This is a genomic window from Corynebacterium humireducens NBRC 106098 = DSM 45392 (genome assembly GCF_000819445.1).
Taxonomy (GTDB): Bacteria; Actinomycetota; Actinomycetes; order Mycobacteriales; family Mycobacteriaceae; genus Corynebacterium; species Corynebacterium humireducens.
On sequence record NZ_CP005286.1, the window covers coordinates 1,294,243 to 1,521,911 of the forward strand.

The following is a 227,669-nucleotide window of genomic DNA, read 5'->3' on the forward strand; positions in this document are numbered from 1 at the left end:
GCTGGGCCTCATCGGGGGCAGCCTCCCGGCGGAGCCGGACCTGGCCACCCGGGAGAACCTCGCCGAGCTGCCGCGTGTGACCGGGGTGCGGCTGCTCGGCTGCCTGCCCGAGTCGGCGGGCACCCTCGACCGCCGGAAGTTCGGTGAGAGTGCCCGCCGGGCGCTGGACCTCAGGGACGTGCCTTGAGGAACTCGAGGATCTCCTCCGGCAGCTCACGGTCCGCGTAGATGCGGACGTCCGGCTCGGAGGGGTCGTCGCCGGTGCCCACACGGCGCCCCTCCCACACCGGACGGAGCCCGACCTTCTCCAGGACGCGGGCCGAGGCCGGGTGGTTGGTGGTGATGCGCGCGGTGACCGGGGTGTCCGGGTCGAGGCGCCGCGCCGCCTTGAGGGCGGCCTCCGAGACCTCGGTGGCGAAGCCGTTGCCCCACTTCTCGGGGCGGAAACGGTACTTGAGGTCCCACACGCGGCCGTCGACAAGTTCGATGCCGCCGACGCCGATGAACTCGGTCGGCTGGTCGCGCATGTAGACGCCCCACGGGCCGAGGCCCTTCGCGGCCCAGGACGCCTGGGTGCGGCCGATGAGCTGGTGGGTCTCTTTGACCGTCTCGTGACGGGCCTGCGGGCGGTGCTCCCAGATGCGCTTGTCGCTGTAGACCTTGTAGGCCTCGGCGTCGTGACGCGCGCTCAGGGGCATGAGGATGAGTCGTTCGGTTCTCGTGACAGTAGCCATGCGGCGATGTTACACAGATCACATTTCTACGTACAGCTTTTCCGGTGACTTTTTCGGCGGCATTTTTCCTACACTGGCACTCATGAACCCGCTGATCTCCGTCGATGAACTGGTCACGCTGCGTGAATGGAGCGATCCGGTCGTCCTCTGCGCCTCCATGGGGCCGACCCCGCCCACCCACGGCATCCCCGGTTCCCACCTGGCCGACCTGGAGGGGGACTTCTCCGACCCCACCGACCCGCTGCCACACACCGTCCCCGCGGACCTGACAGCGCTCTTCGCCTCCTACGGCGTCTCCGACGGCACGCCCGTCGTGGTCTACGACGACCAGGGAGGGGCGACCGCGCCCCGCGTGTGGTGGCTCGCGCAGGTCGCGGGCGTCCGGGCGCGCGTCCTCGACGGGGGACTGCCCGCCTGGCGGGCCGCCGGCCACGACGTGGCGGAACTCCTCGCCCCGACCACGCGGGGCACCCTCACCGCCGCGACCCGCCCGGAACTGCTCCGCGACAGGTCCCAGGTGGAGTCGGACGGTCGACTCGTCGTCGACGCCCGCTCCGCCGGCCGTTTCGCCGGCACCGAGCCGGAGCCGCGTCCCGGCCTGCGCTCCGGGCACATCCCGGGCGCCGTCAACCTGCCCTTCACCGAGGTCTACGACGACACCGGCCGCATGCGTCCTGCCGCTGAGCTGCAGGAACTCTTCCGTGAGCGGGTGGGGGAGCGCACCGACCTCACCTTCTCCTGCGGCTCCGGGGTGACCGCCTGCGTCGACGCCCTCGCCGCCACCGTCGCCGGCTACGAGGACCTCGCGGTCTACGAGGGCTCCTGGTCGGAGTGGGGGCGCCTGTGACGCCGCTGCCGCTGATCAGCCAGCTGCGCTCGCGCCTGGAGTCGGTGCTGCTGGTCCTCGACTCACCGGCCACGGCGGCGACCCTCGCGCGGGCGCTCGACACCGAGGAGGCTGCCGTGCAGGACCTGCTGCGCACCGTCGCCGCGGAGTTCGACGAGCGTGGCTCCGGCTTCGACCTGCGCGAGTCGGAGGACGGCTGGCGCCTGTACACCCGGCCGGCGAATGCGCCCGCCGTGGAGCAGTTCCTCCTCGACGGCTCCCAGACCCGGCTCTCCCGCGCCGCCCTGGAGACCCTGGCGGTGGTGGCCTACCGGCAGCCGGCGACCCGTTCGCAGATCTCCGCCGTGCGCGGCGTCAACGTCGACGGCGTCATGCGCACCCTCCAGCTGCGCGGTCTCATCCGGGAGGTGGACGTCGAGCCGGGCACCGGCGCGCACCGCTACGAGACGACCGGACTCTTCCTCGAACTGCTGGGCATCGACTCGCTGGACAGGCTCCCGGACCTGGCCCCGCTGCTGCCCGACGTCGAGTCCATCGACGAGGAGTTTTAGGGGTTCGTCCGCTAAAGTGGAGCGGAACCAATTTCATACCCCAGATAGGACACGATTCACGTGACCCCACCCGCTCGCCGTGACGGCACACCGGACAAGGACCAGCAGCCCAGGAAGCTGCGGGCCTCCGAGATTCCGCTGTCCAACGCCCGTCCCGCCCGCCGTCAGAACGTCTCGCCCGGGCAGCGCCGGGCCTCCGCCCGCTCCGTCGCCGAGAGCCTCGGGGCCGACTGGCTCTACGAGGGGGACGCCCCCGCCACCGGAGACGGCGTCCGCCTGCAGAAGGTGCTCGCCCAGGCCGGCGTCGCCTCCCGACGTCACGCCGAGGTCCTCATCGACAAGGGCCGCGTCGAGGTCAACGGGAAGATCGTGACCAAGCAGGGCATGCGCGTCAACCCGAACGTCGACGTCATCCGCGTCGACGGCGTGCGCATCCACGTCAACGAGGACCTCGAGTACTTCATCCTCAACAAGCCGCGGGGCGTGCTGTCGACCATGTCCGACGACGAGGGCCGCCTGTGCGTCGGTGACATCGTCGCCGAGAAGATCGCCTCCGGCCAGCGCCTCTTCCACGTCGGCCGCCTCGACTCCGACACCGAGGGCCTGCTGCTGCTCACCAACGACGGTGAGCTGGCCAACCGCCTCATGCACCCGCGCTACGAGGTCTCCAAGACCTACCTGGCCACCGTGCAGGGCGAGGCCGACCGTCGCCTCATCACCACCCTGAAGAAGGGCGTCGAGCTGGAGGACGGCCCCGCGAAGGCCGACTACGTGCAGATCATCGACACCCACGAGGGCGAGTCGCTCATCAAGATCGAGCTGCACGAGGGCCGCAAGCACATCGTGCGCCGCATGCTCAAGGCCGCCGGTTTCCCGGTCCAGCGTCTGGTGCGCACCAAGATCCACACCGTGCAGCTGGGCGAGCAGAAGCCCGGCTCCCTGCGCGCCCTCAACAACTCCGAACTGACCTCCCTGTTCAAGGCGGTGGAACTGTGACCCTCAGCAACATGCCCGACGGCGGACTGATCCTGGCCGTCGACGGTCCCTCCGGCACCGGCAAGTCGACGACCTGCCGCGCGCTGGCCAAGCGTCTCGACGCCAAGTACGTCGACACCGGCGCCATGTACCGCGTCGCCACCCTCGCGGTGCTCCGCGCGGGCGTCGACCCGCAGGACACCGCCGCCGTCATCGAGGCGACCCGTGACCTGCCGCTGTCCGTCAACGACGACCCGGACTCCACCGAGGTGCTTCTCGACGGCGAGAACGTGGCCGCCGAGATCCGCGAACGTGAGGTCACGCAGAACGTCTCCGCCGTCTCCGCCGTGCCCGAGGTCCGGGAGAACCTCGTCGCCCTGCAGCGCCGCCTCGCCGCCGACGCGCACCGCGCCATCGTCGAGGGACGCGACATCGGCACCGTCGTGCTTGCCGACGCCCCCGCCAAGGCCTACCTCACCGCCTCCGCGGAGGTCCGGGCCCGGCGCCGCTACAACCAGGACCGCTCCGCCGGCCGGGAGGCGGACTTCGCCACCGTGCTCGCTGACGTCATCCGCCGTGACGAGCTCGACTCCTCCCGCGCCACCTCGCCCCTGCGCCCCGCCGAGGACGCCCACATCATCGACACCTCCGAGATGACCCTCGACCAGGTGCTCGAGACCCTCATCAACATCGTGAAGGAGTCAGACCGATGACCGAAGAGAACATGCCTGAGGAGCAGGAGACCGAGTTCGTCTTCCCCGGCGAGCACGACATCGACGAGTCCGAGCTCACCGACGCCGAGCAGTGGTCCGCGGAGGACTTCGACACCGAGGACTTCGACTTCGACGACATGACCGAGGAGGAGTGGGCCGCCCTCGAGGCCCGCCTGGGCATCGAGCACCGGGAGCACCTCGAGGAGGAGCTGTGCACCGTCGCCATCGTCGGCCGGCCCAACGTCGGTAAGTCGACGCTGGTCAACCGCTTCCTGGGGCGTCGTGAAGCAGTCGTCGAGGACTTCCCGGGCGTGACCCGCGACCGCATCTCCTACCTCGCGGAGTGGGGCGGACGCCGTTACTTCGTGCAGGACACCGGCGGCTGGGACCCCAACGTCAAGGGCATCCACGCCGCCATCGCGCGGCAGGCCGAGGTCGCGATGGAGACTGCCGACGTCGTCGTCATGGTCGTCGACACCAAGGTCGGAATCACCGAGACCGACGCCGTCATGGCCAAGCGCCTGCAGAAGTCGAAGGTCCCCGTGATCCTCGTGGCGAACAAGTTCGACTCGGACTCCATGTACGCCGACATGGCGGAGTTCTACGCCCTCGGCCTCGGCGACCCGTGGCCGGTGTCCGCACTCCACGGCCGCGGCGGCGCCGACGTCCTCGACGAGGTGCTGCGTCTGTTTCCGCAGAAGCCGCGCGCCACCTCGATCACGGAGGGGCCGCGCCGTGTGGCGCTCGTCGGCAAGCCGAACGTGGGCAAGTCCTCCCTGCTGAACAAGGTGTCCAAGGAGGAGCGCTCCGTCGTCGACAACGTGCCCGGCACCACCGTCGACCCGGTCGACTCCCTGGTCCAGCTGGACCAGAAGCTGTGGCGCTTCGTCGACACCGCCGGTCTGCGCAAGAAGGTGAAGACGGCGCAGGGCCACGAGTTCTACGCCTCCCTGCGCACCCGCGCCGCGATCGACGCCTCCGAGGTCTGCGTCATGCTCATCGACGCCTCCGAGCCGATCTCCGAGCAGGACCAGCGCGTCCTGTCGATGGTGCTCGAGTCCGGCAAGGCCCTGGTCATCGCGTTCAACAAGTGGGACCTCATGGACGAGGACCGCCGCGACGAACTCGACCGCGAGATCGACCAGCAGCTCACCCACCTCCCGTGGGTGACCCGCATCAACATCTCCGCGAAGACGGGCCGCGCCCTGCAGCGCCTCGAGCCCGCCATGATCGAGGCCCTCGAGAGCTGGGACAAGCGCATCTCCACCGGCCAGCTCAACAACTGGCTGCGTGAGGCCATCGCCGCGAACCCGCCGCCGATGAAGGCCGGCCGCCTGCCGCGCGTCCTGTTCGCCACCCAGGCGTCGACCCGCCCGCCGGTCATCGTGCTGTTCACCACCGGCTTCCTAGACGCCGGCTACCGCCGTTACCTGGAGCGCAAGTTCCGTGAGCGTTTCGGCTTCCACGGCTCCCCGGTGCGCATCGCCGTGCGCGTGCGGGAGCGCCGCACCCGAAAGTAGGGTTTCCGCGGAAAACAAGGACGCGGCGGAATAGACTCAGGTCATGAGCCTCTTCCGCCGCGTCCTCGCCGTTCCGGCGGTTGCCGTGCTGCTCGTCTCCTGCACCCCCGGGGACGGTGGGGAGGTGGTGGTCACCGAGGTGGTGACGGTGACGGACCAGGGACCCGCCCCGACCACCGGCGCAGATCCGACACCGGACCCGGTGACCGGGAAAGCCCGCGACTCCGTCCCGGGGGCGTTGTACCGGGAGGTGTCCGCAGAGCCCTTCCTCCGCGACCGGGGACACTCCCTGTCCTCCTCCGACGGGGTCACCGAGTGCGACGTGTGGCCCGCCCCCGGCGGGAGGGGCGGGAGCCTCGATCCGCGGAGCGGGGAGTGCTACTCCTGGAGCCTCGGCCGTGACTACGAGTCGCTCATCGTCTTCTCGCAGTCCGGGGACGGGCAGTTCTCCCACGACACGAGCCCCTCGAGGCCCCAGCGGTGGGGCAACAGCTACCACCGGCTGGAACCCGGCGAGCTGGTCCGCTTCGGCCCCCTCACCTGCGTGAGCCCCCGCCACAACTCACTGGCGTGCTTCGACGCCTACGGGTCCGAGGGGTTCGAGCTGGCCGACGAGAACTACCGCCGGTTCGACTGGGACCTGCCCGTGGACATCCTCACCCACCGCGACGGGACCCGCGAGATCATCGGCGAACTGATGCGGCTGGACTTCGACAACGGCGGCCACGTCTTCTGCGACCACAACGGGAACTACGTCAACTGCGGCGGGGCCCGAGGCCTGGACTTCCCTCCCCGGTCGAACTCCGTGACCTTCCTGCGTGGCCAGGTGGACAGCGACGGACCCGGTGACATGGGGGAGTTCCAGTCCCAGGCGCAGGGGGCGGGGAAGGGCCAGTTCCTGTTCGAGGGGCTGTGGGTGGAGAACACCGGCACCCGGGCGATCTTCACCACCCCGGAGGGCCGGAACTTCTGGGTCGGCATCGACGGCTTCGGCGACGGCCGGGGAGACTAGGCTCAGGAGAATGAGGTTGCGTACATCGGTGGTGGGAGTCCTGGCCGCGGGAGCCCTGTTCCTGGCGGGCTGTGCACAGGAGGGCGAGCGAGAGGTCGTGGTGGTCACCGAGGTGGTCACCGAGTAGGCTGAGAGCACCGTGCCCGAGTCCACGCCCGAGTCGACGCCGCGCGGGGCACCGCCGGCTGCACCGCGGTTCACGCTCGTGCGCGATCACCGGCCGTTCACCGACGGCTCGGACACGTATCTCTTCCGGACCGTCAGCGGTGACATCACCTGCCAGATGCTCGACGACGCTGCCGCTCCCGCCTACGGGTGGGTGGGCGGCTGCGTGAACGGGCGGGTGGACGCTCCGCGGGGTGCGACCGTCATGTTCTCGACGGACAGTGGGTCGTCGGTCTGGGAGCTGCCGGACGGGGGCTACCCCGGCTTCTTCTTCGGCAGCAACGGGGCACCTGTCCTGCAGCCCGGCGAGGTGCTCGACCGGGGAGCCGCCGCCTGTTTCGCCCCGGATGAGGACTCCCTCGGGTGCGTCAACCTGCGCGACCAGGAGGGCTTCCTCATCTCCGGTCCGGACGTGCGCCGCTTCGGGGCGGGCGACTACCCGGAGATCTTCGGCCGCGACGGCGTGATGGACGTCATCGCCCCGTACGTCCGCCTCCAGTTCACCAACGGAGGCTCGGTGATCTGCTACGAGTCGCGCAACGACGGTCTGTACACGTGCGGCGACGCCCTCGACCTCGACTTCCCCCTCATGGACGGGGTCGACATGCAGTCCAACGCCGTGTTCTTCGACGTCAGCGGCGCCACGCCCGTCATCCACGGCCACAACGCGTCGAACGTCGGCCAGGCGGGGGAGAACGCGCAGACCGTCACCCGCGGCACCTACGCCCACTACGGGCACCTCATCGACCACGACGGGAGTCGGGCGACGTTCACCACGCCGCAGGGCGGCACGTTCTGGGTGGGCGTCGACGGGTTCGGCGTGGGCTAACGCTCCAGCACGAACGCGTCCGTGCGGTAGGGGACCGGCAGCAGCTGCCCCTCCTGGAACTCCAGCCGGTCGAAGAGGTACCAGCGCAGGTTCTCCGTCATGCGTTCCCGCACGGCCGGGCCCGACTTCAGCCAGTAGGAGCGGGTGGCCATGAGGTCGAAGAGCTGGCCGGTGCGCAGGTGCTGCACCCAGCCGGTGCGCAGTTCCCGGGTGATCCGCCACGGTGCGTGCACCGCCGGGAGGAAGCCGGGGCGCTGGATGTCGCCTGAGTGCATGATGCGGGCCAGCCGCAGGATCCACGGGTGAGAGACGTCGAGGTTGTTCCACACCAGCACCACCCGCCCGCCGGGGCGCACCACCCGGTCGAGCTCCCGGCAGGCCTCGGCGGCGTCGACCCAGTGCCAGGTCTGGGCGCAGGTGACGGCGTCGACGCTGCCCTCCCGCAGCGCGGTCGCCTCGGCGGTGGCCCGCCACACGGGGACGTCGAGGCGGGAGCGCAGCACACGCACCATGTCGGCCGACGGGTCGGAGGCCAGCACGTCATGGCCCGCGGCGACGAGCGCGGCGGTGAGTTTGCCGGTGCCGGCGCCGAGGTCGGCGACGGTCCGGTGGGCGTCGAGAAGCTCGAGGACCGCGGGCGGGTAGCCGGGCCGGACGTCGTCGTAGGTGTCCGCGCCCGTGCGGAAGGCCCAGGCGGACTCCCGCCGGTGGGCGGCGTCGGCGAACTCCGGGGTGTCCTTTGTGGAGGCCTTGCGGAAGGCGGGGGAAACTGTCACGACAAGTAAGATAGCGGATCATGACACGACTTCCTGCGGCCGATGACCCGCGTTGGCTGCCCAAGACCGTGTTGTCCCGTTGGCGCTGGACTGTGCCCGCGGGCGTCCTCATGGCGGTCAGCTTCCTGTCCAACGGTCTGTCCCCCGTGATCATCGGCCGGGCCATCGACGAGGCGGTCGCGGACCTCGACCTCCGCCGTCTGCTCACCTGGATCGGCGTGCTGGCCGGGACCTTCGCGGCGGGCATGGTGGCCAGCTGGTTCGGCCGGCGTCTGCTCAACCGCTCGATCCTGGTCATCGGGCACGACCTGCGCATGGAGGTCACCGACCGCATCCAGCATCCCCGCGGCGTCGGCGGGCGGCGCCGCACGGCGGGGGAACTGCTGTCGGTCGCGTCCTCCGACACCCAGCGTGTCGCGGACGCCGTCATCATGGTCGTCTTCCCCGTCGCCGAGGTGGCGTCGGTGCTCTACGTGGGCGTCATGATGCTGACGATCAGCGTGCCGCTGGGGGTGGCGGTGCTCATCGGCGGTCCGCTGCTCGTGTGGATCGCGCTGCTGGCCGCCGGGCCGCTGCGCCGCCGCTCGGGCAGGCGGCAGGCGGCCCTCGCACGGGCGGCCGCGACGGCCACCGACGTGGTACAGGGGCTGCGGATCATCAAGGGGCTCGGCGCGGTGGACACCGTGCGCGGCCGCTACACCGACGTCTCCCACGACGCCTACCGACGCACCGTCGACGCCAACCTCGCCCAGGCCCGCCTCAACGCCGTCACCGAGATCTCCGGCGCGCTCTACGTCATCGCCGTGGCCGTCGCCGCGGCGTGGCTGGCGCTGCAGGGGCGGATGAGCATCGGTGAGCTCATCACCGCGATCGGCCTGACGCAGTTCGTCATCATGCCGATGACGATGCTGGGCCGGAACATCGCCTCCCGGTGGGCGGCCGCCCAGGCCTCCGCCGCCCGCATCCGCGAGGTGCTCTCCGCGCCCTTCGCCCTCGACGAGGAGCGCACCACCGTCCCGGACCTGCCGCCGGGCCTGACGGTGGTCACGGATTCCGCGCCCGGGGAGAGGATCATCCTCGCTCCGCGGGACCGGGTGATCGTCGCCCCGCGGTCGGCGGACCTGTTCGACGGTTCCGTGCTGGACAACGTCCACCCCGATCCCGCCCGGGCCCGGGCCGCCCTCCACTGCGCGGCGGTGGAGGACATCCCCGGGGGACCGGAGCGTGAGGTGGGGGAGAACGGACGCAATCTCTCCGGCGGGCAGCGGCAGCGCGTGGCCCTGGCACGCGCCCTCGCCGCCGACGCGGAGGTGCTCGTGCTGCACGACCCGACCACGGCCGTCGACTCGGTGACCGAGGCCCGGATCAGCGAGCGTGTCGCCACCAGCCGGCGGGGGCGGACCACCGTCATCTACACCGACGCCCCGGCCTGGAAGGCCGTCGCCGACCGTGTGCAGGAGGTGCTCTGATGCGTTTCCCCCTCGCGGATCTCCCGCAGGTCCGGCGTGAGGTCGGCCGGCAGATCGCCCGGGTGCCCGGCGCGCGTCGCCAGGCGGTGACCGCCCTGCTCCTGCTCAGCCTGGGGGCGGCGGCGACGGTCGCGGTGCCCTGGCAGCTGGGCCGGATCGTCGACACCGTCATCGGCGACGGTTCGCTCGTCTCCGCGGTGCTCGGTCTGGTGGCGGCCGCCGTCACGGGGGCCGGGTTCAGCGCCGCCGGTTTCTACCTGGTGTCGCAGCTGAGTGAGCGCGTCATCGCGCACCTGCGGGAGGAGATGGTCGGCGCCGCCCTGGGGCTTCCCGTCCACCGTGTCGAGGACGCCGGCACCGGCGACCTGGTCTCCCGCTCGACGGATGACGTGGCGGTGCTCTCCTCCGCGGTCACCGAGACCGTGCCCGTCCTCAGCAGCTCGATCTTCACGGTCCTGGCCACGTCGGTGGCGTTGGTGAGCCTGAACTGGCGTTTCCTGCTAGTTGTCGTGGTGGTCACCCCGGTCTACGTCCTCGCGTCCCGCCGCTACCTGGCCGTCGCGCCGCAACGGTACGCGGCGGAGCGGGCCTCTATGGCCGACCGCGCCCGCCGGCTCCTGGAGGCGATCCACGGCCGCGCCACCGTCCGGGCCTACCGCATGGAGGAGGAGATGCACGAGCGCATCCGCGTCACCTCTCAGGCGGTGGTGGACCACGGCTTCTCCGCGCGTGTGACCATGATCGTGCTGCAGGTGTGGCTGGCGGTGGGTGAATTCCTCATCCTCTCCGGCGGTCTGCTCGTCGGGTACCTGGCAGTGCAGGAGGGCTCCCTGTCGGTCGGTGCCGTCACCGCCGCGATGCTCATGCTCATCCGTCTGCGTGGCCCGCTGATGATGTTCATGCGCGTGCTCGACTCCGTGCAGTCCGGCTACGCCTCGCTCTCCCGCATCGTCGGCGTGGTCGGGGACCCGCCCGCCCCGGTGGCGGACTCCGGGGCGCCGGCGCCGCACGGTGAGGTGGTGATGCGCGACGTCCGCTTCTCCTACGGCGGCGACTGGGCGGTGCAGGACCTCAACCTGCAGATCCGCCCGGGTGAGACCGTCGCGTTGGTGGGGGCGTCCGGTGCGGGCAAGACCACCGTCGCGGCGCTCCTCGCCGGGCTGCGGGTCCCGGACGAGGGTTCGGTCACCGTCGACGGCGTGGAGGTGTCGGCGCTCTCCGACGCCGAGCGCGTCGCCCGCCTGGCCATGATCTCCCAGGACGTCCACGTCTTCTCCGGCACGCTGCGGGAGGACCTCACCCTGGCGAGGCCGGGGGCCACCGACGAGGAGCTTCTCGACGCCCTCGCCCGCGTCCACGCCGACTGGTTCCACGACCTGACCGACGGGCTCGACACCGAGGTCGGGGCCCGCGGGCACCAGCTCGGCCCCGTCGAGGCGCAGCAGCTGGCCCTGGCCCGCATCCTGCTGCTCGACCCGAAGGTCGTGGTGATGGACGAGGCCACGGCCGAGTCCGGTTCCGCCGGGGCAGGCGACCTCGAGGCCGCCGCGGAGGAGGTCACCCGGGGCCGCTCCGCCCTGGTGGTGGCGCACCGCCTCGACCAGGCCGCGCGCGCCGACCAGGTGCTGGTCATGGAGCAGGGGGAGGTCGTCGAGTGCGGCACCCACGAGGAGCTCGTCGCCGCCGGCGGGCGCTACACCGACCTGTGGTCCGCGTGGACGAGGGGGCGGGCATGAGGCTGCTGATCCTGCTGCTCTCCGCCCTCCTGCTGGTCGGCTGTACGGCGGAGGGGGAGGGGGCGGTCCCGCCGACGTCGAGAAGCGTCGGTGCCCCGCAGAAGACGGTGACGGGCACGCTCACCGTCGACGGACGGGAACGCACGTACCGCGTCTCGACGCCCGAGGGATTCCACCGCGGCCGCCAGTGGCCGGTGGTGTACGCCTTCCACGGGTGGGGCGAGACCGCGGAGTCCATGGAGCAGACGACGAAGCTGGACAGCGCGCGGGCGATCGTGGTCTACCCGCAGGGCGTGGCCAACGCCTGGGCGCCGGCCCCCTACGCGGAGACCTCCGGGGAGGAGGACATCGGCTTCGTGCGGACGCTGGTGCACACCATCGCGGAGGACTACCCGGTGGACCGGTCCCGGATCTTCGCCACGGGGTTCTCCAACGGGGGTGGCTTCGCCGCCTACCTGAGCTGCCAGCTGCCCACCACCTTCCACGCCGTCGCCCCGGTGGGGGCGGCGTACTACGAGGCGACCCACGCGGCCTGCGCCGAGGAACCCGTCGCCCGGCTGGACATCCACGGCACGCACGACACCGTCGTCGGGTACCACGGCGGCACCCGTCACGGGGAGCGTTACGAGTCGGTGCCGGACGTCCTCGAGGGGGTGGCGCGCCGCAACGGCTGTGAGCGTTCGACGATGACCCGCAACGGGCAGACCGTCATCGCCCAGCACTGGCAGGGCTGCGCACTGCCGCTCGTGCATCTGCGGGTCGGAGGCGGCGACCACACGTGGCCGACACTTGCGACGAAGGAGATACGTTCCTTCTTCGGCGTGTAGCGTGGGGCCCATGAACGGCCACGTGAATGGTAGAGACAAGAAGCGCGTGGCGGTGGTGTTCAACCCCGTCAAGGGCGCGCCCGAGGAGATGAGACAGCAGGTCACCGAGGCTGCCGAGCGGCACGGCTGGGAGACCCCGGTGTTCCTGGAGACCTCCGTCGAGGACCCCGGCTTCACCCCGGCCCAGCAGGCGGTCGAGGAGGGGCACGACATGGTCTTCGCTGCCGGCGGCGACGGCACGGTCCGCGCGGTGGCGGCCGCCCTCCGCGGCACGGACGCGGCGCTGGCGATCATCCCCGTCGGCACCGGCAACCTGCTGGCCCGCAACCTCAAGCTGCCGCTCGACGTCCCCGCGGCCATCGAGACGGCGTTCAGCGGGCAGGACACCCGCATCGACGTGTGCACCGCCCTCCTCACCCACCCCTCCGGGGAGTCCGAGGAGCTCGACTTCGTCGTCATGGCCGGCATCGGCCTGGATGCGCAGATGATCGTCAACACCGACGACGACCTGAAGAAACGGGTCGGTTTCCTCGCCTACGGCGTCGCCATCGCGAAGTCGCTGCGCGGCGGCCGCCGGCTGGCGCTGAGGTGGCGCCTCAACGACGGTCCCGAGCGGCGCACCCGCGTCCACTCCCTCATCGTGGGCAACTGCGGCGACCTGGTGGGCGGTGTCCCGCTGCTTCCCGACGCCGTCGCCAACGACGGTCACTTCGACGTCGTCGCCCTGCGCCCCCGCGGGCTGCCCGGCTGGGGCCTCATCGTCGCCCGTCTGGCCACCCAGATGGGCCAGAAGGTGCTCAACCGCCTGCGTCGCCGCGACGAGCAGATCACCGGCGGCTCCGGGGACATCGAGGAACTGCAGTACGCCACCGGCACCCGCCTGGAGGTCACCCTGCCCGCGCCGGAGATGTTCGAGGTTGACGGGGACGAGGTGGGGGAGGTCACGGCCTTCACCGTCACCATCGAGCCGGAGTGCCTCCTCGTGCGTGAGCCGGTGCCGCCGCCCACCACCGAACCGGGTGAACCGCGGCCGGGAACGGAGATCTTCGGGGGCTAGTCGGGGCTAGTCGGAGGGTAATGGCCCCTGTGACCGTATGTACAAGTAGATTCAGACTCGTAACACGTCACACCTGGCCCATGGAAGGAACCTCCCATGTTCTCACGCTCCAAGGTAGTGGCAGGCCTCACGGCCGCCGCACTTCTCCTCACCGCCTGCTCCTCGGACTCGGGCACCACCGATCCGACCACCACCGCAGCCGCCGGTGACGATTCCTACACCATCGGAATCAACCAGCTCGTGCAGCACCCGGCGCTCGACGCCGCCACCGAGGGCTTCAAGGAGGCCCTCGCGGAGGCGGGCGTCGAGGTCTCCTACGACGAGCAGAACGCCAACGGCGAGCAGGCCACCGCCCTGACCATCGCCCAGCAGTTCGCCGGCAAGAACCTCGATCTGGTTCTCGCCGTCGCCACCCCGGCCGCCCAGGCCACCGCCCAGAACATCACCGACATCCCGGTCCTGTTCACCGCCGTCACCGACCCGGTCTCCGCCGAGCTCGTCGACTCCGAGGAGGCCCCGGGCAGCAACGTCACCGGCACCTCCGACGTCGCCCCGATCGAGGACCAGCTGGACCTGCTCAAGGAGCTCGTCCCGGACGCCCGCACCGTCGGCATCGTCTACGCCTCCGGCGAGGTCAACTCCCAGGTCCAGGTCGACCTGGCCCGTGAGGCCGCCGTCTCGCGTGACCTGGAGATCAAGACCCAGACCGTCACCACCGCCAACGACATCCAGCAGGCCGTCGAGGCCCTGGGTGACGTCGACGCCATCTACGTCCCGACCGACAACATGGTCGTCGCCGGCATCGCGTCCCTGATCCAGGTCGCCGAGCAGAAGCAGATCCCGGTCATCGCCGCGGAGGGCGGCACCGTCGAGGGTGGCGCCGTCGCCACCCTGGGCATCAACTACAAGGAGCTGGGCCGTCAGACCGGCGAGATGGCGCTGCGCGTCCTCCGCGACGGTGCGGACACCGCCACCATGCCGGTGGAGAAGGCCACCGAGTTCACCTACGTCATCAACGAGGACGCCGCTGAGCGTCTCGGCGTGACCATCCCGCAGAGGATCCTGGACGAGGCCGAGACCGTATGATCGGCGCCGTCGAGGTCGGCCTCATATACGGGGTCATGGCACTGGGCGTCTTCCTGACGTTCCGTGTCCTGAACTTCCCCGATCTGACGGTCGACGGCAGCTTCACCACCGGTGCGGCCACCGCAGCCGTGGGCATCCTTAACGGATGGCCGCCGCTGCTGGCGACGCTGGCGGGCTTCGTCACCGGCTTCCTCGCCGGTGTCGTCACCGGGCTGCTCCACACCAAGGGCCGGATCGACGGACTCCTGGCGGGTATCCTCACCATGATCGCCCTGTGGTCGATCAACCTGCGCATCATGGACGGCGCGAACATCCCCATGCTGCGCCAGCAGACCCTGTTCACGCCGCTGCGTGAGAACGGCCTGCTGGGCACGTGGGCGGGTGTCGCCATCCTGCTCGGCGTCGTGCTGGTGCTGGGCCTGGTGGTCGTGTGGTTCCTCACCACGGACCTCGGCCTGTCCATCCGCGCGACGGGTGACAACGGCCCGATGATCACCTCCTTCGGCGTGTCCACCGACTACACGAAGACGCTCACCCTGGCCCTGTCCAACGGTTTCGTCGGCATGTGCGGTGCGCTGGTCGGCCAGTACCAGGGTTTCGCGGACATCTCGATGGGCATCGGTCTCATCCTCGTCGGCCTGGCCTCGGTGATCATGGGTCAGGCGATCCTCGGTCAGCGTTTCCTCTGGCTGGCCGTGTTCGCGGTCATCGTCGGTGCCGTCCTGTACCGCATCATCATCTTCCTGGCGCTGCAGGTCGGTCTCGACCCCAACGACATGAAGCTCATCACCGCACTGCTGGTCATCGTGGCTCTGCTGGTGCCGCGCTGGAAGGGTCTGACCTCCCGGTTCAACAGGAGGCCGGCCACCGCGGCCGGCGCGAAGGTGGCGTGATGCTGAAGATCGAGAACATCTCCAAGACCTTCTTCCCGGGGACGGTCAACGAGCGCGTCGCCCTCAACGACCTGAGCCTCACGCTCGACGAGGGTGACTTCATCACCGTCATCGGGTCGAACGGCGCGGGCAAGTCGACGCTTCTCAACGCCGTCGCGGGCCGCCTCTTCGTCGACGCGGGCACCGTGCTCATCGACGGCAAGAAGGTGAACAAGCTCCCGGAGTACAAGCGCGCCCGTTACGTGGGCCGCGTGTTCCAGGATCCGCTCGCCGGTACCGCCCCCAACCTCACGATCGAGGAGAACCTCGCGCTCGCGCTGCTGCGCGGCAAGGGGAGGGGCCTGGGCCCGGGCCTGACGAAGAAACGTCGGGAGGAGTTCGTCGAGAAGCTCCGTTCCCTGGAACTGGGCCTCGAGAACCGCCTCTCCGCGAAGGTGGGTCTGCTGTCCGGTGGCCAGCGCCAGGCGCTGTCGCTGCTCATGGCGGGCTTCACCAATCCGCGGATCATGCTTCTCGACGAGCACACCGCCGCCCTGGACCCCCAGCGCGCCGAACTCGTCACCGGGCTGACCGAGCGCATCGTCGCCGAGGGTGGGCTGACCACCCTCATGGTCACCCACAACATGGAGCAGGCGATCCGTCTGGGCAACCGCCTCATCATGATGCACGAGGGCCGGATCGTCTACGAGGCCGACTCCGCGACGAAGTCCAAGCTCACCGTGCGCGATCTCCTGCAGGAGTTCGCGAACATCAAGGGCGCGACCCTCTCCGACAAGGCATTCCTCGGATAGGTCCCCGCGTGCCGACGCCCCGCTGCCCCTGCAGCGGGGCTCTTTTATGTCCTATAATAAAGACATGATTATCAATGCTGTCCCTCAGTTCCAGGGAGCCATGACTCCCCGCGCAACCGAGATGGCGGACGGCTGCCGCGCCCTCGCGGCCCACGCCTCCCGGGTGCTCGACCTCCCCCACACCGTCGTGGACCTCGACCAGTCGACCTCCCCCCGCGAGGGAGGGGTGTCCAACCGTGCCGTCCTGACCGGCCCCAACCTGGAGGCGCAGACGGCGGCGGTGGCGGGCGTCGAGAAGAAGATCCTCACCATCGGCGGCGACTGCGGCGTCGAGTTCGCTCCCATCCGCGAACTGCGCGAACGTTTCGGCCCCGGGCTGGCCGTCGCCTGGTACGACGCCCACCCCGACCTGAAGACCCCCGAGACCGCCCACGACGGCGCCTACCACGCGATGGTGCTCGCCGGCCTGCTCGGTGAGAGCGACCCGGCGCTCACCGCCGCCGAACCCCTCGACCCGCAGAAGGTCGCCCTCATCTCCCCGCGCGGCGCCATCCCCGCCGAGCGCGAGATGATGGAGCGCGGCATGGGCATCGAGACCGACAACCCCGCCAAGGTCCTCGCGGGCGCGACCCACCTGTACGTCCACGTCGACGCCGACGTCCTCGACCCCTCCCAGTTCGACGGCCACCACATGCCGGAACCCGAGGGACTCACCATCGACGAGCTCGTGGCGTCCCTGGAGACGCTCAGCGGCTTCAACGTCGTCGGCGCGGGCATCACCGAGTGCGTCGGCACGCCCGAGTCCGTCACGGTGCTCACGCCCGTGATCGAGGCGCTGGCGACGCTGCTGCGGAACTAACGCAGACTCTCGACGAACGCCGCGAACCTCTCCTCGCTGTACATGAACTCGAGGAAGCGGGGCGCCCCCTCGACGGTGCTGTAGGTGGCGTTCTCGGGGCGCGGGGTGGGGTCCCGGTAGATGAGCTCGCCGTCGTGGAAGACCAGCAGCACCGGGATGGTGGAGATGTCCAGCTCCTCCACGAGACGGAACTGGATCTCCACCTCCGCCTCACCGAAGGGGATGTCGGGGAACTGCCCGTCCACGGCCTTGTAGATGCGGCGGAAACGCAGGCACGGGCCGCAGGACGTGGACCAGAAGAGGACGAACGCCAGGCCCTCCTGCGCTGTGAAGTCCCCGTAGGTGCTCGAAGTCAGTGTCGTGGTCATGACTTCATTCTGCCCCACCTGACCAGGCGCCAGACGCGCTCGCACGGACCCTGCCCCAGGTAGGTGAGCCACAGCAGGGAGAACAGCCACTGCCCGAGGAGCATGACGAGGACCGTGGTGAAGGCCAGCGGCCACGTGCCCGCAGCGGGCGTGAGCAGCAGCAGGATGACGGTCGCCCCGAGATAGTTGGTCAACGCCATGCGCCCCAGCGGCGCGAACGCGAGGGCGAGGGCACGGCGCAGCGGGGTCGCCATGAGCGCCAGGACGAGCATCACCCACGTGGCTGCCATGACGATGCCCGCCCACGGGGTGGAGGGGGCGAAGGCCCCGAGGTCGCGCTCACCCCACGCCCACACGCCCAGCGCCACCGACGCCGGGAGCAGTCCGAGGAGGGCGAGGGTGGGGAGGCGGAGGTTGTCGTCGAGAAGCGCCGGCACACGCCACAACCCGAGCGCGAAACCGAGGAGGAAGAGGCCCGGGATGAGGGCCAGCCCACCGCCGAGCACCAGGCCCACCAGGGTGAGCGCGCCGCCTCCGCTCTGCCGAATAAAAATACAGCCCCATACGAGGAGTTAGAAGCGTTGAATCGTCTCGGATGACCTCAGGCATACCCAAAGAGGCCCTTCCGGATCTGGGGTGCGTAGCCGGGATGAGGTACCAAGTATGAGGATCGGGACCCACCACAAGATATAGGGGTCCTTAGGTCGCGAAGATGAAAGTTCCTACACAACCATCTTTCGCCCCGAGGACCTATGCCCGATTCTACGTCTCTTATTGCTGACACCATCATCCGGACCGTTGAACTCGGCCTGACCATCACGGGCGCCGGGATCGATGAGCGCCATACGTGGATCACCTGCCGCCCGGTGGAACAGGATGCCTCCTGCCCGGCCTGCGGTGACGAAGGCCGGCTGCGTGATCACCGGATCCGTGAACTCGTGGACCTGCCCGTCGTCGGGCATCCCACCCGGCTACGGATCCGGCTACCCCGGTTCACCTGCACCAACACCGCCTGTGCGACAAAGATCTTTCAACAGCAACTCGTGTGCGCGAAACCCAAAGCCAAGCTCACCGACCGCTGCACCCGCTGGATCCTCCAGCGCCTGGCGATTGACCGCATGAGCGTTGCCGCGATCTCGAAGTCCCTGGACATCGGCTGGGACCTGGTCAACCAGGTAGCCCTCGAACAGGCCCGGGAGCTGATCTACGCTGATCCCACCCACCTGGCCGGAGTCCGCGTGCTGGGGGTCGATGAGCACAAATGGAAACACCGCCGTGGCGACGGTACTCCCGGTTTCGTCACCGTCATCGTCGACCTGACGCCGAACGTGGACGGCACTGGGCCCGCCCGGCTGTTGGACATGGTGCCGGGCAGATCCGCTGAGGTGCTGCGCCGCTGGCTCGCCGCCCGGGAGAAGTCCTTCCGCGACCGGGTGAAAGTCGTGTCGATGGACGGATTCGCCGGCTACCACACCGCCACCACCGAGCAGTTGCCGAAGGCGAGGAAGGTGATGGATCCGTTCCATGTGGTGCATCTGGCCGTAGACCAAGCTGACTATGACCCGGCAGCGGATCCAACAGGACACCTGCGGGCATCGCGGCAGGTCAGGCGACCCGTTGTACGGGGTGCGGCGGATCCTGCTAACCCGGATGGGACTGCTGACCGACAAGCAGAAGGCGAAGCTGGACGCGGTGTTCGCTGATGAGCGGCACACGGCTGTGGATGTCACGCACTGGACGTATCAGGACATCATCGCAGCCTATGAGCATCCTGACCGTCGGGTCGGGAAGAGGTGGATGTACAAAATCATGTGTCGGATCCGGAAAGATCTCCCCGCCGGGGTCCAGGAGCTGGGGCAGTTGGGCCGGACGATGTGGAAACGACGGGCAGAGATCCTCGCGTACTTCGACACCGGGGCGTCCAATGGCCCCGTCGAGGCCATCAACGGACGGTTGGAGCACCTGCATGGCATCGCACTCGGGTTCAGGAACCTCAACCACTTTCATCTTGCGGTCACTGATCCACTCCGGAGGACTCCAGGCCAAGATCAACGCACTCTAAAACCGGAAGGGCCTGTTTCCTTGCGGCCCATGGTGTCTAACTGACCTTTAGAAAAACCCTAGTTGACATGCCAAAACCCCGCCAACCTGAAAGGTTGACGGGGCTACTGGTCGGACTGACAGGATTTGAACCTGCGACCCCTACACCCCCAGTGTAGTGCGCTACCAAGCTGCGCCACAGTCCGCCGTCGCACCATAAGGTGCAACTGCTACAGGTTACAACACTGTGGTTTGTTTAGGCGAATCAGCAGGTCAGGACACGTCTCCCGCGACGTAGACCCACTCCCGGCCGACGCGGCGGAAGGTGGAGCGTTCGCGCTGGGAACCCGACGGATCGCCCTTGTAGAAGGCCTCGAACTCCACCACCCCCTCGCGGTCCAGGGGGCCGCCTCCGACGACGTCGAGGATGTCGAGGCGGTAGAACCGCACCGGCAGGTCGACGAGGGTGAGGTCGGAGGGCCGGGTGTCGGGGTCCCAGGTGCGCAGCAGGTAGTCGGCGTCGCGGACCACGAAGGCCGTGAAGCGGGAGCGCATGAGCGTCTCCGCGGTCGGGGCCACGCCGCCGGCGTGGTACTTCCCGCAGCACTCCTCGTAGGCCAGTCCAGTGTTGCAGGGGCAGCGCCTGCCGTTCCAGTCGCTCATGCCGGCACGTCCAGGATCTTGATGCCCGGGAGCATGGTCTGGAAGGGGGAGGTGGCGGCGTCGAGAAGCGTGCGTCGTTCAGCGTCGCTGAGGGTGCCCACGAGGTCGATCCGGCGCTCGAAGATGTTGCGGGAGACGTAGGTGAGGGTGACGTGGGCGTCGGTGAGTTCCATGCCGTCGGCGGCGTCGCGGATCGCCTGCGTGGAGGCGGCGGCGAGGCCGGCCATGAGGAGGTCGACGGGGGAGTGGCCCTGCCCGCGGCCGCCGCGTGACTTCGCGCGGTCGGTGAGCAGCGTGCCGGAGGAGGTCTCGACCATGGCCCCGTAGCGGGAGCCGACGGCCATGCGGGAGGTGACCTGGTCCTCGGCGACGCTCGGCGGCGTGTAGGAGGGCCGCAGGTAGGGCTGCACCCACTCGGCGATGAGCCGCCCGGCGCGCTGCGCGGAGCCGCCGCGGGTGAACAGGTGGTCCGCCTCGATGGTGACCAGGGACTTCGGGAAGCGGGCCAGGCGGAGGATCTTCTGCGCGTTCTCGACGCCGACGGTCTGGTCCGTGGGGGAGTGGATGAGCAGGAGCGGCTTGCGCAGCTCAGGGAGGTAGGTCTCGGGGTTGTTGTCGGCCAGATCCTCGAGGAACTCGCGGGTGATGTCGATGTCGCGGCCCGCCAGGGTGACGGTGACGCAGCCCTCCTCCTCGGCGTCGCGGATGTGCTCCGCGAGGTGGGTGACGGCGTGCGCCGGGTCGAAGGGCGTGCCGAGGGTGACGACCGCCCCGACCGAGTCCATCTCCGGGCGGGTCGCGGCCTTGAGGGCGGCGGCTCCGCCGAGGGAGTGCCCGAGGAGCAGCTGGGGCGCCTCGTACTCCCTGGTCAGCCACTCGGTGGCGGCGATGAGGTCCTCGACGTTGGAGGAGAAGGTGGTGTCGGAGAACTCGCCCTCGGACTGCCCGAGGCCCGGGAAATCGAAACGCAGGCAGGCGATGCCGTGCTCGGCGAGGGTCTTGCACACGCGGGAGGCGGCCGGGACGAAGCGCGAACAGGTGAAACAGTGCGCGAAAATGGCGAAGGCGACCGGTGGGGTGTCCGGGAGGTCAAGGGTGCCGACCATCGTCGTTCCCTGCGACGAGGGGATTTTCACGCTCACAGATTGCATGTCAACGAGAATAGTCACGGGCCTGAACTAGGGTGGTCTCGAGTATATGCAGGCCCCACAGGAGGAACATCCATGGCATTTAACTGGTTCTGGAAGGCGATGGGGGCGTCGCAGACGCGAAACCAGAAGCGCAGTCGGGCGATCGTGCAGGATGCCGGGGTGCATCAGGCCGAGCTGAACCGGCTTGACGACGCCACCCTCGCCCAGCGTGCCCGCGAGCTCGCCGCCGGCGGGTCGATCTCCGACCCCGCGGAGTTCCTCGCCGTCCTCGGCATCGCCGCCGAGCGCACGCTCGGGCTCACCCCCTTCGCGGTGCAGTCCCAGGCGGTGCTGCGCCTCGTGGAGGGCGACGTCATCCAGATGGCCACCGGTGAGGGCAAGACCCTGGTCGGCGCGATGGCGGCGACCGGTTTCGCGCTGAGCGGCAAGCGCGTGCACGTCATCACCGTCAACGACTACCTGGCGGAACGTGACGCCGAGTGGATGCGTCCGCTCGTCGAGTTCTTCGGCCTGCGCGTCGCCGCGGTGACCGAGAAGCTGGGACCGGAGGAGCGGCGGGAGGCCTATGCCGGAGACGTCATCTACGGCCCGGTCAACGAGATCGGCTTCGACGTCCTCCGCGACCAGCAGGTCACTCGCCGGGAGGACGCGGTCCAGCTGCCGGCGGACGTCGCCCTGGTGGACGAGGCGGACAGCGTGCTCGTCGACGAGGCCCTCGTCCCCCTCGTCCTCGCCGGCAACCGGCCGGGCCGCGAGTCGACGGGCCAGATCACCGACGTCGTGCGCCACCTGCGGGAACGCGAGCACTACACCATCGACGACGACCGCCGGAACGTCTTCCTCACCGACGAGGGGGCGGCCCGGGTCGAGGGCGCCCTAGGCATCGACTCGCTCTACGACGACGAGCACATCGGCACCACCCTGGTGAAGGTCAACCTGGCGCTGCACGCGAAGGCCCTGCTCATCCGCGACATCCACTACCTCGTCACCGACGGCAAGGTGGCGCTCATCGACGCCTCCCGCGGCCGTGTCGCCGACCTCCAGCGCTGGCCCGACGGCCTGCAGGCGGCCGTGGAGGCGAAGGAGGGGCTCGACGTCACGGAGGGCGGCCGGATCCTCGACACGATCACGCTGCAGGCGCTCATGCGCCGCTACCCGATGGTGTGCGGCATGACCGGCACCGCCGTCGAGGCGACCGACCAGCTGCGCCAGTTCTACGACCTGCACGTCTCCGTCATCGACCGCAACAAGGAGCTGCGCCGTTTCGACGAGGCCGACCGCATCTACGCCACCGCGGCGGAGAAGAACCGCGCCATCGTCCAGGAGATCGCCCACCTCAACTCGACGGGCCAGCCGGTGCTCGTCGGCACGCAGGACGTCGCCGAGTCGGAGGCCCTCGCCGAGGCGCTGGAGGAGCTCGGCATCGAGGTCAACGTGCTCAACGCCAAGAACGACGCCGAGGAGGCCCGCATCATCGCCGAGGCCGGTGACCTGGGGCGGGTGACCGTCTCCACGCAGATGGCCGGCCGCGGCACCGACATCCGGCTGGGCGGCGCCGACCAGTCCGACCACGAGGCGGTCGCCGCGCTCGGTGGCCTGGCCGTCATCGGCACGTCCCGGCACCGCACCGCCCGCCTGGACAACCAGCTGCGCGGCCGCGCGGGCCGCCAGGGGGACCCGGGGCTGTCGCTGTTCTTCGTCTCCCTGGAGGACGACGTGGTCACCTCCGGGGGTGCCGGGGAGAACGTCACCGCCCGCCCGGAGCCGGACGGGTCCATCCACTCCGACCGCATCCGCGACTGGGTGGGACACTGCCAGCGCGTCACCGAGGGACAGCTGCTGGAGATCCACGCGCAGACCTGGAAGTACAACCAGCTGCTCGCCGACCAGCGCGTCATCATCGACGAGCGCCGCGCGAAGCTGCTGGACACGCCGCAGGCCTGGGAGGAGCTCGCGGAGCGGGCCCCCGAACGGGCGGCGGAACTGGCCGACCACCCGGACCGCGAGCAGCTGGCCCGCGACATCATGCTCTTCCACCTCGACGACGAATGGGCCGAGCACCTCGCCGTCATGGATGACGTGCGCGAATCGATCCACCTGCGCGCCATCGCCCGCGAGACCCCCATCGACGAGTACCACCGCATCGCCGTGCGCGAGTTCAAGGACCTGGCGCAGAGGGCCGTCGACAAGGCGGTGGAGACCTTCCGCGAGGGCACCCTGGAGGAGAAGGGGTTGGCGCGGCCCTCGGCCACGTGGACGTACATGGTCTCCGACAACCCCCTCGCAGGGTCGGGTAATTCCGTCGTCTCAGGAATTGGTAACCTTTTCCGGTGATGGTGTCGTCAGACACTCACGCGGCACTCACAGTCGCTATGATGGCTAGCAGTCACAGTTCCGACGAAAGCGGAGGATTTAAACAATGAGCGAGAACACCGGTACTCCTGAGGCACAGGTCGAGACCACGTCTGTTTTCCGTGCCGATCTGTTGAAGGAGATGGAGTCTGGCGCTGGTACCGCTCCGGCTGCCACGGGCGCCGACAACCTCCCTGAGGGCGCGGGCCTGCTGGTCGTCAAGCGTGGTCCCAACGCCGGCGCACGTTTCCTTCTCGACCAGCCGATCACCACGGCCGGCCGCCACCCCGAGTCGGACATTTTCCTGGATGACGTGACCGTGTCGCGTCGTCACGCGGAGTTCCGCATCAACGAGGGCGAGTTCGAGGTCTTCGACGTGGGGTCCCTCAACGGCACCTACGTGAACCGCGAGCCGCGTAACTCCCAGGTGCTCACCACCGGCGACGAGATCCAGATCGGCAAGTTCCGCCTGGTCTTCCTCGCCGGCCCGAAGAACGATTAGGTGATACTGAAGTAGTCTCACCGTGAGTGCTGTTCGCAAGCAGACGAGCGTTCGTGCGACCAGCGCCCGGACCCTGTCCATCGGAAAGGTCCTCGAGGCGCTGCGTGGCGAGTTCCCGGACGTGACCGTCTCGAAGATCCGATTCCTGGAGTCCGAGGGACTCATCACGCCGCAGCGCACGGCGTCCGGCTACCGCCGTTTCACCGGCGAGGACGTCGAGCGTCTCCGCTACATCCTGGTGACCCAGCGGGACAACTACCTGCCGCTCAAGGTCATCCGGGAGCAGCTGGAGGCCATGGACTCCGGCGCCGTCTCCCTCATCGAGGCCGAGCCGATGGTGTCGCCGGAGAACTTTCGCGCGCCCGCGCCCACCCGCCTCAGCGACAAGGAGGTGGCGTCGCAGGCCGACGTCACCGCCGAGGCCATCGCCGAGCTTCTCGACGCCGGCCTCATCCGCCCCGACGCCGCCGGTTTCTTCACCGCCGACGACGTGCGGATCGTGCTGACGGCGGAGTCCCTCCGTGGATTCGGATTCGACATCCGCCACCTCAAGTCCCTGCGCAACACCGCCCAGCGGCAGGCCGACCTCATCGGCCAGGTCGCCGGACCGGTCGCCCGCTCGCAGCGCTCCTCGGCGAAGGAGAAGGCGGCGGACATGGGACAGCAGATGACGGCGCTGGTCGTCTCCCTGCACGCCAGTCTGGTCAAGAACGCACTCCGGGATGAGCTCTCATGACGCTGATCCCTGTCGAGTACCACGGCATCCACACCACCGGCCCCGAGCAGTTCACCTGTGTGCTGCTGCGCTGGGCCGAGCAGAACCGCATCCTGCCGGTGTGGATCTCGCCGCTGGCCGCCGCGGAGCTGGACTCCCGCGACAACGGCTTCACCCCGCGTCGCCCCGCGACCGTTGATCTGCTGCTGGACGTCATCAACCGGAGCGCCGGGGGAGTCACGGCGATCAACATCATCAGCCATTTCGAGGGCGTGTTCATCGCCTCGATCGTGCTCGCCGACGGACAGGAGATCGACGCCCGCCCCTCCGACGCGCTGCTGCTCGCGCGTGCACTGGAGCTGGACGTCAATGTCGAGGAGGACGTGCTCAACCAGGCCTCCTTCTTCGTCGCCGACGACATTATGGAGGAGTACTTCGGTATTCGTTTCGACGCCGCCGACTCCACCGAGGACCTCTCGGCCTCCGGAGATGCGCAGGCAGACGCGGATTTCGAGGAGATGATGCGTTCTCTCGGAATGTCGGAACTCGATTTCGAGACCGAGGAGAAGGACAGGGATAAAGACGGGGAAAAGGAAGAGGACGACCAGCTTTAAACCTTGACTTTAAACCCGGGGATACGGCGTGTCTCCGGTTCATGCCTTGACGTTGCTCTACTCTTGGTTTTTAATGGCCTTTAAGGCGCATTTCCAAACATCATTGGAGTAATTACGTGAGCAGCAACGAGTATCCCGTCCAGGAATCCCTTTTCGACCTCGGTCCCGGGGAGGAGGTCGGCTACCGCGTGCCCATCGCATGCCAGGTCGCCGGCATCACCTACCGCCAGCTCGACTACTGGGCACGCACCAAACTGGTCGTGCCCTCGATCCGGGGTGCCCGCGGATCGGGCTCGCAGCGCCTCTACTCTTTCCGCGACATCCTCGTGCTGAAGATCGTCAAGCGCCTGCTCGACACCGGCATCTCCCTGCAGAACATCCGCCTGGCCGTGGAGAAGCTCCGCGACCGTGGCGTCGACGACATCGCCGAGATCACCCTCGTCTCCGACGGTGCGACCGTGTACGAGTGCCGCTCCGCCGACGAGGTCATCGACCTCCTGGGTGGCGGCCAGGGCGTGTTCGGCATCGCCGTCCCGGGCATCATGAAGGAGCTCACCGGGACCATCTCCTCCTTCCCCTCCGAGCGTGTCGACGACCGCGACGACCTCGACGTCGACGTCATCAGCGTCGACGAGCTGGCGGCCCGCCGCCGTCGCAAGACCAGCTAGCCGCGCCGTCAACGAAGCCCCCGCCCAGCTCACGTGCGGGGGCTTTGTCGTGCCCGGCAACGCCGAGGGGTTAAGCACCAAAAAGTGTGTCTGGCCCGGGCGTGTCGTCTGGGCCAGACGAGGCGGGTCAGCGGCCTATCCATCCTTGCTGGATGCCCATGGAGTGCTGGTAGCTGGAATCAATCGCAGTGTCGTAGCCTGCAGGGGCACCGATTCCGTTTATGTCGGGGCGGGTGTTTTCGTGGTTGACCAAGTCCTGCGCCGTGGAAAGTGCGACTTGGCCCCAGGACTGACTCCTGGCGATCGCTACTGGATCGTCAGGAGTTTGTGTCTTCAGGTACAGCCACCAGTCAATGACGGTGCGTTGATGGGGACGCGACAGTCCGCGGTGGCGACGGGCGAGCTCTTTGACCGGTGCGTTGAACCCGCCCTCCAGGACGTTGGTGGTCGGGGCGAACCTGTCCGGGTCCACGGCCCCGGCAGGTGGTTGGAGGTAGTTGAACAGCAGTTTCCGCCGGTACAACGACAGCAGCGAATGATAGGCGGCACGGACCCGTGGATGGGTGAACACCTGCTTGTACTGACGGGTCACCGGGTCCTGGACGGTGGTCTTCTGGTTGAGCCAGTCCTGGTAGACGGCACCGAACTGCTGGAGGTGCGCGGTCCATTCGGCGGCCTGGTCCAGGGTGGTGATCCGGGTCAGCTGCAGGGCCAGACGGTAGATGGTTTTCCCTGCGTCGGTGCGTGGCCGGCTGGTGGTGTGGCGGCGGACAACTCGTTGGGCGTGGACCAGACACCGTTGGATGATTGTGGTCGGCCATGTGGAGGTGATCGCGGAGGCGGCGCCTTGGCCACCATCGATGACAGCCATCAATGGTGCGGGGATCGGGCTGATCAGTTCCCGGTAGGCGGCGGTGGTTTCTGTGCGTGCCCAGGTCCAGTTGATGATGTGGGTGCGGCTGGCGGCGATGAGCAGGCAGCCGCTGGCCAGGAAGGTGGCATCGAGGAAGATCTGGTCGTGGATGCGGTGCGGGTCGACTGCTGAGGGTGGGATGATCCACCAGCACCAGGACATCCGACGGCTGAGGGTGTTGCGGTGGCGGCCGTGGTGTTCGGCCAGGGCCGTCAGGGATTGTGTGCCGGTGACCCAGGTGATGAAGGTCCGCATGGTGGCGGCGTGGGGGTGGTCGTGCTGGGTGGTGCGGACAAAGGAGTGTCCGCAGTCGGTGCAGCGCCAGCGGGTGGTGCCTTTGCTGGTGGTGCCGTTTTTCTTGGTGGTGTGGCTGCATACGGGGCAGCGGGGTCGGTTTGTGGTCACCGCTTACAGCCAATCGAGCGGGCCTAGCAGAAGGCGGCACCGGGGTGGGTTAACGTGCGGGAAATAGCTGTTCGGGAGCTATTAAACCCCGGTTTAGTGGCACTGTGCTGGGGCTACGCAGAGTCACGGACACACTTTTTAGTGCTTAACCCACGCCGAGAGGACATGCTCGAGAGGACACTCCTCTCGACCTTGTCAGCGCTCTGGGGACTCCTCTCGAAGAAGTGACCCCGACTCTGCTACAGGGAGTCCGGCAGCGTCGCCGGATCAGCGACCTCGGTGAGCGTGCCGACGTCCGCCAGCACCGCGTCCACCTCACCCGCGCCGACGTGGACGACCTCGAGGACCACGTCCGCGTCACCCCTGGCCTGCTCGAACGCGGCCGCGAAGGCGGCGTCGTCCATGTCCTGGGCGGTACCCGAGGTGACCAGCAGCACGCGGGCCGGCTGTCCGGTCGCGCGGGAGTGCTCGGCAGCGTTGCCGATCGCGGCGACCACCGCCGAGCGGGTCTGCGGCACGCCACCGGTGCCGAAGAGGCGGACGGCGGCGGCGGCGTCGGTGCCGTCGGAGAAGCTGACGTTGGTGCGCCAGCCCTGGGTGACGCCCGGGTTGAGCGGGGAGGAGTAGTTCCACATCGCGACCTGCCGGCCCTGCGCCCCGAGATCCAGGGAGAGCCGGGCGAGCGCGTCGGTGGCGGCGTCGTGGAAGGGGACCGACTGCGCGGAGGTGTCGAAGAGGATGAGGGTGTCCACCGCCTCCGGGGCGGGCTCCGGTGCCGGGGTCTCCTCGGTCACCGTCTCCTCGGGGGCCTCCTCGCTCGTGGCCTCGGTCGTCCGGTCGGTGTCCTCGTGGAACCTCGCGAACTCGGTCGCGGCGCGGACCTGCTCCTCGTTGACTCCGTCGGTGGGGGTGAGCACGTGGGCGTCGGCGCCGGTGACGGGGGTGGTGGAGGAGAGGGAGCGGCCGTCGAGAAGTTCGGTGACGTCCGCGCCCGCGGGGGTGAGCAGGACGGCGGCCTGGACCACGGAGTCGGTGAGCTCGGCGGTGATGCAGAAGTCGCGGACGACCGGGTCGCTGGCGTTGTAGTCGTCGATGAGCGCGGTGGCGTCGACGCCGTCCGCGGCGACCGGCAGGTTGAGGTCACCCTGGATGCACTCCTGGGCCTGCGGGGTCTCGGGCTGGCGGAATCCGAACCACCAGATCGCCGCCGCGATCAGCGCGATGGCGAGGAGGAAGACGGCGACGACCCAACCGGCGACGGAGAAGTTGTTTGACTCACTACGATGACGGCCCATGTCCATGCAGTGTAGTGGCCTGCGCCGCGTCGATGAGGGAGACAAGCCGGTCACGCAGGGGCTTTCCCCGTTCCGCCAGGGCGCGCTGCCGCTCGACGTATTCGGCCTTGCCCTCGGGCGTCTCGATCGGCACGACCCCGAAGCCGAGACCCCGGCAGTCGTAGGGGGAGGCCTCCATGTCGAGGATGCGGGCGTCGACGGCCAGCTCGAAGGCATCGAGGAGGAGGTCCCCGGGGACGAGCGGCCCCATCTTCGCGGCCCACTTGTACAGGTCCATCGTCGCGTGGACGCAGCCGGCCTGGTCGTTGGCGGGCTGGTCCTCCCGCTGCAGGACACGCAGGTTGAGGGGGCGGGCGGCGGGGGTGAAGAAGCGGTAGGCGTCGAAGTGGGTGCAGCGGATACGGTGCTTCTCGACGACCGCGTCGCTCCCCGCCGCCCCCAGCCGCAGGGGGAGGTCGTGGCGCGGTGCGTCCGTGCGGTAGACCATCGCCCACTCGTGCAGGCCGAAGCAGTCGAAGTGCGCCGGGTTGTGGTTGGTGCGGTGCAGCAGGTCGCGGATGTAGAGGAGACTCTCGCCGCGGCGGGCCCAGAAGGCGTCGACGTCGACGGTGGTGACGGTGCCGTCGAAGACGTAGTCGCGCCACTCCGCGTGGGGCGTGCGCCCCGGCAGGGCGGTGCCGGTGCCGGGGTGCCAGCGCCGCAGGTGGGAGGGGCGGACCGGGTAGTACTCGAAGAGGAAGTCGAGGACGGGGTGCTTCTCGTGCCGACGGCGGCGGGCCAGGTGGTCGCGGGTGAGGGCGTCGGCGCGTTCCTCATGGGCGGACATGCGCTCCGCCCAGTCGTCAGCTCTCCTCATGGGTCCAGTCGTTGACGGTGCCGACGTACTCCTCGATGAGGTCCTCGAGGGTGATGACACCGATGAGTTCACCGCGGTCGCGGACCTGCGCCATGTGGGCGGAACGGCGGTGCAGCTTGCGCAGCGCCTCGTCCATGGTGCCGGTGCCGTCGACGATCGTCAGGGGACGCAGGTCGGTGCGCGGGATGAACTCCTCCGGTCCGGCCGTCGCCAGGCGGTCGAGCACGTCCTTGACGTGGATGTAGCCGAGGAAGGAACCGTCGGTGCCGGTGACCGGGAAACGGGAGAAGCCCGTCTCGACGACGGCCTGCTCCAGCTCGCCCAGCGTCGGGCCACGGCGGCCGAAGTCCAGCGTGCGGACCTTACCCAGCGGGATCATGACCTCCTTGAGGGAGCGCTTCTCGGAGCGCAGGGCCTGGGAGAGGCGGAGGGTCTCCTCGGCGTCGAGAAGCCCCTCGGCGCGGGACTCCTTGATCATGAACGCCAGCTGCGCCTCGTCGACGGTGGTGTCGAGCTCGTCCTTCTGCTCGATGCCGAAGGCCCGCAGGGTCATGCGGGCGATCCAGTTCATGAACTCGATGAGCGGGCGGGTGATCTTCACCCACCAGATCATCGCCGGGGACAGCCACATGGCCAGGGTCTCCGGGCCGGCGATGGCGATGTTCTTCGGCACCATCTCACCGAAGAGGATGTGCAGGAACGTGATGAACGCCAGCGCGATGACGAAGGACAGCGGATGCAGCAGGTTGTCGGGGATGCCCAGCGCGGTGAAGGGGCCCTCGATGAAGTGGGCGACCGCCGGCTCGGCGACCTTGCCCAGGATGAGGGAGGCGATGGTGATGCCGAACTGCGCGCCGGCCAGCATGATCGACAGGTGCTCGGTGGCGTAGAGGACCTTGCGGGCGGCGGGCTTGCCCTGGGCGATGAGGGACTCGATGCGGTCCTTGCGGGAGGAGATCAGCGCGAACTCCGCGGCCACGAAGAAGGCGTTGGCGGCGAGCAGCGCGATGATCATGAGGGCGGTGGTGAAGATGTTCACTTCTGGTACCCCTTCGCTTCCTCGTCGGTGATCGGCGTGAGGATCACCTTGTCGACGCGCCGGTCCTCCATGACCGTCACGCGCGCGATCCAGCGGCCGCCGATGCCCGTCTCGAACTCGGACATGCCCGGGTTGTCGGACTGCGGCAGCAGCAGCACGTCCTGGACCGTGGGGATACGTCCCAGCGTGGCCATGACGAGGCCACCGAGGGTCTCGTAGGGGCCGTCGGGGGCGGTGTACCCGACGCGCTCGTGGAGCTCGTCCACGCGCACCAGGCCGGAAACCTCCCAGGAGGAGCCGAACTTCTGGAAGTCCTGCTCCGCGGCCGCGTCATCGTGCTCGTCGTAGACCTCGCCGAGGATCTCCTCGACGACGTCCTCGATGGTCACCAGGCCGGCGGTGCCGCCGTACTCGTCGGCGACGAGCACCACCTGCGAACCCGCGGAACGCACGGTGCTCAGCACGGCGTCACCGTCGAGGGTGTCCGGCACGACCGGCACCTTCCGCGCCAGGGCGCCGAGCAGCGTGGTGGAACGCGCCTCCCGCGGCACGGAGAACGCGTCCTTGACGTGGACCACGCCGACCGTCTCGTCGAGGTCACCGCGCACCACCGGGAAACGGGAGTGTCCCGTCTCCAGGGACTTCGCGATGAGCGCGTCGACGGTGTCGTCGGCGTTGAGGTAGGCGATGGTGGAACGCGGCGTCATGAACTCGTTGGCGGTGGCCTCACCGAACTGCAGGGACCGGTCGATGACCTTCGCCGTGTTGATGTCCAGCCCGCCCTGCTCCGCGGAGCTGCGGACCAGGCTGCCGAGCTCCTGGTTGGAACGCGCGGTGGCCAGCTCGTCCGCCGGTTCGATGCCCAGCTTGCGGACGATGAAGTTCGCCGACCGGTTCATCGCGTGGATGAACCCCTTGAAGACGAGGTTGAAGGCGTGCACCGGGTGGACGACCACGCGGGCCGTCTCCAGCGGCATGGTGATGGCGACGTTCTTCGGCACCAGCTCACCGAACACCATCGACAGGAACGTCGCGACGATCAGCGCCAGCACCAGGGCCACCGCCGTCGACGCGGACTCGCTCAGCCCCACCAGCTCGAGCAGGGGGGTGAAGTAGGTCGAGAGCACCGGCTCCGCGAGGAAACCGGTCGCCAGGGTGGTCACCGTGATGCCCAGCTGCGCACCCGACAGGACGAAGGAGAGATTCTGGTAGTCCCGCTGCACCGCGTGGGCGCTGCGGTCCCCCCTGTCACGGACATGGTTGTCGACGGTCGAGCGCTCCAGTCCGGTCAACGCGAACTCGATGGCCACGAACAGGCCCGTCGACGCCGTCAGGGCGATGAACCCGAGGAGGGAGAGGATGCTGATGAATATGTCCATGAGGGGCGCTGGGCAGGAACCTTAGGAGGAACGACGCGAACGTCGGGGACGACGGGACTGCGACCTCCGTGCCTGGCCCTGACCCTGCGGGCGGTTGCGCCGCGGGCGCTGGGGCTGCTGCTGGCCGGGAGCCGCGAGCGGGGTGCCCGACGGCACCCGTGCACCTGTGATCTTAGTCAGCACATCGGAGTCGGCGGTCACCCGTGTCTCCGGTGCGTCCACCCCTGCCTTCCGCATGAGGCCCTCGACCTCCTTGCGCTGCTCGTCCATCACCAGCGTCACCACCGTGCCGGAGGTGCCGGCGCGGGCGGTGCGCCCGGCGCGGTGCAGGTAGGCCTTGTGCTCGGCGGGCGGATCGATGTGGACGACGAGGGAGACGTCGTCGATGTCGATGCCGCGGGCGGCGATGTCGGTGGCCACCAGCACCGGGATCGAGCCGTCGGCGAAACCGGCGAGCGCGTTGGTGCGGGTGGACTGCCCCTTGTCGCCGTGCAGGCCGACGGCGTTGATGCCGACCCGCCGCAGCTTCTTCACCTGCCGGTCGACGCCGTGCTTGGTGCGCATGAACATGATGGTCTTGCCCTCGCGGGCGGCGATGCGCAGGGCGATCTCGTTGCGCTCGTCCCGGCCGCCGACGAGCAGACGGTGGTGCTCCATCGTGTCGACGGACGCCTGCACCGGCGCCGTCGAGTGGGTGACCGGGTCGGTGAGGTAGCGGTCGATGAGCTTCTGCACGTCACCGTCGAGGGTGGCGGAGAAGAGCAGACGCTGGCCGCCCCGCGGGGTACGGTCCATGAGGCGGCGCACCTGGGGCAGGAAACCCATGTCGGCCATCTGGTCGGCCTCGTCGAGGGCCACGACGGCGACCTCGTCGAAGTGGAGCTTGCCCTGGTCGAGGAGGTCCTGGGCGCGGCCCGGGGTGGCGACCAGCAGGTCGACGGGGGCGGCCAGGGCGCGGATGTGGCGGTTGATGTTCACGCCACCGACGACGTCGAGCAGGCGCAGACCCAGGGCGTTGGCGGGGGCGTCGAGACGCTCCTTGACCTGGGCCGCGAGCTCGCGCGTCGGGGTGAGCACCAGGGCGCGCGGATGCCCGGGGCGGGTGACGCCGGACTCGGCCAGGCGCGCGAGCATGGGCAGGCCGAAGGTGAAGGTCTTGCCGGAACCCGTCGGGCCGCGGCCGAGGACGTCACGGCCGTCGAGGGCGTCGGGGATCGCGGCGGCCTGGATGGGGAAGGGCTCGGTGATGCCCTGCCTCTGCAGTTCGCGCACGATGGGCAGGGGGAGGCCGAGATCCTTGAAAGTGGTCATTGCGAGAAGTCTACGCCCACCGGCCGGGTACGCAGGTGCTCGGGGTCGGGGCCGGGTTCCGTCTCCGTGAGGGTGAGGATCCACAGGAACCCCAAGGTGAGCGCCCATCCGGCCAGTTCCGTGGGGGAGGGAGGCGCGGCGACCACCCGGGTGAGGCCGACGACGAGGAACAGGCCCAGCACCGTCCGGAATACCTCGACGAACAGGCGGGTCTCCCGCCGCGACAGCCGCCACACCGCCCACTGCCCGTGGGCAAGGACCTCCTGCACTGCCCTGGCGGTCACCACCACGATGGCCGCCGCCGGCAGGAAACGGGAGATCCTCGCCCACACGGGCATTACACCTCGATCTCGCTGCGGTCCCCGGACCACAGGGTGTGGAAGGCACCCGGCTTGTCGACGCGCCCGTAGGTGTGCGCACCGAAGTAGTCACGCTGGCCCTGGATCACGGCGGCCGGCAGACGCTCGGCGCGCAGCGAGTCGTAGTAGGACAGGGAGGACGCGAACACCGGCACCGGCAGGCCCAGCTGGGTGGCGGCGACGATGACGCGACGCCAGGAGTCGATGAGGTCGCGCAGCTCGTCGAGGAAGTAGGCGTCGAGAAGCAGGGACGGCAGCTGCGGGTCGGCGTCGTAGGCCTCGACGATGCGGTTGAGGAACTTGGCGCGGATGATGCAGCCGCCCCGCCAGATGGTGGCCAGGTCGCGGGGGTCGACGTCCCAGGCGTGCTCGGCGGAGCCGGCCCGGATCTCGTCGAAGCCCTGCGCGTAGGCGACCAGCTTGGAGGCGTAGAGGGCGCGGCGGACGTCCTCGATGAAGGCGTCGCGGTCCAGACCCAGGGACTCGAAGGTGGCGAGCTCACCGGCGGGCAGCACGCCCTGCGCGGCGGCACGCTGCTCGAGGGAGGAGGACAGGGCGCGGGCGAAGACGGCCTCGCCGATGCCGGTGACCGGGATGCCCAGGTCGAGGGCGGCCTTGACGGTCCAGCGGCCGGTGCCCTTCTGGCCGGCGGCGTCGACGATGACGTCGATGAGCGGCTTCCCCGTCTCGGCGTCGACCTGCGCGAGGACCTCGGCGGTGATCTCGATGAGGTAGGAGTCGAGGTCGCCGGAGTTCCACTCGCGGAAGACCTCGGAGATCTCGGCCGGGCTCATGCCCGCGCCGTAGCGCAGCAGCTGGTACGCCTCGCCGATGACCTGCATGTCGGCGTACTCGATGCCGTTGTGGACCATCTTGACGAAGTGGCCCGCACCGTCCGGGCCGATGTGCGTGACACACGGGGTGCCGTCGACGACGGCAGCGACGGACTCCAGCAGCGGGCCGAGGGTCTCCCAGGACTCCTTCGGGCCACCCGGCATGATCGACGGGCCGTTGAGGGCCCCCTCCTCGCCGCCGGAGATGCCGGCGCCGACGAAGTGACGGTTGCGCTCGGCCATCTCCCGCTCCCGGCGGATGGTGTCGCTGTAGAGGGCGTTGCCGCCGTCGATGATGATGTCGCCGTCCTCCATGGCGTCGGCCAGCTGGTTGATCACCGCGTCGGTGGCCGCGCCGGCCTGGACCATGATGATCGCCTTACGCGGGCGCTCGAGGGAGGCGACGAAGTCCTCGACGGTCTCGGAGGCGAGGAAGGTGCCCTCGTCACCGTGCTCGGCGATGAGGTCGCGGGTCTTCTCGGGGGAACGGTTGTACACGGCGACGGTGTGGCCGTTGCGGGCGAAGTTGCGGGCCAGGTTGGAACCCATGACGGCGAGTCCGACGACGCCGATCTGGGCGAGATTCTCAGGGGAGGTCATGGCACAGAGTTTAGACACACCATTTTCGAAGGGTCAGTAGAGTCGGCACTCATGACCGAGACCTACAGTTTCACCGACCTCTTCCGCCTCGCCGGGACAGGCAAGGCCCTCGACGCCGCGCAGCTCGCGCAGCTCAACGACCGCAACGTCGGCCTCGACGCCCACCTCGGGATCGTCTACACGCAGATCGCCGACGGCCGCGTCCGCGCCCGCCTCGAGGTGGGGGACCAGCACCGGCAGCCCGTCGGCCTGGTCAACGGGGGCGTGTTCTGCGCGCTGGCCGAGTCCGTGGGCAGCCTTGCCGGGGTGGTGTCCGCGGGCGGCCCGGTGGTCGGCGTCAACAACGACACCGACTTCATCGACTCCGTCCGCGACGGCGTCATCGAGGCGAAGGCCACGCCGATCCAGCTGGGTGGGCGCACCCAGCTGTGGGAGATCCTCATGACCAACGGGGGTCGCCTCGTGGCCCGCTCCACACTGCGCACCATGGTGCTGCGGCACTCTAGCGGCAGCTGAAGCGCATCCCGCCCGCCTGCAGGGCGTCCAGGTAGGGGGCACCCAGGGCCGTCGCCGGGGTGAGCACCCCGCCCGCGCCGTCGTGGTGCAGCAGCGTCACCGCCGCCTCCGAGAGCATCATGGCGGTGACGTCGTAGCCGGGGTCGCCGTCGGCGGCCACCGTGCAGGAGTAGCGCCGTCCGGACCTACCGACGCCGTGGTGCGTGAACGAGAAGTGTCCCTTCGCGCGCTGCTTCTCCGAGGGACCCTCACCGGCGGCGGGCAGGAGGCGGCGGAGGGCGGGTTTCTGGGAGGCGAGGAACAGCGCCGCCGTGACCCCGGCCAACGCCCAGGCCCGCACGCGGCTACCCGTGGCCCAGCGTTCGTGGTAGGTGAAGCGCTGTCCCCGCAGCGAGTTCGAACGGCGGACAACGCGGGTGTTGAACATGGACATGAAGAAGGGACCGGCCCAGCGGCCGTCGTCAAGCCGAGTGACCTCGAAGTCCTTCCCCTCCAGCCACGGTTCCTCGGCGGGGACGGGGGAGAGCGTGTAGGGGTTGTGCAGCAGGCGCGCGACGACCCGGTCGCGGTGGGCCTCGGCGGACACGGCGCGCATGGAGTCGATGGTGCCGCCGGAGAGCCCGCCACGGAGCTTCTCGACGACCATCGTCACCCTCTCCATCTCCTCCCCGGCGTGCCGCAGCAGCGCGAACACCCCCATGTCGGAGGGGACCGAGTCGAAGCCGCAGGAGTGGACGATCCGGGCGCCCGACTCCTGCGCCGTGCGGTGGTGGGCGTCGATGGTGCGGCGGATGAACGGCGCCTCGCCGCACAGGTCGACGTAGTCGGTGCCGGCTTCCGCGCACGCGTGGACCAGTTCGGCGCCGTGGAGGGAGTAGGGGCCGACGCAGTTGATCACCACCCGGGCCCGGCGTGCCAGGGCCCTCATGTCCGCGGCGGAGCGGGAGTCCCCGACGGCGACGTCCCAGGCGGGGTTGAGCTCGTCGCGCAGCTTCGTGAGCCGGTCTGCGTCCCGGCCCGCCAGCACCACCTCCAGGTCACCGTGGTGGGCCGCCAGATGGGCGGCGGTGAGGCGACCGGCGAAACCGGTCGCACCGAAGAGCAGGATGTCGGTCATGGGTCACAGCCAGTTGTTGCGTCGGAACCACCAGAACATGAGCGCCACGATGAAGGCGATGACCCCGAGCACGATGAAGTACCCGTACTCCGAGTCCAGTTCCGGCATGTTGGTGAAGTTCATGCCGTAGATACCGGCGATGAGGGTCGGGGCGGCCGCCATGCCGACCACCGCGGAGATGGTGCGCATGTCGGTGTTCTGCTGCATGGTGATCTTCGCCACTGACGCGTCGATGAGCGCCGAGAGCCTCTCGTCGTAGCCGGCGATCCGGTCGCGGACCTGCATCTCGTGGTCGAGGACGTCACGGAAGTAGCTGCGCAGCTGCTTGCCCAGGATGTCGCGGTTCTCGGTGATGAGGGACCGCAGCGCCGGGGCGAGCGGGTCGGTGGAGTGCCGCATCTCGAGGATCTCACGCTTGTACATGTAGATCTGCTCGATGTTGAAACGCGAGCCGGGGGTGAACACCTCCTCCTCCAGGTCGTCGACCTCCTGTTCCAGCAGCTCGGCGATGCGGTAGTACTCGTCGACGAGGTGGTCCGCCACCCGCCAGGCCAGGGCGCCCGGTCCGAGGGCCACGAGCTCCGGATTCTCCTCGAAGGCGCCGGACAGCTCCGGCAGCTCCGCGCCGTGCCGGACGGTGATGATGAACTGCGGACCGATGAGGACCTGCACCTCACCGGTGGAGATGATCTCGCGGGAGTCCCCCTCCGAGGCCTCCGCCCGGAACTTCACGGAACGGACGACCATGAACAGCTGGTCGTCGTAACGCTCGACCTTGGGGCGCTGATGGGCGGTGACGGCGTCCTCGACGATGAGGGGGTGGATGCCGAACTGCTCCGCGACGCGCTCCATCTGGTGGGCGTCCGGCTCCCGCAGCCCCAGCCAGACGAAGCCGCTGCCGTGCTCGGCGACCTCGTTGAGGGCGGAGGAGGGGATGTACTCGCCGGGGAGGCGTTCGCCGTCCATAAACACGCGGCAGTGGTCGATCGCGCGCTCCACCGGGACCTTCAGGCGGGGGCGCGGCTCCGGGACATCCACGGGTCGGCGGGAGCGTTCGAATGGGCTGAGCACGCAGCCGAGTCTAGCCGCTCGGCCTTCCTATACTGGGCCGCATGTCCACCTGGAGAGAGCTCACCGACCGCAATCCCTCCCACTCCCACGACTACGCCCGCCGCTGGCAGACGATGCTCGACCGGGGCGAGGACATCGACGGCGAGGCCCGGCTTATCGACGCCCTCGTCCCCCGCGGCGCCCGCATCCTCGACGCGGGCTGCGGGCAGGGCCGCCTGGGCGGCTACCTGGCAGAACGGGGGCACCGGGTGACCGGGATCGACATCGACCCCGTGCTCATCGACCATGCCCGTGCCCGCTACGAGGGGGAGTGGCGCGTCGGCGACCTCTGCCACGACCCGCTGCCGACGGACTGCGACCTGGTGGTCGCGGCGGGCAACGTGATGTGCTTCCTCGACCCCTTCGGGCGTCAGGCGGCGCTGGACAACATCGCGGCGGCGCTGCGTCCCGGGGGCCGTTTCGTCGCCGGTTTCGGGGCGGGCCGCGGGTGGGCCTTCGACGACTTCCTGGCCACCGCCACGGCGGCCGGCCTGGAACCGGAGCACCTGTTCGGGACGTGGGACCTGCAGCCCTTCACCGAGGGCTCCGATTTTCTCGTGGCCGTCCTCACCAGGCCCGGTCAGCCTGGGCGAAGAACTCCCGCTCGTACACGCACGCCCTGAGGTAGGCGGTCATCGCCTGCTCCCGCTCCTCCGGGGACGCCGCCGCCAGGGCGGCCTCGGTGCGCTCGATCGCGGCGCGGGCCCCGGCGTTGAACTCCTCGCCGCCGTAGGTCGACAGCCAGGCGTGGTAGGGGTGGTCCGGGGTGTTGGCCCGGGCCAGCTCCATGCCGATCTCCGCGTAGAGCCAGAAGCAGGGCAGCACCGCGGCGGCGCCGACCACGTAGGGCTCGACGGCGCAGGAGGCGACGAGGAAGTTGGTGTAGGCGAGGGTGATCGGGGAGGGGTCGGTCACCTCGAGGTCGTTGCCGCCGAGCCAGTCGCGGTGCAGCTGGGCCTCACCCGCGAGGACCTCGCGTGCGGACTCCGCCCAGAAGATCTGGTCGGCCTGGGCCGGTGCGCGGGAGGACAGCAGCGCCAGGGCGCGGGAGTAGCGGTTGAGGTACTGGGCGTCCTGGTCGAGGTAGAAGGCGAAGTCCGCGTGGCGCAGCGCGCCGGAGGACAGTTCGCGGAGGAAGGCGAGGTCCATGATCTCGTTCCACACCTCACCGGTGGCGTCCCACATGGCCTGCGTGTGCGGGCCGGCGGGCGCCAGGTGCGGGGTGGGGGCGGGCACGTCGGTGCGCGGGGCCCACGGGCGGGCGGAGGCGGCGGCCTCGAGGCGGCGCATGCGGTGGAAGTGGTCGACGGGGCCGTGGCCGGTGCCCACGTCGAGGGCGTCGGAGTGGGTGATGGCCTCGTGCAGCCAGCGGGTCGCCCACTCGAGGGCGGTGGCGACGCTGTCGCCGGCGGCGATGCGGGTGGCCAGAGCGGCGGACAGGGAGCAGCCGGTGCCGTGGGTGTTCTGCGTGTCGACGCGCGGCGTCGGCACGTGGTGCACTGCACCGTCGGGGGAGACGACCGCGTTGTCGGCCTCCGGGCCGGTCAGGTGCCCACCCTTGACGATCACCACCGTGCCCGTCTCCGCCGCCAGCCCCCGGGCCTGCTCGATGCCCTCGTCGAGGGTGGTGGCCATCTCCGCGTCGCAGAGCACGGCCAGCTCACGCAGGTTCGGGGTGATCACGTCGACGCGGCGCACCAGGTCACGCACGGCGGCCTCGGCGTCCTCGTTGAGCAGGCGGTCGCCGGAGCTGGCCACCATCACCGGGTCGAGGATGACGTGGGGGACCGGGTGGGCCTCCAGCGCGGCGGAGACGACCGCGACTGTCTCGGCGTCGCCCAGCATGCCGATCTTCACGGCGTCGACGGTGACGTCGTCGAAGACGGCGGCCAGCTGCTCCCGCAGGAAGTCGTGCGGCGGGGTGTGCACGGAACGCACGCCGTGGGTGTTCTGGGCGACGAGGGCGGTGACCGCGGCCATGCCGAAGCCCCCGGCCGCGGCGATGGACTTCAGGTCGGCCTGGACGCCGGCGCCGCCGGTCGGGTCGGTGCCGGCGATGGAGAGAATACGGGGGGTCATGGGTGATCCTTCCAGGAGACGAGGTCCGCGATCTCCGCGGAGGTGAGGTGGTGGACGGCGTCGAGCCAGGCGGCCGCGAAGCCGCCCGGCCCGGTGGCGGAACGCGCCGCGACCTGCGCGGCGGCCCCCAGGTGCGCGTGTGCGGCGAGCACGGCGTCATGCTTCCCGACGCCCAGTCCCAGGTACGCCGCGCACACCGCGCCCAGGGCGCAGTCGGTGCCGCTGACGCGCGTGAGCAGCGGGTCACCGGAGGTCAGCCAGGTCTCGCGGCCGGGGGAGACGATGAGGTCGACGGGGCCGGACACCGCGACGACCGCCCCGGTGCTCTCCGCGAGGGCCCGCGCGGCCGGCAGGGCGTCTGTGACACGGTGCGCCGTGTCGACGCCCCGGCCCCCGGCCCCGCCGCCACCGAGGGCGGCGATCTCGGAGGCGTTGCCCCGGATTGCGGCGGGGGCGGCGAGGGTGGCGTCGGCAAGCAGGGAGCGCACGAACCTCGTGCGGTGACCGAGGACGCCGGCGCCGACGGGATCGAGGACCCAGGGGGTGTCCATGTCGGTGGCGCCGCGGACGGCGGCGCGCATCGCCTCGTAGCGGGCGGCGGTCGGGGTGCCCATGTTGACCAGCACCCCGGCGGCCAGACGGGCGAAATCCCCCGCCTCCTCCGGGGTGTCGATCATCGCGGGGGAGGCCCCGGCGGCGAGGAGGACGTTGGCGCTCAGGGCGGCGGCGACCGTGTTGGTCAGGCACTGCACCAGAGGCGCATCTGTACGCAACATGTCGCGGGCGTGCAGAACAGTGATGACAATCCCTTCGCTAGTCCGAACTAGAGCAGGTTCCGTGGGTGTGATCTCAGCGCGGCGACCGCGCACCCCATGTCGATGTGACAGAGATTACCATAGGGCGCATGAGCAGAGTCAGAGACACCACCGTGATCGGCGCCGGCATGGTCGGCCTCGCCACCGCCTGGCACCTGCAGGAACGCGGCCACAAGGTCACCGTCCTCGACCGGGAGGGCGTCGCCGCCGGCGCCTCCTGGGGCAACGCCGGCTGGCTGGCCCCCGCGAAGACCATCCCGCTGTCCGACCCCAGCCTGTGGCGCTACGGCCCCACCGCGCTTCTCGACGCCGACGCCGCCCTCTCCATGCCCCTCCGCGTCGACCCCGGCCTGTGGGCCTTCCTCGCCCGCTTCATGGCGCAGGCCACCGCCCGGGCCTGGGACGCGACGATGGCCGCACTGACCCCCATCGACCTGGTCGCCCTCGCCGCCTTCGACGAACTGGAGCTCGGCGGCGTCGACGCCTGGACACGGGAGGGCCCCTTCGTCATCGCCTTCGAGAAGGAGTCCCAGGCCGCCGGTTTCCTCCGCGAGCTCGACGGCGTGGTGCGCCACGGCCAGGAGGCCCCGCTCACCCCGCTGGACGCCGCGACCTCCCTGGCGCCCATGCTCTCCGACGCGGTCACCTGCGCCTACCGCCTCGATGGCCAACGCTTCATCGAACCCGGACCCTACGTCGAGGCACTCGGCCGGGCCGTCGTGGACCGGGGCGGACACCTGCGTACCGACGCCCACGTGGTCAGCGTCGTCGGCGGCACCGACCCGGCCGTCGTCCTCGACACCGGCGAGCGCCTCAGCACCGGCACCGTGGTCATCGCCACCGGCGCATGGCTGCCCCGCCTGGCCCAGGCCCACGGCGTGCGCACCCTCGTGCAGGCCGGACGCGGCTACTCCTTCACCGTGGACACCGAGCAGCCCGCCGAGCACCCCGTCTACCTGCCGCACCACCGCATCGCCTGCACGCCCTACCGGGGACGCTTCCGCATCGCCGGGACGATGGAGTTCCGCCGCCCCGACGAACCGCTCCACCCGCGGCGCATCGAGGCGATCGTCAACCAGGCCCGGCGCGTCATGACGGGCGTCGACCTGGACAACCGGCACGACGAGTGGGTGGGCTCCCGCCCCGTCACCCCGGACGGGCGACCCCTCGTCGGACGCACGGCCTCCGAGAACGTCTACGTCGCTGGCGGCCACGGCATGTGGGGCATCGTCCTCGGCCCCGCGACCGGCCGGTACCTGGCGCAGCTCATCGACACCGGCGAGACCCACCCGACGATCCGCCCCTTCGACCCGCTGCGCTAGGGATTGTCAACCGGTCGTGTGACCGGAACACCGGAATCTGTGGACAGGCCGGGTCTGTCCACAGGCCTGGGAAGGTGCTTCTCGACGAGTGCCTGTCGCCCGTCTACCGTGCGGGGCATGAACACCCTCGAGATGCTGCGGGCCCTGCGGGCCATGACCGTGCTGGGCGACATCGCCTCCGGCGCGGTCACCGTCGCTGACCTCGAGGCACTCGGCATCCGCGACGCCGCCGCGTGGGCGCGGCACGCCGCCACCTACCACGGGCCCACCCGGCAACGCGCCCGGCAGGCCGCCGCCCGCGCCGCCGGTGCCGGACTGTCCCCGGACGCGCTCATGGTCGTCGAGAAGCATGTCCGGAAGCTCCTGGCCGGCGCCGCCGTCACCGAATGGGAGCTGCGCGTCGAGCTGTGCGCCCTGCGCGGCACGGTGGAGGAGATCGACCGGGCTGCCGCCACCCGCGTGCGCGAGTACAACCGCGGGGTGGAGGACGCCGAGAGGAAGGCCTACGGCCGACGGGCCCTCAAGGGCGGCAAGAACACCGACGCCCTGGGCAACCGCACCTTCACGGTCACCGGTCCCGAGCGCGTCATCGCCGACGTGCTCGGCGGCATTCGCACCGTGGCCGGCCAGCTCCGTCGCGACGACCCGCGGCTGACCTACGAGCAGGCGATGTTCGACGCCTTCCTGGACACCCGGGGTGGCGGGCCCGCCCGCGAGGTGGTGATCACCGTGCTGCCGCTGCCGGAGTCGACGAAGGTGCTCCGGCAGGAGGGCGACGAGACCGTCTTCGCCCGCACCGACGGCACCACCATCACCGGCGCCGAACTGGTCGCCGAGGCGATGGTGGAGGAGGGCTACGTCGGGATCTTCGACCCTGTCCGCGGTGGGGTCAACGTGTACCGGGACGAGCGCTTCGCCAACTTCAAGCAGCGCGTCCTCCTATCCGCGGAGACGATCCTGTGCCCGCACCCGGGGTGCACCACCCCGGCGAACCAGTGCCAGGTGCACCACCTGACAGCGTGGGAGCAGGGTGGGGAGACGAACATAGAGAACCTGTCGATGGCGTGTGCCGTGCACAACGCGCGCAATGACGACGACCCGAACGCCCCACCCCGCAACGGTCGACTGGAACGCCGGGCGGGTGGGGTGGTACACCTGCCTCCCGACGGCGGGCCACCCCGGGAGAACATCCACCCGATACGGACACTCTCCGCTATGGCGCTCAGCCGCACCTAGTCCTGGACGTGGAGGACGATCGACCCGGTCGTCCTGCGCCCCTGCAGGTCCCGGTGCGCCTGGGCGGCGTCGGCGAGCGCGTACTCGCCGGAGATGCGGAACTTCAGGGTGCCGTCGACAACCGCCTGGGTGACCGCCTGCGCACGCATGCGGAACTCACCTTCCCCGGACGTCCAGGCGCCGATCGAGGGACGCGTGAGGAAGATCGACCCATGCGTGTTGAGCAGCTGCGGGTCGAAGGGCTCCACCGGCCCGGAGGCAGCGCCGAAGAGGCACACGGTGCCGCGCGGGCGGACCGCCTCGAGGGACTCGTGGAAGGTGTCCCGGCCGACGCCGTCGTAGACCACGTCCACACCCACGCCACCGTTGCGACGACGCACGATCTCGGCCAGGTTCTCGGAGTACCGGAACACCTCCGTGGCACCGGCCTCCAACGCCAGCTCGGCCTTCTCGTCGGTGGACACCACCGAGTAGACGCGTGCCCCCTTGTTCGCGGCCATCTGGGTGGCCAGCAGGCCCACGCCACCGGCACCGGCGGTGATGAGGCAGGAATCCCCCTCCTGCAGGTCGTAGACGCCGTAGGTGAGGTAGTGGGCGGTGATGCCCTGCAGGAGCATGGAGGCCGCCACGGTCGGGTCGACACCCTCCGGGACGGCGACGAGGCGGTCGCGGGGCACGCACACCTGCTCGGCGTAGGAGCCGAAGGCGTCACACCAGGCGACGACGGTGCCGGGGGCGATCTCGCCCTGCGGGTCGTGGACGACCCGGCCGGTGCCCTCCAGACCCGGCACGAAGGGGAGTCCCGCGTGGTAGACACCCTCCCGGTAGTAGGTGTCGATGTAGTTGACGCCGGCCACGAGGACGTCGACAAGCACTTCGTCGTCGTCGGGGACCGGCGCCTCGATGTCGCGCAGGACGAGGACCTCAGGTCCTCCGGTAGCTGTGATCTGGATTGCCTTCATGGCATCCAGGCTAGCCATCACTCAGCGGTGACGGTGGCGTTTTTCTGTCCCGGGGTCAGGCGACGCAGGCCGTGGGCGTAGAGGAACGCCGAGAACGCGACGACGACGGAGCTCATCGCGATGTGCGCGGGGATCGTCCAGCGGGGGATGCCCATGTTGAACTGGATGACGCCGATCACCCACTGGACGCCGATCATGACAACGAGGATCCAGCCGGTGTTCTTCGCGTCCCGGTTGGCCATGCCCCGGTAGAGCAGCCACATGACGGCCAGGGTGGTGGCCAGGTAGACGTACATCGTCGCGGCGTGGATGTAGGCCATGAGGGCGATGTCGACCTCCAGGCGACCCTCCATGCCGACACCCGCGTCACCGGAGTGCACGCCGGCGCCGGTGGTCATCGTGCCGGTGATGAGGACGACGGACAGGGAGACGGCGGCGACCACGGTGAGCAGGCGGATGCTCGGAGCGAAGACACGCACCTGCGGCAGGTGATCCGGCTCGGCCAGACGCATGTAGAGGAGTGCGGCGATCCACACCAGGACCATCGACGGCAGGAAGTGGATGGCCACCGCCCACCACTTCAGGTCCAGGTGGACGGAGATGCCGCCGATGACGGCCTGGGTGATGATGCCGATGCCGGAGAGCAGGGCGTAGACGATGATCTCCCGGCGACGGCGCGCCCGCCACACGGCGATGAACACGGCCAGGGCGATGGCGGCCAGCACCCAGGCGAGCAGACGGTTGCCGAACTCAATGGCCTGGTGGAGTGCCGGGGCGGCGCCGGCGACGGGGACGAGGGAACCCTCGTGGCAGTTGGGCCAGGTGTCGCAGCCGAGGCCGGAGCCGGTCACGCGGACGATCGACCCGGTGACGGTGATGCCGCCCTGCGCGATGAGCAGGATCATGGCCAGGATGCGCTGGAGACGCACCGAGGGGCCCCGGGTAGCTGGTGAATGGTCAGTGGCGTTCGCAGGGGTGGCGGTGTCAGTCACGTCGCCCATCCTATCTTTGTCGCTTGGTGTCGGGTGTGGGGTGTGTCGGGTGCTTGATCAGGCCTCGAAGCGGAACCATTTGACCGCGAGCGCCGTCGCGAGGAGGGCCCAGGCGGAGAGGATGAGCATCTGCATCCAGGGGAACACGCCGTCGAAGGCGAGGGCCAGGGCGGAGGCGAGGGCCACGGAGGGGATCGCGTTGTACCAGCCGGCGGCGTCGAGGTTCTGGGTGAACATCACCCAGCCGACCGCGCCGACCAGCAGGAACCAGATGAGGTTGGCCAGGGCCAGGACCATCTCCGAGGTCATGGTGCCGCCCATGAGCATGCCCATGGCGGTGAACGTGGCGATGCCGAAGAAGAGGATCACCAGTCCCAGCAGGACGCCGCCGGGGGAGGGGCGCCAGCCGAGCAGCAGCGCCACCGAGCTGAGCAGGACGATCTGCAGGCCGGCCATGGCCGCGACGGCGATGATCTTGCCGAGGATGATCGTCGAGGTCGGCACCCCGGATGCTCCCGTGCGTTTCAACGCCCCGTACCGACGGTCGAAGGCCACCGCGATCGCCTGCCCGGTGAAGCCGGAGCTCGACGTGGCGATGGCCAGCACCATCGGCAGGATCTCGTTGAGGCTGGTCTCGTCGTTGAGCATCGGCAGGCGCGCGGTGAGGATGAGCGCGACCAGCGGGATGATGACGCTGAGCAGCTGCTGCTCGCCGTGGCGCAGGAAGAGGATCGTCTCCATGCGGCCCTGGGCGGCGATCATCTTAGCGGGGGAGGCACGGCGGGGTGCGGGGCGGAAGGTTCCGGGTTCGAAACGGGTCTGTGTCATGTCAGCTCCTCAGGCTCCGGCCGGTGATCTCGAGGAAGACGGCCTCCAGGTTGCGGTGGTCGACGTCCAGTCGGCGGACGAGCACGTCCTGTTCGGCGGCGGCGGTGGCCAGCGCGGAGATGAGCTCCGGGGTGGCCGTCGCGGGGACCGCGTAGTTGAGCGGGCGGATCGACTGGATGCCCGGGGTGTCGGGGCAGAGTTGGGTGAGGCGGGCGTCGGCACGCGGGAGGTCGAGGGCGCTGTCGGTCTCGAAGCTCACCCGTGACCCGGTGCCGCCGGCGGTGAGTTCGGCGGGCGTGCCCTGGGCGACGACCCTGCCCTTGTCGATGATGACGATCCTGTCGGCCAGCGCCTCCGCCTCATCCATGAGGTGGGTGGTGAGGATGACCGTCACACCGTCGGCACGCAGGGCCTCGATGAGTTCCCAGACGGCGAGGCGTGACTGGGCGTCGAGGCCAGCGGTCGGTTCGTCGAGGAAGACGAGCTCGGGGCGGCCGATGATGGCCAGCGCCAGGGAGAGGCGCTGCTGCTGGCCGCCGGAGAGGCGACGCCACGTGGTGCGGCGTACCCCGTCGAGGCCGAGGAGGTCGATGAGCCACTCCGGGTCGTGCGGGTTCTCGTTGTAGGCGGCCGCCAGGCGGAGCATCTCGCCGACGCGGATGCCGGTGTAGGAGCCGCCGCCCTGCAGCATGATGCCGATCCGGTTGCGCACCTCCTCCGGCTGGGTGACCGGGTCGAGTCCGAGGACGCGGATGCGGCCGGAGGTGGGACGTGTGAATCCCTCGCACATTTCGATGGTGGTGGTCTTGCCGGCGCCGTTGGGGCCGAGCAGGGCGAAGACCTCACCGCGTTCCGCCGTCAACGAGATCCCGTCGACAGCGGTGGTGGGTCCGAAGGACTTGACCACATTCTCTAGTTCCAGAGCTGGTCCGGCGCTGACACCGGGGGCTCCACCGAAAGTTGCAGACACGGTTACTCAGTGTAGGCCACGGATCGTGCCACGCCGCATCAGCCACCAGCCGAGCGTCACGACGGCGACGAAAACGACCGTCGCCCCCAGATAGATGGAGGCGACCGTTGACGCCGGGAGAGCGAGTCCGCGGGGGAGGACGGTGAAGGAGAAGAAGGCGGAGTAGGCGACGACGCTGACGCGGAAGAAGGTGCGGTTCGCCCATGCGGCGAGGGGCAGGATCGCCCACAGCATGTACCAGGGGTGCACGACGGGGAAGAGGATGACGAGCACGAAGGTGGCCACGCCCAGCCCGCCGACCGGGTGGATCGTGCCCCGGTAGGTGGCGAAGAGGAAGCGGACGAGGAACCCGACCGCGACGAGCACGCCCACCCCGCGGGTGATGAACAGCATCGTCGTCGTGTGGTCGCCGAGCCCCAGCAGCATGCCGACGAACCCGGCGGACACCCCGATGTTCGTGGTCATGGACAGCCAGCTGCGGATCGTCGCCGCCCCGCCCTGGCCTGTCACCCAGCCGAGGCCGATGCCGGTGACCACGGTGATGAGGGCGATCGTCGCGACGAGCAGCGTCACCTGCACGAGCACGGCCAGCACGAGGGAGACGACGGGACCCCGCCCGACCCGCAGGAAGTGCCTCGCCAGGTTCATGCCGACGAAGCCGAGCGCCAGGAAACCGGTCACCTTCACCAGGCCTGCCCCGCCGATGAGCAGCGCCGACAGGACGATGAGTCCGGCACCGCCGGCGGGATCCACCGGCTGCCCGTTCCGTCCACCGAGCTTGTCGACGCCCCGCAGCCCCACCTCCAGGCCGACGAGCATAAGTCCGAGGAGCACGGACTCGTTGTGGATGCCGCCGATGAGGTGGAGGATCGTCAGCGGGTTGAGCATGCCCAGCCACAGGGCCGTCACCGGGTTGACGCGGCAGCGCCGCGCGAGGCGGGAGATGGCCCAGCCGGCGGCGATGAGCCCCAGCAGGGAGACCAGGCGGTGGGCGATGACGCCGAGGGTGATCGAGTCGGCGGTCACCCGGCTGATCGCGGAGGCGATGCCGAGGGCGACGGGCCCGTAGGGGGAGGGGGAGTGGGACCAGATGAACGGCACCGAGCGGGCCAGGGGGTCCTCCGGGCCGAGCAGGTCGACGGGGCCTGCGGAGTAGGGGTCCATGCCACGCGCCACGATCGACCCCTGGGCGAGGTAGGAGTAGATGTCCTGCGTGAACAGTGGCGCGGTGAACAGGATCGGCAGCACCCAGGCGGCGAATGTCCGTTTGATGAGCGACCGGGTGACGGTGGGACCGGAGATCGAACCACCCCGGTAGGAGGCCCCGACGAACGGCGCCATGAGTACCCAGGCCAGCACGAGCAGTCCGACACCGACGAGCACCATCACGGAGGAGGTCTGCAGCATGCGGGCCACGAAGAACCCGCCGGGGAAGGAGGAGTAGGGGTTGCCCAGCACCGGGAGGGCCCCGGCACCCAGCGCCCCGAGGCCGATGAGCAGGGCCCCGATGGTGCCGATCCAGCGCAGCAGCTGGAAGCGGTTGAGTTCCCGGATCCCCAGGTGCCGGTCGCGTGCCGTCGTCTCCGGGTCCTCACCGGGATCCACGTGGAGGAGGGCGGACCGGGAGCCGGCATAGCCCAGCCGCGGCAGGCTGGAGATCAGGGCACGCAGGAGCGGCGGTCGTCGGGTGGTCACGTGGCTCATCCTATCCAGGCCGGGTGACGGTCCCGCGACACGCCGCCGGACCCCGAGGTGGACACGTGGAATGAATTAGGGAACACTAGTGTTGTCGAATGTAAGGGCCAACGGACCACCACCCGATGGCCACCACGACTTTTTCTTTACCCCGAGACAGCAGGAGGAGGTGGCGACAGTGTCAGCACAACCCCAGAACACGACCCCGGAGACCCGGACCGTCGAGGGCGACACGCGTCGCCAGATCATGCTCATGCTGCTCAAACTTGCACCGGTCACGGCCTCCGACCTCGCCGACCGCCTCGACATGTCCGCCGCCGGCGTCCGCCGGCACCTGGACATCCTCGTGGCGGAGGGGCTGGCGGAGACGCTCGACCGGCGCGTCCGGTCGACCGGCACGGCGGCGGCGCCGCGCGGGCGACCGGCGAAGGCGTTCCGGCTCACCGATCAGGGGAGGTCCCAGTTCGGGCACTCCTACGATCAGCTGGCAGCCGAAGCGCTGGAGCTCCTCCGGGAGACCGGAGGGGAGGAGGCCGTCCGCAGACTCGCGGCGCAGCGCATCGCGCGCATCGTCGAGGGGGTCACCCCCGCAGGGGAGGACGAGGACTCCATCCAGCAGACAGCGGGGGAGTTGGCCGACGCCTTCGACCGTGCCGGGTACGCTGCAACGGTCACCCGTGCCGGGAGCGGTATCCAGATCTGCCACCACCACTGCCCGGTGGCCCATGTGGCCGCCGAGCACCCCGAGCTGTGTGAGGTTGAACACCAACTGATCTCCGATCTGGTCGGCGTTCACGTCCAGCCCCTGGCCAGCATCAGTGGTGGCCACGGAATCTGCACAACCAACATCCCCCTGACACCCATCGAGAAACTTCCAGAAGAAAGGAGCGGATCATGACCCAGGCAACGCAGAACCCCGGTTCGACCACGCCGGAGAGCATGAGCGATGACCAGATCATCGAGTCCATCGGTCCGTACAACTACGGCTGGCACGACTCCGACGAGGCCGGCGCATCCGCACGCCGTGGCCTCAACGAGGAGGTCGTCCGCGACATCTCCGCCAAGAAGGACGAGCCGGAGTGGATGCTCGAGAAGCGTCTGAAGGCGCTGAGCATCTTCGAGCGTAAGCCGATGCCGACCTGGGGAGCTGATCTGTCGGGCATCGACTTCGACCAGATCAAGTACTTCGTCCGCTCCACCGAGGGCCAGGCGCAGTCCTGGGAGGACCTCCCCGAGGAGATCCGCAACACCTACGACCGTCTCGGCATCCCCGAGGCAGAGCGCCAGCGTCTGGTCGCCGGCGTCGCCGCGCAGTACGAGTCCGAGGTCGTCTACCACCAGATCCGCGAGGACCTGGAGGAGCAGGGAGTCATCTTCCTCGACACCGACACCGCCCTCAAGGAGCAGCCGGAGCTGTTCCGCGAGTACTTCGGCACGGTCATCCCGGACGGCGACAACAAGTTCTCCGCCCTGAACTCCGCCGTGTGGTCGGGTGGCTCCTTCATCTACGTCCCGCCGGGGGTCCACGTGGACATCCCGCTGCAGGCCTACTTCCGCATCAACACGGAGAACATGGGCCAGTTCGAGCGCACGCTCATCATCGTGGACGAGGACGCCTACGTCCACTACGTCGAGGGCTGCACCGCCCCGATCTACAAGTCCGACTCCCTGCACTCCGCGGTCGTCGAGATCATCGTGAAGAAGGGCGGCCGCTGCCGCTACACCACGATCCAGAACTGGTCGAACAACGTCTACAACCTGGTCACCAAGCGTGCCAAGGCTGAAGAGGGTGCCACCATGGAGTGGGTCGACGGCAACATCGGCTCCAAGGTCACCATGAAGTACCCGGCCGTCTGGATGACCGGCCCGCACGCCAAGGGCGAGGTTCTCTCCGTCGCCTTCGCCGGCGAGGGTCAGTTCCAGGACACGGGCGCCAAGATGACCCACATGGCCCCGTACACCTCCTCGAACATCGTCTCCAAGTCGGTGGCCCGCGGCGGCGGTCGCGCGGCCTACCGTGGTCTGGTGCAGGTCAACGCGAACGCGCACCACTCCTACTCGAACGTCGAGTGTGACGCACTGCTGGTGGACAACATCTCCCGTTCGGACACCTACCCGTACAACGACATCCGCAACGACCACGTCGTCCTCGGCCACGAGGCGACCGTGTCCCAGGTGTCGGAGGACCAGCTCTTCTACCTCATGTCCCGTGGACTGAAGGAGGAGGAGGCCATGGCGATGATCGTCCGTGGCTTCGTCGAGCCCATCGCCAAGGAGCTGCCGATGGAGTACGCGCTCGAGCTCAACCGCCTGATTGAACTGCAGATGGAAGGATCGGTGGGCTAACCGATGACCACAGCTACCGCTGTCGACGCCGCCACCCCGCACAACACCAAGGGTGACCTCTTCTCCTCCTTCAACGTGGAGGACTTCCCGGTCCCGCACGGCCGGGACGAGGAGTGGCGTTTCATTTCGCTGCGCCGCATCCGCGGCCTGCACAACGACAAGTTCGACGAGGCCGTGGCCCAGGACGTGCGTGTCGACGTCCCGTCGGCCGCCGCAGGCTCCGTCACCGTCGAGACCGTCGCCAAGGACGATGAGCGTCTCGGCCGTGCCGCCGCCCCGGTCGACCGTGTCGCCGCCCAGGCCTGGACCTCGATGACCGAGGCCTCCTACATCGGCGTGGCGAAGGACGCCGTCGTCTCCGAGCCGATCTCCGTGACGGTCACCGGCCGTGGCGAGGGCGTCACCTCCTTCGGTGCCGTCGTCGTCGACGTCGCCGACGGCGCCGACGCGATCGTCTCCATCCGCTACACCGGCACCGGCACGCACGCCGACAACCTCGAGTTCATCGTCGGCGACAACGCCCGCCTGACGGTCATCGTCGACGCCGACTGGGACAACGGTGCCGTGCACCTGTCCGGTCAGCACGTCGTCCTCGGCCGTGACGCGACCCTGCGCTACAACGCCGCCACCTTCGGCGGCGACGTGGTCCGCATGGTCCCGCGCGTGAAGTTCACCGCCCCGGGCGGCGACGCCGAGCTGCTCGGCGTCTACTTCGCGGACGACGGCCAGTACTTCGAGAACCGTCTTCTCGTCGACCACGCCGTGCCGAACTGCCGCTCCAACGTCATGTACAAGGGTGCGCTGCAGGCTGACCCGTCCTCGGATCTCCCGGACGCCCACACCACGTGGGTCGGTGACGTGCTCATCCGCGCCAACGCGCAGGGCACCGACACCTACGAGGTCAACCGCAACCTGGTCCTCACCGAGGGCGCCCGCGCCGACTCGATCCCGAACCTGGAGATCGAGACCGGTGAGATCGCCGGTGCCGGCCACGCCGCCACCGTCGGCCGCTTCGACGATGAGCAGGTCTTCTACCTGATGGCCCGCGGTATCCCCGAGGCCGAGGCCCGCCGCCTCATCATCCGTGGTTTCTTCTCCGAGGTCATCAACCGCATCCCGGTTGAGTCGATCCGGGAGGAACTGGAGAAGCGCGTCACCGACGAGCTCGAGTCCGTCCACGCCTAAGTACCGCACCCACACTTTTTGAACTGAAAGAGACGTACATGTCCACCCTGGAAATCAAGAACCTCCACGCACAGGTGATCCCGACGGACGGCAGCGGCGAGCCGAAGCCGATCCTCAAGGGCGTCAACCTGACCGTCAAGTCCGGTGAGACCCACGCCATCATGGGCCCGAACGGCTCCGGCAAGTCCACCCTGGCCTACGCCATCGCCGGCCACCCGCGCTACGAGATCACCGAGGGCGAGATCCTCCTCGACGGTGAGAACATCCTCGAGATGGACGTCGACGAGCGTGCCCGCGCCGGCATGTTCCTCGCTATGCAGTACCCGACCGAGATCCCGGGCGTCTCCTCCGCCAACTTCATGCGCTCCGCCGTCACCGCCGTCCGCGGCCAGGCGCCGAAGCTGCGTGAGTGGATCAAGGAGCTCAACGCCGCCCGCGAGGCACTGCAGATCGACAAGTCCTTCTCCGAGCGCTCCGTCAACGAGGGCTTCTCCGGCGGCGAGAAGAAGCGCCACGAGGTGCTGCAGCTCGACCTGCTCAAGCCGAAGTTCGCCATCATGGACGAGACCGACTCCGGCCTCGACGTCGACGCCCTGCGCGTCGTCTCCAGCGGCATCAACAGCTACCAGGATGAGACCAACGGTGGCATCGTGATGATCACCCACTACAAGCGCATCCTCAACTACGTCCAGCCGGATTACGTCCACGTGTTCGCCGACGGCCGCATCGTCACCACCGGTGGCGCTGAGCTCGCCGACAAGCTCGAGGCCGACGGCTACGACCAGTTCCTGTGATGTCGGGATACGTGCAGGCGGACGGTTCGCTCGACGTCGAGAAGATCCGGGCCGAGTTCCCGATCCTCTCGCGGACCGTACGCGATGACCAGCCGCTGGTCTACCTGGACTCCGGTGCCACCTCGCAGCGTCCGCTGCGGGTGTGGAAGGCGGAGGAGGAGTTCGTCCTCAACACCTTCGCCCCGGTGCACCGCGGTGCCTACCAGCTGGCGGAGGAGGCGACCGACGCCTACGAGCACGCCCGCGAGCGGATCGCGGAGTTCGTCGGGGCCGAGGGCCACGAGATCGCGTTCGTGAAGAACGCGACCGAGGGGCTCAACGCCGTCGCCTTCGCACTGGGTGATTCCCGTGCCGGTCGGTTCCGCATCACCGCGGACGACACCGTCGTGGTCACCGAGCTCGAGCACCACGCCAACCTGGTGCCGTGGCAGGAGCTCTGCCGCCGCACCGGCGCGAAGCTGAAGTGGTACGGCGTCACCGAGGACGGCCGCATCGACCTCGACTCCCTCGAGCTCGACGAAACCGTCAAGGTGGTGGCCTTCACCCACCAGTCGAATGTGACCGGTGTGGTGTCGGACGTGGCGGAGATCGTGCGCCGCGCCAAGGAGGTCAACGCCCTCACCGTGCTCGACGCCTGCCAGTCCGTCCCGCACATGCCGGTCAACTTCCGTGAGCTGGGAGTCGACTTCGCGGCCTTCTCCGGCCACAAGATGTGCGGTCCGACGGGTGTCGGCGTGCTCTACGCCAGGGCGCCGCTGCTCGACACCCTGCCGCCCTTCCTCACGGGTGGCTCGATGATCGAGGTGGTCCGCATGGCGGAGTCGACCTACGCTCCGGCTCCCCAGCGTTTCGAGGCCGGCACCCAGATGACCAGCCAGGTCGTCGGGCTCGGTGCCGCCGTGGAGTTCCTCACCGAGATCGGCATGGACCGCATCCACGCCCACGAGCAGGACCTGACCGCCTACGCTCTCGAGCGTCTGCAGACGGTTCCGGGGCTGAAGATCGTCGGTCCGACGACCGCGGAGAACCGTGGTGCGGCGGTGTCCTTCAACCTGGAGGGCGTGCATCCGCACGATCTCGGCCAGGTGCTGGACAGCCGGGGCGTGTGCATCCGTGTGGGTCACCACTGCGCGTGGCCGGCCCACCGCGCACTGCACGCCCAGTCCACGGCCCGGGCGAGCTTCTACCTGTACAACACGCGTGCGGAGGTCGACGCCCTGATCGACGCGATCAACCACGCCCGAGACTTCTTCGGGGTGAACTGATGAACCTGGAGTCCATGTACCAGGAAGTTATCCTGGACCACTACAAGAACCCCCAGCACGCGGGTCTGCGTGAGCCTTTCGAGGCGGAGGTGCACCACGTCAACCCGTCGTGCGGCGACGAGCTGACGCTGCGTGTGCAGCTGTCCGAGGACAGCACGGTGCTTGACGACGTCTCCTACCACGCCGAGGGATGCTCCATCTCCCAGGCCTCCACGTCCGTGATGGCGGAGGAGATCATCGGCCTGCCGCTGGAGGAGGCCAACGCCAAGCTCGCCGAGTTCGAACGCATGATCCTCTCGCGCGGCACGGTGGAGGGCGACGAGGACCTCATCGGTGACGGCATCGCCTTCACCGGCGTGTCCAAGTACCCGGCCCGCGTCAAGTGCGCCCTGCTGGGGTGGAAGGCCTTCCAGGCCGCCACCGCCGAGGCACTCAACGAAAGGGAGAAGAAATGACCGAGCAGAACGACCCGACCGACAACGTCCAGCGCCAGCGCCCCGAGAACCTCACTGAGGAGCAGGAGTCGCTCGCCTTCGACGTCACCGAGTACCTCTACGACGTGATCGACCCGGAGCTGGGCATCAACGTCGTCGACCTCGGCCTCGTCTACGACGTGTGGATCGAGGACCGCGAGGGTGAGGACGTCGCCATGATCAACATGACGCTGACCTCCCCGGCCTGCCCGTTGACCGACGTCATCGAGGACCAGGTCCAGGCGGCACTCGTCGGCAACGGCATCGTCGACCACATCGACCTCGAGTGGGTGTGGCTCCCGCCGTGGGGCCACCACATGATCACCGAGGACGGCCGCGAGCAGCTGCGCTCGCTCGGCTTCGCCGTGTAGAAACCAGAGAGAACCCCGGTGGCTCCGTCGTCAGACGGAACCACCGGGGTTTTCGCCTGCCCGTGGTCCCTCGTCTACGGGGCCGGACGTGCGGACTGTTCCCGGATCTGGTCGTAGCAGGCGAGGAAGTAGGCGACGTTGGCGGGGCTGAACTCCTTCGTCGGTTCGCGGGAGAAGAAGGTGCTGACCGGGCCCCTGTCGCGGTCCGGGTGGCGTGTCACCATGGCGAGCCGGTTCCAGCAGAAGTCCCCGGGGGAGTCCCCGTACCATTCCTGCGCCGCCTGCCGCCCCTGTTCGATGGCGGGGCCGGCGTTGATGAAGGTGTAGAGGGCCAGCGCGATGACGGCCGCCGGCACGAGGAGAAGTGGCCGCACCAGTCGGAAGGGGCGCGGGCCTGGGCGGGCGGCGGGTGTCGGGACCGTGGAGGCGTCGTAACGGTGCACACTGCCCCGCCCGTCGAGGGGTCGGGCGCTCATCTCTGTGAGGGCACTGCCGGGGACGCCGTGGCGGATGAGTGCCGCGCGGAGGGTGGCGGGGGAGGGGTCCTCGTCGAAACGCAGGACGAGGGAGCCCTGCTGGAACTGGGTGGTGCGGTATTCGACTATGTAGTCGCGTCCGGCGTTCATGGCCCCAGCTTAGGGGCCATTAGGTATATCGGGGCAGGTTGGTAGGATGGCCCCTTGTGATTGTCACCAATGACCTCGAAGTTCGCGTCGGCGCCCGCACTCTCCTGACTGCCCCCGGACAGCATCTGCGTGTCCAGCCCGGTGACCGTATCGGACTGGTGGGTCGCAACGGTGCCGGCAAGACCACCACGATGCGCATCCTGGCGGGGGAGACCCAGCCCTACGGCGGCACGGTGACCTCCTCCGGCGAGATCGGCTACCTGCCGCAGGACTCCCGCGAGGGCAACATCGACCAGACGGCGCGTGACCGCGTGCTCTCCGCCCGCGGACTCGACCGGCTGCGCAGTTCGATGGACCGCCAGCAGGAGATCATGGAGGGGGCGGAGACCGCCGCGAAGCGGGACGCCGCGATCCGCAAGTACTCCCGCCTGGAGGAGCAGTACTACGCCCTCGGCGGCTACGAGGCCGATTCCGAGGCCGCGCAGATCTGCGACAACCTCGGCCTGCCCGCGCGCATCCTCGATCAGCCGCTGCACACCCTCTCCGGTGGTCAGCGCCGCCGCGTGGAGCTGGCGCAGATCCTCTTCGCCGCGACGAACGGCTCCGGCAAGTCCGCGACCACCCTGCTTCTCGACGAGCCCACCAACCACCTCGACGCCGACTCCATCACCTGGCTGCGTGGTTTCCTGGCGAAGCACGAGGGTGGGCTCATCATGATCTCCCACGACGTGGAGCTTCTCGACGAGGTCTGCAACAAGATCTGGTTCCTCGACGCCGTGCGCGCCGAGGCCGACGTGTACAACATGGGCTTCACCAAGTACAAGGACGCCCGCGCCCTCGACGAGGCCCGCCGCCGCCGTGAGCGTGCCAACGCCGAGAAGAAGGCCGCGGCCCTGCAGAAGCAGGCCGCCAAGCTCGGCGCCAAGGCCACGAAGGCCGCCGCCTCCAAGCAGATGCTGGCCCGTGCGGAGCGCATGCTCGGCAACCTCGACGAGGTGCGTGTCGCCGACCGTGTCGCCGCCATCTCCTTCCCGGAGCCGGCCCCCTGCGGCAAGACCCCGCTGTTCGCGAAGGGGCTGACCAAGATGTACGGCTCGCTCGAGGTGTTCGCGGGCGTGGACCTGGCCATCGACAAGGGTTCGCGCGTCGTCGTCCTCGGTTTCAACGGCGCCGGCAAGACGACCCTGCTCAAGCTCCTCGCGGGTGTGGAACGCACCGACGGCGAGGGCGGCATCGTCACCGGCCACGGCCTGAAGATCGGCTACTTCGCCCAGGAGCACGACACCATCGACCCGGACAAGTCGGTCTGGCAGAACACCATCGAGGCCTGCCCCGAGGCCGGCGAGCAGGACCTCCGTGGCCTCCTCGGCGCGTTCATGTTCTCCGGCGAGCAGCTCGAGCAGCCCGCCGGCACCCTGTCCGGCGGTGAGAAGACCCGCCTCGCCCTGGCCGCGCTCGTCTCCTCCCGCGCCAACGTCCTGCTTCTCGACGAGCCCACCAACAACCTCGACCCCCAGTCCCGCGAGCAGGTCCTCGACGCTCTGCGTACCTACAAGGGGGCCGTCGTCCTGGTCACCCACGACCCGGGCGCCGTCAAGGCCCTGGAGCCGGAGCGCGTCATCGTGCTTCCCGACGGCGACGAGGACCTCTGGTCGGACGAGTACATGGAGATCGTCGAACTGGCGTAGCCTGGCGCCATGTTCGGTAAATCGACAAACAAGGAACGTATCGAAGAACTGACCCGGCGTGTCGCCTCCCTGGAGCAGACGGTGGCGACCCTGTGCAGGCAGGCGGGGATCCCGCAGCCGCCGCCCCTGGGCGTGGAGCCCTCCGACCACGTCCGTACCCTCGCCGCGGAAGGCAAAGCGACCCACGCGATCAAGGCCCTGCGTGAGGAGACCGGCCTGGGGCTACGGGCGGCCAAGGAGATCGTGGACCGACTGCCGCAGCGCTGACCTACCGTGCGTAGCGGGTGGCGAAGTTCCGCAGGATCCGGTCGTCGCGGGTGAGGTCGACGCCGCGGGTGCCGGCGAGGATCTCCGCCAGCTCGTGGGGCTCGTAGTAGCCGGCGTTGGCGTAGATGCGCAGGCGCTGCTCGAACTGGGCTGGCGCCAGCTCGGGGTGGAACTGGGTGGCGTAGACGTTGTCCTGCACGCGGAACATCTGGGTGGGGCAGTCCTGGCCGGTGGCCAGCAGGGTGGCGACGTCGGGAAGCACCGTGATGGCCTCCTTGTGGCCGACCATGGTGTTGAACGACTCCGGCACGCCCTCCAGCAGCGGGTCCTCGCGGACTACGCTCACCTCGATGACGCGGGGTTTCTCGCTGTAGGTGCCGTCGATACGCGCGCCGATGGCGGTGCCCACGGTGCCGACGCCGTAGCACGCGCCGAAGAGGGGGTAGTCGCGGTCGAGGACCTCGTCCATCATGAGGGCCAGGTCCGCCTCGACGCGCTGCTGCAGCGGGGACTTCACGGCGTCGGAGGAGTTGAAGGGGCTGCCGCCGAGGATGATGCCGGAGAAGTCACGCAGGTCGAGGCGTCCCAGGGGGCGTTCCTCGAGGCGGATCTGGACGATGCCGTCCCGGCCGAGTCCCATCTTCTCCCGGAAGCTGACCACTTCTGCGGCGGCCGCCTCGTTCTCCGGTCGGGTGCTCAGGAGCACGAAGGGTTTGCGGGGGTGGATGGTCGGTCCGGACATACCAAGTAGTCTAGTCAGCTTGCCGCCGCAGTCCCTAGCCGACCCTGCGGCGGATGAGCTTGTCCACCTCGACCGCTGTGAACACGACGACGCCGACGAGGACGGGGACCAGCCACGTGACCGCGTCGACCGGCGTCGTGCGGAACGCCGACTGCATGAAGGGCAGGTAGGTGAACGCCAGCTGCAGGGCGAGCATGAGCGCCACGCACAGCCAGGAGACCGGGTTGGTGGTGAACAGTTCCTTCCGCAGGGCGCTGACGCGGGCGAAGCGGGCGGAGAAGAGGTAGAAGATCTGGCCGACGACCAGCGTGTTCACGGCGATGGTGCGGGAGACCTCCAGCGAGGCGCCGTTCATCTGCAGGTACTGGAACACGGCGATGGTGGCGCCGCCGAGCAGAACCGAGAGGTAGATGATGCGCAGGATCGCCTCGGAGTCCAGGAGCGAGGCATCCGGGTCGCGGGGGAGGCGGCGCATGACGCCCGGTTCCGCGGGCTCGAAACTCAGCGACAGTGACAGGGTGATCGCGGTGATGAGGTTGACCCACAGGACCTGCAGGGGAGTGATCGGCAGGGTCATGCCGACGAGCATCGCCACGAAGATGACCAGGCCCTGCGCACCGTTGGTGGGCAGCATGAACACGATCGCCTTGCGCAGGTTGTCGTAGATCGTGCGCCCCATCTTCATGGCGGCGGCGATGGTGGCGAAGTTGTCGTCGGCGAGCACGATGTCGGCGGCGTCCTTCGTCGCCTCGGTGCCCTTGATGCCCATGGCCACGCCGACGTCGGCCTGCTTGAGGGAGGGTGCGTCGTTGACGCCGTCCCCGGTCATGGCGACGACCTCGCCGTTGGCCTGTAGCGCGCGGACGAGGCGGAGCTTGTGCTCGGGGGAGGTGCGGGCGTAGACGTCGTGGTGGCGGACGATGGTCTGCAGCTCGGCGTCGGTGGCCTTCTCCAGTTCGGCGCCGGTGATGGCCCGGCTGCCGTGCAGCCCGACTTCCCGCGCGATGGCCGTTGCGGTGGAGGCGTGGTCGCCGGTGATCATGCACACCCGGACGCCGGCCTCCTGCACGACGCGGACGGCGTCGAGGACCTCGTCACGCGGCGGGTCGATGATGCCGTAGAGGCCGAGGAAGACGAACCCGCCGGCGTCGACGTCCTCCTCCGTCAGGTCCTCCAGCTCCTCCCCGGGACGCCAGGCGGCGGCGAGGACACGCAGGCCACGGGCACCGAACTCCTCGATCCGTTCCTCCCAGTAGCCACGGTCGAGTGGTTCGGTGCCGCCGTCGGGGCAGGACTGCCGCCCGCAGCGGTCGAGCAGCCGGTCGGGTGCGCCCTTGAGGTGCACGACCGGGCCGTGCGGCATGTCGTCGAGGGTGGCCATGTACTTGAAGGCGGAGTCGAAGGGCACCTCCGCCCGTCGCGGCGCCTCGTCCCGCACGCCCGCCTTGAGGGCGAAGGTGCGCAGGCCGCCGTCGGTCGGCTCGCCGGTGAGCACCCACCGCCCGTCCCGCTTGTCGACGCCCGCGTCGTTCGCGTACGCCGCCACCTCCGCCATGCGGGCGAGGTCGGGGTGGTCGTGGACGGTGACCACGGCGTCGTCGAGAAGCAGCTGTCCCTCGGGGGCGTAGCCGGTGCCGGTCACCCGGTAGGTGTGCCCGCGGGTGTGGACGGCCCGGACGGTCATCTCGTTGCGGGTGAGCGTGCCGGTCTTGTCGGTGCACACGGTGGTGACGGAGCCGAGCGTCTCGACGGAGTTGAGGCGGCGGGTGATGGCGTTGCGGTCGGCCATCTTCTGCACGCCGAGCGCCAGGGTGATCGCCATGACGGCGGGCAGGCCCTCGGGGATCGCGGCGACGGCGAAACCGATCGCCGACATGAGGACGTCCGCCCAGCCGGTGTCGTAGATGATGACCGACACCGCGATCATGAGCACCGCCAGCAGCACGGCGCCGACGGCGAGCATCGACGAGAAGCGGCTCATCGACCGGGTGAGCGGGGTCTCCGCGGCCTCGACCCCTTCGAGCATGGTGGTGATGAGGCCGATCTCGGTGTCCTCACCCGTGGCGGTGACGACACCGCGTCCCGCGCCGGCCGCGACGGTCGTGCCGGAGAAGGCCATCGAGGTGCGGTCCCCGAGGTCCGCCCCGGTGGGCGCCGGTTCGACCTGCTTGTCGGCGGGCACCGACTCGCCGGTGAGCGCGGACTCCTCGACCCGCAGACTCGTGGTGCGGAACAGCCGCAGGTCCGCGGGCACCCGGTCCCCGGCCCGCAGCTTCACGACGTCGCCCGGCACCAGCTCCGCTGAGTCGACCGTCACCCACGCCCCGTCGCGGAGCACCTCGGAGGAGGGGGAGAGCATGTCGCGGATGGCGGCCAGCGCGTTGGCGGCCTTGCCCTCCTGGAGGAAGCCGACGGCGGCGTTGACGATGACGACCGCCGCGATGACCACCGTGTCGACCACCTCCCCGAGGACCGCCGTCATGACGGCCGCGGCGATGAGGACGTAGATCATCGGGTCCCGGAACTGACGCAACAGCCGCTGCCACCACGTCTCCTCGGCGGCCTGGGGGAGCGCGTTGCTGCCGTACCGCTCCCGGGCGGCGGCCACCTCGGCGCCTGTCAGACCATCAGGGCGACTGCCCAGTTCCTCGAATACGGCGGGGACGTCCTGGGCGTAGGCGGGGGTGCTCACATTCCGCCACTGTACCCGCGGGAACGTCGCTAAGCTGGTGACATGACAAGCAGGAACCCGTCCCTCGCCCAGATCCGCAATGAGTTCAACGACCTGTCCACCGCCGCCCGCGTGAGCATCATCGCCGCCGTGGTGCTCGAGCTCGCCGGGAAGATCGCCTCCTGGGTGGACCTGTCCCGGCGTCCGGCGGGGTCCGTCCGCGGCCCGAAGTGGGTGTGGGCGCTGGCCCAGCTCATCAACGGCGTCGGCCCCGCCGCCTACTGGGCCTTCGGCCGCAGGTGATCACCCGGGGTCGCCTGTCCTACCCGCCGTACCTGCAGCTGGCGACACTGAAGCTGGCGAAGGGGAGGTCACCCGCGGAGATCGGGCTGCGCCGCTGGACGGTCACCGACCATTCCGCGGTGCTCGGCCACGGCGAGGAGGTCTTCGCCGCGGCGAGCGAGCGACTGCTCACCTGGCGGGCGCACGCCCATGCGCGGGTCCGGGCGGAGAGGCTGGGCAACCTCGTCCGTCTGCACTTCGGCCCGACGACGTCCTCGTGCCTCATCCTGCGGGAGGAGAGGACCGCCACCCGCACCACCCTCGTGTACGGCACCCTGCCCGTCCACGTGGAGTCGGGGGAGGAGGCCTTCCTCATCGAGCTCGCCCCGGACGGGACGGTCACGGGCAGGGTCATCGCCTTCTCCCGGCACGCCTGGTGGCTGGCGAAACTGGGCGGTCCGGTGGCCCGGGCCGTGCAACGCTGGGCGAATCGCCGCTACGTGGCGGGCATGCGTCCCTGAGAGTTTCCGTAGGGTGGTGGCATGACTGACTCACACAGCACCACCCCGAAGAAGGTTCTCGTCATCGGCGGCCACGGCAAGGTCGGCCAGCTGACCACCAGCCGCCTCATCGCGGCGGGCATGGACGTGACGTCACTGATCAGGAACCCCGACCAGGCCCCCGACATTGAGGCGCTGGGCGCGACCCCCTTCATCCGTGACCTCACCGCACTGGGGGTGGAGGACTGGGCGGCGCAGCTCCGCGACTACGACGTGACGATCTGGACCGCCGGCAACGCCGGCAAGGACGGGGCGAGCGCCACCTACGCCATCGACCGCGACGGCGCGCTGGCCTGCATCGACGCCCTCGAGCAGCTGCGTGCCGAGGGGCTCACCCCGCCGCGGCTGCTCATGGTCTCCTACCTGGGTTCCCTCGATCACGGCGTCGACCCGGAGGACTCCTTCTACCCCTGCGCCGACTCCAAGGAGGCCGTCGACCGGCGTCTGCTGGGATCCGACCTCGAGTTCCTCATCCTCGCCCCCGCGCGTCTGACGCTGGAGCCGGCGGGTGGACTGGAGGTCGTCGACAACGTCCGTCCGCAGGACGGGCAGCTGACCACCTCGCGGGAGCTCGTCGCGAAGGTGCTCGTCGAGATGGCCACCCGCGAGACCCTCCCGGAGCGGCAGATCCTGCCCTTCGTGGACGCGGACGGCGGCGGCAACGCCGGGGAGGCCGCGATCAGCCGCCTCTAGGCGCGACGGCAGTGGTCGATGAAATTCTCCAGGAGCTTGTTCGACCACGTCGTGTCGATCGACGGCAGTGACGCGAGGATCGTCTCGTAGTCCTCGGGGGAGAAGTAGCCGTAGTCGTAGTAGAAGTCCATGCGGGCGTGCATGGCCACGGCGTCCATGTCGGCGTGGAACTGCGTCGCCCACACGCGGTCGCCGACGCGGATGAACTGGACGGGGCACGTCGGGCCGGTGGCCAGGACGGTGACGCCGTCACCGAGCTTCTCGACGTTCTCCGTGTGGCCCGTCAACGAGGTGAAGGAATCCGGCAGCCCCACGCACAGGGGGTCCTCCCAGCCGGCCTCGGTGAGTTCCACCACCGTCAGCCCCGAGGGCTCGGCGTGGGAGTGCCCGATCTCGCCGCCGTACTCGTGGACCAGCCAGCTGTTGCCGTAGCAGACGAGGAAGACCGGCAGCCCGGACCCGCAGATACGCTGCAGCTCCGCGTGGACCTGCAGCTGCCAGTCGTCCCAGTGCTCGTTGGTGATGTTGAGGGAGCAGCCGCCGACGAGAATTCCGTCGTAGCCGCTGAGGTCCCCCGCGGAATCCTCCGCGGTGCCGATGTTGACGTGCGTGAGGTTCTCGGGGTCGAGGCGGCTGGCCAGCAGGAAGTCCCGCTCCTCCGCAGAGGCGATCTGCGAGGCGAGTTCACCTGAGCGGAGAGAGACGAGAAGGATCTTCGGCATAGGAAACAAGCCTATACGGTCCGGCGGACGGACCCCTCGACCAGGTCGAGGACCTCCTCGAGACCCTCGGTGGACCCCCCGGAGGCGAGCCTGGTGATCAGTCCGTCGAGGACCGTCTCCAGGTAGGTGTGGAGGACCTCCGGGGTGACGTCGGTACGCATGCGGCCGTCGGCGCCGAGGCGGGCGAGCCTCTCACGCACCGCCTGGTCCAGCACCTCCTGGTGCAGGTGCCAGCGGCTGCGGAACACCGGGTCGGTGCGCAGCATCTTCGTGATCTCCAGGCGGGTGGCCAGCCAGTCGTGGCGCTCGGGGTGGTCGAGGATGTCACGCATCACCTCGACGAGCCCCTCCCGGGCGACGAGGCTCGCCTGCCGGGCCGCGTCCTCCCGGGCCAGTGCCAGGAAGAGGTTCTCCTTGTCACCGAAGTGGTGGAAGATCGCACCCCGCGACTTGCCCGTGGCCTCCTCGAGGCGGCGCACCGTGGCGCCCTCGTAGCCGTACTCGGCGAAGCAACGCCGCGCGCCTTCGAGGATCTCGGTCTGACGACGCGTCAACTCGGTGTCGCTGACCACGGGCATGAGGGGACTCCTGTCGGGGGAATAGGGAAAAAGGGGAGAGGGGGCTGCTCTCCCCGGTGGCGTGACGCCTTAGCCGGGGATGCAGCCCCCTCTCAGAGGCAGTTCACACTGCGGGAGGATGCTCGCTTACTTGGCAGCAGCGATCATCTGACGCAGGACGTACTGCAGGATGCCGCCGTTGCGGTAGTAGTCGGCCTCACCCGGGGTGTCGATGCGGACAATCGCGTCGAACTCCACGGTGGAGCCGTCCTCCTTGGTGGCGGTGACCTTGACGGTCTTCGGGGTCTCGCCCTCGTTCAGGGCGGTGATGCCCTCGATGTCGAAGACCTCGGTGCCGTCCAGGCCCAGGGACTCGTGGGACTCGCCCTCCGGGAACTGCAGCGGGATGACACCCATACCGATCAGGTTCGAGCGGTGGATACGCTCGAAGGACTCGGTGATGACGGCCTTCACGCCGAGCAGGATGGTGCCCTTCGCGGCCCAGTCACGGGAGGAACCGGTGCCGTACTCCTTGCCACCCAGGACGACCAGCGGGGTGCCGGCCTCCTTGTAGTTCATGGCGGCGTCGTAGATGTAGGCCTGCGGGCCACCCTCCTGGGTGAAGTCACGGGTGTAGCCACCGGTGACGTCGACCAGCTGGTTGGCCAGGCGGATGTTCGCGAAGGTACCGCGGACCATGACCTCGTGGTTACCACGACGGGAGCCCAGGGAGTTGTAGTCCTTGCGCTCGACACCCATGGAGTCCAGGTACTGGGCTGCCGGGGTGCCCGGCTTGATGGAGGAGGCCGGGGAGATGTGGTCGGTGGTCACGGAGTCGCCGAGCTTGGCGAGGACGCGGGCGCCCTTGATGTCCTCGACCGGCTGCGGCTCGAGCGGCATGCCGTCGAAGTACGGTGCCTTACGGATGTAGGAGGAGTTCTCGTCCCACTCGAAGGTCTTGCCGGTCGGGATGTCGAGCTCCTGCCACTGCTTGTCGCCCTTGAAGACGTCAGCGTAGTCGGCCTCGTACAGCTCGCGGGAGATGGAGGCCGCGATGGTCTCCTCGATCTCCTCGGTGGAGGGCCAGATGTCCTTCAGGAAGACGTCGTTGCCGTCCTTGTCCTGACCCAGGGCATCGGTCTCGAAGTCGAAGTCCATGGTGCCGGCGATGGCGTAGGCGATGACCAGCGGCGGGGAGGCCAGGTAGTTCATCTTGACGTCGGGGGAGATACGACCCTCGAAGTTACGGTTGCCGGACAGGACTGCGGTGGCGGCCAGGTCGTGCTCGTTGATGGCGGAGGAGACCTCAGCCGGGAGCGGACCGGAGTTGCCGATGCAGGAGGTGCAGCCGAAGCCGGAGAGGTAGAAGCCCAGGGCCTCCAGATCCTTCCAGAGGTCGGCGCGCTTGAAGTAACCGTCGACGACCTGGGAGCCCGGGGCGCAGATGGTCTTGACCCACGGCTTGGACTTCAGGCCCAGCTCGTTGGCCTTGCGGGCCAGCAGGCCGGCTGCGACCAGCACGGACGGGTTGGAGGTGTTGGTGCAGGAGGTGATGGAGGCGATGGCCACCATGCCGTGGTCGAGGGTGTACTCGCCGCCCTGCGGGGACTCGACGATGACCGGCTTGGAGGCGCGGCCCTCGGCGGAGTCGGCAGCGGACTCGCCGTTGCCCGGGAAGGACTGGTTGTAGTCGTCGCCGACGGCCTTGGTGGCGCGGACCGGCTCAGCGACCTCGTCGGAGGCGTAGGTCGGCAGGTCCTTGCGGAACTGTGCCTTGGCCTCGGAGAGGAGGATGCGGTCCTGCGGGCGCTTCGGGCCGGCGATGGACGGGACGACGGTGGAGAGGTCCAGCTCGAGGTACTCGGAGTACTCGGCCTCCGGGGCGTCCTCGTAGAGCCACATGCCCTGAGCCTTGGCGTATGCCTCGACGCGGGCGATGTCCTCCTCGGAGCGGCCGGTGAGCTCGAGGTACTTGATGGTCTCCTCGTCGATCGGGAACATGGCACAGGTGGAGCCGAACTCCGGGGACATGTTGCCGATGGTGGCGCGGTTCGCCAGCGGGACGGACTTGACGCCGTTGCCGTAGAACTCGACGAACTTCTGGACGACGCCGTGGTTACGCAGCATCTCGGTGATGGTGAGGACCACGTCGGTGGCGGTGACGCCGGCCGGGATCTCACCGGTCAGCTTGAAGCCGACGACGCGCGGGATGAGCATGGAGACCGGCTGGCCCAGCATGGCAGCCTCGGCCTCGATGCCGCCGACGCCCCAGCCCAGGATTCCCAGGCCGTTCTCCATGGTGGTGTGGGAGTCGGTGCCGATGCAGGTGTCCGGGTAGGCGAGGCCGTTGTTGTCGAAGACAACGCGGGACAGGTACTCGATGTTGACCTGGTGGACGATGCCGGTTCCCGGGGGAACGACGCGGAAGTTGGAGAAGTTCTCGGCACCCCAGCGGAGGAACTGGTAGCGCTCCTCGTTGCGCTGGTACTCGATCTCGACGTTCTTCTCCAGAGCGGCGGAGGTACCGAATGCCTCGACGATGACGGAGTGGTCGATGACCATCTCGGCCGGGTTCAGCGGGTTGACGTCGTCCGGGTCGCCGCCCAGGGTCTTCACGGCCTCGCGCATGGTGGCCAGGTCGACTGCACAGGCGACACCGGTGAAGTCCTGCATGAGGACACGTGCCGGGGTGAACTGGATCTCGATGGAGGGCTCAGCCTTCGGATCCCAGTTGGCGATTGCCTCGATGTGCTCGGTGGTGATGTTTGCGCCGTCCTCGGTACGCAGAAGGTTCTCGCCGAGAACCTTCAGGGAGTACGGCAGCTTCTCCATGCCCGGCACGGCGTCGAGGGCGAAGTAGTCGTAGGACTTCTCGCCGACCTCGAGGGTGCGCTTGGCGTTGAAGGAGTTCTTGCTTTCGGTCACAGGGAGCTCCATTTCCTCTTCATTGAACTGGAATGTTCGTTACCCGCACCCGTCTACCCCGGTCAAGGTAGGCGTGCACCGGCAGAACGCGGTGGTACGTCCCCAAGTGTAGGGATTCGGACCAACGACCGCTGCAATTCTAACAGTACGAGCGTCTTGTTTGTGGCTTTTCGCTGTGTGTCCGGCGCGTCGCCACCCCCGCCACACCCGCGGAGGATAGAAATAGCGGTGTCCGCACGCCGCCCCATGCGAAAGAAGCCGCACCACGATGATTCCCGCCGGCATCGACACCGATGACCTCGCCCGCCAGATCGGGGAGGACGCCGTCGCCTTCGGCGGGAAGGTCCCGGCTGAGCGGATCGCGGAGCTGGAGCCCGGGCTTATCGACGCCGTCGGCCACGCCGACGCGACCGGCTTCGGCTCGCTGGGCGTCGTCATCCTGGGGGAGACCCCGCCCCACACGCCGGATCTGCGCGACGTGGCGCAGGACGTCCTGCTGGCCACCGACGTGGACACGGTCATCGTCCGGGCGCCGGAGTCGGGGGCGATCGTCAGCGACGTGCACACCCGGGCCGACATCGAAACCGCGCAGTGGCCTTTCCTGGGCGATCCCGACGTGGTCGGGGGAGTGTTCGGGTTCATCGACGACGTGAACGGCTCCTCCGTGGACTGGGTCTCCGCCGTCGCCCTCATCGTCATCGCCCTGGCGGCGGTGGTGGTGTTCACGGTGCTGGGCGCGCGGCGACGTGCAGGCTGGTCAAGCCCCCAGGCCTGACCCCCCATTTCAGTGCCACGGAAACTGATGCAGAATCGTTATTCTTTTCCAGGGTAAGCGCCTCGGGAAACTCTAAAAATGTGATGAACATCACATGATTGTTACCATTCCGTCATTCTGCAGGTCACGCCCCACACGGTGGTCATGTGGCGAGCCTTTACTCGTGGTAACGATGATAAACATTGGGTCACGAAGCCCTGGAGTGTTCTATGGTGCCGTTATCGGCTCATGGGTCGATGGACACCTCCAACAGAATCAGCTGTCGCGACCGGGACGGTCGTCAACGTCATCGCACGGGCATGTGGGGAAGCACGCCAAGCGCGGAGAGGCACTGAATCGATGCTGCGGGGTCTGGATACCCGTGTGCCCTGACCGATGATCAATCGATTCGGCACCCTCACAGTCAAGGGTCACACCTTGATGGTGTGGGTACGTGAGGAGTACACGTGGCCCCGACCACTCTCGTTCACGCACGCCTGCGTTCGGTGTTCGCCACCGCGCTGTGCGCTGCGTCCCTGACGGCCTTCACCCCGGCCGTCTCCCACGCGACACCAGCCTCCCCGGCGACCGCGGAGTCCGCCGCCGAGCTGGTCAACGACGTCACCCGGACCCAGGCAGAGATGGACCGGCTGGCCCTCGAGATCGGCGGACTGCACGAGGAGGTCAACAAGGCGCTCGTCGACCTGCACGACGCCCAGGCCACCGCGGAACAGGCCCGCCAGGCCGTCGTCGTGGCGCGTGCCCAGCTGACGGAGACGCAGGAGCGGATCGAGGAGGCCCAGGCCCGTCTCGACGAGATCTCCCGTGCCGCCTACCGCCGCACGGCCACCCCCGCCGCCGTGGCCACCCTCGCCGGCGAGGAGGCCTCCGAGCGCTCCCTCGACCGCCAGACCTACCTGCGCACCACCGCGGAGAAGCAGCGCGCCGCCGTCGAGGAGCTCGACCAGCTGCGCACGGAGCAGGCCAACCGCGAGTCGGAGCTGCGCCAGCTGCGCAACCTCGCCGAGGAGCGGGAGGCCCGCGCCCTGGCCCGCGAGGCCGAGGCCCGCACCGCCATCGAGGTGAACAACTCCCGCATCGGCGAGCTCACCGTCGAGCGCGACCGCCTCGCCGCCGAGCGTGACGCTGCGCAGGAGCAGCTCGACGCCGCCCGCAACGAGATCGCCGCCGGCAACGCCGCCCAGCAGGACGCCCAGGAGTACCGCGAGGCCGACGCCGTCCGCCGGGCCGCCGAGGACGAGGCGGCCGTCGACACGCAGGCCGCGGACGAGGCCCGTCGCGTCGTCGAGGAGGAGACCGCCGCCGCCGAAGAGGCCCGCGTTGCGGCAGAGGAGGCGGCCCGGGCCGCCGCCGAGGCCGAGGAGCGCGAGCAGGAGGTCGTCCGCGCCGCCGAGCAGGCTGCCGCGGAGGCCCGTGAGGCCGCCGCCCAGGCTGAGGCGGAGGAGGCCGCACGGGAGGCGCAGGAGCGGATCGACCGCGAGCGTCGGGAAGCGGAGCAGGCTGCGGAGGCCGCCCGCGAGGCGGCACGTCAGGCTGAGGCTGAGGCGGCGGCACGTCGGGAAGCACAGGAGCGCGCCGAGCAGGAGGCGGCCGAGCGGGCCGCCCGCGAGGCGGAGGCACAGGCCTTCCGGGACGCCGCCACGGCCGCAGCTGTCGCGGCCGCCGCGGCGGTCATCGCGGCGGCGCAGGCCGACCACATCTCCCTCGAGAACCCGTACCCGTCCGTCGCGGACGAGGACGCGGCGCCGACCCCCATCGCGCCGATCCAGAACCCCACGGGCACCGTGACCGAGGAGCCGGCGGCCGAGACGCCGTCCAGCGTCGGCTCCGCCACGGACTCCACCGACGCCGAGGCCGACAGCTCCCTGTCGACCGGCCCGGTCCTGGACACCCTCCAGGAGATCAGCGAGCAGGCGGCGGCGGAGATCGCCCCGATCGGTGACCGTGCCGCGCAGATCGAGGCGGTCATCGCCCGCGCCGAGTCCCAGCTGGGCGTGCCCTACGCCTGGGGTGGCGGCAACGCCTCCGGCCCGACCCGCGGCATCCGCGACGGCGGCATCGCGGACTCCTTCGGTGACTTCAACAAGATCGGCTTCGACTGCTCCGGCCTGGTGCTCTACGCCTTCGCCGGCGTCGGCATCGCCCTGCCGCACTACACCGGCTACCAGTACAACCACGGCACCAAGATCGACCCGAGCCAGATGCAGCGCGGCGACCTCATCTTCTACGGTCCCTCCGGCAACCACCACGTGGCCATCTACCTCGGTGACGGCATGATGCTCGAGGCCCCGAACTCCGGGTCCACCGTGCAGAAGGCCCCGGTCCGCTGGTCCGGCATGTCCCCGTACGCGGTGCGGCTGATCTAGTTCGCGGCCAGTCGTCCGGCCGTCAACCGAAGGGTTGATAGGCTCAGGCACATGGCTGATGAACTGAACTTCGACGCCCTCCTCGTCCTCTCCTTCGGTGGTCCCGAAGGTGACGAGGAGGTCGTCCCCTTTCTGGAGAACGTCACCCGTGGCCGCGGCATCCCGCGTGAGCGTCTGGAGAAGGTCGGTGAGCACTACTTCCACTTCGGCGGCGTGAGCCCGCTCAACCGCCTCAACCGGGAGATCATCGGCAACCTGGAGAAGGAGCTGGCCTCCCGCGGGATGGAGCTGCCGGTCTACTTCGGCAACCGCAACTGGCACCCCTTCGGTGAGGACACCGCCGAGCAGATGTCCCGCGACGGCGTGCGTCGCGCCCTCGTGTTCGCCACCTCCGCGTGGGGCGGCTACTCCGCCTGCCTGCAGTACAACGAGGACATCCGCCGGATGATCGCCCACCTCGAGGAGAAGGGGGTGGAGCCGGTCGAGTTCACCAAGCTGCGCCAGTTCTACGACCACCCGGTGTTCGTCCGTCTCATGGCCGACGCCGTCCGCGAGTCCCTGGACAAGGTCCCGGCGGAGCGTCGCGACGCCACCCGCGTCCTGTTCACCGCCCACTCCGTGCCCACCGCCGCCGACGAGGCCGCCGGCGGCCCCGAGGACCCGCACCTCTACTCCCGCCAGGTCGCGGAGGCCTCCCGCCTCATCGCGGAGGCCGCGGGCGTCGACGAGTACGACGTCGTGTGGCAGTCCCGTTCCGGCGACCCGCGCACCCCGTGGCTCGAGCCCGACATCGTCGACCACACCACTGACCTCGCGGCCGCGGGCGTCACCGCCGTCGTCGTGTGCCCGGTGGGCTTCATCTCCGATCACATGGAGGTCATCTGGGACCTCGACACCGAGCTCGTCGAGGCCGCCCGCGACCTCGGCACCGACGGCGTCCACGTCGAGCGCACCCGCACCGCCGGCCCCGAGCAGGAGTTCGCCGGCATGGTCGTCGACATCATCGGCGAGCTCGTCGAGAACTCCGAGCCCGCCTCACTCGGCACCGTCACCGTCCAGGGCTGCACCGTCAACGGCGCGGCCTGCCGCCCGGGCTGCTGTCAGGTCAGCCGCCCGAACTCGCGCACCGCGTAGGCCACCCCGGCCATCCGCGCGGCGCGGATGTGCCGCCACAGGCCCAGCAGCTGCGGGTCGATGCGGTGGTCGTTCATCCGGCGGGTGACCGTCTCGATGATCGCCCCCACCCGGTCGGCCCGCGCGAAGAGCTTCGCCGCCCGCCCCGGCACCGCCGCGGGCAGGCCGGGCGTGTCGTAGAAGTCGGCGAGGGTGCCCACCGTCAGGCGTGGCGACGCCAGCGCGTCGGTCGTGTACCCCGAGGCCATGACCAGCCGCGCCGCCTCGTTCGTCGCCTGCGTCAGCAGCTCGTCCGCCTCACCCGGGCTCAGCCACGCCGGGGCCGGCAGCGGCCCCTCCTCGACGAACCACTCCCAGTTCCCCTCCGCGTCCGGGACGAGGATGTGGTGGGTGAGCGGGGCGGCGTCGGCAAGCACGAGGGCCCCGGCACTGCTTACCGACGCCGCCTCCGCCGCCGCGCTCCCCGCCGGCAGGGCGGGCGCCTCGCCCGGCCCGGAGAGCACCAGACGCAGGGCCGGCTCCTCCCCGTCGAGGCCGACGCTGCGGCGGATGTCCCCGAGGACGTCGACCAGGCCGTCCGCCCCGAGATCCGCCAGCGCGTCGATGACGTTGTCCGTCGCCTCGAGCCCGTGGAGCCACGCACCCAGCCAGACGGCGGTGTTCTGCAGCGGGGACCAGACTTCGGCGCGGATATCCATGGCGGGGGAGTCTAGCCGATACAGTGGTCGGCCATGAGCTTCCACGATCCCTACGCCGGCGACATCCTCTCCGGCCACGCACGTTCCCGCCCCCGCGAGTACCCCAAGGTCGAGGCCACCCCCGGCCTCGTCGTCGAGGTCCGCGGCGACGACTACGTCGGGGCGGTCGTCGGCTGGGAGCGCACCTACGACGGAGAGTTCGTCCGCCTCGAGGACCGCCGCGGGGTGCAGCGCCTCTTCCAGCTCGTGAACGGCGGCTTCCTCCTCGAGGGGCAGCCGGTGACACTCATCCGCCACGTCCCGCGCCAGGAGCCCCGGGTCCGGCGCTCGAACTCCGGGTCCCGCCGGGTGGAGAACCTCGAGGCGAAGGTCGCGGCCCCGTCGCGTATCTGGGTGGAGGGTGTCCACGACGCGGCGATCGTCGAGAAGGTGTGGGGCCATGACCTGCGCGTCGAGGGCGTCGTCGTGGAGTACCTCGAGGGCCTCGACAACCTGGAGTCCCGCCTCGCCGAGTTCGGCCCCGGACCCGGGCGGCGCGTCGGCGTGCTCGCCGACCACCTCGTCGAGGGCTCCAAGGAGACCCGCATGACGCAGACGGTCGGGGAGCACGTCCTGGTCACCGGCCACCCGTACATCGACATCTGGGCGGCGGTGAAGCCGGCGGCCGTCGGCATCCGGGCCTGGCCCGAGGTCCCCTACGGCGAGGACTGGAAGACCGGCGTGTGCCGACGACTCGGCTGGTCGGACCCCCGGGAGGGCTGGCACCGCGTCTACTCGGCGGTCTCCAGCTTCCGGGACCTCGACTCCACCCTCATCGGCGCGGTCGAGCGTCTCGTCGACTTCGTCACGACGCCCGAGCTCTCCAAGGCCGACCTCATGTAGGGGCAGTTGGTACGTTGGATCCCGTGGAGGCAATCGTCTGGTTCATCGCAGCACTCGTCCTCGCCGGCCTCGAGCTGGCGGTCGGGGAGTTCACCCTGCTCATGCTCGCTGGTGCCGCCCTCGCGGCCGCCGGCGTCTCACTGGCGGGGGCTCCGCTGTGGGGATCCGTGGTGGCCTTCGCCGTCGCGGCCTTCGCGCTGCTGGTGTTCCTCAAACCCTTCCTGCGCCGCCGCATGGCGGCACCGAAGGCACTGGACACCTCCCCGCAGGCCCTGGTCGGGTCCACCGCGGTCGTCATCGAGGCGATCGAGGCCCACGGGGGACAGGTACGTCTCGACGGATCCATCTGGTCCGCCCGCTCCCTCGACCCGACCCACACGTTCGCCGAGGGTGAGCGTGTCTCCGTGATCAGCATCGACGGCGCCACCGCAGTCGTCTGGAAGGAAAACTAGATGTCCGGTCTCATACTCCTGGTAGTCCTGCTCGTCTTCGTCGCCGTCGTCGTCATCAAGTCCATCGCCCTCATCCCGCAGGGTGAGGCGGCGGTCATCGAACGGCTCGGCAGCTACACCCGCACCGTCTCCGGCGGTCTGACCCTGCTCGTCCCGTTCATCGACCGCGTCCGCGCCCGGGTGGACACCCGTGAGCGGGTCGTCTCCTTCCCACCGCAGGCCGTCATCACGCAGGACAACCTGACCGTCGCGATCGACATCGTCGTCACCTTCCAGATCAACGACCCCGCCAAGGCGATCTACGGCGTCGACAACTACATCGTCGGCGTCGAGCAGATCTCCGTCGCGACGCTGCGTGACGTCGTCGGCGGCATGACGCTGGAGGAGACCCTGACCTCCCGCGAGACCATCAACCGCCGCCTCCGCGGCGAGCTGGACGCCGCCACCGCCAAGTGGGGCCTGCGCATCAGCCGCGTGGAGCTCAAGGCCATCGACCCGCCGCCGTCCATCCAGCAGTCGATGGAGATGCAGATGAAGGCGGACCGCGAGAAGCGCGCCATGATCCTCACCGCCGAGGGCCGCCGCGAGTCCGACATCAAGACCGCCGAGGGTGAGAAGCAGGCCCGCATCCTCTCTGCCGAGGGTGAGAAGCACGCCGCCATCCTCCAGGCCGAGGCCGAGCGGCAGGCGATGATCCTCAAGGCCGAGGGTGAGCGTGCCGCCCGCTACCTGCAGGCGCAGGGTGAGGCGCGCGCGATCCAGAAGGTCAACGCCGCCATCAAGTCCTCGCAGGTCACCCCCGAGGTGCTGGCCTACCAGTACCTGGAGAAGCTGCCGCAGCTGGCCGAGGGCCAGGCCTCCACCATGTGGATGATCCCCTCCCAGTTCGGCGACTCCCTCGAGCAGTTCGCCCGGGCCTTCGCCAAGCAGGACGACCAGGGTGTCTTCCGCTACGAGCCCTCCCACGTCGACGACGAGACCCGCCAGATGGCCGGTGACGAGGACACCGACGACTGGTTCAACACCGCCACCGACCCGGAGATCGCCGCGGCGGTCGCCGCCGCCACCGCGGTGGCCAACAAGCCCGTCGACCCGGAGCTGCACGAGCTCAAGGCCCAGAAGAAGCCTCCGGCACCAGCCGCGGAGATCGAGGCCCCGGCCACCCTGGACCCGGTGGAGGACTTCGGCGCCGGGGGCGTCGAGAAGCGTGAGCCCGAGACCGACTACTAGTCCGTGGCACCCGCGTTCGCGCGGGTCAGCAGGTTGACCGCCAGGCCCCAGCCGGCGGTCTCCGCCTGCCACCCGGCCGCCTGCAGGCGCTGGGACATCGCCTGCTTGGAGATGCCCAGCTCCTCGGCGGCCTCATTCTGATTCAGCCCCGAGCGCACCAGTGACGTGGCCTCCCGGCCCTCGATGGTGCGCTTGCTCAGCACATGCCCCATGAGGGCGAAGACGGCCGCGATGTCCGACTCCAGGGTCGAGGACCCCTTCGGGCTGATCGCCACCTTCACCGTGCCCGCCCGCACCGAACCGCGCAGCGCCCCGGTCGCGGACGCCCGGGTGTGGTCCTCGTCGGTCGAACCCGGGGCCACGCCGATACCGATGGCCCAGCTGCCGTCCGACAGCAGCGCCATCACCGTGTCGCACAGGGCGGCGGGGGAGTCCACGACCGCGCAGATGTCCTCGACGCCGAGGATCTCGAACTCACCGACCCCGTTCAGGGTCGACAGCGCTTCCGCGGAACGACGCACCAGCTGGGCGCGGCGGATCTCCCGTCCCCGGTAGCGTGCATGAATGGCCAACATGGCACATAGTCTACGTCACAGACTTGACCGGTAGTCGATGGTCGACGGCGAGTCCGATGAACCCCGCCACCGCCAACGCCACCGTGAGGCCGATGACCACCGGATCCAGGTCCCCGGCCAGCATGTCCCCCAGGAACACCGTCACCACCGTGCCCGGAGCCGAACCCGCGAGCGTCGCCACGGTGAACATCCCCAACGGCACGCTCGTCAGCGCCGCCGCATAGTTCATGACCGAGAACGGCACGCCGGCGATCATCCGCAGGCTCGTCACCGCGAGCCAGCCCCGCTGCTCCAGACGCGCATTGATGCCCGCTACAGCTGGATGCCGCAGCCGCGGTGCCATCCAGTCACCGAGCAGCCCCCGCACCACCGACAGGCTCAGCGCCGCCGCCACCGTCGTCGCCGACAGAGCCACCAGGACGCCCACCCAGGGGCCGAACAGGACGCCGCTGGACAGCGTCAGGATCGTCCGGGGCACGGGGAACTGCGTGATGAGTACGTACCCCACCCAGAACAGCCCCAGGAACCACGGACCCGCCGCCTCCGCCCACTGCCGCAACGTGGCGATCGACGGCACGTCCACCACCACCGACACCCCCACGAAGGCGATGAGCGCCAGGAGCACCACGAGGCGGCGCGGCCACGACCAGGCGGCCACCGCGGCGACAGCGTCGCGGACGACGCCGACGACGAACTGCCCGAACTTTCTCACAAGCGGTCAGTCTACGCCCCCGGGAGCGCAGGTCAGGCAGGGAGTGATGGCCGCGGCGGGGGAGCATCGATACGCTTGAGGGGGACCGTGCACCCGAAGACTCCCGAGGAGACACCATGGCAGACCTGCGCACCGACCACGGACCCAACCCCTACGTCCTGGACATCGAGGACGTGACCAAGGAGAACGAGGCCTTCCGCGACACCCTGTGGACCGGGCAGTACCTCCAGATGACCGTGATGGCCATCCCTGCCGGCGGTGAGATCGGCGCGGAGGTCCACGAGGACCACGACCAGTTCCTCCGCCTCGAGGCCGGAAAGGGCCGCATCATGATCGGTGACAGCGAGGACAAGCTCGACATCGACCAGGAGGTGGAGGACGACTTCGCGATCTTCGTGCCCGCCGGCAAGTGGCACAACTTCGTCAACGAGGGCACCGAGACCGTCAAGCTCTACTCCATCTACGCGGCCCCCGACCACAGGCCGGGCACCTACCACGAGACCAAGGAGGACGCGGACAACGATCCGCACGAGCACTAGGAGCAACCCCGCGCCCCGCCCCCTTCCTGAGGGGCGGGGCGCGTTCTCATGACCGCCAGAGCTCGAGCTGCTCCCAGTAGGCCGGCGCCCCGAGCGACTCGACCGTCAGGGCGAAGGAGGTGGGGAAGCGGCGTAGCAGCTCCGCGGCGGTCGCCGACCAGTTGACCGACGGGTCGATCGAACGCATCAGGTAGGCGACGACCGCCAGGGCGTTGTAGGTGCTGAACTTCCGGTCGTCGGAGTCCCGCAGGTGGTCGAGCACGGGGATCTGCCCCAACTTGGGGCGCGGAGGGGTGTAGAGCAGCCTCCGGTTGAACAGCCGGGCCTGATGGGCGGCCAGGTTGCGCACGTAACTGAGGCTGGCGAGCCAGCTGCCCATCATCGCCTTCGTGGGGATCCCGAAGGCGGCGGCGACCTCCTCGGCGTCCTCCCGCCGCATCGCGCGGTACAGCACGGAGAGCTGACCCAGCTCGAGGATCTCCGTCAGGGCCCACACCGGCATCCGGTCGTCGTACTTGCGACGGAAGTGCCGGACGAACCACTCGTCGGAATCCGCCTGCCGCTCCCGCACACCCCTCAGCCACTGGGCGTGCTTGCTCGGCTCCCCCGGGTCCGGTGAGGGCATGGAGAAGGACTCGATGAAGTTGTCCGGGTCCTCGTAGGCGAAGGCGGAGATCCGCCCCAGGACGTAGCCGAGGCGCATGCGCAGCGCCACCTCGATGCGCTCCAGACCGTCGAGGAACAGCAGGCGCAGTTCCCGGTCGAAATCGATGATCTCCTCGGCGTGGGCGAGTGTGGTGCCGGGGCGGAACACCCCCGACGCCCGACGGTGGATCTCACCGTCGGCGTCCACGTGCTCCTCGAACACCCGGTAGGGGTACAGGTAACCGATGAGCCGGTAGTAGCCGATGGCCTCCAGGACGAGGCGGGCGCGGGCACGGTCGTCCACCTGCAGGTTCTGCTCCAGCAGACGGTCGACCTGGGCGTCCACTGTGAGCCAGGGCTTGTCGTACTGCACTGCCACACCTTTCCGCTCTTCCCGTGAATGGAAAACAGCCCGTACCTGTACGGCATCGGGCTGACCATGTTGGTGCCCAACCTAGCACAGGAGAGGGGCTCCCCGGCCGTGACCGTTCCGTGTGACACCGGGGCCCCGAACGAGTCGTCTCGAACTTCGGTGTCACACCAAATGGTCAGGGCCTCCCACCGCAACCGGGGGTTAAGCACTAAAAAGTGTGTCCGTGACTCTGCGTAGCCCCAGCACAGTGCCACTAAACCGGGGTTTAATAGCTGGGCCCGAACCCCGGAAAGTGGACACGGGGATTTCATCAAGATGCGATAGTCAGTGTAGCTAATCAGGCGGCTTCAAAGGCATTCGGCGAGCGGTAGCCGCACCATGAGTGCAAACGTTTCGTGTTGTACCGGGTGCACCACCGAAACACATCCCGGCGGCACACCAGCTGACTTGGAAAAACAGGCTCATCCTGAAGGACTTCCCGCTTCAGTGACGCGTTGAACGACTCCGCCAACGAGTTATCCGCACTCGTCCCGATCGCTCCCATCGACTGGGTGACGCCGAACTGCTCACACAACCTCCGGTACTGCTCAGAGGTATAAACACTGCCGTGATCCGAGTGGAAAATCGCCCCGTCAAGACTACCTCGGGCCCCGTGGGCCATCGTGAGGGCTTCTTCGACCAACTCGGTGCGCATGTGGTCGGCGATCGCGAAACCGGTCAACTGCCGCGAATAGCAATCAATAACGGTGGCCAGGTACATATTCGACCCGTCCGCGATCGGCAGGTACGTGATATCGCCGACGTAGACCGTGTTCGGCTTGGCTGCGGTGAACCGACGTTTCAACAGGTCCGGGAACTTCGGAACCCGTTTCGCAGACACGGTGGTCTTCACGCGGCGTTTTTTCGTGTAGCCGAACAGACCCATCTGCCGCATCAGCCGGGCCGTGCGCTTGTGATTGACCCGCTGCACAACAACGCCGCCGGCGGAGTTGCCGTCGCTGGAGTTGATAGTCGCAGTCACACGTTTCGCCCCGTAGCAGCCGTTCTCGGCGTTGAAGGTGGTCTTGATCTGCGCTCCCAGCACCGCGTCGGCGACGAGGCGTTGCTGGCGGGCAGGGGCAGCCGATTTCCAGGCGTAGTACGAGGACCGGTTGATCTTCAGAACCTCACATAACCGCTTGACCTCGTAGAAGTCTCGGTGGTCGTCAACAAATCGGAAGCGGTTCACCAATTCGTCTCTTCCGCGAAATATTTAGCCGCCTTGCGCAGGATCTCTCGTTCCTCCCGGAGCTTGGCGTTTTCGCGTTCCAACACGCGGATGCGCTCGGTATCGGAGAGTCCTTCAGCCGGGGTGCGTGCGCTGTTGGCCGCGGCGACGGGGCTGGCGACTTTCTCGCCGTTGGCGTTGGTTTTGGTGCCGGTGCCGAAGGAGTCGAGCCAGGTGCGCAGGGAGTTGCGGTTGACTCCGAGATCGGAGGCGATCGCGTTGATCGTTGCTCCGGGAGTCGACTCGTACAACGCCACTGCGTCACGCTTGAACTGCTCGGTGTAGGTCTTGCGTGGCATGGTGGAAAGGTACCTCACTTCCCCAGCGAAATGCTGGTTTCAGCGTGTCCACCATCAAGGGGTCAGGTCCGCTCCCGAACAGCTATTTCCCGCACGTTAACCCACCCCGGTGCCGCCTTCTGCTAGGCCCGCTCGATTGGCTGTAAGCGGTGACCACAAACCGACCCCGCTGCCCCGTATGCAGCCACACCACCAAGAAAAACGGCACCACCAGCAAAGGCACCACCCGCTGGCGCTGCACCGACTGCGGACACTCCTTTGTCCGCACCACCCAGCACGACCACCCCCACGCCGCCACCATGCGGACCTTCATCACCTGGGTCACCGGCACACAATCCCTGACGGCCCTGGCCGAACACCACGGCCGCCACCGCAACACCCTCAGCCGTCGGATGTCCTGGTGCTGGTGGATCATCCCACCCTCAGCAGTCGACCCGCACCGCATCCACGACCAGATCTTCCTCGATGCCACCTTCCTGGCCAGCGGCTGCCTGCTCATCGCCGCCAGCCGCACCCACATCATCAACTGGACCTGGGCACGCACAGAAACCACCGCCGCCTACCGGGAACTGATCAGCCCGATCCCCGCACCATTGATGGCTGTCATCGATGGTGGCCAAGGCGCCGCCTCCGCGATCACCTCCACATGGCCGACCACAATCATCCAACGGTGTCTGGTCCACGCCCAACGAGTTGTCCGCCGCCACACCACCAGCCGGCCACGCACCGACGCAGGGAAAACCATCTACCGTCTGGCCCTGCAGCTGACCCGGATCACCACCCTGGACCAGGCCGCCGAATGGACCGCGCACCTCCAGCAGTTCGGTGCCGTCTACCAGGACTGGCTCAACCAGAAGACCACCGTCCAGGACCCGGTGACCCGTCAGTACAAGCAGGTGTTCACCCATCCACGGGTCCGTGCCGCCTATCATTCGCTGCTGTCGTTGTACCGGCGGAAACTGCTGTTCAACTACCTCCAACCACCTGCCGGGGCCGTGGACCCGGACAGGTTCGCCCCGACCACCAACGTCCTGGAGGGCGGGTTCAACGCACCGGTCAAAGAGCTCGCCCGTCGCCACCGCGGACTGTCGCGTCCCCATCAACGCACCGTCATTGACTGGTGGCTGTACCTGAAGACACAAACTCCTGACGATCCAGTAGCGATCGCCAGGAGTCAGTCCTGGGGCCAAGTCGCACTTTCCACGGCGCAGGACTTGGTCAACCACGAAAACACCCGCCCCGACATAAACGGAATCGGTGCCCCTGCAGGCTACGACACTGCGATTGATTCCAGCTACCAGCACTCCATGGGCATCCAGCAAGGATGGATAGGCCGCTGACCCGCCTCGTCTGGCCCAGACGACACGCCCGGGCCAGACACACTTTTTGGTGCTTAACCCGCAACCGGTGGGAGGCCCTGGAAAGGAGTGATGCCGCGGGACATATCCTGTCCCGCGGCATCACATCTGTGCCCGGAGGGGGACTTGAACCCCCACGTCCGTTAATAGGACACTAGCACCTCAAGCTAGCGCGTCTGCCATTCCGCCACCCGGGCTGGGTGTCATTCTCTTTTCTGTGCTCACCCTCTCGGCTGGGCACCTGCATTACTGTAGCCCTACTCATGTGAAAGACACAAATCGGCAGGTCAGAGGCTAGTTACAGGGGTGTAAGAGACACTGTTTAAAGCACTGTTGAGCACACACAGCGCACAAGCGGAGAAACGTCGCTACGGGGAGCCCCGGAGGGCAGCGGGGGAGTGGCGCCGCATTCCCCGGACACCGGGGTGTGATCTCAGGTACAACGGGGTTATGAGCAACTACGCAGACGATCCCCGTTTCCCCGGTCCCGACCCGTACGCCCCGCTGAAGGACCTGCCGTCCTTCACCCTGACCTCCCACGACCTGCAGAACGGTGACCAGCTGGCAGCCGACCAGTGCGCGCCGCTGAACATCTCCCCGCAGCTGTCCTGGTCCGGTCTGCCGGAGGGCACCAAGTCCCTCGCGGTGACCTGCTTCGACCCGGACGCCCCGACGGCCTCCGGTTACTGGCACTGGGCGGCGTTCAACATTCCGGTGGAGACCACCAGCCTGCCCAGCGGTGCAGGCAAGACGGAGGACCTCGGCGTCGGCGCCGTGACCCTGGCGAACGACGCCGGCATGAAGGCCTACTACGGCGCCAACCCTCCGGCGGGCCACGCGCCGCACCGCTACCTGTATGCGGTGCATGCGGTGGACGTCGAGAAGCTGGACATCGACCCGGACTCCACGGCGACGGTGCTGGGCTTCAACCTTTATTTCCACTCCCTCGGCCGTGCCATCCTGTGGGGCTGGTACGAGAACAAGTAGTCTCTAGAGGCTATGAGCCAAAAGAACTCCCGCCCCGAGCGGACCTTCCGGGTGCCCCTGGCGCTGCGTGTCGGCGGCGCCTTCATGGCGCTCGCTGTTGCACTGGCCATCTTCGCCGTCGTGGCGGTGTTCCTCGACGGCTGGATGGCCCCGTTCGCGGTGACGCCGCGTTTCCTCTCCATCCTGGTGGCCGCGGTCATCCTCGGCGCCTTCGCGACGATCCGCGCCGACCAGTCCTCCAGCCGCACGCAGGTCGTCGCGCTGGCGGTGGCGGTGGCGATCGTCATCTTCTCGCGGTTCATCCCCAATGAGCCGCTGGGCCTCATGGCGCAGTACTGGCTGGCGATGTACGCGGTGTTCGCGTTCATGTGTGCGCTGATCATCCGGCGCTCGCTCATCCCGAGGCGTTAGAAGGCACGAGAAAGCCCCCGCGAGTCTCAACTCGCGGGGGCTTCACTGTGTCAGTTGTGCGCCGGGTTGGCCAGCCAGGGCAGGTCCGACCCGATGGCCTCGGTGATGCTGTCCAGGCCGTGGCGGTGGATCTGGTCGGCGATGCCGCGGTGGATGTCGCGGATCCAGTCCGGGCCGCCGTAGATGAAGCCGGTGTAGCCCTGCAGGAGGGTGGCGCCGGAGGTGATGCGCTCCCACGCCTGCTGCGGGGTGGAGATGCCGCCGACGGAGATGAGCACCAGACGGTCACCCACCTTCGCGTGGAGGCGGCGCAGCACCTCGAGGGCGCGGTCGGCGACCGGCGGGCCGGAGATGCCGCCGGCCCCCATGGCGGCGACCTCGGCGGCCGGGGTGGACAGTCCCTCGCGGGAGATGGTCGTGTTCGTGGCGACGATGCCCGCCAGGCCCAGGTCCAGGGCGAGGTCGGCGACGGCGTCGACGTCCTCGTCGGAGAGGTCGGGGGCGATCTTCACCAGCACCGGCGTGGTGGTCGACTCCTGGACGGCCGCCAGGATCGGGCGCAGCGACTCGACGGCCTGCAGGTCACGCAGACCCGGGGTGTTGGGGGAGGAGACGTTGACCACCAGGTAGTCGGCGAGGTCGCCGAGGAGGGAGGCGGAGCGTCGGTAGTCGTCGACGGCCTCCTCAGCCGGGACGACCTTGGTCTTGCCGATGTTGATGCCGATGACGTCGTCGGAGCGGCGGCGGCGCAGGTTCTCGGCGGCGACGGCGGCGCCGTCGTTGTTGAAGCCCATCCGGTTGAGGATCGCCTTGTCCGCCGGCAGACGGAACAGTCGGGGGGTGGGGTTGCCCGGCTGCGGGGAGGCGGTGACGGTGCCCAGCTCGGAGTAGCCGAAGCCGAGGGCGGTCCACGTGTCGGCGGCGGAGGCGTTCTTGTCGAAGCCGGCCGCCAGGCCCAGCGGGCGCGGGAAGGTGACGCCGAAGACCTCCTGGGAGAGCACCGGGTCGGTGACGGGGACGACCTTGCCCAGCAGACGGTTGAGCGGTCCGGCGGCCTGGAGCACACCGAGTCCACCGGCGATGAGGCCGTGGATGCGCTCGGGCCGCAGGGTGAACATTCCCTTCAGGGCCAGCTGGTAGGCGGAGTGGCGCAGAGACACGTGCGGGGTCCTTCCTAGGAGGAGACGTCGGTGATGATCTGGAGGCCGTCGCCGGTGGCGGAGGCGAGGACGAGGGTGCCGTCGGCGAGCGCGATGACGTTGTGCACGTCGGCGACGGTGTCGAGGGTGACCTTCTCCTCCGGCACGCCGGTGGAGAGGTCGAAGCCGTGCAGGGTGTTGTCGGCGGTGGTGGAGATCCACGCGAGGTCCCGCTCGCCGTCCCAGGCCACGCCCCAGGGGCTGCCCGCGACGGGGTGGGTCTGGTGGAGGCGCACGACGTCGGTGGCCGTGTACACGGCGAGCTGGCCGCCGCGGTTGTCGGAGGCGAGGATGACACCGTTGTCGCCGACCGACATCTGCCCGATGCCGAGTCCGACGCGCAGGGTGCCGCCCTGGCGGCCGTCACGCCAGTGGACGTCCTGGATGGTGGTGCTGGTGAAGTTGGAGCGCACCACGGAGTCCCCGGCGCCCTCGACCGGGACGGCCACCAGCTGGCTGGTGTGTCCGGCGACGGTGATGGTCTCGACCGGCTCGTCGTTGCCCTGCTCGAAGACGAGCACCTTGCTCTCCTCGGCGGAGCCGACGATGAGCTCACCGGTGGAGGTGAGGACGGCGGAGTCCGCCGGTGCAGCGGCGGTGCCCGCGAGGGAACGCTTCTCGACGTCCCCCGTGGCGGCGTCGACAAGCAGCACCTCGTCACGGCACGCGAGGACGAAGGTGTCGGCGGAGGCGTTGAGGTCACCGCAGTGGGCGGAGACCTCCACCTCGGTGGCGTCCCCGGCGCGCAGCTGCTCGAGGGTGCCGAGCGCCAGGGTGGTCCCCGAGCGCAGGCCCAGGACGTCGCCGGCGGCCTCCATGTCGGAGACCTCGGCCCATGCGGCGGGCAGGTCGAGGACCTCTCCGGCGGGCGTGGTGGACGGGGGTGACACCTCCGCCACGGCGTTCCCGAGGTCGGGGACCTCCGGGTTGGGGCCCACGTTGCAGGCGACCAGGAGGAGGGAGGTGGCGGTCAGCGCCGCCAGGGCTGTCACACGTCCGGCATTCACGCTTAGTGAGCCTATCAGCGTGACACGTCGTCCAGTGCCTTGACGATCGCCCGGGGCAGGACCGTGCCCGTCGCGGTGAGCAGCTCGGCGAGCTGCTCGCGGCGGGAGGCGCCGACGATGGCCGAGGCGACGCCGGCCCGGTCGCGGGCCCACGCCAGGGCGACGACCGCCGGCGGGATGTCCAGGCCGTCGGCGGCGGTGGTGACGGCATCGACGACGGTGTGGGACTTCAGCCCCAGCCGCGCGTGCACCTCGGCGCGCATGCCGTGGGGCAGGGAGCTGCGGTAACGCCCGGTGAGCACGCCCTGCGCCAGCGGGGCCGCCGCCAGGACGCCCACCCCGAGGTGGCGGGCCGCGGGGACGAGCTCCTCCTCGATGTCGCGGTTGAGCAGGGAGTACTCGTGCTGGGTGGCCACGATCCGCGGGGAGGACGTCACCGCCAGCTGCCATCCGGCGTAGTCCCGCACGCCGGCGTAGCGTGTGCGACCGGTGCGCACCGCCCAGTCGAGGGTGTCCTGCACCTCGAGCGGCGGGGTCTTCTCGTCCCAGTAGCCCACCGACCACAGGTCGAGGTGGTCGGTGCCCAGCACGCGCAGCGTCTCGTCGAGCTGCTGCATGAGGGTGCGGCGGGAGCAGTCGACGCGGCGGCCGACGGGGGAGTCGGGGGCGACGCCCGCGGAGGAGGAGAGGACGTAGGCGGAACGGGGGAGGGCGGCGTCGGCAAGCACGGAGGCGAGGACCTCCTGGGACCGGCCGTGGCCGTAGGCGGGGGAGGAGTCGATGAGCGTGCCCCCGGCGTCGAGGAACATACGCAGCATGACCTGCGCCTCCTCCTGCCCGGCGCCGACTCCCCAGGTCCCGGTCCCCAGACCGAGCTCCGAGACGCGCAGACCGCTGGACCCCACCAATCGTTGTTTCACGCTCACCACAGTAGTAGTAGCGTTGGCCGGGTGAATGACCTGACCGTACTCGCCTCAGCCACCCCGGAGCAGATGTCCTGGCTCCAGGTCGTGGTGCTCTCTGTCGTCCAGGGACTCACGGAGTTCCTGCCCGTCAGCTCCTCCGGCCACCTGCGCATCGTCTCCGAGCTGTTCTTCGGCGTCGACGCCGGTGCCTCGTTCACCGCCGTCGTGCAGCTGGGCACGGAGGCCGCGGTGCTGGTGTACTTCGCGCGGGAGATCTGGTTCATCCTCACCGGCTGGTTCCGGGGCCTGTTCAACCCGGCGGCCCGGAACTTCGAGTACCGGATGGGGTGGATGGTCATCGTCGGCACCCTGCCGGTGGCGATCATCGGCTTCCTGGGCCGGGACATCATCCGCGAGGGCGCCCGCAACCTGTGGATCACCGCGACGGTGCTCGTGCTCTTCTCCTTCGTGTTCATCTTCGCGGAGAAGTTCGGCAGGAAGCAGCGCAGCTTCGACGAGCTGACGATGAAGGACGCGGTCATCATGGGCCTGGCGCAGTGCCTGGCGCTCATCCCGGGCGTCTCCCGCTCCGGCGGCACCGTCTCGGCCGGTCTGTTCATGAACCTCGACCGTGAGGTCGCGACCCGCTTCTCCTTCCTGCTGGCGATCCCCGCGGTGCTGGCCTCCGGCCTGTTCTCGCTTCCCGACGCCTTCGCGCCCCAGGCCGGCCAGGCCGCCTCCGCGCTGCAGCTGGGTGTGGGCACGCTCATCACCTTCGTGCTCGGCTACCTCTCGATCGCGTGGCTGCTCAAGTTCGTCGCCCACCACTCCTTCGCGTGGTTCGCGGCGTACCGCATCCCGGTCGGCCTGGGCGTCATGGCGCTGCTGGCCCTCGGGGTGCTGCAGCCCTTCTAGACCGGGTAGGTGCCACCATCGGGGAGGCGTTAAGGTTGTTGACATGCTTTCCTGGCCCCATCCTGAAGTCCCGCGTCTCGGCGGCACCCCCGTCCCGCTCGCCCTCCACGACACGGCGGACGGCGTCGTCCGCCCGGTGGAGGCCCCCGGCGCCGGGGACGCCGGGATGTACGTCTGCGGCATCACCCCCTACGACTCGACCCACCTGGGGCACGCGGCCACCTACCTGACGTTCGACCTGGTCCACCGCCTGCTGCTCGACCAGGGCCTGGGCGTCCACTACGTGCAGAACATCACCGACGTCGACGACCCGCTCTTCGAGCGTGCGCAGCGCGACGGCGTCGACTGGCGGGAGCTGGGCACCGACCAGATCAACCTTTTCCGCTCCGACATGGAGGCACTGCGCGTCATCCCGCCGCGCGACTACATCGGGGCGATCGAGTCGGTCGACGAGGTCATCGAGATGGTGCAGAAGCTTCTCGACGCCGGCGCCGCCTACGTCGTCGACGACGAGTACCCGGACGTCTACGCCTCCATCGAGGCGACGGGGAACTTCGGCTACGAGTCCAACTACGACCGCGCGACGATGGAGGAGCTCTTCGCGGAGCGGGGAGGGGATCCGGAGCGCGTCGGCAAGCGGGACCCCCTGGACGCCCTGCTGTGGCGTGCCCACCGGGAGGGGGAGCCCGCCTGGGACTCGCCCTTCGGCCCGGGGCGGCCGGGCTGGCACATCGAGTGCTCGGCGATCGCGACGAACCGTCTGGGGGCGTCGTTCGCCATCCAGGGCGGCGGCAGCGACCTGATTTTCCCGCACCACGAGTTCTCCGCGGCGCACGCCGAGGCGGGGCTGGGGGTCGAGCGCATGGCGGGGCACTACGTCCACGCCGGCATGATCGGCCTCGACGGGGTGAAGATGAGCAAGTCCCTGGGCAACCTCGTCTTCGTGCACCGTCTCACCGCCGCCGGGCACGAGCCGGACGCGATCCGCCTCGGCGTCTTCGCCTCCCACTACCGTTCCGACCGCGACTGGTCGGACCGGGTCCTCGCCGACGCGGAGGCCCGCCTCGCGGCGTGGCGGGAGGCCTGCGCGCAGCCCGGCACCCTGGCGGGCGCCGAGGCGCTGGTGGCGGAGCTGCGCACCCGCCTGGCGGACGACCTGGACACCCCCGGGGCGCTCGCCGCCGTCGACGCGTGGACCGTGTCCGACCGGGGCACAGACGAGGAGGGGGCCGCTGAACTGGTCCGCACCGCCGCCGACGCCCTGCTGGGCGTGCGGGTGTAGGCGTTTTCGGGAACAATGTGCACCATGACCATCCGCGCGGAATTCCAGCAGAACGTCGACGACTTCATCACCGAGCTCACCGAGTTCGCCACCGGCAGCTACCTCAAGGAGGACGAGAAGGAGTTCTGGGACGAACCCTTCAACCCGGCCGCCCTCCCGGAGCTGAGGAAGATCCTCGAGGATCTGCTCGACTCCCTCGACGGCCTGCCCGCCGATCCGCCCGGGGAGATGCTGGTGACGGTGGTGCAGAGGTACGTCGAGAAGCTGGAGACGTACAACCGGAAGCACGACGACGCCGTCCTCGAGCCGGAGGAGACCACCGTGCTCAACGAACTCATCCATGACGCCTCCGCCGCCACCGGCGCGGACGACGAGGCACTGTCCGAGCTGCCGGAGATCGATTAACCCCACACTCACCGCCCCCGCCGCCATCTTCTGGGACATGGACGGCACCCTCGTCGACACCGAGCCCCTCTGGGAGCAGTTCACCTACGAACTCTCCGAGCTCATGGGTCGCCGCCTCACCCCCGCGCTGCGGGAGACCACCATCGGCGGCAGCTTCCACCACACCGTCCAGGTGTGCGCGAACCATGCCGGGCTCACCGTCACCGAGGACGATCACCCGCGCTTCCGCGCGTTCATGAACGAGCGCATGGCGGAACTGATGCGTGCGTCGCTCGCCCCCAATCCGGGGGTCACCGAGCTTCTCGACGACCTGTCGACCCGCGACCTGCCCATGCTCGTGACCACCAACACCGAGCGTTCCCTGGCGGACCTGTCGATCGCGGCGGTGGGGGAGCACTACTTCTCCGGTTCCGTCACCGGCGACGAGGTGCCCCGCCCGAAGCCGGCGCCGGACATGTACCTGCGGGCGGCGGAGAAGGTCGGCGCGGACCCGGCGGACTGCCTCGTGTTCGAGGACTCCTTCACCGGCATGACCGCGGCCGTCACCGCGGGCTGCCGGGTGATCGGGCTGCCGTGGTACGAGGACACGGTGGTGCCGGAGGGAGTGGTCACACTCGCCTCCCTGCACGGCAGGAACGATTTTGTGGGGGTGGGGGCGGACACGGTGCTGGACTGGTTCCACCATCTGCAGCGCTGAGAGGTGGGGCATGGAATAATGTCCCCCCGTGAAGAACTTTGACTCCCTGTTTGCCGAACTCACCGATCGTGCCGCCTCCCGCCCCGAGGGCTCCGGCACCGTGGAAGCCCTGGACAAGGGCGTGCACCATATCGGCAAGAAGATCATCGAGGAGGCCGGGGAGGTCTGGATCGCCGCCGAGTACCAGTCCGATGAGGAACTGGCCGAGGAGATGAGCCAGCTCATCTACTGGACCCAGGTCATGATGGTCGCCCGTGGGCTGACCCCCGACGACATCTACAAGAACCTCTAAGGAGACCACCATGATCAAGATCGCCGTCCCCAACAAGGGTTCACTGTCGGAGGCCGCCGTGGAGATCCTCCGCGAGGCCGGCTACAAGGGCCGCGGCGACAGCCGTGCCCTGGCCGTGTTCGACCGTGCCAACGACGTGGAGTTCTTCTTCCTCCGCCCGAAGGACATCGCCATCTACGTGGCCAACGGCCGCCTCGACATGGGCATCACCGGCCGCGACCTGGCCCACGACTCCGGCGCCCAGGTCGACGAGCTGCTGCCCCTCGGCTTCGGAGCCTCCACCTTCCGGTACGCCGCCCCGGCGGACGAGACCTGGACCGTCGAGGACCTGGCCGGCAAGCGCATCGCCTCGGCCTACCCGAACCTGGTCAAGAACGATCTGGCCGCCCGCGGCATCGAGGCCGAGGTCATCCGTCTCGACGGCGCGGTGGAGATCTCCATCAAGCTGGGTGTCGCCGACGCCATCGCCGACATCGTCTCCACCGGCAACACCCTGCGCCAGCAGGGCCTGGCCCCCTTCGGTGAGCCGCTGGTGACCTCCGAGGCCGTGATCGTCGGCCGCCGTGACCTGGAGCTCACCGCCGAGCACAACCTCGTCCTGCGCCGCATCCAGGGTGTGCTCACCGCGCAGAACTACCTCATGATCGACTACAACATCGCCCGCAGCGAGCTCGAGGCCGCCTCCGCCGTCACCCCCGGTCTGTCCGGCCCGACGGTCTCCCCGCTGTCCCGCGACGACATGGTCGCCGTGCGCGCCCTCGTGCCGCGCAAGGGCGTCAACACGGTCATGGACCAGCTCGACGAGCTCGGCGCCGAGGCCATCCTGGCCTCTGAGCTGCGCATCGCCCGTATCTGACCGCCCGCTTTCCCGCCGGCCCCGGACCTGGACTGGTCCGGGGCCGGCGACGTATGGGGACAGTCGGAATGCGCGCTGACTAAGATGGGCGGGTGAGACTTTTCTTACATTTCCCCAGTTAGTCGAGTGAGAGGAACCCCACCATGGCGCAGTCCCCGGAGCCCACGGAATCCACGGAGTCCACGGAACAGCCTGCCGTCAACCCTGACGTTGAGGTGGAGGCTGCAGCCCCCGCCACCACCGTCGCCCGGAAGACCCGCACCGAGGAGGACCTCCTCGGCTACCTCGAGGTCCCGGCCAACGCCTACTACGGCATCCACACCATGCGCGCGATGAACAACTTCCAGATCTCGCGCACCACGATCAACCACGTGCCGGAGTTCATCCGCGGCATGGTGCAGGTGAAGAAGGCGGCGGCGATGGCCAACCGCCGTCTGCACACGCTGCCCGCCAAGAAGCACGAGGCGATCGTGTGGGCCTGCGACCAGATCCTCGAGGAGGGTCGCTGCATGGACCAGTTCCCGATCGACATCTTCCAGGGTGGCGCCGGTACCTCGGTGAACATGAACACCAACGAGGTCATCGCCAACCTCGCGCTCGAGTACCTGGGGGAGGAGAAGGGCCGCTACGACATCATCAACCCCAACGATGACGTCAACATGTCCCAGTCCACCAACGACGCCTACCCGACCGGCTTCCGCCTGGGCCTCTACGCGGCACTGTCGACCCTCATCCAGCAGATGGACGACCTGCAGAAGTCCTTCCGCGAGAAGGGCCGTGAGTTCCAGGACATCCTCAAGATGGGCCGCACCCAGCTGCAGGACGCCGTCCCGATGACCCTCGGCGACGAGTTCAACGCCTTCGCCCACAACCTGGCCGAGGAGCAGTCCGTCCTGCGCAACGCCGCCGACCGCCTCCTGGAGGTCAACCTCGGTGCGACCGCGATCGGCACCGGCGTGAACACCCCGGCCGGCTACCGCCACCAGGTGACCGCCACCCTCGCGGAGGTCACCGGCCTGGACGTCAAGTCCGCCCTCGACCTCATCGAGGCGAGCTCCGACACCGGCGCCTACGTCCACGCCCACTCGGGTGTGAAGCGAGCCGCCATGAAGCTGTCGAAGATCTGCAACGACCTGCGTCTGCTCTCCTCCGGTCCGCGTGCCGGCCTCAACGAGATCAACCTGCCGCCGCGCCAGGCCGGTTCCTCGATCATGCCGGGCAAGGTCAACCCGGTCATCCCCGAGGTGGTCAACCAGGTGTGCTTCAAGGTGTTCGGCAACGACCTCACCGTCGCCATGGCCGCCGAGGCCGGTCAGCTGCAACTCAACGTCATGGAGCCGGTCATGGCCGAGTCCATGTTCCAGTCGATCCGCATCCTGGGCAACGCCGCCGTGACCCTGCGCGAGAAGTGCGTGGAGGGCATCACCGCCAACGCCGACGTCTGCCGTACCTTCGTGGAGAACTCGATCGGCATCGTCACCTACCTCAACCCGTTCATCGGCCACCACAACGGCGACCTCGTCGCCCGTGAGGCCGCGGAGACGGGCCGTTCCGTCAAGGACATCGTCCTCGAGCGTGAGCTCATGGACGCCGAGACCCTGGAGCGGGTGCTGAGCAAGGAGAACCTCATGCACCCCGAGTTCCGGGGTCGTCTGTACCTCGATCAGTAGGCGATAACTGAGAGCCCGGTTGTGTGGAGTTCCACACAACCGGGCCTTTTTCTTCCTTCTGGACAGGGTAACGGAAGCATCCGGACAGTATTCTGTTAAGTAGTATCTTCCTTCCCGAGAAAGTTCCACGACATGCTCCTGGCACTCCAGATCCTCATCGTCCTGGGCGCCATCTTCCTCGGCGCCCGCCTCGGCTCCATCGCCATCGGATTCGCCGGTGGCCTCGGTGTCCTCCTGCTCAGCCTCACCGGCATCCCGGTCAGCGCGGAGGGCATCCCCTTCGACGTCATCGGCATCATCATGTGCGTCATCGCGGCCATCTCCGCGATGCAGCTCGCCGGCGGCATGGACTACCTCGTCCACGTCGCCGAGCGTTTCCTCCGCCGCAACCCCCGCCAGATCACCCTGTGGGCACCGGTGGTCACCTGGCTCATGACCGTCCTCGCCGGCACCGGTCACACCGCCTTCTCCACCCTCCCTGTCATCGTCGAGGTGGCGAAGGAGGGCGGCGTCCGTCCCTCCCGCCCGCTGTCCGTCGCCGTCATCGCCTCCCAGATGGCGATCGTCGCCTCGCCGCTGTCCGCGGCGGTGGTGTTCATGGCCTCCGCGCTCGAACCCCGCGGCGTCAGCTACCTCACCCTGCTGGGGATCATGATCCCCGCGACCTTCCTGGCCATCTTCCCGACGGCCCTGCTCACCAACCGGATGGGCCGCGAGCTGGCCGACGACCCCGTCTACCGCGAGCGCCTGGCCAAGGGGCTCATCCAGCCCCCGGCCGACCGCGGACAGTGGCAGCCGCGCCCCGGCGCGAAGGCCTCCGTCGGCCTGTTCCTCGCGGCCATCGTCCTGGTCATGCTCTACGCGACGGCGATCTCCGAGCAGGTCGGCCTCCTCAGCGACCCGACCCTGCCCCGCAACGAGGCCATCATGACCATCATGCTGGCCACCGCCGCGGCGATCGTGCTGCTCACCCGCGTCCCGGCGGACGAGATCCTCAAGACCCAGGTGTTCCGCTCCGGCATGTCCGCCTCCGTGTGCGTCCTCGGCGTCGCCTGGCTGGGCACGACGATGATCAGCCACTACATCGACGAGATCCAGGTTCTCGCCGGTGACGTCCTCACCGCCCGTCCCTGGCTGCTCGCCGTCGTCCTGTTCTTCGCCGCCGCCCTGCTCTACTCCCAGGCGGCCACGGCCAAGGCGCTCATCCCGGCCGCCCTCGCCATCGGGGTGTCCCCGCTCACCGCGGTCGCCGCCTTCCCGGCCGTGTCCGCGCTGTTCATCCTGCCCACCTACCCGACCCTGCTCGCCGCCGTCGAGATGGACGACACGGGCTCCACCCGCATCGGCCGCCTCGTCTTCGACCACCCCTTCCTCATCCCCGGCACCCTCAACATCACCCTCGCCGTGGTCTTCGCCTACGGGATCGGCGCACTCCTCATCTGAGGAATAGCCTGGGGGTCATGACCGCACCGCTCACGGACGTCGCCATCGCCCAGGCCCACACCCTGGAACCCATCACCGAGATCGCCCTCCGCGCGGGAATCCCGCCGGAGGCACTCATCACCTACGGACCGACGAAGGCGAAGGTGGACATCACGCGGCTGCGTCCCGGGCGGGACGTCGGCAAGCTCATTCTCGTGACGGGCATCTCCCCGACACCGGCGGGGGAGGGCAAGTCCACCGTCCTCATCGGGCTTGCCGACGCCCTCACCCGCCTCGGACACTCCGCGGCCGCCGCCCTACGCGAGCCCTCCCAGGGCCCCGTCATGGGCATCAAGGGCGGTGCCGCGGGCGGCGGCTACTCGCAGATCGTGCCGATGGAGGACATCAACCTCCACTTCACCGGCGACTTCCACGCCATCGCCGCGGCGACGAACACGCTGGCGGCGATGGTCGACAACCACGTCCAGCAGGGCAACGCGCTGGGCATCGACTCCCGCCGCATCGTGTGGCAGCGCTGCCTCGACGTCAACGACCGGTCCCTGCGCAGCGTCATCACCGGACTCGGCGGCACCGCGCACGGCACCCCGCGGGAGACCGGCTTCACCATCACCGCCGCCTCCGAGATCATGGCCGTCCTGTGTCTGGCCGCCGACCTGCCGGACCTCAAGGAACGCCTCGCCCGGCTCACCGTGGCCTTCACCTTCGACGGCACGCCCGTCGCCGCCGACGAGCTCGGGGCGACCGGCGCGCTGGCCGCCCTGATGAAGGAGGCGATCAACCCCAACCTCGTGCAGACCCTGGGCGGCACCCCCGCCTACGTCCACGGCGGACCCTTCGCCAACATCGCCCACGGCTGCAACTCGCTCATCGCGACGCAGGTCGCGCTCCGGCACTCCGACATCGTGCTCACAGAGGCCGGTTTCGGCTCCGACCTGGGGGCCGAGAAATTCTTCGACATCAAAGCCCGCCACGGCCGCCTCGACGTCAACGCGGTGGTCATCGTCGCCACCATCCGCTCGCTCAAGTACAACGGCGGCCTGCCCCGCACCGACCTCGGGACCGAATCCCTCGACCACCTGCGGGAGGGCGTGAAGAACCTGGCGCGCCACGTGGCCAACATCCAGCAGTTCGGCGCCACGCCCATCGTCGCGCTCAACCTCTTCACCGGCGACACCGCCGCCGAACGGGCCTTCCTCCGCGCCTGGGCGAAGGACTTCCACGTCGCGCTCGCCGAATGCGAGGTGTGGGCCCGCGGCGGGGAAGGGGCCGAGGACCTGGCCCGCGTCGTCCTCGAGAACCTCTCCCAGGGTTCCTCCCTGCTCTACGACCCGGAGCGTGGCGTCGAGCACTCCATCGAGGTCATCGCCCGTCGGATCTACCGGGCGGAGAAGATCGAGTACTCGCCGCAGGCCCTGCGCGACCTGGCGGTGCTCAGGGAGAACGGCTGGGACCGGCTGCCGGTGTGCATCTCCAAGACGCAGTACTCCTTCAGCGACGACCCCACCGCCCTCGGCGCGCCCACCGGACACACCCTCCACGTGCGTCAGCTCATCCCGCGCACCGGCGCCGGTTTCATTGTCGTGCTCACCGGCGCCGTGATGACCATGCCCGGCCTGCCCGCCCGCCCGGCAGCGGAGGGCATCGACATCGACGACGACGGGCGGATCACGGGGCTGTTCTAGCTCTGCAGGTCCGCCGTCGAGCCCGGCCAGCCCGGGTACTCCGGCGGGGTGCCCCCGAACTCCGGGCACAGGGACTGGAAGGAGCACCAGCCGCACAGCTTGGACTTCCGCGTGCGGAAACGCCCCGTGGCGCCGTCGGAGGCGATCTTCCCCCACAGGTCGCCGAGGTCACGCTCGAAGTACTCCAGCTCCTCCCGGGAGGGGGCGAGGAACATCGAGTCGAGGACCTTGAGGTACATCAGCCGCAGCTGGTGGGGGATCACCCCGTACAGGCGCCAGTACACGAGCGCGTAGAAGCGCATCTGGAACTGGGCGTCGTGGCTGTAGCGGGGGAGCGGCTTCTTGCCGGTCTTGTAGTCGACGACGCGGACCTCACCCGTGGGGGCGACGTCGACGCGGTCGATGAAACCGCGCACCGGCACGCCGTTGGGCAGGACGGTGTCAACGTACATCTCGACGGCGTGGGCGTCGAAACCCTGCGGGTTCTCCATCTCGAAGTAGCCGCGCAGCAGGGAGCGGCACTCGACGAGGAAGTCGAGCAGCGACTCCTCCGGCACCAGTTCCTGCAGCTCCGCGTCGGCGGCGACCATCTCCGCCCAGTGCGGCTTGAGCTGCTTCACGGCCGCCGGGTAGGTGCGCTCGTCCCGCGGTTGCGCGTGCATGTACTCGAGAACCGCGTGCACGAGATTGCCCTTGACCTGCGGCAGCGTCTTCGGCTCCGGCAGGCGGTCGATGGCGCGCAGACGGTAGAGCAGCGGGCACTGCTGGTAGTCGGAGGCACGGGACGGGGACAGGGCGAGCGGGCGGGGTGCAGACGTGGTCATGATGGGCACCACCTTATCCGTGGCAAGCTGGACACATGAACCAGACTCTCGACTTCCTCGACTTCCTCGCCGCCAGCCCGAGTTCCTACCACGCCGCGCGCGTGGTCGCCGACCGGCTCATCGACGCCGGCTTCGCCCTCCAGGACGAGACCGACCCGTGGGACGCCGGCCCGGGCGGTCACGTGCTCGTCCGCGGCGGCGCGGTCATGGCGTGGTGGGTGCCCGAGGACGCGTCCCCGGACTCCGGGTTCCGCATCATCGGCTCCCACACCGACTCCCCGGGCTTCACCCTCAAGCCGGGCCCCGCACTGTCCTCGGCGGGCTGGTCGCAGGCCAACGTCGAGGTCTACGGCGGTCCGATCCTCGCCTCCTGGCTGGACCGCGAACTGACCTTCGCCGGCCGGGTGGTGCTGGGTGACGGCTCGGTGCGGCTCGTCGACACCGGCCCCGTCGCCCGTATCCCGCACCTGGCGATCCACCTCGACCGCTCCAAGGAGCTCGAGCTCAACCGCCAGCAGCACATGCAGCCGGTGCTCGGCCTCGTCGGGGAGGGGCACACCCCGGTGCTGGACCTGGTGGCGGAGAAGGCGGGCGTCGAGAAGCAGGACATCGACGGCTTCGACCTCATCACCTGCGACACCCAGCCGGGACAGGTGTTCGGCGCCGACGCCGAGCTCATCGCCGCCGGACGCATGGACAACCTCACCTCCGTACACGCCTCGCTGGTGGCGCTGCTCCACGCCGTCGAGTCCGGGGACACGGGTGACGACGTCCTCGTGCTCGCCGCCTTCGACCACGAGGAGGTCGGCTCCGCGTCGACGACCGGCGCGGCCGGCCCCATCCTCGAGGACGTGCTCGCCCGGACCGCGGCCGCCCTGGGGGCGGACCTCGACGCCACCCGCCGGATGTACGCCCGTTCCACCTGCGTGTCGGCGGACGCGGCGCACTCGGTGCACCCCAACTACGTGGGCAAGCACGACCCGGGCCACCACCCGCTCATCGGCGCCGGTCCCGTGGTGAAGATCAACGCCAACCAGCGCTACGCCTCCGACGCGGAGACCGTCGCCCGTTGGCGCCGCGCCTGCCGGGCGGCGGGCGTGCCCAGCCAGGACTTCGTGAGCAACAACGCCATGCCCTGCGGCTCCACCATCGGCCCCATCACCGCCACCCGCCTGGGCATCCCCACCGTCGACGTCGGTGTGCCGCTGCTGGGCATGCACTCCGCCCGCGAGCTCGCCGGGGTGCAGGACCAGCTGTGGTTCGCGGAGGCTCTTGAGGCATACTTGATTGGTTCTTGACCCCTCCCGCTAGGAGCCCCCATTGGCCTACTCCGGTCCCTTCCAGCCCGGTGACCGCGTCCAGCTCACTGACGCCAAGCGCAGGCACTTCACCCTCATCCTCAACCCGGGGGAGAAGTTCCACACCCACAAGGGCGAGATCCTGCACGACCAGATCATCGGGATGGACGAGGGCTCCGTCATCCAGTCCTCCCTGGGCGCGGACTACCTGCTGTTCCGGCACCTCATGGTCGACCACGTCCTGTCGATGCCGCGCGGCGCCGCCGTCATCTACCCGAAGGACTCCGCGCAGATCCTCGTCGAGGGCGACATCTTCCCGGGGGCCCGCGTCCTCGAGGCCGGCGCCGGCTCCGGCGCGCTGTCCATGGCGCTGCTGCGCGCCATCGGCCCGGAGGGTGAGCTGATCTCCTACGAGATCCGCGAGGACCACCTCGAGTTCGCCGAGTCCAACGTCGACGAGTACTTCGGCGGCCGCCCGGCGACCTGGGACCCGCGCCTCGGTGACCTCACCCAGGTCACCGTCGAGGACCTTGGCGGCCCCGTCGACCGCGTCATCCTCGACATGCTCGAGCCGTGGGAGTGCCTCGACGTGGTCAAGGACGTGCTCATCCCGGGCGGCGTGTTCATGACGTACGTGGCCACCGTCCCGCAGCTCATGAAGGTGATGGAGGGCATCCGCGAGCGCCAGTGCTTCACCGAGCCGCGCGCGTGGGAGTCCCTGGTCCGCGAGTGGAAGGTCGAGGGTCTGGCGACCCGCCCGGAGCACCGCATGAACGCCCACACCGCCTTCCTCGTGCTCACCCGCCGCCTCGCCGACGGGGTCACCCCGCCGCGCCCGCAGCGCCGCGCGCGCAAGTAGGGGACGGCCCGGCGCGGGCACCGGGGTTAAACGCCGGGGTTGAACACCGTCAAGGTGGCGAGGGTTACAGTTGTCTCATGACTAACGCCCAGACCACCGATGCGACCGCCCTCCGGCGGGAGATCCAGACCCTGAGCAGCCGCAACGCCAAACTCGCGCAACTGCTCAAGTCCTCGCGGGACAAGCTCAAGGATCTGTCCGCCCAGATCGACGCCCTCGGCGAACCCGCCTCCACGTACGGCATCTTCCTGGAGGGGGGAGTGGGCCGTGACGCCGAGGTGTTCACCGCGGGCCGCCGGATGCGCCTCAAGGTCTCGCCGGACGTGGCCGACTCCGACCTGGTGCCGGGCTCGCTCGTGCGGCTGGGGGACGGGGCGATCGTCGTCGAGGTCTGCGGTTTCCCGGACACCGGTGAGCTGGGCATGCTCACGGAACGTATCGGGGCGGGGCGTGCGCTGGTGGCCAACGCCACGGGCGAGGAACGCCTGGTCCGCCTGGCGGCGCCGCTGGAGAAGACCGCCCGTGCCGGCGACACCCTGCTGGTGGACACGAAGGCGGGGGTGGCGCTGGAGCGCATCCCCAAGACGGAGGTCTCCCAGCTCTCCCTGGAGGAGGTGCCGGACGTCTCCTACGCCGACATCGGCGGCCTCGACGAGCAGATCGAGCAGATCCAGGACGCCGTGGAGCTGCCCTTCTCCCATCCGGAGCTCTACCGCCGCTACCAGCTCAACCCGCCGAAGGGCGTCCTGCTCTACGGCCCGCCAGGCTGCGGCAAGACGCTCATCGCGAAGGCGGTGGCCAACTCGCTGTCCCGCCGGGTCGGCGACGGCGCCACCAGCTACTTCCTCAACGTCAAGGGCCCGGAGCTGCTCAACAAGTACGTCGGTGAGACCGAGCGTCGCATCCGCCTCATCTTCGAGCGCGCCCGGGAGCTGGCGGGGGAGGGCCGGCCCGTCATCATCTTCTTCGACGAGATGGAGTCCATCTTCCGCACCCGTGGTTCCGGCGTGTCCTCCGACATGGAGACCACCGTCGTGCCGCAGCTGCTCACGGAGCTCGACGGCGTGGAGAACCTGGCCAACGTCATCATCATCGGCGCCACCAACCGCGAGGAGCTCATCGACCCGGCGCTGCTGCGCCCGGGTCGCCTGGACGTGAAGATCCGCGTCCAGCGCCCCACCCGGGACGGGGCGCGCGACATCTTCGAGCGCTACCTCACCGAGGCGGCGCCGCACGCGGTGCCGGTGGCGGAGTTGATCGAGGTGGGCGTCGAGAAGCTCTTCGAGCAGCGACCCTTCGTGGAGCTCACCCTCGTCGACGGTGAGGTGGAGGTCCTCGACTACTCGGACTTCGTGTCGGGCGCGATGATCGCCAACATCGTCGACCGCGCGAAGAAGCTGGCCATCAAGGACCACCTCGCCGGCGTCAGCGAGGACGGCGTCACGGTCGCGCACATCGAGGAGGCGGTCGCCGCCGAGCAGAACGAGTCCGAGGACCTGCCGAACACCGCGAACCCCGACGAGTGGTCGCGGATCGCGGGCAGGCACGGCAAGCGTGTCGTCCAGGCGCGAGTGATTGGTTAGGGTGTGACGACATGAGCAGATTCATGGGTACGGAAACCGAGTACGGCATCGCGACGCCGTCGGACCCGGGCATCAGCCCGATCCTCACCTCGACGCACGTGGTGGTGGCGTACGCCGCGATGAACACCGGCGCGCGCTCCCGCTGGGACTACGAGGAGGAGTCGCCCCTCCGGGACACCCGCGGCTTCGACCTGCGCCGCTACCACACGGTGCCGGTTGTCGACCCGGACGCGGTGGGCATCGCCAACGTGGTCACCACCAACGGCGCCCGCTTCTACGTCGACCACGCGCACCCCGAGTACTCCTCGCCGGAGGTGTCCAACGCCTACGACGCGATGGTCTACGACGCCGCCGGCGACGTCATCATGCGCAAGGCCGTCGCGAACGTGCAGGAGCTCTACGAGCAGGGCGTGAGCATCCTCAAGAACCACGAGCCGTGCCCGCCGCTGAAGATCTACAAGAACAACGTCGACGGCAAGGGCGCCTCCTACGGTGCGCACGAGAACTACCAGTACTCGCGCCGCACCGACTTCGACGTGCTCACGCAGGCGCTCATCCCGTTCTTCGTCACCCGCAACGTCATCATCGGCGCGGGCCGGCTGGGCATCGGCGAGGCCGGCGAGCAGGACGGCTTCCAGATCTCCCAGCGGGCGGACTACTTCCACCAGGAGATTTCGCTGGAGACGACGCTCAACCGCGGCATCGTCAACACCCGCGACGAGCCGCACGCCAACGCCGTCCACTTCCGCCGCCTGCACACCATCGTCGGGGACGCGAACATGTCGCAGACCTCGAACTTCCTCAAGCTGGGCATGACCAAGCTGGTCATCGACGCCATCGAGAACGACGTCGACTTCTCCGACCTGCGCCTGGTCGACCCGGTGGCGGAGATCAAGCGCGTCTCCCACGACCTCACGCTCACGCACCGCCTGGCGCTTCGCGACGGCCGCGAGCTCACCGCCCTGGAGATCCTCGCGGAGTACCGCTCGCGGGTGACCGCCGTCGACGACGTCGACGAGCGCGTCATCGCCCTGTGGGGCGAGGTCATGGAACTGCTTGCCGACGACCCCCTGAAGACCTCCCACCTGCTGGACTGGACGGCCAAGTGGTCGCTCATCAAGGGCTACCTGGACCGCGGCGTCGACATCTCCGACCCGAAGCTCAAGCTCATCGACCTGCAGTACTCCGACATCGACCCCGCGAAGTCGCTGTACCACGCACTCGTGCGCAAGGGTCGCATGGTCACCCTCGCCACCGAGGAGGAGATCGCGGAGGCCGCGCAGACCCCGCCGGCCGCTTCCCGCGCGTGGTTCCGCGGTGCCGTGTCCGCGCGTTTCCCCGACGACGTCATCGCCGCGAGCTGGCAGACGATGATCCTCAGGTACTCCGGCGGCACCGCCCGTTTCCAGACCAACGAGGTGGACAAGCTCACCCGCGACCACGTCGGTGAGATCATCAACTCGGCGGCCGACACCGACGAGCTGATCGAGAAGCTCACGGCCGTCGACTTCGCGCCGGACCACTACGTCACGCACCACAACAAGACGCACGTCAACAAGCCCCACCAGCACTAGACAACCCACAAGAAGGAGCCCGAGAACAATGACCGGACCCCAGTCCCAGATCTCCGCCGGCGGCGGCAGCGACAACAGCGGCGACGACGCCTTCGAGGCCGGCCAGGCCCAGCTCAACACCACCGGCACCGATGACCTGCTCGACGAGATCGACGGTCTCCTCGAGACCAACGCCGCCGAGTTCGTCCGTTCCTACGTGCAGAAGGGCGGACAGTAGTCCCTCATGACCTCCCCCGTGTTCGCCCGCCGCATCGTGGGCGTGGAAACCGAGTACGGCATCACAGCGGTCGCCGGTGAGGGCGGCAGCTCGCTGACCCCGGACGAGATCGCCCGCTACCTGTTCCGGCCGATCGTCGACAGGTACGCCAGCTCGAACATCTTCACCCGCAACGGTTCCCGCCTCTACCTGGACGTCGGCTCCCACCCGGAGATCGCCACCGCCGAGTGCGACAGCCTCACCCAGCTGCTCAACCACGAGCAGGCGGGCGACGTCGTCGTCGACGAGCTGGCCCGTCGCGCGGAGGAGGCCCTGGCCGCCGACCGCATCGACGGCCGCGTCTACCTGTTCAAGAACAACGTCGACTCGGTGGGCAACTCCTACGGCTGCCACGAGAACTACCTGGTCAGTCGGCACCTGCCGCTGCGGAACCTGGGCAAGCAGCTCCTGCCGTTCATGATCACCCGCCAGCTCATCTGCGGGGCGGGCATGGTCGGGCGGGCGACGGGCGGCTACCAGCCGGGCTTCGTCATCTCCCAGCGCGCGGACCAGGTGTGGGAGGGCATCTCCTCGGCGACGACCCGCGCGCGGCCGATCATCAACACCCGCGACGAGCCCCACGGCGACTCGCAGCGTTTCCGCCGCATGCACGTCATCGTCGGCGACTCGAACATGTCGGAGACGACGTTCGCGCTCAAGGTCGGGGCCACGCTGCTGGTCCTCGAGATGGTCGAGGCGGGCGTCGCGCTGCCGGACTTCGAGATGCACAACCCGATCGGCCACATCCGCGACATCGCCCGCGACATGACCGGCGGCACCCTGCTCGACCTCAAGGCGGGCGGCACCGTCACGGCGCTCGAGGTGCAGGAGGCCACCCTCGCCGCTGCGACGCAGTGGCTGGAGGAGCGCCCCGACGAGGGCACCCCGACGGCGGAGCTGCGCCGCGTCGTCGACCTGTGGACCCGCCAGCTGGAGGCGATCCGCACGCAGGACTTCTCCCGGGTCGACCGCGAGATCGACTGGGTGATCAAGCTCAACCTGCTCAACCGCTACCGCGAGCGCCTCGGCGAGGACTGGGGGCACCCGAAGCTCGCCCAGGTCGACCTCACCTACCACGACATCCGCCCCGGCCGCGGCCTGTTCCCGCTGCTGGAGAGCCGGGGCCTGGCCGAGCGCTGGACCACGGACGAGGCGATCCACGCGGCGCGGGACACCGCCCCGGAGACCACCCGCGCCCGTCTGCGCGGGCAGTTCATCGCGCGGGCGGAGGAGCTGGGCGTGCCCGTCACCACCGACTGGGTGAACCTCAAGGTCAACGAACCGGAGCCGCGCGTGGTGGAACTTCTCGATCCTTTCGTGCCGGTTGACGCGCGCGTCGACGAGCTCCTGGCCTATCTTGAGGAGAGCGCCGCGGCGCGCGGCTGAGCTAACGGCAGGAGGCCCCATGGGCAGGCAGGACAAGGCGGTGCACCGCCTGACCAACCTCGTGTTCGCACTGCAGGAGGCGGACCGGCAGGGCGGGCGCATGCTCACCCCGGAGTGGATCAGACGGAATGTCGACGGCTACGCCGACAGCACCCAGGAGGCGTTCCAGCGGCGCCTCATCCGCGACATCACCACCCTGGGCCGCGCCGGCGTGCCCCTCGAGCAGCGCAGTGCCGGCGCCGACGGCGGCACCGCCTACCGGCTGCTCACCGACCGCTACGAACTCCCCGAGGTCTCCTTCACCCCGGAGGAGGCCGCCGTCCTCGGCATGGCCGGGGACCTGGGGGAGTCGAGCGAGCTCGGCGTGTTCGCCCGCTCCGGATGGACGAAGCTGGCCGCCGCCGGCGTGCGCCGGGACCTCTCCGAGGCGCCCGTGTTCACCACCGTGAACGACAGCCACCGTCTGTCCGCGGAGGTCCTCAACAACATCCTCACCGTCATCCGCGCGGGCCTGCGGATGTCCTTCGACTACGTCGCCACGCCCACCTCCGAGCCGGTGCGCCGCACCATGGACCCCTGGGCGCTGGTGCCGCTGCAGGACCGCCTCTTCCTCGTCGGCCACGACATCGACCGTGACGCACCCCGGTCCTTCCGCGTCCTGCGCATCGCCAAGGTCTACGGCAAGCGCACCCCGGCGACGCACCCCCGCCCGGAGACGAACCTGCAGGAGGTCGTCGAGAAGTCCCTGCGTGCGCTGCACCAGCGTGTCGACGCCGTGCTCACCATCCCCGAGGGGATGGCCCACGAGCTCGCCGCCGCCGGTGAGCGCCGGGCGGACGGGCGCACCGAGCTTCTCGACGTCGACCGCACCTGGCTGGCGCGCACCGCCGCCGGCTTCGCCCCGGACGTCATCGTCCACGAACCCGCCGACGTGCGCGCGGACGTCATCGCGCTGCTGAAGGGAGTGTCCCGTTGACCCGCCACGTCGACTCCTCGACGAAACTCGACCGCCTCGTCCGGTCGCTCAACCTCATCCCGTACTTCCAGTCGCACCCCGACCGCAGCCTCATGGAGGCGGCGAAGGACCTGGGCCGCGACCCCGCGGAACTGCAGCTGGAGATCCAGCGCCTGCAGTGCTGCGGCGTGGGCACGTGGCCGGAGGAGCTCGTCGACCTGGAGGCGAGCTGGCAGCGGGTGTCCATCTCCAACTCCCAGGGCATGGACCGCCCGCTGCGGCTCACGCCGACGGAGGCCGGCGCGCTGCTGCTCACCCTCGAGTCGCTGGAGGCGATGCCGGGGCTCACCGACCGGGAGGCGGTGCTCTCGGCGGCGGCGAAGCTGCGCTCGATCATGGACTCCGAGGCCGTGGCGATCTTCGACTCGCTGGCGGCCGACGACCCCGCCGAGTCCACCCCGCAGGAGATCCTCCGGGAGGCCATCTCCGCCGGCCGCCGCGTGGCCTTCACGTACCGTTCCATCTCCTCGGACACCACCCGCCGCCGGGAGGTCGACCCCGCCAAGATCTTCGTCACCGAGGGGGAGACCTATCTCACAGCCTGGGACGGGGAGGCCAGCCAGCACAAGAACTTCCGCGCCGATCGCATGAGTCAGGTGGAGATCCTTGACCAGGAGGCGTCGCCGCACCTGGAGAAGCTCCCCTTCGACCCGGAGGACCCCTTCGGCTACCGCATGATCGCCCAGCAGGCGGACCTGCTCATCCACCCCGAGCACACCTGGCTGGCCGACTATTTCCCCATCACACTGGGCGAATCCGTCCCCGGCGAACCCGTGCCCGCCCGCATGCCCGTCGGTTCCGAGGGGTGGTTCATCCGCTTCGCCCTCGGACAGTCCGACCGGCTCACGGTGACGGGGCCGGAGGAGCTGGTGGCGAAGGTGCGACGCCGCGCATCCGCCGCCCTCGCCGCGTATGATGGCACGCCAGACAGTTAGCGCCGTAGAAGTGCTACCGTTGCCCTGATACACCTGCTCTCCACTGAAAGGCAGTCATGCCCAACATCGGTCCCACCGAGCTCATCATCATCGTCGTCGTGCTGATCCTGCTCTTCGGCGCCAAGAAGCTGCCGGATGCAGCCCGCTCCCTCGGACGCTCCATGCGTATCTTCAAGTCCGAGGTCAAGGAGATGAGCAACGACGACCAGCCGCAGCAGCCGCAGGGCCAGATCGCTCCGCCGCAGCAGCCGCAGCAGGGCTACTGGGAGCAGCCGCAGAACCAGCCGCAGGCACAGCCCCTGCAGCAGCCGCAGAACCCCCAGCAGCAGGGCCAGTACGGGCAGCCGGGACAGCAGTACCCGCCGCAGGACCCCGGGTACCCGCAGAACCCGCAGCAGCCGAACCAGCAGTAGGGCAGGTAAGCGTCGACAATGTCCCAGTCCGGTGACGTGACCCGGCGGCGCCCGCGGCGGAGCAGGAAGAAGAAGTCGCCCACCGGCGACATGTCACTGGTGGAGCACCTGCAGGAGCTGCGCCGTCGCGTCATCATCTCGTTGCTCGCCCTCCTGGGCGGCACCATCCTCGGCTTCCTCTGGTACCAGCACAGCCCTTTCGGGCTCATGCCACTGGGTGAGATCCTCCGGGGACCCTACTGTGCCCTGCCGCCGGAGAGCCGCGCGGATTTCACGGGTGACGGCGAGTGCCGCCTGCTCGCGACAGGCCCCTTCGAGATGTTCATGCTGCGCCTCAAGGTCGGTGCCCTCGCTGGCCTGGTGCTGTCGTCGCCGGTGTGGCTGTACCAGATCTGGGCGTTCATCGTCCCGGGCCTGCACAAGAAGGAGCGTCGCTCCACCTTCACCTTCGTGTCGCTGGCGGTGCTGCTTTTCGTCGCCGGCGCGATCATCGCCTACTTCGTCGTCCACTACGGCCTGGCGTTCCTGCTCACCATCGGTGACCAGACACAGGTCGCCGCGCTGACAGGTGAGCGCTACTACAACTTCCTGCTGGCTCTGCTGCTCATCTTCGGCGTGAGCTTCGAGGTGCCGCTCATCATCGCGATGCTCAACATCATCGGCGTTCTCGAGTACGAGACGATCAAGGAGAAGCGCCGGATCATCATCCTCGTGCTCTTCGTGTTCGCCGCGTTCATGACGCCGGGCCAGGACCCCTTCTCCATGGTCGTCCTCGCCCTGTCGCTCACCCTGCTCGTCGAGATGGCCATGCAGTTCGCGCGTTGGAACGACAGGCGCCGTGAGCGGAAGCGTCCCGAGTGGATGGACCTCGACGACGACACCGCCTCGCCGCTGAGCAGCGGCCCCGGTGGGCTGGCGGCCCCCGACCCGATCGCAGCCCCGCAGCCGGTGGAACCCGCCCGCCCGCGCAGCAGCTTCGAGCAGCAGGGGCCGGGAGGCAGCGGCCCCGGCTCCCCGGGCGCCTTCGACGACGTGCTGTAGCACCCCACCCCGTGGCCAGCCTGGTCACGGGGTGTTGTCGTCGGGGGTGACCGGCATGGGTCACGGGGGCCGGGCGCGCGCCCGCGTTTTCAGTAACGTGGATCCCATGAACGGTAACGTCGCCCCCGGCTCCCACCTCGCTGAGTTCGCCTCCCGCTTCTCCTTCCCCCTGGACGACTTCCAGATCCAGGGGTGCCAGGCGGTGGAGGAGGGCCACGGGGTTCTCGTCTGCGCACCCACCGGTGCCGGCAAGACCATCGTCGGCGAGTTCGCCGTCTCCCTGGCGCTGTCCCAGGGCACCAAGTGCTTCTACACCACGCCGATCAAGGCGTTGAGCAACCAGAAGTTCCATGACCTGCAGAAGGACTACGGCGAGGACGCCGTGGGCCTGCTCACCGGTGACGTCTCCATCAACGGCAACGCCGAGATCGTCGTCATGACGACCGAGGTGCTCCGCAACATGATCTACGCCGGCTCGGCCACACTCGACCGGCTCAGTCACGTCGTCATGGACGAGATCCACTACCTCGCCGACCGGGAACGTGGTGCGGTGTGGGAGGAGGTCATCCTCAACCTCGACGAGTCGGTCAACATCATCGGCCTGTCGGCCACCGTGTCCAACTCGGAGGAGTTCGGCGACTGGCTGTCCACGGTGCGCGGTGACACGAAGGTCATCGTCACCGACAAGCGCCCCGTCCCGCTGGAGCAGTGGATGATGGTGGGCCGCAAGATCTACCCGCTCTTCGAGCCGGGCACCGGCGGCCAGGTCAACCGCGAGCTCGAGCACGTCATCTCCCGCATCCAGGCGGACCAGGCGGAGGAGGGGCGCGCCGACTACGAGTCGGGCCGCGGCTTCCGGGCCCGCGCGGAGGGCCGCCGTTCCGGGATCAAACGTCCCGAGGACCGCCAGCGCCCGGTCGGTCGCCCCGACGTCATCCGGGTGCTGCAGGGCCGCGACATGCTGCCCGCCATCACGTTCATCTTCTCCCGCGCGGGCTGCGACGGCGCCCTCCACCAGTGCCTGCGCTCCAACCTGGTGCTCACCGACCACGCGGAGGCGCAGCGCATCGAGGAGATCATCGACGAGGGCGTCGAGGGCATCCCGGAGGAGGACCTCGAGGTCCTGCAGTTCCCCCAGTGGAAAGCCGCCCTCAAGCGGGGTTTCGCCGCCCACCACGCGGGCATGCTCCCGGCGTTCAAGCACATCGTCGAGAAGCTCTTCGTGCAGGGCCTGGTGCGCATGGTCTTCGCCACGGAGACCCTCGCCCTGGGCATCAACATGCCGGCGCGTTCCGTGGTGATGGAGAAGCTCGTGAAGTTCGACGGCGAGGGGCACGTGGACCTCACCCCGGGGCAGTACACGCAGCTCACGGGCCGGGCCGGACGCCGCGGCATCGACGTCATCGGGCACGCCGTCGTCCAGTGGTCCCCGGCGATGGACCCGCGGGCGGTGGCGGGGCTGGCGTCGACACGCATGTACCCGCTGATCTCCACGTTCGCCCCCGGCTACAACATGGCCGTCAACCTGCTCGGCATGATCGGCTTCGAGCCTTCGCTGCGGCTGCTGGAGAAGTCCTTCGCCCAGTACCAGGCCGACGGTTCCGTCGTCGACGACGTCCGGGAGATCGAACGCGCCGAACACCGCGTGCGCGAACTGCGGACACAGCTTCTCGACGCCATCGGCACCTTCGCCCCACCCACCCGCGACGGCGAGGACCCCGCGGAGATGCTCATGGAGTACATGCAGCTGCGCCGCGACCTCAGCGAGGAGGAGAAGGCCTCCCGCGTCCACTCCCTCGAGCAGCGCCAGCAGGAGACGGTCACCCTGCTGGGCAAGATGCAGCTGGGCGACGTCATCGTCATCCCGGGACGCAAGCACCCGGTGCTCGCGGTCGTGGTGACGCCCGCGAACCAGACCCGCGACCCCCGCCCCTGGGTGACCACCGAGCAGGGCTGGTCCGGGCGCATCGACGCCTCCTCCTTCCACAACCCGCCGCAGACCATCGGCCGGATGAAGCTGCCGCGCCGCGTCCTGGACAACCCCCGCCGCAACACCCGCCACATCGTCGACCAGTTCCAGCGCACCCGCTTCAAGCGCCCGAACAAGATGCGCGAGCGGGCGCGCGTCCGCGACTCCAAGAAGGTCGTCGCCCTGCGCGAGGCCATGCGCAACCACCCCGTCCACTCCTGGCCGGCCACCGACCGCGAACAGCTCGCCCGGGTGGGGGAGAAGCTGGCCCGCCGCGAGCGGGAGCTGGCGCGGCTCAACGCGCGCGTCGAGAAGGCCACCGACACCCTCGGCCGCCACTTCGAGCGCATCATCGGCCTGCTCTCCGAGATGAGCTACGTCGAGTTCGAGGGCACAGGCCCGGACCGTGTCCCGGTGATCACCCCCGAGGGTGAGCTGCTCTCCCAGATCCACAACGAGTCCGACCTGCTCGTCGCCCAGTGCCTGCGCCGCGGCATCTGGAACGACCTGGACCCGGCGGAACTGGCCGGCGTGGTCTCGCTGTGCACCTTCGAGAACCGCAAGGGCTTCGGCGGTGAGGCGAACGCCGCCACCGACCGGATGGCCGACGCCATGGACGCCACCGTCCGCATCTGGCAGGAACTGGCCACCGACGAGAAGCGCCACCGCCTGCCCATCACCCGCGAACCGGAGGCCGGTTTCGCCCTGGCCATGCACCAGTGGGCGGCGGGCGCCCCGCTCGGCTACTGCCTGGCCGCCGCCGCCGAGTCCGGCGCGGAGATGACCCCCGGTGACTTCGTCCGCTGGTGCCGCCAGGTCATGGACCTGCTCGGCCAGGTGGCCAAGACGGCGTACACCGACGACGTGCAGGCCAACGCCCGGCGCGCCATCGACGCGATCCGGCGTGGTGTGGTGGCGATCGGTAGCTGAGGCGATCCCGCCTCCCAAGTGCGAGAGGAGATGTTCGGGGTCAATGCCCTCTCGAACCTGCGCCGCCTCCGGGCACCCCGTCTCGACGATGTGGTCTCGACCGTGTGAAATGCGCCCCCGCTAGTACGCCGCGTCCAGCGCCTCCACCGCCGCCCGGATCGCCCGGCGGTGCGGAGCCACCTGCGCGACGGTCGCCAGGCCGGTGTTCCAGCCGAAGGGGTCGGTGATCATCGACTGCACCGCCACGATCTCCCGGTCGACCAGCACCGGCCCACCCGAGTCCCCCTTAACGGCCCGGGGGTTGTTGAACAGCACCGCCGCGGAGGTCACCAGCGTGCGCAGGTTCCGGCCCAGCGCGAACGGGGTGCGCCCGAGGACGCGGCCGGTCCGGTGCTGCAGCCTGTGCCAGCTCTTCCCGAAGCCCTCGGTGACGGTGGGGGCGAGCCAGGGGGCGGGGTGCGTCGACAAGCGGAGGAGCTGCTTCGGCGGGGAAGGGCGGTCGAGGCGGAGCACCGCAAGGTCGGTGCGCGGGATGCGCACGGCCCCGAGGACCCGGGCGTGGAAGTGCGCGCCGCCGACGCGGATCGGTCCGGAGCGTTCCCGCAGGAAGTGGGCGCAGGTGAGCACGTACTCGGTGCGGGAGGCGGGCGTGGCCTCCAGGTCGGGGCTGATGAGCACGCCGGAGCAGTAGGCACGGCCGGAGCTGAGGCGGACGGTGATGGCGGACACGGTGTCCCAGGGTACCTACCATGGGGGCATGGCTGATCTCTTTCCCGTCGACGTCTACGACCGGCGCCTCACCCGTGCCGCTGAACTGTGCCGCGAGGAGGGGTTGGCCGGTCTCATCATCGGCACGGGCCCGGAGCTGGCGTACCTGACCGGTTCGTGGGTGTCGTCCCATGAGCGGCTCACGGTGCTGGTGATCCCCGCGGAGGGGCGGCCGGTGCTGCTGGCTCCGGCGACGGACATCGGTGACCTGGAGCGTTCGGCGTTGCCGCACCTGGACGTGGTGGTGCGCGGCTGGGTCGACGGCGATGACGCCCACGCGTGGGCCGCCGCGGTGCTCGACCACGGTCCGGTGGCGCTGGGGTCCTCCCTGACGACGGTGCACGTGCTGCGCCTGCAGGAGCTTCTCGACGCCCCCACGCTCCCCGCCGCGACCACCCTCAAGGAGCTGTTCATGCGGAAGGACCCCGCGGAGATCGAGGAGCTGGCATTGGCCGCCGCCGCGATCGACCGGGTGCATGAGCGGGTGCCGGCGCTGCTGCGTCCGGGGCGGACGGAGGCGGCGGTGGCGGCGGATCTGTCGGCGCTGATCCTCAAGGAGCATGACGTGGTGGACTTCGTCATCGTCGGTTCCGGCCCCAACGGGGCGAATCCGCACCACAGCCACTCGGGTAGGGAGCTGGTGACCGGTGACGTCGTGGTCGTGGACGTGGGTGGCACCCGTGGTCCGGGCTACCACTCGGACTCGACGCGCACCTACGTCGTCGGGGGTCCCGGGGAGGCGTCCCGCGAGGTGCGCAACGCCTACCGGGTGCTGCAGGACGCGCACGGGGCGGCGCTGGCGCAGGCCCGCCCCGGGGTGACTGCGGCATCCGTGGACGCGGCGGCCCGCGAGGTGATCGAGGAGGCCGGCCTCGGGGAGTACTTCATCCACCGCACGGGGCACGGCATCGGCCTGTCGACGCACGAGGAGCCCTACATCATGGCCGGGAACGGCCTGGTCCTGGAGCCGGGGATGTGCTTCTCCATCGAGCCGGGCATCTACCTGCCCGGGAAGTGGGGGATGCGCCTGGAGGACATCGTCGTGGTCACGGACACCGGCGCGGAGTCCCTCACCCGGCAGGAGCGTGAGCTGCGGTGACCGGCGTCCTGCTGCTCGGCGGCACCTCCGAGATCGGCCTCGAGCTGACCCGCCGTCTCTGCAAGGGGCGCCCGGTGGTACTCGCCGCCCGCCGGGAGACCGACCCGGGCCCGCTTCTCGACGCCGGCGCCACCGCCGTCCACCACCTCGACTTCGAGGCGGGCGACCTGGGGAGCCACCGGGACGTCGTCACGCGGGCGGTGGAGCTGACCGGGGGAGTGGGCACGGCGGTCGTGGCCTTCGGCATCCTCGGGGACCAGGCGCGCGCGGAGCGGGACGAGGCGCATGCCGCGGAGATCGCCACGGTCGACTACACCGCCCAGGTGTCGGTGCTGACGGTGCTCGCCGACGTCATGGAGGCCGGTGAGATCGTCGCGTTCTCGTCCATCGCCGGGTGGCGGGCCCGGCGCGCCAACTACGTGTACGGCTCGACGAAGGCGGGCCTCGACGCCTTCTGCCAGGGCCTGTCCGACCGCCTGCACGGCAGCGGGCTGCGGCTCATCACGGCGCGGCCCGGTTTCGTCATCGGCTCGATGACGGAGGGCATGGACCCGGCACCCATGTCCGTCACCCCCGACCAGGTGGCGGAGGCCGTCGCCGCGGAGATCCGCGGGGGCCGCGACAGCACCACGCTGTGGATCCCCGGCCGGCTGCGCCTCCTGGCGTGGGTCATGCGCGTGGTGCCGCGGCCGGTGTGGCGGCGGATGCCCCGCTAGCTGCGGCCCGGGAGCAGGGGCGACTCGGCGTCGAAGATGAGCCCGAGCGGGGCCAACACGCGCACGACCTGCTCGGCGATGCCCTCGCTGAGCCCCTCGATCTGGATGATCCCGCCCCGGCACACGCGCACGGGGGCCTCGATGACGTCGAGCATCCGCGCGATGTGGGTGCTCATCGTGCCCTCCACGAGGCCCGCGCCGAGGGTGACCAGCCCCTCGGACTGCCCGAGCCAGCCGATCTCGCCCTCCGGGGCGGCCGTGGCGGCCGTGGTGGCGGGGGCGGGGTGGAAGCCGGGGACATCGACACACATGACGCCGTGGAGCCGCACGCGGCCCTCGAGGGTGACGTGGATGCGGCCGTCACCGTGGTCGTCGGCGAAGGTCGCGAGCGGTTCCCAGCCACCCGGCGGCACCGAGTGGTCGGCGGGGATGAGGTCGGAGAAGTCTGCGCTGGCGGTCATGGGGGGACATTCTAGTTAAGGTGGGGCCCATGGTCGGAAGCCGCTCACCCCGGATCCACCGGGCCGGTGTGCACGCGGCCACCGCGCGGGCCTGGGTGCCGCTGATGGGCGACGTCGGCAGGGGAGTGGTGCGACGCCTCCGCGGGGGCACGCGCTCGCCGACGCGGCCGAGGTTCGCGGACTGGGAGTCCGAGCCCAGCTTCTCCGACGCCACCTGGGTCATCGGCCGTCCGCCCGGCACGCTGCTCGCCTCCGCGCCGATGCGTCTCATGGGTGGTTCCGGCGGCATCAACCGGGCGACGGCGTGGCGCATCGAGTACGTCACCACCGACGCCCGCGGCCGCACCATCACCGCCACCGGCGCCTACCTGCACTCGCACAGCCCGTGGCGCGGCGGGGCCCGCCCGGTCATCGCGTTCGCTCCCTCCACGCAGGGCGTCGCGCCGCACTGCGACCCCTCGTGGTCGATGTCCGTCGGCATGAGCGTCTCCCTGCGCGGGCCGGTCGACGTGGTCGCCTCCTATGAGCTGCCCGCCGTCACCGCGCTGCTGGCCTCCGGTGCACACGTCGTGCTCACGGACTACCCGCGTGACCCGGACCTCGGCTGGCAGCTCTACTGCGACCACCCCTCGGGCGGGCACGCGCTCCTCGACGCCGTCCGTGCCGCCCGTCAGCTCCACCTCCCGGAGTCCGCCCCGGTGGGGTGCTGGGGCTTCTCGCAGGGCGGGGCCGCCGTCGGCTGGGCCCTGGAGTATCCCGGCTACGCCCCCGACGTCAGCCCGGTCGCCGCGGTCATCGGGGCGCCGCCCTCGCGTCTCGACGACGTCCTCGCCCACGTCGACGGCTCCCTCGTCACCGGGGTGCTCTCCTATGCGGTCGCCGGGCTGCTCGTCGTCTCCCCGGAGATCCGCGCCGAGATCCTCACCGCCCTCACCCCGGAGGGCCTGGACCACGTCACCGCCGACCTCGCCACCTGCGCCGTCAGTTCCGTGTTCACCTCCGGCTGGCGCGGCACCCACCGCTGGACCCACGCGGGCGTGCCCCTCGGGGAGCTTCTCGACGACCTGCCCCACGTCTCCGCCGAGTTCGACGCCCGCCGCCTCGGCTGGGGCACGCCGTCGGTGCCAGTGCTGCTGTGGGGGTCGCGTCACGACGACGTCGTGCCCGTCGCCCAGGTCCGCGAGCTGCGCGACACCTGGCGCGCCGCCGGGGCCGACGTCACCTGGTACGAGGACCGCAGCCTGCGGGTGCCCGGCCGGACCGGGGCCAACCACTTCGGTCCCTACTACCGGCACCTCACCCGCAACGTCGGGTGGTTGCTCGATCAACTACGCCGGTAGGGTGGCTCATGTGCCGTTGATCTTCGCTGTTTTCCCCGTCCTCATCATCGAGGCCCTCGTCTTCTGGGCCGCCGCCTCCTGGCTCGGCATCGGATGGGCGTTGTTCCTCATGTTCGCCCTCATGGCCGTGGGCGTGCTGGCCGCACCCCTGGAGATGCGCCGCGTCGGTGCCCTGGCCGCCCGCCAGAAGGTGACCGCCGGCCGCGTCGCCGGTGATTACGGGCTCCTCACCGCCGGGGCGATCCTCGCCGGTTCGCCCGGCATCGCCTCCTCGGTGGTGGGACTGCTGCTCATCCTCCCGCCGACCCGTGCCGTGGTGCGCGGGCTGCTGGCGCGCAAGCTCATGAAGTCGATCGAGGATCTCGGTGTCCGCAGCTTCGAGGCCACCCAGGCGGGCCGCCAGGGGACCAGCTACGGCAGCTTCACCGACCCTGCCGCGCCGCCCGCCGACCGGCCCGGCCCCACCGGTCCTGCCGAGGTCATCGATGAGGCCGAGATCGAGAAGTGGACCAAGGACATCCGCCCGGAGGACTTCAAGTGATCCTCCTGCTGCGGCTGCTGCTGGCCGCAGCCTCCGGTTTCCTCACCTACACCTCCAATGAGCCGCTCGGCTGGTGGCTGGCGGGCCTGGTCGGCATGGCCGGGCTCTACGCCGCGCTCATGCCGTGGCGGGGGCAGGGTCCCTCGCTGAGGTCCGGGGCGCTGCTCGGTTTCACCCACGCGCTGGTGCTCTACCTGTTCATGCTGCCGTGGATCGGCGTGTTCGTGGGCAACCTGCCCTACATCGCCCTCGCCGTGTTCTGCGCCCTCTACGCCCTGGTGATGGGCGTCGGGGGCGTCGCCGTCGCCCGCTGGCGCTACGGCGCGCTCGCCTTCCCCTTCGTCTACCTGCTGGTCGAGTGGGCGCGCAGCTCCTTCCCCTTCGGCGGTTTCGCCTGGGTGCGTCTGGCCTGGGGGCAGATCAACGGGCCGCTGGCCAACCTCGCCGTCTGGGGTGGCCCGGCCCTGGTGAGCCTGGCGACGGCCGCGGTCGGCGCCGGCCTGGCCGTCCAGTTCCTCCGCCACCGTGGCGTGCGCGTCGCCGGGGCGCTCACGGTCCTGGTGGCCCTCCTGGCGGGCCTCGTCACCGGCTGGACCGTGGTCGACCGGGACTCGGTGACCGTCGGTGAGGTCCGTGTCGCGGCCGTGCAGGGCAACGTGCCCCGCCTGGGCCTGGACTTCAACGCCCAGCGCCGCGCCGTCCTGGCCAACCACGTGAGGGTCACCGAGGAGCTGGCGGGGGAGGAGCTCGACATGGTCATCTGGCCGGAGAACTCCTCCGACGTCAACCCCTTCGCCGACCCGGAGGCCGGCGCGCTGGTCAGTCATGCGGTGCGGGCCGTCGATACGCCGATCGTCGTGGGCACCATCACCCGTGACGAGGTCGGCGACCGCAACACCATGGTCGTCATGGACCCGGAGACCGGCCGCGGTGCACAGCACGACAAGCACTTCCTCCAGCCCTTCGGCGAGTACATGCCGTGGCGTGACTTCTTCCGCCTGTTCAGCGAGTACGTCGACCAGGCCGGTGACTTCAAGCCCGGCCCGCCGGAGTTCACCGTGCCGGTGCGTGACGTCGTCCTCGGCGTCGCCACCTGCTACGAGGTCGCCTTCGACCCCGCGCTGCGCACGGCCGTCCGCGACGGCGCCCAGATCCTGTCCACGCCCACGAACAACGCCACCTTCGGCTTCACCGACATGACCTACCAGCAGCTGGCGATGAGCCGCATGCGGGCGATCGAGGTCGACCGGGCCGTCGTGGTGGCCGCCACCTCGGGGGTCTCCGCGATCGTCCACCCGGACGGCTCCGTCAGCCAGGAGACCGGGATCTTCGAGTCCGGCAAGCTCGTGGAGACCCTGCCGCTGCGGGATTCCCTCACCCCGGCGGCACGTTTCGGTGATCGCACCGAATATGCCCTTATAATCCTCGGAGGCATCCTCTTCGCTGCCGCTCTGGTGGGCACCCGCCGACAGACCACCCCCAAGAAGGAGACTCCGTGACCAACCCCAGTGACGCGACCCTGGTGATCATCCCGACCTACAACGAGCTGGAGAACCTCCCGCTGATCGTCGGCAGGGTCCGCGCCGCCACTCCGGAGGTCGACATTCTCGTCGTCGACGACAACAGCCCCGACGGCACCGGTGACAGGGCCGATGAGCTGGCCGCCGCGCACCCCAACGTCCACGTCCTCCACCGCGAGGGCAAGGGCGGCCTGTGCGGCGCCTACGTCGCGGGCTTCCAGTGGGGCCTCGAGCGCGGGTACACCGTCCTCTGCGAGATGGACGCCGACGGCTCCCACGCCCCGGAGCAGCTGCGCCTGCTTCTCGACGAGATCGACGACGGCGCCGACGTCGTCATCGGCTCCCGCTACGTACCGGGCGGCAAGGTCGTGAACTGGCCGAAGAAGCGCTGGATCCTGTCCAAGGGCGGCAACATCTACATCTCGCTCATGCTGGGCGCCGGGCTCACCGACATGACCGCCGGCTACCGCGCCTACCGCCGCGACGTCATCGAGTCCCTCGACCTCGACGAGCTCTCCAACGCCGGCTACATCTTCCAGGTCGACCTGGCGTGGCGTGCCGTCTCCGGCGGTTTCGACGTCCGCGAGGTCCCGATCACCTTCACCGAGCGGGAGATCGGCGAGTCCAAGCTGGACGGCAGCTTCGTCAAGTCCTCGCTGGCCGAGGTCACCCGCTGGGGTGTCCGCCACCGCCTCGAGCAGCTGTGTGACATCTTCAGCGTGACCCGCCGCATGTTCCAGCACGAGTACCGCCACTGGAAGCGCAGCCGCCTGCGCTAGAAAACAGAAACTCCCCTCCCGGGGGTGGGAGGGGAGTGACGGGGGGACGTCGACAAGCGGGGGACTAGCCCTGCTCAGCCGCCTCCTGCGCCTGCTGCTCCTTGAGCAGGCGGGAGGCCGCGCGACGGCGCTTGCGGAGGAGCTCGATGCGCTCCTCCAGCAGGACATCCAGCTCCTCGAGCGTACGACGCTCCAGGAGCATGTCCCAGTGGGTGCGCGGCGGCTTCACCGGCTTGGACTCAACGCCCTCACCCTCGACGAGGGTGCCCAGCTGGCCGTTCTTGCACATCCACTCCTCGGGGATCTCCGCATCGTCGGCGAACGGGACCTCGTAGATCTCACCGTTCGCGGTGCGGTACTTCACCATCTGGCGCGGAGCAAGGTCGTGGTCGCGGTCAGTTTCGTAGCTGACGGCACCCATTCGACTGCCGCGGAGTACGCGATCTGCCATTGCGGCATCATCCTTTTCGTTTGTTCACTGGTAGACGTACCACTATAACGGACGAGCCGCCCGTTTTGTTCCCGCCAAGACCTCCGGAGATCAGTTATGGTGGTCACGTGACGATATCCCCGACCAATCCCGCGGTGTCCTGCGCGTGGTGCGGCAAGGAGCTGGTCCTCACCGGCCGCGGCCGCCCCCGGAAGTACTGCAGCAGATCCTGTAAACAGCGGGCATATGAACAACGTCAGAGTGTCTCAGGTACCAGTATCCCGGCGGAAGCGGTTATCATTCATCCGGACCGCGCAGCCGCCCTGCGAGACTCACTCTTCGAGCTGCGTTGCGCGGCTGAAGACGTCGCCACCGCATCTGCGGAGGGCGCCGAACCGGAGGAGATCCGCGTCCTGTGCTCCGAACTCGTGGCACTCGCACGGACGATCGAGAAGTTGAGGTAACTACGGGTATGACCACCCAGAACAAGTCCGCCAGCAAGGTCGTCATCGCGATCTTCGTGATCCTCATCGTGGTGCTCGCCCTCGTGGCGGTCGTGCCGACCCTGCTCGCACTGGCGATGGGCCCCGGCATCAAGACCGAGGGGATGAATTCCCAGGGTGCGAAGCCCGCGACCACCGACGTCAACGGGGAGTGGCACGTCGCCCACTACCGTGGCCAGAACACCACGTCGGTCGGCTTCACCTTCTTCGAGATCCTGCCGTCGGACCGCCGTTCCACCTCCGGGTCCACCCAGGCCGTCGAGGGCTGGGCCACCATCGAGGAGGGCACCCTCAAGGCCGGTGAGGTCGTCGTCGACATGAACGAGATCTCCACCGACAACGAGCGCCGCGACATCAACGTGCGCAACAAGATCTTCCACACCAACCAGTTCCCGACGGCCACCTTCTCGATCACCGAGCCCGTCGACCTCTCCGAGGTTCCCGGCAACGGCACCCCCGGAAAGGTGACCCTCACCGGCGAGATGGAGATCCGCGGCGAGACCCGCCCGCTGGTCCACGAGTTCGACGTCCTCCGCGACGGCGACCGCATCATCGTCGCCGGTGACGTCCTGATCAACCGCAACGAGTACGGCGTGGAGTCCCCGGAGTTCGTCGCCGCCAAGATCGACGACACGGGTGAGCTGAACATCCGTCTCGCGCTCGAGAAGTAGGGGAGCCACATGAACCCGTCCCGCATGATCCCGGCGATCTGGATCCGCCTCATCGTGATGCTGGTGTTCGGCATCTTCGTCTCGTGGCAGGGGTACTGGTTCATCGGCATCCTGGCCGGCGTCCTGGTCCTGGTGTCCATCTGGCAGCTCTGGATGGCGTACAGGCAGCGCGGCGGCAGATAGGTTTTCCCACGTAAGTTACGTCACAGTGACGAAACGGGGACGGGTCCGGGGTCACGGAAGAAACGCGGCCACCGGGCCTTTTCGTCCCTGAGGCGGGATATGACCTCAGGGAGATTTCGCTTTTCGACGCCCGGGCGGACCGGGGACATCGCGCCGGCCCGGAGCGCGTGGGACGCGCGGAGCGTCGGCAAGCGGCCGGGCGCGTCACGGAGGGTCAGGGCGCAGGGACATTGAGCCGAGCCATGCAGGAGGTCCCGGAGACACCGATTCCGGGTGAATCCCCAGCCACCCCCAATGCGCCGATAATGTACATTATGTCATTTCACATCAAGACCCGCCGCCCCACCAGGACCCGGACAGATGCCCGACGAAGTGCAACAATGGGTGCATGCTCTCCCCGTTGTTCGACTCGCACCTGCACATCATCGACCCCCGGCACCCCCTGGTCCCGAACCGTGGGTTCATCCCGCCACCCTTCTCCGTCGATGACTACGTGCAGCGGGTCAAGGGGCTCAACGTCATCAGCGGCGCGGTCGTTGCCGGTTCCTTCCACGGTTTCGACACGGGCCACCTGGTCGCGGCGCTCCGGAAGCTCGGACCGAACTTCGTCGGTGTCGCGCAGGTGCCCGGGGACATCTCCGACTCGGAGATCCTGCGTCTCGACGCCCGCGGCATCCGCGCCGTCCGCTTCAACCTCGCCCGCTGCGGTTCCGTCACCCCGGAGGCCCTCGACAGCCTCGCCCGGCACGCCTACGACGTGGCCGAGTGGCACGCGGAGCTCTACGTCGACTCCCGTCATCTCCCCGAGCTCCACGACACGCTGGCGGCCCTGCCGTCGGTGAGCATCGATCACATGGGCATGACCCGGGAGGGTCTCCCCCATCTGCTGCGCCTCGTGGAGGCAGGCGTGAAGGTGAAGGCCACGGGCTTCGGGCGGCTGGACTTCCCGGCGGTCGACGCGATCCGGGCGATCATGGACGTCGACCCGACGGCCCTCATGGCCGGCACGGACCTGCCTTCGACGCGCGCCGAACGGCCCTTCGCCGACTCCGACCTGGAGATGCTCCGGGACACCATCGGCCCGGAGCACATGGAGGCCGTGTTCCACAGGAACGCGGAGGCCCTCTACCTGGACCCCGTGGCGGTCGAGGTCTAGTTCTCCTCGGGCATCTGACCGGGCTCCTCGGGGAGCTCGCGGCCGTAGTGGGCGCACAGGGCCGGGTGGTAGTCCTCCCACCGCAGCGAGTCCGGGTCGCCGCCCTCGAGGGCCACGATGAGGCGGTCGAGGTAGTACTCCCAGCCGGGGCCGAGGTCGGCGGCCTCGTGGTCGAGGTCGTCGAGACGCTGGCGGAACTCCAGGTCGGTCTCCTCCCCCGCGGCGTTCAGGGTGACGGCCAGCACCCAGTCCCCTGCCGGGCTCTCCAGGGTGACGGCGAGGGCGGTGGGCGCCTCGCAGTGCTGGATCCGCACGTCACCGGGCTGCTCCGGGGCCTCCCGGGTGGTGAGGACGACGGTGCCCGTGGCGGGATCGCCCTCGTAGGTGCCGTACCAGGTGCCGAGCAACGCGGGGTCGGTGATCTGGTTCCAGACCGCGTCGATGACGAAGGGGATACGGCGGGTGATGATCAGCTCGGGGCCGATGACGCCGGTGGACAGGTAACCGGTGGGCTCACGTGTGGTCATGTCCCCATGGTGCCAGCTCAGCGGCGTCCCTGCCGGTTGCGGTGCGTGAGGGTGAACTGGACGGTGTCCAGCATGCCCAGCCGGAACAGGGCCTCACGCAGGGCGAACTGGTAGATCCACAGGCGTCGGTACGCGATGTCGAAGCCGGCGGCCGCCGCCTCCCGGGTGTGACCCTCGAAGAGGGAGCGCTGCATCGCCAGGGACTGCTCGTGGTGGCTGCCGACGTGCGTCTGGGCGATGACCCGCAGCCCCGACTCCCGGTCGGCGAGGCGGTGGACGTCCTCGGCCGTCGGGTAGTCCAGGCCCGGCCACACGTAGGCGCGTAGCACCCCGAGCGCCTGGCGGGCCACCGGCGACAGCGCGTCCGTGGCCGTGACCGACTGCATGGTGGCGTAGCCGCCGATGGTGAGCAGCCGGTCAAGTGCCCGGATGTAGCGCACCCGATTGCCCTCGCTGAGCATCTCCAGCTTCTCCACCGACACGATCGCGTCGTAGCTGCCCCGCCACTCGCGGGGGCCCGGCACCGGCGTGTCGATCACCGAGACGTGCACCGAGGGCTCCACGCCCGCGAGCAGGAGCTGCTCCCCCACCGCCCGCGCCTGCGCGGGGTCCGCAGTGAGCGTGTCGACGGTCGCCCGCCGGTGCGCCGCCTGGATCGCCACGGCTCCGCCCGAGGTGGCGTACTCCAGCAGATGGGTGCCGGCGGTGACGCGGGCGGCGTCGAGAAGCATCGTGACGGCGCGGGTCTGCGCGTCGCCGAGATCCTCCCTGTCGACGGCCGCCGGGGCGGAGAACGTGGTCAGGTCAACGAAGTGTGTGGCGGGGCCGCGCCCGTGGTTGGGCACGGCGGTGCGCACGGTCGTCGGCACGCCCGACGCGAAGACCCCGCCGAAGGCGCTCAGCCCGTCACCGGAGCTGAGCCGCACCAGTTCCGTGGGCAGCTCACCACCCCCGTACGGGCGGGGCGGCAGCGGCCGTCCCCCGAGCTGCGGGCGGTACCCGGTGGAGATGAGCGCCTCCAGCACGTCCACGAGCCGCTCCGAACGCCACTCCCCGGCCATGAAACTCTCCGCCAGACCCAGCCAGCCCGATACAGCCAACCGGGGGAAGAGCGCCTCATGCTCGACGACGAGATCCGGGGTGCCCTCCGGGTCGAGATCCAGCCCGGCGGCCGCGCAGGCCCGCGCGAAACCGGCCTCCGCGACGCGTGCGCGCAGGTCAACGAGACGCCCGGCGGGGACGTCCGCCACGCCGGGCCACGCCTCCGCGTCGATCGCCGCCAGATGTGGATGTCTCACAGCGTCCGATCCTATCCCCCTCCCCCGCGGGAAACGGGAAGGCGCGACCGACTCCACGCCCGGAACCGGGGTGGCTTCGCAAGTGTGCACTGCCCGGGACTTTGTTCAAACGGGGAACCATATACGATGGAGCCCGTTGTTTCCCGCGAAGTAGATGAGGAACTCTAATTTCATGACGAACACCCCTTTCCGTCCTGAGGGCGGCCGCCATCACGTGGTCATCATCGGCTCTGGCTTCGGTGGCCTATTTGCGGCCCAGGAGCTGAAGAACGCAGACGTCGATGTCACCATCATCGACCGCACCAACCACCACCTCTTCCAGCCGCTCCTGTACCAGGTAGCCACCGGCATCCTGTCCTCCGGCGAGATCGCCCCGTCGACCCGCCAGGTACTCAAGGGCCAGGAGAACGCCAACGTGGTCAAGGGCGAGGTGACCGACATCGACCTCGAGCGTCAGGTCGTCACGACCTCCCTCGGCGCCTACACCCGTGAGTTCGAGTACGACTCCCTCATCGTCGCCGCCGGCGCCTCCCAGTCCTACTTCGGCAACGACCACTTCGCAGAGTTCGCACCGGGCATGAAGACCATCGACGACGCCCTCGAGATCCGCGCCCGCGTCATCGGCGCCTTCGAGCGCGCCGAACTCGCCAAGGACCCCGCGCAGCGTGAGCGCCTGCTCACCTTCGTCATCGTCGGTGCCGGCCCGACCGGCGTCGAGCTCGCCGGCCAGCTCGCCGAGCTCTCCCACCGCACCCTCGTCGGCGAGTACTCCAACTTCTCCACCTCCGCCGCCAAGATCCTGCTTCTCGACGGCGCCCCCCAGGTCCTCCCGCCCTTCGGCAAGCGCCTGGGCCGCACCGCCCAGCGCCAGCTGGAGAAGCTCGGCGTCACCGTCAAGCTCAACGCGATGGTCACCCACGTCGACGACAAGACCGTCACCTACAAGTCCATGGTCGACGGCTCCGAGACCACCATCGAGGCCTTCACCAAAATCTGGTCCGCCGGCGTCGCCGCCTCCCCGCTGGGCCGCCTCGTCGCCGACCAGGCCGGCGTCGAGATGGACCGCGCCGGCCGCGTCATGGTCAACGACGACCTCACCGTCGGCGAGCACCGCAACGTCTTCGTCATCGGCGACATGTCCAACTACAAGAACCTGCCGGGCGTCGCCCAGGTCGCCATCCAGGGTGGCCAGTACGCCGCCGAGCAGATCGCCGACCAGGTCGCCGGCCGCACCGCCGTCGACGAGCGCCCCACCTTCGAGTACTTCGACAAGGGCTCCATGGCGATCGTCTCCCGCTTCAACGCCGTGGTGAAGATGGGCAAGGTCGAGGTCACCGGCTTCATCGGCTGGCTGCTGTGGCTGGCCGTCCACGTCCTCTTCCTCGTGGGCTTCCGCAACCGCTTCGTCTCCATGATCAACTGGGGCGTCAACGCGCTGTCCCGCACCCGCTACAACCTGGCGACCACCCGCCAGCAGCTGCACTCCCGTACCGCGCTGATGAAGCTGCAGGCCATCACCTCCGAGATCGAGGGCGACACCCCGATCGAGCTGCGTGACACCACCAAGTTCACCGGCAAGAAGGAGCTGCGCTAAGCCGCTCCCGCCCGACAACCCCCGAAGAGGAACGAACACGCCCCACCGTGTTCGTTCCTCTTCTTTTCCGCCCTTCCCGCTCGGTGGTCGGCCCTGACCCGGGGGCTATAATCGAGGACAGTTGTGACATCGACACACACCCCACCACTCCCTGAGAGGTTGACACGTGACCACCGTTATCCCGCCTGTGACCCAGGCCTGGGAAGGCTTCGCTGAGGGGGCGTGGACCGACACCATCGACGTCCGCGACTTCATCCAGCGCAACTTCACCCCCTACACCGGCGACGCCGCCTTCCTGGCCGGCCCCACCGACAAGACCCTCCGCACCTGGCAGCACCTGGAGGACAACTACCTGTCCGTCGAACGTGAACGCCGCGTGTACGACGTCGACACCGAGACCCCCGCGGACATCGACGCCTTCGGTCCCGGCTACATCAGCGAGGACGACGACGTCATCGTCGGCCTGCAGACCGAGACCCCGCTCAAGCGCGCCATGATGCCCTACGGCGGCTGGCGCATGGTCGAGACCGCCCTCCGCGAGGCCGGACGCGAACCGGACCAGCGCGTCAAGGAGATCTTCACCCGCTACCGCAAAACCCACAACGACGCCGTCTTCGACATCTACACCCCCCGCATCCGCGCGGCCCGCTCCTCCCACATCATCACCGGCCTCCCCGACGCCTACGGCCGCGGCCGCATCATCGGCGACTACCGACGCGTGGCGCTCTACGGCGTCGACAGGCTCATCGCCGACAAGGAGGCCGCCAAGCACGCCGTCCACGACGCCGGCTTCTCCGAGCACTGGGCCCGCTACCGCGAGGAACACGCCGAACAGATCCGCGCGCTGAAGAAGCTGAAGGTCATGGCGGAGTCCTACGGCTTCGACATCTCCGGCCCCGCCACCACCGCCCAGGAGGCCGTCCAGTGGACCTACTTCGGCTACCTCGGGGCAGTGAAGTCCCAGGACGGCGCCGCCATGTCCATCGGCCGCCTGTCGAGCTTCCTCGACATCTACATCGAACGTGACCTCGCCGCCGGCACCCTCACCGAGGAGGGCGCCCAGGAGCTCATCGACGCACTGGTCATCAAGCTGCGCATCGTCCGTTTCCTGCGCACCATCGACTACGACCAGATCTTCTCCGGCGACCCCTACTGGGCGACCTGGTCCGACGCCGGCTTCATGGACGACGGCCGCCCGCAGGTCACCCGGACGTCCTTCCGCCTGCTGCAGACCCTCCGCAACCTGGGCCCCGCCCCCGAACCGAACATCACCATCTTCTGGGACGACCAGCTGCCGGAGGGATACAAGGAGTTCTGCGCGGCCATCTCCATCGAGACCTCCTCGCTGCAGTACGAGTCCGACAAGCAGATCCGCGACCGCTGGGGCGACGACGCCGCCATCGCCTGCTGCGTCTCCCCCATGAAGGTGGGCAAGCAGATGCAGTTCTTCGGCGCCCGCGTCAACGCCGCGAAGACCCTGCTCTACGCCATCAACGGCGGCCGCGACGAGATGAGCGGCAAGCAGATCGTCGAGGGGCACTCCCCCATCACCGGCGACGGCCCCCTCGACTTCGACGAGGTGTGGCAGAAGTACGAGGAGATGCTCGACTGGGTGATCAGCACCTACGTCGAGGCGCTCAACATCATCCACTGGTCGCACGACAAGTACGCCTACGAGGCCATCGAGATGGCCCTCCACGACTCGGACATCATCCGCACGATGGGCTGCGGCATCGCCGGCCTGTCGATCGTGGCGGACTCCCTCTCCGCGATCCGCTACGCCGACGTCTACCCGGTGCGTGACGAGACCGGCCTCATCGTCGACTACCGCACCGAGGGCGAGTTCCCCGTCTACGGCAACGACGACGACCGCGCCGACGACATCGCCGCGACCATCGTCCACACCGTCATGGCGAAGATCAAGGAGATCCCGCTCTACCGCGACGCGATCCCCACGCAGTCGGTGCTCACCATCACATCGAACGTCGTGTACGGCAAGGCGACCGGCAACTTCCCGTGCGGCCACCGGGCGGGCACCCCGTTCGCGCCGGGTGCGAACCCGACGAACGGCGCCGACAACCACGGCATGCTCGCGTCGATGCTGTCCGTCGGCAAGCTCGACTACAACGACGCCCTCGACGGCATCTCACTGACCAACACCATCACCCCCTCCGGGCTCGGCCGCACCAAGGACGAGCAGGTTGAGAACCTCGTCGGCATCCTCGACGCCGGTTTCATCATGGACGAGAACTAGGAGAACCCAGTGTCCACCAAGACCTTCGACGAGCGCATGGCAGACATGAAGGCCGCCCGCGCCGCCCACAACATGGAGTCCGGCCTCTACCACGCCAACATCAACGTCCTCGACCAGTCGACCCTCGAGGACGCGATGCACAACCCGGAGAAGTACCCCAACCTGACGGTGCGTGTCTCGGGTTACGCGGTGAACTTCGTCAAGCTGACGAAGGAACAGCAGCAGGACGTCATCTCCCGGACCTTCCATCACGGTGCCTGAGGACGGCGTCACCGGCGTCGTCCGCCTCTCACCCGAGGAGGGTGACCGGGTCCGGGGCGTCGCCGCGGGTCTCGGCGGCACCGCCGAGGATCTCACCCGTCCCGAGCTTCTCGACGCCCGCGTCACCGGCGACGTCGCCCTCGTCCACTCCTGGGAGATCGTGACCGCCGTCGACGGGCCGGGGACGAGGATGACGCTGTTCCTCACCGGCTGTCCGCTGCGGTGCCAGTACTGTCACAACCCCGACACGATGGAGATGCGCACCGGCACCCTGGAGCGCGTCGAGGACGTCGTCAGCCGCATCAAGCGCTACCGGCGCATCTTCCGGGTCACGCGCGGCGGGCTGACGATCTCGGGCGGGGAGCCGCTTTTCCAGCTGGCCTTCACCCGGCGGGTGCTGGCGGAGGTGCATGCGGCGGGGATCCACACGGCGATCGACACGTCGGGGTTCCTCGGGGCGCGTCTGAGCGACGAGGACCTGGAGAACATCGATCTCGTGCTTCTCGACGTCAAGGCCGGCGACGAGGCCACCTACCGCGAGGTCACCGGCCAGTCGCTGCAGCCGACGATCGACTTCGGTGACCGTCTCGCCGCGCTGGGCAAGCCCGTGTGGGTGCGGTTCGTGCTGGTGCCGGGGCTGACGGACGATCCGGCGAACATCGAGCGGGTGGCGGACATCGTCGCCCGCTGGCCGAACGTGGAGCGGGTGGAGGTGCTGCCCTTCCACAACATGGGGGCCGACAAGTGGCGGGCCCTCGGCCTGCGCTACAACCTGGGCAGCACGAAGCCGCCGACGTCCCGTTCCCTACGGGAGGCGCGGCAGGTGTTCCGGGACCGCGGGATCGTCACGTACTGATCAGAGCCATCGCGGAGCGGTCGCGGATCGGGTGGATGTTCCGGCGGGGTGGCCCGCCGTCCGGTGGGTGGTGGACCACCCCGCCGGGTGCCCTTTCCATCCGGCCGTGGCGGGGCGGGGCGTCCGGGTCGTCGTCGTTGCGGGCGTTGTGCAGCCGGCACAGCATCGTCAGGTTGCGGATGTTCGTCTCCCCGCCCTCCGCCCAGGCGGTGAGGTGGTGGACCTCGCACTCGGAGGCCGGGGTGGTGCACCCGGGGTACGGGCAGACGATCGTCTCCGCGGAGAGGAGGACGCGCTGCTTGAAGTTGGCGAAGCGCTCGTCCCGGTACATGTTCACCCCGCCGTGCACGGGGTCGAAGATCCCGACGTAGCCCTCGTCGGCCATCGCCTCGGCGACCAGTTCGGCGCCGGTGATGGTGGTGCCGTCGGTGCGGGCGAAGACGGTCTCGTCGCCCTCCTGCCGGAGCACCTTCGTCGACTCCGGCAGCGGCAGCACGGTGATCACCACCTCGCGGGCGGGCCCGCCACCCCGGGTGTCCAGGAAGGCGTCGAACATCGCCTGCTCGTAGGTCAGCCGCGGGTCGTCGCGACGGAGCTGGCCGGCCACGGTGCGGATGCCGCCGAGCACGTCGGCGATGACGCGTTCGGGGCCGGTGACCGTGAAGGTGCGGTTGCCCAGGCCGTCGGTGTTCTTGCCGCCCTTGAGGGCCCGCCGGCCGTAGGCCTTCTTCTCAGCGTCCTCCACCCCGCGGTTGTACTCGCGCACGCGAGTGGCGGCAGCCCGGTCGATCTCCTCCACCGTGCCGCGCAGGGAGCACAGCTCGACACGCAGCTCCCACGGGGTGACCGCTGCCCCGCGCAGCAGCTTGCGGGTGTGCTTCTCCACCACACCCAGCGCATCCAGCGACAACCCCACGGCAGCGTCCCGGGCCGCCTTCTGCAGCTTCCGGTGACGGGTCGGGCCGAAGTACACCCCGGCGAGCTTCTGCCACGCCCCGGCGTCCCGGAAACCCAGCGACGACAGCACGGCGGCGTCCACCGTGCCGGTGGACAGGGCCTCCAGCACGGGGACGGCACGCAGGGCCTCGAACGCCGCGATCAGGTTCATGCCCCGCACGGTAAACGTGCGACAGGCGCTCGTCGACAAGCACCTTCCCGGGCCTGTGGATAAACCCCCCTTATCCACAAAAAAGCCGCTCCCGGAGGAGCGGCGCTTGACAGTGCTAGAAGAACGTGGTCGTCCAGCCGAGCATGGAACCGATCGTCTCCCAGCCGAGGACGGCGTCCACGGAGAGGGCGACGAAGACGAGTGCCAGGTAGTTGTTCGACAGGATGAACAGCTTGAGCGGCTTGACGTCCTTGCCGGCCTTGACGCCGTTGTGCAGGACGATCGCCATGACGAGGAAGTACAGGCCACCGATGAGGGCACCGGCGAGGTAGATCCAGGAGGCGGCCGGCACGAGCAGCAGCGTGGTCACGACGGTCGCGACGGTGTACCACACGATCTGGCGGGTGACCTGGACGGGCTTGCGCACGACGGGGAGCATCGGCACGCCGGCCTTCTCGTAGTCGGCGCGGTACTTCATGGCCAGGGCCCAGGTGTGGGGCGGGGTCCAGAAGAAGATGATCATGAACAGGACGATGGCCTGCCACCACTGGGCGGGGATGCCCTCGGGCATGTTGTCGGTGATGACGGCCCAGCCGACGAGCACCGGCATACAGCCGGCGGCGCCACCCCAGATGATGTTCTGCCAGGTCCGGCGCTTGAGCCACTTGGTGTACACGTAGATGTAGAACCAGTTGGTCAGGATGATGAAGAAGGCGGCGAGCCAGGAGTTCGCCAGCAGCCCCAGCCACAGCACCGAGATGATGAGCAGGGACCACGCGAAGATGGTGGCCTTCCTGTTCGTCACGGTGTGACGGACCAGCGGGCGGGCGCGGGTGCGGCCCATCTTCTGGTCGATGTCGGAGTCGGCCACCATGTTGAAGGTGTTGGCCGCTGCGGCGCCCATCCAGCCACCGACGACGGTCAGCAGGATGAGGATGATGTTGTTCTCGCCACGCTCGGCCTGGAGCATCGCCGGAATCGTGGCTACGAGGAGCAGCTCAATGACCCTCGGCTTCGTCAGCGCAATATAGGCCTTGATTGTCTCCAAGAGAAGGTTCCTCCAACGGCAGGTCAGGAAATGTCACCGGATACGCGCACTTGTTGTCGCGTCTACCAGTACCGGTCGGACGGGGACGTCGAAAAGTTCCCGGCGTACCCCGGACGACGTCTCCGATGAAATAGAATCCAGCCCCGTCATACTAGCGTCCGGACTCGGGCGCGGGACAATCCCCCGCCCAAACCCATCTATTTCAGCACAGTTCCGAGGGCCGCGGACCATGATCGCCAAACAAGTCACTAAGGTGGTGAGGTGACGTGGACCCCCGGTGCCGGGAACGGGCGCACAGACCTCCGCCCCGGCACCGGTTCACGGCCCACCTGAACTCCTTGACGATCAACCTGAAGTGAGGATCCATCGTGACCCTGTCGCCCGACACGCAGGCGCTGACCGAGCGCCGCTACCCCGCCGACTGGACCGAGACCGACACCCGCGCCGTGGACACGGTCCGCATCCTGGCCGCCGACGCGGTGCAGAACTGTGGCTCCGGGCACCCGGGCACGGCCATGTCCCTGGCACCGCTCGCGTACACCCTGTACCAGCGCGTCCTGGACCATGACCCCAACGACACCGACTGGGTCGGTCGCGACCGCTTCGTGCTCTCCTGCGGCCACACCTCCCTCACCCAGTACATCCAGCTCTACCTCGGCGGCTTCGGCCTCGAGATGGAGGACCTCAAGGCACTGCGCACCTGGGACTCCCTGACCCCGGGCCACCCGGAGGTCGGCCACACCCGCGGCGTCGAGATCACCACCGGCCCGCTGGGCCAGGGCCTGGCCTCCGCCGTGGGCATGGCCATGGCCGCCCGCCGTGAGCGTGGCCTCTTCGACCCGGAGACCCCGGCCGGCGAGTCCCCCTTCGACCACTTCATCTACGTCATCGCCTCCGACGGTGACCTCCAGGAGGGCGTCACCGCCGAGGCCTGCTCCCTGGCCGGCACCCAGGAGCTGGGCAACCTGATCGTCTTCTGGGACGACAACCGCATCTCCATCGAGGACGACACCCAGATCGCCTTCACCGAGGACGTCGTCGCCCGCTACGAGTCCTACGGCTGGCAGACCATCGAGATCGAGGGCGGCGAGGACGTCTCCGCCATCGAGGCCGCCATCGTCGCCGCCAAGGCCGACACCACCCGCCCGACCTTCATCCGTCTGCGCACCATCATCGCCTGGCCGGCCCCCAACGCCCAGAACACCGGCGCCTCCCACGGCTCCGCGCTGGGCGCCGACGAGGTCGCCGCCACCAAGGAGATCCTCGGCTTCGACCCCGAGGTCCACTTCCACATCGACGACGAGGTCCTCGCCCACACCCGCCAGCTCTGCGAGCGTGGCGCCGAGAAGCGTGCCGCCTGGCAGGAGAAGTTCGACGCCTGGGCCGCGGCCAACCCGGAGAAGAAGGCGCTCTTCGACCGCGTCGTCGCCCGCGAGCTGCCGGAGGGTCTGGCCGAGTCCATGCCGACGTGGGAGGCCGGCGAGTCCGTCGCCACCCGTAAGGCCTCCGAGGCCGCCCTGCAGACCCTCGGTGCCGCCATGCCGGAGCTGTGGGGCGGTTCCGCCGACCTCGCCGGCTCCAACAACACCGTCATCAAGGGATCCCCCTCCTTCGGTCCGCGGGAGATCTCCACCGACACCTGGTCCGCCGAGCCCTACGGCCGCAACCTGCACTTCGGTATCCGTGAGCACGCCATGGGCGCGATCCTCAACGGCATCGCCCTCCACGGCCCGACCCGCCCCTACGGCGGCACCTTCCTCATCTTCTCCGACTACATGCGTCCGGCCGTGCGCCTCGGCTCCCTCATGGAGTCCGACGTGTACTACGTGTGGACCCACGACTCCATCGGCCTCGGCGAGGACGGCCCGACCCACCAGCCCGTCGAGACCCTGGCCGCGCTGCGCGCGATCCCGGGCCTGTCCATCCTGCGTCCGGCCGACGCCAACGAGACCACCCAGGCCTGGGCCGCGGCGCTCGAGTACAAGGAGTCCCCGAAGGGCCTGGCCCTGACCCGCCAGAACATCTCGGTGCTCGAGGGCACCAAGGAGAAGGCCGCCGAGGGTGTCCGCCGCGGCGCCTACGTCCTCGTCGAGGGCTCCAAGGAGACCCCGGACGTCATCCTCCTGGCCACCGGTTCCGAGGTCCAGCTGGCCGTCGAGGCCGCCCGCACCCTCGAGTCCGAGGGCGTGGCCGCCCGCGTCGTCTCCATGCCGTGCATGGAGTGGTTCCTCGAGCAGGACGCCGCCTACATCGAGTCGGTCCTCCCGGCCGCCGTCACCGCACGCGTCTCCGTCGAGGCCGGCATCGCCATGCCGTGGCACCGTTTCACCGGCGCCACCGGCCGCAACGTGTCCCTGGAGCACTTCGGTGCCTCCGCCCCGTTCGAGAAGCTCTTCGAGGAGTTCGGCATCACCGCCGACGCCGTCGTCGCAGCCGCCCACGACTCCATCTCCGCCAGCAAGTAAGCGACCAGCCGAAAGTAAAGGACCTACCCATGACCCACATCGACGAGCTCGCCGCGCTGGGTACCTCCACCTGGCTCGATGACCTGTCCCGTGACCGCATCACCTCCGGCAACCTGGCCGAACTGATCGAGTCCAAGTCCATCGTCGGCGTCACCACCAACCCGGCGATCTTCGCCGCCGCCATGAGCAAGGGCGACTCCTACGACGCCCAGATCGCCGAGCTCAAGGAGTCCGGCGCCGCCGTGGACGAGGCCGTCTACGCCATGTCCGTCGACGACGTCCGCGACGCCTGCGACATCCTCCTGCCTGTCTACGAGCGCACCGGTGGGCAGGACGGCCGCGTGTCCATCGAGGTGGACCCGCGCATCTCCGCGGACCGCGCCGCCACCATCGCGCAGGCCCGCGAGCTGTGGAACAAGGTCGACCGCCCCAACGTGATGATCAAGATCCCGGCCACCCCGGAGTCCATCCCGGCGATCACCGACGCCCTGGCGGAGGGCATCTCCGTCAACGTCACCCTCATCTTCTCGGTCGCGCGCTACCGCGAGGTCATCGCCGCGTACCGCGAGGGCATCCAGCAGGCCGCCGAGAAGGGGCTCGACGTGTCGCAGATCCACTCGGTCGCGTCCTTCTTCGTCTCGCGTCTCGACGTCGAGATCGACCGCCGTCTCGAGGAGATCGGCACCGAGGAGGCGCTGGCGCTGCGCGGCAAGGCGGGCATCGCCAACGCCCGGCGTGCCTACGCGGTGTTCCAGGAGATCGGCCGGAAGGATCTGCCGGAGGGCGCCAACGTGCAGCGTCCGCTGTGGGCCTCCACCGGCGTGAAGAACCCGGACTACCCGGCGACCCTCTACGTCACCGAGCTGGCCGGCCCGGAGACCGTCAACACCATGCCGGAGCCGACCATCGACGCCGTGCTCGAGCAGGGTGGCCTCCACGGCGACACCCTGAGCGGCACCGCGGACGACGCGCAGGCCGTCTTCGAGCAGCTGGTGCAGGTCGGCATCGACATGGAGGACGTCTTCGCGGTGCTGGAGCGCGAGGGCGTCGAGAAGTTCGTGTCCTCCTGGTCCGAGCTGCTCGACTCCATGGAGTCCCGACTGCGCTAGCAGTCCCCTCCCCGACAGGAAAGGACCTGAGCGCATGCCCCTCCCCGTGACCGGCACCGACGCCTGGATCAACCCGCTGCGGAACACCGTCGACAAGCGGCTGCCCCGCATCGCCGGCCCCTCCGGCATGGTGATCTTCGGCGTGACCGGTGACCTGGCCCGCAAGAAGCTGCTCCCGGCCATCTACGACCTGGCCAACCGTGGCCTCCTGCCGGCCGGTTTCACCCTCATCGGTTTCGGCCGTCGTCCCTGGAGCAAACCCGAGTTCGAGGAGTACGTGCGGGAGGCCGTCGAGAGCGGCGCCCGCACCGAGTTCCGCGAACACGTGTGGGAGCGGCTGGCCGAGGGCATGCACTTCGTCGAGGGCAACTTCGACGACGAGGGCTTCGACCGCCTCGCCGCCACCCTCGCCGAGATGGACACCTCCCGCGGCACGGCGGGCAACTGGGCCTTCTACCTGTCGGTCCCGCCGGACTTCTTCACCGCCGTCTGCCACCAGCTGGAGCGCTCCGGCCTGGCGGAGGCCGGTGAGGAGTCGTGGCGTCGCGTGATCATCGAGAAGCCCTTCGGCCACGACCAGGACACGGCCCGGGAGCTCAACCGGGTGGTCAACGCCGTCTTCCCGGAGGAGTCGGTGTTCCGCATCGACCACTACCTGGGCAAGGAGACGGTGCAGAACATCCTGGCGCTGCGCTTCGCCAACCAGCTCTTCGACCCGATCTGGAACGCGCACTACGTCGACCACGTGCAGATCACCATGGCCGAGGACATCGGTCTCGGTGGTCGGGCCGGCTACTACGACGGCATCGGCGCCGCCCGCGACGTCATGCAGAACCACCTCCTCCAGCTCCTGGCGCTGGTGGCCATGGAGGAGCCCATCGCCTTCGACCCGGCTGAGCTGCAGGCGGAGAAGGTCAAGGTCCTGCGCGCGACCAACCCCGTCTTCCCGCTGAACAAGACCACCGCCCGTGGCCAGTACGCGGCGGGCTGGCAGGGCTCGCACAAGGTGCGTGGCCTGCGTGAGGAGGAGGGTTTCGACCCGGACTCCACCACGGAGACCTACGCCGCCTGCACCCTGGAGATCAACTCCCGCCGCTGGGCGGGCGTGCCCTTCTACCTGCGGACCGGCAAGCGCCTGGGGCGCCGCGTCACGGAGATCGCCCTCGTGTTCAAGGAGGCGCCGCACCAGCCCTTCCTCGAGGGGCAGACGTCCTCGCTGGGGCAGAACGCGATCGTCATCCGCGTCCAGCCCGACGAGGGCGTGCTCATGCGCTTCGGCTCCAAGGTGCCCGGCTCCGCGATGGAGGTCCGTGACGTCAACATGGACTTCTCCTACGCGGAGGCCTTCACCGAGGCGTCCCCGGAGGCCTATGAGCGGCTCATCCTCGATGCGCTTCTCGACGAGTCCTCGCTCTTCCCCACCAACGAGGAGGTCGAGCTCTCCTGGGCGATCCTGGACCCGATCCTCGAGTTCTGGGCTGAGAAGGGCCAGCCCGAGGAGTACGAGTCCGGCACCTGGGGGCCCGCCTCCGCCGACCGCATGCTGGAACGGACCGGCCGCGCCTGGCGCCGCCCCTGACCTGGAAGGGACCCGACTTGAAGATCGAACTGCCGGACACCGACACCCGGAACATCGCCGCCAGCCTGCTCGAGGCCCGGGAGCACAACTCCCAGACCACCGGGCGGGTGCTCACCCTCATCGTCGTCGCCGCGCTCGACGACGACGTCGACCACATCATCTCCGTCACCCGCGACGCCTCCCACGAGCACCCCGCCCGTGTGCTGGTGCTGCTCACCGGCCGGGAGGACGCTGACTCGCGTCTCGACGCCGAGGTGCGCGTCGGCGGTCACGCCGGCGCCTCGGAGATGGTCATCATGCGCATCACGGGCGAGATGGTCAACCACCTCGCCGCGGTGGTCACCCCCCTGCTGCTGCCGGACACCCCGGTCGTCGCCTGGTGGCCGACCACCGCGCCGGAGAACCCCTCCGGGCATCCGCTGGGCCAGCTGGCGCAGCGCCGCATCACCAACGCGGACCACCCGGACAGTGAGTCGGTCCTCCGGCTCCGCCGTGCCACCTACGCCCCCGGTGACTCCGACATGGTGTGGTCGAAGATCACCGCCTGGCGCGGTATCGTCGCCTCCTCCCTGGACCGTCACCCGCACGAGGACGTGGAGGCCGCCGTCCTCACCGGCCCGGCGGATGAGCCGCAGATCGACATCGCCGCCGGCTGGCTCGCCGACCGCCTCGGTGTGCCGGTCCGCCGGGAGGTGTGTGAACCGGGTAACGACGCCCGGCTCTTCCCCATCCGTCGTCTCAAGTTCGAACGCGCCTCCGGCCCGGTCCGCGTCGAGGTGCTCGACCACCGGACCGTGCTCGTCGCCCTGCCAGGGCGCCCGGAGTCGCTCGTCGCCATGAACGAGCGTTCCGACGCCGACTGCCTCTCCGAGGAACTGCGTCACCTCGACCCCGATCTCGCCTACGCCAACGCTCTGCGCGGACTCACCCGTGTGAAAGGAATCAATGGTCACCCTGCGTCGTCCTGACACCCTGTCCACCCTGCTCGACCAGGCCGCCACGTCGCTCATCGACGTCGTCGCTGCCCTCCAGACCACCGGGGGCGGTGTCCACGCCGACGGTGTGGCCCGCCTGGTGCTCACCGGCGGCGGCGCCGGCATCGGCCTGCTGGAGCGCGTCCGTGAGCTCGAGGACGCCGACTCCCGCATCGACTGGTCCCGCGTCCACGTCTTCTTCGGCGACGAGCGCAACGTGCCCGTCTCCCACGAGGACTCCAACGAGGGGCAGGCGCGTACCGCCCTGCTCAGCCACGTCGACATCCCGGAGGCCAACATCCACGGCTACGGCGCCGACGGCGGCGACATGGAGGACAAGGCCCGCGACTACGAGCGGACCATCGCGGAGGTGGCCCCCGAGGGCTTCGACATCCACCTGCTCGGCATGGGCCACGAGGGTCACATCAACTCCCTGTTCCCCCACACCGACGCCGTCCGCGAGGCCGAGCGCCTGGTCATCGCCGTGACCGACTCCCCCAAGCCACCCGCCGAACGCCTCACCCTCACCCTGCCGGCCGTGCGCCGCGCGGAGCAGGTGTGGCTGCTGGTCTCCGGCGGGAACAAGGCCGAGGCCGCGGCGCAGATCATCGCGCGGGCCAACCCCGAGGACTGGCCCGCCGCCGGTGCCGCGGGCACGGAGGACACCATCCTCTATCTCACGGACGACGCCGCCACCGCTCTCTGATCACCCGCTGGTGCCGCCGGTCGGTCGAGCCCTGCCAGAACTCGATCCGCTCCGGCACCAGCCGCCACAGGCGCCAGTCCCCTTCCGCGACATCCGCCCGTGCCTCTGCGCTGCGGGCGGCGAGATCCGCCGCCGTCTCCTCCGGACTCGCCTCGGTCACGTGCCCGCTCACCCGCACCGAGCGCAGCAGCGGCTGCCACCAGAACGTCATCGCCGCCACGGGGTGGGCGGCCAGCTGGCGTCCCTTCCGGCTCGACGCTGTCGAGGCGAACGCGAATCCCCGGGTATCGACCCCCTTGAGGATGAGCACCCGGGCATCGGGCACGCCGTCCTCCCCCACCGTCGACAACGTCATCGCGTGCGGCTCGGGAACGCCCGCGTCGATGGCCGCCTCCAGCCAATCCGTGAAGAGATCGACGGGGTCGCGGGCGGGGTCGTCGACAAGCTCGCCGGGCGGGTGGCCGCTGAGCGTGGGCAGGGAACGCAGCATCTCCATATCCCCACCCTAAACGCGAAAGACGCCCCCGAGGGGGCGTCGATAAGCATTGAACCTAGCCGGCGAAAGCCTGGATGAGGTTCAGCGCCACGATGCAGGCGATCCAGATGACGGCCATGAGGATCGTGTAGCGGTCGAGGTTCTTCTCGACGACCGTCGAACCCGAGAGGTTCGACTGCATGCCGCCACCGAAGAGGCTGGACAGGCCGCCGCCCTTACCCTTGTGCAGCAGAACGAACACCGTCATGAGCACGGCGGTGAGCACGAGGATGATCTGGAGTGCGAGGGTCATGAAGGTCCTTTGCGGGAATCGGGCGGCACAAACTCCGGCTCAGTCTACACCAGGTCTACCCGGAGTTGCGCAGTGCGGTGGCGAGTCCGTTCATCGTCAGCTGGATGCCGCGGGACACGGCGCGTCGGGAGTCGCCGGCACGGTGGCGGCGCAGCAGCTCCAGCTGGATGATGTTGAGCGGCAGCAGGTACGGGAAGCGCCTGCGCACCGAACGGGCCAGCGCCGGGTTGTCGGCGAGCAGCTCGGCGCTGCCGGTGACGGTGCTGAACATCTCGCGGGTGAGCTCGAACTCCTCCGTGATGACACCGTGGACGCGCTCGGCGACCTCCCGGTCGTCGATGAGCCGGGCGTAGAGCTCCGCGAGATCCATGCCCGCCTTCGACATGACCTGCGCCATGTTGGACATGATCGAGGTGAAGAAGGGCCAGGACTCGTAGAGCTCCCGCAGCTCGGCGATGCGCTCGTCCCTGTCCTCCCCCTCCCCGATCCACTCGGCCAGGGCCGTGCCGACGCCGAACCAGCCCGGCAGCAGCACACGCGACTGGGACCAGGCGAGCACCCACGGGATGGCGCGGAGATCGTCGACGCCCTTGGTCTGCTTGCGGGCGGTCGGGCGGGAGCCGATGTTGAGGGAGCCGATCTCGTCGAGCGGGGTCGACTGGGTGAAGTACGGGATGAACCCCGGGTCCTCGTGGACGAGCTCGGAGTACTTGCGGCGGGAGATCTGCGCGAGTTCGCTCATTATCTGCGTCGCGCGGGCCCGGTCGGCGAGGTCGTCGACGGTGAGCAGGCTGGCCTCGAGCGTCGCGGAGACCAGTGCCTCCAGGTTGCGGCGGGCCGTACGCGGGGAGCCGTACTTGGCCGAGATGATCTCGCCCTGCTCGGTGATGCGCACGGAACCGTCGACCGCCCCCTGCGGCTGGGCGAGGAGCGCGTCGTAGGAGGGGCCGCCACCACGGCCGACGGTGCCGCCGCGGCCGTGGAAGAGTCGCAGGCGCACACCGTACTCGCGGCCGACCTTCACCAGGTCGGTCTCGGCGTCGTAGAGCGCCCAGTTGGCGGCGAAGTAGCCGCCGTCCTTGTTGGAGTCCGAGTAGCCGAGCATGACCTCCTGGATGTCGCCGCGCTGGGCGAGGTACGCCCGGTAGATCGGCAGGTCCCACAGCTCACGGAGGATGCCGGCGCCGGCCTGGAGGTCGTCGATCGTCTCGAACAGCGGGATGATGTCGACGCTGCCGGTCGGGCCCTGGCCGTTGGCCTGGATGAGGCCGACCTCCTTGAGCAGCACCATCGGCTCGAGGATGTCGCTGACCGACTGCGCCATGGAGATGATCTGGTGCGGGATCATCTGCTCGCCGAAGCGGGCGACGGAGTCCGCGGCCTGGGAGATGAGGTCGAGCTCCCGCTGGGTCGGCTCGGAGAAGCCCCGGTAGCCGCGCGGGACGAGGGGGCGCGGGGTCTGCAGTTCGCGGGTGAGCAGCTCGATCTTCACCTCCTCCCGCAGCGTGTCGTAGTTGGGGTGGACGTGCGCGGTGGCGAAGACCTCGGTGAGGACGTTCTCGAAGGACTCGGAGTTCTGTCGCAGGTCGATCGAGTACAGGTGGAACCCGAAGGAGGCGACGGCCGCCCGGATGGAGCTGAGACGGTCGTCGGCGATGATCTCGTCGTGGGAGGCACGCAGCGAGGTGTCGATGACCCTGAGGTCCGCCTCGAACTCCTGCGGGGAGCCGTAGGGCTCATGCTCGCGGTGCCAGACGCCCTCGACGGCGTCCTCCCCGATGAGCGCCGCGGTCGTGGCGAGGATGCGGCCCCGGACGCCGTGGACGGCGCGGCGGTAGGGCTCGTCGACACGCGAGGGGACGTCGTTCTTTCCCCGCCCGGCGAGGGCGACGAGCTCCACGGTGACGGAGGTCATGCGGTCGGAGAGGCTCAGCTCGTGCTCGAGGGCGTGGAGCTGCGTGACGTAGTACTTGAGGACGGTCTGGGCGGCGCGTCGGGAAGCGTAGTCCAGTGTGTCGGCGGTGACGAAGGGGTTGCCGTCGTGGTCGCCGCCGATCCAGGAGCCCGGGCGGACGATGGCCTGACCGGCGCTGTTGCGCAGGTCGGCGCCGAAACGCTCCGTGAGCGTGTCGACGACGTGCCGGTTGAGCGCCGGGATCTCCCGGAGCAGGGAGAGCGTGTAGTAGCGCAGGCCGACCTCGATCTCGTCCTCGATGCGGGGGCGGGCCTGCCGGATGAGCGCGGTCTGCCACAGGATGGTCATGCGGCGGCGGATGTTGCGCTCGATCTCCGCGAGACGGTCCTCGGTGCGGGCGTTCGGCTCCGCGTCCTGGACGGCGTGCCGCTGCAGCATGAGCTCGGTGATGTGCTTCTGGGCGTCGAAGACGGTGCGGCGGCGGGTCTCCGTCGGGTGGGCGGTGAGCACCGGGGCGACGAGCCCGGCAGACAGCGACCTCTCGATGTCCGCGGCACTGACGCCGGCCTCCCGGAACTTCTCCCACGTGGCGTTGAGGGTGGAGTCGGGGGCCCCGCCCTCATCGAGGATGCGCTCCCGGTGGAAGTCGTCGTGGATGTCCTCCGCGAGGTTCGCCATCAGGGCGAAGTGGCTGAACGCCCGGATCACCGGGGTCGCGCGCTCCGGCTCGATGTTCCGGAACAGGTCGACGAGCACCTCCAGGGAGGCGTTGCCCTTGGCCACCTCGAAGGCCTGCTGGCGGGCGTGCTCGACGAGGTTGAACACGTCCTCGCCCTCCTGTTCCGCGATGACCTGGCCGAGGATACGGCCGAGGTAGCGGATGTCTTCCTGCAGATGATCGCGGACGGTCATTGAGTGTCTCCCTGTTCGTACTCGAAGAAGGCGGGGATGCGGTTCGCCTCCCCATCATGACGCATATGACGGCCGTGCGTGGGGATTGCGCACCATATTCCCCGGAGAAAGGACACCGGCCCCGGGCACTGAATGTTCAGTGCCCGGGGCCGGTGGATGAGGTGATGCTAGACGACGGACGCCGCGGCGGCCGCCAGCTTGGCGAACTCCTCGCCGTCGAGCGAGGCGCCACCGACGAGACCACCGTCGACGTCGGGCTGACCGACGATCTCGGCGACCGAGTCGGTCTTGACGGAACCGCCGTAGAGGATGCGGATGCCGTCGGCGACCTCGTCACCGGCCAGCTCGCGGACGAGACCGCGGATCGCCGCACAGACCTCCTGGGCATCGGCCGCGGAGGCGACCTTGCCGGTGCCGATGGCCCACACGGGCTCGTAGGCGATGACGGTGTTGGACAGGTCCTCGGCGGACAGGCCGGCCAGGGAGGCACGGGTCTGCTCGACGACGTAGTCGACGTGGGTGCCGGCCTCGCGGATCTCCAGCGGCTCGCCGACGCACACGATCGGGCTCATGCCGTGGCGGAGGGCGGCAGCGGCCTTCGCGGCGACCAGCTCGTCGGACTCGTTGTGGTACTCGCGGCGCTCGGAGTGGCCGACGACGACCCAGGTGCAGCCGAGCTTGGCGAGCATCTGAGCGGAGACCTCACCGGTGTACGCGCCGGACTCGTGCCGGGAGACGTCCTGGGCACCGTAGGTGACCTTGAGCTTGTCCCCGTCGACGAGCGTCTGCACGGAACGGAGGTCGGTGAACGGGACGGTGACGGCGACGTCGACCTTCTCGTAGTACTCCTTCGGCAGGGCGAAGTCGAGCTTCTGCACGGTGGCGATGGCCTGGTGGTGGTCCAGGTTCATCTTCCAGTTGCCGGCGATGAGGGGGGTGCGTGCCATGGGTGGGGCACTCCTTTCAGAGTGGGTGGTAAGTGCTTAGCGGTCCAGGACGGAAACGCCCGGGAGCTCCTTGCCCTCGAGGAACTCGAGGGAGGCGCCGCCGCCGGTGGAGATGTGGGAGAAGCCGTCCTCGTCCAGGCCGAGCACGCGGACGGAGGCTGCGGAGTCGCCGCCACCGACGACGGAGAAGGAACCGTTGTTCGCGGTCGCGTCGATGATGGCCTTGGCGACGCCCTCGGTGCCCTTGGAGAACGGTGCCATCTCGAAGACACCCATCGGGCCGTTCCAGAAGACGGTCTTGGAGGTGGCGAGGACGTCGGCGAACTTCTTGACGGACTCCGGGCCGATGTCCGGGGACAGCCAGCCCTCCGGGATCTCGTCGAGGGCGACGACCTTGTGCTCGGAGTCGGCGGAGAACTCGGCGGCGGCCACGAGGTCCACCGGGAGGACGATCTTGTCGCCGAAACGCTCGAGGAGGTCCTTGCAGGTGTCGATCATCTCCTCCTGCAGCAGGGACTTCTGGGTGTTGTAGCCCTGGGCGTTGAGGAAGGTGTAGCACATGCCGCCACCGATGATGATCTTGTCGGCCTTGCCGGCCAGAGCCTCGATGACGCCCAGCTTGTCGGAGACCTTGGAGCCGCCGAGGACGACGACGTACGGGGACTCCGGGTTGGTGGCGGTCTTCTCCAGGACGGAGATCTCCTTCTCCACCAGGTTGCCGGCGTAGGCCGGGAGACGCTTGGCGACGTCGTAGACGGAGGCCTGCGCACGGTGGACGACACCGAAACCGTCGGAGACGAAGGCGCCGTTGTCGGCGGCCAGGGCGGCGAGCTCGTCGGCGAAGGCGCCGCGCTCGGCCTCGTCCTTGGAGGTCTCGCGGGCGTCGAAACGCACGTTCTCGAGGAGCAGGACGTCGCCCTCGGTCAGGCCGTTGGCGCGCTCGTGGGCGTCCTCACCGGTGACGTCGCCGGCGAGGGCGACGTACTGGCCGAGTGCCTCGGAGAGGGCCTCGGCGACCGGGGCCAGGGAGTACTTCGGGTTGACCTCGCCCTTCGGGCGGCCCAGGTGGGCCATGACGATGACCTTCGCGCCACCCTCGACGAGCGCCTTGAGGGTGGGCAGGGAGGCGGTGATGCGGCCCGCGTCGGTGATCTCACCGGCGTCGTTGAGCGGGACGTTGAAGTCGGAGCGGACGAGGATGTGGCGGCCGTCGACGCCCTCGTCGAGCAGGTCCTGCAGAGTCTTCACGGTCATGGCTGTCTCCTTGACTTTTGTCTTCAGATGAGAAAGGGGCGGCTGATCTGAGGGGGTGGATAGCCCTGAGGCCCGACGTGTGCCGAGGCACACCCCGGGCCACAGGGGCGCACTCCCCCGGTCTCAGCCGGAGGCCGGGGAAGTGCGGGGTCGCGGTCCTAGAGCTTGGAGGCGACGAGCTCGGTCAGGCGCAGGAGCTGGCAGGTGTAGCCCCACTCGTTGTCGTACCAGGAGACGACCTTGACCTGGTCGCCGATGACCTTGGTCAGGCCGGCGTCGAAGATGGAGCCGTGCGGATCGGTGACGATGTCGGTGGAGACGATCGGATCCTCGGTGTAGGCCAGGGTCTCACCGAACTCGCCCTGCGCGGCCTCCTTGATGAAGGCGTTGACCTCCTCGACAGAGGTCTCGCGGGAGGCGGTGAAGGTGAGGTCGGTGGCGGAACCGGTGATGGTCGGGACGCGCAGTGCGTAGCCGTCCAGCTTGCCCTTCAGCTCCGGCAGGACCAGGGAGACGGCCTTGGCGGCACCGGTGGAGGTGGGCACGATGTTGACGGCGGCGGCGCGGGCGCGGCGCAGGTCCTTGTGCGGGGCGTCGTGCAGACGCTGGTCACCGGTGTAGGCGTGGATGGTGGTCATCAGGCCGCGCTCGATGCCGAGCTTGTCGTTGAGGACCTTGGCCATCGGGGCCAGGCAGTTGGTGGTGCAGGATGCGGCGGAGATGACGTTGTGGTTCTCCGGGTCGTAGTCCTGGTGGTTGACGCCGTAGACGAAGGTCGCGTCCTCGTTGGAGGCCGGGGCGGAGATGATGACCTTCTTGGCGCCGGCCTCGATGTGGGCCTTGGCTGCCTCGGCGTCGGTGAAGAAGCCGGTGGACTCGATGACGATGTCCACGTTGTGGGCGGCCCAGTCCAGGTTCTTCGGGTCGCGCTCAGCGGAGACGGCGATGGTCTTGCCGTCGTAGGTGATGGAGTCGTCGTCGAACGAGACCTCGCCCGGCAGCTTGCCGAGGATGGAGTCGTACTTCAGGAGGGTCGACAGCGTCTTGTTGTCGGTGAGGTCGTTGACGGCGACGATCTCGATGGCCTCGCTGCGCTCCAGGACTGCGCGGTAGAAGTTACGGCCGATACGGCCGAAGCCGTTGATGCCAACGCGGATGGTCACAATTTTCTCCTCGGGTTTGAGTACACGTGTCCGGATGTGACCGCACTGTCCGTCGTAGTGACTGGCGTTCACGGCCCATCAAGCGACAGTTTAGCGGCACTTACCCCGCTGTGCAGCGAAGAATCAGACATTTTCAGACATCCGCGGATTTCCGATTATGTTTGCCCTCACATTCCGGTCCGCCCCACTTCCCGAAAGTCGTTGTCAACGGGGGGTCGCAGGCGGCCGGGCACCGGGCGGTCCTCCGGACACCGGCGAATAATATCGGTCACACATGCCCGATTCACCCCCGAATGGAGCACGCCAGGGGACGCCCGGGCGCTCAGGCGCCGTCGAGAAGATCGTCGGTGACCGCCTCATTGGTGTCCGGGATGCCCAGTTCCTCGGCCCGCTTGTCCGCCATGGACAGCAGGCGACGGATGCGGCCGGCGACCGCGTCCTTGGTCATCTGCGGGTCGGCGAGACGGCCCAGCTCCTCCAGTGAGGCCTGCCGGTGCTGGACACGCAGCTGCCCGGCCTCGGCGAGGTGCTCCGGGACGTCGTCGCCGAGGATCTGCATGGCCCGCTCCACGCGGGCGGCCGCCGCCACCGCGGCCCGGGCGGAACGGCGCAGGTTCGCGTCGTCGAAGTTGGCCAGGCGGTTGGCGGTGGAACGGACCTCGCGGCGCAGGCGCTTGTCCTCCCACTCCAGACGGATCTGCTGCGCGCCCATGCGGGTGAGCAGCGCCCCGATGGCGTCACCGTCGCGGATGATGACGCGGTCGGTCCCCCGGGTCTCCCGCGTCTTCGCGGTGATCCCCAGGCGGCGGGCCGCACCGACCAGCGCCAGGGCCGCCTCCTGGCAGGGACAGCTGACCTCCAGCGCGGAGGAACGCCCCGGCTCCGTGAGGGAGCCCTGCGCGAGGAAGGCCCCGCGCCACGCGGCCTCGTTGTCGGCGACGGTGCCGCTGATCACCTGCGGCGGCAGGCCGACCACAGCATGTCCGGAGCGGGTGATCAGCCCCAGACGGCGAACGAGGTCCTCGGTGCCCTCGGTGACGCGCAGCAGGTGACGGGCGTTCTTGGAGGCGCCGCCGGCGCTGATGCGGTGCTCGTGGACCTCCACGCCGTAGAGCTCGGTGAGCGAGTCCGCCAGGCGACGGGCGACATCGGCGGAGTCGAACTCGGCCTCCATCACGAGGCTGCCGGCGATGATCTGCATCTGGCCCGCGAAACGCAGGAGTGCCGCCGCCTCGGCGGCGCGCGCCGACTGGCGCGGCACCACAACCCGTGCGAGTTCGTCCTTGACCTTTGCTGTCAATGCCACAGCCGCGACCGCCCTTCTCTTGTCTGATCGTCCGGTCCAGTGTAGACAACGGCCGCGGCGGGCTCTGCGTCCCCTCAGCGGGGATCAGTCACGGGACCCGGTGTACAGGGAGGTGAAGGCCCGGGAGAGCTTGACCGGGTCGTGGATGTTCAGGCGTCGTCCGTCGGCGTCGACGGTCCCGAGATCCTCGAAGACCGCCTCCGCGCCCAGGGCGGCCGCCGCCCGGACGAGGTAGGCCCGTTCCGCGGAGGTGGGGATCGCCTCACTGTCGACGAGCACCCGGTCGACCCGCAGCAGCGGCGCGTGCTGGCTGAGCATGTGGATGTGGCGCTCGGAGGAGAACCCCTGGGTCTCCCCCGGCTCGGCCGAGAGGTTGAGGACGACGACCCGGAGGGCGTCTGTCTCGTTGAGGGCGTCGACGACGCCGGGCACCAGCAGGTGCGGGATGACCGAGGAGAACCAGGAGCCGGGGCCCAGGGTGACCAGGGTGGCGTTGCGGATCGCCTCGACGGCCAGCGGACTGGGCTCCGGGTGCTCCGGGATGAGACGCACGCGGCGCACGGTGCCGGGGGTCGTCGCGACGGCCACCTGTCCCCGCACCGGGCGGATGACCCGGGGGTCCTCGTCGAGCCCGGCGACCTCCGCCTCGATCTCGAGCGGCTGGTTGCACACGGGGAGGACACGGCCGTGGGAGCGGGTCAGCTCCCCGACCTTGTCCAGGGCGGCCTGCTCGCTGCCCAGCACCTCTGCGAGGCCGGCGATGAGGATGTTGCCCACCGCGTGGCCGGCCAGGGCCCCGGTGCCGCCGAAGCGGTGCTGGAGCGTCCGGGTCCACAGGTGTGCGTCCGCGTCGTCGCTGGCCAGGGCGGCCAGCGCCATGCGCAGGTCGCCGGGCGGGATGATGTCCATCTCGCGGCGGAGGCGTCCCGAGGAGCCGCCGTCATCGGCGACGGTGACCACGGCGGTGATCGAGTCGGGTTCGCTCAGTCGTGCGGCGACAAGTGTCTGGAACAGGCCGTGCCCGCCCCCCAGTGAGGTGATGTGCATGTGGTGCTTCCGGGTCGGGTCAGTCGCGGGCGATGTCGCGGTGGAAGACGTTGACGTCGAGGTCGGGGAGCTCGGACAGACGGCGCTTGAGCTCCTCCGAGACGGCGACGGAACGGTGGTGGCCACCGGTGCAGCCGACGGCGACGGTGATGAAGTTCTTCCCCTCGTGGCGGTAGCCGGCGAGCATGGAACGGAACATGTCGACGAAGCGGTCGAGGAACTCCCCCGCCCCCTCCTGGCTGAGCACGTACTCACTCACCGGGGCGTCGGTCCCCCGGAATCCGCGCAGCTCGGGGATCCAGAAGGGGTTGGGCAGGAAGCGGACGTCGACCATGAGGTCGGCGTCGCGCGGGGAGCCGTGCTTGAAGCCGAAGGACTGGATCGTCACGTGCTGCTGGTTGTGCGCCATCGTGCCGAAGGAGGCCTCGATGGCGCGGCGCAGGTCATGGACGGACAGGTCCGAGGCGTCGATGACGATGTCCGCGAGCTCCTTGATCGGCTGCGTGAGCGCACGCTCCCGGTCGATGCCCGCCTGCAGGGTGTCCTCCCCCTGCAGGGGATGGGTGCGGCGGACACTGTCGAAACGGCGGATGAGCACGTCGTCGCGGGCGTCCATGAACAGGATCGTGGGACGCATCCCCCGGGCGGTGAGGTCCTTGAGCACCTCGCGGAGGCTGCCGCCGAAGCCGCGGCTGCGGACGTCGGTGAGGAAGGCTACCTTCTCCACCGGCGGGTCCTGCGCCAGGGCCGCCTCAAGGAAGGGGGCGATCAGCTGGCGGGGCAGGTTCTGGACGACGAAGAAGCCCTTGTCCTCCAGCACCTTCGCCGCGGAACTCAGTCCCCCGCCGGACATGCCGGTGATGAGGACGGGGGGTGTCGAGAAGCGGGCGGGCGCATCAGGAGTGGACGTCATGCGGCCATCCTATCGCGGGCCGTCCCCCGCCGTGGGGTGCAGGTGAGTGAACACCGCCGCCGCGAGTTTCGGCCCGAAACCGCGCACCTCCGCGATCTCCTCGACGGTGGCCTCCCGCAGCTTCTTCACCGACCCGAAGTGCCGGACCAGCTCGGTCCGGCGGGTGGCACCGAGGCCGGGCACACCGTCGAGCTCGGAGACGCGCATCCGCTTCGAGCGCTGCTGCCGGTGGTAGGTGATGGCGAAGCGGTGGGCCTCGTCACGGATCTGCTGGAGCAGGAAGAGGCCCTGGGAGTTGCGCGGCAGGATCAGCGGGTCCGCCTCGCCGGGCACCCAGATCTCCTCCAGGCGCTTGGCCAGGCCGATGAGGGTGACGTCGACGATGCCGAGCTCGTCGAAGACCTTCTGCGCGGCGTTGACCTGCGGGAGGCCTCCGTCGACGATGAACAGGTTCGGCGGGTAGGCGAAACGCCGGACGTCGGTGCTCATCTCCTCGACCTGCTCGTCGGCGAAGGTCTGGGCCTCGGCCTCCTCGTCGGGGACGCTGAGCCTGTCCTGGTTGTGGCGCAGGAAACGGCGCCGGGTGATCTCCGCGATGGAGGCGACGTCGTCGGAGTGTCCCCCGCCGGCCGCCTCCTTCACCCGGTAGCGGCGGTAGTCGGACTTGCGGGGCAGGCCGTCCTCGAAGACGACGAGCGAGGCGACGACGTCGGTGCCCTGGATGTGGGAGATGTCGGTGCACTCGATACGCAGCGGGGCCTCCTCGAGGCCGAGCACGTCCTGGATGTCCTGCAACGCCGCGGAACGGGCCGTGAGGTCGCCGACGCGCTTGAGCTTGTGCTGGCGCAGGGCGTCCTGCGCGTTGCGCCCGACGGTCTCCAGGAGTGCCCGCTTGTCGCCGCGCTGCGGGACCCGCAGGTCGACGGCCGCGCCGCGCAGCTCCCCGAGCAGGGTCGCGACCTCGTCCGCCTCGTCCGGCAGGTGCTGCACGAGGATCTCCCGCGGCACGACGGCCCCGGGGCGCGGCGGCTGCGAGGAGTACCTGTCGACGCCGCGGCGTTCGACGCGGTCGGCCTCGTCGCGGGCGTCGAGAAGCGCACGTTCGACGGCGTCGGAGTAGAACTGGATGAGGAAGTCCTGCATGAGCGCCTCGACGGGCTCCTCGGTGCGCTCCACGACCCAGCCGCGCTGGCCGCGGATGCGGCCGCCGCGGACGTGGAAGATCTGGACGGCGGCCTCCAGCTCGTCCGAGTGGACGGCGACGAGATCGGCGTCGGTGCCGTCCCCGAGGACGACGGACTGCTGCTCCATGACCTTGTTGATCGCCTCGAGGTCGTCGCGCAGGCGGGCCGCGCGCTCGAACTCGAGTTCCGCGGCGGCCTCCTCCATCTCGCGGGTGAGCTGGCGGACGACCTGGTCGGTGTGGCCGTTCATGAAGGAGACGAAACCGTCGACGATGTCGCGGTGCTCCTCCGGGCTGACGCGCCCGACGCACGGGGCGGAGCACTTGTCGATGTAGCCGAGCAGGCAGGGCCGGCCGAGGCTCTGGTGCCGGTTGTAGACGCCCTTCGAGCAGGTCCGCACCGGGAAGACCCGGGTGAGCAGGTCGAGGGTCTCACGCACGGCCCAGGCGTGGGAGTAGGGGCCGAAGTAGCGCACCCCCCGGCGGCGCGGGCCGCGGTAGAAGAAGGCGCGCGGGATCGTCTCCCCGGTGGAGACGGCCAGCAGCGGGTAGGTCTTGTCGTCGCGGTACTTGACGTTGAAGCGCGGGTCGAAACGCTTGATCCACGTGTACTCGAGCTGCAGCGCCTCCACCTCGGAGGCCACCACGGTCCACTCCACCGACGCCGCGGTGAGCACCATCTGGCGGGTGCGCGGGTGGAGGGTGGTGACGTCCTGGAAGTAGTTCGCCAGGCGGGCCCGCAGGCTGTTCGCCTTGCCGACGTAGATGACGCGCCGGTGCTCGTCGCGGAACTTGTAGACGCCCGGCTCCGTGGGGATGGTCCCCGGGGCCGGGCGCCAGGTGCTCGGATCAGCCATCAGGTGCTAGTCCTGCGGCATGTACTTGGCCTCGAGCTCACGGAACTCGGACACGGCCTTGACCACGGCCGGGCCGTCGGAGGCCTGCATCGCCCACATGGGGACGTACTCGAACTCGGGCAGCTCCAGACGCGCCATGCGGGAACCCTGCGGGAAGAACAGGCCGTAGATGACGGCCCACGGGTAGAAGCGGGTGCCGATGATGTTGCGGATCTCCACGCCGTCCTCGTTCGCGCGGACCCGCGGACGGGTGAACGCGAGGTACGCCAGCACGGAGAGGATGACGCCGACCATCGGGAAGGCCAGCTTGTCGATGAAGGAGATGCCCGCGCCGGTGAACTCGATGTCCAGGAAGTAGCCCATGAAGATGTGCACCGCCATGAGGACAGCGATGCAGATCCACGCCAGTCGCCGCAGGGAGGGCGAGCGGACCTCGAACTCCCAGGGCTTGGTGGTGGTCTGGGCGTGCGGGTCGAGGGCGGCGTAGTAGGCGAGCTCCTCGTCGCTCAGCTGACGGCGGGTGTTGTCGGTGTTCATCTCACTCACGCCCGACAGTCTAACCCTGGTCCGCAGGAAGGCCAGCCTGCGTGCGGATGCGGCGCAGCGTCAGCGCGGCGTCGAGGGCCGCGATCATGGCCTCTGCGCCCTTGTCCTCCACGGAATCCGCGAAGCCGGCCCGGTCGATGGCCTGCTGCTCGTCGTTGGTGGTGAGCACGCCGTTGCCGATCGGGGTGGACTCGTCCAGCGCGATGCGGGTCAGGCCCTCGGTGACGGAGTCGCACACGTAGTCGAAGTGCGGCGTGCCGCCGCGGATGACGCAGCCCAGGGCCACGACCGCGTCGTGCGTGCGCGCGAACTCCTGGACGACGACGGGCAGCTCGAGGGCACCCATGACGTGTGCCTCGGAGAGCTTCTCGACGCCCGCCTCCCGCGCCGCCGCGACCGCGTTACGGCGCATCTGCTCGCAGATCTCGGTGTTCCAGCGGGCGGTGACGACGGCGACGCTCAGGCCGGCGGCGTCGAGGGTGCCGTCGAGGACGGGGAGACCTTCCTTGCTCACGTGTGTTGCTCCTTAGTTGTCGGGGTGTCCGGCGTCCCAGGCGTCGACGCCGGGCAGGTCGTGGCCCATGCGGTCACGCTTGGTGCGCAGGTAGCGGATGTTGTCGGCGTTCGGCTCCACCGGGATGGAGGTGCGGCCGCTGATGTCGACGCCGAAGCCCTCGAGCGCGGCGCACTTGGTGGGGTTGTTCGTCAGCAGGGAGACGGAGCCCACGCCGAGGTCACGGAGGATCTGGCCGGCGGCGGAGTACTCGCGGGCGTCGGCGGGCAGTCCCTGCTCCAGGTTGGCGTCGACGGTGTCGAGCCCCAGGTCCTGGAGGCGGTAGGCCTCCATCTTGGCCATGAGGCCGATGCCGCGGCCCTCGTGGCCGCGCAGGTAGATGATGACGCCCCGGCCGGCCTCCTGCACCATGCGCATCGACTCGTGCAGCTGCGGACCACAGTCGCAGCGGCGGGACGAGAAGACGTCGCCGGTCAGGCACTCGGAGTGGACACGGACGAGGACGTCGCCGTCGCCGGTGACGTCACCGACGGTCAGGGCGACGAACTCGGTGCCGTCGACGCGGTGGCGGTAGCCGTACATGCGGAACTCACCGAACTCGGTCGGCATGCGGGTCTCCACCAGGCGCTCGACCTGCGACTCGGTGCGGCGGCGGTACTCGATGAGCTGCTCGATGGAGATCATCGCCAGGCCGTGCTCGTCGGAGAAGCGGCGCAGCTCCGGGCCGCGGGCCATGTCGGTCGGGTCGTCCTCGGAGACGATCTCGCAGAGCACGCCGGCCGGGCGCAGCCCCGCCAGGACGGAGAGGTCCACGGCGGCCTCGGTGTGGCCGTCACGGGCCAGCACGCCGCCCTCGACGGCCCGCAGCGGCACGACGTGGCCGGGGCGGGTGAAGTCGAGGCGGGTGGTGGTCGGGTCGGCGAGACGGCGGATGGTCTCCGCCCGGGACGTCGCGGAGATGCCGGTGGTGCCGGTCGCGGCGTCGACGGTGACGGTGTACGCGGTGTGGCGGGCGTCCTGGTTCTGCGCCACCATCGGCGGCAGATCGAGACGGTCGCAGTCGGCGTTGGTCAGGGCGGTGCAGATGTAGCCGGAGCTGTAGCGGACCATGAAGGCCACGAGCTCGGGGGTCGCCAGCTCGGCGGCGAAGATGAGGTCGCCCTCGTTCTCACGGTCCTCATCATCCACGACCACGACCGCCTTGCCGGCCGCGATGTCGGCGATGGCGCGCTCCACCGTGTCGAGGCGCAGGCTGTCGGTCTTCTCCAGGGTTTCGTCACTCACGGGGATCAACCTTAGCCCTCCGCACGGCCGGTCCGACCGTCGGCCCTGTCGCCGAGCATCTTCTCGACGTACTTGGCCAGCACGTCGACCTCGATGTTGACGACGTCGCCTTCGGCGAGTTCACCGTGGGTGGTCTCCGCGAGGGTCGTCGGGATGAGGGAGACCTCGAACCAGTCCTCCCCCACCGCGGACACAGTCAAGCTGGTGCCGTTGACGGCGATGGAGCCCTTCTCGACGACGTACCGCGCCAGGTCCGCGTCCAGCGAGAATCGCAGCACGTCCCAGTTCTCCGAGCTCTCCCGGCTGAGCAGGCAGGAGGTACCGTCGACGTGGCCCTGCATGATGTGTCCGCCCAGGCGGGCACCGGCGGCCAGGGCACGCTCGAGGTTCACCCGCGAGCCGACCTGCAGCTGCCCGAGGCCGGTGCGGTCGAGGGACTCCTGCATCACGTCGGCGGTGAACTGCGTGTCACTGTGCTCCACGACCGTCAGGCACACGCCGTTGACGGAGATGGAGTCACCGAAGGAGGCGTCGGTGAGCACCTTGCTGGCACCGATCGTCAGACGCAGGGCGTCCTCCTGCGGCTCGAGCTTCTCGACGCGGCCGATCTCCTCAACCAGTCCTGTGAACAACTGCTCAGTCCTTTCGGGTCATCTCGATGAGCACGTCGTCGCCCAGCTGGACGACGCGGCGGGTACGGAATCGGAGGGCGTCGTCGATGCTCAGACCGACCGCCTCCGTGAGGACGCTCCGGCCCTGCCCGAGCAGCGCCGGAGCGACATACGCCTGGATGTGGTCGACCAGGCCGGCCTCCACGAATCCGGAGGCCAGGTGCGCGCCGCCCTCGACGAGGACGTCCCGTGCCCCTGTGTCCCACAACCGCCACAGGGCCTCCGGAATTCCCCGGTACTGCTCGAAGCCGAGGCGGTGCAGGTTGCCGGCGTGCCCCGTGAGGGAACGGCCGCCGATGACCACGCGCCGCGGCTGCACCGGCAGCTCCCGGTCCCCGTCCCGGGCGGTGAGCGAGGGGTTGTCGGCGATGGCGGTGCCGGTGCCGATGATGATCGCGTCACGCCGTGAACGGTCCCCGTGCACGTGCCGACGTGCCTCCGGTCCCGTGATCCACTGGCTCGACCCGTCCAGCGCCGCGGTGAAACCGTCGAGGGTCTGGGCGAACTTGAGGGTCACCGAGGGCCGGTTGCGGCGGACCGCGGTCAGCCACGGCACCAGGGCCTCCACCTCATGGTCGAGGCACTCGGCGTTGACACCGTTCTCGCGCAGGAAGGTGGCGCCCCCGGTGGCCACCGGGTTGGGGTCCGGCTGGCAGTAGTAGACGGTGTCCACGCCGACGTCGACAAGCGCCTGCGAACAGGGACCCGTGCGACCGGTGTGGTTGCAGGGCTCGAGGGTGACCACGGCGGTGCCGCCGCGTGCCCGCTCCCCCGCCTCGCGCAGCGCCATGACCTCGGCGTGCGGGCCGCCCGCGGGCTGGGTCGCGCCCCGGCCGACGAGCTCGCCGTTCCGGTCGAGGATCGCCGCTCCCACCGGCGGGTTGGGGCTGGTCCGGCCCCGCACCTCCGCGCCGGAGCTGAGGGCGGCGGCCAACGCCCTACCGATGTCGTCCATCTAGATGGTGGCGAGCTGACGCAGGTTGTCGACGGCCGCGGCCGGGTCCTCCTTGCCGTACACGGCGGAGCCCGCGACGAAGGCGTCGCAGCCGGCCTCGGCGGCCGCGCGGATCGTCTTCTCGGAGATGCCGCCGTCGATCTCGATGAGGGTGTCCAGCTGCGCGGCGTCGATGGCCTCCCGCAGCGCCCGGACCTTCTCCAGCTGATCCGGCATGAAGGACTGGCCGCCGAAGCCCGGCTCCACCGACATGACCAGGACGAGGTCGAAATGCGGCAGGTCAGCCAGGTACGGCTCGATCGGGGTGCCCGGCTTGAGGGAGAAGCCCGCCTTCACGCCCTTCGCGCGCAGGTGCTGGGCCAGGGCGACATGGTCCTCGGTCGCCTCGACGTGGAAGATGACGCAGTCGGCTCCGGCGTCGACGTAGTGGTCGACCCACCGCTCCGGGTTCTCGATCATGAGGTGCACGTCGAGGTGCTGGTCGGTGATCTTGTCGACGGTCCTCGTGATGTCCGGGCCGAAGGACAGGTTGGGGACGAAGTGACCGTCCATGATGTCCACGTGGATCCAGTCCGCGTTCGCGACGGCGCGGACCTCCTCGCCGAGCTTCGAGAAGTCGGCCGCGAGGATGCTGGGAGCGATGATCGGAGATGCCATGGCCACGAGTGTACGCGGGGCCAGGTGAGGCGCCGAAACGGCGCTTACTCCTCCGGCTGCCCTTCCTCACGGTCCGGGCGGGTACGGCGCCTCCGGCGACGACGCACCAGGGCCAGGACGGCGGCGGCGATCGCGGCGATGACCACCAGCCACGGCAGCAGCCCCATGAACACGATGATGACCGACTGCAGGGAGAACAGGAAGGTCTCCCACGCCTGCTCGAACACGTTGGGCGGGCGGTAGCCGTCGTCGTCGACGGTGAAGGTGACGGTGAGGGTCGACAGGGCGACCCGGTCGGAGAGCCAGTCGAGCTGCCCCGTCAGGGAGTCGAGCTCGGCCTGCCGCTGGGTGAGCATCTCCTCGGCCCTGAGCAGATCCTCGACGGAATCGGCCCCGGCCATGAGCTCACTGAGACGGTCGATGGACGCCTGCAGCGCCCTCTGCCGGGCCTCGAGGTCGGCCTTCTCCTGCCCCACGTCCGTCGACGTGGTCGACTGGGCGACGACCTCCCCGCGGTCGGCGAGGGAGTCGAGCACGGTCTGGAACTCCGCCGCCGGGACCCGGGCGGTGACGGTGGCCCGGGGCAGGTCGTTCCGGGTGCTGGTCTCCGAGTCGGCGATCCGGCCGCCGTGCTCACGGACGGTGGCGCTGAAGTCCGCGGCGGCCGCGGCGGGGTCGTCGGTGCTCACGGTGGCGGTCCCGGTGGTGATGACCTCCTCGCGGACCTCACTGTCCGGCGCTGCGGCCCGGTCCTCGATGTCGGTGTCCGCCAGGCCGGGGGCGTACTCGGCGACCATTCCCCCGGAGCCGGGGAGGTCCGGGATGTCGAAACTGTCGGCCCCGCAGGCTGTCAGCGTGAGCAGGCCGACCATCATCAGGCCGACCACTCGCGCGACCACCTGTGTTCGTTTCGCCTCCATGCTTTCCAGGGTAACCCTCAGGAGGCGTCACGGGGAGGGTGAATCAGATCTCCTCGCCGGCCCAGACGATCCACAGCTGGTCCTGGCCCTTGCCGTCCTGCTCGGTGGAGAACGCCACGCCGACGTTCCTCCCCTTGATCTTCCCGAGGTCCGGGTGGCCCTCCTGCCACTCCTCGATGTGGTGCTCCAGGCCGTCCGGCCCCATGTACCCGCGACTCGATGCCGCGGTGTAGCCGGCCGCCACCACCTCCGGGAGGAGCGAGTTCAGGGTGACCTTCCCGGTCCAGTCGTCCGCCAGCTTCTGGGCGATGGCGGTCAGCTTCGGGTCGACCTCATGGCCGGCCGCGACGAGAGCCTTCTCCACCTCAGAGACGACCTCGGCGCCCGGGCGGTCCTCATCGGGGTCGGTGGGATCTGCAGGGTCAGCGGGATCAGTCGGATCGCTCGGGTCAGCGGGATCAGTCGGATCAGTTGGATCAGTCGGCTCGGAGGGAGCCGGGACGACGGTCCGCGAGGAGGACAGGGAGGAGGCGTCGGCGACGGGGGTCAGCAGCAGAGCCGTGGCGGCGGCCACGGCGACAGCGGTGTGAAGGATGTTTCGCATGGGCCGATTGTTACATGAGTCATCACGGGAGGGGGCGGTTCGCCCCGTTTCTCCCCTGCCGCCCTCTACCACAGGGGCGTGACACGGGGCGTCGGAAAGCGGCGTGTTGTCCACAGGTTGCGCCGGAGGCCGGAGTTGTCCACAGGTTGCGGAGGACACTCTCGACGGCGGCGGCACGTCGTGGTGTGGTGAGGGGGACATCAACCACACAGGGGGAGAACATGCTGACGATGGTGGGCACACACCGGTACCTGACCGTGACCATGACGCTCAAGGGGGCGGAGCACAGGCTCGTGCGCACATTGACCGTCCGGGACACCATGACCGTGGAGGAACTGCTGGACCGGATGTGCATCGCGCTCGGCCGGTACCCGAGCCCGGACGCGATCCTGAGGATCGACGGGCGGTACCACGGCCGCGAGGCCCACCACTTCGAGCACCCGCAGCTCTCCGAGGAACTGCTCGGCAGGCCCCTCCCGGACCACGTGCAGGACGCCGAGTTCATACTCAGCCGTCTCGACGGCTGGGTGTTCCGCATCGACATCCGCAGCGACGAGTACCGGGACAAGGACGTCCCGGCGATCCTCAAGGACACCGTTCCCCTGCTCCCCGGACCGAAACTGCGGCTCGCGGAGTACAACGCGGTCCAGATGGCCCGGAACGGGGAACCGCTGCCTCCCGACCTGGAGCGCGCCATCATCATCGAGGCGCTGATCGGCCTCATGACCCCCGAGCTCCCCGACCCGGAGTCCGCCATGGAGCTGTACACGGTGCTGCGGGCGGAGGGTCGCCAGGACGAGCTGCGCAGCTACCACCACTTCATCTCCGGGGTCCCGGACGTGGAGATACTCTTCGAGCTCCTGCGGCTGGCCACCTCCGAGAAACCGCCGCGCGTGACCAACCACGGCTTCCTGCCAGTCGCGGTGGTGCGGACGCTCGCCGGGAAGTTCCCCGAGCTCGTCCCTCCGGTCGGTCACAGCTACGGCTACCGGGGCGGCATCAACTCGGCACGCGACGCCACCGCCCTCACCGGCGTCCTGCAGGTGGGGGTGGACGCCGGCGTGCTCACCGCAGAACCCGGCTCCAGCCTGGGTGCCACGGACTTCGGCCGCGACATCCTCGCCGGTGCCGACGGCAACCTGCCGCAGCTGCGGGCACGGATACTCCGGGCCTGGATCGCCCGGCCCCTCCCGTCGATCCCCGAGATCAGGCGGCACCGGCCCCGCCTCACCTTCCAGGAGTACCTGGAGAGCCAGGACACCGAGCCGCGCGACATCGACGACTTCCCCGGGCGTCGCCTTCGTCCGTACAGCCCTCCGCACCGTGGGGAGGAGCTCCCGTTCTGAGCCGTCCGCTCCCCGCGGGAGGGCTGCATGGGGCAAGATGATAGGTCTCAGAAACTCTCCACCCGGAAGGACTCTCCCACGTGACCACCTCGAACACCGACGCCGCGCAGCCGCTCGTCGTCACCGCCGACCACGCCGATGGGAAGATCCGGGAGATCAAGCTCAACAACCACCCGAAGCGCAACAGCCTCAACATCCCCATGTGCGACGCCATCGAGGAGGCCATGCTGGCGGCCGTGGAAGACGGCGCCCGGGTGGTCCTGCTCCACGGCGACGGCACGGTGTTCTCCGCGGGTGCGGACCTGTCCGGCGACGTCTACGCGGGTGGTTTCTACCCGCGCCTGCTGCGGATGCTCGGCACGATCCAGACCCTGCCCATCCCGGTGGTCGCCTGGATCAACGGCCCCGCCATCGGCGCCGGCACCCAGCTGTCCATGGCGTGCGACCTGCGCGTGGTCAATGACACCGCCCTGTTCCGCGTGCCCATCGTCGACGTGGCCATCGCCCTCGACGAGGTGACCATCCGCACCCTGGAGCACCTCGTCGGCGGGGCGATCGCCCGCACCATGCTCTTCACGGGCGCGGCACTGTCCGCCGAGGACGCCGTCCGCTCCGGCTACGCCGTGCAGGCCGGTGGCTTCGACGACGCCCTCCAGCTGGCGCAGCTGCTGGCCACCAAGGCCCCGCTCACCCTGCGCCACCTCAAGTACGAGTTCGCCCACACCTCGCACGCCCCCTACGACGAGACCGCCCGCGGCGAGGCGGCCGCCGCAGCCTGGCACTCCCGGGACGTGCACGAGTCCCGGGCCGCCCGCGCCGAGAAGCGCGCGCCCAACTTCACCGGAGAGTAGAGGAGGAGGCATGGAACGCGAGCCGGGGAGGCGCACCCGCCGGACCGTCCTGCTCGCGGCCGGTGCGGCGGGCGTGCTGCTCGTCGCGCAGCTCCTGCTCATCGCCTACGAACGCGGGAATCCGGGGCAGTTCCCCGAACCGGGACGCCACACCCACGTCCCGGCCCCCACCTCCCGCCCCGTGCCCTCCCCTGCCCCGCGCCCCTCGACCGGTCCGCTCCGGGGCAGCGCCTGGTACTGGGAGCTCATGGACCGGTCCCAGAGCATGTACGAGTACTACCGGGACTCCCCGGCGAGCGACGACGAGGTGTACAACCAGGCGTTCCTGCTGCTGCTCTCCGACCGGATCGCGGCGTTCCGTCTCCTGGCCGACACCGTCGGCACGGACGAGGAGCACCGTGCGCTCTCCCGCAAGCACGCCCTCGGTATCGAGCAACTCGAGGAGAAATACCTGCAGGAACGCCCCCTGGGGACGGACGTGCTGCTCAGACGCCCCGACGGCAGCGTCCTGGAGTATGACGGGTCCACCGCCCCGGGACGCAGCTGAAGGGGCTGAGAGATCAGCCCCGGCGCAGCACCGCGAAGAACATCGCGTCGGTGCCGTGGCGGTGGGGCCACATCTGCACGCTCCGGTGCGTGCCGACGTCCTGCATCGGGGCGACCAGCTCGTGCGCGTCGAGCTCCACCGCACCGAGTTCGGCCACGGCACGGTCGACGATCGCGCGGGTCTCCCGCAGGTCCGGGGAGCACGTCGAGTAGATGACGACGCCGCCCGGGCGGACCAGGTTGAGCGCCGAGGCGAGCAGTTCGTACTGGAGCGGTGCCAGACCGTCGATGTCGGACTCGGCCTTGCGCCAGCGGGCCTCCGGCCGGCGGCGCAGGGCGCCGAGGCCGGAGCAGGGGGCGTCGACAAGCACGCGGTCGTAGCCGGGCTCGAGTCCCGGGTCCCGGCCGTCGGCGACGTGCACCTTCACGGGCAGCCCCCGGGTGGTCTGCTCCACCAGCTTGGCGCGGTGCGGGGAGACCTCGACGGCGTCGACGTGGGCGGCGTCGATACGCGCGAGCGCGCCCATGAGCGCCGCCTTGCCGCCGGGACCGGCGCACAGGTCCAGCCACCGGCCGCGGTCCTCCCCCTCGAGAGGGGCCTCGACGACGGCGCGGGCGATGAGCTGCGAACCCTCGTCCTGGACGGCGGCCAGCCCCTCGCGGACCGGCTCGAGGTCCCCGGGGTCGCCGCTGCTGAGGTGGACGGCGTACGGGGAGTACTCGCCCTCCTCGCCGCCGGTCATGAGTGCCAGTTCCTCCGCGCTGATCTCGCCCGGACGGGCGACAAGGTGCACGGTCGGGCGCTGCGAGTCCGCGCCGAGCGCCGCGTCGAGGTCCCCGAGGCCGAGGACCCGGGAGAAGGACTGCGCGATCCACTCGGGGTGCGCGTTGCGGAAGGCGGCGGCCGCGATCTCGCCCGGCGGGGTGAGCCTCTCGATCCACTTCTCCGGTCGCGTCCGGGAGATGGTGCGCATGATGCCGTTGGCGAATCCCTTGGCCTTCTCGTGGCCCGCGGCCTCCACCAGCCGGACGGTCGTGTCGACGGCCGCATGCGGCTCCACCCGCGTGTACAGCAGCTGGTAGGTGCCCAGCCGCAGGGCGTCGAGCACCTCGGGCGCGATCTGGTCGAGCCCGCGCGAGGAGCACTCCGCGATGACGGCGTCGAGCACGCCCAGGGTCCGCAGCGTGCCGTAGGTGATCTCCGTGGTGAACGCGGCGTCACGGTCGACGATCCGGCGTTCGCGCAGCATGCGCGGCAGGATCAGGTTGGCGTAGGCGTCGTCCTCCCGGACGCGGGTGAGCACGTCGAAGGCCAGCAGACGCGGCTTGTCGACGCCCGCAGTGTTCCGCCTCTCCGGCCGCTTCCGGCTCTGCTGCGGCCGGGCCTGCCGCGGGGCCTGCTTCGGCGTCTGTTTCGGGGCCTGCCTCTTCGGCTCCTGGCCGGAGGACTTGGCGCGGGACCGGAATCCACCACTCACTGGAAGCTCACCTTCTCGCCGGACTGCAGGGCCGCGTTGCCGCGGGCCCAGTCGGCGGCGTTCATCATCTTCTTGCCGGGGGGCTGCGCCAGGCCGAGGGTCACGGCGCCGGTGCCGGTGCCGACGCTGACGGTGTTCTTGTCCACGTGGATCTCGCCGGGGGCCAGGCCCTCCACGGCGGAGCCGGGGGTGACGGGGCCGATCTTCACGCGGTCGTCGAGAAGCATGGTCCAGGCGCCGGGTCCGGGGGTGTGGGCGCGGATGTGCCGGTCGACGGCGAAGTCGGGCTGCGACCAGTCGATGCGGGCATCCTCGGTGGTGATCTTCGGGGCGTAGGTGGCCTCGCCGACCTGCGGCTCGGCGACCAGCGCGCCGGCCTCGAGGCCGTCCATCGTGGCGGCGAGGAGGTCGGCTCCCGAGTAGGCGAGGCGGGTGAGCAGGTCGTCGGCGGTGTCGGTGCCGCGGATCTCCTCGGTGACGGTCCCGAGAACCGGGCCGGTGTCCAGGCCCTCCTCGATACGGAAGGTGGCGGCACCGGTGATGTCGTCGCCCGCGCGGATCGCGGCCTGCACGGGGGCGGCCCCGCGCCACGCCGGGAGCAGGGAGAAGTGCAGGTTGACCCAGCCGTGGGTCGGCAGGTCGAGCAGGTCCTTCGGCACGAGGTTGCCGTAGGCGACGACCGGGATGGCGTCGGGGGCGAGCTCGGCGAGGCGGGTGCGGATGGCGTCGCCGTCCTCGGTGCCCGCCTTGAGGGTGGTCGGGGTGAGGACCTCGATGCCGTGCTCCTGGGCGAGGGCACTCACGGGGCTGGGGTGGAGGGTGCGGCCCCGGCCACGACGGGCGTCGGGGCGGGTGAGCACCGCGACGACCTCATGGTCGGTCTTGAGCAGCCGCTCCAGGGCGACGACCGCGGGCTCGGGGGTTCCGGCGAAGATCAGGCGCATGTGTTTCCTTTGACTACTTGTTGAACCACTCGGAGGTGCGGATCTTCGCCATCGCGTCCTTGCGGAGCTCCGGCGTGAGCCGCCTGAGGAAGAGCACCCCGTCGAGGTGGTCAGTCTCGTGCTGGATGCAGCGCGCCATGAGCCCGGAGGCGACCATGGCGACCGGGTTGCCGTCGACGTCCTGCCCGGAGACCCGGACCGTCTCATAGCGCTCGGTGTCGGCGGAGATGTCCGGGATCGACAGGCAGCCCTCCTGTCCGAGCTGGGTCTCCTCCCCGACCGCCTCCCACACGGGGTTGATGATGTGGCCGCGCAGACCGTCCTCGACGTGGCTGCAGTCGTAGACGAAGATCCGGCGGGTCAGGCCGATCTGGTTGGCGGCCAGGCCGACACCCCCGGCCTCGTCCATGGTCTCGAGCATGTCCTCGACGAGGGTGCGCAGGCTGTCATCGAACTCGGTGACCTCGTCGGACCGCGTGGTCAGGACGGGATCGCCGAACAGGCGGATCTCACGGATTGTCATGGGTGACAGTCTACGTCCCGGGTGGCGGCGGCTGAATTCGGTGCAGGCCGCACGCTAGCCGATGTGCAGCGGATCCACCTGGATGCGCAGCGGCAGGTCCTCCCTGCGGCCGGCCTTGGCCACCACCGCGGCCCGGAGGGCCCGGCCCAGGGCCGCGCGCGGGCCGAGGGGTGCCCGCAGCAGCAGACGCTGGGGCGGACCGAAACGGTTCTCGTCGTACTCCCCCGGCAGCGTGACGCCGGGCGGCAGGTCGACGGGCCCCAGGACCTCGACCTCGGGCGGCAGCGAGACCAGCTCGAGGAAGGTGTCGAGTGCGGCGTTCGCCCCGTCGACGGCGACCATGTGGACGGCCGGGGGGAAGCCGACGTCGCGACGCTGCGCCAGTTCCCGCGCCGCCGCCCCCACCATGTCCCAGCGGATGAGGGACTGCACCACCGGCAGGCCGGCGTCCGCGACGACCACCACCTCCCCACTGCGGTAGGCGGGGGCCACGAGGGTGGCCGCCCCGGCCCACCGGGACAGGGTGTCCTCGGTGGCGCGCAGGTCCTGCCGCCCGAGCAGCGCCCAGGTGTCGAGGAGGACGGCGGCGCCGTAGGCCCCGTCGTCCACGCGCGGTTCGGCGCCGGGCGTCGCGACGACGAGGGCCTTCTCCGCCGGCACCGTGTCCACGACACGGTTGCCGCCGGAGGTGACCACCCGCACCGAGGGGAAGGCCCGCCCCAGTTCCTCGGCGGTCCGGTCCGCCCCCAGGACGACGGCACGTAGACGCGGAGAACCGCAGTCGCCGCAGCGGTGGCGGGCGTCGGGGGCCCCGCACCAGCGGCAGGTGGGCACGCTGCCGTGTTCTCCCCCGCGGACGGGCAGGCCCAGGGGTCCGTTGCAGCGGCGGCAGCGGGCGGGCGCGCGGCAGGACGCGCAGGCGAGGGTCGGCACGTATCCCTTGCGGGGCACCTGGACCAGCGCGGGTTCCCCCCGGTCGAGCGCCCCCCGCAGGGCCTCGAAGGCCCGTTTCGGCAGGCGGGCGGAGGCGGCCAGCGGGTCCCGTTCCAGCTCGAAGTCCGAGTCGGCGGTGGCGCGGATGAGCGGGGCCCGGCGGCGCACCGTGTCGCGGGAGGCGACCAGGTCGTGCATCCAGCCCGACTCGACGAGCAGCTGCGTCTCCGCGGAGCGGGTGTGGCCGGCGAGGATGAGGGAGCAGCCCTCCTGTGCGCTGCGGGTGGTGAGCACCTCCCGCGCGTGCACGTAGGGGGCGCGGGGGTCGACGAGGTTGTCGTCGCCGTCGTGGAGGACGACCGCCAGCCGCAGGTCGTGGACCGGGGCGAAGGCGGCCGAGCGGGTGCCGATCACCAGCCGTCCCTGCCCCGCCAGCACCGAGAGGAAGCGCCGGTAGCGGGCCTGCGGTCCCTGCGCCGCGGTGAGGACGGTAATCTGCTTCGCGCCGACCAGCTCCCGCAGGGCGGCCTCCAGCGTGTCGACGTCCCGCTGGTCCGGCACCACGAGCAGCGCTCCACCACCGTCGAGGACCACCTTGACGGCCAGCGCCGCCAGGGCCTCCGCCCAGGAGTCGCCGGGGGCCACCTGCCAGGCAGCCCGGGCCGTCTGCCCCGCCAGCACCGCGTCGACGAAGGACATCCCGTACGCGTAACCCGCCCACGCGGAGAGGTCCGGTTCGGCGGTCTCCCCCAGCTCCTCCCAGGGGGTCGACACGTCCGCCTCCTCCGCACGGGCGTGGCGGGTGGGCAGCGCCGCCCGGATGAGGTCGGAACGGTTGCCGGCGTACCGGTCGGCCAGCGCCTCGATGAGCCGGGCGGTGCGCGGCGGGTACACGACGTGCGGGGAGATCACCCGCTCGATCCAGCTCAGCCCGCCCTCGTGCTCGGTGTCGGCGCGGCGTTCGAGGAGGACGGCGTCGACAAGCCGCCCGGCGAAGCGGATGCGGACGCGGACGCCGGGCTGGGCGTCGTCATCCAGCGTCGACGGCACCTGGTAGTCGAAGGGCCGGTCGAGGTGGGCCAGGCCCAGGAGAGGCAGAACCCGCGCCACCGGCAGGTGTTCTGCGGGGACGCGGGGGGAGGCCATGCCGAATACTCTAGCGGCCCAGAGCCGCCTTGAGCTCGTCCACCCGGTTGAGCCGCTCCCAGGGCAGATCCAGGTCGAGGCGGCCGAAGTGGCCGTAGGCGGAGGTCTGCGCGTAGATCGGGCGCAGCAGGTCGAGCTCGCGGATGATGGCGGCGGGCCGCAGGTCGAAGACCTTCTCGACGGCGCCCTGGATGTCCGCGTCACTGAGGCCCGCGGCGGCGGTGCCGAAGGACTCCACGTAGAGGCCGACCGGCTTCGCGCGGCCGATGGCGTAGGCCACCTGGACCTCGACGCGCTCGGCCAGGCCGGCGGCGACGATGTTCTTGGCCACCCAGCGCATGGCGTACGCGGCGGAACGGTCCACCTTGGACGGGTCCTTGCCGGAGAAGGCGCCGCCGCCGTGGCGGGCCATGCCGCCGTAGGTGTCGACGATGATCTTGCGGCCCGTCAGGCCAGCGTCGCCCATCGGGCCGCCGAGGATGAAGGAGCCGGACGGGTTGACCAGGAGGGTGAGCTCCTCGTCGACCATGCCGATCAGGCCGGCGTCGGCGATGACCCAGTCGAGGACGTGCTCGCGCAGCTGCTCGTGCAGCCAGTCCTGGGTGACCTCCGGGTCGTGCTGCGTGGAGATGACCACGGTGTCGAGGCGGACCGGGCGGTCCTGCTCGTCGTAGGCGAAGGTGACCTGGGTCTTGCCGTCGGGACGCAGGTGCGGGACGATGCCCTGGTTGCGCACCTCGGTGAGGCGGCGGGCCAGGCGGTGGGCCAGGGCGATGGGCAGCGGCATGTACTCGGGGGTCTCGTTGCTGGCGTAGCCGAACATGAGGCCCTGGTCGCCGGCGCCGGCGCGGTCGTCCTCGTCGATCTCGACGCCGGAACGCTCCTCGTGGGAGGAGTCGACGCCGTCGGCGATCTCCTGGGACTGCTCGCCGATGGCGATGTTGACGCCGCAGGTGGTGCCGTCGAAGCCGACCTCGGAGGAGATGAAGCCGATGTCCACGAGGGTCTTGCGCACGAGCTGCGGGATCTCGACGTAGCCGGTGGTGCGGACCTCACCGACGACGTGGACCTGGCCGGTGGTCACGAGCGTCTCGACGGCCACGCGCGCGGTCGGGTCCTGCTCGAGCATGGCGTCGAGGATGGTGTCCGAGATGGCGTCGCAGATCTTGTCCGGGTGGCCCTCGGTGACGGACTCGCTGGTGAACAGGCGGATCGTGGCGGGCTTGTCGAAGGCCACCGTGGTGGTGGCGGGGTTCTCTGACACGGGCGGGTCCTTTTCGGGGGTCAAATTAATGATATGACTGAGCGTCCCGCCCAATATAGACCAAGCGGTCTAAAAGCGTCAATTGCGCAGGTCGTCGACGGCGCTGAGGATCGCCGCCGCCACCACGTGCTTGGAACCGTCCGGAACCTCCGTGACAGCGCCGTCGGCGGTGAGCAGCCAGCCGCTGTTGCGGGTCTGGCCGAAGACCCGGCCCTCCCCCACCTCGTTGGCCATGAGCAGGTCGCAGCCCTTGCGGGTGAGCTTGGCCTGCGCGTACTCGAGCGCGCTGGTCTGTCCGTCACCGGTCTCTGCGGCGAAGCCCACGATGGTGGTCTCTGCGGGGACGAGACCCTCGCGGCGCTGCTGCACCGTCGTGGCGAGGATGTCCGGGTTCTCCACCAGCTCCAGGAGCTGAAGCGCCGCGTCGTCGTGACCCTTCTTCATCTTCGCGTCCGCCTGGCTGACGGGACGGAAATCGGCGACGGCCGCCGCCATGATGATGACGTCCATCTCCGGCGCCAGCCTGCCGACGACCTCCGCCATCTCCCGGGCGCTGGTCACCTTCTCGACGGTCGCCCCCGACGGCGTCGGCAGGTCATCGGTGGCGCCGGCCACGATGGTCACCTGGGCCCCGCGGTGGGCGGCGATCTCCGCCAGCGCGAAACCCTGCCGGCCGGAGGAACGGTTGCCCAGGAAGCGCACCGGGTCGAGGTTCTCCTGCGTGCCGCCGGCGGTGATGAGCACCCGGCGTCCCGCCCAGTCCGGCGTGAGGTCCGCCCCGTCGAGGACGGCGCGGGTGAGCTCGGCGATCTGGTCCGGCTCCGGCAGCCGCCCGGGGCCGGTGTCCCTGCCCGTCAGCCGGCCGTGGGCCGGCTCGAGGACGATGACGCCGCGTTCCCGCAGGGTCCGCACGTTGGCCTGCGTGGCGGGGTTCCACCACATCTCCGTGTGCATCGCCGGGACGACGATGACCGGGCACTGCGCCACGAGCACCGTCGCGGTGAGCAGATCGTCGGCACGGCCCGCCACCAGCCGGGCCATGACGTCCGCCGTCGCCGGGGCGATGACCACCGCGTCCGCCTCCTGGCCGACGCGCACGTGCTGCACCTCGTCGACGGCGTCGAAGACGGTCGTCGACACCGGATGGCCGCTGAGCGCCTCGAAGGTCGCCGCGCCGACGAAGTTGAGGGCGCTCGGGGTCGGCACCACGCGGACGTCGTCACCCGCCTCCTTGAGGTCCCGCACCAGGTGGCAGGCCTTGTAGGCGGCGATTCCCCCGGACACTCCGACAACGACACGACGTGGCTGCTTCTCAGTCATGGGTCCGACTCTAGTCAAGCGTCCGGGTTTCCACGGGTGCCCGGGCCGCAGGTCGGCACAGACGACGACACCCCCTCCACCACGGGGGCGGAGGGGGTGTCGGAGGGGAGGGGACGCCTAGGCGCCTTCCTCGTGGTCCAGCAGGCCCGCGTCGATCTCGCGCAGGGCGATGGACAGCGGCTTCTCGCCGGGCTCCGGGGTCACCAGAGGACCGACGAACTCGAAGACGCCCTCATCATGCTGCTGGTAGTAGCTGTTGATCTGGCGTGCACGCTTGGCAGCGAAGATCACCAGCGCGTACTTGGACGACACCTTGTCCAGCAGCTCATCGATCGGCGGGGCGGTGATGCCCTCCGGCGCGTCGTAGACGGCCGTGGAGACGGCGGAGTTGGACGTGTCGTTGTTCACGTTGGTCACGTACACCTTTTTCTGGGTTGAGAGTTAAAGCCTGCCGAGCAGAATATCACTGATGGCCTGGACAGCCTCATCCAGCTCTTCGTTGACCACGACGTGGTCGAACTCGTCCTGGCTGGCCAGTTCCTCGCGGGCGGTCTCCAAACGACGTGCGATGACGTCCTCCGGCTCCGTCCCACGGCCGGTGAGGCGCTCGACGAGCACCTCCCACGACGGCGGGGCGAGGAAGATGGACCGTGCCTCCGGCATCATCTTCTTGACGTTGCGGGCGCCCTCCAGGTCAACCTCCACGAGCACGGGGCGACCCTGTGCCAGTGCCTCCCGGACGGGGGCCGCGGGGGTGCCGGAGCGCTGGATGCCGCCGTGGATGTCAGCCCACTCGAGCATCATGCCGTTGTCGATGTTCTCCTGGAACTGGTCCGGGGAGACGAAGAAGTAGTCGACGCCGTCGACCTCGCCGGGACGCGGAGCGCGGGTGGTCATCGACACGCTGAAGTACAGCCGGTCGACGTCGCTGCGCAGGCGATGAACCACAGTGGACTTGCCCACCGCGGAGGGCCCGGCCAGGACGACCAGACGACCCGCGGGGTTCTCGCCGGGCATGACCCTAGTCCTCGGAGAAGCCGAAGCGCTCCAGCAGGGCGCGACGCTGACGGTCACCGAGGCCACGGAGGCGACGGGTCTGGGCGATCTCGAGCTGCTCCATGATCTCCTTGGCCTTGACCTTGCCCACCTTCGGGAGGGCCTCGAGCAGTGCGGAGACCTTGGTCTTGCCGATGATCTCGTTGTCCTGTGCCTTGTCCAGAACCTCCTTGAGGTTCGTCTCTCCGCGCTTGAGCTGCTCCTTGAGCTCGGCGCGTGCCTTGCGGGCCTCTGCGGCCTTGGCGAGGGCTGCCTTGCGCTGCTCGTCAGTCAACTGGGGAAGGGCCACGGGGTTTCCTCCGATTCAAATGGGCTGATAGTTCAAGTTGTCCGGGTACTCACGTACCAGATCTCAGTGGCCTGCAGCGTGTGGTCACACCACAGCGCACTGACTCCGGACCAGTTTAGCACCGGCCCTGACGCCACCCCTCTGACATGCCCATTCAGGCACATCAGCGGATCGCGATTTCTAAAGTACCAGGTCGCCACCCGGTCGTCCCAATATTCAGCGACCTGGGAATTCCGCGGCGGCGCTGACCACCGCGTCCCGCAGGTCCCCGACCCGGGGGCCGGCCCCCAGGACAGCACGGGAGATGTTGGGGAACGCGAGCTTCTCGACGCCGCGCGCGATCCGCGCCACGTCCTCCGCCGAGCCGCCCTGCGCGCCGACGCCCGGCATGAGCACCGGGCCGTTGAGACGGGACAGGTCCGGCGCCTGCTCCAGGGTGGCGCCGACGACGACGCCGACGTTGCCGGGACCCTCATGCGCCGCGTTGCGCGCGGCACACTCGTCCACCACCTGCTGGGCGATGGTACGACCGTCCTGACCTGCATGGTTCTGCAGGACCACGGCCTCCGGGTTGGAGGTCGCGGCCAGCACGAACACTCCCCCGCCGGTGGCCTCCGCCAGGTCGAGGACCGGGGCCAGCGCCCCGACCCCGAGGTACGGGGAGACCGTCACGGCGTCGGCACGCAGCGGGGAGTCCTCCCCCAGCCAGGCGTCGGCGTAGCCGGCCATGGTGGAGCCGATGTCGCCGCGCTTGGCGTCGGCCACCGTGAGGCAGCCGGCCTCCCGCAGCGCCGCCAGCGTGGCCTCGAGGACCTTGAAGCCGGCGGAGCCGTAGCGCTCGTAGAACGCCACCTGGGGCTTGACCAGGGCCGCGGTGTCGGCGAAGGCCTCCACGCAGCGGCGGCTGAACTCGGCCAGACCCACGACGGAGTCCTCCAGCCCCCACGCCTCCAGGAGGGAGGCGTGGGGGTCGATGCCGACGCACAGGCGGCCGCGGGTGGCGGCGGCGTCGAGAAGCCGGGAACCGAAGGTCATCAGTGCTCGAGCTCCTGCAGGGCGAGGACGCCGAGGTCGTCGGCACGCAGTGCCTCGATGCCCTGGACGGCGGCGGTGATGCCCTGGACGGTGGTCACCAGCGGGACGCCGGCGCTGACGGCGGCGGCACGGATGTCGTAGCCGTCGTGGCGGGCACCGGCGGAACCGGCCGGGGTGTTGAGGATGAGGTCGATCTCACCGGCGAGGATGAGGTCGACGATGGACTCGCCCTCCGCACCGCCCCGGATGTCGGAGGCCTTGAGCACGGTCTCACACTCGATGCCGTTGCGGCGCAGCATGGAGGCGGTGCCTGCGGTGGCCAGGAGGGTGAAGCCGAGGGAGGCGAGACGCTGGATCGGGAAGATCAGCGTGCGCTTGTCCCGGTTGGCCACGGACACGAAGATGCGGCCCGCGGTGGGCAGCTCGCCGAACGCGGCGGCCTCGGCCTTGGCGAAGGCGGCGCCGAAGTTGTCGGCCAGGCCCATGACCTCACCGGTGGACTTCATCTCCGGGCTGAGCAGGGTGTCGAGCATGGAGCCGTCCTCCGTGCGGAAGCGGTTGAACGGCAGCACGGCCTCCTTCACCGCGATCGGGTGCTCCAGCGGCAGGGAGCCACCGTCGTAGTCGGTGGGGATCATCCCCTCCGCGCGCAGCTCGGCCAGGGTGGCGCCCATCATGATGCGGGACGCGGCCTTGGCCAGGTGGACGCCGGTGGCCTTGGACACGAACGGGACCGTACGGGAGGCACGCGGGTTGGCCTCGATGACGTAGAGGATGTCGTCCTTCAGCGCGAACTGGACGTTCATCAGGCCCTTGACGCCGATGCCGTGTGCGAGAGCACGGGTCGACTCGCGGACCTTCTCGATGTCCTCCGGGCCGAGGGTCATCGGCGGGAGCGCACAGGCGGAGTCGCCGGAGTGGATGCCGGCCTCCTCGATGTGCTCCATGACGCCGGCCAGGTAGACCTCCTCGCCGTCGCACAGGGCGTCGACGTCGATCTCGATGGCGGAGTCGAGGAAGCGGTCGACCAGGACCGGGTGGTCCGGGGACAGCTCGGTGGCGCGCTCGATGTAGTCGGCCAGGGAGTCCTCGTCGTAGACGATCTCCATGCCGCGGCCACCCAGGACGTAGGACGGGCGGACCAGGACCGGGTAGCCGATGGAGTCGGCGACCTCGCGGGCCTCCTCGAAGGAGGTGGCGGTGCCGAAGGCCGGCGCCGGCAGGTCCGCCTTGCGCAGGACCTCACCGAACTCGCCGCGGTCCTCGGCCAGGTCGATGGCCTCCGGGGTGGTGCCCACGACGGGGACGCCGGCGTCGGCCAGGCGCTGCGCCAGGCCGAGCGGGGTCTGGCCGCCGAGCTGGACGACGACGCCCGCGACGGTGCCCGACTGGGACTCCGCGTGGTAGATCTCCAGGACGTCCTCGAAGGTCAGCGGCTCGAAGTAGAGACGGTCGGCGGTGTCGTAGTCGGTGGACACGGTCTCCGGGTTGCAGTTGACCATGACGGTCTCGTAGCCGATGCGGGACAGCTCCAGGGCCGCGTGGACACAGGAGTAGTCGAACTCGATGCCCTGGCCGATGCGGTTCGGGCCGGAGCCCAGGATGATGACCTTCTCCTTCTCGGTCTGCGGGGACACCTCCGACTCCGCGGACGGGTCCAGCTCGTAGGCCGAGTAGTGGTACGGGGTCTGCGCCTCGAACTCGGCGGCGCAGGTGTCGACGGTCTTGTACACCGGGCGGATGCCCAGCGACCAGCGCAGACGGCGGACACCGTCTTCACCGGCGAACTCCGGGCGCAGGGCGGCGATCTGGGCGTCGGACAGGCCCAGGTACTTCGCCTCGCGGAGGAGGTCGGCGTCGAGCACGGGGGCGTCGAGAAGCGTCTGACGGAAGTCCACCAGGGCCTTCATCTCGGCGAGGAACCACGGGTCGACGGCGGAGGCCTCGTGGACCTGCTCGACGGTGGCGCCCAGGCGCAGGGCCAGGTCGATGTCGTAGAGGCGGCCGTCGGTCGGACGCTTCAGGTCCTCGAGGACGGCGTCGAGGTCGGTGGCGCGGTCGCCGGCGAAGGACTCGTCGTCGGTGGTCCAGAAGCCGTGCTGCTTCTGCTCCAGGGAACGCATGACCTTGTTGAGGCCGGCGATGTAGTTGCGGCCGATGCCCATGGCCTCACCGACGGACTTCATGGTGGTGGTGAGGGTGTCCTCGGCGCCCGGGAACTTCTCGAACGCGAAGCGCGGGGCCTTGACGATCACGTAGTCCAGGGCCGGCTCGAAGGCGGCCGGGGTGACGCCGGTGATGTCGTTGGTGATCTCGTCGAGGGTGTAGCCGATGGCCAGCTTGGCGGCGATCTTGGCGATCGGGAAGCCGGTGGCCTTCGACGCCAGCGCGGAGGAACGCGACACGCGCGGGTTCATCTCGATGGTGATGCAGCGGCCGTCGGCCGGGTTGATGGCGAACTGGATGTTGCAGCCGCCGGTGTCGACGCCGACCTCACGGATGATGGCGATGCCCAGGTCACGCAGCTCCTGGAACTCGCGGTCGGTGAGGGTGAGCGCCGGGGCGACGGTCACGGAGTCACCGGTGTGCACGCCCATGGCGTCGACGTTCTCGATGGACGCGACGGCGATGACGTTGTCCTTGGAGTCACGGACGAGCTCGAGCTCGAACTCCTTCCAGCCGAGGATGGACTCCTCGATGAGGACGTTGGCTTCCGGGGATGCGGCCAGGCCGCCACCGGCGATGCGCTCGAGGTCCTCCTCGTTGTACGCCAGGCCGGAGCCCAGGCCACCCATGGTGAAGGACGGACGGACGACGACCGGGAGACCCAGCTCGGCGACGGTCTCGTGGACCTCCTCCATGTTGTGGCAGACGCGGGAGCGGGCGGACTCGCCGCCGACGGACGCGACGATGTCCTTGAACATCTGACGGTCCTCACCGCGCTGGATGGCGGGGATGTCGGCGCCGATGAGCTCGACGCCGTACTTCTCCAGGCTGCCGCGACGGTCCAGCTGGATGGCGGCGTTGAGGGCGGTCTGGCCGCCGAGGGTGGCCAGGACGGCGTCGATCGGGTGACCCTGCTCGATCTCCTTCTCGAAGATCCGCTCGATGTACTCGGGCTCGATCGGCTCGACGTAGGTGTGGTCCGCGAACTCCGGGTCGGTCATGATGGTGGCCGGGTTCGAGTTGATGAGGGTGACCCGCAGGCCCTCCTCCTTGAGGACGCGGCAGGCCTGGGTGCCGGAGTAGTCGAACTCGCAGGCCTGACCGATGACGATCGGGCCGGAGCCGATGACCAGGACGTGCTTGATGTCTGTGCGCTTGGGCATTGTTTTCCTTAAACTCCTGGTTTCTTTACTTCTCGACGCCTGCGTGGCCGGCGGAACCGTCCATCAGCTCGATGAACTGGTCGAACAGCGGGTTCGCGTCGCGGGGGCCGGCGGCGGACTCCGGGTGGAACTGGACGGAGAAGGCGCGGCCGTCGACGAGCGCGACGCCCTCGACGGTGTCGTCGTTGAGGCACACGTGGGTGACGCGGGCCGGACCGAAGTCGGTCTCGAAGGTCTCCCCCTCCGGCGCCTGCAGGGCGAAGCCGTGGTTCTGGGAGGTGATGTCGATCTTGCCGGTGAGGACGTTCTTGACCGGCACGTTGATGCCGCGGTGGCCGAACTTCAGCTTGTAGGTGTCCAGACCGAGGGCACGGCCCAGGATCTGGTTGCCGAAGCAGATGCCGAACAGCGGCAGACGCGCCTCGATGATCTCGCGGGTGGTGGCGACCATCGCGTCGGCGGTGGCCGGGTCACCCGGGCCGTTGGACAGGAAGACGCCGTCCGGGGAGTACTGCGCCAGGTCGGAGAACGGGGTGGAGGCCGGGACGACGACGGTTCGGATGCCACGCTTGGCGAACTGCGCCGGGGTCGTGGACTTCAGGCCCAGGTCGTAGGCGACGACGGTGTAGCGGGCCTCGCCCTCGGCGGGGACCTCGTAGACCTCGTTGGTGGTGACCTCGCCGGTGAGGTCGGCGCCCTGCATGGTCGGCTGTGCCTTGACCTCGGCGACGAGGACGTCGACCGGGCGGTCGGCGTTGTCGCCGGTGAAGATGCCGGCCGGCTGCGAGCCGTGGTCACGCAGGTGGCGGACCAGGGCGCGCGTGTCGACGCCGCGGATGCCCACCAGGCCCTGCTCCGCCATCTCCTCGGGCAGGCTGCGCTGGGCACGCCAGTTGGAGACGCGGTGCGCGAGGTCACGGATGACCAGGCCGGCGGCCCAGATCTTGCCGTCGCGGGACTCGTTGTCCTCGTCGTTCCAGCCGGTGTTGCCGATCTGCGGGGCGGTGTTGACCACGATCTGACGGTGGAAGGAGGGGTCCGTGAGGGTCTCCTGGTAGCCGGTCATGGCGGTGGTGAACACGGCCTCGCCGAGAGCCTTGCCGGCGGCGCCGAAGCTGTAGCCGCGGAAGGTGCGGCCGTCGGCGAGCACGAGCACGGCCGGGATGCGGGTGTGGGTGGAGGACGTCAAGGCGTCACCTTTCGCAGTGTGGACGGTGTTGTCGGTGTTGTTCATGTCTGGTCAGTTCTCCTCGCGCGGCTCGGCGGGGACGCCGTCGACGCAGGTCAGTCGGCCGCGGAGCACCGTGGTGGTGACCTTCGCGGAGAACTCCATGCCCTCGTAGGGGGTGTTCTCGGCCTTGGAGGCCATGTCCGCGCCACGGGCGGTCCAGGTGCTTCCCGGGTCGACGATCGTCAGGTTGGCGGGCTCGCCGACCGCGATGGGACGGCCGTGCCCCGGCAGGCGGACGATCTCGGCGGGGCGCTCACTCATGACCTTGGCCACCCAGCGCCAGTCGGCGCGGCCGGTGGCGACGAAGAGCTCGGCGACGATCGCCAGGGAGGTCTCCAGGCCGAGCATGCCCGGCTTGGCGTACTCGAACTCCACGCACTTCTCCTCCGAGCCGTGCGGGGCGTGGTCGGTGGCGACGCAGTCGATGGTGCCGTCGAGAAGCGCGTCCCGCAGGGCCAGGGTGTCGTGCTCCTCGCGCAGCGGCGGGTTGACGCGGTACTGGCCGTCGTAGGTGTGCAGTTTCTCGTCGGTGAGCAGCAGGTGGTGCGGGGTGACCTCGGCGGTCATGGGGATGCCCTGCGCCTTGGCCCACTTGACCAGTTCGACGGAGCCGGTCGTGGAGGCGTGGCACACGTGGACACGGTTGCCGTAGTCGCGGGCGAGCAGCGCGTCGCGGGCCACGATGGACTCCTCGGCGGCGCGCGGCCAGCCCCGCAGGCCCAGCTTCGCGGCGGTCTCACCCTCGTGGGCGACGGAGCCCTCGGTGAGGCGCGGCTCCTCGGCGTGCTGGGCAAGCAGGACGTCCTGGCCCTTGGCGTACTCGAGGGCGCGGCGCATGATCTGCGGGTCGTCGACGCACTTGCCGTCGTCGGAGAACATGCGCACCCGGGCCTGGGAGTTGGCCATCATGCCGAACTCGGTGAGCTCCTTGCCGCCCAGCCCCTTGGTGATGGAACCGATCGGGTGCACGTCGCAGATCGCGGCGTGCTGGCCCTTGAGCCACACGGACTCGGCGATGACCGGCTGGTCCATGACCGGCATCGTGTTGGCCATGGTGAACACGGCGGTGAAACCGCCCTTCGCGGCGGCCTGGGAACCGGTGACGATGGTCTCGGTGTCCTCGCGGCCCGGCTCACGCAGGTGGACGTGGATGTCCACCAGGCCCGGCAGCAGGACGTGACCCCGGCCGTCGACGGTGCGGTCGGCCTCCGCGTCACGGTCGGCGTCCAGGGAGACGATGACGCCGTCCTCGATGAGGACGGTGACGGGGTCACCCTCGCCGTAGAGACGGACGTCGACGAGCTTGAGCGTTCCGGCCTCGACGGGGGCCAGCGGACCGGTGGCGGGGAAATCAGCGTTGGTCATGTGAACTCCTAGATTCCGGACGGGCCGTCGGTGGCGAGGAGGGTGAACAGGACAGCCATGCGCAGGTGCACACCGTTGTTGACCTGCTGCAGCACCGCAGCGTTGTCGTAGTCGGCGACGGCGTGGTTGATCTCCATGCCGCGCAGCATCGGACCCGGGTGCATGATGATCGCCCCGTCCTTCATGGCGGCGGCGCGGGCCTTCGACAGGCCGTACAGGGTGGCGTACTCGCGGTGCGACGGGAAGAAGCCGCCGAGCATGCGCTCCTGCTGCACGCGCAGCATCATCACGACGTCGGCGTCCGGGATCTCCTCGTCGAAGTCGCGGGCGACGCGCACCGGCCAGTTCTCCACGCCGTAGGGCAGGAGGGTCGGCGGGGCGACGAGGACGACCTCCGCGCCGAGGGTCGACAGGAGGTCGACGTTCGAGCGGACGACGCGGGAGTGGAGGATGTCACCGACGATGAGGACCTTCCTGCCCTCGATGTCGCCGATGCGCTGGCGCATGGTCACGGCGTCGAGAAGCGCCTGCGTCGGGTGCTGGTGCGAGCCGTCGCCGGCGTTGATCACCGAGGTGCTGTAGCCGGCCCCGGTGACCCAGTCGGCCACGAGCTGCGCGGCACCCGAGGAGGGGTGGCGCATGACGATGGCGTCGGCGCCGATGGAGGCGAGGGTCAGGGCGGTGTCCTTGAGGGACTCGCCCTTCTTCACGGAGGAGGAGGACGCGGACAGGTTGATCACGTCGGCGCTCATCCACTTGCCCGCCGTCTCGAAGGAGGAACGGGTGCGGGTGGAGTTCTCGTAGAAGAGGGAGTAGATCGTGCGGCCCCGCAGGGTCGGCAGCTTCTTGATCTCCCGTCCCTCCAGCGCCTCACGGAAACGGTCGGCCTCGTCCATCAGGCCGAGGATCTCGTCGCGGTCCAGGTCGGAGATGGACAGCAGATGCTTCATCAGTTGTTCTCCCGGGTGTCGGGCTTGGTCAGGATGACGGCGTCCCGGCCGTCGATCGCCTCGAGGAGCACTGCGACGTCCTCGGCGCGCGAGGTCGGCAGATTCTTGCCGACGTAGTCCGCGCGGATCGGCAGCTGGCGGTGGCCCCGGTCGACGAGGACCGCGAGCTGGATGTTCTCCGGGCGGCCGATGTCACGCAGGGCGTCGAGGGCGGCGCGGATGGTGCGGCCGGAGTACAGCACGTCGTCGACGAGGATGACCGTGGCGCCGTCGATGCCGCCGGCCGGGATGGTGGTGGGCTTCAGGGCGCGATGCGGCTTGTTGCGCAGGTCATCGCGGTAGAGCGTGATGTCGAGGGCGCCGACGGGCACCGCCACGCCGGAGAACTCCTCGATCTTCGCTGCCAGCCTGTCGGCCAGGGGCACTCCCCCCGACGGGATGCCCAGCAGCATGACTCGACCGGCCTCCGGGGAGTCCAGGGCCGTTTTCTCAATGATCTGGTGCGCGATGCGTGCGACAGTGCGGGCGACGTCGTCGGAGCCGAGCAGCTCCACCGTGGTCGCGCCGTCAGTGCGTTCACTCATCGTGACCTCCTTCCCCGCCTCTCTGTGCGGAACTTAAAGGATGTCGGACAAACAACGTACAGAGAACGTACAGAGCCGATCCCGGGACGTTGACGGTCCATGGATGTCTATGCTTGAAGACTGCAGCCGATACTATCACCCGCCGCCCCCACCATGGGCGTGCCCCCGACGACGAGAAGGACATCCCGCCGTGAGCCTGACCACAAGTCACGTCGTTCCCGCACCCCGCGAACAGGTCTGGGAGTGGCACACCCGCCCGGGGGCCCTCGTCCGACTGACGCCGCCGTTCCTGCCCTTCATCCCCATGAAGCAGGCCGACAAACTCTCCGACGGCACCACCATCTTCGGTCTGCCGGCCGGCCTCAAGTGGGTCTCGCGGCACGACCTGTCGAACTACCGCCGCGGCCACCGCTTCACCGACGTGTGCATCAACGCCCCCGTGAAGACCCTGGCCAACTGGCGCCACGTCCACGACTTCGCCGACCACGAGGACGGCACCCTGGTCACCGACACCGTCACCACCCGTCTGCCGGCCAACGCGATCACCTCCTTCTTCGCCTACCGGCAGCAGCAGCTGATCAACGACTTCCTCTTCCTCGACCGCGTCGCCGCCCTCCAGCCGGAGAAGCCGCTGACCATCGCCCTCACCGGTTCCCGCGGCCTCGTCGGACGCGCCCTCATGGCGCAGCTGGGCACCGCCGGCCACCACGTCATCCAGCTGGTGCGCCGCAACCCGAAGCCCTACCAGCGTCTGTGGGAGCCCTTCTCCCCCGCCCCGGACCTCCTCGACGGCGTCGACGTGCTCGTCCACCTCGCCGGCGAGCCCATCTTCGGCCGTTTCAGCGCCGCCCACAAGCAGGCGATCCGCGATTCCCGCGTCACCCCCACCAACCGCCTCGCCCGCCTCGTGGCCGGGTCCCCCACCGTGCACACCATGATCGCGGCCTCCGCCGTCGGCTACTACGGCGCCGACCGTGGCGACGAGGTCCTCACCGAGACCTCCGAGCGCGGCGAGGGCTTCCTGGCGGACGTCGTCTCCGAGTGGGAGGCCGCCACCGTGGTCGCCGCGGAGGCCGGCAAGCGCGTGATGAACGTCCGTTTCGGCGCGATCATGTCCGCCCGCTCCGGCATGCTCCCGGTGCTCAAGGCCCTGTTCTCCACCGGCCTGGGCGGCAGCTTCGGCGACGGCCAGATCTGGTTCCCGTGGATCTCCATCGACGACGCCACCGACATCCTCACCCGCGGCGTCCTCGACCCCGCCTGGTCCGGCCCCGTCAACGCCGTCTCCCCCACCGAGACCCTCAACCGGGACCTCACCGCCGCGCTGTCCACCGAGCTGCGCCGCCCCGCGTTCATCCCGATCCCCTCCATCGGCCCCGCCATCATCCTCGGCCGCCAGGGCGCCCAGGAACTGGCGCTGGCCAACCAGCGCGTCCGGCCCCAGATGCTTCTCGACGCCGACCACACGTTCCGCTACCCCACCCTCGACCGGACGCTCGCCCACGAGTTGGGCGGCGAGTCGCTTTTCGACGCCGTCCGCGAGCTCGAGGCCCCCGAGGGGGAGAACCAGCTAGGGTTGGACGGGTGACTTCTGCACCCACATCACCCATTCCCGACACCCCGGTGTCCCCGGTCACCCCGGAGCGGATCTCCGAGCTTCTCGACGCCGAGGGGCTCCAGCACCGCCTCGAGTCCGCCCCCGTGGCCGCCGGCGAGACGCCGACGACCATCGTGCGCACCGGTTTCATCAACACGGCCATCGCCATCAGCATCGACGGCGACCAGCTCGTGTGCGACTCCATGTGGCGCGGTGAGGCGCCCAAGGACGAGGCACCGAAGGTCCTCGGTCTGGTCAACGAGTGGAACCAGACCCAGTACATGCCGACTCTGCGCTTCTTCGAGAACTCCGCCGGTGCCGGGCACCTGACCATCAGCGCCCTCCGCCAGATCAACATCGAGCACGGTCTGAGCCGCAACCAGATCGGTGCGTTCATCATGTCCACCCTCGACGGCGTCCTGCGCGCCTACGAGTGGGTCGAGGCCCAGCTCCCGGAGCTGGTCACCTGGGAGGAGAAGCACGACAATGACTAACCTCAGCCCCGTCACCATCGACCGCCTCATCGAGGCGATGCGCGGTTTCGACGTCGAACTGGAGAAGGTCGGCGACGAGGACTCCGGCGTCGCCGCCGCCAACCTCAACGACATCCCGGTCACCTTCGCGGTGCTGGGCTCGGTGTTCATCGTGCGCGCGGACGTCGTCACGGAGCAGACGCTCAACGACGCCGACCCGACCCTCTACCTCGCCGCGAACCAGGTGAATTCGATCTCCTTCGGCGCACGCGCCACCATCGTGGACCGCGCGGAGAACCTCATCGTCCGCACCGAGCGTGACGTGCCCATCGCCGCCGGCATGAACGACGAGCAGCTGGCTGCCTCCGTGCGCGGCGCCGTCGACGCCGTGCTCACCGCCCACGACGGCATCAAGGCCACCGCCGATGACCTCGCCGAACTGCGCAAGCAGGTCGAGGCGGAGCTCGACGCCGCCGACGAGCAGTAGACCGGCAACCAGAAGATGCCGCGAGGGGCGTCCCGTCATGGTGGCGGGAGCCCCTCGCGGCATCTTTGCGTTGGTGGCTGGGGTGGCTAGGCCTTCTGCGCCCGCTCCAGCTCCAGCTCCACGTTGAAGTCAGCCGGCGGCCAGGTCAGGTCCATCGAACGCAGGGCATCCAGCACGAGGTACTTCACCGCCATGCGCGCGTACTTCTTCCGGTCACCCGGGATGCAGTACCAGGGGGCGAAGTCAGTGCTGGTCCGCTTCATCGCGATCTCGTAGGCCTGCTGGTACTCGTCCCACAGCTCGCGCTCGTCGAGGTCACCCGGGTTGTACTTCCAGTGCTTCTCGGGATTCTCCAGACGCTCGAGGAGATTCTCCTTCTGGAAGTCCTTCGAGATGTGCAGCATCACCTTGATGATCTTCACGTTCCGGGTCGCCATGTCGCGCTCGAAGTCGACGATCGCGTCGTAGCGGCGCTCGATCTCCTCCGGCGGGGCCATCTGCCGCACGCGCTGGATGAGCACGTCCTCGTAGTGGGAGCGGTCGAACACCGCGATCTGCCCGACGGCCGGCTCATGCGGGCGGACGCGCCACAGGAAATCGTGCCGACGTTCCTCGGCGGTCGGGGGCCCGAAGGCCCGGATCTTCAGGGCCTGCGGGTCGAAGGCCCGGAACACGTGGCGGATGACACCACCCTTGCCGGCCGTGTCCATGCCCTGCAGGACGAGCAGGACGCCACCGGTGCCCGGTACCCCGGAGCGGCCGTTGGCGTAGAGCTTCTCCTGCAGCTCATCGAGCTCGTCGTCGTGCTCGTGGAACTCGCGTTCCCAGTCCTCCTTGTCCCACTCGAACCCGGGCGTCGAGGTGGGGTCGACGTCAGCCAGCCGGAATCCGGGGCCGACGCGGTGGGACAGGGCTTCTTCCATCGTGAACTGATCCATACCACGATGGTATAGATATTCAGCCCACGGCTACTCGGCGGACTCCTCAGAATCCCCGTCATCCGCGAAGGGGTTGAGCTCCGAGCCTGCCTGGACGACGTCGTCAAGCACGGCGTGGATGTACGGTGCGGCGACGTCGGAGCCGTACTGGCTGGCCAGCTCGACGCCCTCCACGACGGCGGTGGCGCCGTCGACCTCGGGGTTGAAGAGGATCTCCCACACGCCGACGCGCAGGATGGCGCGGTCGACGGCGGGCAGGCGGTTCAGCTCCCACGTCTCCGCGAGGTAGCGCTCGATCGTCTCGTCGATCGTGTCCAGCTGCTCGGCGGCACCGGTGACGATGTCGCGGGTGTAGGAGGCGATGGGGGCGACGCCGTGCACGTCGACGCGTGCCAGTTCGATGCGGTCCTCGACGACGGCGACGGGGTCGATGTCGCGGGCCTCCGCCTCGAAGAGGATGTCGACGGCGCGTCGGCGCGCGCGGTAACGGGCACCGTGGCGACGCCAGTTACGGTCGTCCCCCTCACGCTCCTCGCCGACGCGGTCGGCGGGCTGGTCCTTGGTGTCGCTCAAGTCCGTGACCTACGCGTTGACGCGGGACAGGTACTCACCCGTGCGGGTGTCGACCTTGACGACGTTGCCTGTCTCCAGGAACAGCGGGACCTGGATCTCGGCGCCGGACTCGAGGGTGGCCGGCTTGGTGCCGCCGGTGGAGCGGTCGCCCTGCAGGCCCGGCTCGGTGTGGGTGATCTCGAGGTCGACGGAGATCGGCAGCTCGGCGAAGAGTGCCTCACCCTCGTGGAAGGAGACCTGGACCGGCATGTTCTCCAGGAGGAACTGGGCGGCCTCGCCGAACTTGTCCTCGGACAGCTCGACCTGCTCGTAGTTCTTGTCGTCCATGACGACGTAGGAGGAGCCGTCGTTGTACAGGTAGGTCATGTCACGACGGTCGACGGTGGCGGTCTCGACCTTGACGCCGGCGTTCCAGGTCTTGTCGACGTTCTTGCCCGTCAGGACGTCCCTGAGCTTGGTGCGCACGAAGGCGGGGCCCTTGCCCGGCTTCACGTGCTGGAACTCGACGATCTGCTGGAGCTTGCCGTCGACCTTGAGCACAAGGCCGTTCTTGAAATCGGCGGTAGTTGCCACGAAGTGTCTCCCTCGTAAAAGATGTCCCGGTTAAATGACCTAATCAGACTACACCACCGGCGGCAACGGCCCTAGACGATGCGCAGTTCCTTGCTGGCCGGGGTGATGATGCGGGCCGGCCCCTGGGTGACGATGATCGTGTCCTCGATGCGCACGCCACCTCGGCCCGGGACGTAGATGCCCGGTTCGATGGTGAGCGTCATGTGCTCGGACAGCGACCCCTCACCGGTCTGCGCCGCCCACGGGCCCTCGTGCACCTCGAGGCCGATGCCGTGACCGGTCGAGTGGACGAAGTACTCGCCGTAGCCGGCGTCCTCGATGACGGAGCGGGCTGCCGCATCGACGTCGACGAGCCGGGTGCCCGGGGTGGCGGCATCGATGCCGGCCTGCTGGGCGCGGAGGACGACGTCGTAGACCTCGCGGGCGAAGTCGTCGGCCTCCCCCATGACGACGGTGCGGGTCATGTCGGAGTTGAAGCCGCGGGAGTGGGCGCCGAAGTCGAGGATGACCAGGTCGCCGCGGCGCAGGATGCGGTCCCCGGCGGTGTGGTGCGGCTTCGCGGAGTGCGGGCCGGAGGCGACGATCGTGTCGAAGCTGGGGCGCTCCGCCCCGAGGCGGCGCATGCGGTGCTCGAGGTCGGCGGCGATGTCCCGCTCGCTGCGGCCGACGGCCAGCTCACCGGCGGCGATGAGGTCGTCGAAGGCCTGGGAGGCGAGCTCCGCGACCTCGACGAGACGCAGGCGCTCGGTGTTGTCCTTGGTGAGACGGATCTCCTCGATGATGCCGGTGACCGGCACGAGCGTGACGTCCTCGTTGCAGGCCTCCTGCAGGCGCTCCAGCTCGGCGACGGTGACGTGGGAGGCCTCGAAGCCGACGCGGCGGGGCCCCTCGATGCGGCGCAGCAGGGCGAGGGCGGACTGCCGCTCGATGACGGCCTCGATGTCCGGGACCTCCTCCGCGATCTGCGTGGTGTAGCGGCCGTCGGTGCAGATCTCGGCGGTGAGGTCCTTCGCCAGGACGAGCGCGCCCTGGGAGCCGGAGAACCCGGAGAGGTAGCGGACGTGGTTGAGGTTGGTCACCAGCATCTCGTCGATGCGCATGCCCGCCAGCCGTGCCGAGAGCGTGCGACGTCGGGTGAGGAATCGGGTGTCCGCGTATGCCATGTGGCCCTCCTACAAGGTCGTGGTTTTCGTTCCCCACAACACTAGCGCTTCGCGACGGCCTCCAGCGCGAGCAGGTAACCGTGCGTGCCGAGTCCGGCGATGACACCCCGGGCGATCGCCGAGAGGTAGGAGTGCTGACGGAAGGGCTCCCGTGCGTGCACGTTGGAGATGTGCACCTCGATGAAGCCGGCGCCGTCGGCGACCTCGGCCAGGGCGTCGCGCAGTGCGACGGAGGTGTGGGTGAAGCCGCCGGGGTTGATGATCACGGGCCAGCCGGCGTCGGCAGCCTCGTGCACCCAGTCGATGAGGTCACCCTCGTGGTTGGACTGGCGGCAGTCGACGTCGACGCCGAGGACGGCGGCGCGGTCACGGATCTGCTTCTCAACGTCGGCCAGCGTCGTCGAACCGTAGACCTCCGGCTGCCGCTTCCCCAGCCGGTTGAGGTTGGGGCCGTTGAGGACCAGGACCTGCACGGCGCTACTCCCCGGAGACGGCGGCGTAGGCGGACTCGAGTTCCTCCGTCGTGGGACCCTCGAGGCGGGTGGTCTCCCCCACGCCGGTGAGCGCGACGAAGCGGATGTGGCCGTCGCGGTTCTTCTTGTCGCGGGTCATGGCGGCGTAGAGGTCCCCGAAGTGGCCGGCCGGGTAGGTCGTGGGCAGGCCGATGGCCTGCAGGATCCGCTCGTGGCGGGCGACCAGGTCGGCGTCGATGAGGCCCCGGGCATGGGAGAGCTGGGCGATGAACATCATACCGACGGCGACGGCGTGGCCGTGGCGCCAGCGGTAGTTCTCCCGCAGCTCGACGGCGTGGCCGAAGGTGTGGCCGTAGTTGAGGATCTCGCGCAGACCGGACTCCTTGAGGTCCTGGCCCACGACATTCGCCTTGACCTGCACGGAGCGGGCGATGAGTTCGGGGAGGTGGCCGTCGGCACGCAGGCAGGCGACGGGGTCGTGCTCGTAGCGCTCGAGGATGACCGGGTCGGCGATGAAGCCGGTCTTGATGATCTCCGCGGAACCGGCGATGAGCTCGTCCATCGGCAGGGTGGCCAGGCGGTCGAGGTCGATGAACACGGCGGTCGGCTCGTGGAACGCGCCGACGAGGTTCTTGCCGGCGGCGGTGTTGATGCCGGTCTTGCCGCCGACGGCGGCGTCGACCATGGCCAGCAGCGTGGTCGGCACCTGGATCACCCGGATGCCGCGCATCCAGGCCGCGGCGACGTAGCCGGCGAGGTCGGTGACGGCGCCGCCGCCGAGGCCGACGATGACGTCACCGCGGCCGAAGGTCTCCTCGCCCAGGCGGTCCCACAGGGCGCCGGCGACCTCGAGGGACTTGCCCTCCTCAGCGTCGGGTACCTCGACCAGGACGGTCTCCAGGCCCCGCCCCGTGAGCGCCGCGCCGAGCTTCTCTGCGGGGGCCACGAGGGTCGGCTGGTGGATGACCATGACCTTGGCGGCCCCGGTGGCGGCGGCGCAGTCGGCGACGGCGGCGTCGAGGTCGTGGTCGATGGTGACCTCGTAGGGGGCGGGTCCGTTGACCTTGATGATCGTCACGTGGGAAGTCCTTACTGCGGCGGGCGTCTACAGGGTGTCGAGGAAGCCGAGGATGTCGGCGACGGACTGCTGCGGGGTGCGTCCGTCGGTGCGGACCCGGAAGTCCGCCACCTCATGGTAGAGCGGTGCGCGCTGCTCCAGCAGGTTGCGGTAGTGCGCGGCGGGGTCCTCGGAGGCGAGGACGGGACGGGTGGCCTCGTGGGCGGTGCGGCGCACGCCCTCCTCGACGGAGACGTCGATCCACACGACGCAGTGGCCGGCGAGCAGCTCGCGGGTGGAGTCGGTGAGCACCGCTCCCCCGCCGAGGCTCACGACGCCGCCGGTGGTCAGCGCCTCCGCGACGTGGCGGGCCTCCAGCTCGCGGAAGGCGGGTTCGCCGAGGTCGCTGAAGACGTCGCCGCAGGAGTGGCCCGTCTCCTCCTCGATGAGCTGGTCGGAGTCGACCAGCGGGAGGGACAGGGCGCGTGCCAGGCGACGCCCGATAGTCGACTTGCCGGCCCCGGGCGGGCCGACGAGGACGACCTTGGGGCGGGCGTGGCAGACGGCGGCGCTGAGGTCCGGGGTGGTCACCTAGGCCTCCCCGTCGTCCTGGAAGCGCAGTCGCTCGGCGACGTACTCCTGGTACGCCTCGATGTTGCGGCGGGTCTCCGCGATGGAGTCACCGCCGAACTTCTGCAGGACGGCACGGGCGAGCACGAGGGTCACCATGGCCTCGGCGACGACGCCGGCGGCCGGGACGGCGCAGACGTCGGAACGCTGGTGGATGCCGGTCGCGGCGGAGCCGTCGGCCATGTCGACGGTCTTCAGCGCGCGCGGCACGGTGGAGATCGGCTTCATCGCGGCGCGGACGCGGAGGGTCTGGCCGTTGGTCATGCCGCCCTCGAGTCCGCCGGCGCGGTTGCTGAGGCGGTCGACGCCGTCCCCGGTGCGCACCATCTCGTCGTGTGCCTCGCTGCCGCGGCGGCGGGCCTCCTCGAAGCCGTCGCCGACCTCGACGCCCTTGATCGCCTGGATGCCCATGAGGGCGGCGGCCAGCTGCGCGTCGAGACGGTCCTCGCCCGAGATGTGCGAACCCAGGCCGATGGGCAGGCCCTCGACCACGACCTCGACGATGCCGCCGAGGGTGTCGCCGGCCTTCTTGGCGGCCTCGATCTCGGCGATCATGGAGGCCTCGGCCTCCTTGTCGAAGGCGCGCACCGGCGACTCGTCGATGGCCTCCAGGTCGGCGAAGGTCGGCTCGGGGCCGGTGTAGGCCTCGGAGCGGCCGATGGAGATGACGTGGCTGAGCACCTCGACGCCGAGGGTCTCACGCAGGAAGTTGCGGGCGACGGTGGCGGCGGCGACGCGGGCGGCGGTCTCCCGGGCGGAGGAACGCTCGAGGATCGGGCGGGCCTCGTCGTGGTCGTACTTGATCATGCCGGCGAAGTCGGCGTGCCCCGGGCGCGGGCGGGTGAGCTTGGCTCCCCGGCCGGAGGTCATCGCGGCGGCGACCTCCTCGTCCTCCATGTCGAGCGGGTCGGCGGACATGATGGTCGTCCACTTGGGCCACTCGGTGTTGCCGATCATGATCGCGATCGGGCTGCCGAGCGTCTTGCCGTGGCGGATGCCGGTGAGCAGGGTGAGTTCATCGGCCTCGAACTTCATGCGCGCGCCACGGCCGTAGCCGAGGCGACGGCGGGCGAGCTGCCAGGAGATCTCTTCCCGGGTCACGGGGACACCGGCGGGCATGTGTTCAAGCAGGGCAACCAGGGCCTGACCGTGGGATTCCCCTGCTGTAGTCCATCGAAGCATGCGGACAGTATCTCATGAGTGGCAAGTCACACCGGCCATGACTCCCGAAAGCACGGCGATCAGTGCCCCCACCAGCATGGACGGCCCGTGCGGCACGACCTCCGCCCGCGTGACGACGCCCCGTCCCACCGTCACCGCCGACGCCGTCAGCACCGCGAGGATCACCGCCCCCACGCCGCCTGCGGCGGCGGCCAGGGTGCCGAGGCTGAGGGCGAGTTTCACGTCCCCGCCGCCGATGCCCCGGCCGGGCAGGTGGAACGCGGCCCAGGCCACTCCCCCGAGGGCCACGGCCGGTTCCGTGAGCAGCGCACCCGCCAGCGCCCCGCCGGCCGCGGGCAGGGTGTACCGGTCGGGCAGGCGGTGGTGGCGTTCGTCGACAAGCACCAGGGCCACGGCCCACCCGACGATGACCGTGACCGCTCCCCCGAGGATCCACACGCCCCGCAGACTACTGCAGGGACGCCTCCAGCGCGCGGCGCATGGCGGCCCGCGGGGCGGGGCGTCCGGTGAACTGCTCGAACTGGCCGTAGGCCTGGTGGGCGAGCATGATGTGCCCGCCGACGGTGAGGTACCCGTTGGCGGCGGCCGCCACCGTCAGCGGGGTGGGCCAGGGCTCGTAGATGACGTCGAGGATCGGGGCGTGCGCGAGCGCCTGCTCATGGCCCTCGACGGCCGCGGAGGGCACCGTGGAGACGATGACCTCGGCATCCGCGGCGGCGGCCCGCAGGTCGGTGTCGAAACCCCGGAAACGGAACTCCACGCCGAAAGGCTCCAGGAGGGGGGCCAGCTCGGCGCTGCGGTCGGAACGGTTGATCACCGTGATGTCCTCGACCCCCGCGTTCGCCAGCGCCCAGAGGGCGGGACGGGCCGTGCCGCCGCCGCCGATGACGAGCGCGCGGCGGGTGGTCGCCAGGCGCTCCCCCAGCAGCTCGTCGAGGGCCCCGGAGATGCCGTCGCAGTCGGTGTTGTCGGCCCGCCACCCCGCCTCCGTGCGGACGAGGGTGTTGGCGGAGCCGATCTGACGCGCCCGGTCGGTGACCTCGTCGGCGAACTCGAGGGCCGCGAACTTGGCGGGCATGGTCACCGAGAAGCCCCGGTACGTCTCGTCGGCCTCCCCGACGATGCGGGGCAGGTCCTCGGCGGTGCACTCGATGCGGGTGTAGTCCCAGTCGGACATCCCCAGATCCTCGTAGCCGGCGTTGTGCAGGATCGGCGAACGCGAGTGCTCGATCGGCGAGCCGAGCACCGCCGCGCGGTACCGGATGTCGGGGGCGGTCAGCGGGTGGCTCATCGGTTCGTGTCCAGGACGCCGGACTCCAGGGCCTGCTGCACGTCGGCGAGGTGCTCCTCGAAGGTGTCGTTGAACACCGTCGTGCCGTCCTGGTCGACCGTGACGAAGAAGAGCCAGTTGCCCTCCGCCGGGTTCTCCATGGCGGTGATCGCCTCCATGGAGGCCGCCGCGATCGGGGTCTCCGGCAGACCGTCCTTCGCGTAGGTGTTCCACGGGGTGACCATGGCGCGGTCCTCGTCGGTGGTGGCGACCTCGACGTCGGGCAGACCGTAGTTGACGGTGGAGTCGAACTCGAGACGCATCGGCTCCTCGAGGCGGTTGAGGATCACGCGGGCGACCTTGTCGAAGTCACCCGCCGGGGCCTCACGCTCCACCAGCGACGCCGCCGTGAGCAGCTCGTACGGGGTCAGCTCGAGCGCGCGGGCACGCTCGACGATGCCGGTGTCGTTGAACTGGCGGGCCGAACGGGTGATGAGGTCGGTGATGATGCCCTCGGCGTCCAGCTCCGGGTTGACCACGTACTGGCCCGGGACGATGAGCCCCTCGAGGCGCTTCGGGTCGTTGCCGCGGGCGGCGACCGCCTCCCGGGCCCACTCCGGCACACCCAGGGAGACCAGGTCGGCGTTCGCGCCGACCTGCTCCAGCTCGGCGGCGGAGATGCAGTTGGTGGAGCCCTCGGTGCAGGTCACCCGGGAGATCTGGGAGTAGATGCCGGGGCGGGTGCTGCCGCCGACCACGGTGACGTCGAGAAGGGTGGAACCACCGTGGATGTCGAGGAGCTCCACGCGGTTGGCCGGGTCCAGCAGTGCCTGGACCGCGGCGGCCGCGGACATCTCCCCCTGCAGACGGTAGAAGCCCGGCTGGATGTTGCCGGCGTCGGGGTTGTTGGCGGCGGCGGTCTGGAAGGCGGAGTCGGTCTTGACGATGCCGCGCTCCTCCAGCTCCGGGCCCAGCTGCGACACCGAGGACCCCTCGGGGATCTCGACGAGCTGGTACACGCCGTTGCCGCTGCCCCGGTAGTCACGGTCGGCCACGGTCTCCCCGCCCCCGGAGATCTGCACCCCGATGTAGATGACGGCGCCGATGAGCAGCACCAGCGAGGCGATGAGCACGGCTAGACCACGCTGGCGGCGCTTCACGTACTTCGGGTCCATGCGACGGCCACCGCGGCCGCGCTGCTGGGTGCTAGTGGTCATGGATGCAGCTCCTGTGGGTTGTCGGCAGCTCGCGCGTCGAGCCAGGACTGGAGGATCTCGACTGCGGCCGCCTGATCGATGACCTTACGGCCGTCCTTCTCCGAGACACCGGAGGCCCGGAGCGCGGCGGTGGCGGCGACGGTGGTCAGCCGCTCGTCGGCCATCCGCACGGGAATGGACCGACCCGCGTTGCTCAGGCGGCGGTGGAGGCGGAAGGCGATCTCCTTCGCATGCTTCACGCTCACCGAACCGTGCCCCTTGAGGGTCCGGGGCAGACCCACGACGACCTCGACGGCGTCATACTCGTCGATGATCTCCAGGAGACGGTCGATGTCCCCCTTGTCGCGGTCCTTGAAGCCGGTCTCCCGGGCGACGGTCTCCACGGGCATCGCCAGCCGGGCGTCACGGTCGGACGCGGCCACGCCGATGCGCACGGTCCCCACGTCGAGACCGATGCGGCGTCCGGGGCCGGGATCGTCGGCGCCGGGGGTGTCCGGGGTGACCTTCATGTGGTGACGGTGACCTTTCGTGGAGTGGTTGCGTGGTGCGCCTTAAACGTATCCGCCCTCCCAACGATGACATGACATGAACCCCGGCGTGTCTCAGGACCTTCCCAGGGGTTACCCCCAGGAAGGTCACAGCCGCTACACCGGAATTCAGGATACTCAGGCCACCTAGAGGCCGGCGAGCTCCTCGCGCACGGCGCGGAAACCGGCGTCGAGACCCTCGGCGTTCGAGCCGGAGCCCTGCGCCATGTCCGGCTTGCCGCCGCCGCGGCCGTCGACGTAGCCCGACAGCAGCTTGACCAGCTCACCGGACTTCACGCCCAGCTCGATGGCCTCCTTGGTGGCGCCGACGATGAACGGCAGCTTGCCGCCGTCCGCCGAGGCGAGCACCACGACGCCCGGCTTGCCCGCCAGGCGGCCGCGCAGGTCGGTGGCGACGGTGCGCAGGTCACCGCCGGAGACGCCGTCCGGCAGGCGGTGGGTGAGCACGGTGAACTGCCCGGCCTCCACGGCCTGGTCGAGCAGCGCACCGGTCTGGGAGGCCAGCTGCTGACGGTGCAGGTTGGCGATCTCCTTCTCGGCGGCACGCAGCTTCTCGGTGAGGGAGGCGATGCGCTCCGGCAGCTCCTCGCTGGGGGCCTTGAGGGAGGCGGCCAGGCCGGAGGCCAGGGCGGCCTCCTTGGACAGGTAACGGAAGGAGTCCATGCCGGAGTAGGCCTCGATGCGGCGGGCGCCGGAACCGACGGAGGACTCGCCGAGGACGGCGACGGGGCCGATCTGGGAGGTGTGCTCCGTGTGGGTGCCACCGCACAGCTCGATGGAGAACGGGCCGCCGATCTCGACGACGCGGACGTCGTTGCCGTAGTTCTCGCCGAACAGGGCCATGGCACCCATCTTCTTGGCCTCGTCGAGGGTGGTCTCGATGGTGTTGACGGGGAAGTCCGCGTCAACGGCCTGGTTGGCGATGGTCGAGATCTCCTCCAGCTGCTCCGGGGTGAGCTGCTCGGTGTAGTTGAAGTCGAAGCGCAGGTAGCCCGGGCGGTTGAGGGAACCGGCCTGCACGGCGGTGGGGCCGAGCACCTCACGCAGTGCGGCGTGGATGAGGTGGGTGCCGGTGTGGGCCTGGCGGGCGCCGTGGCGCCATGCCTCGTCGACCTCGGCGCTGACGCGCTGGCCGAGCTCGATGCCGCCGGCGGTCACCTTCGCCTTGTGGACCCACAGCTTCTTGCCGACCTTCTGGACGTCGTTGACCTCCAGGATCGTGCCCTCGGAGACCAGGCGGCCGCGGTCGGCGGTCTGGCCGCCGGACTCGGCGTACAGCGGGGAGACGTCGAGGATGACCTCGACGTCGTCGCCCTCCACGGCCTGGGTGACGGACTGGCCGTTGATGACCAGGCCGAGGACGGTGGCGTCGGCGGTGAGGTCGGAGAAGCCCACGAACTCGGTCGGGTTGTTGTCGACCCACTCACGGTAGACGGAGACGTCGGCGTGGCCGTGCTTCTTGGCCAGGTTGTCGGCCTTGGCGCGGGCGCGCTGCTCGCTCATGGCGGCCTCGAAGCCGGCGACGTCGACCTCCAGACCGGCCTCGGCGGCCATCTCCAGGGTGAGGTCGAGGGGGAAGCCGTAGGTGTCGTGCAGGGTGAAGGCGTCCTCGCCGGAGAACTGGGTGATGCCCTGCTCCTTGATGGCGGAGGCGGCCTCGTCGAAACGGTGGGTGCCGGACTCCAGGGTCTTGAGGAAGGCGCGCTCCTCGGTGACCGCGGTGCGGATGATGCGCTCGCGGTTCTCGGCGATCTCCGGGTAGGACGGAGTCATGGTGTCCATGATGACGGTCATGAAACGCTCCATGGTCTCACCCGTGGCGCCGAGCAGACGGGCGGAGCGGATGATGCGGCGCAGCAGACGACGCAGGATGTAGCCGCGGCCCTCGTTGGAGGGGGTGACGCCGTCGAGGATGAGCATCATGCCGGTGCGGGAGTGGTCGGCGATGACGCGGAAACGGATGGCGTCCGGGCCGTCGCCCTCGTACTTCGCGCCGGTGATCTCCTCGGCGGCGTCGATGACGGGGCGCAGGAGGTCGGTCTCGTAGACGTTGTCGACGCCCTGCAGCAGGCAGGCGACACGCTCGACGCCCATGCCGGTGTCGATGTTCTTCTTCGGCAGGTCGCCGATGATCTCGAAGGTGTCCGGGCCGGTGCTCTTGCCGCGCTCCTTCTCCATGAAGACCAGGTTCCAGATCTCCAGGTAGCGGGTGTCGTCGACGGCCGGGCCGCCCTCGGCGCCGTGCTCGGGGCCACGGTCGAAGTAGATCTCGGAGCAGGGGCCGCACGGGCCGGGCACGCCCATGTGCCAGTAGTTGTCGGCCATGCCGAGGCGCTGGATGCGCTCCGCCGGGATGCCGACGACGTTCTCCCAGATGTCGGCGGCCTCGTCGTCGTCGAGGTAGACGGTGACCCACAGGCGCTCCGGGTCGAGGCCGTAGCCGCCCTCGGACACCGGGTTGGTCAGCAGCGCCCAGGCGTGCTTGATGGCACCCTCCTTGAAGTACTGGCCGAAGGAGAAGTTGCCGGCCATCTGGAAGAAGGTGTTGTGGCGGGTGGTGATTCCCACCTCGTCGATGTCGAGGGTGCGCACGCACTTCTGGATGGAGGTGGCGGTGCCGTTCTTGAAGGGCGGGTTCTGCTCACCCAGGAAGTAGGGCTTGAACGGAACCATGCCGGCGTTGACGAACAGCAGGTCCGGGTCCTCGAGAATCAGCGAGGCGCTGGGCACGGCCTCGTGGCCGGCCTTGACGAAGTGGTCGGTGAAACGCTCCCGGATCTCATGGGTCTGCACGGGCGTGGTCCTTCCAGGGGTTGGCAGTTCTTACAACGGCCCCACTTTACCCCCTGGGTACGCCAGACAGCGGAAGAGCCCTGGCTGAGGGCCTGCAGCTCCGCCACGCCCACCGGGCACAGGCGACCGGTGCCCTTAGGGGCGGCGCACCATGAATCCGAGCTGCCCGACGTAGAGGTGCTCCCCCTCCAGGTGGAAGCCCAGTTCAGTGCTGCCGTCGCAGTTGTTCCCGAGGCTCGGCTTGGAACGCATGCGGGCGAGGAAGACGTCGACGTCCTCGCAGGGGACGCGGATCCAGAAGCCCTGGTCACAGCTGCGGTACTTCTCCCGGATACCCGGTGGCAGCCACGGATTCTCGCGCCAGCCCTCCAGGGCCGGACCCTCCCGCGCGAACTGGCGCGCGGCCTCTGTCTGACGCACCGACCCGGAGGGGTAGATGCGCCGGAGTTCGGCGATGTAGTGGGTGGCGAGCGTGGTCAGGTCCGGGTAGCGGCTGCAGCTGCGGGCGACCGCCTGGGTCGGGGAATCTCTGTGTAATGTCCTCATATTCCTATGTTATATGGACTTGCCACGGAAAGTTATGGTTTTCACAGACAGAATTCAGCGGCCACGTACAATGCGCCGCAGCCGCCCGATGTAGTCGGCGATGCGCTTCTCCGCGCCGTGCGGTTTCGGCTCGTAGTAGACGGCGTCCGCGAGCTCCTCCGGCAGGTACTGCTGCGTGACCACCCCACGCGGATCATCGTGCGGGTACACGTAGCCCACGGCGTGACCGAGCTTCTTCGCCCCCTCGTAGTGCCCGTCCCGCAGATGCGGCGGCACATGCCCGATCCGCCCCTCCCGGACGTCCTGCTGCGCCCGGTTGATGGCCTCGTAGACGGCATTCGACTTCGGGGCGGTCGCCAGGTGGACCGTCGCCTGCGCCAGGGTGAGCCGCGCCTCGGGCAGACCGATGAGCGCCACGGCCTGCGCCGCCGCCACCGCCGTCTGCAGGGCGGTGGGATCGGCCATGGCGATCTCCTCGCTCGCCGCGATCACCAGCCGCCGGGCGATGAACCGCGGGTCCTCCCCCGCCTCGATCATGCGCGCCAGGTAGTGCAGCGCGGCGTCGACGTCCGAGCCGCGGATCGACTTGATGAAGGCACTGACCACGTCATAGTGCTGGTCCCCGTCACGGTCGTAGCGCACCACGGCTCGGTTGACGTTGTCACGGATCACCTCCGTGCTTATCGACGCCCCGTCGGCCACCGCCTCCGCGGCGGCCTCCAGGTACGTCAGGGCACGGCGGGCGTCCCCGCCCGCGAGGAGGACGAGCTGCTCGAAGGCGGCGTCGTCGATACGCACGCGACCGGCGAGCCCCCGCTCGTCGTGCAGCGCGCGGGTGAGGACGTCGCGCACGGCGGCGTCGTCGAGCGGCTGCAGCTGCAGCAGCAGCGAGCGCGACAACAACGGGGCGACCACGGAGAAGGAGGGATTCTCGGTGGTCGCGGCGACGAGCAGGACGGTGCGGTTCTCGACGGCCGCGAGCAGCGCATCCTGCTGCGTCTTGGAGAAACGGTGGACCTCGTCGATGAACAGGACCGTGCGCTGCCCGTGGATGAGGTCGCGGCGGGCGCGGTCGATGACCTCGCGGACCTGCTTCACGCCCGAGGTGAGCGCGGAGAGACCGACGAAGTTCTGGTCGGTGGCCGTCGAGATGAGCGACGCGATCGTCGTCTTGCCCGTGCCCGGCGGCCCGTAGAGGATGACAGAGGCCTCCCCCGCCCCCTCGATGAGGCGGCGCAGGGGGCGGCCGGGGCCGAGCAGGTGCTCCTGCCCGGCGACCTCGTCGAGGGTGCGCGGGCGCATCCGCGCCGCGAGCGGGGCATGGTCGCCCACGCGGAAGAAGTCGGAGCCGTGGCTCTCGGCCACCGGCTCGTCGCCGAAGAGCGCGTCCTGTCCCACCGGCCCCCCTAGCGGACCGGCAGCCCCGGCTCGGCGACCCGGTCGGCGATGCCCTGACTGAAGGCGGCGATGACGCCGTAGGACGGGTCCGTGCCGCGGGCGGCGTAGCGGGCCAGCGCCTCGAAGGTCTCGAAGATGTCGCGGCGCACGACGATCTCCTCGGCCGTGAACGGGCCGTGCGAGGCCGGGCGCAGCAGATCAGTGACACCCTCGACGGTGTTCGGGTCGATGTGCTGGTCCTGCTCCTCCGCCTCGTGCAGGACGGCGACGGCCGCCGACATCGAGCCGAAGTGCAGCAGCGCCACACTCGACAGGGCCCAGCCCAGGAGGGCGGCCATGATGCGCGAGTGCAGGTGCGCCTCGTTCTTCACGTTCGGCCACAGACGGTCGACCTCGTGGGACCAGGCGTCGACGAAGACGTCGGCCTCGTCGTCCGAGATCGGGTGGCTGAACAGGAACTGGGGGAACCCGGCGATGACGCACGCCAGGTCGAAGGACACGTCCCGGAAACCGGCCCACTCGTAGTCGAGGAAGTGGGTCGTCTCGGAGACGATGATGTTGTCCGGAGACAGGTCGAAGGGCGTGAACGCCCGGTGGTGCGCCGAGAGCAGACGGTTGCGGCCGTCCGCGGCGAACTGGCTCACCAGGTCCGGGATCTCGATGCCGGCGCTGCGCAGCAGCTCCTCACCGATCTGGATGGACTGGATGAGGGCGGCGTCACGGAGCTTCTGGATCTCCGAGGACTCCGGGTGATTCCGCAACATACGCGTGAACAGGATGTTGAAGTCCTGCTCCCGCTCCGCCGTGCCCGCGTGCATGCGCCCCAGAGCGGTACCCAGGTTGCGCAGGATCGAGACCCGACGCTCCGGGTCCTCGAGCTCCAGCAGATCGGCGAAGGTGTCGCCGTCGCCGGAGTCCGTGAGCACGATGATGCGCTGGGTCACGTCGTAGGCGAGCAGGACCGGACCGGGGCGCACCTCCTCGCTCAGCGAGGTGGTGAACTGGTAGGAGACGATCTCCCGGACGAGGGCCGCGTCATCCAGCCGGTCGCCCGTCTCGGGGACGAACTTGAGGATGACGGAGCGCTGCTGCAGAAACGGCGACGATGCGACACGTGCGCGGAGTACCACCGCGCTGCCGGATCCGCTCAGCTGCGTCACGTCGGTCAGCTGCTGCGTACCTCCGAAACGCCGCGAGAGCAGGTCCTCGGCGATGTCGACGATGTCGGCGGGCTTGAGCATTGCTTAGGCCTTCTCACCCTTCTCGGGGGCCGGCTTGCCACCCTGCTGGGCAGGCTTGGCCGGCTTGGCGTCGATGCCGGCCTCCTTGCGCTGCTGCGCGGTGATCGGGGCCGGGGCCTCGGTCAGCGGGTCCACGCCGCCACCGGACTTCGGGAAGGCGATGACGTCGCGGATGGAGTCGAAGCCGCCGAGCAGGGAGACGATGCGGTCCCAGCCGAAGGCGATACCGCCGTGCGGCGGGGCGCCGAAGGCGAAGGCGTCGAGAAGGAAGCCGAACTTCTCCTGCGCCTCCTCCGGGGCGATGCCCATGACGTTGAAGACACGCTCCTGGACGTCACGCTCGTGGATACGGATCGAACCGCCGCCGATCTCGTTGCCGTTGCACACGATGTCGTAGGCGTAGGCGGTGGCCTCGCCCGGGGTCTCGTCGAAAGTGTCCTTCCACTCCGGCTTCGGGGAGGTGAAGGCGTGGTGGACCGCGGTCCAGGCGGAGGAGCCCAGGGCGACGTCGCCGGAGGCGGTGGCGTCGGCGGCCGGCTCGAACAGCGGGGCGTCGACGACCCAGGTGAAGGCCCAGTCGCCCTCCTTGATCAGGCCGAGCTTGTCGGCGATCTCCCCGCGGGCGGCACCGAGCAGCGCGCGGGAGGACTTGGCGTCGCCGGCGGCGAAGAAGATGCAGTCGCCCGGCTTCGCGCCGACGTGCTCGGCGATGCCGGCACGCTCCTCGTCGGTGATGTTCTTGGCGACGGGGCCACCCAGCTCGCCGTCCTCGCCGACGAGGATGTAGGCGAGACCCTTGGCGCCGCGCTGCTTGGCCCACTCCTGCCAGCCGTCGAGCTGACGACGCGGCTGGGAGGCACCACCCTCCATGACGACGGCGCCGACGTAGTCGTTCTTGAACACGCGGAAGGTGGTGTCCTTGAAGAACTCGGTGCACTCGGTGATCTCGATGTCGAAGCGCAGGTCCGGCTTGTCGGAGCCGAAGCGACGCATGGACTCGGCGTAGGTGATGCGCGGGATCGGGGTGGTGATCTCGTAGCCGATGAGCTTCCACAGCTCGACGAGGATCTCCTCGGCCAGGGCGATGACGTCGTCCTGGTCGACGAAGCTCATCTCGACGTCCAGCTGGGTGAACTCCGGCTGGCGGTCGGCGCGGAAGTCCTCGTCGCGGTAGCAGCGGGCGATCTGGTAGTAGCGCTCCATGCCGGCGACCATGAGCAGCTGCTTGAACAGCTGCGGGGACTGCGGCAGGGCGTAGAAGGAGCCCGGCTTGAGGCGTGCCGGCACGAGGAAATCACGCGCGCCCTCCGGGGTGGAGCGGGTCAGCGTCGGGGTCTCGATCTCGGTGAAGTCGTGGTTGTCCAGGACGCGACGGGCGGCACGGTTGGCCTCGGAGCGCAGGCGCAGGGCCTGTGCCTGGCGGTCGCGGCGCAGATCCAGGTAGCGGTACTTGAGGCGGGTCTCCTCGCCGACCTCGCCGCCCTGGGAGGAGTCGTCGATCTGGAACGGCAGGGCCGCGGCCTCGTTGAGGACGGTGAGCTCGGTGACGTTGAGCTCGATGTCGCCGGAGGCCAGGTTCGGGTTCTCGGAGCCCTCCGGGCGCGGCTCGACGACGCCGGTCACCTGGATGCAGTACTCGGAACGCAGGTCGTGGGCGCGCTCGGCGACCTCGGACTCACGGAAGACGACCTGGGCGAGGCCGGAGCGGTCACGCAGATCGATGAAGATGACTCCTCCGTGGTCGCGGCGGCGGGCCACCCAGCCCGTCAGGGTCACGGTCTGGCCAGCGGATTCTTTGCGGAGGTCGCCCGCGAGGTGAGTGCGCAGCACGTTCGTTCTACGTCCTTCCAGGATGTGTCACAGAAATGGTCGGCAACTGCCCCCGCTCGGCGGGCAGTCGTGTTCTCCGGGGAAGTGTACCCCGCCCCGAAACCGACCGGTCCACTCCCCCACGGGCACGTGTGATCTATGGCATTATCAACACATGACCTTCCGTAAAGACGCCAACGTCACTGGTGGTCGCCGAGCCACCACGGGCGGCAGTGGCGGACGCATCGCCGCCGGCGGCGGTATCGGCTCCCTTCTGCTCATCGGGCTGTTCCTCCTGATGGGTGGAAACCCCTCCGACATCGGCGGCATGCTCGGTGGCGGACAGTCGGGCGGTGGCCCCGAGAGCACCCTCGAGCACTGCAACACCCCCGAGGACGGAAACAAGCACGCGGACTGCCGCGTCGACTTCACCGCCCAGTCGGTGGACCAGATGTGGGCGACGATGCTGCCCCAACAGGCCGGCATCGAGTACCGCGAGCCGGGCCGTGTCGTGTTCGAGAACGTGGTCGCCTCCGGGTGCGGCCAGGCCACCTCGGCCACCGGCCCCTTCTACTGCCCGGCCGACCAGTCGGCCTACTTCGACGTGTCCTTCTTCGACCAGCTCAACCGCATCGGCGGCACCAACTCCCCGCTGGCGCAGATGTACATCGTGGCCCACGAGTTCGGCCACCACATCCAGCAGCTGGAGGGCACCCTGTCCCTGTCCAACTACAACGACCCCGGCGAGGACTCCAACGCCGTGAAGATCGAGCTGCAGGCCGACTGCTACGCCGGCATCTGGGTCGCCCACGCCGACAAGGGCGAGAACGCCATGCTGGAGCCGATCACCCGCGAGCAGGTGGCCGGCGCCATCGACACCGCGCGTGCCGTGGGTGACGACAACATCCAGAAGCGCTCCGGCGGCGAGGTGCGCCCGGACCTGTGGACCCACGGTTCCTCCGAGCAGCGCCAGAACGCCTTCCTCACCGGCTACAACGAGGGCACCATGGCCGCCTGCGACACCCTGGAGCGCGGCGTGTACCGCTAGGTGCCCCCGCTTCTCGACGCCCCCTGCACCCCGAACTCACACCGTGAGTTCGGGGTGCAGGTCCTTGGCCATGATGGTGCGGGCGCCGCGGGCGGCCAGGGAGGAGACGACCCACGCCCCCAGGCCGACGCCGAGGAGGACGACCACGGCCTGCCCGGCGCGGTGGTCGGCGCTCCCCCACCCACCGATGATGGTGTGGCGGAAGAGGTTGACGCTGAAGGTCATGGGGTCCCAGGTGTGCACCCACCGGAGGAGGGCGGGCTGGGTCTCCGCGGGATAGAGCCCGCCGGAGGACACCAGCTGCAGGCCCATGAGGATGAGGTTGACCACACGCCCGGCGGTGGCTCCCACGACGGCGTTGACGGCCTGGGTCACGGCCACGAACACCGCGGACACGCCCCACAGGGCGAACAGGAGCATCACCGGGTGGGCGACGTCGATGCGGATGAGCTGCGTGAGCACGACCCACACGAGCAGGGCCTGACCGGTGCCGACCACGAGGCCGGGCAGGTAGCTGGCCAGCACGGCACGGAAGGGGGCTGTGCCGGAGTCGACGGCGCGGCGCTGCAGCGGGTGGAGCACCATCCACATGACGGTCGCCCCCATGAACATGGCCAGGCTGAGGAAGAAGGGGGCGAGTCCGGTGCCGAAGGTGGTCATGTCGTGGGCCGTCAGTTCGCGGGTGACCGGTGTCGCGGCGGAGCGGGAACCCGCGTCCAGGGAGTCCCCCTCCCAGCGCGGGACGTCCTCGGCGGCCCCGCGCAGGCGGAGGCTGAGCTCCCCGGCGCCGGCGTCGAGTTCGCCCAGGCCGCTGTTCAGCGTCCGGGAGCCGGCGTCCAGTTCCACCAGTCCGTCGCGCAGGGCGGAAGCCCCGATGGTGAGCTGGGTGCTGCCCTCGGCGAGTCGGCTGGTGCCGTCGGCCAGCGAACGGGTACCGATGACCAGCTGGGTCGACCCGTCCTGGAGCTGGCGCAGCCCCTCGGCCAGCTCCTGTGAGGCGGTGGCGGCGTTGTCCACGCCGCTGCGGTACCCCGAGTCCGGGTCGGAGAGCTGGGTGGCGATCTGCCGGGCGCCCTCCTGGAGCGCGGTGAGCTGCCCCGCGGTCTCTGCACCGATGCCCTGTTCCCGGACCTGGGCCGCAGCCTGATCGACCTGGTCGGCCAGGCCGACGGCGGCGGGGAGGCCCGACTGGCGCAACTGGGTGGACACGGTGATCAGCGGGGCGAGCACGTTGTCCTGCAGTGCGGTCGCCGAGGCTGCGACGCCGCCCACGGCGTCGACACCCGCGGAGACCTGACGGGCCCCGGCGGCCAGTTGGTCGGTGGCGGCCTGCAGCTGGCCGAGGCCGTCGGCGAGGCGGGCGGAGCCGTCGGTGGCGGTCGCCAGGCCGGCGTCGAGACGCTCGGCGCCGTCGGCGAGAAGGGCGGCGCCGTCCGCGGCCTCACCGGCACCCTGCCCGAGGCGGGTGGAGCCGTCGGCCAGGTCGTCGGCACCGGCGCGGGCCCGGTCACTGCCTGCGGCGAGTCGGGCGGAACCGCTGGCGGCACTGCCTGTCCCCTCCGCCAGCTGCCCGGCTCCGTCGGCGGCCTGGTCCAGTCCGGTGCCGATCGTGCCGTAGCCGACGAGGAGACGGTTGGTGATCGCCTCTCCCAGCTGCGCGTTGATCTCCTCGAGCATGATCGTGGTGATCTGGTTGCCCAGCACCGTCGGGATGAGGCCGTTGGTGTTGTTGAACGCCACGTTGAGGGTCGCCTGCTCCGGAGCCCCGGAGTCGAGGCTGGTCACGGCGTGGCTGAAGTTCCGCGGGATCTCCACGGCGAAGTAGTAGCTGCCGTCGGAGACGCCGTCCCGGGCCTCCTCCGCGGGGACGAGGTGGAGATCGACCGCCTCAGCGTCGACGAGCGCGTCGGCGATCTCCCCGCCGATCTCGCCGTCGTCGGAGTTGACCAGGGCGACCGGCAGCCGGTCGAGGTGACCGACCGGATCCTGGTAGGCCCACACGAACAGTCCGCCGAAGATGAGCGGCAGGCACATGATCACCACCAGCGCCAGCGGCGGGAGGGTGCCGCGGCGGAAGCGGCGGAGTTCGGTGCCGATGTGCAGGAGCGACATGTCAGGCCACCTCGGTCAGCTCGGGGAGAAGGGGGACGTACCGGTCGTCCGTGTCCGGCTCGACGGGGTTGACCGTGCTGACCACCACCGGCAGGTCCCCGCTCAGGGGCCGGAGGCGGGCGATCATGCGGTCGCGCAGTTCCAGGGAGCGCAGCTGGTCGATGTCGTCGACGACCAGGGCGGAGGCGTTCTCCCGGGCCAGCAGGGCCAGCATGATCCGCAGGGCGAACCGTTCGGAGACGGGCAGGTCCTGAACCGGGGTCCGGGGGTCGGGGTCGAGGTCGAGCCGGTCACAGAGGGTGGCCACCCGGTCGTCGGAGAACACGTCGCGCGGGATCGGCCGCCAGAAGGGGCGCGACCAGGCGAGCTGCTCGCGGACGACGTCGCGCACGGGCACGAGGCGTTCCAGGCTGTCGACGGGGGTGGCGCCGGCGAGCGCCACCCGGGGGAACAGGTCGCGGGGTGCGGTCGCCTCCCCGAGGTGGACGCTGCCGCCCCGTGCTTTCCGACGCCCCGCCAGCGTCAGGCTCAGCGCGGTGGCGTAGTTCTCCCGCGCGGTGTGGAGGAGGGTGAGTCCGGGGCCGGTGGTGAAGGTCCACGGCCCGCCGGTCTGGTCCTCCCCCACGGTGAGGTCGACTGTGCGGAGGTAATCCACGGTGGTCACGTCCTTTTTGCTAAGCGGAGGATTAACTATCACTTCTGGAGCGCTATAGTTCTCCCCTGAACCCCGATTGTCAAGGAGGCACCCATGCGAGCCGATGCCCTAGTCCGCCGCCGCCTGCTCATCGACGCCGCCACCGAGCTCTTCTGCACCACCCACCCCGCGGAGGTCACCCTCGAGGCGGTCGCGAAGAAGGCGGGGGTCGGGATCGCGACGCTCTACCGCAACTTCGCCGACCGTGAGGAGCTCATGGTCGAGTGCGCCGCCTCCGCCCTGCGCCGGGCCGTCGCCATCGCCCAGCAGGCGCTCGCCGACTTCGCGGACGACCCGGCCGCCGCCTGGGAGGGATTCGTGCGCGGCCTCGTCGACCTCGGCGTCGGTCCCCTCGTCCCCGCGCTGGCCCCCGAGCACCTCACCGAGCTGCCCCCGGCCGTCAACGCCGTCCGCGACGAGCTGGCGGGCAGCATCTCCGACCTGCTCAGCCGCGCCCAGGAGGCGGGGCTGGCCGACCCCTCCCTCAGCGGGCCGCAGTTCATGGCCCAGCTCATCGTGATCACCCGCCCCCCGATCAGCGGGGTCCTCGATCTCGACCCGGACGTCACCGACCGTCTGGTGACGGCCCTGCTGCTGCCTCCGGCCCGCTGAAGCCCAGCCGCTCCCGCTCCGCCCTGATGATGGCCTCCGCGAGCTGTCCCTCCGTGACGTCCACGGCGTCGTCCACCTGCGCGGACTCTGAGGGGCGGGCGTAGGCGTCGAAAAGCTGCGTCTTGCCGGCGAGCATCTCCACCATGCGCTCGTCGACGGTGTCGTCGCCGATGAGGCGGTGCACCAGCACCGTGGAGGTCTGCCCCATGCGGTGGGCGCGGGCGATGGCCTGCGCCTCGATCGAGGGCTTGACCTGGGGCTCGACGAGGATGACCACGGACGCGGCCTGGATGTTGAGTCCGGTGCCGCCCGCGGTGATCTGGGCGATGAGGGCCGAGCCGGCGGGGGCGGCCGCGAGGTCGTCGATGAGCTCCTGACGGGCGGCCGGGGAGACCTGCCCGGAGAGCCGCCCGACGACGCGGTCCCCCAGCTCCTCCTCGAGGCGGTCGAGCACGTCGAGGAAGTAGGTGAAGATGAGCACGCGCCGGTCGGCCTCGGCGGCCTCCTCGACGATCTCGCGGATGCGCTCCAGCTTCGCGGGCACCGCCTTCGGGGTGGTCATGGCGGCGCGGCGCATGGCCATGAAGTTCCCGGCGCGCACGGCCTCGGCGTAGTGGCGGTGGTCGGCCGGGGTGAGGTCGATCCAGTCGGTCTGTTCGAGGCGCTCGGGGAGTTCGTCAAGGACGTCGGCTTGATTGCGGCGCAGGTAGGCCGGGGCGATGTGCCGGCGGAAGTCCGCGGCCTGCATCGTCGACATGCCCGTGGTCAGCAGGTCGGGGGCCACGAAGCCGACGAGCGTGGCGAACTCCTGGACGCGGTTCTCCAGCGGCGTGCCGGAGAGCAGCAGGGCGTGCGAGGCGGCGTCGATGAAGCGGCGCACCGCCTTCGTGCGGCCGGTGGAGGGGTTCTTGATCATGTGGGCCTCGTCGACGACGACGAAGTCCGGGTGGCGCAGCTGCGTGGTGCGCGCGCCGTCGTAGGTGAGCAGGCAGATGCCGCCGGTCTCCTCCCACGCCCGGACGGCGTCGACGCGGTCGGTACCGTGGGCACGGTAGACGGGCAGGTCGGTGAAGCGGCGGGACTCGCGCTCCCAGTTCGTCATCACCGACGCCGGGCACACCACGAGGGTGTGCCGCCGCCCCTCGGCGTAGAGGTGCGCGGCAGCGGCCAGCGCCTGGACGGTCTTGCCCAGGCCCATGTCGTCGCCGAGGATGACCTTCTCCTGCACGAGGGTGAAGCGGGCGCCGAAGGACTGGTAGCCGCGCAGGTGCAGGTCGGTCAGGTGGGTCCGGTCGAGGCGGAGGGCGCGGATCCGCTCGAGGACGTCGGCCGCCAGGTCGTCGCCGCCCTCGACCTCCAGGTCGAGCAGGGTGGCCAGCAGCGCCTGGTAGTGGGCGGGTCGGCTGAGGTAGTCGGCCCACGTGTCCCCGGAGAGGCTCACCGGGCGGGCCGGGGCGAGGATGTCGGGGTTGACTTGGGCCCAGTCGATGTCGTCGCTGAACTCACGCCACTCGGGTGAGCCGGGGTCGGCGAGCACGTCCCACAGTCCACCGGTGGCGGGAACCTTCTCCGCGTACGCGAGGATGCGGCGGCGGCGGGCGCGCTGGATCTCGTCGAGGACGTTGATCTGGTCGAACTGCGCCAGCAGCCGGACCAGTCCGGTGGCCGCCCGGGTGGGTGTGTCGCCGATGCCGGTGGTGTGCGTGCCGACGGCCTCCTGCCGCAGCGTCTCCGCCGCCGCGCGCAGGCGGCGGGCGGTGGTCGCACCGATGCCCTGGATCTGGGTGAGGCGGCCGGTGGGCATGGCCAGGACGTCGGCGACGGTGAACACGCCGATGTCCTCGAGCCCGGCGAAGCGCAGGCGTTCGTTGGTGGCGGTGCGCAGCGCGTCGACGGGCAGCTGCCGCAGGAGGATCTCCGCCCTCTCCGCGGTGAGGGCCGTGAGCAGCCGTTCGGCCTGCTGCCGCAGCGCCGGCTCGGAGTGCGGGTCGGCGGCCAGGGCACGCGCCCGGGACAGCACGTCCGCTTGCCGTGTGGCGTCGTGCTGGTGCAGTGTCCGGCCCGACGCGCCGAGGGCCTTGCCCACCCGCTCCCGCGCCGCCGCCAGCAGGTGCTCGGGCGTGCCGTGGCTGCCCGGGTGGAGGTGCACGCCGCGGGACTGCAACTGGTCGGCCTGTCCGGCGATGTCCAGGTAGGTGCGGATGTCCAGGTCCAGCGCGCGGAAGGAGTGGTCGTACAGGCGCGCCTGCAGGTCGGTGGCCGCGGTCCGCGCCTGGGCCAGCCGGGCGCCGCCGAAGAGTCTGCCGAGCAGACCCGGCGCGGCCCCCTCAGCCTGGCTCCGGAGGGAGGTGAGGACGGCGGCGGCCGCCAGGTACTGGCGGATGCGCCCCCAGGAGTTGGGCAGGCGGTCGAGTTCCACGGAGGAGTAGAAGCCGGCGGGCCAGGTGACCGCCCCCGGCGGGAGGAGGTGGCAGGTCTCCCCCAGGGCGACGGCGCCGCGGGTGTCCGGGGTGAGGCGGGGGGCGTCGATACGCCGGGACGCCTCGGTGGCACGGTGCAGGACGTCGTCGGCCTCCCGTAGGAGGGCGTCGAGGTCGGCGCGGGTGAAATCAGCCATGGTTCTCATCTTCTCACTACCCTGAGAAGTGTGAGTGAGCAGACATCTACCAACCGCGCCATCCCTTTCCTGGCGGCCTTCAACGACATCGAGGCCTATCTGCGGGAGTTGCTGAACGCGAAGAAGTCCGACAACTTCCGGTGGATGGTGGACCAGGCGGTGCGTCGGCACCTGATCTCGGAGGATCACGCGGGTGACCTCAAGGAGTTCGCGGAGCTGCGCAACGCGATCAGCCACGGGCGCTACACCGAGGACATGCGGCCCATCGCGGAGCCGCTGGAGGAGACGGTGCGTGACATCGAGCGGATCCGGGACATCCTGCGCGATCCGCCGACGGCCCTGGGGGTGCTCGGTCATCATGAGGTGCGTACCGTCGCCCCGGACGACGACATCCGGGAGGCCCTGCGCATCATCCGTTCGACGACGATCTCGCAGCTGCCGATCTACGACGACGGCCGCTGCATCGGCATCCTGACCACCAACACCATCGCGCGGTGGGTGGCCGCGGACCTGGACGACAACGACCACCTCGACGCCCGCACGATCGCCGAGGTGCTCGACTGGGCGGAGGACAACGACCGGGCGCTGTTCCTCCCCCGTGACGTGCTGGCCCAGGAGGCCATCGACGCCCTGACGACGCCGAAGAAGGACGGGTCGATGCCACGGGCGGCGATCATCACCGAGCACGGCCGCAAGGACCAGCGGCCGATCCGTGTCATCGGCGGGTCGGACATCGCGGTGCTCATGGAGGCCGTGGCGACGTAGTCCGGAGGTGACACCTTGACACGATGTTGACATGTCACATACAGTGGGGGCCATTAGCGAAACAACTGAGGAGAAACCCACCATGCAGTTCGGCATCTTCACCATCGGCGACGTCACCACGGACCCCACCAACGGCCAGACCCCCACCGAGCACGAGCGGATCAAGGCGACCCTCGCCATCGCCCGGAAGGCCGAGGAGGTGGGCCTCGACGTCTTCGCCACCGGCGAGCACCACAACCCGCCCTTCGTCGCCCCCGCCAATCCCCCGGTCCTGCTCGCCCACATCGCCGCCCAGACCGAGAAGCTCATCCTCTCCACCGCGACGACCCTCATCACCACCAACGACCCGGTCCGCCTGGCCGAGGACTACGCCTACCTGCAGCACCTCGCCGACGGCCGCGTCGACCTCATGATGGGCCGCGGCAACACCGGCCCCGTCTACCCGTGGTTCGGCCAGGACATCCGCCAGGGCATCCCGCTGGCGATCGAGAACTACCACCTCCTGCGCCGCCTGTGGCGTGAGCCGGTGGTCAACTGGCAGGGCCAGTTCCGCACCCCACTGCAGGGCTTCACCGCGACCCCGGCACCGCTGGACGACGTCCCGCCCTTCGTGTGGCACGGCTCGATCCGCTCCGTGCAGATCGCCGAGCAGGCCGCCTACTACGGCGACGGCTTCTTCCACAACAACATCTTCTGGAACAAGGAGCACACCGCGAAGATGGTGGACATCTACCGTCGCCGCTACGAGCAGTACGGCCACGGCCAGGCTGACCAGGCGATCGTCGGCCTCGGCGGCCAGGTGTTCATCGGCGAGACGGAGCAGGCCGCGAAGGACTTCTTCCGCCCCTACTTCGACAACGCCCCGGTGTACGGCCACGGCCCCTCCCTCGAGGAGTTCACCGACATGACCCCGCTGACGGTGGGCACCGTCGAGCAGGTCATCGACCGCACGATGGAGTTCGCCGACTGGGTGGGCGACTACCAGCGCCAGCTCTTCCTCGTCGACCACGCCGGCCTGCCGCTGGAGGTCGTCCTGGACCAGATCGAGATCCTGGGCACCCAGGTCGTCCCCGAGCTGCGCCGCCGCATGGAGGCCCGCCGCCCGGAGCACGTCCCCTCCAACCCGCCGACGCACGCGTCGCTCAAGGAGAACCGCAACTCCCCGCACTTCCGGGTCTCCCCGGGTGAGTCCGCAGAGGAGGCCAAGTAGTGCGTACCCTGACCGTCATCTCCGCCGGCCTGGGCGTCCCGTCGACGACCCGCCAGGTCGCCGACCAGATCGCCGCGGCCACCTCGGCCGCGGTCTCCGCGCGGGGTGAGAACCTGCAGATCCAGGTCATCGAGCTGCGCGAACTGGTCAACGACCTGGGCCGCGCCCTGACCACCGGCATGTCCTCCCCCGCCCTCGACGAGGCGAAGGAACTCGTCTCCGCCTCCGACGGCCTCATCGTGGCCACGCCGGTGTTCAAGGCCAGCTACTCGGGACTGTTCAAGACGTTCTTCGACGTCCTCGACCGGGACGCCCTCAACGGCATGCCCGTCATCATCGCCGCCACCGCCGGCACCGCACGTCACTCCCTGGTGCTCGACTACGCGATCCGTCCGCTGCTCACCTACATGCGTGCCTTCGTGGTGCCCACCGGCGTCTTCGCCGCGACAGACGACTTCGGCTCCGAGGAGGGATCGCTTCTCGACGCCCGCGTGAACCGCGCCGCCGCCGAGCTCGCGGACCAGATGGTCGCCTCCGCCAGCGTCGGCGGCCTGGGCGGGGTCACCTCCGCCGGGCAGGCCACCCGCCGCCTCACGGGCGTGGACCCCGCCGAGAACCTCGTGCCGTTCTCCCAGCTGCTGCGCGGCCACGACGGCATGTGACCCGACCCCGGAGAGGGTTTGGCTATCATGCGGCCATGCATCTTGACGCCGAACTCCTCTCCCCCACCACGGTCATCGACTCCGACCACCCCGACATCGTCGCCCTCGCGCGGACGCTGACGGGCGCCACCCCGCCGCAGACGGTGCGTAACGTCTTCGAGTACGTGCGCGACCGCATCACCCACCCGGCGGACACCGGCGGCACCGGGGTCGCCGTCAGCGCCTCCGAGACGCTGCAGGCCGGCGAGGGCATCTGCCACGCCCAGGCCGCCCTGCTCGCCGCCCTCTACCGGGCGGCCGGCATCCCCGCGGGCCTGCGTCACCAGCAGGTGGACACCGAGACGGGGCAGACGGTGCTGCACGGCATCGCCACGGTGTGGGCCCCCGACATCTCCGAGACCGGCGGCTTCCTCCTCGTCGACCCCCGCTACCCGGAGAGCGACCCGCGCCACTCCGGCCACGACTGGCAGACCCGGGCCCTGCAGCCGCCCTTCGAGCGGAACCTGCCGACGGTCCACACCGACATGCCGCCGGCGGTGGTCACCGCCCTGCGGGAGGCCACTGACGCGCAGTCACTGCTGCGCGGGGGCCTGCCGGCCACCCTCGACTGACTCCCCCTCAGGACAGGGCGGCGCGCAGCTGCCCGACGACCGCGTCGAGCGCCACGTCCTCCTGCGTGTGGGCCGCCAGGTCCTTGACGGCGACGGTGCCCTCCTCGAGCTCCCGGTCGCCGAGGACCAGAGCCACGCGGGCACCGGCGCGGTCGGCACCCTTCATCGCGCCCTTGAGACCCCGGTCGCCGTAGGCCATGTCGGCGGAGAGGCCGGCGGCCCGCAGCTCGTTGATGAGCAGCGCCATCGCCTTCTTGGCGGCGGCTCCGAGGGCCACGCCGTACACGTCGACGCGACGCTCCACCCCGTCGAGAGTCACGCCCTCCGCCTCGAGGGCCAGGACGGTGCGGTCGACGCCGAGGCCGTAGCCGATGCCGGAGAGGTCCTGGCCGCCGAGCTGGGCCATGAGGCCGTCGTAACGCCCGCCGCCACCGATGCCCGACTGGGCGCCGAGTCCGTCGTGGACGAACTCGAAGCAGGTCTTGGTGTAGTAGTCGAGACCACGGACCATGCGCGGGTTGATGACGTAGGGGACGGACATGTCGTCGAGAAGCCCGGTGACGGTCTCGAAGTGCTCCTGCGCCTCGACGGAGAGGTGGTCGAGCATGAGCGGCGCGTCGGCGGTCATCTCCTGGACCTCGGGGCGCTTGTCGTCGAGGACGCGCAGCGGGTTGATCTCCGCGCGGGCGCGGGTCTCCTCGTCGAGCGGCAGGCCGAGGAGGAACTGCTGCAGCTTCTCCCGGTACTCCGGGCGGCAGGTGCTGTCGCCGAGGCTGGTGAGCTCCAGACGGAAGTCCCGCAGCCCCAGGGAACGGTAGCAACGGTCGGCCAGGGCGACGACCTCGGCGTCGAGGGCCGGGTCGTCGACACCGATGGCCTCGACGCCGACCTGCTGCAGCTGGCGGTAACGGCCGGCCTGCGGACGCTCGTAGCGGAAGAAGGGGCCGGCGTAGTTGAGCTTGACGGGCAGCTGGCCGCGGTCGAGGTTGTGCTCGATGACGGCGCGCACGACTCCGGCGGTACCCTCCGGGCGGAGGGTGACGGAACGGCCGCCCCGGTCCGCGAAGGTGTACATCTCCTTGCTCACCACGTCGGTGGACTCACCGACGCCGCGGGCGAACAGGGTGGTGTCCTCGAAGACGGGGAGCTCGATGTGCTGGAACCCGGCGAGATGCGCCTGGTGGATGAAGGTGTCGCGCACCTTCAGGAACACCGGGGACACCGGCGGGACGTAGTCCGGCACACCCTTGGGTGCGGACAGGGCGGCAAACTTCTGCTTCTTCTCGGTCACGGCCACATACCTTACCTAGCGACCCAGCATGCGCAGGAACGGGTTGGTCTGCCGCTCGGCGCGCATGGTGGTGATGTCGCCGTGGCCGGGGAACAGCTGGAGGCTGTCCGGCAGGTCCCACACCGGTCCGCGGAGGGTGGCGTCCATGTCCGCGGGCGAGGACGAGTCGAAGTCGGTACGGCCGATGGAACCCTTGAACAGGACGTCGCCGGTGAAGCAGAAGTCCTCGTGGACGAGCAGGACGGAACCCGGCGAATGGCCCGGGGCGTGGACCACCCGCAGCTCCACGCCCGCCAGGGTGACGGTGTCCCCGTCGTGCAGGTCGCGCAGGTCCTCGATGGGCACCATCTTCTTCACCTCGAAGAGGACGCGCGACTGCGGGAGGATGCCCTCCTCGTGGAGCATGAACTGGTCCGCGGGGTGGAGGTGGACGGGCACGCCGTAACGCTTCGCCAGGTCACCGGCCTCGCGGACGTGGTCGATGTGGCCGTGGGTGCACACGATCTCACTGAGTTCGGCGCCGGTCTCCTCGAGCAGGGCGATGACCTGCCGGGCGGCGTGCATGCCGGGGTCGATGACACCCGCCTTCCCGTCGTTGACGACGACGAAGGTGTTGGTCTGGTACGGGCCGGCGGTGAATCCGTGGAGCTGCATGCCAGGCAGTCTAGCCCGCGGGCTGGTACTCGTGAACCTCGTAGGTCACCTCGACCTGCGGAACCTCCCCACCCGCCTCGAGGGTGAGGTAGGGCAGGTGGCAGTCGTCGAGAAGCATCCACCCGGCGGCGGCCTCCGCCTCATGGGTGGTCACCCCGGTGGCGTCCACGAGGGAGGCCTGCAGGGGCGACTGCTTGTCGACGCCCGCGAACTCCACCAGGTACACCCCGTCACCGCAGCCCGGCTGCCCGGCCGGGAACCAGTTGCCGGCGGGGCCGAGGATGATCTGCGGCAGTCCCCCGCGCCACACGGTGAACTCCCCCTCCCAGCTGCGGACATGCTCGACCCCACCCCAGGAGTCCGTGGCCGCCGGTGCCGGGCCGGCGGTGACGCGGTTGAGCCGTGCGTCGGCCAGCGGATCCGGGGTCTCCTCGACCGTCGTGTCCGCCGTCCCAGCCGCCTCGGCGGTGGCCGTCGGAGTCTCGGCGGCCCGGGCCACGAGGTCCTGCCCGTCGTCCGGACCACGCACCCCCAGCACCACGGCGGCGACGATACCGCCGATGATGAGGACGATCGCGGTGAGGATCGCAACGAGACTGTTTCTCTCCGAACGGGTCATGCAGATCATCATGACAGACAGCAGGAAGCCCCGGCCAACCGCTACGGGTGACCGGGGCTCGGACGGGGGTCTAGGAGAGGGCGTTGACCGCGGCGTCGTAGTCCGGCTCGTCGGTGATCTCGTCGACGAGCTGGGTGTAGACGACCTTGCCGTTCTCGTCCGCGACGATGACGGCGCGGGCCAGCAGGCCCTGCAGCGGGGAGCCCTGCAGGGTCAGGCCGTAATCCTCACCGAAGGAGGAACGGAAGGCGGAGCCGGTGGTGACGTTCTCGATGCCCTCGGCGGAGCAGAAACGGCCGTGGGCGAAGGGCAGGTCCTGGGAGACGCCGAGGACGACGGTGTTGTCCAGGGAGGTGGCGCGCTCGTTGAACTCGCGGACGGACTTGGCGCAGACGCCGGTGTCCAGGGACGGGAAGATGTTGAGGACGACGCGCTTGCCCGCGAAGTCGGCCGGGGTCAGCTCACCGAGGTCGGTGCCGACGAGGGTGAAGTCCGGCAGCTGGTCGCCGACGGCCGGCAGCTCGCCTGCGGTGGTGGTGGATTCGTTCTTGAAGGTTACGTTTGCCATGCCCCCACAATAGAGATGTCCACCACACCGTGCCACGGTCACACCGCGCCGGTTAGACTGACTGACCGTACATGTCCGACAACGTCAGGAAGAGTCACCGGTGACCGACAACAGGAAACGCGGCGAGGACGCCCTCGCCCAGCTTGACCGCGAACTGAAATCCCGCGACCGCGCCGAGAAGTCCCGCCCCCTCAAGATCGGTCTGGCGGCCGCCGTGGTGATCCTCGCGATCGTCGGTGGCATCTGGTTCCTCGCCACCCGGGACACCGGCGAGGAGGTCACCGCCTCCGAGGAGACCACCACCACGGAGACCCCGACCATGGAGCCGCTGGCCATGACCCGCGCCACCGCCCTCCCGGAGACCGTCACCTGCGAGTACCCCGAGGCCGGCGAGCCCGCCCGCGAGATCTCCGCCCCGGGCACCGAGAACATCCCCACCACCGGCACCGTCAACGTCACCCTCACCACCGGCCAGGGCCCGATCGGCATGGAGCTCGACCGCTCCGTCGCCCCGTGCACCGTCAACGCCATCGAGCACTTCGCGGCCGAGGGCTACTACGACGACACCGTCTGCCACCGCCTGACCACCTCCGGCATCCACGTCCTGCAGTGCGGCGACCCGTCCGGCACCGGTGCCGGCGGCCCCGGCTTCCAGTTCGCCAACGAGTACCCGACCGATGAGCTCGAGGGCCCGGCCACCTCCCCGGTGATCTACCCGCGCGGCTCCATCGCCATGGCCAACGCCGGCGCGGACACCAACGGCTCCCAGTTCTTCCTGAACTACCAGGACTCCCCGCTGGCCCCGGACTACACCTACTTCGGTCAGATCTCCGAGGAGGGCCTGGCCACCCTCGACCAGATCGCCGAGGCCGGTGTCGAGGGCGGCGCCGCCGACGGTGCCCCCGCCGAGGAGGTCCGCATCGAGACCGCCACCCTCGGATAGACACCCGTCACACCGCTTATCGACGCGCCCTCCCTCCCGGATTCACAACCTCCGGGAGGGAGGGTTTGCTGTTTCCCACAAGTTGTTGCGACTCTTCACAGCGCCAGATAAGGTGAGCATTGTTCATCTGTAGTCACCTGCACTAGGAACTGGTATCCCCATGAAGCTCTTCTCCCGCAAGGCTCTTGCCGCCGTTGCCACCACCGTCGCCCTGACCACCGCCGGCCTGTCCGCCCCGGCTTTCGCTGAGGAGAATGGTGCCGGCACGACCACCACCGCCACCACCACCGCGACTGCCACCGTCACCCAGGCTCCGGAGGGCTCCGCCGACTTCCTCGGCTCCTCCTCCACCGGCGATGACGAGGACTCCCTCTCCTCCGACCCGAAGGAGATCCGCGAGTGGGTCGCCGTCTTCACCGCGATCATCGGCGCTCTGTCCACCGCCTTCGTCTTCATCGACCGTCTGGGCCGCTAAGCTTCACGCTCTGACACCAGTTCACCGGGCCGTCCTCCCCACGCGGGAGGGCGGCCCGTGACGATTCAGTACCCGTCGACCCCGCGGAGCACCACCGGGTCGAAAGGCTGGCCGGTGCGGATCACCGACATCGTGCCCGTCGGCTCCAGCACCATCGCCTGCACCTGCTCCAGCGAGGCGAGGCCGGCGCGCCGCACCGCGGTGTAGACGTCGGTGCGGCTGAGATGGGCGGAACGCATGGCGTCGACAAGCATCTGCCCCTCCGAGACGACGAGGACCGGGCGTCTGCTCAGCACCCTCCCCCACCCGGTGAAACGCCGGAGCATGCCGAACGCCGCCTCCAGCACCATGAGCGTCGCCAGGCCGATGAGCCCGGCGACCAGCGTAGGCGGATGGCCGATGATGACACGCCCGGCTACAGCGCCGAACATGATGACCACCACCGCGTCCGAGGCGGTCATCGCCATGAGCACCCGCGAGCCGAAGAGCTTGGCCAGCAGCATGAACCCCAGGTAGATGCCGGTCGCGGTGGCGATGATGACGGGGATGCGCCACGGCTCGATGAGCAGTTCCTCCAAGAAGCGTTCCACACGCTCCACCGTAGTGCCGGGGAGACGGCGAAGGCCGGGCCCCGCGTGATGCGGGGCCCGGCCGGTGCGTGTCGGCGGCTGCTGGAACTAGCGGGAGCTGCCGACGGAGGAGAGGGAGGACTTGGCGGAGCCCAGGGAGGACTTGGCGGAACCGAAGGACGACTCGGCGGAACCGCCATTCTTGTCAGCCGGCGGGGTCGGGGCGGCAACCTGCTTAGCGTCCGTGGTGATGACCAGGTCGGCGAGGGTCCACTCACCCTCGGGAACAACCAGTTCCACGGTGGCGGTGCCGTGCTCGCCCAGACCGGTGGTGATCTGGGAGAAGTCGTTGTCGATCGCCGCGGTGACCTCGGTGGTGCCCAGCGCCACGGTGACGTTCTCGGCGATCGGCTCGCCGGCGGTGGAGTAGTTCAGGGAGGCCAGGTTCAGGGTGACGGTCTCGCCGGTAACGAGCTCGCCCTCCTCGACGGTGACAGCGATGTCGGACTGCTTGAGGCGCGGCTCGACGGACTCGTTGGCCTTCAGGTAGTCGATGAGAGCCTGGACGTCCATGTAGCCGACCAGGTTGATGTTGCGGACATCGTCCGGGTTGATCAGGCCGTCACCACCCTCGAAGAGGAAGGTGGAGGCGGCGACGGTGTAGTCGGCGTTCGGATCGATCGGCTCGCCGTTCAGGCGGGCGTCGATGATCCGCTCGCCCTGCTCGGCAGCCGGGTCGTAGGTGTAGGTGAAGCCCTCGGAGACACCCAGCGCCAGGCGCGGACGCTCGCCGCCGGGCTTCCACTGGTTCTCCAGGGTGTCCAGGACGGCCTGTCCGGTCATCGTGGCGACCGAGACCTCGTTGCCGAACGGCTGGATGGTGACCACGTCGGCGTAGGTGACCTCGCCGGCCGGCAGATCCGCGCGGACGCCGCCGGCGTTCATGAAGCCGATCTGGATCTCCTGGCCCAGGAGGGCACCGAGGGAGGCACGCTGTGCCTCGGCGATCAGGTGGTTGAGGGTTGACTCGACACCGCGGTTCGATCCCGCGTCCGCATCGGCGTTGGAGCCGCGGTAGAAGGAGTTGTCGATGGTGGCGATGACTTCCTCGCCGATGACGTCGGCCTGGGCCTTGGCCTCGGCGACGATCTGAGCCACTTCCGGATCCTCTTCGATTCCGAGTTCCTCGACCGCAGCGTAGTCGTACTGCTTGATGGCGATGCTGTCGATGGTCTTGGTGTCGGTGTTGAAGGTGAAGTCGACGTCGGTGAGGACCTTGCCGTACTCCAGGGACTGAGCGTACGGGAGCGGCGCGTCGGCGACGGCGTACTGCTGGTGGGAGTCACCACCGAAGAGGAAGTCGACGTAGGTCTCGTCGAAGCCGTCGACGTAGCGGGCGGCGTCCTCGTGGAACAGGGCGATGACGACGTCGGCCTCGCCGGAGTCCTTCAGGCGCTGCGCCTCGGCGTTGGTCTCGGCGATCGGGTCACGGAACTCCAGGCCCGCGATGCCGGCCGGAGAGACCTTGTCGGCGGTGGTGGTGGCGACGGTGCCGACGAAGCCGATCTTCACGCCGTTCTTCTCGATGACGGTGGACGCGTTCAGGAGACGGGTGTCGTCCTCCTTGTAGACGTTGGCGCCGAGGATCGGGAAGTCGGAGTTCGGGATGATGCGGTTCAGGAGGTCGTCCTGGCCCTGGTCGAACTCGTGGTTGCCCACTGCGGAGGCCTCGACTCCGGCGGCGTTGAGGAAGTCGATGGTGTACTCGTCGTCGGTGATCGCGGAGATGAACGCGGAACCACCGACGTTGTCACCGGAGGTGGTGAAGACGTTCTCGTCACCGTTGATCGTGTTGTTGAGGCCGGCGATGAGTGCGGCGCCCATCTCCTTGTTGTAGTCATCCTCCGCGAGACGGCCGTGGAAGTCGGTGATGTTGGACACCGAGAACTCGACGGTGTTGTCCTGGGCCAGGGCGGCCGGAGCGAGGGAGAGGGCGAGGGCGGCGGTGGTCGTGGCTGCGAGGAAGCGGCCGAAACGACGGAGAGACACGGGAGAACTCCTGTAAATCGTCAAATAGCGGATCAGGAATAGTTCTAACCTGACAATGAGCTACGCACACGATGAGAATTGGCGACTACCTGCGGGTTCATGTCCCCTGGCCCCAGAATTAACCCTCCGGTCACCCGATGTGGTCACACTATTAACCGGCGTCACTATCCCTTAACGTCGTACCACCCCCACAAGTGTGAGCACTCGTGAGGGTGGTGTGACGGAGGTGAAACAACCGTCTCGCGGCCTGTCAGGCGGTGACGCGGTAGACGTCGAACACGCCCTCCGTGTTACGCAGCGTCGTGAGCAACTGCCCCAGCTGCTTGGTGTCCGAGACCGAGAACGTCATCCGGATCGTCGCGACATGGTCGTCCGAGGCGTGCGAGTTCATCGACATCACCGACAGCTTCTGGTCACTGAACACGCGGGTGATCTCGAAGAGCAGGCCCTGCCGGTCAAGCGCCTCCATCTGGAGGGTCGCGGCGAAGGCCCCGCCCGCGGCCCCGGAGGTCGCCCACGCGACGTCGATGAGGCGTTCCGGCTCGGTGCGCAGCTTCTCGGCGTTGGTGCAGTCGGCGCGGTGCACCGACACTCCCCCGCCGCGGGTGACGAAACCGAAAATCTCGTCGCCGGGCACCGGCTGGCAGCACTTGGCCATCTTCGCCATGACGTCCGGGCTGCCCTCGACGAGCACGCCGGTGCCGGACTCGGAATCCGTCGCCCGGGCCCGGGAGCTGATGATCTCCGAGATCGGGGTGCGGGCGGCCAGCGCGTCGACGGCGTCATCCTGGTCGCCGAACGCGGCCATGAGCTGGTTCGCCACGTGGTGGGCTGACACGCTGCCCGCGCCGATGGCCGTGTACAGGGCGTCGACGTCCGGGTAGTGCAGCTGCGTGGCCACCGTCTTCATCGACTGCGCGGTGAACAGGCGGTGCATCGGCAGGCCGCCGCGCTGGACCTCCGCGGCGAGGGCGTCGCGGCCGGCCTCGAGGTGCTCCTCGCGGCGCTCCTTGGCGAACCACTGCCGGATCTTCGCCTTCGCCCGCGGCGAGACCACGAAGTCCTGCCAGTCACGGGAGGGCCCGGCGTTCTGGTCCTTGGAGGTGAACACCTCGACGCGGTCGCCGGACTTCAGCGTGGACTCCAGGGCCACGAGCTTGCCGTTGACCTTGGCGCCGATGCAGCGGTGGCCGACCTCGGTGTGCACCGCGTAGGCGAAGTCCACCGGCGTGGACTCGGCCGGCAGGTTGACCACGTCACCCTTGGGGGTGAACACGAAGATCTGCTTGGCCGTGAGGTCGTAGCGCAGGGAGTCGAGGAACTCGTTGGGGTCCGCGGCCTCCTTCTGCCAGTCGAGCAGCTGACGCATCCACGCCATCTGGTCGACCTCGTCGCGGTCGCCCTTGTGGGAGCCCTTCGACTCCTTGTAGCGCCAGTGCGCGGCGACGCCGAACTCCGCGTTGTAGTGCATCTCGTGGGTGCGCACCTGCACCTCCAGCGGGCGACCCTGCAGAGCCATGACCGTGGTGTGCAGCGACTGGTAGACGCCGAAGCGCGGCGAGGAGATGTAGTCCTTGAAACGTCCCGGCAGCGCCGAGTACAGGGAGTGGACGACACCGATGGCGGCGTAGCAGTTGTTGACGTTGTCCACCAGGATGCGGATGCCCACGAGGTCGAAGATCTCGTCGAAGTCGCGGCCCCGGACGATCATCTTCTGGTAGATCGACCAGTAGTGCTTCGGGCGTCCCATGACCTCGGCGTCGATGTTGTTCTCGCGCAGGGCCGTGGTCACCTGGGTGACGATCTCCTTGAGCGCACGGTCCCGGGAGGGGGCGCGGTCGGCCACGAGCCGGACGATCTCGTCGTACTTCTTCGGGTAGAGGATGGCGAAGGACAGGTCCTCCAGCTCCCACTTGACACTCGCCATGCCCAGGCGGTGCGCCAGCGGGGCGATGACCTCGAGGGTCTGCCGTGCCTTCTTCGCCTGCTTCTCCGGCGGGAGGAAACGCATGGTCCGCATGTTGTGCAGACGGTCGGCGACCTTGATCACCAGGACGCGCGGGTCCTGCGCCATCGCGACGATCATCTTGCGGATGGTCTCCGCCTCCGCCGCCGCCCCGAGGGCGACCTTGTCGAGCTTGGTCACGCCGTCGACGAGACGGGCCACCTCCGAGCCGAAGTCGTCGGTGAGCTGCTCCAGGGAGTAGTCGGTGTCCTCGACGGTGTCGTGCAGCAGGGCCGCCACCAGCGTGGTGGTGTCCATGCCGATCTCCGCGGCGATGGTCGCCACCGCCAGCGGATGCGTGATGTAGGGGTCCCCGGACTTGCGGAACACCCCCTCGTGGAGCGTCTCCGCGAGCTCGTAGGCGCGGGAGAGCAGCTCGGCGTCGGCACGCGGGTGGAACTGCCGGTGGATGGACAGCAGCGGGTCGAGCACCGGGTTCGTCTTCACCCGGCTGCCGGTCAGCGACCGGGCCAGCCGGGCGGACATGCTGCGCACGCCGACGTTGGAACGCTGGCGGGAACGGTCGGTCATTCGTTGATCACCACCAACGGCAGATCCGCCAGGCGCTCGCGCCCACCGAGTTCCGCCACCTCCAGGACCACGACATTGCCGACGACCTCGCCACCGCACTGCTCGATGAGGCTGCGGGCGGCGACGAGGGTGCCGCCGGTGGCCAGGACGTCGTCGACAAGCACGATCCTGAGGCCCTCCAGTTCCTGCCCGTCGGCGGGGACCTCCAGCGCGGCGCTGCCGTACTCGAGGGCGTACTCCTCGCTGACGACCGGCGGCGGCAGCTTGCCCTTCTTCCGGATCGCCAGGATGCCGAGGCCCAGCTTGTAGGCGACGGCCGAGCCCAGGAGGAAGCCGCGGGCGTCGAGCCCGCCGATCATCTGGGCGCCGAGGCGCTCGCAGGCGTCGGCGAGCTCATCGACGACGAGCTGGAACGCGTCGGCGTCGGCGAGCACCGGGGTGAGGTCCTCGAAGAGAACCCCTTCCGCCGGCCAGTCCTGCACGTAACGGATGCGGGCGGCGAGCGCCTCGCGGGCGCTGCCGTATCTACTCGTCTGCGTCTGCTGAGCCACCGTCGTCCTCGCTTAGCCATCGGTCCATGTTCCAGCCGATACCGGCCATACCTGTGTACACCACTACGTTACCCACTGTGCGGTCGATCACGAATCGGCGGGGCTGGGCGGACAGGGGGATGCCCGGCACCTCTTCCCAGAGCTTCTCCTCCTCCGCCCGGAGGTCCGCCAACGCATTCGCGCGGGCCGACGCCGAACCGACCTCCGCCAGCGGATCCACCGCGAGAAGCACCGCGTCGAGGGTCCCCTCGCGCAGGACCTGCCCGCCCCACTGTCCCGTGACCAGACGGGAGAGGTCCGCCAGGGTACCGGCCTCCGCGGAGGCGTCGACGACCGTGACGCCCGCCGGTTCGCAGGAGGCGCGGATGGCCTCGACCATCGCCGCCTTCCGCTCGTTGGGGCCGGCGTAGCCGATGCGCACGGTGGTGCCCCACAGTCCCTGGGCGCGGGTGAGGTCCGTGCCCAGGTGGCCCTCCGCCACGTCGGCGAGCAGCGGGGCCAGAGGGTCGTTGTGCTGCAGGGAGTGCAGGCCGACGGGCGGCACCTCGATGCCACTCACCCGCGAGGACTCCGCAGCGACGGCCCGCTGATCGACGCACGCGGCGAAGGCCTGCCGGGCCCACGGACTGCCCAGGACCCCGGCGTTGGCGAGGACCAGGGTGTCGGTGAGGTCGCCGACGCGTTCCTCGATGGTCAGCGTGTTGGTCGGGTCATCCCGGTCGACGAAGTCCTGCTGACCACGGCGGATGTCGGCGATGCGGAGCGCACCGGCCTCGTCGAGCTGCCGCGGGTCGGTGCCGCCGGGCCACACCACGATGGTCCGCAGGTTCGGGGCGTCACCGTAGTAGTGCTCGTTGGGGACGAGGACCACCTCGCCCTGCTCCCCCACCCTGTCGATGACGAAGGGGCCGGACGTCACCTGCAGCTGCGGGTCGAAGGCGTCCAGGTCGAAGCCGTCCCGCCACACCGGCGCGACCTCAGAGAGGGTGACCCAGTCATCCGTGGCCAGGGCGGTGTGCAGCTCGTGCTCGCTGAGCCCCGCCTTCGCCGCCACCGCATGGGAGGGCAGCACCGTGCCGGGGCCGAAGAGGTGCCGCCAACGGCCACCCGAGTTCTCGTTGAACACCACGGTGAAACGCTTCTGCCCCGGCTCACAGTCCAGTCGCAGCACCTCACGGGTCTGCGGGAGGTGGGAGCCGAAGAGCCCGGCGTGGACCCCGGCCTTGTAGTGGAGGAGGAAGTCCGTGCAGGTGACGGGCACGCCGTCCGAGTAACGGGCGTTCTCCGTCAGGGTGTACACGACCTGCCGGTTGGCGCCCGGCAGCACCTGCGTGGTGACCAGGTCGGTGTTGGGGATCATCTGCCCGGAGGGGCCGGGCACGAAGACCGCCGGGTACAGACGCCCCGACAACGCCTCCGTGTTCGAGGAAGACCCCACCTCGCTGCCGGCGTTCGTCGTGAGCAGCGGCGTGTCCACCAGGTAACCGAAGAAGTCGGTGCTCTGCACCGCCGCCGGTTCCTCCCCCGTCCCGTCCGCGGGCCCACCGGAGCAGGCCACCAGGCTGAGCGTGGTGAGCACGGCGACCGTCACCCCCACCAACTGCCGAATCGCCACGTCTCGCCTACTTTCCGTCCCCCGGCCCAACACCGGATGCTGAACTGCACATTATAGGCGGTGGACCGGGGTTTCCCACCCCGAACCCGGGGGTCAGCGCCGGTCGGGGCGCCAGGTGCTGCCCACGCCGGGGGCGTCCGGGCCGGACACCGTGCGGTGCGGGGTCGCGGGGGCGGCGTCGACAAGCGCTCCGTCCTCCCCGGCCTCCCCGGAGCGGCCGGCACGGTAGTCCGCGACCTCCTGGTTGTGCCGCTTCGTGTCCTTGCGGCGGTTCATCAGGCCCACCAGGATCGGGGTGGCCAGGAAGATCGAGGAGAAGATGCCCTCGACGACGCCGATGAGCTGGATGAGCGCCAGGTCCTTGAGCGTGCCGACGCCCATCAGCCACACCGCGACGATCATCAGGGCGACGATCGGCAGGGCGGAGATGACGGAGGTCGAGATGGAACGCATGACGGTCTGGTTGACCGCCAGGTTCGCCTCCTCCCCGTACGTGGAGCGTCGGGAACTGAGGTAGCCGGCCGTGTTCTCACGGACCTTGTCGAACACGATGACCGTGTCGTAGATCGAGAAGGACAGCACCGTGAGCAGACCGATGACGGACGCCGGGGACACCTCGAAGCCGAAGAGGGCGTAGATGCCGGCGATGAGGATGCCGTCGACAAGCAGCGCGAGCATGGCGGCCGCCGCCATCTCCTTCTCCAGGCGGAAGGCGATGTAGAGGAACGCCAGGCCGAGGAACACGGCCATCGCGATGAGCATGCGCTTGGTGATCGTCGAGCCCCACGACTCGGAGACGGTGGAGTCACCGATCGCGTCCGGCGAGGGGCGGCCCTGCGCGTCGAGCGGCTGGTGCTCCTCGAAGATCGCGGCGCGGGCGGCGTCGACCTGCTCGGTGGTCAGGCGCTCGGAGTTGATCTCCAGGATGCGGGAGTCACCGGCACCGACGATCTGGGTGAGGGTCGGGGTGACGCCGGTGGCGTCGACGAAGGTCTCCTCGACCTCGTCGACCGTGAGTTCCGCGGCCGGCATGTTCATCTTGGTGCCGCCCTCGAAGTCGATGCTGAGGTCGAAACCGCGGATGCCGATCGCCGCGATCGAGACGACCAGCAGCGCTGCGGTGATCCAGTACCAGAGACGGGAACGGCCGATGAAGTCGACGCCGCCCTCACCGGTGTACAGACGGCTGAACGTGCCCTTGCTCATCTACTTCTCCTCCGTGGATGCGGTGGCCACGAGGGCCGGGGCGGTGGTGTCGCGTGCTTCCCGACGATTCTGCGCCGCCAGCTCGAAGACCTTGCCCATGCCGTTGACGGAGGGCTTGGCGAAGAACGGCTTGCGCGCCGCCAGCAGCATGAGCGGGGCGGTCACCAGGAAGGTCACCACCAGGTCGAAGACCGTGGTCAGGCCCAGCGTGAACGCGAAGCCCTTGACCTCGCCGACGGCGAGGAAGTAGATGACCACGGCACCGATGAGGGTGACCATGTTGCCCGTGACGATGGTGCGCTTCGCACGGTCCCAACCGTGCTGGGCGGCGGAACGGAAGGTACGGCCCTCACGGACCTCATCCTTGACGCGCTCGTAGAACACGACGAAGGAGTCGGCCGTGGTGCCGATACCGATGATCAGGCCGGCGACACCGGACAGGTCCAGCGAGTAGCCGATCCAGCGGCCCAGCAGGATGAGGGAACCGTAGACCAGCAGACCCGCGGTGAACAGCGTCACCAGGGAGATGAAGCCGAAGAGGCGGTAGTAGGCGAACACGAAGATCGCCACCAGGATGAGACCGACCACGCCGGCGATGAGGCCGGCCTGCAGGGAGGCGACACCCAGGGACGCGGGGACGGACTGGGCGGTGCCGCCCGGCTCCCCGTCCTCACCGGCGAAGGACAGCGGCAGCGCACCGTAGCGCAGGTTGTTGGCCAGCTCCGCGGCCTCCTCCTGCGTGAAGCTGCCCGTGATGGACGTACCCGAGCCGAAGGGCGTCGCCGACTGGATGACCGGCGCCGAGATGATGCGCGAGTCCAGGGTGATGGCGACCTGCTGCTGCAGGTACTGCTGGGTCAGCTCGGCCCAGGTCTGGGAACCGGAGTTCGGGCCGTCGGTCTTGAAGGCGAAGTTGATCTCCATCTGACCGGACTGCGGGTTGAAACCACCGGTGATGGCACGCGAGGTGTCGATCTCGTTGCCGGTCAGTCGCGGGCCGTCCTCGTCGGTCACGCCCGACAGCAGCGGGGCCGGACCCAGGAGGTAGACCTGGCCGGAACCTGCGTCACAGGTCACCAGCGGCAGGTGCGGCTCATCGGAGCCGGCCAGCGGGTCGGTCTCCGAGTCACAGCGCAGCAGGGTGGTGGCCGCCGCCTGGACGGTCGGGTCCGTCGACTGACGGTCGGCGCGCAGCTGGTCGGTGATCTGCTGACGACGCTCCGTCGCCTCGATCGAGTTCGCCGGCTCCGGCAGCGGCGTGGCCGTGACCTCCGGTGCCTCCACCGGGTCGGTGCCCTCCGGCAGCTGCTGGTTGAAGGCATCGAGGATGAGTCGCATGGAGGACTCCGCCTCCTCCTTCGTCACCACGCCGAGCTCGACCCAGCGGTTGGCCATCTCCCCCAGGGTGCCGGTCAGCGCCTCATTGTCCGGGTTCGCGGGGAACTCGACCGGGCGGAACAGCAGCTGGGAGGTCTGACCCACGGAACGCGCCTGCGAGGTGTCCTCGCCCGGCACCGTGATCACCAGGGTGTTGCCGTCGGTGACGACGCTGGCACCCGAGACACCCATGCCGTTGACACGGTTCTCCAGGATCGTGCGGGCCTGCGCGAGCTGGTCCGCGGTCGGCTCCTGCCCCTGCGGGACGAGCGTCACGCGGGTGCCGCCCTGCAGGTCGATGCCCAGCTTCGGGCTCGCCTGCCGGTCACCCGTGAACAGGACCAGCGCCCAGACCACAGCGAGAATGAGGGCGAACAGCGCGAGCGCGCGCTTCGGCCAGGCCCGTTGGGCCCCCGGCTTTTCGCGTCGGGTTGTGACGGACAATGCGGTTCTCCATCTGTGTTGCTACCAAAACTCCCACCTGCCGACCGACAGGCGGCGGCAGGTGCACAACCGATCATGCTACGTCATCCCCCCGGAACTGTCCGTGTGCGGCCCCGGCAAGTTCCCTGCGGAAACACCTCACCCGCCGGCCCCGGGAGGGACGGCGGGTGAGGGGGTGCGCGCGGAACGGGCCGGGCCGATCCGGTCAGTGCGGCTAGCGGTTCTCCGGGTGGTCCGGGAAATCCGGGTAGTCGGTCCTGTTCTCCGGGTGCTGCTGCTCCGGGTGCTGGTAGCCGATCTGCCCGCCCGGGGCCGGGGTGGTGCCGGTGACGGCACCGAGGTCCTCCGGGGTGGCCTGCCGCATGATGGCGATGCGGTCCATGGTGACCACGACGCCGGGGGCGATCTCGACCTCGACCTGGGTCTCACGGGCGGTGACGATCGTGCCGTGGATGCCCGCGACAGTGACGACACGGTCGCCGGCACCCAGCGCGGACTGCATGGTCTGCAGTTCGGCCTGACGTCGACGCTGGCTGCGCATCATGAGGAAGGACGGCAGGATGAAGACGGCGATCACCAGGAGGAGAAGAAGTAGGTCCATGGTGAGCAAGTGTGCCAGATTCCCCGGGCCCCGTTCCACCTGGGAACCGCGCCGGTGCCCGTCAGAACTGGCCGAGTGCGCCCTCTGGTGGCTCCAGCCCGAGGTGACGCCAGGCGGCGGCGGTGGCGACACGTCCCCGTCCGGTCCGCGCGATGAGTCCGGCGCGCACCAGATAGGGCTCGCAGACCTCCTCGACGGTGCCGGGTTCCTCACCGACGGCGATGGCGAGGGTGTTCACACCGACCGGCCCGCCGCCGTGCCCGCGGATGAGGGCGTTGAGCACGGAACGGTCGAGGCGGTCGAGGCCGAGCTCGTCGACGTCGAAGACCTCCAGCGCCCCCTGGGCGGCGGGCAGGTTGATGTGGCCGTCGGCGTTGACCTCCGCGAAGTCACGGACACGCCGCAGCAGACGGTTGGCGATGCGCGGTGTGCCGCGTGACCGGGAGGCGATCTCCACGGCGGCGTCGGCGTCCATGGTGACGTCGAGGATGCGGGCGGCGCGGGTGACCACGCGGGTGAGGTCGTCGACGTCGTAGAACTCCATCTGCGCGGTGAAACCGAAGCGGTCACGCAGCGGGCCGGTGAGCATGCCGGAGCGGGTCGTCGCCGCGACCAGCGTGAACGGCGGGAGTTCCAGCGGGATGGACGTCGCGCCGGGCCCCTTGCCCACGATGACGTCGATGCGGAAGTCCTCCATCGCCATGTAGAGCATCTCCTCGGCGGGGCGGGCGATGCGGTGGATCTCGTCGATGAACAGGACGTCGCCCTCCATGAGGTTGGAGAGCATCGCCGCCAGGTCCCCGGCCCGCTCGAGCGCCGGGCCGGAGGTCATCCGCAGGTTCGTGTTGAGTTCCTGCGCGATGATCATCGCCATCGTCGTCTTGCCCAGTCCCGGAGGACCGGACAGGAGGACGTGGTCCGGGGTGACCCCGCGGTTCCGCGCGCCGGTGAGCACGAGGGAGAGCTGGTCACGCACCTTGCGCTGGCCGATGAACTCGTCAAGGTTGCGGGGACGAAGGGTCGTCTCCGACTCCTGCTCCCCCGGCTGCATCCGCATGTCGACCTCCCGGTCGAGCTGCAGGTCCTCCGGGAGGGCGAACTCCGTGCGTTCCATGTCGCTCACGCCGTCCGCCTACTTCCGGCCGAGCTGGGTCAGGGCTGCGCGCAGGGCCGCGGCGGTGTCGAGGTCCGGGGCGTCCGCGAGCACACCCTCCACGACGGGCCCGGCCACGCGGTCCGTGAAGCCGAGGCCGATGAGGGCCTCCGTGACCTGGAGTGCGACGGTCTCCGCAGCCGGGGTCAGCACCGGGGAGTCCTCTCCCGCCTCCTCCGGCGCCGGCACGTAGGCCGCCACCTTGTCCTTGAGTTCGAGGATGAGCCTCTCGGCCATCCGCTTGCCGACGCCCGGGATCCGCTGCAGCCCCTTCGCGTCCTCCCCCGCGATCGCCCGGGAGATCTCCCCGGCGTCGAAAACGGAGAGGCACGCCACAGCCAGGCGGGGGCCCAGCCCGGTGACGGTCTGCAGCAGGTGGAACATGCCGCGGTCCTCGTCGGTGGCGAAACCGTGGAGGGTCTGGGCGTCCTCGCGCACGACGAGGCTGGTGAGCAGGAACGCCTCCTCCCCGCGGCGCAGGGTGGCCAGCGTGTTCGGGGTGGCCTCCACCCGGTAGCCGACGCCGGCGCACTCGATGACGGCGTGGTCCAGGCCGATGCCGATGACGGTGCCACGGACAGATGCGATCATGACGGGTCTCCTCCGGAGTTGAGCAGGGCGGCGGTGCGGGCCAGCAGCGGGGCCCGCCAGCAGTGGCACACCGCCAGCGCGAGGGCGTCGGCGGCGTCCGCCGGTTTCGGAGGCTCCGAGAGCCCGAGGATGCGGGTGATCATGCTGGTCATCTGCCGCTTGTCGGCGCGGCCGTTGCCGGACACGGCCTTCTTGACCTCCGACGGGGTGTACATGTGCACCGGGATCCCGCGCTGGGCGGCGGCGAGCACGAGGACCCCCGAGGCGTGCGCCGTGTGGATGACGGTGGAGACGTTGCCGCGTTCAAACACCCGCTCGACCGCGACGACGTCCGGACGGTAGTCGTCCATCCACTCGTTCACCGCGTTGGACAGCCGCAGGAGACGGTCCGGCAGCTCCTCCCCCGTCGGGGTCCGCACCACGCCGACCGCCACCGGGAGCACCTCCCGGCCCCGGCCGGCCTGGACGACGGACAGGCCGCACCGGGTCAGACCCGGGTCGATGCCCATCACGCGCAGTCCCGTCAGATTCACTCGAACGCCTCTCTGGGCCCGCGCGGGACCCGTGTGCCAGTGTCCCCCAAGTTATAGCACACGTGTCCGAACGTCTAGTCCTCGAGAGCGGCGATGACCTCGTCGGAGAGGTCCATGTTGGTGTAGACCTCCTGGACGTCGTCGGCGTCCTCGAGGGCCTCGATGAGCTTGATCATCTTCTTCGCTCCCTCGACGTCGAGGGAGACCTCGACGGAGGCGCGGAAGTCCTGTCCGGCCTCGTCGACGGTGATGTCGGCCTCCTCCAGGGCCTTCTTCACGGCCTGCAGGTCGGTCGGAGCGCAGACGACCTCGAACTTCTCGTCGAGGTCGTTGACCTCCTCGGCGCCGGCGTCGAGAACGGCCATGAGGACGTCGTCCTCGGTGAGCTCACCCTTGTCGACGAGCACGACGCCCGTGCGGGAGAACATGTACGAGACGGAACCGGACTCGCCCAGGTTGCCGCCGTTCTTGGTCATCGCGGTGCGCACCTCGGTGGCGGCGCGGTTGCGGTTGTCGGTGAGGCACTCGATGAGGATCGCCACACCGTTGGGGCCGTAGCCCTCGTAGGTGATGTTCTCCCAGTCGGAGCCGCCCGCCTCCTCGCCGGCGCCGCGCTTGCGGGCGCGCTCGATGTTGTCGTTGGGGACGGAGGCCTTCTTGGCCTTGCGGATCATGTCGTCCAGCGTGGGGTTACCCGCCGGGTCACCGCCGCCGATACGGGCCGCGACCTCGATCGCCTTGATCGCCTTCGCCCACTCCTTGGAGCGCTTGGCGTCGTTGGCCGCCTTCTTGTGCTTGGTGGTCGCCCACTTTGAATGGCCTGCCATCAGATCCCTTTCTCTCGGCCCCGCCCGACAACCCCCGCGCGCTCAACCGTGGTCCGGACGGCCAGGGAGCGGCAACGCGGGGGTGGGCAGGGGCATCACGCTGATATGACCCGTCCGAGTATACGCTGGTCGCCGCCCCGGACCACCAGCCCCCGTCAGTCGCGCTCCGAAATGGTCGCCGGGACGGACAGGGCACCCTCGCGCAGCGAACGGGTGAGCCCCTCCTGCGTGACCATGGCGACGAGGTTGCCGGCACGGTCGAAGATGCGCCCGTGGGTGAGGGCCCGACCGGCGTGGGCGGAGGGCGAGACCTGGTCGTAGAGCAGCCAGTCGTCGGCACGGAAGGGGCGCATGAACCACATCGCGTGGTCGAGGCTGGCCATCTGCACCTTGTGCCCCTCGTGCGGCACCAGCGCGGAGTACAGCAGCGTCATGTCCGACATGTAGGCCAGGGTGCAGACGTGGAAGGTCGGGTCGTCGGGCAGCGGGCGCTTGGAACGGAACCACACCACCTGCTGGCTGGGGGTGTACTTGTTGTGCTCGTAGGAGTCGGCCGGGACGACGCGGATGTCCCAGTCACCCCACTCCTCCAGCAGGGCACGCGAGGAGACGGGCAGCGCGGAGCTGTCGGTGGGCACGTCCTCCGGCATGGGCACGGTGCGCATGAGGTCGGAGTGCTCCGGGCCGACGTCGCCACGCGAGTGGAAGCTGACCTGCATGGAGAAGATCGTCTCGCCGTCCTGGACCGCCCGCACCTGGCGGGAGGAGAAGGAACGGCCGTCCCGGATACGGTCGACGAGGAAGACGGTGGGCTCGGCCGCCTTGCCTGCCGCCACGAAGTAGCCGTGCAGCGAATGGACATCCCTGCCCGGGTCGACGGTCTCGGTGGCCGCGACCAGCGCCTGCGCGGCGACCTGCCCGCCGAAGGTGCGCAGCAGTTTCGATTCCGCCGCCGGTCCCCGGTAGATGTCCGTGTCGATGCGTTCCAGTCCGAGGATGTACTCGATGTCACTCATGTCGCTCAACCTTACCTCCCGGAAATCAACCGGACGGTTGAGCCTGCGACCATTGTGTTTCCCTGGCCGGGCGGTAGGCTGGACGATTATGACGACGACGACCCGGCCCGCCACTGAGCAGGGCCTCACTCCCGCCAAGTTCCACCGTTTCGCAGCTGCCCTGGAGATGTTCACCTGGGGTTTCCTCATTCTCGGCATGATCCTGAAGTACTCCGGCACCACCGCGGCTGTCGTGCCGGTCGCCGGCGGCATCCACGGCTTCGGCTTCCTCACCTTCATCGCCATCACGGTCCTGCTGTGGGTGAACAACCGCTGGACCCTCGCGCAGGGCCTGGTGGGCATGGGTGTGTCGGTCATCCCGTTCGCCGCCTGGCCGTTCACGATGTGGGCCGACCGCAAGCAGCTGCTCGAGGGCGGCTGGCGTTTCCGTGCGGGTTCCGGGGAGGAGCCGCGCACCCTCCCGGAGAAGGTCCTGGCCCAGTTCGTCCGTCACCCGGGTCGTTCGATCGCGGTTCTGCTGGCGCTCATTGCCGTGGTCTTCACGGTCCTCGTCATGATGGGCCCGCCCTACGACCCGGACGCCATCGCCGACTCCCTCGGCTGATCTGCCTGCACAGACGGGAAGAACCCGCCGTGTCACCTGACACGGCGGGTTCTTCCTTTTGCTGTGCTTGTCGACGCCCGCGGCGTCGGGAAGCGTCCTACCAGCCGCGCTCGGAGAGGCGGTGCGGGACCGGGATGTCGTCGACGTTGATGCCGACCATGGCCTCGCCGAGGCCGCGGGAGACTTCCGCGATGACCTTCGGGTCGTCGTAGTTCTGGGTGGCCTTGACGATGGCGCGGGCGCGCTGCTCCGGGTTGCCGGACTTGAAGATGCCGGAGCCGACGAAGACGCCGTCGGCGCCGAGCTGCATCATCATGGCGGCGTCGGCCGGGGTGGCGATGCCGCCGGCGGTGAGCATCGGCACGGGCAGGCGGCCCTCGCGGGCGACCTCGACGACGAGCTCGTAGGGGGCCTGCAGCTCCTTGGCGGCGACGTAGAGCTCGTCCTCGGCCATGGAGGTGAGGCGGTTGATCTCGGCGCGGATGGTGCGCATGTGGGTGACGGCGTTGGAGACGTCACCGGTGCCGGCCTCGCCCTTGGAGCGGATCATGGCGGCACCCTCGTTGATGCGGCGCAGTGCCTCGCCGAGGTTGGTGGCGCCGCAGACGAAGGGGGTCTCGAAGGCGAACTTGTCGATGTGGTTGGCGTAGTCGGCCGGGGTGAGGACCTCGGACTCGTCGATGAAGTCGACGCCGAGGGACTCCAGGACCTGTGCCTCCACGAAGTGGCCGATGCGGGCCTTGGCCATCACCGGGATGTCGACGGCGGCGATGATGCCGTCGATCATGTCCGGGTCGGACATGCGGGAGACGCCGCCCTGGGCGCGGATGTCGGCGGGGACACGCTCGAGGGCCATGACGGCGATCGCGCCGGCCTCCTGGGCGATCCGTGCCTGTTCCGGGTTGACGACGTCCATGATGACGCCGCCCTTGAACTGTTCCGCGACGCCGCGCTTCGCACGTCCGGTGGTGTTGGTGGTCACAGTTGATCTGCTCCTGTTCGACAAATAACCTGTTTCAACCCGAAACCTTATGCGTCCGCGCCACCCGCGTACCAATCACCCCGCTCTTTCGATTCTGGGAATAGGATCGTCGCGTGCACAGAACGCGCTCTGTTCCGGCGGTGTGGCTCGGGTGGATCGTCTCCCGGCTGGTGCTGCTGCGTCTCATTCTCGCCGAGCCGATGCCCTTCGGCGACGTCCGCTACTACCACAGCGGAATCAGCGGGGCGGACCCGACCGCCCTCCTGGAGTACCCGGACGCCGGCGTGTGGCCGGTGCGCCTGCTGGGGTGGGTGACGGGCCTGGAGGGCGTGCCGTTCGTGGTCGGGTTCGTCCTCATGAACGTGCTTGTCGACGCCGCCGTGCTCGCCCTCCTGCTCCTGCGCGGCGGGCAGCGCCGCGTCCTCGCCGCCTGGTTCTGGGTCCTCTTCGGCCTGGCGACGGGCCACGTGCTGTGGCTGCGCCTCGACCTGTTCCCCGGGGTCCTCGTGGCGGGGGCGGCGGCGCTGCTGTTCACCCGCCCGGCGGTGGGTGCCGCGGTGCTGGCGGCGGCGACCGCGGTGAAGCTGTGGCCGGGGGTGCTGGCCGCCGGCCTGGTGGGCGGGCTCCGACGGTCCGGCACGTGGGTGCGGGTGGGTTCCTTCGCCCTCGCGCTGGTGGCGTTGGCGGCAGTGACGTGGATGACCTCGGGACCGGGCAGGCTGCTCAGCCCGCTGACCTACCAGGAGGACCGGGGACTCCAGATCGAGTCGGTGGCGGCCACGCCCTTCCTCCTCCGGGCCCACGGGGACCCGGGGGCGTACGTGGTGGACTACGCGGCGTCGAGAAGCTATGAGATCCACGGGCCGGGCACGGACCTGGCCGTGCGCGTGGCGGATGTCGCGCTGTACGCGGTGCTCGCCCTCGCCCTCGGGTGGGCGGTGTGGCAGCTGCGCGCCGACCGGTGGCGGCCGCGGGTGGCGGTGGCGTTCCTGCTGCTGCTCGTCCTGCTGCTCATGGTGACCAACAAGGTGTTCTCACCGCAGTACCTCGTGTGGGTGGGTCCGCTGCTGGCGGTGTGCCTGGCGGTGGCGCGCTCCCGCCTGGTGCTGCTGCTGGCCGCGCTGTCCGTCCTGACGGCCGCGCTCGGGCTCTACGTGTACCCGTACCACTACGACGAGCTGCTGGCCTCCCCCGGCAGCGTGGAGATCGCGGTGCTGGCGGCACGCAACCTCCTCGTCGTGCTGATGACGGCCCTGACGGCCCTGTGGCTGTCCCGGGAGGTGCGGCTCAGCGGGACACCAGCGCCGGGCGTTCCGGCGCGGGGGCGCAGCCGTCGAGCTTCGTCCGCCACTTCCACACCACGGCGGCGGTGAGCGCCACCAGGGAGATCACCGCCAGGTAGGGCTGCGCCGGGGCCCAGACGCCCATCGCGCCGGAGGTGCCCAGGATGAGCAGCACGATCTTGTTGCACACCGGACAGGCGACCGCGAACCACGCGGCGAACACGCTCACCGACATGAGGGTGCCCCGTTCGGCGGGACGTTCCTCCGGCACCGCGCAGGCGGCGTCCTCCGTGCGGCCGATGCTGAACCAGGCGCCGGTGAGCAGCGCCGTGGCGCCGAGCACCGGGTACTCCCACCAGCGGACCGGCACCTCCCGCCCGAAGAGCGGGGTGGGGATGATGTCGGAGGGGATGCCGATGAGCAGCAGCGTGCCCAGGGCGGCGAGCACCCCGTAGAGGGGCAGGATCCTTCGTCCACGCCAGGTTGTCATGGCCCCCATCGTGCCAATACCCCTCAGGGTATGCAACTAGGTGCGGTACTCGAAGAACTCGGGCAACGGGGCCGTCCCCCCGAGGCGCAGCGCCCTGACCAGCGGACGCAGGCGCAGGGCGCGGGTGTCCGCGACCGCGTCATTGTAGAACCGGTGGGCCAGCTGGACCCGCACCTCGGCGTCGACCAGCTGCGCCGGCGGCTCCCCCTCCCGGCGGGCCAGGGCCGCCGAGAGATCCCGCTCCCGGGCGATGCGTTCCTCGATGGCACCGTGGGCCAGCGGGCGTTCCTCCGCCGCGCAGGCCAGCTCGCGGACCTCCGGCAGCAGCGCCGCCGCCACCGCCACCCGCCGGTCCAGGGCGGCCTGCAGGGCGGCCAGGGCGGCGTCGGTACGGATGTGCAGCCGGTTGAGCCGCTGCGCCGTGAAGTAGGCCCACAGCACGACCGAGGTGACGAGCACCGCCAGCAGGATCCACCAGATCACCGCGCCACCCCCACGACCGAGCCGTCGGCGACCGTCTCGTAGACGGTCAGCACGTCCGAGGCGACCGTGTCCCAGTCGTAGCGACGCGCCCGTTCCTCCCCCGCGGCGATGAGGCGGGCCCGCAGCGCGGGGTCGTCGAGGAGCCGGCGCAGGCTCTCCGCCAGCGCGTCGACGGAACCCACCGGGAAGAGCACCCCGGCCTCCCCCGCCACCGCGGCGAAGGCCTCGAGATCACTGGCCACGACCGCGCACCCCGCCGCCATCGCCTCCACGAGCACGATGCCGAAGCTCTCGCCGCCGGTGTTCGGCGCGACGTAGATGTCGGCCCGGCCCAGGATCGCCGCCTTCTCCTCCTCGGAGACCCGTCCCACGAAGTCGACGCCCGGCACCTCCCGCGCGCGCCCGCCGCCGATGACGGTGACCTTCACCTCACGGTCCAGCCGTTCCAGGGCCGCCAGGAGGATGTCGAGCCCCTTGCGGGGTTCGTCGAGACGCCCGAGGAAGACGATCTCCGGGACCGCGCCGGGCGCGGTGCGGGCCGCCGCGAATCGGGCGGTGTCGACCCCGTTGGGGATGAGCACCGGGTCGCCGCCGAGCTGCTCGACCTGCCAGCGCCGCGCCATCTCGGACACGGCGATGCCGCCGCGGATCTTCTCCAGCGCCGGCCGCAGCAGCGGACGGGCCAGCTGCAGCATCAGCGAGCCCGAGCTGGAGGCGTGGTACGTGGCCACGACCGGCCCCTGCGCCATCCACAGCGCCGCCATGGAGTAGCTGGGCGAGTTCGGCTCGTGGACGTGCAGGACGTCGAAACGCCCCTGTGTGATGAACTCCCGCACCCGCGCCCGCACCGCCGGACCGAAGGACAGGCGCGCCACGGAACCGTTGTAGCGGATGGGCACGCTCCGCCCGCCGCGGGTGACGAAGTCGGGGACCTCCGTACTCTCCGACGCCGGTCCCAGCACCTCCACGTGGTGTCCGCGGGCGATGAGCACCTGCGCCAGGTCAAGGATATGGGCTTGAACTCCGCCGGGTTCATCGAAGGAGTAGGGGCAGACGATGCCGATGCGCATCCCCACCGTCACCCCCTCCGGTCCACGGGCCACTGCGGCTGCAGCATGTGCCAGTCCTCCGGGTGCCGCCGGATGTTGGCGGCGAAGGCGTCCGCGACACGCTGGACGGTGTCCCCGAGCGTGTCGACGACCACCTCCTCCGACACCGACATCCCCCAGCCGTCGGCACCCTCGAACCAGCAGTGGACCACGTGCAGGGCCGCCCCCGTCTCCAGGGCGAGCTGGGCGCTGCCCCGCGGCATCGAGGTCCGCTCGCCGAAGAACTCGACGGGCACCCCCGTGCCGCGCAGGTCCCGCTCCCCCAGCAGCGCCACGACGCCACCGGCCCGCAGCACCTCCCGGAGCCGCTCGAAGGGCGGCTGCTCTCCCCCGGTGTGCGGCAGCACCTCGAAACCGAGGGACTCGCGGTACTCCACG

220 protein-coding genes, 2 tRNA genes, 4 pseudogenes and 1 riboswitch (2 of these 227 only partly in view) are annotated in these 227,669 nt (G+C 69.4%); of the genes and pseudogenes, 104 read left to right on the plus strand and 122 right to left on the minus strand.

Annotated features, from left to right (window positions below; translation table 11 throughout):
* A protein-coding gene (bioD, locus tag B842_RS06445) for a dethiobiotin synthase (protein WP_052437792.1) crosses the window boundary here: on the plus strand, positions 1–187 show its end. Its footprint begins 479 nt before the window's first position; only the last 187 of its 666 coding nucleotides appear in the window; its start codon lies off the left edge, out of view; it ends in the stop codon at positions 185–187.
* Here bioD and B842_RS06450 read toward each other — a convergent pair.
* Positions 171–734, minus strand: a complete 564-nt coding sequence (locus tag B842_RS06450; RefSeq protein WP_040085789.1) for a GNAT family N-acetyltransferase — start codon at positions 732–734, stop codon at positions 171–173. The two genes, bioD and B842_RS06450, sit on opposite strands and share 17 nt — an antisense overlap.
* A gap of 82 nt (positions 735–816) precedes the next feature.
* On the opposite strand from B842_RS06450, the gene B842_RS06455 reads away from it, so the two are divergent.
* From B842_RS06455 to B842_RS06490, 7 genes are all read left to right on the plus strand, one after another.
* Positions 817–1,581, plus strand: a complete 765-nt coding sequence (locus tag B842_RS06455) for a sulfurtransferase (RefSeq protein WP_052437793.1) — start codon at positions 817–819, stop codon at positions 1,579–1,581.
* Positions 1,578–2,132, plus strand: coding sequence for an SMC-Scp complex subunit ScpB (gene scpB, locus B842_RS06460; RefSeq protein WP_156119462.1), 555 nt, complete (start codon positions 1,578–1,580; stop codon positions 2,130–2,132). The genes B842_RS06455 and scpB overlap by 4 nt, the downstream gene beginning before the upstream one ends.
* 60 nt (positions 2,133–2,192) lie before the next feature.
* Positions 2,193–3,128, plus strand: a complete 936-nt coding sequence (locus B842_RS06465) for a pseudouridine synthase (RefSeq protein WP_040085791.1) — start codon at positions 2,193–2,195, stop codon at positions 3,126–3,128.
* An 11-nt stretch (positions 3,129–3,139) separates the two neighbouring features.
* Complete coding sequence (gene cmk / locus B842_RS06470; RefSeq protein ID WP_174520291.1) at positions 3,140–3,820, plus strand: (d)CMP kinase; 681 nt, start codon at positions 3,140–3,142, stop codon at positions 3,818–3,820.
* Positions 3,817–5,340: a ribosome biogenesis GTPase Der gene (der, locus tag B842_RS06475; protein ID WP_040085793.1), complete on the plus strand. Its 1,524-nt coding sequence runs from the start codon at positions 3,817–3,819 to the stop codon at positions 5,338–5,340. Before cmk ends, der begins: the two co-directional genes overlap by 4 nt.
* 43 nt (positions 5,341–5,383) lie before the next feature.
* Entirely contained in the window at positions 5,384–6,352 is a 969-nt protein-coding gene (locus B842_RS06480) for a hypothetical protein (RefSeq protein WP_040085794.1), read from the plus strand.
* A gap of 139 nt (positions 6,353–6,491) precedes the next feature.
* Complete coding sequence (locus B842_RS06490; protein ID WP_156119463.1) at positions 6,492–7,346, plus strand: hypothetical protein; 855 nt, start codon at positions 6,492–6,494, stop codon at positions 7,344–7,346.
* Here B842_RS06490 and B842_RS06495 read toward each other — a convergent pair.
* Entirely contained in the window at positions 7,343–8,122 is a 780-nt protein-coding gene (locus B842_RS06495) for a class I SAM-dependent methyltransferase (protein ID WP_040085797.1), read from the minus strand. The genes B842_RS06490 and B842_RS06495 overlap by 4 nt on opposite strands.
* A gap of 20 nt (positions 8,123–8,142) precedes the next feature.
* On the opposite strand from B842_RS06495, the gene B842_RS06500 reads away from it, so the two are divergent.
* The 8 genes from B842_RS06500 to B842_RS06535 all read left to right on the plus strand — a co-directional run bounded on the left by B842_RS06500 (position 8,143) and on the right by B842_RS06535 (position 16,840).
* Positions 8,143–9,591 (plus strand): ABC transporter transmembrane domain-containing protein, encoded by a 1,449-nt coding sequence (locus B842_RS06500; protein WP_040085798.1) that lies wholly within the window; start codon positions 8,143–8,145, stop codon positions 9,589–9,591.
* A complete protein-coding gene (locus tag B842_RS06505) occupies positions 9,591–11,327 on the plus strand; it encodes an ABC transporter ATP-binding protein (protein ID WP_040085799.1) in 1,737 nt (578 codons plus the stop codon). Before B842_RS06500 ends, B842_RS06505 begins: the two co-directional genes overlap by 1 nt.
* Positions 11,324–12,154, plus strand: a complete 831-nt coding sequence (locus B842_RS06510; protein ID WP_082028492.1) for a CE1 family esterase — start codon at positions 11,324–11,326, stop codon at positions 12,152–12,154. Before B842_RS06505 ends, B842_RS06510 begins: the two co-directional genes overlap by 4 nt.
* Before the next feature lie 22 nt (positions 12,155–12,176).
* Positions 12,177–13,211, plus strand: coding sequence for a diacylglycerol/lipid kinase family protein (locus B842_RS06515; RefSeq protein ID WP_248700186.1), 1,035 nt, complete (start codon positions 12,177–12,179; stop codon positions 13,209–13,211).
* A gap of 96 nt (positions 13,212–13,307) precedes the next feature.
* Positions 13,308–14,297, plus strand: coding sequence for an ABC transporter substrate-binding protein (locus B842_RS06520; RefSeq protein ID WP_040085801.1), 990 nt, complete (start codon positions 13,308–13,310; stop codon positions 14,295–14,297).
* Positions 14,294–15,190, plus strand: coding sequence for an ABC transporter permease (locus B842_RS06525; protein ID WP_040085802.1), 897 nt, complete (start codon positions 14,294–14,296; stop codon positions 15,188–15,190). Before B842_RS06520 ends, B842_RS06525 begins: the two co-directional genes overlap by 4 nt.
* The gene (locus B842_RS06530) at positions 15,190–15,981 is read left to right on the plus strand and encodes an ABC transporter ATP-binding protein (protein ID WP_040085803.1); all 792 of its coding nucleotides are present in this window, start codon (positions 15,190–15,192) and stop codon (positions 15,979–15,981) included. The genes B842_RS06525 and B842_RS06530 overlap by 1 nt, the downstream gene beginning before the upstream one ends.
* Positions 15,982–16,081: 100 nt before the next feature.
* The gene (locus B842_RS06535; RefSeq protein WP_211257060.1) at positions 16,082–16,840 is read left to right on the plus strand and encodes an arginase family protein; all 759 of its coding nucleotides are present in this window, start codon (positions 16,082–16,084) and stop codon (positions 16,838–16,840) included.
* On the opposite strand, the gene B842_RS06540 is transcribed toward B842_RS06535, so the two are convergent.
* Both B842_RS06540 and B842_RS06545 read right to left on the minus strand, forming a co-directional pair.
* The gene (locus B842_RS06540; RefSeq protein WP_040085805.1) at positions 16,837–17,208 is read right to left on the minus strand and encodes a thioredoxin family protein; all 372 of its coding nucleotides are present in this window, start codon (positions 17,206–17,208) and stop codon (positions 16,837–16,839) included. The two genes, B842_RS06535 and B842_RS06540, sit on opposite strands and share 4 nt — an antisense overlap.
* Positions 17,205–17,723 carry a DUF418 domain-containing protein gene (locus tag B842_RS06545; protein WP_052437796.1) on the minus strand — a complete coding sequence of 173 codons (519 nt, stop codon included), beginning with the start codon at positions 17,721–17,723 and terminating at the stop codon, positions 17,205–17,207. Before B842_RS06545 ends, B842_RS06540 begins: the two co-directional genes overlap by 4 nt.
* A 237-nt stretch (positions 17,724–17,960) precedes the next feature.
* On the opposite strand from B842_RS06545, the pseudogene B842_RS14065 reads away from it, so the two are divergent.
* Positions 17,961–18,764, plus strand: a pseudogene (locus B842_RS14065) (ISL3 family transposase); the annotation flags it as partial.
* 1 nt (position 18,765) lies between these two features.
* Positions 18,766–19,314: a transposase gene (locus B842_RS14070; protein WP_245631399.1), complete on the plus strand. Its 549-nt coding sequence runs from the start codon at positions 18,766–18,768 to the stop codon at positions 19,312–19,314.
* A gap of 63 nt (positions 19,315–19,377) precedes the next feature.
* Here B842_RS14070 and B842_RS06555 read toward each other — a convergent pair.
* The 3 genes from B842_RS06555 to B842_RS06565 form a co-directional block, all read right to left on the minus strand.
* Positions 19,378–19,454: transfer RNA gene (locus tag B842_RS06555), tRNA-Pro, on the minus strand.
* Positions 19,455–19,521: 67 nt separating this feature from the next.
* Complete coding sequence (locus tag B842_RS06560; protein ID WP_040085806.1) at positions 19,522–19,911, minus strand: YchJ family protein; 390 nt, start codon at positions 19,909–19,911, stop codon at positions 19,522–19,524.
* Positions 19,908–21,047, minus strand: coding sequence for a bifunctional alpha/beta hydrolase/OsmC family protein (locus tag B842_RS06565; protein WP_306306308.1), 1,140 nt, complete (start codon positions 21,045–21,047; stop codon positions 19,908–19,910). Before B842_RS06565 ends, B842_RS06560 begins: the two co-directional genes overlap by 4 nt.
* Positions 21,048–21,134: 87 nt before the next feature.
* Here B842_RS06565 and secA2 point away from each other — a divergent pair, with 87 nt between their 5' ends.
* The 5 genes from secA2 to B842_RS06590 all read left to right on the plus strand — a co-directional run bounded on the left by secA2 (position 21,135) and on the right by B842_RS06590 (position 25,913).
* Positions 21,135–23,396, plus strand: coding sequence for an accessory Sec system translocase SecA2 (gene secA2 / locus B842_RS06570; RefSeq protein ID WP_040085808.1), 2,262 nt, complete (start codon positions 21,135–21,137; stop codon positions 23,394–23,396).
* Positions 23,397–23,481: 85 nt separating this feature from the next.
* Positions 23,482–23,916 (plus strand): oxoglutarate dehydrogenase inhibitor Odhl, encoded by a 435-nt coding sequence (gene odhI / locus B842_RS06575; protein ID WP_040085809.1) that lies wholly within the window; start codon positions 23,482–23,484, stop codon positions 23,914–23,916.
* A 22-nt stretch (positions 23,917–23,938) separates the two neighbouring features.
* Positions 23,939–24,652, plus strand: coding sequence for a transcriptional regulator FtsR (gene ftsR, locus B842_RS06580; protein ID WP_082028399.1), 714 nt, complete (start codon positions 23,939–23,941; stop codon positions 24,650–24,652).
* Positions 24,649–25,245, plus strand: coding sequence for a bifunctional nuclease family protein (locus tag B842_RS06585; RefSeq protein WP_040085810.1), 597 nt, complete (start codon positions 24,649–24,651; stop codon positions 25,243–25,245). Before ftsR ends, B842_RS06585 begins: the two co-directional genes overlap by 4 nt.
* A 116-nt stretch (positions 25,246–25,361) precedes the next feature.
* Positions 25,362–25,913, plus strand: a complete 552-nt coding sequence (locus tag B842_RS06590) for a MerR family transcriptional regulator (protein ID WP_040085811.1) — start codon at positions 25,362–25,364, stop codon at positions 25,911–25,913.
* Between the two features lie 127 nt (positions 25,914–26,040).
* Here the strand turns inward: B842_RS06590 and B842_RS06595 are convergent, their stop codons facing one another.
* From B842_RS06595 to gndA, 8 genes are all read right to left on the minus strand, one after another.
* Positions 26,041–27,231 carry an IS1249 family transposase gene (locus B842_RS06595; RefSeq protein WP_040084484.1) on the minus strand — a complete coding sequence of 397 codons (1,191 nt, stop codon included), beginning with the start codon at positions 27,229–27,231 and terminating at the stop codon, positions 26,041–26,043.
* 239 nt (positions 27,232–27,470) lie between these two features.
* Positions 27,471–28,526 (minus strand): hypothetical protein, encoded by a 1,056-nt coding sequence (locus tag B842_RS13175; protein WP_052437797.1) that lies wholly within the window; start codon positions 28,524–28,526, stop codon positions 27,471–27,473.
* Positions 28,510–29,382 carry a 3-methyladenine DNA glycosylase gene (locus B842_RS06605; RefSeq protein ID WP_040085812.1) on the minus strand — a complete coding sequence of 291 codons (873 nt, stop codon included), beginning with the start codon at positions 29,380–29,382 and terminating at the stop codon, positions 28,510–28,512. The genes B842_RS13175 and B842_RS06605 overlap by 17 nt, the downstream gene beginning before the upstream one ends.
* Positions 29,369–30,397: a hemolysin family protein gene (locus tag B842_RS06610; RefSeq protein ID WP_373277307.1), complete on the minus strand. Its 1,029-nt coding sequence runs from the start codon at positions 30,395–30,397 to the stop codon at positions 29,369–29,371. Before B842_RS06610 ends, B842_RS06605 begins: the two co-directional genes overlap by 14 nt.
* A 20-nt stretch (positions 30,398–30,417) precedes the next feature.
* Positions 30,418–31,800 carry a hemolysin family protein gene (locus tag B842_RS06615; protein WP_040085814.1) on the minus strand — a complete coding sequence of 461 codons (1,383 nt, stop codon included), beginning with the start codon at positions 31,798–31,800 and terminating at the stop codon, positions 30,418–30,420.
* A 21-nt stretch (positions 31,801–31,821) separates the two neighbouring features.
* On the minus strand, positions 31,822–33,111 hold the full coding sequence (locus B842_RS06620) for a DEAD/DEAH box helicase (RefSeq protein WP_040085815.1): 1,290 nt from the start codon (positions 33,109–33,111) through the stop codon (positions 31,822–31,824).
* Positions 33,108–33,449 (minus strand): hypothetical protein, encoded by a 342-nt coding sequence (locus tag B842_RS06625; protein WP_040085816.1) that lies wholly within the window; start codon positions 33,447–33,449, stop codon positions 33,108–33,110. Before B842_RS06625 ends, B842_RS06620 begins: the two co-directional genes overlap by 4 nt.
* Positions 33,449–34,903, minus strand: a complete 1,455-nt coding sequence (gene gndA / locus B842_RS06630) for an NADP-dependent phosphogluconate dehydrogenase (RefSeq protein WP_040085817.1) — start codon at positions 34,901–34,903, stop codon at positions 33,449–33,451. The genes B842_RS06625 and gndA overlap by 1 nt, the downstream gene beginning before the upstream one ends.
* Before the next feature lie 51 nt (positions 34,904–34,954).
* Between gndA and B842_RS06635 the strand changes: the two genes are divergently transcribed.
* Positions 34,955–35,419 carry a PaaI family thioesterase gene (locus tag B842_RS06635; protein WP_040085818.1) on the plus strand — a complete coding sequence of 155 codons (465 nt, stop codon included), beginning with the start codon at positions 34,955–34,957 and terminating at the stop codon, positions 35,417–35,419.
* Here the strand turns inward: B842_RS06635 and B842_RS06640 are convergent.
* The gene (locus B842_RS06640) at positions 35,406–36,536 is read right to left on the minus strand and encodes a saccharopine dehydrogenase family protein (RefSeq protein WP_040085819.1); all 1,131 of its coding nucleotides are present in this window, start codon (positions 36,534–36,536) and stop codon (positions 35,406–35,408) included. The two genes, B842_RS06635 and B842_RS06640, sit on opposite strands and share 14 nt — an antisense overlap.
* 3 nt (positions 36,537–36,539) lie before the next feature.
* Entirely contained in the window at positions 36,540–37,607 is a 1,068-nt protein-coding gene (locus B842_RS06645) for a magnesium and cobalt transport protein CorA (protein WP_040085820.1), read from the minus strand.
* 41 nt (positions 37,608–37,648) lie between these two features.
* Here B842_RS06645 and B842_RS06650 point away from each other — a divergent pair, with 41 nt between their 5' ends.
* A complete protein-coding gene (locus tag B842_RS06650) occupies positions 37,649–38,269 on the plus strand; it encodes a class I SAM-dependent methyltransferase (protein WP_052437798.1) in 621 nt (206 codons plus the stop codon).
* Here the strand turns inward: B842_RS06650 and B842_RS06655 are convergent.
* Both B842_RS06655 and thiM read right to left on the minus strand, forming a co-directional pair.
* A pseudogene (locus tag B842_RS06655) lies at positions 38,214–39,719 on the minus strand (bifunctional hydroxymethylpyrimidine kinase/phosphomethylpyrimidine kinase); the annotation flags it as partial. The gene B842_RS06650 and the pseudogene B842_RS06655 sit on opposite strands and share 56 nt — an antisense overlap.
* Before the next feature lie 2 nt (positions 39,720–39,721).
* A complete protein-coding gene (thiM, locus tag B842_RS06660) occupies positions 39,722–40,531 on the minus strand; it encodes a hydroxyethylthiazole kinase (protein WP_281178872.1) in 810 nt (269 codons plus the stop codon).
* Positions 40,513–40,608, minus strand: a riboswitch (TPP riboswitch). (Overlaps the previous gene by 19 nt.)
* 21 nt (positions 40,609–40,629) lie before the next feature.
* Between thiM and B842_RS06665 the strand changes: the two genes are divergently transcribed.
* Both B842_RS06665 and B842_RS06670 read left to right on the plus strand, forming a co-directional pair.
* On the plus strand, positions 40,630–41,862 hold the full coding sequence (locus B842_RS06665) for an NAD(P)/FAD-dependent oxidoreductase (RefSeq protein WP_040085823.1): 1,233 nt from the start codon (positions 40,630–40,632) through the stop codon (positions 41,860–41,862).
* 117 nt (positions 41,863–41,979) lie between these two features.
* Positions 41,980–43,098, plus strand: coding sequence for an HNH endonuclease signature motif containing protein (locus B842_RS06670; RefSeq protein WP_156119464.1), 1,119 nt, complete (start codon positions 41,980–41,982; stop codon positions 43,096–43,098).
* On the opposite strand, the gene B842_RS06675 is transcribed toward B842_RS06670, so the two are convergent.
* The 5 genes from B842_RS06675 to mptB are packed head-to-tail and all read right to left on the minus strand — an operon-like array spanning position 43,095 to position 48,554.
* Complete coding sequence (locus tag B842_RS06675) at positions 43,095–44,060, minus strand: quinone oxidoreductase family protein (RefSeq protein WP_040085825.1); 966 nt, start codon at positions 44,058–44,060, stop codon at positions 43,095–43,097. The two genes, B842_RS06670 and B842_RS06675, sit on opposite strands and share 4 nt — an antisense overlap.
* A 17-nt stretch (positions 44,061–44,077) precedes the next feature.
* Complete coding sequence (locus B842_RS06680) at positions 44,078–45,052, minus strand: COX15/CtaA family protein (protein ID WP_052437990.1); 975 nt, start codon at positions 45,050–45,052, stop codon at positions 44,078–44,080.
* A 57-nt stretch (positions 45,053–45,109) separates the two neighbouring features.
* Positions 45,110–45,880 (minus strand): ABC transporter permease, encoded by a 771-nt coding sequence (locus tag B842_RS06685; protein ID WP_040085827.1) that lies wholly within the window; start codon positions 45,878–45,880, stop codon positions 45,110–45,112.
* Position 45,881: 1 nt separating this feature from the next.
* Positions 45,882–46,850 (minus strand): ABC transporter ATP-binding protein, encoded by a 969-nt coding sequence (locus tag B842_RS06690; protein ID WP_052437799.1) that lies wholly within the window; start codon positions 46,848–46,850, stop codon positions 45,882–45,884.
* A 6-nt stretch (positions 46,851–46,856) separates the two neighbouring features.
* Complete coding sequence (mptB, locus tag B842_RS06695; RefSeq protein ID WP_156119466.1) at positions 46,857–48,554, minus strand: polyprenol phosphomannose-dependent alpha 1,6 mannosyltransferase MptB; 1,698 nt, start codon at positions 48,552–48,554, stop codon at positions 46,857–46,859.
* Positions 48,555–48,723: 169 nt separating this feature from the next.
* Between mptB and B842_RS06700 the strand changes: the two genes are divergently transcribed.
* From B842_RS06700 to B842_RS06730, 7 genes are read left to right on the plus strand one after another with little or no spacing between them, the layout of a single operon-like run.
* Positions 48,724–49,443 (plus strand): helix-turn-helix transcriptional regulator, encoded by a 720-nt coding sequence (locus B842_RS06700; RefSeq protein ID WP_040087411.1) that lies wholly within the window; start codon positions 48,724–48,726, stop codon positions 49,441–49,443.
* A gap of 41 nt (positions 49,444–49,484) precedes the next feature.
* Positions 49,485–50,891, plus strand: coding sequence for a Fe-S cluster assembly protein SufB (gene sufB, locus B842_RS06705; protein ID WP_174520286.1), 1,407 nt, complete (start codon positions 49,485–49,487; stop codon positions 50,889–50,891).
* 3 nt (positions 50,892–50,894) lie between these two features.
* On the plus strand, positions 50,895–52,076 hold the full coding sequence (gene sufD, locus B842_RS06710) for a Fe-S cluster assembly protein SufD (protein WP_040085829.1): 1,182 nt from the start codon (positions 50,895–50,897) through the stop codon (positions 52,074–52,076).
* A gap of 38 nt (positions 52,077–52,114) precedes the next feature.
* Positions 52,115–52,870, plus strand: a complete 756-nt coding sequence (sufC, locus tag B842_RS06715) for a Fe-S cluster assembly ATPase SufC (RefSeq protein ID WP_040085830.1) — start codon at positions 52,115–52,117, stop codon at positions 52,868–52,870.
* Complete coding sequence (locus tag B842_RS06720; RefSeq protein WP_040085831.1) at positions 52,870–54,135, plus strand: cysteine desulfurase; 1,266 nt, start codon at positions 52,870–52,872, stop codon at positions 54,133–54,135. The genes sufC and B842_RS06720 overlap by 1 nt, the downstream gene beginning before the upstream one ends.
* The gene (gene sufU / locus B842_RS06725) at positions 54,135–54,590 is read left to right on the plus strand and encodes a Fe-S cluster assembly sulfur transfer protein SufU (protein WP_040085832.1); all 456 of its coding nucleotides are present in this window, start codon (positions 54,135–54,137) and stop codon (positions 54,588–54,590) included. The genes B842_RS06720 and sufU overlap by 1 nt, the downstream gene beginning before the upstream one ends.
* The gene (locus B842_RS06730; protein WP_040085833.1) at positions 54,587–54,979 is read left to right on the plus strand and encodes a metal-sulfur cluster assembly factor; all 393 of its coding nucleotides are present in this window, start codon (positions 54,587–54,589) and stop codon (positions 54,977–54,979) included. The genes sufU and B842_RS06730 overlap by 4 nt, the downstream gene beginning before the upstream one ends.
* Before the next feature lie 74 nt (positions 54,980–55,053).
* Here B842_RS06730 and B842_RS06735 read toward each other — a convergent pair whose 3' ends face one another.
* Entirely contained in the window at positions 55,054–55,605 is a 552-nt protein-coding gene (locus B842_RS06735) for a hypothetical protein (protein ID WP_040085834.1), read from the minus strand.
* 56 nt (positions 55,606–55,661) lie between these two features.
* Between B842_RS06735 and B842_RS06740 the strand changes: the two genes are divergently transcribed.
* Together B842_RS06740 and B842_RS06745 are read left to right on the plus strand one after the other, a co-directional pair.
* The gene (locus tag B842_RS06740) at positions 55,662–57,293 is read left to right on the plus strand and encodes an ABC-F family ATP-binding cassette domain-containing protein (protein ID WP_040085835.1); all 1,632 of its coding nucleotides are present in this window, start codon (positions 55,662–55,664) and stop codon (positions 57,291–57,293) included.
* Positions 57,294–57,302: 9 nt separating this feature from the next.
* Entirely contained in the window at positions 57,303–57,560 is a 258-nt protein-coding gene (locus tag B842_RS06745; RefSeq protein ID WP_040085836.1) for a hypothetical protein, read from the plus strand.
* A gap of 1 nt (position 57,561) precedes the next feature.
* On the opposite strand, the gene B842_RS06750 is transcribed toward B842_RS06745, so the two are convergent.
* Together B842_RS06750 and B842_RS06755 are read right to left on the minus strand one after the other, a co-directional pair.
* Positions 57,562–58,302 carry a glutamine amidotransferase gene (locus B842_RS06750; RefSeq protein ID WP_040085837.1) on the minus strand — a complete coding sequence of 247 codons (741 nt, stop codon included), beginning with the start codon at positions 58,300–58,302 and terminating at the stop codon, positions 57,562–57,564.
* A gap of 34 nt (positions 58,303–58,336) precedes the next feature.
* On the minus strand, positions 58,337–60,994 hold the full coding sequence (locus B842_RS06755) for an HAD-IC family P-type ATPase (RefSeq protein WP_040085838.1): 2,658 nt from the start codon (positions 60,992–60,994) through the stop codon (positions 58,337–58,339).
* 42 nt (positions 60,995–61,036) lie between these two features.
* Here B842_RS06755 and B842_RS06760 point away from each other — a divergent pair, with 42 nt between their 5' ends.
* Genes B842_RS06760 through B842_RS06770 form a run of 3 tightly spaced genes read left to right on the plus strand, consistent with a single transcriptional unit; the run spans position 61,037 to position 62,508 of the window.
* The gene (locus tag B842_RS06760; RefSeq protein WP_052437800.1) at positions 61,037–61,276 is read left to right on the plus strand and encodes a PLDc N-terminal domain-containing protein; all 240 of its coding nucleotides are present in this window, start codon (positions 61,037–61,039) and stop codon (positions 61,274–61,276) included.
* Positions 61,273–61,776: a DUF1990 domain-containing protein gene (locus B842_RS06765; RefSeq protein ID WP_245631396.1), complete on the plus strand. Its 504-nt coding sequence runs from the start codon at positions 61,273–61,275 to the stop codon at positions 61,774–61,776. Before B842_RS06760 ends, B842_RS06765 begins: the two co-directional genes overlap by 4 nt.
* Before the next feature lie 21 nt (positions 61,777–61,797).
* The gene (locus B842_RS06770) at positions 61,798–62,508 is read left to right on the plus strand and encodes an NAD(P)H-binding protein (RefSeq protein WP_040085839.1); all 711 of its coding nucleotides are present in this window, start codon (positions 61,798–61,800) and stop codon (positions 62,506–62,508) included.
* Here the strand turns inward: B842_RS06770 and B842_RS06775 are convergent.
* The 3 genes from B842_RS06775 to acnA all read right to left on the minus strand — a co-directional run bounded on the left by B842_RS06775 (position 62,505) and on the right by acnA (position 66,712).
* On the minus strand, positions 62,505–63,230 hold the full coding sequence (locus tag B842_RS06775) for a glutamine amidotransferase-related protein (protein WP_040085840.1): 726 nt from the start codon (positions 63,228–63,230) through the stop codon (positions 62,505–62,507). The genes B842_RS06770 and B842_RS06775 overlap by 4 nt on opposite strands.
* Before the next feature lie 11 nt (positions 63,231–63,241).
* Positions 63,242–63,808 carry a TetR/AcrR family transcriptional regulator gene (locus B842_RS06780; RefSeq protein ID WP_040085841.1) on the minus strand — a complete coding sequence of 189 codons (567 nt, stop codon included), beginning with the start codon at positions 63,806–63,808 and terminating at the stop codon, positions 63,242–63,244.
* A 126-nt stretch (positions 63,809–63,934) separates the two neighbouring features.
* Positions 63,935–66,712 (minus strand): aconitate hydratase AcnA, encoded by a 2,778-nt coding sequence (acnA, locus tag B842_RS06785; protein ID WP_211257050.1) that lies wholly within the window; start codon positions 66,710–66,712, stop codon positions 63,935–63,937.
* 268 nt (positions 66,713–66,980) lie between these two features.
* Here acnA and B842_RS06790 point away from each other — a divergent pair, with 268 nt between their 5' ends.
* The 3 genes from B842_RS06790 (at position 66,981) to B842_RS06800 (ending at position 70,987) form a co-directional block, all read left to right on the plus strand.
* A complete protein-coding gene (locus tag B842_RS06790) occupies positions 66,981–67,487 on the plus strand; it encodes an Rv1476 family membrane protein (protein WP_040085843.1) in 507 nt (168 codons plus the stop codon).
* A 446-nt stretch (positions 67,488–67,933) separates the two neighbouring features.
* The gene (locus B842_RS14075) at positions 67,934–69,853 is read left to right on the plus strand and encodes a DIP1281 family NlpC/P60 protein (protein ID WP_040085844.1); all 1,920 of its coding nucleotides are present in this window, start codon (positions 67,934–67,936) and stop codon (positions 69,851–69,853) included.
* Positions 69,854–69,904: 51 nt separating this feature from the next.
* A complete protein-coding gene (locus B842_RS06800; RefSeq protein ID WP_040085845.1) occupies positions 69,905–70,987 on the plus strand; it encodes a ferrochelatase in 1,083 nt (360 codons plus the stop codon).
* Here B842_RS06800 and B842_RS06805 read toward each other — a convergent pair.
* Positions 70,954–71,685 (minus strand): hypothetical protein, encoded by a 732-nt coding sequence (locus B842_RS06805; protein ID WP_040085846.1) that lies wholly within the window; start codon positions 71,683–71,685, stop codon positions 70,954–70,956. The genes B842_RS06800 and B842_RS06805 overlap by 34 nt on opposite strands.
* 33 nt (positions 71,686–71,718) lie before the next feature.
* Between B842_RS06805 and B842_RS06810 the strand changes: the two genes are divergently transcribed.
* The 3 genes from B842_RS06810 to B842_RS06820 are packed head-to-tail and all read left to right on the plus strand — an operon-like array spanning position 71,719 to position 74,249.
* Positions 71,719–72,567 (plus strand): DUF3097 domain-containing protein, encoded by an 849-nt coding sequence (locus B842_RS06810; protein ID WP_040085847.1) that lies wholly within the window; start codon positions 71,719–71,721, stop codon positions 72,565–72,567.
* A gap of 23 nt (positions 72,568–72,590) precedes the next feature.
* Positions 72,591–73,019, plus strand: a complete 429-nt coding sequence (locus B842_RS06815; RefSeq protein WP_040085848.1) for an NfeD family protein — start codon at positions 72,591–72,593, stop codon at positions 73,017–73,019.
* Positions 73,020–74,249, plus strand: a complete 1,230-nt coding sequence (locus tag B842_RS06820; protein ID WP_052437801.1) for an SPFH domain-containing protein — start codon at positions 73,020–73,022, stop codon at positions 74,247–74,249.
* Here the strand turns inward: B842_RS06820 and B842_RS06825 are convergent.
* Positions 74,246–74,824, minus strand: coding sequence for a DNA-binding protein (locus B842_RS06825; RefSeq protein ID WP_040085849.1), 579 nt, complete (start codon positions 74,822–74,824; stop codon positions 74,246–74,248). The genes B842_RS06820 and B842_RS06825 overlap by 4 nt on opposite strands.
* Before the next feature lie 10 nt (positions 74,825–74,834).
* Complete coding sequence (locus B842_RS06830; protein ID WP_040085850.1) at positions 74,835–75,536, minus strand: TVP38/TMEM64 family protein; 702 nt, start codon at positions 75,534–75,536, stop codon at positions 74,835–74,837.
* A gap of 116 nt (positions 75,537–75,652) precedes the next feature.
* On the opposite strand from B842_RS06830, the gene B842_RS06835 reads away from it, so the two are divergent.
* Entirely contained in the window at positions 75,653–76,075 is a 423-nt protein-coding gene (locus tag B842_RS06835; protein ID WP_040085851.1) for a cupin domain-containing protein, read from the plus strand.
* Positions 76,076–76,121: 46 nt separating this feature from the next.
* Here the strand turns inward: B842_RS06835 and B842_RS06840 are convergent, their stop codons facing one another.
* Together B842_RS06840 and B842_RS06845 are read right to left on the minus strand one after the other, a co-directional pair.
* Complete coding sequence (locus tag B842_RS06840; protein ID WP_040085852.1) at positions 76,122–77,093, minus strand: Abi family protein; 972 nt, start codon at positions 77,091–77,093, stop codon at positions 76,122–76,124.
* A gap of 337 nt (positions 77,094–77,430) precedes the next feature.
* A protein-coding gene (locus B842_RS06845; protein WP_156119467.1) for an IS3 family transposase occupies positions 77,431–78,659 on the minus strand; the annotation gives its coding sequence in 2 pieces (ribosomal slippage) (positions 77,431–78,332 and positions 78,332–78,659; 1,230 coding nt in all).
* Between the two features lie 149 nt (positions 78,660–78,808).
* On the opposite strand from B842_RS06845, the gene B842_RS06855 reads away from it, so the two are divergent.
* A complete protein-coding gene (locus B842_RS06855) occupies positions 78,809–79,999 on the plus strand; it encodes an IS1249 family transposase (RefSeq protein ID WP_040084484.1) in 1,191 nt (396 codons plus the stop codon).
* A 129-nt stretch (positions 80,000–80,128) separates the two neighbouring features.
* Here B842_RS06855 and B842_RS06860 read toward each other — a convergent pair.
* Positions 80,129–80,214 (minus strand) — tRNA-Leu (locus B842_RS06860).
* A 253-nt stretch (positions 80,215–80,467) separates the two neighbouring features.
* Here B842_RS06860 and B842_RS06865 point away from each other — a divergent pair.
* Complete coding sequence (locus tag B842_RS06865; RefSeq protein WP_040085855.1) at positions 80,468–81,004, plus strand: YbhB/YbcL family Raf kinase inhibitor-like protein; 537 nt, start codon at positions 80,468–80,470, stop codon at positions 81,002–81,004.
* A gap of 12 nt (positions 81,005–81,016) precedes the next feature.
* Positions 81,017–81,415, plus strand: a complete 399-nt coding sequence (locus B842_RS06870; protein WP_040085856.1) for a hypothetical protein — start codon at positions 81,017–81,019, stop codon at positions 81,413–81,415.
* A 50-nt stretch (positions 81,416–81,465) separates the two neighbouring features.
* On the opposite strand, the gene B842_RS06875 is transcribed toward B842_RS06870, so the two are convergent.
* Genes B842_RS06875 through B842_RS06885 form a run of 3 tightly spaced genes read right to left on the minus strand, consistent with a single transcriptional unit; the run spans position 81,466 to position 84,541 of the window.
* Positions 81,466–82,575, minus strand: a complete 1,110-nt coding sequence (locus B842_RS06875; RefSeq protein WP_040085857.1) for a quinone-dependent dihydroorotate dehydrogenase — start codon at positions 82,573–82,575, stop codon at positions 81,466–81,468.
* Between the two features lie 14 nt (positions 82,576–82,589).
* Complete coding sequence (locus B842_RS06880; protein WP_040085858.1) at positions 82,590–83,621, minus strand: YncE family protein; 1,032 nt, start codon at positions 83,619–83,621, stop codon at positions 82,590–82,592.
* Positions 83,622–83,635: 14 nt separating this feature from the next.
* Positions 83,636–84,541 carry an aldo/keto reductase gene (locus B842_RS06885; protein WP_040085859.1) on the minus strand — a complete coding sequence of 302 codons (906 nt, stop codon included), beginning with the start codon at positions 84,539–84,541 and terminating at the stop codon, positions 83,636–83,638.
* Between the two features lie 72 nt (positions 84,542–84,613).
* On the opposite strand from B842_RS06885, the gene B842_RS06890 reads away from it, so the two are divergent.
* The 9 genes from B842_RS06890 to B842_RS06930 all read left to right on the plus strand — a co-directional run bounded on the left by B842_RS06890 (position 84,614) and on the right by B842_RS06930 (position 93,768).
* Positions 84,614–85,441, plus strand: coding sequence for an undecaprenyl-diphosphate phosphatase (locus B842_RS06890; protein WP_052437802.1), 828 nt, complete (start codon positions 84,614–84,616; stop codon positions 85,439–85,441).
* A 43-nt stretch (positions 85,442–85,484) separates the two neighbouring features.
* Positions 85,485–86,723: a cysteine--1-D-myo-inosityl 2-amino-2-deoxy-alpha-D-glucopyranoside ligase gene (gene mshC, locus B842_RS06895; protein WP_040085861.1), complete on the plus strand. Its 1,239-nt coding sequence runs from the start codon at positions 85,485–85,487 to the stop codon at positions 86,721–86,723.
* Between the two features lie 24 nt (positions 86,724–86,747).
* Positions 86,748–87,128 (plus strand): hypothetical protein, encoded by a 381-nt coding sequence (locus B842_RS06900; RefSeq protein WP_040085862.1) that lies wholly within the window; start codon positions 86,748–86,750, stop codon positions 87,126–87,128.
* The gene (locus B842_RS06905; RefSeq protein WP_373277288.1) at positions 87,124–87,825 is read left to right on the plus strand and encodes an HAD family hydrolase; all 702 of its coding nucleotides are present in this window, start codon (positions 87,124–87,126) and stop codon (positions 87,823–87,825) included. The genes B842_RS06900 and B842_RS06905 overlap by 5 nt, the downstream gene beginning before the upstream one ends.
* Before the next feature lie 28 nt (positions 87,826–87,853).
* A complete protein-coding gene (locus tag B842_RS06910; protein WP_040085864.1) occupies positions 87,854–88,117 on the plus strand; it encodes a phosphoribosyl-ATP diphosphatase in 264 nt (87 codons plus the stop codon).
* Positions 88,118–88,127: 10 nt separating this feature from the next.
* Positions 88,128–88,973 carry an ATP phosphoribosyltransferase gene (gene hisG / locus B842_RS06915; RefSeq protein WP_040085865.1) on the plus strand — a complete coding sequence of 282 codons (846 nt, stop codon included), beginning with the start codon at positions 88,128–88,130 and terminating at the stop codon, positions 88,971–88,973.
* 143 nt (positions 88,974–89,116) lie between these two features.
* Positions 89,117–90,643, plus strand: a complete 1,527-nt coding sequence (gene aspA, locus B842_RS06920; RefSeq protein ID WP_040085866.1) for an aspartate ammonia-lyase — start codon at positions 89,117–89,119, stop codon at positions 90,641–90,643.
* 132 nt (positions 90,644–90,775) lie between these two features.
* Complete coding sequence (locus tag B842_RS06925; RefSeq protein WP_040085867.1) at positions 90,776–92,086, plus strand: anaerobic C4-dicarboxylate transporter; 1,311 nt, start codon at positions 90,776–90,778, stop codon at positions 92,084–92,086.
* A gap of 17 nt (positions 92,087–92,103) precedes the next feature.
* On the plus strand, positions 92,104–93,768 hold the full coding sequence (locus B842_RS06930; RefSeq protein ID WP_040085868.1) for a formate--tetrahydrofolate ligase: 1,665 nt from the start codon (positions 92,104–92,106) through the stop codon (positions 93,766–93,768).
* Here the strand turns inward: B842_RS06930 and B842_RS06935 are convergent.
* On the minus strand, positions 93,765–94,592 hold the full coding sequence (locus tag B842_RS06935; protein ID WP_040085869.1) for a RecB family exonuclease: 828 nt from the start codon (positions 94,590–94,592) through the stop codon (positions 93,765–93,767). The two genes, B842_RS06930 and B842_RS06935, sit on opposite strands and share 4 nt — an antisense overlap.
* Before the next feature lie 35 nt (positions 94,593–94,627).
* Here B842_RS06935 and B842_RS06940 point away from each other — a divergent pair, with 35 nt between their 5' ends.
* The 11 genes from B842_RS06940 to B842_RS06990 all read left to right on the plus strand — a co-directional run bounded on the left by B842_RS06940 (position 94,628) and on the right by B842_RS06990 (position 107,851).
* Complete coding sequence (locus tag B842_RS06940) at positions 94,628–95,890, plus strand: M18 family aminopeptidase (protein WP_040085870.1); 1,263 nt, start codon at positions 94,628–94,630, stop codon at positions 95,888–95,890.
* 22 nt (positions 95,891–95,912) lie between these two features.
* Entirely contained in the window at positions 95,913–96,749 is an 837-nt protein-coding gene (locus B842_RS06945) for a tRNA (adenine-N1)-methyltransferase (RefSeq protein WP_040085871.1), read from the plus strand.
* Positions 96,750–96,826: 77 nt separating this feature from the next.
* Entirely contained in the window at positions 96,827–98,332 is a 1,506-nt protein-coding gene (gene arc, locus B842_RS06950; protein ID WP_040085872.1) for a proteasome ATPase, read from the plus strand.
* An 11-nt stretch (positions 98,333–98,343) separates the two neighbouring features.
* Positions 98,344–99,906: a depupylase/deamidase Dop gene (dop, locus tag B842_RS06955; protein ID WP_040085873.1), complete on the plus strand. Its 1,563-nt coding sequence runs from the start codon at positions 98,344–98,346 to the stop codon at positions 99,904–99,906.
* Positions 99,907–99,934: 28 nt separating this feature from the next.
* The gene (locus B842_RS06960) at positions 99,935–100,123 is read left to right on the plus strand and encodes a ubiquitin-like protein Pup (protein WP_040085874.1); all 189 of its coding nucleotides are present in this window, start codon (positions 99,935–99,937) and stop codon (positions 100,121–100,123) included.
* A gap of 6 nt (positions 100,124–100,129) precedes the next feature.
* The gene (gene pafA, locus B842_RS06965) at positions 100,130–101,548 is read left to right on the plus strand and encodes a Pup--protein ligase (RefSeq protein WP_040085875.1); all 1,419 of its coding nucleotides are present in this window, start codon (positions 100,130–100,132) and stop codon (positions 101,546–101,548) included.
* A gap of 19 nt (positions 101,549–101,567) precedes the next feature.
* A complete protein-coding gene (locus B842_RS06970) occupies positions 101,568–102,524 on the plus strand; it encodes a helix-turn-helix transcriptional regulator (protein WP_040085876.1) in 957 nt (318 codons plus the stop codon).
* Positions 102,521–103,498 carry a helix-turn-helix transcriptional regulator gene (locus B842_RS06975; RefSeq protein ID WP_040085877.1) on the plus strand — a complete coding sequence of 326 codons (978 nt, stop codon included), beginning with the start codon at positions 102,521–102,523 and terminating at the stop codon, positions 103,496–103,498. Before B842_RS06970 ends, B842_RS06975 begins: the two co-directional genes overlap by 4 nt.
* Before the next feature lie 56 nt (positions 103,499–103,554).
* A complete protein-coding gene (tatA, locus tag B842_RS06980) occupies positions 103,555–103,911 on the plus strand; it encodes a Sec-independent protein translocase subunit TatA (protein WP_040085878.1) in 357 nt (118 codons plus the stop codon).
* 18 nt (positions 103,912–103,929) lie between these two features.
* Positions 103,930–104,952 (plus strand): twin-arginine translocase subunit TatC, encoded by a 1,023-nt coding sequence (tatC, locus tag B842_RS06985; RefSeq protein WP_082028400.1) that lies wholly within the window; start codon positions 103,930–103,932, stop codon positions 104,950–104,952.
* A gap of 106 nt (positions 104,953–105,058) precedes the next feature.
* Positions 105,059–107,851: a DEAD/DEAH box helicase gene (locus tag B842_RS06990; protein ID WP_040085879.1), complete on the plus strand. Its 2,793-nt coding sequence runs from the start codon at positions 105,059–105,061 to the stop codon at positions 107,849–107,851.
* Between the two features lie 120 nt (positions 107,852–107,971).
* Here B842_RS06990 and B842_RS06995 read toward each other — a convergent pair whose 3' ends face one another.
* Entirely contained in the window at positions 107,972–108,580 is a 609-nt protein-coding gene (locus B842_RS06995) for a S1 family peptidase (protein WP_052437803.1), read from the minus strand.
* A gap of 28 nt (positions 108,581–108,608) precedes the next feature.
* On the opposite strand from B842_RS06995, the gene B842_RS07000 reads away from it, so the two are divergent.
* Both B842_RS07000 and B842_RS07005 read left to right on the plus strand, forming a co-directional pair.
* The gene (locus tag B842_RS07000; RefSeq protein WP_040085880.1) at positions 108,609–109,718 is read left to right on the plus strand and encodes a M24 family metallopeptidase; all 1,110 of its coding nucleotides are present in this window, start codon (positions 108,609–108,611) and stop codon (positions 109,716–109,718) included.
* On the plus strand, positions 109,715–110,434 hold the full coding sequence (locus B842_RS07005; RefSeq protein WP_040085881.1) for an SDR family oxidoreductase: 720 nt from the start codon (positions 109,715–109,717) through the stop codon (positions 110,432–110,434). Before B842_RS07000 ends, B842_RS07005 begins: the two co-directional genes overlap by 4 nt.
* On the opposite strand, the gene B842_RS07010 is transcribed toward B842_RS07005, so the two are convergent.
* Positions 110,431–110,895 carry a hypothetical protein gene (locus tag B842_RS07010; protein WP_040085882.1) on the minus strand — a complete coding sequence of 155 codons (465 nt, stop codon included), beginning with the start codon at positions 110,893–110,895 and terminating at the stop codon, positions 110,431–110,433. The genes B842_RS07005 and B842_RS07010 overlap by 4 nt on opposite strands.
* A 29-nt stretch (positions 110,896–110,924) precedes the next feature.
* On the opposite strand from B842_RS07010, the gene B842_RS07015 reads away from it, so the two are divergent.
* The 4 genes from B842_RS07015 to B842_RS07030 are packed head-to-tail and all read left to right on the plus strand — an operon-like array spanning position 110,925 to position 115,075.
* Entirely contained in the window at positions 110,925–112,235 is a 1,311-nt protein-coding gene (locus B842_RS07015) for a lipase family protein (RefSeq protein WP_040085883.1), read from the plus strand.
* Between the two features lie 10 nt (positions 112,236–112,245).
* Entirely contained in the window at positions 112,246–112,776 is a 531-nt protein-coding gene (locus B842_RS07020) for an FxsA family protein (protein ID WP_040085884.1), read from the plus strand.
* A complete protein-coding gene (gene lnt, locus B842_RS07025) occupies positions 112,773–114,275 on the plus strand; it encodes an apolipoprotein N-acyltransferase (protein WP_040085885.1) in 1,503 nt (500 codons plus the stop codon). Before B842_RS07020 ends, lnt begins: the two co-directional genes overlap by 4 nt.
* Positions 114,272–115,075 carry a polyprenol monophosphomannose synthase gene (locus B842_RS07030; protein ID WP_040085886.1) on the plus strand — a complete coding sequence of 268 codons (804 nt, stop codon included), beginning with the start codon at positions 114,272–114,274 and terminating at the stop codon, positions 115,073–115,075. The genes lnt and B842_RS07030 overlap by 4 nt, the downstream gene beginning before the upstream one ends.
* A gap of 64 nt (positions 115,076–115,139) precedes the next feature.
* Here B842_RS07030 and B842_RS07035 read toward each other — a convergent pair whose 3' ends face one another.
* The gene (locus B842_RS07035; protein WP_040085887.1) at positions 115,140–115,526 is read right to left on the minus strand and encodes an RNA polymerase-binding protein RbpA; all 387 of its coding nucleotides are present in this window, start codon (positions 115,524–115,526) and stop codon (positions 115,140–115,142) included.
* Positions 115,527–115,633: 107 nt separating this feature from the next.
* Here B842_RS07035 and B842_RS13970 point away from each other — a divergent pair, with 107 nt between their 5' ends.
* From B842_RS13970 to B842_RS07050, 4 genes are all read left to right on the plus strand, one after another.
* Positions 115,634–115,969, plus strand: a complete 336-nt coding sequence (locus B842_RS13970) for a hypothetical protein (RefSeq protein WP_373277286.1) — start codon at positions 115,634–115,636, stop codon at positions 115,967–115,969.
* A gap of 8 nt (positions 115,970–115,977) precedes the next feature.
* On the plus strand, positions 115,978–116,679 hold the full coding sequence (locus B842_RS07040; protein ID WP_040085888.1) for a YceI family protein: 702 nt from the start codon (positions 115,978–115,980) through the stop codon (positions 116,677–116,679).
* A gap of 9 nt (positions 116,680–116,688) precedes the next feature.
* Entirely contained in the window at positions 116,689–116,862 is a 174-nt protein-coding gene (locus B842_RS13845) for a hypothetical protein (protein ID WP_040085889.1), read from the plus strand.
* 388 nt (positions 116,863–117,250) lie between these two features.
* Positions 117,251–118,018: an amidohydrolase family protein gene (locus tag B842_RS07050; RefSeq protein WP_040085890.1), complete on the plus strand. Its 768-nt coding sequence runs from the start codon at positions 117,251–117,253 to the stop codon at positions 118,016–118,018.
* Here B842_RS07050 and B842_RS07055 read toward each other — a convergent pair.
* Both B842_RS07055 and B842_RS07060 read right to left on the minus strand, forming a co-directional pair.
* A complete protein-coding gene (locus B842_RS07055) occupies positions 118,015–118,545 on the minus strand; it encodes an SRPBCC domain-containing protein (protein WP_040085891.1) in 531 nt (176 codons plus the stop codon). The genes B842_RS07050 and B842_RS07055 overlap by 4 nt on opposite strands.
* Before the next feature lie 17 nt (positions 118,546–118,562).
* A complete protein-coding gene (locus B842_RS07060) occupies positions 118,563–119,843 on the minus strand; it encodes an SAM-dependent methyltransferase (RefSeq protein ID WP_040085892.1) in 1,281 nt (426 codons plus the stop codon).
* 172 nt (positions 119,844–120,015) lie between these two features.
* Between B842_RS07060 and B842_RS07065 the strand changes: the two genes are divergently transcribed.
* The 4 genes and pseudogenes from B842_RS07065 (at position 120,016) to pflA (ending at position 124,808) form a co-directional block, all read left to right on the plus strand.
* Positions 120,016–121,437: an NAD(P)/FAD-dependent oxidoreductase gene (locus B842_RS07065; RefSeq protein WP_040085893.1), complete on the plus strand. Its 1,422-nt coding sequence runs from the start codon at positions 120,016–120,018 to the stop codon at positions 121,435–121,437.
* Between the two features lie 187 nt (positions 121,438–121,624).
* Positions 121,625–123,421: pseudogene (locus B842_RS07070) on the plus strand (pyruvate formate lyase family protein); the annotation flags it as partial.
* 3 nt (positions 123,422–123,424) lie between these two features.
* Positions 123,425–123,952, plus strand: a pseudogene (grcA2, locus tag B842_RS13975) (autonomous glycyl radical cofactor GrcA2).
* Positions 123,945–124,808 (plus strand): pyruvate formate-lyase-activating protein, encoded by an 864-nt coding sequence (pflA, locus tag B842_RS07080; protein ID WP_040085896.1) that lies wholly within the window; start codon positions 123,945–123,947, stop codon positions 124,806–124,808. The pseudogene grcA2 and the gene pflA overlap by 8 nt, the downstream one beginning before the upstream one ends.
* On the opposite strand, the gene B842_RS07085 is transcribed toward pflA, so the two are convergent.
* Together B842_RS07085 and B842_RS07090 are read right to left on the minus strand one after the other, a co-directional pair.
* A complete protein-coding gene (locus B842_RS07085) occupies positions 124,798–125,916 on the minus strand; it encodes an HNH endonuclease signature motif containing protein (protein WP_156119469.1) in 1,119 nt (372 codons plus the stop codon). The two genes, pflA and B842_RS07085, sit on opposite strands and share 11 nt — an antisense overlap.
* Positions 125,917–126,031: 115 nt before the next feature.
* A complete protein-coding gene (locus B842_RS07090; protein WP_061241417.1) occupies positions 126,032–126,964 on the minus strand; it encodes a heme o synthase in 933 nt (310 codons plus the stop codon).
* Between the two features lie 368 nt (positions 126,965–127,332).
* Between B842_RS07090 and tkt the strand changes: the two genes are divergently transcribed.
* The 5 genes from tkt to pgl are packed head-to-tail and all read left to right on the plus strand — an operon-like array spanning position 127,333 to position 133,797.
* The gene (gene tkt, locus B842_RS07095; RefSeq protein ID WP_040085898.1) at positions 127,333–129,429 is read left to right on the plus strand and encodes a transketolase; all 2,097 of its coding nucleotides are present in this window, start codon (positions 127,333–127,335) and stop codon (positions 129,427–129,429) included.
* Between the two features lie 29 nt (positions 129,430–129,458).
* On the plus strand, positions 129,459–130,538 hold the full coding sequence (gene tal, locus B842_RS07100; RefSeq protein ID WP_040085899.1) for a transaldolase: 1,080 nt from the start codon (positions 129,459–129,461) through the stop codon (positions 130,536–130,538).
* A 34-nt stretch (positions 130,539–130,572) separates the two neighbouring features.
* Positions 130,573–132,117 carry a glucose-6-phosphate dehydrogenase gene (zwf, locus tag B842_RS07105; protein ID WP_082028401.1) on the plus strand — a complete coding sequence of 515 codons (1,545 nt, stop codon included), beginning with the start codon at positions 130,573–130,575 and terminating at the stop codon, positions 132,115–132,117.
* 17 nt (positions 132,118–132,134) lie between these two features.
* Positions 132,135–133,085, plus strand: a complete 951-nt coding sequence (locus tag B842_RS07110; RefSeq protein ID WP_040085900.1) for a glucose-6-phosphate dehydrogenase assembly protein OpcA — start codon at positions 132,135–132,137, stop codon at positions 133,083–133,085.
* Positions 133,063–133,797: a 6-phosphogluconolactonase gene (pgl, locus tag B842_RS07115; RefSeq protein ID WP_040085901.1), complete on the plus strand. Its 735-nt coding sequence runs from the start codon at positions 133,063–133,065 to the stop codon at positions 133,795–133,797. The genes B842_RS07110 and pgl overlap by 23 nt, the downstream gene beginning before the upstream one ends.
* Here the strand turns inward: pgl and B842_RS07120 are convergent.
* The 18 genes from B842_RS07120 to B842_RS07205 form a co-directional block, all read right to left on the minus strand.
* On the minus strand, positions 133,769–134,293 hold the full coding sequence (locus B842_RS07120; protein ID WP_040085902.1) for a pyridoxine/pyridoxamine 5'-phosphate oxidase: 525 nt from the start codon (positions 134,291–134,293) through the stop codon (positions 133,769–133,771). The genes pgl and B842_RS07120 overlap by 29 nt on opposite strands.
* 55 nt (positions 134,294–134,348) lie before the next feature.
* Complete coding sequence (secG, locus tag B842_RS07125) at positions 134,349–134,585, minus strand: preprotein translocase subunit SecG (RefSeq protein ID WP_040085903.1); 237 nt, start codon at positions 134,583–134,585, stop codon at positions 134,349–134,351.
* A gap of 55 nt (positions 134,586–134,640) precedes the next feature.
* Positions 134,641–137,412, minus strand: a complete 2,772-nt coding sequence (gene ppc / locus B842_RS07130) for a phosphoenolpyruvate carboxylase (protein ID WP_040085904.1) — start codon at positions 137,410–137,412, stop codon at positions 134,641–134,643.
* Between the two features lie 167 nt (positions 137,413–137,579).
* Positions 137,580–138,359, minus strand: coding sequence for a triose-phosphate isomerase (tpiA, locus tag B842_RS07135; RefSeq protein WP_040085905.1), 780 nt, complete (start codon positions 138,357–138,359; stop codon positions 137,580–137,582).
* Positions 138,360–138,395: 36 nt separating this feature from the next.
* Complete coding sequence (gene pgk / locus B842_RS07140) at positions 138,396–139,613, minus strand: phosphoglycerate kinase (RefSeq protein ID WP_040085906.1); 1,218 nt, start codon at positions 139,611–139,613, stop codon at positions 138,396–138,398.
* Between the two features lie 158 nt (positions 139,614–139,771).
* A complete protein-coding gene (gene gap / locus B842_RS07145; RefSeq protein WP_040085907.1) occupies positions 139,772–140,776 on the minus strand; it encodes a type I glyceraldehyde-3-phosphate dehydrogenase in 1,005 nt (334 codons plus the stop codon).
* 322 nt (positions 140,777–141,098) lie between these two features.
* Complete coding sequence (whiA, locus tag B842_RS07150; RefSeq protein WP_040085908.1) at positions 141,099–142,082, minus strand: DNA-binding protein WhiA; 984 nt, start codon at positions 142,080–142,082, stop codon at positions 141,099–141,101.
* A gap of 84 nt (positions 142,083–142,166) precedes the next feature.
* Positions 142,167–143,129, minus strand: a complete 963-nt coding sequence (locus B842_RS07155) for a gluconeogenesis factor YvcK family protein (protein WP_040085909.1) — start codon at positions 143,127–143,129, stop codon at positions 142,167–142,169.
* 19 nt (positions 143,130–143,148) lie between these two features.
* Positions 143,149–144,042 (minus strand): RNase adapter RapZ, encoded by an 894-nt coding sequence (gene rapZ / locus B842_RS07160; RefSeq protein WP_040085910.1) that lies wholly within the window; start codon positions 144,040–144,042, stop codon positions 143,149–143,151.
* Between the two features lie 9 nt (positions 144,043–144,051).
* The gene (gene uvrC, locus B842_RS07165; protein ID WP_040085911.1) at positions 144,052–146,082 is read right to left on the minus strand and encodes an excinuclease ABC subunit UvrC; all 2,031 of its coding nucleotides are present in this window, start codon (positions 146,080–146,082) and stop codon (positions 144,052–144,054) included.
* 6 nt (positions 146,083–146,088) lie between these two features.
* Entirely contained in the window at positions 146,089–146,619 is a 531-nt protein-coding gene (locus B842_RS07170; RefSeq protein WP_040085912.1) for a PH domain-containing protein, read from the minus strand.
* 19 nt (positions 146,620–146,638) lie between these two features.
* Complete coding sequence (ribH, locus tag B842_RS07175; RefSeq protein ID WP_040085913.1) at positions 146,639–147,142, minus strand: 6,7-dimethyl-8-ribityllumazine synthase; 504 nt, start codon at positions 147,140–147,142, stop codon at positions 146,639–146,641.
* Positions 147,143–147,154: 12 nt separating this feature from the next.
* Positions 147,155–148,426, minus strand: a complete 1,272-nt coding sequence (locus B842_RS07180) for a bifunctional 3,4-dihydroxy-2-butanone-4-phosphate synthase/GTP cyclohydrolase II (RefSeq protein WP_373277287.1) — start codon at positions 148,424–148,426, stop codon at positions 147,155–147,157.
* Between the two features lie 11 nt (positions 148,427–148,437).
* Complete coding sequence (locus B842_RS07185) at positions 148,438–149,058, minus strand: riboflavin synthase (RefSeq protein ID WP_040085914.1); 621 nt, start codon at positions 149,056–149,058, stop codon at positions 148,438–148,440.
* 4 nt (positions 149,059–149,062) lie between these two features.
* Entirely contained in the window at positions 149,063–150,052 is a 990-nt protein-coding gene (ribD, locus tag B842_RS07190) for a bifunctional diaminohydroxyphosphoribosylaminopyrimidine deaminase/5-amino-6-(5-phosphoribosylamino)uracil reductase RibD (protein ID WP_040085915.1), read from the minus strand.
* Entirely contained in the window at positions 150,053–150,709 is a 657-nt protein-coding gene (gene rpe, locus B842_RS07195) for a ribulose-phosphate 3-epimerase (RefSeq protein WP_040085916.1), read from the minus strand.
* A gap of 44 nt (positions 150,710–150,753) precedes the next feature.
* On the minus strand, positions 150,754–151,629 hold the full coding sequence (locus B842_RS13180) for a DUF4349 domain-containing protein (protein WP_082028402.1): 876 nt from the start codon (positions 151,627–151,629) through the stop codon (positions 150,754–150,756).
* Between the two features lie 43 nt (positions 151,630–151,672).
* Positions 151,673–152,233, minus strand: a complete 561-nt coding sequence (locus tag B842_RS07205; protein WP_040085917.1) for a hypothetical protein — start codon at positions 152,231–152,233, stop codon at positions 151,673–151,675.
* Positions 152,234–152,463: 230 nt separating this feature from the next.
* Between B842_RS07205 and B842_RS07210 the strand changes: the two genes are divergently transcribed.
* The 3 genes from B842_RS07210 (at position 152,464) to B842_RS07220 (ending at position 154,977) form a co-directional block, all read left to right on the plus strand.
* Positions 152,464–153,579 (plus strand): hypothetical protein, encoded by a 1,116-nt coding sequence (locus B842_RS07210; protein WP_156119470.1) that lies wholly within the window; start codon positions 152,464–152,466, stop codon positions 153,577–153,579.
* An 80-nt stretch (positions 153,580–153,659) separates the two neighbouring features.
* On the plus strand, positions 153,660–154,430 hold the full coding sequence (locus tag B842_RS07215; protein ID WP_052437806.1) for an enoyl-CoA hydratase: 771 nt from the start codon (positions 153,660–153,662) through the stop codon (positions 154,428–154,430).
* Between the two features lie 10 nt (positions 154,431–154,440).
* A complete protein-coding gene (locus B842_RS07220; RefSeq protein ID WP_040085919.1) occupies positions 154,441–154,977 on the plus strand; it encodes a hypothetical protein in 537 nt (178 codons plus the stop codon).
* A 13-nt stretch (positions 154,978–154,990) separates the two neighbouring features.
* Here the strand turns inward: B842_RS07220 and B842_RS07225 are convergent, their stop codons facing one another.
* The 15 genes from B842_RS07225 to pyrR all read right to left on the minus strand — a co-directional run bounded on the left by B842_RS07225 (position 154,991) and on the right by pyrR (position 172,423).
* Positions 154,991–156,454 carry an RsmB/NOP family class I SAM-dependent RNA methyltransferase gene (locus tag B842_RS07225; RefSeq protein ID WP_040085920.1) on the minus strand — a complete coding sequence of 488 codons (1,464 nt, stop codon included), beginning with the start codon at positions 156,452–156,454 and terminating at the stop codon, positions 154,991–154,993.
* Positions 156,451–157,398, minus strand: a complete 948-nt coding sequence (gene fmt / locus B842_RS07230) for a methionyl-tRNA formyltransferase (RefSeq protein ID WP_040085921.1) — start codon at positions 157,396–157,398, stop codon at positions 156,451–156,453. The genes B842_RS07225 and fmt overlap by 4 nt, the downstream gene beginning before the upstream one ends.
* A gap of 13 nt (positions 157,399–157,411) precedes the next feature.
* A complete protein-coding gene (gene def, locus B842_RS07235; RefSeq protein WP_040085922.1) occupies positions 157,412–157,921 on the minus strand; it encodes a peptide deformylase in 510 nt (169 codons plus the stop codon).
* Positions 157,922–157,975: 54 nt separating this feature from the next.
* Positions 157,976–160,000 carry a primosomal protein N' gene (locus B842_RS07240; RefSeq protein WP_040085923.1) on the minus strand — a complete coding sequence of 675 codons (2,025 nt, stop codon included), beginning with the start codon at positions 159,998–160,000 and terminating at the stop codon, positions 157,976–157,978.
* A 10-nt stretch (positions 160,001–160,010) separates the two neighbouring features.
* Positions 160,011–161,264: a methionine adenosyltransferase gene (metK, locus tag B842_RS07245; protein ID WP_245631345.1), complete on the minus strand. Its 1,254-nt coding sequence runs from the start codon at positions 161,262–161,264 to the stop codon at positions 160,011–160,013.
* A 78-nt stretch (positions 161,265–161,342) separates the two neighbouring features.
* Positions 161,343–162,584 (minus strand): bifunctional phosphopantothenoylcysteine decarboxylase/phosphopantothenate--cysteine ligase CoaBC, encoded by a 1,242-nt coding sequence (gene coaBC, locus B842_RS07250; protein WP_040085924.1) that lies wholly within the window; start codon positions 162,582–162,584, stop codon positions 161,343–161,345.
* Between the two features lie 117 nt (positions 162,585–162,701).
* A complete protein-coding gene (rpoZ, locus tag B842_RS07255) occupies positions 162,702–163,001 on the minus strand; it encodes a DNA-directed RNA polymerase subunit omega (protein WP_040085925.1) in 300 nt (99 codons plus the stop codon).
* Between the two features lie 24 nt (positions 163,002–163,025).
* Positions 163,026–163,601, minus strand: coding sequence for a guanylate kinase (gmk, locus tag B842_RS07260; RefSeq protein ID WP_040085926.1), 576 nt, complete (start codon positions 163,599–163,601; stop codon positions 163,026–163,028).
* Positions 163,602–163,605: 4 nt separating this feature from the next.
* Positions 163,606–163,929: an integration host factor, actinobacterial type gene (gene mihF, locus B842_RS07265; protein ID WP_040085927.1), complete on the minus strand. Its 324-nt coding sequence runs from the start codon at positions 163,927–163,929 to the stop codon at positions 163,606–163,608.
* A 216-nt stretch (positions 163,930–164,145) separates the two neighbouring features.
* A complete protein-coding gene (gene pyrF / locus B842_RS07270) occupies positions 164,146–164,964 on the minus strand; it encodes an orotidine-5'-phosphate decarboxylase (RefSeq protein WP_040085928.1) in 819 nt (272 codons plus the stop codon).
* On the minus strand, positions 164,964–168,293 hold the full coding sequence (gene carB, locus B842_RS07275; protein ID WP_040085929.1) for a carbamoyl-phosphate synthase large subunit: 3,330 nt from the start codon (positions 168,291–168,293) through the stop codon (positions 164,964–164,966). The genes pyrF and carB overlap by 1 nt, the downstream gene beginning before the upstream one ends.
* 25 nt (positions 168,294–168,318) lie before the next feature.
* Positions 168,319–169,527 carry a glutamine-hydrolyzing carbamoyl-phosphate synthase small subunit gene (carA, locus tag B842_RS07280; protein ID WP_174520260.1) on the minus strand — a complete coding sequence of 403 codons (1,209 nt, stop codon included), beginning with the start codon at positions 169,525–169,527 and terminating at the stop codon, positions 168,319–168,321.
* 6 nt (positions 169,528–169,533) lie between these two features.
* On the minus strand, positions 169,534–170,889 hold the full coding sequence (locus B842_RS07285; protein WP_040085930.1) for a dihydroorotase: 1,356 nt from the start codon (positions 170,887–170,889) through the stop codon (positions 169,534–169,536).
* A gap of 8 nt (positions 170,890–170,897) precedes the next feature.
* Positions 170,898–171,839, minus strand: coding sequence for an aspartate carbamoyltransferase catalytic subunit (locus B842_RS07290; RefSeq protein WP_040085931.1), 942 nt, complete (start codon positions 171,837–171,839; stop codon positions 170,898–170,900).
* A complete protein-coding gene (gene pyrR / locus B842_RS07295; protein ID WP_040085932.1) occupies positions 171,839–172,423 on the minus strand; it encodes a bifunctional pyr operon transcriptional regulator/uracil phosphoribosyltransferase PyrR in 585 nt (194 codons plus the stop codon). Before pyrR ends, B842_RS07290 begins: the two co-directional genes overlap by 1 nt.
* 190 nt (positions 172,424–172,613) lie before the next feature.
* Here pyrR and B842_RS07300 point away from each other — a divergent pair, with 190 nt between their 5' ends.
* From B842_RS07300 to B842_RS07310, 3 genes are read left to right on the plus strand one after another with little or no spacing between them, the layout of a single operon-like run.
* Entirely contained in the window at positions 172,614–174,011 is a 1,398-nt protein-coding gene (locus B842_RS07300; RefSeq protein WP_040085933.1) for a TIGR01777 family oxidoreductase, read from the plus strand.
* Positions 174,008–174,514 (plus strand): YbjN domain-containing protein, encoded by a 507-nt coding sequence (locus B842_RS07305; RefSeq protein ID WP_040085934.1) that lies wholly within the window; start codon positions 174,008–174,010, stop codon positions 174,512–174,514. Before B842_RS07300 ends, B842_RS07305 begins: the two co-directional genes overlap by 4 nt.
* Positions 174,507–174,980 (plus strand): YbjN domain-containing protein, encoded by a 474-nt coding sequence (locus B842_RS07310; RefSeq protein ID WP_040085935.1) that lies wholly within the window; start codon positions 174,507–174,509, stop codon positions 174,978–174,980. The genes B842_RS07305 and B842_RS07310 overlap by 8 nt, the downstream gene beginning before the upstream one ends.
* A gap of 86 nt (positions 174,981–175,066) precedes the next feature.
* On the opposite strand, the gene B842_RS07315 is transcribed toward B842_RS07310, so the two are convergent.
* The 17 genes from B842_RS07315 to aspS all read right to left on the minus strand — a co-directional run bounded on the left by B842_RS07315 (position 175,067) and on the right by aspS (position 192,412).
* Entirely contained in the window at positions 175,067–175,918 is an 852-nt protein-coding gene (locus B842_RS07315; RefSeq protein WP_040085936.1) for a PPK2 family polyphosphate kinase, read from the minus strand.
* A 30-nt stretch (positions 175,919–175,948) separates the two neighbouring features.
* On the minus strand, positions 175,949–176,491 hold the full coding sequence (nusB, locus tag B842_RS07320; protein WP_052437807.1) for a transcription antitermination factor NusB: 543 nt from the start codon (positions 176,489–176,491) through the stop codon (positions 175,949–175,951).
* 9 nt (positions 176,492–176,500) lie between these two features.
* Positions 176,501–177,064 (minus strand): elongation factor P, encoded by a 564-nt coding sequence (gene efp, locus B842_RS07325; protein ID WP_040085937.1) that lies wholly within the window; start codon positions 177,062–177,064, stop codon positions 176,501–176,503.
* 71 nt (positions 177,065–177,135) lie between these two features.
* Positions 177,136–178,227: an aminopeptidase P family protein gene (locus B842_RS07330; RefSeq protein WP_040085938.1), complete on the minus strand. Its 1,092-nt coding sequence runs from the start codon at positions 178,225–178,227 to the stop codon at positions 177,136–177,138.
* 41 nt (positions 178,228–178,268) lie between these two features.
* On the minus strand, positions 178,269–178,700 hold the full coding sequence (aroQ, locus tag B842_RS07335) for a type II 3-dehydroquinate dehydratase (RefSeq protein WP_040085939.1): 432 nt from the start codon (positions 178,698–178,700) through the stop codon (positions 178,269–178,271).
* Between the two features lie 4 nt (positions 178,701–178,704).
* Positions 178,705–179,778 (minus strand): 3-dehydroquinate synthase, encoded by a 1,074-nt coding sequence (gene aroB, locus B842_RS07340; RefSeq protein WP_040085940.1) that lies wholly within the window; start codon positions 179,776–179,778, stop codon positions 178,705–178,707.
* A 27-nt stretch (positions 179,779–179,805) separates the two neighbouring features.
* The gene (locus B842_RS07345) at positions 179,806–180,348 is read right to left on the minus strand and encodes a shikimate kinase (protein WP_040085941.1); all 543 of its coding nucleotides are present in this window, start codon (positions 180,346–180,348) and stop codon (positions 179,806–179,808) included.
* On the minus strand, positions 180,349–181,569 hold the full coding sequence (gene aroC / locus B842_RS07350) for a chorismate synthase (protein ID WP_040085942.1): 1,221 nt from the start codon (positions 181,567–181,569) through the stop codon (positions 180,349–180,351).
* 12 nt (positions 181,570–181,581) lie between these two features.
* Positions 181,582–182,007: a prepilin peptidase gene (locus B842_RS07355; protein WP_040085943.1), complete on the minus strand. Its 426-nt coding sequence runs from the start codon at positions 182,005–182,007 to the stop codon at positions 181,582–181,584.
* 10 nt (positions 182,008–182,017) lie between these two features.
* Entirely contained in the window at positions 182,018–182,860 is an 843-nt protein-coding gene (locus tag B842_RS07360; RefSeq protein ID WP_040085944.1) for a shikimate dehydrogenase, read from the minus strand.
* A complete protein-coding gene (gene mltG / locus B842_RS07365) occupies positions 182,857–184,056 on the minus strand; it encodes an endolytic transglycosylase MltG (protein WP_052437808.1) in 1,200 nt (399 codons plus the stop codon). Before mltG ends, B842_RS07360 begins: the two co-directional genes overlap by 4 nt.
* Positions 184,053–184,565 (minus strand): Holliday junction resolvase RuvX, encoded by a 513-nt coding sequence (ruvX, locus tag B842_RS07370; protein WP_040085945.1) that lies wholly within the window; start codon positions 184,563–184,565, stop codon positions 184,053–184,055. The genes mltG and ruvX overlap by 4 nt, the downstream gene beginning before the upstream one ends.
* A gap of 165 nt (positions 184,566–184,730) precedes the next feature.
* Positions 184,731–187,397 (minus strand): alanine--tRNA ligase, encoded by a 2,667-nt coding sequence (gene alaS, locus B842_RS07375; protein WP_040085946.1) that lies wholly within the window; start codon positions 187,395–187,397, stop codon positions 184,731–184,733.
* Between the two features lie 135 nt (positions 187,398–187,532).
* A complete protein-coding gene (locus B842_RS07380; protein WP_040085947.1) occupies positions 187,533–187,943 on the minus strand; it encodes a hypothetical protein in 411 nt (136 codons plus the stop codon).
* 54 nt (positions 187,944–187,997) lie between these two features.
* Positions 187,998–189,341, minus strand: a complete 1,344-nt coding sequence (locus B842_RS07385; RefSeq protein ID WP_040085948.1) for a replication-associated recombination protein A — start codon at positions 189,339–189,341, stop codon at positions 187,998–188,000.
* Positions 189,342–189,349: 8 nt separating this feature from the next.
* Complete coding sequence (locus B842_RS07390) at positions 189,350–190,582, minus strand: phosphotransferase family protein (RefSeq protein ID WP_040085949.1); 1,233 nt, start codon at positions 190,580–190,582, stop codon at positions 189,350–189,352.
* 3 nt (positions 190,583–190,585) lie between these two features.
* A complete protein-coding gene (gene aspS / locus B842_RS07395; protein WP_040085950.1) occupies positions 190,586–192,412 on the minus strand; it encodes an aspartate--tRNA ligase in 1,827 nt (608 codons plus the stop codon).
* A 154-nt stretch (positions 192,413–192,566) separates the two neighbouring features.
* On the opposite strand from aspS, the gene ypfJ reads away from it, so the two are divergent.
* Positions 192,567–193,439, plus strand: a complete 873-nt coding sequence (gene ypfJ / locus B842_RS07400) for a KPN_02809 family neutral zinc metallopeptidase (RefSeq protein ID WP_040085951.1) — start codon at positions 192,567–192,569, stop codon at positions 193,437–193,439.
* Positions 193,440–193,475: 36 nt separating this feature from the next.
* Here the strand turns inward: ypfJ and B842_RS07405 are convergent, their stop codons facing one another.
* Positions 193,476–195,551, minus strand: a complete 2,076-nt coding sequence (locus B842_RS07405; RefSeq protein WP_040085952.1) for a YhgE/Pip family protein — start codon at positions 195,549–195,551, stop codon at positions 193,476–193,478.
* A 1-nt stretch (position 195,552) separates the two neighbouring features.
* Entirely contained in the window at positions 195,553–196,215 is a 663-nt protein-coding gene (locus B842_RS07410) for a hypothetical protein (protein ID WP_052437809.1), read from the minus strand.
* An 84-nt stretch (positions 196,216–196,299) separates the two neighbouring features.
* On the opposite strand from B842_RS07410, the gene B842_RS07415 reads away from it, so the two are divergent.
* Entirely contained in the window at positions 196,300–196,857 is a 558-nt protein-coding gene (locus tag B842_RS07415; RefSeq protein WP_040085953.1) for a TetR/AcrR family transcriptional regulator, read from the plus strand.
* Here B842_RS07415 and B842_RS07420 read toward each other — a convergent pair.
* Positions 196,811–199,474 carry a DEAD/DEAH box helicase gene (locus B842_RS07420; RefSeq protein ID WP_082028404.1) on the minus strand — a complete coding sequence of 888 codons (2,664 nt, stop codon included), beginning with the start codon at positions 199,472–199,474 and terminating at the stop codon, positions 196,811–196,813. The genes B842_RS07415 and B842_RS07420 overlap by 47 nt on opposite strands.
* Positions 199,475–199,504: 30 nt before the next feature.
* Between B842_RS07420 and B842_RS07425 the strand changes: the two genes are divergently transcribed.
* From B842_RS07425 to B842_RS13185, 4 genes are all read left to right on the plus strand, one after another.
* Positions 199,505–200,239 carry a CBS domain-containing protein gene (locus B842_RS07425; RefSeq protein ID WP_040085954.1) on the plus strand — a complete coding sequence of 245 codons (735 nt, stop codon included), beginning with the start codon at positions 199,505–199,507 and terminating at the stop codon, positions 200,237–200,239.
* 82 nt (positions 200,240–200,321) lie between these two features.
* Positions 200,322–201,449, plus strand: coding sequence for an LLM class flavin-dependent oxidoreductase (locus B842_RS07430; RefSeq protein WP_040085955.1), 1,128 nt, complete (start codon positions 200,322–200,324; stop codon positions 201,447–201,449).
* On the plus strand, positions 201,449–202,111 hold the full coding sequence (locus B842_RS07435) for an FMN reductase (RefSeq protein WP_040085956.1): 663 nt from the start codon (positions 201,449–201,451) through the stop codon (positions 202,109–202,111). The genes B842_RS07430 and B842_RS07435 overlap by 1 nt, the downstream gene beginning before the upstream one ends.
* A gap of 35 nt (positions 202,112–202,146) precedes the next feature.
* Complete coding sequence (locus B842_RS13185; RefSeq protein ID WP_052437811.1) at positions 202,147–202,722, plus strand: transglutaminase domain-containing protein; 576 nt, start codon at positions 202,147–202,149, stop codon at positions 202,720–202,722.
* Between the two features lie 7 nt (positions 202,723–202,729).
* Here the strand turns inward: B842_RS13185 and hisS are convergent, their stop codons facing one another.
* The 4 genes from hisS to tpx all read right to left on the minus strand — a co-directional run bounded on the left by hisS (position 202,730) and on the right by tpx (position 205,854).
* Positions 202,730–204,013 (minus strand): histidine--tRNA ligase, encoded by a 1,284-nt coding sequence (gene hisS, locus B842_RS07445; protein WP_040085957.1) that lies wholly within the window; start codon positions 204,011–204,013, stop codon positions 202,730–202,732.
* Between the two features lie 15 nt (positions 204,014–204,028).
* Positions 204,029–204,667 carry an MBL fold metallo-hydrolase gene (locus B842_RS07450; RefSeq protein WP_040085958.1) on the minus strand — a complete coding sequence of 213 codons (639 nt, stop codon included), beginning with the start codon at positions 204,665–204,667 and terminating at the stop codon, positions 204,029–204,031.
* A gap of 10 nt (positions 204,668–204,677) precedes the next feature.
* Complete coding sequence (locus tag B842_RS07455; RefSeq protein WP_040085959.1) at positions 204,678–205,286, minus strand: hypothetical protein; 609 nt, start codon at positions 205,284–205,286, stop codon at positions 204,678–204,680.
* A gap of 70 nt (positions 205,287–205,356) precedes the next feature.
* Positions 205,357–205,854 carry a thiol peroxidase gene (gene tpx / locus B842_RS07460; protein ID WP_040085960.1) on the minus strand — a complete coding sequence of 166 codons (498 nt, stop codon included), beginning with the start codon at positions 205,852–205,854 and terminating at the stop codon, positions 205,357–205,359.
* A gap of 100 nt (positions 205,855–205,954) precedes the next feature.
* Here tpx and B842_RS07465 point away from each other — a divergent pair, with 100 nt between their 5' ends.
* The gene (locus B842_RS07465) at positions 205,955–206,797 is read left to right on the plus strand and encodes a peptidylprolyl isomerase (protein ID WP_040085961.1); all 843 of its coding nucleotides are present in this window, start codon (positions 205,955–205,957) and stop codon (positions 206,795–206,797) included.
* A gap of 160 nt (positions 206,798–206,957) precedes the next feature.
* Positions 206,958–207,272 (plus strand): hypothetical protein, encoded by a 315-nt coding sequence (locus B842_RS07470; protein WP_040085962.1) that lies wholly within the window; start codon positions 206,958–206,960, stop codon positions 207,270–207,272.
* Between the two features lie 65 nt (positions 207,273–207,337).
* Here the strand turns inward: B842_RS07470 and B842_RS07475 are convergent, their stop codons facing one another.
* The 13 genes from B842_RS07475 to B842_RS07535 all read right to left on the minus strand — a co-directional run bounded on the left by B842_RS07475 (position 207,338) and on the right by B842_RS07535 (position 222,340).
* Positions 207,338–207,871 (minus strand): DUF421 domain-containing protein, encoded by a 534-nt coding sequence (locus tag B842_RS07475; RefSeq protein ID WP_040085963.1) that lies wholly within the window; start codon positions 207,869–207,871, stop codon positions 207,338–207,340.
* Between the two features lie 78 nt (positions 207,872–207,949).
* Positions 207,950–209,890 (minus strand): bifunctional metallophosphatase/5'-nucleotidase, encoded by a 1,941-nt coding sequence (locus B842_RS07480; protein WP_052437812.1) that lies wholly within the window; start codon positions 209,888–209,890, stop codon positions 207,950–207,952.
* A 250-nt stretch (positions 209,891–210,140) separates the two neighbouring features.
* The gene (locus tag B842_RS07485; RefSeq protein ID WP_040085964.1) at positions 210,141–212,426 is read right to left on the minus strand and encodes a RelA/SpoT family protein; all 2,286 of its coding nucleotides are present in this window, start codon (positions 212,424–212,426) and stop codon (positions 210,141–210,143) included.
* The gene (locus B842_RS07490) at positions 212,423–212,977 is read right to left on the minus strand and encodes an adenine phosphoribosyltransferase (protein WP_040085965.1); all 555 of its coding nucleotides are present in this window, start codon (positions 212,975–212,977) and stop codon (positions 212,423–212,425) included. The genes B842_RS07485 and B842_RS07490 overlap by 4 nt, the downstream gene beginning before the upstream one ends.
* Positions 212,952–214,592 (minus strand): ABC transporter substrate-binding protein, encoded by a 1,641-nt coding sequence (locus tag B842_RS07495; RefSeq protein WP_169744856.1) that lies wholly within the window; start codon positions 214,590–214,592, stop codon positions 212,952–212,954. The genes B842_RS07490 and B842_RS07495 overlap by 26 nt, the downstream gene beginning before the upstream one ends.
* A 93-nt stretch (positions 214,593–214,685) precedes the next feature.
* On the minus strand, positions 214,686–215,798 hold the full coding sequence (gene secF, locus B842_RS07500; RefSeq protein WP_040085966.1) for a protein translocase subunit SecF: 1,113 nt from the start codon (positions 215,796–215,798) through the stop codon (positions 214,686–214,688).
* Positions 215,799–217,619 (minus strand): protein translocase subunit SecD, encoded by a 1,821-nt coding sequence (secD, locus tag B842_RS07505; protein ID WP_040085967.1) that lies wholly within the window; start codon positions 217,617–217,619, stop codon positions 215,799–215,801. It lies immediately after the preceding gene.
* A 214-nt stretch (positions 217,620–217,833) separates the two neighbouring features.
* Entirely contained in the window at positions 217,834–218,220 is a 387-nt protein-coding gene (gene yajC, locus B842_RS13450) for a preprotein translocase subunit YajC (protein ID WP_082028497.1), read from the minus strand.
* Positions 218,221–218,281: 61 nt separating this feature from the next.
* On the minus strand, positions 218,282–219,343 hold the full coding sequence (gene ruvB, locus B842_RS07515) for a Holliday junction branch migration DNA helicase RuvB (protein WP_040085968.1): 1,062 nt from the start codon (positions 219,341–219,343) through the stop codon (positions 218,282–218,284).
* 9 nt (positions 219,344–219,352) lie between these two features.
* Positions 219,353–219,964 (minus strand): Holliday junction branch migration protein RuvA, encoded by a 612-nt coding sequence (gene ruvA / locus B842_RS07520; protein ID WP_040085969.1) that lies wholly within the window; start codon positions 219,962–219,964, stop codon positions 219,353–219,355.
* On the minus strand, positions 219,961–220,497 hold the full coding sequence (ruvC, locus tag B842_RS07525; RefSeq protein WP_211257051.1) for a crossover junction endodeoxyribonuclease RuvC: 537 nt from the start codon (positions 220,495–220,497) through the stop codon (positions 219,961–219,963). The genes ruvA and ruvC overlap by 4 nt, the downstream gene beginning before the upstream one ends.
* 74 nt (positions 220,498–220,571) lie before the next feature.
* Positions 220,572–221,324, minus strand: coding sequence for a YebC/PmpR family DNA-binding transcriptional regulator (locus tag B842_RS07530; protein ID WP_040085971.1), 753 nt, complete (start codon positions 221,322–221,324; stop codon positions 220,572–220,574).
* Positions 221,325–221,479: 155 nt separating this feature from the next.
* Complete coding sequence (locus B842_RS07535; protein ID WP_040085972.1) at positions 221,480–222,340, minus strand: acyl-CoA thioesterase; 861 nt, start codon at positions 222,338–222,340, stop codon at positions 221,480–221,482.
* Positions 222,341–222,428: 88 nt separating this feature from the next.
* On the opposite strand from B842_RS07535, the gene B842_RS07540 reads away from it, so the two are divergent.
* Positions 222,429–222,944, plus strand: a complete 516-nt coding sequence (locus B842_RS07540; protein WP_040085973.1) for a DUF3817 domain-containing protein — start codon at positions 222,429–222,431, stop codon at positions 222,942–222,944.
* A 97-nt stretch (positions 222,945–223,041) separates the two neighbouring features.
* Here B842_RS07540 and pdxS read toward each other — a convergent pair whose 3' ends face one another.
* Complete coding sequence (gene pdxS, locus B842_RS07545; RefSeq protein WP_040085974.1) at positions 223,042–223,950, minus strand: pyridoxal 5'-phosphate synthase lyase subunit PdxS; 909 nt, start codon at positions 223,948–223,950, stop codon at positions 223,042–223,044.
* A gap of 89 nt (positions 223,951–224,039) precedes the next feature.
* Between pdxS and B842_RS07550 the strand changes: the two genes are divergently transcribed.
* The gene (locus B842_RS07550; protein WP_156119472.1) at positions 224,040–225,299 is read left to right on the plus strand and encodes a DUF2029 domain-containing protein; all 1,260 of its coding nucleotides are present in this window, start codon (positions 224,040–224,042) and stop codon (positions 225,297–225,299) included.
* Here the strand turns inward: B842_RS07550 and B842_RS07555 are convergent.
* The 4 genes in view from B842_RS07555 to B842_RS07570 are tightly spaced (at most 36 nt apart) and all read right to left on the minus strand, a layout consistent with a single transcriptional unit that may run on beyond the window.
* On the minus strand, positions 225,214–225,699 hold the full coding sequence (locus B842_RS07555) for a hypothetical protein (RefSeq protein WP_245631346.1): 486 nt from the start codon (positions 225,697–225,699) through the stop codon (positions 225,214–225,216). The two genes, B842_RS07550 and B842_RS07555, sit on opposite strands and share 86 nt — an antisense overlap.
* Before the next feature lie 36 nt (positions 225,700–225,735).
* Positions 225,736–226,182 (minus strand): hypothetical protein, encoded by a 447-nt coding sequence (locus B842_RS07560; protein ID WP_040085976.1) that lies wholly within the window; start codon positions 226,180–226,182, stop codon positions 225,736–225,738.
* Positions 226,179–227,252, minus strand: coding sequence for a glycosyltransferase family 4 protein (locus tag B842_RS07565; RefSeq protein ID WP_040087444.1), 1,074 nt, complete (start codon positions 227,250–227,252; stop codon positions 226,179–226,181). The genes B842_RS07560 and B842_RS07565 overlap by 4 nt, the downstream gene beginning before the upstream one ends.
* 8 nt (positions 227,253–227,260) lie before the next feature.
* Positions 227,261–227,669, minus strand: partial view of a phosphatidylinositol mannoside acyltransferase gene (locus tag B842_RS07570; RefSeq protein WP_040085977.1) — the 3' end only. It continues 461 nt past the right edge of the window; 409 of the gene's 870 nt are visible here — the last part of the coding sequence; its start codon lies off the right edge, out of view; the stop codon is at positions 227,261–227,263.

What these genes read in the sequence shown, in the direction of transcription:
- B842_RS06750 (WP_040085837.1), bottom strand. Translation starts at nt 58,302, where the DNA reads ATGTCCGGACCGACCATCCACCCCCGCAAACCCTTCGTGCTCCTGAGC.
- B842_RS06805 (WP_040085846.1), bottom strand. Translation starts at nt 71,685, where the DNA reads ATGGATATCCGCGCCGAAGTCTGGTCCCCGCTGCAGAACACCGCCGTC.
- B842_RS06635 (WP_040085818.1), top strand. Translation starts at nt 34,955, where the DNA reads ATGACCGAGACCTACAGTTTCACCGACCTCTTCCGCCTCGCCGGGACA.
- B842_RS07205 (WP_040085917.1), bottom strand. Translation starts at nt 152,233, where the DNA reads ATGCGAAACATCCTTCACACCGCTGTCGCCGTGGCCGCCGCCACGGCT.
- ppc (WP_040085904.1), bottom strand. Translation starts at nt 137,412, where the DNA reads ATGACCGTCCGCGATCATCTGCAGGAAGACATCCGCTACCTCGGCCGT.
- B842_RS06775 (WP_040085840.1), bottom strand. Translation starts at nt 63,230, where the DNA reads ATGCCGAAGATCCTTCTCGTCTCTCTCCGCTCAGGTGAACTCGCCTCG.
- B842_RS07170 (WP_040085912.1), bottom strand. Translation starts at nt 146,619, where the DNA reads ATGAACACCGACAACACCCGCCGTCAGCTGAGCGACGAGGAGCTCGCC.
- pyrR (WP_040085932.1), bottom strand. Translation starts at nt 172,423, where the DNA reads ATGAGTGAACGCACTGACGGCGCGACCACGGTGGAGCTGCTCGGCTCC.
- sufC (WP_040085830.1), top strand. Translation starts at nt 52,115, where the DNA reads ATGTCCACCCTGGAAATCAAGAACCTCCACGCACAGGTGATCCCGACG.
- B842_RS07065 (WP_040085893.1), top strand. Translation starts at nt 120,016, where the DNA reads ATGACGAACACCCCTTTCCGTCCTGAGGGCGGCCGCCATCACGTGGTC.
- B842_RS06525 (WP_040085802.1), top strand. Translation starts at nt 14,294, where the DNA reads ATGATCGGCGCCGTCGAGGTCGGCCTCATATACGGGGTCATGGCACTG.
- tpx (WP_040085960.1), bottom strand. Translation starts at nt 205,854, where the DNA reads ATGGCAAACGTAACCTTCAAGAACGAATCCACCACCACCGCAGGCGAG.
- carA (WP_174520260.1), bottom strand. Translation starts at nt 169,527, where the DNA reads ATGAACAACACCGACAACACCGTCCACACTGCGAAAGGTGACGCCTTG.
- rpe (WP_040085916.1), bottom strand. Translation starts at nt 150,709, where the DNA reads ATGGCATCTCCGATCATCGCTCCCAGCATCCTCGCGGCCGACTTCTCG.
- B842_RS06520 (WP_040085801.1), top strand. Translation starts at nt 13,308, where the DNA reads ATGTTCTCACGCTCCAAGGTAGTGGCAGGCCTCACGGCCGCCGCACTT.
- ruvX (WP_040085945.1), bottom strand. Translation starts at nt 184,565, where the DNA reads ATGAAGGTCACCCCGGACACCCCCGGCGCCGACGATCCCGGCCCCGGA.
- B842_RS07035 (WP_040085887.1), bottom strand. Translation starts at nt 115,526, where the DNA reads ATGGCAGATCGCGTACTCCGCGGCAGTCGAATGGGTGCCGTCAGCTAC.
- B842_RS07085 (WP_156119469.1), bottom strand. Translation starts at nt 125,916, where the DNA reads ATGAACCTGATCGCGGCGTTCGAGGCCCTGCGTGCCGTCCCCGTGCTG.
- B842_RS07415 (WP_040085953.1), top strand. Translation starts at nt 196,300, where the DNA reads ATGCGAGCCGATGCCCTAGTCCGCCGCCGCCTGCTCATCGACGCCGCC.
- B842_RS06530 (WP_040085803.1), top strand. Translation starts at nt 15,190, where the DNA reads ATGCTGAAGATCGAGAACATCTCCAAGACCTTCTTCCCGGGGACGGTC.
- pgk (WP_040085906.1), bottom strand. Translation starts at nt 139,613, where the DNA reads ATGACCGTGAAGACTCTGCAGGACCTGCTCGACGAGGGCGTCGACGGC.
- B842_RS07420 (WP_082028404.1), bottom strand. Translation starts at nt 199,474, where the DNA reads ATGGCTGATTTCACCCGCGCCGACCTCGACGCCCTCCTACGGGAGGCC.
- dop (WP_040085873.1), top strand. Translation starts at nt 98,344, where the DNA reads ATGAGCAGATTCATGGGTACGGAAACCGAGTACGGCATCGCGACGCCG.
- B842_RS07455 (WP_040085959.1), bottom strand. Translation starts at nt 205,286, where the DNA reads ATGACCCGTTCGGAGAGAAACAGTCTCGTTGCGATCCTCACCGCGATC.
- uvrC (WP_040085911.1), bottom strand. Translation starts at nt 146,082, where the DNA reads ATGGCTGATCCGAGCACCTGGCGCCCGGCCCCGGGGACCATCCCCACG.
- B842_RS14070 (WP_245631399.1), top strand. Translation starts at nt 18,766, where the DNA reads ATGACCCGGCAGCGGATCCAACAGGACACCTGCGGGCATCGCGGCAGG.
- gndA (WP_040085817.1), bottom strand. Translation starts at nt 34,903, where the DNA reads ATGACCTCCCCTGAGAATCTCGCCCAGATCGGCGTCGTCGGACTCGCC.
- B842_RS06835 (WP_040085851.1), top strand. Translation starts at nt 75,653, where the DNA reads ATGGCAGACCTGCGCACCGACCACGGACCCAACCCCTACGTCCTGGAC.
- B842_RS07040 (WP_040085888.1), top strand. Translation starts at nt 115,978, where the DNA reads ATGACCACCCAGAACAAGTCCGCCAGCAAGGTCGTCATCGCGATCTTC.
- B842_RS06455 (WP_052437793.1), top strand. Translation starts at nt 817, where the DNA reads ATGAACCCGCTGATCTCCGTCGATGAACTGGTCACGCTGCGTGAATGG.
- B842_RS06780 (WP_040085841.1), bottom strand. Translation starts at nt 63,808, where the DNA reads ATGCCCGTGGTCAGCGACACCGAGTTGACGCGTCGTCAGACCGAGATC.
- coaBC (WP_040085924.1), bottom strand. Translation starts at nt 162,584, where the DNA reads ATGACTGAGAAGCAGCCACGTCGTGTCGTTGTCGGAGTGTCCGGGGGA.
- B842_RS06720 (WP_040085831.1), top strand. Translation starts at nt 52,870, where the DNA reads ATGTCGGGATACGTGCAGGCGGACGGTTCGCTCGACGTCGAGAAGATC.
- B842_RS06940 (WP_040085870.1), top strand. Translation starts at nt 94,628, where the DNA reads ATGAACCAGACTCTCGACTTCCTCGACTTCCTCGCCGCCAGCCCGAGT.
- yajC (WP_082028497.1), bottom strand. Translation starts at nt 218,220, where the DNA reads ATGGACCTACTTCTTCTCCTCCTGGTGATCGCCGTCTTCATCCTGCCG.
- B842_RS07485 (WP_040085964.1), bottom strand. Translation starts at nt 212,426, where the DNA reads ATGACCGACCGTTCCCGCCAGCGTTCCAACGTCGGCGTGCGCAGCATG.
- B842_RS06620 (WP_040085815.1), bottom strand. Translation starts at nt 33,111, where the DNA reads ATGACCACTTTCAAGGATCTCGGCCTCCCCCTGCCCATCGTGCGCGAA.
- B842_RS07565 (WP_040087444.1), bottom strand. Translation starts at nt 227,252, where the DNA reads ATGCGCATCGGCATCGTCTGCCCCTACTCCTTCGATGAACCCGGCGGA.
- B842_RS06640 (WP_040085819.1), bottom strand. Translation starts at nt 36,536, where the DNA reads ATGACCGACATCCTGCTCTTCGGTGCGACCGGTTTCGCCGGTCGCCTC.
- B842_RS07050 (WP_040085890.1), top strand. Translation starts at nt 117,251, where the DNA reads ATGCTCTCCCCGTTGTTCGACTCGCACCTGCACATCATCGACCCCCGG.
- tal (WP_040085899.1), top strand. Translation starts at nt 129,459, where the DNA reads ATGACCCACATCGACGAGCTCGCCGCGCTGGGTACCTCCACCTGGCTC.
- B842_RS07535 (WP_040085972.1), bottom strand. Translation starts at nt 222,340, where the DNA reads ATGAGTGACATCGAGTACATCCTCGGACTGGAACGCATCGACACGGAC.
- B842_RS06585 (WP_040085810.1), top strand. Translation starts at nt 24,649, where the DNA reads ATGACGCTGATCCCTGTCGAGTACCACGGCATCCACACCACCGGCCCC.
- rapZ (WP_040085910.1), bottom strand. Translation starts at nt 144,042, where the DNA reads ATGACGTCCACTCCTGATGCGCCCGCCCGCTTCTCGACACCCCCCGTC.
- B842_RS06505 (WP_040085799.1), top strand. Translation starts at nt 9,591, where the DNA reads ATGCGTTTCCCCCTCGCGGATCTCCCGCAGGTCCGGCGTGAGGTCGGC.
- B842_RS06675 (WP_040085825.1), bottom strand. Translation starts at nt 44,060, where the DNA reads ATGAAGGCAATCCAGATCACAGCTACCGGAGGACCTGAGGTCCTCGTC.
- tatC (WP_082028400.1), top strand. Translation starts at nt 103,930, where the DNA reads ATGTCCCAGTCCGGTGACGTGACCCGGCGGCGCCCGCGGCGGAGCAGG.
- B842_RS06605 (WP_040085812.1), bottom strand. Translation starts at nt 29,382, where the DNA reads ATGAGGAGAGCTGACGACTGGGCGGAGCGCATGTCCGCCCATGAGGAA.
- secA2 (WP_040085808.1), top strand. Translation starts at nt 21,135, where the DNA reads ATGGCATTTAACTGGTTCTGGAAGGCGATGGGGGCGTCGCAGACGCGA.
- B842_RS07015 (WP_040085883.1), top strand. Translation starts at nt 110,925, where the DNA reads ATGGTCGGAAGCCGCTCACCCCGGATCCACCGGGCCGGTGTGCACGCG.
- B842_RS07285 (WP_040085930.1), bottom strand. Translation starts at nt 170,889, where the DNA reads ATGACCAACGCTGATTTCCCCGCCACCGGTCCGCTGGCCCCCGTCGAG.
- B842_RS06870 (WP_040085856.1), top strand. Translation starts at nt 81,017, where the DNA reads ATGAGCCAAAAGAACTCCCGCCCCGAGCGGACCTTCCGGGTGCCCCTG.
- sufD (WP_040085829.1), top strand. Translation starts at nt 50,895, where the DNA reads ATGACCACAGCTACCGCTGTCGACGCCGCCACCCCGCACAACACCAAG.
- B842_RS13185 (WP_052437811.1), top strand. Translation starts at nt 202,147, where the DNA reads ATGCATCTTGACGCCGAACTCCTCTCCCCCACCACGGTCATCGACTCC.
- ruvA (WP_040085969.1), bottom strand. Translation starts at nt 219,964, where the DNA reads ATGATCGCATCTGTCCGTGGCACCGTCATCGGCATCGGCCTGGACCAC.
- B842_RS07430 (WP_040085955.1), top strand. Translation starts at nt 200,322, where the DNA reads ATGCAGTTCGGCATCTTCACCATCGGCGACGTCACCACGGACCCCACC.
- B842_RS07555 (WP_245631346.1), bottom strand. Translation starts at nt 225,699, where the DNA reads ATGACAACCTGGCGTGGACGAAGGATCCTGCCCCTCTACGGGGTGCTC.
- zwf (WP_082028401.1), top strand. Translation starts at nt 130,573, where the DNA reads ATGCCCCTCCCCGTGACCGGCACCGACGCCTGGATCAACCCGCTGCGG.
- B842_RS07360 (WP_040085944.1), bottom strand. Translation starts at nt 182,860, where the DNA reads ATGAGCCACCCGCTGACCGCCCCCGACATCCGGTACCGCGCGGCGGTG.
- B842_RS07240 (WP_040085923.1), bottom strand. Translation starts at nt 160,000, where the DNA reads ATGGCCTCCCCCCGCGTCCCCGCAGAACACCTGCCGGTGGCGCGGGTT.
- B842_RS06665 (WP_040085823.1), top strand. Translation starts at nt 40,630, where the DNA reads ATGAGCAGAGTCAGAGACACCACCGTGATCGGCGCCGGCATGGTCGGC.
- B842_RS06790 (WP_040085843.1), top strand. Translation starts at nt 66,981, where the DNA reads ATGATTCCCGCCGGCATCGACACCGATGACCTCGCCCGCCAGATCGGG.
- B842_RS06540 (WP_040085805.1), bottom strand. Translation starts at nt 17,208, where the DNA reads ATGACCACGACACTGACTTCGAGCACCTACGGGGACTTCACAGCGCAG.
- ypfJ (WP_040085951.1), top strand. Translation starts at nt 192,567, where the DNA reads ATGACCTTCCGTAAAGACGCCAACGTCACTGGTGGTCGCCGAGCCACC.
- tatA (WP_040085878.1), top strand. Translation starts at nt 103,555, where the DNA reads ATGCCCAACATCGGTCCCACCGAGCTCATCATCATCGTCGTCGTGCTG.
- B842_RS07000 (WP_040085880.1), top strand. Translation starts at nt 108,609, where the DNA reads ATGGCTGATCTCTTTCCCGTCGACGTCTACGACCGGCGCCTCACCCGT.
- odhI (WP_040085809.1), top strand. Translation starts at nt 23,482, where the DNA reads ATGAGCGAGAACACCGGTACTCCTGAGGCACAGGTCGAGACCACGTCT.
- B842_RS06970 (WP_040085876.1), top strand. Translation starts at nt 101,568, where the DNA reads ATGGGCAGGCAGGACAAGGCGGTGCACCGCCTGACCAACCTCGTGTTC.
- tpiA (WP_040085905.1), bottom strand. Translation starts at nt 138,359, where the DNA reads ATGGCACGCACCCCCCTCATCGCCGGCAACTGGAAGATGAACCTGGAC.
- cmk (WP_174520291.1), top strand. Translation starts at nt 3,140, where the DNA reads ATGCCCGACGGCGGACTGATCCTGGCCGTCGACGGTCCCTCCGGCACC.
- B842_RS06610 (WP_373277307.1), bottom strand. Translation starts at nt 30,397, where the DNA reads ATGATCATCGCGCTGCTCGCCGCCAACGCCTTCTTCGTGGCCGCGGAG.
- B842_RS06625 (WP_040085816.1), bottom strand. Translation starts at nt 33,449, where the DNA reads ATGCCCGTGTGGGCGAGGATCTCCCGTTTCCTGCCGGCGGCGGCCATC.
- gmk (WP_040085926.1), bottom strand. Translation starts at nt 163,601, where the DNA reads ATGCCCGGCGAGAACCCCGCGGGTCGTCTGGTCGTCCTGGCCGGGCCC.
- B842_RS07450 (WP_040085958.1), bottom strand. Translation starts at nt 204,667, where the DNA reads ATGCAGCTCCACGGATTCACCGCCGGCCCGTACCAGACCAACACCTTC.
- B842_RS07310 (WP_040085935.1), top strand. Translation starts at nt 174,507, where the DNA reads ATGACTAACCTCAGCCCCGTCACCATCGACCGCCTCATCGAGGCGATG.
- der (WP_040085793.1), top strand. Translation starts at nt 3,817, where the DNA reads ATGACCGAAGAGAACATGCCTGAGGAGCAGGAGACCGAGTTCGTCTTC.
- B842_RS06450 (WP_040085789.1), bottom strand. Translation starts at nt 734, where the DNA reads ATGGCTACTGTCACGAGAACCGAACGACTCATCCTCATGCCCCTGAGC.
- B842_RS06900 (WP_040085862.1), top strand. Translation starts at nt 86,748, where the DNA reads ATGACCATCCGCGCGGAATTCCAGCAGAACGTCGACGACTTCATCACC.
- B842_RS07470 (WP_040085962.1), top strand. Translation starts at nt 206,958, where the DNA reads ATGAAGCTCTTCTCCCGCAAGGCTCTTGCCGCCGTTGCCACCACCGTC.
- fmt (WP_040085921.1), bottom strand. Translation starts at nt 157,398, where the DNA reads ATGCGCCTGATCTTCGCCGGAACCCCCGAGCCCGCGGTCGTCGCCCTG.
- mltG (WP_052437808.1), bottom strand. Translation starts at nt 184,056, where the DNA reads ATGACCACTAGCACCCAGCAGCGCGGCCGCGGTGGCCGTCGCATGGAC.
- B842_RS07010 (WP_040085882.1), bottom strand. Translation starts at nt 110,895, where the DNA reads ATGACCGCCAGCGCAGACTTCTCCGACCTCATCCCCGCCGACCACTCG.
- B842_RS06760 (WP_052437800.1), top strand. Translation starts at nt 61,037, where the DNA reads ATGACAAGCAGGAACCCGTCCCTCGCCCAGATCCGCAATGAGTTCAAC.
- B842_RS06935 (WP_040085869.1), bottom strand. Translation starts at nt 94,592, where the DNA reads ATGACCACGTCTGCACCCCGCCCGCTCGCCCTGTCCCCGTCCCGTGCC.
- sufU (WP_040085832.1), top strand. Translation starts at nt 54,135, where the DNA reads ATGAACCTGGAGTCCATGTACCAGGAAGTTATCCTGGACCACTACAAG.
- B842_RS07530 (WP_040085971.1), bottom strand. Translation starts at nt 221,324, where the DNA reads ATGGCAGGCCATTCAAAGTGGGCGACCACCAAGCACAAGAAGGCGGCC.
- B842_RS06615 (WP_040085814.1), bottom strand. Translation starts at nt 31,800, where the DNA reads ATGGACATATTCATCAGCATCCTCTCCCTCCTCGGGTTCATCGCCCTG.
- B842_RS13175 (WP_052437797.1), bottom strand. Translation starts at nt 28,526, where the DNA reads ATGGGCCGTCATCGTAGTGAGTCAAACAACTTCTCCGTCGCCGGTTGG.
- B842_RS06510 (WP_082028492.1), top strand. Translation starts at nt 11,324, where the DNA reads ATGAGGCTGCTGATCCTGCTGCTCTCCGCCCTCCTGCTGGTCGGCTGT.
- B842_RS07405 (WP_040085952.1), bottom strand. Translation starts at nt 195,551, where the DNA reads ATGTCGCTCCTGCACATCGGCACCGAACTCCGCCGCTTCCGCCGCGGC.
- hisG (WP_040085865.1), top strand. Translation starts at nt 88,128, where the DNA reads ATGATCAAGATCGCCGTCCCCAACAAGGGTTCACTGTCGGAGGCCGCC.
- B842_RS06560 (WP_040085806.1), bottom strand. Translation starts at nt 19,911, where the DNA reads ATGAGCGACTGGAACGGCAGGCGCTGCCCCTGCAACACTGGACTGGCC.
- B842_RS13180 (WP_082028402.1), bottom strand. Translation starts at nt 151,629, where the DNA reads ATGGAGGCGAAACGAACACAGGTGGTCGCGCGAGTGGTCGGCCTGATG.
- B842_RS06990 (WP_040085879.1), top strand. Translation starts at nt 105,059, where the DNA reads ATGAACGGTAACGTCGCCCCCGGCTCCCACCTCGCTGAGTTCGCCTCC.
- ribD (WP_040085915.1), bottom strand. Translation starts at nt 150,052, where the DNA reads ATGGACGACATCGGTAGGGCGTTGGCCGCCGCCCTCAGCTCCGGCGCG.
- B842_RS07330 (WP_040085938.1), bottom strand. Translation starts at nt 178,227, where the DNA reads ATGGCATACGCGGACACCCGATTCCTCACCCGACGTCGCACGCTCTCG.
- B842_RS06960 (WP_040085874.1), top strand. Translation starts at nt 99,935, where the DNA reads ATGACCGGACCCCAGTCCCAGATCTCCGCCGGCGGCGGCAGCGACAAC.
- B842_RS07120 (WP_040085902.1), bottom strand. Translation starts at nt 134,293, where the DNA reads ATGGAGATGCTGCGTTCCCTGCCCACGCTCAGCGGCCACCCGCCCGGC.
- B842_RS06735 (WP_040085834.1), bottom strand. Translation starts at nt 55,605, where the DNA reads ATGAACGCCGGACGCGACTACATAGTCGAATACCGCACCACCCAGTTC.
- B842_RS06810 (WP_040085847.1), top strand. Translation starts at nt 71,719, where the DNA reads ATGAGCTTCCACGATCCCTACGCCGGCGACATCCTCTCCGGCCACGCA.
- mshC (WP_040085861.1), top strand. Translation starts at nt 85,485, where the DNA reads ATGCTTTCCTGGCCCCATCCTGAAGTCCCGCGTCTCGGCGGCACCCCC.
- B842_RS07055 (WP_040085891.1), bottom strand. Translation starts at nt 118,545, where the DNA reads ATGACCACACGTGAGCCCACCGGTTACCTGTCCACCGGCGTCATCGGC.
- B842_RS06800 (WP_040085845.1), top strand. Translation starts at nt 69,905, where the DNA reads ATGGCTGATGAACTGAACTTCGACGCCCTCCTCGTCCTCTCCTTCGGT.
- B842_RS07315 (WP_040085936.1), bottom strand. Translation starts at nt 175,918, where the DNA reads ATGGATCAGTTCACGATGGAAGAAGCCCTGTCCCACCGCGTCGGCCCC.
- B842_RS07220 (WP_040085919.1), top strand. Translation starts at nt 154,441, where the DNA reads ATGGAACGCGAGCCGGGGAGGCGCACCCGCCGGACCGTCCTGCTCGCG.
- B842_RS06825 (WP_040085849.1), bottom strand. Translation starts at nt 74,824, where the DNA reads ATGTTGGCCATTCATGCACGCTACCGGGGACGGGAGATCCGCCGCGCC.
- B842_RS07390 (WP_040085949.1), bottom strand. Translation starts at nt 190,582, where the DNA reads ATGCTCAAGCCCGCCGACATCGTCGACATCGCCGAGGACCTGCTCTCG.
- arc (WP_040085872.1), top strand. Translation starts at nt 96,827, where the DNA reads ATGACTAACGCCCAGACCACCGATGCGACCGCCCTCCGGCGGGAGATC.
- B842_RS07155 (WP_040085909.1), bottom strand. Translation starts at nt 143,129, where the DNA reads ATGCACATCACCTCACTGGGGGGCGGGCACGGCCTGTTCCAGACACTT.
- B842_RS07290 (WP_040085931.1), bottom strand. Translation starts at nt 171,839, where the DNA reads ATGAAGCATCTGCTGTCCATCTCCGACCTGGACCGCGACGAGATCCTC.
- aroC (WP_040085942.1), bottom strand. Translation starts at nt 181,569, where the DNA reads ATGCTTCGATGGACTACAGCAGGGGAATCCCACGGTCAGGCCCTGGTT.
- B842_RS13845 (WP_040085889.1), top strand. Translation starts at nt 116,689, where the DNA reads ATGAACCCGTCCCGCATGATCCCGGCGATCTGGATCCGCCTCATCGTG.
- def (WP_040085922.1), bottom strand. Translation starts at nt 157,921, where the DNA reads ATGACAATCCGTGAGATCCGCCTGTTCGGCGATCCCGTCCTGACCACG.
- B842_RS06535 (WP_211257060.1), top strand. Translation starts at nt 16,082, where the DNA reads ATGACTCCCCGCGCAACCGAGATGGCGGACGGCTGCCGCGCCCTCGCG.
- secF (WP_040085966.1), bottom strand. Translation starts at nt 215,798, where the DNA reads ATGAGCAAGGGCACGTTCAGCCGTCTGTACACCGGTGAGGGCGGCGTC.
- B842_RS06770 (WP_040085839.1), top strand. Translation starts at nt 61,798, where the DNA reads ATGACTGACTCACACAGCACCACCCCGAAGAAGGTTCTCGTCATCGGC.
- B842_RS06730 (WP_040085833.1), top strand. Translation starts at nt 54,587, where the DNA reads ATGACCGAGCAGAACGACCCGACCGACAACGTCCAGCGCCAGCGCCCC.
- secG (WP_040085903.1), bottom strand. Translation starts at nt 134,585, where the DNA reads ATGACCCTCGCACTCCAGATCATCCTCGTGCTCACCGCCGTGCTCATG.
- sufB (WP_174520286.1), top strand. Translation starts at nt 49,485, where the DNA reads ATGAGCGATGACCAGATCATCGAGTCCATCGGTCCGTACAACTACGGC.
- B842_RS06745 (WP_040085836.1), top strand. Translation starts at nt 57,303, where the DNA reads ATGTTCGGTAAATCGACAAACAAGGAACGTATCGAAGAACTGACCCGG.
- B842_RS06925 (WP_040085867.1), top strand. Translation starts at nt 90,776, where the DNA reads ATGCTCCTGGCACTCCAGATCCTCATCGTCCTGGGCGCCATCTTCCTC.
- B842_RS06670 (WP_156119464.1), top strand. Translation starts at nt 41,980, where the DNA reads ATGAACACCCTCGAGATGCTGCGGGCCCTGCGGGCCATGACCGTGCTG.
- pafA (WP_040085875.1), top strand. Translation starts at nt 100,130, where the DNA reads ATGACCTCCCCCGTGTTCGCCCGCCGCATCGTGGGCGTGGAAACCGAG.
- B842_RS06650 (WP_052437798.1), top strand. Translation starts at nt 37,649, where the DNA reads ATGTCCACCTGGAGAGAGCTCACCGACCGCAATCCCTCCCACTCCCAC.
- B842_RS06685 (WP_040085827.1), bottom strand. Translation starts at nt 45,880, where the DNA reads ATGACACAGACCCGTTTCGAACCCGGAACCTTCCGCCCCGCACCCCGC.
- pgl (WP_040085901.1), top strand. Translation starts at nt 133,063, where the DNA reads ATGGTCACCCTGCGTCGTCCTGACACCCTGTCCACCCTGCTCGACCAG.
- pyrF (WP_040085928.1), bottom strand. Translation starts at nt 164,964, where the DNA reads ATGACCTTCGGTTCCCGGCTTCTCGACGCCGCCGCCACCCGCGGCCGC.
- mptB (WP_156119466.1), bottom strand. Translation starts at nt 48,554, where the DNA reads ATGAGCCACGTGACCACCCGACGACCGCCGCTCCTGCGTGCCCTGATC.
- aspA (WP_040085866.1), top strand. Translation starts at nt 89,117, where the DNA reads ATGGCGCAGTCCCCGGAGCCCACGGAATCCACGGAGTCCACGGAACAG.
- B842_RS07380 (WP_040085947.1), bottom strand. Translation starts at nt 187,943, where the DNA reads ATGAGGACATTACACAGAGATTCCCCGACCCAGGCGGTCGCCCGCAGC.
- B842_RS06820 (WP_052437801.1), top strand. Translation starts at nt 73,020, where the DNA reads ATGTCCGGTCTCATACTCCTGGTAGTCCTGCTCGTCTTCGTCGCCGTC.
- B842_RS06890 (WP_052437802.1), top strand. Translation starts at nt 84,614, where the DNA reads ATGTCCTGGCTCCAGGTCGTGGTGCTCTCTGTCGTCCAGGGACTCACG.
- B842_RS06865 (WP_040085855.1), top strand. Translation starts at nt 80,468, where the DNA reads ATGAGCAACTACGCAGACGATCCCCGTTTCCCCGGTCCCGACCCGTAC.
- B842_RS06930 (WP_040085868.1), top strand. Translation starts at nt 92,104, where the DNA reads ATGACCGCACCGCTCACGGACGTCGCCATCGCCCAGGCCCACACCCTG.
- B842_RS06500 (WP_040085798.1), top strand. Translation starts at nt 8,143, where the DNA reads ATGACACGACTTCCTGCGGCCGATGACCCGCGTTGGCTGCCCAAGACC.
- B842_RS07540 (WP_040085973.1), top strand. Translation starts at nt 222,429, where the DNA reads ATGACGACGACGACCCGGCCCGCCACTGAGCAGGGCCTCACTCCCGCC.
- carB (WP_040085929.1), bottom strand. Translation starts at nt 168,293, where the DNA reads ATGCCCAAGCGCACAGACATCAAGCACGTCCTGGTCATCGGCTCCGGC.
- B842_RS07210 (WP_156119470.1), top strand. Translation starts at nt 152,464, where the DNA reads ATGGTGGGCACACACCGGTACCTGACCGTGACCATGACGCTCAAGGGG.
- B842_RS06480 (WP_040085794.1), top strand. Translation starts at nt 5,384, where the DNA reads ATGAGCCTCTTCCGCCGCGTCCTCGCCGTTCCGGCGGTTGCCGTGCTG.